Origin of the sequence: Klebsiella sp. WP4-W18-ESBL-05 (genome assembly GCF_014169075.1) — a bacterium.
Taxonomy (GTDB): Bacteria; Pseudomonadota; Gammaproteobacteria; order Enterobacterales; family Enterobacteriaceae; genus Kluyvera; species Kluyvera ascorbata_B.
Map to the genome: position 1 here is coordinate 914,818 of NZ_AP022057.1, position 230,686 is coordinate 1,145,503.

A 230,686-nucleotide genomic window follows, 5' to 3' on the forward strand; every position below is an offset into this window, starting at 1 on the left:
TCGCCGACGCCGCCACGGTTCTGATAGCCGCCGTAGTTATAGCCGGTGCTGCCGCTGCTCTGCTGGTAGGCGATCTTGAAGGTATGAATATCCCAGATGTAGCTGGTCGCCAGGCTCCAGATGCTGTTGCTGCGTCCGGTGTTCAGCGAGTCGGCGTATTCCTGCTCCAGGCGTGAGTTATAGCCGTTAAAGTCGAAGACCAGTTTTTGTTTTTCGCTCAACGGCTGCGCGTAGTTCAGGCCGAGATACTGCTTGTTCAGGACATCTTCCACGTGAGACGCGTACAGCGCGCCGCTCAGTTGGTCGTTGAACTGATAGCTGGCACCGCCGAAGGTGATGCTTTTCAGACCGCTGTTGTGGCTGTCGTCGCTTTTACGCTGTTCGTCGGTAAAGTAACCGGCGTTAACTTCCAGACCGGCGATCTCTTTTGAGGTCAGCATCGTCCCGGTGTAGGTTTCATACAGCAGGCGCGAGTCGTCGGCGTAGAGAATGGGCAGCGTCGGGCGCTGGTTACCGTAGCTCAGCACGGTGTTAGAAAAACGCATTTTGGCGGTTGCGCCAAATTTGGCCAGATCGGATTTCGCGCGACCGTCGTTATCCTGCGCAAAGAAGTCAATACCACCCGCGCCGCTGTTGCCACGCCCGCCGTCAAGACGCACGCCGTACTGGGCGATGCCGTCTACGCCAAAGCCGATTGGGCCCTGGGTAAAGCCGGACTGGAAGGTCGCAATAACGCCCTGACCCCATTCGCTTTTATCGTGCAGGCCATCGCGGTAATCGCGTTTGATATAGGCGTTACGTAAAAAGATATCCAGATGACTGTCGTCAATAAAACCCTGGCTGTCAGATTGCTGGCTAGCGAAAGCCGGCGCAGAGGCAATAATACTTAAGGCAACTAATGTTAATTTTTTTTTCACGGAGGGAACTTCTCTGTTTATAAACTGTCAAATTGTATTGTTACAATTTTATAGTCGCCTGAATAAGCCGCAAAAGCAATCATTGTATTAATAGGTTTTGGGTCTTTTTTGTTGAGCGGCAGCCGTCGCGGCTGGGCTGGTGGGCAAGGTATAGACTAATTAAAAATACGGCAAATGACCTTTGTGAAAGATAAATAATATATCGCCGTGTTTGTTTCTAGTATAAATGTTTGGTCTGTTGCGCGATGCGTTATATATTCATCCTGGTTGACATCTGAACATATTTAACGGTTTGTGCGCTTAAGTTATCAATTGGTGCCGTTAAGTCAGTTATTCTATTTTTATCTTATTTATTCCGGGAGGCAAAATTACCCCCCGGAAAAATGATTATTTAATGCCGTCAGCCTGGAGACGGTCGCGGATGTGCTGCGCGCGTTCCTGGGTTGCCGGGTGATCATCGAACATCGAGCTTTGGCGGCCGTCTTCCAGCTTAGACAGCTTGTCGAAGCTGGTCGCTAGCCCGATAGGGTTAATGCCGCGTTTGCGCAGCAAATCATAGGAGTAGTCGTCTGCCTCTGACTCCTGACGCTGTGAGAACTGCGAGTTCACCAGCTTCTCGCCGAGATCGCCCAGCTGCGATTGCGACAGGCTGCCGACGATACCGCCCGCTGAGGCCGCCGCCGCGCGTAGCGCGTTGGTGCCAATGGCAACCTGCATGCCTTTCTTAACGTGGCCGAGCGCAACGTGGCCCATTTCATGGCCGATCACCGCTTCGACTTCGTTGTCGTTCATTAAGTCCATCAGGCCGCTATAGACGCGAATACAGCCGTTAGCCATGGCAAAGGCGTTGACGTCTTTCGCGACGTAGACTTTGTAGTTCACCGGCTGGCCGTTAATGTTATCGCCCAGCGCCGCGGCGATTTTATTCAACCGTTGGGTATAAGCGCTATCGGCCGGGGCAATGGTCGCTTTACTGTCCATATCTTTACAGGCCTGGTCACTCAAGGCTTGTACCTGTTGATCGCTCAGGGTGAACGCCTGCAGTGCGCCGGAGCCGGAGTTTAATAAGCCATTAGAATCCATATTCTGGCAGCCGCTAAGCAGTAAGGTTGCGCCAAAAGCCAGAACCATCGCCCGTTTTTTCATAAGATTGCTTCCAAAGTCGTTTATCGGAAAATGCCCTGGAATTGCGACGCCAGAGTGAGGCTAAGTATAAAGAATATCGCGAGTTGTGGGCGAGGAGATTACATCTTCTTAACCCCGCTTCCAGAGATTTCTGAATACGCAAAAGGATGCTCCATGTACATGCTTTGTCGCATAGGTTACATTGTTGGCACTTTTTTCTGGCATAGCCCGTAACGTGCGCGCCTCGTGGCGTTAGGGTTGGCCTTCAACAGTCCGAACTGGAGTCAAAATGTCCTCACGTAAAGAGCTTGCTAATGCTATTCGTGCGCTGAGCATGGACGCAGTACAGAAAGCCAAATCCGGTCACCCGGGTGCCCCGATGGGTATGGCTGACATTGCCGAAGTCCTGTGGCGTGATTTTATGAACCATAACCCACAAAATCCGTCCTGGGCTGACCGTGACCGCTTTGTGCTGTCTAACGGCCACGGCTCCATGCTGATCTACAGCCTGCTGCACCTCACCGGTTACGATCTGCCGATGGAAGAGCTGAAAAACTTCCGTCAGCTGCACTCCAAAACGCCGGGTCACCCGGAAGTTGGCTACACCGCTGGCGTTGAGACCACCACCGGTCCGCTGGGGCAGGGTATTGCAAACGCCGTAGGTATGGCTATTGCAGAAAAAACGCTGGCGGCGCAGTTCAACCGCCCGGGTCACGACATCGTTGACCACTTCACCTATGCATTCATGGGCGATGGCTGCATGATGGAAGGCATTTCTCACGAAGTGTGCTCCCTGGCCGGTACCCTGAAGCTGGGTAAACTGATTGCCTTCTATGATGACAACGGTATCTCCATCGACGGCCACGTTGAAGGCTGGTTCACCGATGACACCGCGAAGCGTTTCGAAGCCTATCACTGGCACGTGATCCGCGATATCGACGGTCACGATGCTGAAGCGATTAAACGTGCGGTAGAAGAAGCGCGTAAAGTCACCGACAAACCGTCGCTGCTGATGTGCAAAACCGTTATCGGCTTCGGTTCACCGAACAAAGCAGGTACGCACGACTCTCACGGTGCCCCGCTGGGCGAAGCCGAAGTGGCGCTGACCCGTGAAGCGCTGGGCTGGAAATACGCGCCGTTTGAAATCCCGGCTGACATCTACGCGCAGTGGGATGCCAAAGAAGCAGGCAAAGCGAAAGAAGCCGCCTGGAACGACAAGTTTGCTGCCTATGCGAAAGCATTCCCTCAGGAAGCGGCTGAGTTCACCCGTCGTATGAAAGGCGATATGCCGTCTGATTTCGATGCGAAAGCGAATGAGTTCATCGCTAAGCTGCAGGCTAACCCGGCGAAAATCGCCAGCCGTAAAGCTTCTCAGAACGCAATCGAAGCCTTTGGCCATCTGCTGCCTGAATTCCTCGGCGGCTCTGCTGACCTGGCACCGTCTAACCTGACCATCTGGTCTGGTTCAAAAGCGATCAACGAAGATACCGCAGGCAACTACATTCACTACGGCGTGCGTGAGTTTGGTATGACCGCAATCGCGAACGGTATCGCGCTGCACGGTGGTTTCCTGCCGTACACCTCTACCTTCCTGATGTTCGTTGAGTACGCGCGTAACGCCGTGCGTATGGCAGCGCTGATGAAACAGCGTCAGGTTATGGTCTACACCCACGACTCTATCGGTCTGGGCGAAGACGGCCCGACGCACCAGCCGGTAGAGCAGATTGCTTCCCTGCGCGTGACGCCGAACATGAGCACGTGGCGTCCGTGTGACCAGGTTGAGTCCGCGATTGCGTGGAAATACGGCGTTGAGCGTCATGACGGCCCGACCGCGCTGATCCTCTCCCGTCAGAACCTGGCGCAGCAGGAACGTACCGAAGCGCAGCTGGCTAACGTGGCGCGCGGCGGCTACGTGCTGAAAGATTGTGACGGTCAGCCTGAACTGATCTTCATCGCGACCGGTTCTGAAGTTGAGCTGGCGGTTGCGGCGTATGAAAAACTGACCGCTGAAGGCGTGAAGGCGCGCGTGGTTTCCATGCCGTCTACCGACGCGTTCGACAAGCAGGATGCGGCTTACCGTGAATCCGTGCTGCCGAAAGCCGTGAGTGCACGTGTCGCTATCGAAGCGGGCATCGCCGACTACTGGTTTAAATACGTGGGCCTGAACGGCGCTATCGTGGGCATGACCACCTTCGGTGAGTCTGCGCCAGCAGAGCAGCTGTTCGAAGAGTTTGGCTTCACCGTGGATAACGTGGTTGCGAAGGCGAAAGGCCTGCTGTAATCCGTTGCTCCTGAGTAAAAAGGCCGCGAAAGCGGCCTTTTTTTATGGCGTGGGGATATCAGACCGGCCTATCGTGAGCCAGCTGGCTGAGGTCAAGCGTCAGATGATCGTTGCCCCGTAAAACCGCTTTCTCTATTTTTTCTCCCAGCGCGTTACAGACATAACCGCGCCAGTCTTCCGGTATGGTCAGGGCTTCTGACGATGGGTTATACAGCCGCACCAACGTTTTGCCGTACAGCACGTCAACGCCGCTGATTACCCAGCCCTGGGGCAAATGGCTCAGCAGCTGGCGGTGGGCAATGTCCCGTTCGGGAATAAATACATCAAAATTATCTAAGCGCTGAAGACCCGTTCGATCGTGCTGCCATTGCCACAGTCGCCCCGGCGCGCTGAAGCGCTGTTCGCGTACCGCCAGCTGCGCCGGGGAATGCGTGCCGAGACACAGCGCAAAGTGAAAGCTCAGCTCGCCGGGGAGATGACCTTCCGGCGTGGCCTGGCGCTGCCCGGAGGCGCGCCCAGGGCGATACAGCAGATCGTCTTTACCAAGCTGGCCGACGCCGCGAAACAGCGTCAGGCGAAGCTGTTGCCCCTGATAGGCGTACTCTTTCAGGCCGCGGGCGAAAACGTGAAAATCGGCGTGTGGGCTCAGCCGGTGCATAAAGGGTTCGCTATCAACCGGGCGCTCCGCATAGCCTGTGCTATCGGCAATCTGCTGATTGGTGCGCGTGAGCGTGCCAAACGGCACGTCGGCGCACACCGCGGCGATGGTTTGCCCGGTATTGAACAGCAGCTGCATACGGTGCTCGCGTACCGTATTTTCGATAGTCAGCTCGCCGTGCAGCATATCGTCTTCAAGGGTCAGCGTCAGTGTGACGTTAACGACGCGCAGGCGATCGCTACGCGCCCGTCGGTCGTCATTAATCCCTTCCGGCAGCCGCAGCGCGGCGTGCAGGCGCAGAGACTGTTGCCACGGATGCTGCTGAACCTCGCTGAGGGTGAAGTGCGAGAAGAGCAGCCCGCTATCGCCGGGCAGGGGCGAAAAGTCGTAGAGATCGCCATCGTCGCTGATATCGCGCAGTTGCAGCAGCGGCGTTAGCCTGCGGCCGGTGTTTTTCTCCAACAGCTGTAGCTGGTTGTCCCGCAGGCTCAGGTGATAGTGCGCATTTTCGATCGCCAGCGCTTCAGGGCAGGAGAGGGGAAAGAGCATCGGCCGCTGGCTGGGGGCGACGTAAAAGAGCGCGAAGCCCAGCGGTGGCACCGGTACGTTGAGCAGGTCGACGATGTTTTCGTAGTACCAGCACTGTTGTTCTGTCTCGACCTCGCCATCCGGCGTCAGCAGAACATGGCGCGGTAGTTGAACCTGGCGCTGTCGATGAACCACGACGCGTATCGGTTCGCCATTCTCACCGATGAGCGCAAATTGGGCCGTGGGGGTAATAAGCGTCTGTTGGCGGACGTCGATGGCGGGGCTGCTGGTCCCGTTGAGTACCAGAAAGCGATAGGGCGTTTGGATCTCAAGATTCGCCAGAAGCTGACGAGCGTGGAGGCTGAATATTGCCTCGCCGATTTGCTGCGCCTGACGGCAACGGTGCAGCACGTCGCGGTTGGTTTCATCGCTGTTGCAGCCGCCCATGCTGTCGTGGGCGTGCGACTCGAGTAGCCATCGCCACGCCTGCTCCAGCATCTCTTCACCTTCGCTAAAGCCGTTACGCCGTGCCAGCGCCAGCATGGGCTCTGCCAGCCGGGTGAGGCACCTTTCCGCATCTGCATTGGCTTTTTTAATGTCGTAACGCGAAGAACCAATGCTTTTGTGTACCCGGGAAAGGCGCGGCGTACGAAACTCACCGCGCCAGCGTGGCAGCGTCTGACTGGCCAGCGTGGCGAAGTAACGTTCATAGCTGCTGACCTCCCAGCGGTCTTCGCTAAGCGCGTTAACGGCGGCGATAAGCCGGTCGAAGTCAGCATCGCAGCTGACCTGATCGCCGCCGATCGGGCAGAGGAGATCCGGCGACGCCGACAGCGCCTTCATGCGGGTAATGAGTGGGAACGTTTCTTCGTCGAAATGCGCGGGGCGGAAGTTGCGCCAGCGGCCACCGCGTTCGGGGTGGGCAAGCGAGTAGCCAAAGGGCGTTATCACGGTGGTGGCGCAATCGCCGTTCAGCGCCTCCCAGCACAGCTCCGTTGGCCCCATCAGTTGCGGATCGTAACCGCGGCGCAGCAGGATATGCCGCAGCCCGAACGCGCGGGCAATCTGCGGCAACTGGGCGTGGCTGCCAAAGGTGTCCGGCAGGTACAGCACCGACATGCAGTAGCCTGCTTCACGCGCGTGGTGGATGCCGATGCGCAGGTTACGAAACATCGATTCCGTGGCGATGTTAAACAGATCCGGCTGGGTGTACCACGGGCCGATCAGCAGCCGTTTTTGCTGAACGAGCCTGCGCGCCCGCTCGGCCATTTTGGGTTTAAGGCGAATAAAATCATCAAAGATTGAGCTCTGGCCATCAAGATGGAAAACGAAGCGGGGGTTGTTTTCCAGCGCTTCAATGAGCTCGCTGAAGGCTTTGAGCGCGAAAAGCTGGGTGTCGAGCGTGGAGAAATACCATTCGCGATCCCAATGGGTATGCGAGACGGCGTGGATGGTGCGGACGTCGTTCATTGCGCCTCCCCTTTGTCTTTAAAATAGACGCGGTACTCCGCGTGAATATCGTCGTCGTACCACATCGGGAAGTTGGTGCCCCAGATGTTGTTATAGAGCTGCCCGTAGAGGCTGACGCGTGAAGCGGTCGGCTCGCCAAAGCAAAGGATCTTCGGCTGGTATAGCGCCAGCAGCGGCGCGTCGAGAGGCTCCAGCGTCCACTGTTCGGTGCGCGCAAACTCCACCGCGTGCAGGTTGGCGTTGCCGTTTCTGACCACGTTAAACCAGTCGGTGGGGTAGCCCAGTTTCTGGCACATGCTCTGGCCCACGTTGGCCAGCCCCAGCTGTAGCCAGATTTCCTCCGCCAGGCGGTTGGCCTGTTTCCCGCGGATGCTGACCCGCAGCGACAGTGCGCGGCGGACCTTGCTAAAGCCGTATTCCAGAACGATCTCTTCAGGCAGCCGTAATTCAATGCCGGGCGCGGCGTCGGGCCGGACGGTGGCCTGCACGTACCAGGCATTCAGCTCGCCGCGAAAGCGCACCTGCTTAAGTGCAAAGTTGACCTGTTGAGTGGTGACCGGACGTGGGGTGAGCTCCAGACCGGGTCGGGTGAAGTCAGAGAGCGCCCATGGGGCGGTGGTATCGAGATTTTGCAGGTAGCGGTCGCGAAAATGGTCATACTCCTGCGGCCCGACCTGCCGATAGATCAGGCGGGCAAACGGGGCGTCGAGCACCGGCTTGCCGTCAACGTTGAGCGACGACAGGCTGCCGTCATTCGCCAGGGCAAAGTCGTAGTCACCGAAGGTGAACTGACGCAGTTCGGTTGCCATCCCTTTGGCGACGATAGGGCCTGCTCCGGCGATGTCACACAGCGGCGCGGGGAGATGTGCGCAGGCGCTATCGAGATAGCGTCGCTGTTCTTCCCACGACCGTGCAAAGTGACCATAGCTGCGGGTGGCCTGGTGGGGAGACTGCGCAATAAACTGACTCAGCGATGCATATTTTTCCGGCACCGGGGCGTGAATGCTGTCCGCGGCGCGCGCGGCGCTGAACGCTTCTGGCAGGTAATGACAGTAATCGGGAAGATGCAGTTTGAGATCCATTCCCCAGGTATGCTCCGGCACCATCAGAAGGGCATCAAGGGCCTCAGGCGGGCAGACAATTTCCTGCTGCAGACGGCGGCTTAAACGGCGATAGCGGCTGACTTTCCCCGGGTCGCTGGCCAGCCCGTGGTTCCAGGTATCGCCGATTTCAGCATCGATGATCGGCAGAGTCGGGCGGAGGGTTTCCACGCGGGCGGCGAACGCGTCCAGCGTTGAAGCACTGACCTGTGCTTCGGGATAACGCTGGCGGTAGCGTTCAATGAGCTGCATGACGTCGGCTGCCGTCGGCGGTGAACAGTTATCTTCGGCGTGACAAAAGACCAGCAGCTCGTCCAGCGCTTCACACCAGGTTTCGTTGCCGTAGCCGCCGAAAGAGTAGTTGACGACGATGTCGCGCTGGCCGTATTTCCAGATAAACAGCGACGGGACATCCGGTGGGCAGGAGGCCGCATTCACGCCAATATGCAGGTAGCGCAGCCCGGCGTCGGCTAGCCATGGCACGATAGCCTGCGGGTGACCCGGGACGTCGGTCATTTTCGCGGCAATCGTCCGGCGCTGGAAACGCGCGTCCAGCGCCTGGCTATAGGAGAGCGCGTGGCGCATCAGCGTGGGCGTCAACAGCTCGCTGTGGGTGGTAAACGGCAGACCGTGCCAGACGATGTTGCCAGCCGCTATTGCCTCGCAAAGCCTGGCCTGATCCTCGGGAGCCGCGCGCTGCAGGTAGCGGTGGATAAGCCAGGAACCGCAGGTCCAGATAAAATTTTTCTCTGCTCCGACGTTCACCTCGCGGGCAAGCGCTATCACTGCCGGAATAAACTCCGTCAGGTATTTATCTTCAATTGTCTGGGCGTAATCGGTGAAGCCGATATCGAGATGCGTTTTATAAATAATATGCACGCGCTGCATGTTCACTCCCTGAAAATGGGGTTGCTAATCAGTTGGGCGCGGGAGCCATCGTTCACCCGTAAAAAGGCAAAGCGGCTGTTGGCCCAGTGAATGTCCCGTTGTACTACGCCGCTGTGGTGCGGCAATTCAATCACCTGCTTCTCGGTATAGAGCAGCACCTGGTGGTGGGCTGGCACGTTGAGATCGACATGCAGTGCCGGGCTTACGGTCGTGTCCCCGGCCCCGGCGTCTCCGGCGGCAAAACGCCGCAGCCGAATATCATCGTGGCTCTGCATATAGCTGCGACCGCTGGCGATGGCATGCAGAATGTCGCGGCGTTCAGCGCTGCGGCTGTGCACGGCAAGAGTAGGCAGCGTCAGCGATTTTTCTTTGTGGAAATCGCTGCCGGCGGTAACGGCAATGTTCTGCCCCAGGCGCAGCTGCTGTAGCCAGTACTGAAACGTGGCTTCGTTATGGGTCGTTGCCTCCCAGGGGCCGTTCCACAATTCAAGCCAGTCGAAATTGATAAAGGGCAGCAGCCATGGGCAGTGCTGGCAGAACGGATGATTAATGCCAATCCAGGCGCCGTTGCTGCGAGCTTCGGCCATCTTCTGTGCGATCTCCGCTGCGCTGAAGCTGGGCAGAAAACTGTGCACAGGCTGAGCAACGCCGAGAAAGTTGACGTGCCCGAGCTGGGTGGTGAGCTCCATACCGGGAATCAGGCATTGTGGTACGTTGATGCCGTCGATCTCCCGGTTTTGCGTCATGGTGTTATGGTCGGTAAAGCAGAGAAAATCGTGATTAAGTGAGCGAGCTCTGGCGATCAGCGCTGCTATGCTTAGCTTGCCGTCGCTGTGCTCGGAGTGCATATGTGTATCCCCGCGCAGCCAGCGTAGCGCCTTGTTGTAGCGCACGATCTCGACCTGAATGCGGCACACGGTCGTGATTTTATGCAGCCCCAGCAGCACGTATCCTTTACCTCGGGGCAACGCGCCTCGCCGGTAGCCGGGCGTGGCGAAGTTTTCGCTGACCGCAATGTGTTGCCGCGCTCCGCCACTCCAGCCGAGGGTTTCTTCACCGATTTTTAGTCCTAAATCGACCACGTTACCGTCCTTGACGCGGTAGCTGATTTCCAGTCGTTCAACGTCGAGCCCGGGATCGAACGGCAGCGCGATAAGCCGTTTTTGTTCGTAGGGATGTGCGACGTACTCAATATGCTCCGTTGAGAGGTTATCCATTAGTCCTCCTCAAGCAGTTCTTTACAGTCGCCGGCAATCATTACCACTTCGGTGCCGTAGATAATTTGCCAGCCGGTTTCGCCGACGCGCACGACGCCTTTGGCGCGCAGGTTTTTCTTCCACACGTCATCGTCTGCGACGCGTGAAGGATCGATCACCTCGACGCGTAGCCGGGAAATACAGTTATCGAACTGAGAAATATTTTCTTTGCCGCCGAAAGCGGCAATAATTTGCATGGAAAATTCATCGCTCTGTGCTTTAACCGGGGATGCTGCGCTTTTACTTTTAAAATCCTGTTTGCTGAAAAGCTTCACGTCATCACCGCCGGTAACTTCTTCTTCACGGCCCGGGGTCATCACGTTAAAACGAGTAATTAAATAGCGGAATAGCGCATAGTAGACGACAAAAAAGAGAGGGGTTAACCAGAGATATCCCCACAGGTTTAATTTATTGGGCTGAAGCAATACCGGCAGAATATCTTTCAGGCAGCCGCCGTAGACAGAAACGTTAGCCATTTCCGTTAAAACGAAAATTAAACCAGTGAGCGGTACGTGGACCAGATAAAAAAGCCAGGGGGCGACAAACAAGAAGGTATATTCGATAGGTTCCGTTACGCCAAATAGTATCATCGTTGCCACCACCGGCAGCAGAAGGCCCGCAACGACCTTTTTATGCTGAGAGCGGGAGCAGTGGTACATGGCAAGCGCGGCTCCCGGCAACGCGCCGAAGTGGGTGACGACGCGTCCGGACTGGAAGCCGCGCACCAGCAGCTCTTGCGTGTCGCTACAGCCCAACTGGGCCATATAGATGTTGGTGGTACCGCTGACCAGATTGCCGCACACTTCCATTGAACCGCCGAGCTCGGTCAGGCGAATGGGGGTCGTGATCAGGTGGTGCAGGCCTACCGGCAGCAGCGATTTATCGGCCACTGCCCAGAGGAAGGTGCCAAATAAACCGGAATCACCGATGAGCTTACTGAACTGCGCCAGCATCCAGCCGATAGGCGGCCAGATGAGATAGAGCGCTGACCCCATCAGCGCACCGATGACGAGCGTGACGATAGGCACGGTGCGCGTACCGGCGAAGAAGGAGAGCACCATCGGTAGCTTTACGTTGTAAAGTCGGTTATGCAGCCAGGCAGTCACAAGACCGACCGCCATGCCGCCAAATACGCTCATGCGGTAGGTGAACATGCCTAATTCGGTGGTATAGATAGAGGCTTCTTGCACCGCGGCGACCGGGTCGAGGTGGCGCTGATTGATAAACCAACTGGCCGTCGTCGTTTGTTCACTAAGGCCATGAAGCGTAAGCAATGTACTGAGGATGAAATGCATCGACATAAAGCAAACGGCGCCGGAAAAGGCGGCCCAGCCTTTCTCTTTTTTTGCCAGACCAAAGGCGACGCCGATCGAGAAGAACAGCGGTAAATTGCGAAATACCACGTCCCCCGTCGCCTTCATTACGCTGAACGTGATAAACCATAGTGATTCTTGATTAAATAAAGCGCTGAGATGTAATGCCTCCAGCGTTTCGGTGATGCTGCCAACTTACTGATTTAGTGTATGATGGTGTTTTTGAGGTGCTCCAGTGGCTTCTGTTTCTATCAGCTGTCCCTCCTGTTCAGCTACTGACGGGGTGGTGCGTAACGGCAAAAGCACCGCCGGACATCAGCGCTATCTCTGCTCTCACTGCCGTAAAACATGGCAACTGCAGTTCACTTACACCGCTTCTCAACCCGGTACGCACCAGAAAATCATTGATATGGCCATGAATGGCGTTGGATGCCGGGCAACCGCCCGCATTATGGGCGTTGGCCTCAACACGATTTTCCGCCATTTAAAAAACTCAGGCCGCAGTCGGTAACCTCGCGCATACAGCCGGGCAGTGACGTCATCGTCTGCGCGGAAATGGACGAACAGTGGGGATACGTCGGGGCTAAATCGCGCCAGCGCTGGCTGTTTTACGCGTATGACAGGCTCCGGAAGACGGTTGTGGCGCACGTATTCGGTGAACGCACTCTGGCCACACTGGAGCGTCTTCTGAGCCTGCTGTCGGCCTTTGAGGTCGTGGTATGGATGACGGATGGCTGGCCGCTGTATGAATCCCGCCTGAAGGGAAAGCTGCACGTTATCAGCAAGCGTTACACTCAGCGCATTGAGCGACATAACCTGAATCTGAGACAACATCTGGCAAGGCTGGGACGGAAGTCACTGTCGTTCTCAAAATCGGTGGAGCTGCATGACAAGGTCATCGGGCATTATCTGAACATAAAACACTATCATTAAGTTGGAGTCATTACCCAGCGTTTCTTTATTCGTCAATGCACTGCCGAATCCCATAAACATGGAACCAATAGTAATAATTGATATGGGGACCAGCATGGCTTGCCCAATCATTTGCATTTGCTGCTTCATAAATCATCCTTGTGAATATTTAAACCGGAATAATGGCGATAATTGTGGGTGAATAATGAAATTCGTCATTAGCGTCAGAAATATTTCTTTAATGAATATATTTTCGGTTGATATATTTTTGTGATATTTATTAATTAAAGCGTATGCTTATTTTTCGGGCGTTTTTATATTGGCTGGTGAGTGTATCATTACGAAAAGAGGATTCTGTGACTCGCACAGCGATAAAGTCATCTTTAGCTAATAATATTAGCCTGGTGCGGTTGAGGTTGATTGCCGACGCCGGTTACAGAGAAGGGGGATAAGCGAAGGGCGGCATGGAATTTCTCCGCAGATTATTCCTGTAAAAATGTGATGTATGTCAGATTACTGGCGCGTTTGTCTGGACAAACATTCCTTTTATTCCATATTTCGCTTATTCTAGCTGAAGCGTTTCAGTCGATGAATTGTTCGACATTTAACCATTCAGTCACGGTTTGTGGCGGGTAAGGTTTCCCTGAACGTGCGGCTGCATTACTCTGTTTGCCACTTAGCGTCGGGACAACCTTGCAGGAGACCTATGAGCGTACGCGTAGCGATTAACGGCTTCGGCCGCATTGGACGTAATGTGGTTCGTGCTTTGTATGAATCCGGACGCCGTGCGGAAATCACCGTGGTGGCCATCAACGAACTGGCCGATGCCGCTGGCATCGCGCATTTGTTGAAATATGACACCAGCCACGGGCGCTTCGCCTGGGATGTTCGCCAGGAGCGCGAGCAGCTGTTTGTCGGCGATGATGCTATCCGTCTTCTGCACGAGCGCTCTATTGACGCGCTCCCCTGGCGTGAACTGTCGGTTGATGTGGTGCTCGACTGTACCGGCGTATACGGTAGCCGTGCAGACGGTGAAGCGCATATCGCCGCAGGCGCAAAGAAGGTGCTCTTTTCACATCCTGGCAGCAACGATCTCGACGCAACCGTCGTCTATGGGGTCAATCAGCATGAGCTGCGTGCGGAACATCGTATTGTGTCCAACGCCTCCTGTACCACGAACTGCATCATTCCCGTCATCAAATTGCTGGATGATGCCTACGGCATTGAGTCCGGAACGGTGACAACCATTCATTCTGCGATGCACGACCAGCAGGTGATTGATGCTTATCATCCCGACCTCCGTCGCACGCGCGCGGCGAGCCAGTCTATCATTCCGGTTGATACCAAACTTGCAGCGGGCATCGCCCGTATTTTTCCGCAGTTCAGTGACCGATTTGAGGCGATTGCGGTGCGCGTACCGACCATTAACGTGACGGCAATTGACCTGAGCGTGACGGTGAAAAAACCTGTAAAAGCAAGTGAAGTCAACCAGTTGCTGCAAAAAGCAGCACAGGGTGCATTTCATGGTATAGTTGACTATACGGAATTACCGTTGGTCTCAACTGATTTTAACCACGATCCGCACAGCGCCATCGTCGATGGCACGCAGACGCGGGTGAGTGGAGCGCATCTGATCAAAACGCTGGTCTGGTGTGATAACGAATGGGGCTTTGCTAACCGAATGCTCGACACCACGTTAGCAATGGCCGCTATTGGTTTCAGGCTCGACGCTTGAGCGTCGACAAAACTTTAAGTATCAACGAGAGGATTCACCATGTCTGTAATTAAGATGACCGATCTGGATCTGGCTGGTAAACGCGTTTTCATCCGTGCGGACCTGAACGTACCAGTTAAAGAAGGGAAAGTAACCAGCGACGCACGTATCCGTGCTTCACTGCCAACTATCGAGCTGGCGCTGAAACAGGGTGCGAAAGTGATGGTGACTTCTCACCTGGGTCGTCCGACCGAAGGCGAGTACAACGAAGAATTCTCTCTGCTGCCGGTTGTTAATTACCTGAAAGACAAACTGTCTGCTCCGGTTCGTCTGGTTAAAGATTATCTGGACGGCGTTGAAGTTGCTGCCGGTGAGCTGGTTGTTCTGGAAAACGTTCGCTTCAACAAAGGCGAGAAGAAAGACGACGAAGCGCTGTCCAAAAAATACGCTGCACTGTGCGACGTGTTTGTAATGGATGCATTCGGTACTGCACACCGTGCACAGGCTTCCACCCACGGTATCGGCAAATTTGCTGACGTTGCGTGCGCAGGCCCGCTGCTGGCAGCAGAACTGGACGCGCTGGGTAAAGCACTGAAAGAACCAGCTCGCCCGATGGTGGCTATCGTTGGTGGTTCTAAAGTTTCTACCAAACTGACCGTTCTGGACTCTCTGTCTAAAATCGCTGACCAGCTGATCGTGGGCGGTGGTATCGCGAACACCTTCGTTGCTGCGCAAGGCCACAACGTCGGTAAATCCCTGTACGAAGCTGACCTGGTTGATGAAGCTAAGCGTCTGCTGACCACCTGTGACATCCCGGTTCCGACCGACGTTCGCGTAGCGACCGAGTTCTCTGAAACCGCGACCGCAACCCTGAAATCTGTCAACGACATCAAAGATGACGAGCAGATTCTGGACCTGGGCGACGCGTCCGCTGAGAAACTGGCTGAAATCCTGAAAAACGCGAAAACTATCCTGTGGAATGGCCCGGTTGGCGTGTTCGAATTCCCGAACTTCCGCAAAGGGACTGAAATCGTGGCTAACGCAATCGCAGACAGCGACGCGTTCTCCATCGCAGGCGGCGGCGACACCCTGGCTGCAATCGACCTGTTCGGTATCGCTGACAAAATTTCCTACATCTCCACTGGTGGCGGCGCGTTCCTCGAATTCGTGGAAGGTAAAGTACTGCCAGCAGTAGCAATGCTCGAAGAGCGCGCTAAGAAGTAAGTCATTCAAGGGCAGGGAAACCTGCCCAATTTTCAGCGCGCTTTATAGAGCTCGCACCTTTTCTAACGGCCGAAGATACAGGACTACGTAACATGTCTAAAATTTTTGATTTCGTAAAACCAGGTGTTATCACCGGTGATGACGTACAGAAAGTTTTCCAGGTAGCAAAAGAAAACAATTTCGCTCTGCCAGCAGTTAACTGCGTGGGCACTGACTCCATCAACGCCGTACTGGAAACCGCTGCAAAAGTTAAAGCTCCGGTTATCGTTCAGTTCTCTAACGGCGGCGCTGCGTTCATCGCGGGTAAAGGCGTGAAAACCGACGTTCCTCAGGGCGCGGCTATCCTGGGTGCGATCTCTGGCGCGCATCACGTTCACCAGATGGCTGAACACTACGGTGTTCCGGTTATCCTGCACACTGACCACTGCGCTAAAAAACTGCTGCCGTGGATCGACGGTCTGCTGGACGCGGGTGAAAAACACTTTGCTGCTACCGGTAAGCCGCTGTTCTCTTCTCACATGATCGACCTGTCCGAAGAGTCCCTGCACGAAAACATCGAAATCTGCTCCAAATACCTGGCGCGTATGTCCAAAATGGGCATGACTCTGGAAATCGAACTGGGTTGCACCGGCGGTGAAGAAGACGGCGTGGACAACAGCCACATGGACGCTTCTGCACTGTACACTCAGCCAGAAGACGTTGATTACGCGTTCACTGAACTGAGCAAAATCAGCCCGCGTTTCACCATCGCAGCTTCCTTCGGTAACGTACACGGCGTGTACAAACCAGGTAACGTGGTTCTGACCCCGACTATCCTGCGTGATTCTCAGGAATACGTTTCTAAGAAACACAACCTGCCGCACAACAGCCTGAACTTCGTCTTCCACGGCGGTTCCGGTTCTTCTGCTCAGGAAATCAAAGACTCCGTTAGCTACGGCGTAGTGAAAATGAACATCGATACCGACACCCAATGGGCAACCTGGGACGGTATCCTGCAGTACTACAAAACTAACGAAGCTTACCTGCAGGGCCAGTTGGGCAACCCGAAAGGCGAAGACCAGCCGAACAAGAAATACTACGATCCGCGCGTATGGCTGCGTGCTGCTCAGACGTCTATGATTACGCGTCTGGAACAGGCTTTTGCTGAACTGAACGCGAAAGACGTTCTGTAAGAAAACCTGATTTTTGCCTGAAAGCCCGCCGAAAGGTGGGCTTTTTTTATTGTCTTTTCAAAGTGATGGAACGGTATAAAAACGTGATCAACTTGGCAAAAGTCGCCTTTTTTGGTTACCCTTTATACCTGCCTGTACTGTTGCAGGCCGTTTTTCGTTTCCCATCCGGGTATCCATAAGGAATATTGAATGGAAGATTTAAACGTTGTCGATAGCATAAATGACGCCGGTTCATGGCTGGTGCGCAACCAGGAATTGCTGCTGAGCTACGCGGTCAATATCGTTGCGGCAATCGCGATAATCATTGTGGGGATGATTGCGGCGCGCATCGTTTCGAACACCGTCAACCGCCTGATGCTGGCGCGTAAAATTGATGCCACCGTGGCTGATTTCCTCTCAGCGCTGGTGCGCTATGCGGTGATTGCCTTCACGCTGATCGCTGCGCTGGGGCGCGTGGGCGTACAAACAGCCTCCGTTATTGCCGTATTGGGTGCCGCGGGTTTAGCCGTAGGTCTAGCGCTGCAAGGCTCGCTGTCTAACCTGGCCGCAGGCGTGCTGCTGGTGATGTTCCGCCCGTTCCGTGCGGGTGAATACGTTGACCTGGGCGGCGTGGCCGGTACCGTGCTGAGCGTGCAGATTTTCTCCACTACCATGCGTACCGTTGATGGCAAAATTGTCGTTATCCCTAACGGCAAAATTATCGCTGGCAATATCATTAACTTCTCGCGCGAACCTGCGCGCCGTAATGAATTTATTATTGGCGTTTCTTACGATGCGGATATTGATAAAGTTAAGCAGATCCTCACCCGTATTCTTGAAGCGGATAACCGTATTCTCAAAGACCGCGATATTACCGTGCGTTTAAATGAACTGGCGCCGTCGTCAGTAAATTTTGTCGTGCGTGCCTGGAGCCTGAGCGGCGACCTGCAAAACGTCTACTGGGACGTGCTGGAGCAAATTAAGCGCGAGTTCGATGCCAACGGCATCAGCTTCCCTTATCCACAGCTAGACGTGCATATGCAGCCTGGCAGTTCTGCCCAGCAGTAACCGCTTCTAAGCAGTAATAAGGCCGGGCTGATGCCCGGTTTTTTTATGGGCGACCAACCAAGGTAGGCCTGATAAGCGTAGCGCCATCAGGCACTGACCGAGCGCATTAATGCCGGATGCGGCGTAAACGTCTTATCCGGCCTGCATCGGTGCGCGTATTTTCAATTTATAATTAGCTAAACTTATTACTGATTAAAAATATCAATTTCCGCTAATGATTCTATCGCGTTATAGTCAGCGCCATTCCTGAACTACTTAAAGAAAACTATCGTGATATCTTATTATTTTCAAGGTCTTGCACTTGGTGCAGCCATGATACTTCCGCTCGGCCCGCAGAATGCTTTTGTGATGAACCAGGGTATTCGCCGCCAGTATCATCTGATGATTGCCTTGCTGTGTGCCGTCAGCGACATGTTACTTATCTGCGCGGGTGTATTCGGCGGCAGCGCGCTGCTTATGGCCTCTCCGTGGCTGTTGGCACTGGTCACCTGGGGCGGCGTTGCGTTCCTGTTGTGGTACGGCTTCGGCGCGCTGAAAACCGCGATGGGCAGCAACATTGAACTGGCCACCGCGGAAGTGATGAAGCAGGGGCGCTGGAAAATCATCGTGACTATGCTGGCGGTGACCTGGCTTAACCCGCACGTCTACCTTGACACCTTTGTGGTGCTGGGCAGTCTGGGGGGCCAGTTGGAGGCCGTGCCTAAGCGCTGGTTCGCTCTGGGCACCATCAGCGCCTCGTTCCTGTGGTTTTTCGCGCTTGCGCTACTGGCGGCCTGGCTGGCACCGCGTTTGCGCACCGCGAAGGCGCAGCGCATTATCAACCTCGTCGTTGGGATCGTGATGTGGTTTATCGCTTTTCAGCTGGCAAAAGAGGGGGTTGGCCACCTGCACGCGCTTATGAACTAGGCCTCATCTGATGGACTTTCTCCCGGCAATGGCTAAGCTTGCAGGCAAGACCCCGTTGTCGGGTGATAACCAAGGAGATACAACAGTGAAGTTTAAAGTGATGGCTCTGGCCGCTGCAATCGGGTTTAGCGCAATGTCCGTACAGGCAAATGAGTTGCCTGATGGCCCGCATATCGTCACGTCGGGGACAGCAAGCGTGGCGGCAGTACCGGATATCGCGACGCTGGCGATTGAAGTTAATATTGCGGCTAAAGATGCAGCAAGCGCCAAGAAACAGGCCGATCAGCGCGTTGCGCAATACCTCTCTTTCCTTGAGCAGAATGGCGTCGCCAAAAACGACATTAGCTCCGCCAACCTGCGTACTCAGCCGGATTACGATTATCAAAACGGTAAAAGCGTGCTTAAGGGCTACCGCGCGGTGCGCACGGTAGAAGTCACGTTACGTCAGCTCGATAAGCTGAATTCGCTGCTGGACGGCGCACTGAAGGCGGGTCTGAACGAGATCCGCTCCGTATCGCTGGGCGTGGCGAAGCCGGATGCGTATAAAGATAAGGCGCGTAAAGCGGCGATTGATGATGCGATTCATCAGGCTCAGTCGCTGGCAGCAGGCTTCCACAGCAAGCTGGGGCCGGTGTACAGCGTGCGCTATCACGTCTCTAACTACCAGCCGAGCCCGATGGTGCGCATGATGAAGGCCGATGCGGCACCGGTATCCGCTCAGGAAACCTACGAGCAAACGACCATTCAGTTTGACGACCAGGTAGATGTGGTATTCCAGCTTCAGCCTGAACAGGCTTCCACTCCGGCTCCGGCAGCAGCGCCCGCAGCCGCGAAGTAATTTCCCTAACCCCTCGCCCGGCGAGGGGTTTTTCGTTGTGCTTAATCTTGTCGCAGTACCTTATGCCCGTACGCGAGCAGGGCATCGGTGACTTTGCGCATCATGCGGCTTTCCGGCGCAAAGCGGTGCCAGTAGAGCATCCGCCGCTGGAACAGGCCAGGGGTCAGATCGATCAGCTCACCGCTGGCAATCTCTTTTTCAATTTGCAGGTGCGGAATCATACAGCAGGTCGTGCCCTGGCGAGCCAACTGCACGAATGCTTCCGATGAGTTCACAATATGACAGGGAACGCTACCCGGCGGCAGATCGAAGTTTTGCTGTAAAAACGCCTGGTGCATATCGTCCAGATGGTCGAAGGCAACGGCGGGGGCTTTAAGCAGCGCTGAACGGGTCACGCCATTAGGGAAGTAGCGTTCAGCAAAGGCTTTGGAGCCCACAAACAGGTAGTCCAGCGCGCCGAGCTGATCCACCAGGCAGCTTGGCAGCGCCTGTGGCTGAATACTTACCGCGCCGACCACTTCGCCACGACGCAGGCGTTCCTGGGTGCGGGTTTCGTCCTCAACCTGAAGATTCAGGCGAATAGGGGAGTTGGCCAGCACATCGGCTAGCGCAGGCAGCAGCCAGGTCGCCAGACTGTCGGCGTTGACCGCCAGCGACAGCAGCAGCGGAGTCGAGCCGGTTTGCTCATCACCCAGCCACTCTTCTTCCAGTAGCTCAACCTGGCGCAGCAGCGCCAGCAGTTTCTGCCCCTGCTCGGTAGGGCGCGGCGGTACGGTACGCACCAGCAGCGGCTGTCCGAACATATTCTCAAGCTGCTTAATGCGTTGAGAGACGGCGGACTGAGTGATGCACAGTTTCTGCGCGGCGCGCTCAAACCCTCGTTCCCTGATAACGGCATCCAGCGCCTGTAGTGTTCTGTAGTCCGGACGTTTCATTGATCTGCGGTACCCCCCTGTCGGTATATCCTGCACTATGACATAAATTTACCCTGGATACAGACGAAATTGTTTTGCACTTTGCTGTGATACCTGTCACAGGCTGGAGCTGTTGTCCGGCGGGCGTACGCAGAGGTTTACCCGCAGGTCGAATTATGATTGAGATATGTTCTATAATGCGCGGCAGTTGATGACACCACAGGCGAAAACGATCATGACGCAGGATGAACTGAAAAAAGCAGTAGGCTGGGCGGCACTTCAATACGTACAGCCGGGTACGATTGTCGGTGTAGGCACGGGATCTACCGCGGCGCACTTTATTGACGCGCTGGGCACGATGAAAGGACAAATCGAGGGCGCGGTCTCAAGCTCTGATGCCTCTACCGAGAAGCTGAAAAGCCTCGGCATCACCGTTTTCGACCTGAACGAAGTTGACCGTCTGGGCATCTATGTGGACGGCGCAGACGAAATCAACGGCCACATGCAGATGATCAAAGGCGGCGGCGCGGCCCTTACGCGTGAGAAAATTATTGCATCAGTAGCCGATAAATTTATCTGTATTGCCGATGCCTCTAAGCAGGTTGATATTCTGGGTAACTTCCCGCTGCCGGTGGAAGTGATTCCGATGGCGCGCAGTGCCGTCGCGCGCGAACTGGTGAAGCTTGGTGGCCGTCCGGAGTACCGTCAGGGCGTCGTCACCGATAACGGTAACGTGATCCTTGATGTCCACGGTCTGGAAATTCTGGACGCTATCGCGCTGGAAAATGCTATTAACGGTATCCCGGGCGTCGTGACCGTCGGGTTGTTTGCGAACCGCGGTGCGGATGTGGCACTGATTGGTACGGCTGATGGTGTGAAAACCATTACTAAATGATCTGATATAGGGGAAGCATAAATTCCCCTATTTTTTTTATTGAGGCTGTATTCGGTGACTTGTGTCACATTTCACTCTCCTGCCTGATTAACATCCCACGTTTATCCAGTCGCTTAGCATTTTATGCTGGCTTTTTCCTCTGCGTGAGCCTTCTTCATGACGCCGACGCAAACGTTCATATTGCCGCAATAATTTTTTTTGATATGTTGCTTAGGTGAACTTTCGTTCACCACAACATCAGTAAAACAAAGACGGGACGGGGAAATGGCTAAGGTATCACTGGAAAAAGACAAAATTAAATTTCTGCTGGTTGAAGGCGTGCACCAGAAAGCGTTGGATAGCCTTCGCGCAGCAGGTTACACCAATATCGAATTCCACAAAGGCGCGCTGGACAGCGAGCAGCTGAAGGAATCTGCCCGTGATGCCCATTTCATTGGTCTGCGATCCCGTACTCATCTGACAGAAGAAATTTTTGCCGCCGCTGAGAAGCTGGTGGCGGTAGGGTGTTTCTGCATCGGCACCAACCAGGTTGACCTGAAGGCGGCCGCTCAGCGCGGCGTGCCGGTATTTAACGCGCCGTTCTCAAATACCCGTTCCGTGGCGGAGCTGGTCATCGGCGAGCTGCTGCTGCTGCTGCGCGGCATTCCGGAAGCGAACGCCAAAGCGCATCGCGGCGTATGGAACAAACTGGCTGCGGGCTCCTATGAAGCGCGCGGTAAAAAGCTGGGGATCATCGGCTACGGCCATATCGGCACCCAGCTGGGTATTCTGGCAGAATCGCTGGGGATGCACGTCTATTTTTACGATATCGAAAGCAAACTGCCGCTGGGCAACGCCACCCAGGTGCAGCACCTTTCTGACCTGCTGAACATGAGCGATGTGGTGAGCCTGCACGTGCCGGAAAACGCCTCGACTAAAAATATGATGGGCGCAGAAGAACTGGCGCTGATGAAACCGGGTTCGCTGCTGATCAACGCCTCTCGCGGAACCGTGGTTGAGATCCCTGCGCTGTGTGACGCGCTGGCGCGTAAGCACCTGGCTGGGGCGGCCATTGACGTCTTCCCGACCGAGCCGGCGACCAACAGCGAGCCGTTTACCTCGCCGCTGTGCGAGTTCGACAACGTTATCCTGACTCCGCACATTGGCGGTTCAACCCAGGAAGCGCAGGAGAACATCGGTCTGGAAGTGGCGGGTAAACTGATTAAGTACTCCGATAACGGCTCGACGCTGTCTGCCGTTAACTTCCCGGAGGTGTCGCTGCCGCTGCACGGTGGTCGCCGTCTGCTGCATATTCACGAAAACCGCCCGGGCGTGCTGACCGCGCTGAACCAGATTTTCGCGGAGCAGGGGGTTAACATCGCGGCACAGTACCTGCAAACGACTCCGCAGATGGGTTACGTGGTTATCGATATTGAAGCCGAAGAGGACGTGGCGCAGAAAGCGCTGCAGAGCATGAAGGCGATTCCGGGCACCGTTCGCGCGCGTCTGCTGTACTGATTTTCCCGCACTGATAAAACGGGCAGGCCATTGGTCTGCCCGTTTTTTTTCGCTTTTTTGCAACGCGTACATTCACTTTACGCGCCTCGCCGCAAACGGTGATTAAAGGCGCCGCCGCACATTGTGTCTTAGCAAAAGGGATTTACGATGGGGGCTCAGCATGGGGCTGAAACGGCAAAGCCCCTACCGAAGCAGGGGCCTTGAAAGGAAAGGGACAATGATGAGACTTGTCATCATACTGCTGATTCTGTTAATCATCGCTTCGCCAGCATATTAACAGTATGAACGCAGGAGGGAGGTTCGCCTCCCTCACCCTTTACCGAGGAATTTAGGTCAAAAAAGAATCGATGTCAATCGGCAGAAAATGCTTACCACTGCCACACTTTCGACGGTGTGACCACGGCGGGTAGGGGAATATCCCACTCTTCAATCGGCAATGCGTCAACTAACTGACAATCGTGGGCATAGCCGACGGGCTGGATGCCATGCTGACGCCAGTTTTGCAGCGTACGGTCGTAAAAGCCACCGCCCATCCCCAGCCGCTGTCCTTGTTGATCAAAGGCGACCAGCGGCGTAATCAGCACATTCAGTTGATCGAGCGGTAGCACATCGCGCACGTCGAGCTTTGGTTCCCGAATTTTCAGGCGGTTGACCACCAGTTCGCTGTGCGGATGATAATGCAGAAACAGCAGGTTACCGGGGCTGAACGGATGAAGCACCGGAAGGTAGACCCGTTTACCCGCGCGCCACAGCTGCTCAATAAGCGGCTGTGTGTCGAGTTCGCCATCAAAAGACAGAAACAGCGCCACGGTTTTTGCCATCACAACCGGAGGCCATGCCATCATGCGATCGGCAGCCTGTTCGCCGTACAAAATTTGTTGCTGGAGCGTGAGCGCACGACGACGTTGCCGGATGACCTGGCGAATATGTTGTCGGGAGTTTTGTTGCTCAGATGAGTGCGTCATAAGACCGGGTAGGTAGAAGGGGAATCTCCGAGATGCCGCCGCAGGCTGTAACCCTTGAACCCTTGGTTCAAGGTGAATGCGTCGTCACAGTTTTAAGGCTTCTCGGACGGACCGAGCATGCTCACCAACCGTGGAGCGCCACATTCTTGTGGTATGAAATATCGGCTCAGGGGACTGGCCCGCTTGCGAACATCTCAGAGAAATTTTGTCTTCACAGTCACTCTACCACAGTAAACTGCAAAGTGTTATTCAAAGTTGGGTGCAGACTTATCGGATATGCGACCCTGGTCAAGCAATGCCTGTTCAATGGTCTGTTGAAGCATCCGAATGCGCTGTTCCATGCTTGAAGCATAGTCACGCGTCTTTGCCCTTTCCTGAGTTAACTCGTAGCTGATGTTCAACGCGGCGATGAAAACCAGCTGCTCAGTATTTGTGACTCTAGTGCGTTCTTTCAGATCTTGCAACCGCTGATTCAGATCGTCCGCGGCCTGATTCAAAGCATCTCTTTGTTCAGGCGGGCAATTCACACGTAGTGAACGGCCAAAAATTTGGATATCGACGGGTTGTGCAGACATGCCACCTTCCTGCTGATTGACTGCGCGTCCTTCACTCTCAGGATGTGAAGGGGCGACACTATAGCTACCCTGGTAAGAAGATACAAGCCCTTTTCTGGTGTCTCCAGGGTCCAAAGTGGTAGCATACCATGAATTCCACCCAACAATGACGAATGCGCATGTCTATACAGAACGAAATGCCTGGTTACACCCTACTGAACCAGCTGTTAAACCAACAAGGGGTAGGCCTGACGCCTGCGGAAATGCACGGTCTGATCAGCGGTCTGCTCTGCGGCGGAAACAAAGATAGCTCATGGCAGCCGCTGGTTCACGACCTGACTAACGAAGGACTGGCGTTTGGCCACGAGCTGGCCGAATCGCTGCGTTCCATGCATTCAGCGACCAGCGACTCGCTGGAAGATGATGGCTTCCTTTTTCAGCTTTATCTGCCTGACGGCGATGACGTCAGCGTCTTTGACCGCGCCGATGCGCTCTCTGGCTGGGTGAATCACTTCCTTCTGGGGCTGGGCATGGTGCAGCCGAAGCTGGATAAAGTGAAAGGTGAGACGGGCGAAGCGATTGACGATCTGCGTAATATTGCACAGCTTGGCTATGAAGAAGATGAAGATCAGGAAGAGCTGGAAATGTCGCTGGAAGAAATTATCGAATACGTTCGCGTAGCGGCGCTGCTGTGCCACGATACCTTCACGCATCCGCAGCCGACGGCCCCGGAAGTCCAGAAGCCAACATTACACTAATCATAACACCTGCTCTGCATGTCGGAGCGCGAAGGGATTGAAAGGAGATGTCATGACACAGCAAGCGTTTCTCCGCCGCCGTCAGCAACTGCTGGCGCAAATGAAGCCTGGCAGCGCGGCGCTGATTTTTGCCGCGCCAGAAGTCACGCGTAGTGCGGATTCTGAGTATCCTTATCGCCAGAACAGCGATTTCTGGTACTTCACGGGCTTCAATGAGCCGGAAGCCTTGCTGGTGCTGATTAAAAGCGATGACACCCACAATCACAGCGTGTTGTTCAACCGTGTTCGCGATCTGACGGCAGAAATCTGGTTCGGCCGTCGCCTTGGGCAGGATGCCGCGCCGGAAAAACTGGGCGTAGACCGCGCGCTGGCGTTCAGCGAAGTCAACCAGCAGCTGTTCCAGCTGTTGAACGGCCTCGACGTGATTTATCACGCGCAGGGCGAATACGCCTGGGCGGATGAGATAGTCTTCACCGCGCTGGATAAGCTGCGCAAAGGTTCGCGCCAGAACCTGACCGCGCCGGACTCGATGATTGACTGGCGTCCGATGGTGCATGAAATGCGCCTGTTCAAAGACGGCGAAGAAATTGACATCCTGCGTCGCGCCGGGGAAATCAGCGCGCTGGCGCATACCCGCGCGATGGAAAAATGTCGCCCAGGGATGTTTGAATACCAGCTCGAAGGCGAGATCCTGCACGAGTTTACGCGTCATGGCGCGCGCTATCCGTCCTACAACACTATCGTGGGCGGCGGTGAAAACGGCTGCATTCTGCACTACACCGAAAATGAATCGGAGCTGCGTGATGGCGATCTGGTGCTGATTGATGCTGGCTGTGAGTACAAAGGCTATGCCGGCGATATCACCCGGACCTTCCCGGTAAACGGTAAGTTTACGCCTGCCCAGCGCGCTATCTACGATATCGTGCTCGCATCGCTGTACAAATCGCTGGAGCTGTATCGCCCCGGTACGTCCATTCAGGAAGTGACCACGGAAGTGGTACGTATCATGATTACCGGTCTGCAGAAACTGGGGATTCTCCACGGTGAAGTCGACCAACTGATTGCCGACAATGCCCACCGCTCGTACTTTATGCACGGTCTGAGCCATTGGCTGGGGCTGGATGTGCATGATGTAGGTGCGTACGGCGCAGAGCGTTCCCGCGTGCTGGAGCCGGGCATGGTACTGACCGTTGAACCGGGTTTGTATATCGCGCCGGATGCGGACGTCCCGGCGGAGTATCGCGGCATTGGTATTCGTATCGAAGACGACATTCTGATTACCGAAAACGGCAATGAAAACCTCACGGCCAGCGTGGTGAAGGACGCCGATGCTATCGAAGCGCTGATGGCGGCGGCGCGCCAGCCATGAGCCTGATTATTGTCGGCGGCGGGATGACCGGCGCGACGCTGGCGCTGGCGGTATCGCATCTGACGTCGGGCCGTCTGCCGGTGCACGTGATTGAAGCGGCAGATATCAACGCCGCGCGGCATCCGGGCTTTGACGCTCGGGCCATCGCGCTGGCGGCGGGAACCTGCCAGCAACTGTCGAAGATCGATCTCTGGCAGGCGATTGCCGACTGCGCCACGCCGATAACCACCGTTCATGTGAGCGACCGTGGCCATGCCGGGTTCGTCACGCTGGACGCGGCCGATTATCGGCTGGCTGCGCTGGGCAACGTGGTCGAGTTGCACGAAGTCGGGCTGCGATTGTTTAGCCTGCTACGCAAGGCGCGCGGCGTCACGCTACATTGCCCCTCGCGGGTGACGCAGGTTGAGCGCCGTGCCGACGGCGTCAGCGTTACGCTCGATAATGGTGACACGCTACACGGCAAGCTGCTGGTGGCCGCTGACGGTTCACGCTCTATGCTGGGCGAACGTTGCGGCATTCACTGGCAGCAAGAGCCGTATAACCAACTGGCGGTGATTGCTAACGTCACCACCGCTGTTGCACATCAGGGGCGCGCATTTGAACGCTTTACTGAATACGGGCCGCTGGCGATGCTACCGATGTCGCAAAACCGCTGTTCGCTGGTGTGGTGCCACCCCCGCTCGAAACATGATGAGGTATTGGGCTGGTCCGACGCGCGCTTCTGCGACGAGCTGCAGCGCGCGTTTGGCTGGCGCTTAGGCCGTATTACCCACGCGGGGGCACGCAGCGTTTATCCGCTATCGTTGACCACCGCTACACGCACGGTGTCCCATCGTCTGGCGCTGGTGGGGAACGCCGCGCAGACGCTGCATCCGATCGCCGGGCAGGGCTTTAACCTTGGTCTGCGTGATGTGATGACGCTGGCGGAGAATCTGGCGCAGGCCAACGCTGCTCACGCAGATATCGGCGATTATGCGCTGCTCTGCCAGTATCAGCGCCAGCGGGCAGAAGATAAAGCCGCTACCATTGGCGTAACCGATGGGCTGGTGCACCTGTTTGCTAACCGCTGGGCGCCGCTGGTTGCGGGGCGCAATGCGGGGCTGATGGCGATGGAATTATTTACCCCTGCACGCGATGTGCTGGCGCAGCGGACGCTGGGCTGGGTCGCCCGTTAAGAGCTGTAAGGAGTTAATGTGCAAAGTGTTGATGTTGCCATCGTAGGCGGTGGTATGGTTGGGCTGGCGGTAGCCTGCGGTTTACAGGGCAGCGGCCTGCGGGTGGCGGTGCTGGAGCAATCGCTGCCGCAGGCGCTCGCCGCCGATGCGCCGCCTGCGCTTCGCGTGTCCGCTATTAATGCCGGCAGCGAAAAGCTGCTGTCAAAGCTCGATGTCTGGCAGGCGATTGTCGCGCAGCGTGCCAGCCGTTATCACGGCATGGAAGTGTGGGACAAAGACAGCTTTGGCCGCATTGCGTTTGACGATCGCAGCATGGGCTACAGCCATCTGGGACATATCGTTGAAAATGCGGTTATCCATCACGCGCTGTGGCAGAAAGCCGAGCGCAGCGCGGATATCACGCTGATGGCCCCCGCGGAACTGCAGCAGGTGGTCTGGGGCGAAAACGAAGCGTTTTTGACGTTGAAAGACGGCGGAATGTTGACCGCGCGTCTGGTGGTGGGAGCCGATGGCGCCAACTCCTGGCTGCGTAGTAAAGCCGATATTCCGCTGACCTTCTGGGATTATCGCCATCATGCGCTGGTCGCCACCGTTCGTACAGATGCCCCCCATGAAGCCGTTGCGCGCCAGAGCTTCCACGGTGATGGTATTCTGGCCTTCTTACCGCTCAGCGATCCCCATCTTTGCTCGATTGTCTGGTCGCTGTCGCCGGAAGAGGCGCAGCGGATGCAGCAGGCTGACGAAGCTGAGTTTAACAAAGCGTTGAATATCGCCTTCGATAACCGTTTAGGGCTGTGCCGCGTGGAAAGCGAGCGTCAGGTCTATCCGCTTACCGGTCGCTACGCGCGGCAGTTTGCCGCGCACCGTCTGGCGCTGGTGGGTGACGCCGCGCACACCATTCATCCGCTGGCCGGGCAGGGTGTGAACCTCGGCTTTATGGATGCCGCCGAGCTGATTGACGAGCTCAAGCGCCTGCATACGCAGGGGAAAGATATCGGCCAGCATTTCTATTTGCGTCGCTATGAGCGCAGCCGTAAGCATAGCGCTGCGCTGATGCTGGCGGGAATGCAGGGCTTCCGCGAGCTGTTTGCCGGTGAAAACCCCGCGAAGAAGCTGCTGCGCGATATTGGCCTGAAGCTCGCGGATACGCTACCCGGCGTCAAACCGCAGCTTATTCGTCAAGCGATGGGCCTGAATGACCTGCCGGAGTGGCTTCGTTAAGTCGCTCACACTTTTACTCCCGGTGGTTCTACCGGGAGCCTTTCCCCTCATTTGAAAAATTCTAATTTCACCTCTTTTTTCGCATTAGATTTATTAATCCGTCATTTTTTATGTTACGGGAAAGTCGCCCTGTTTTTCGCAGGAAATATTATCTTATGCTGAATTATTAACCATTGTTGTTAATTAAATGTGGTGTAATTCGCTTTTTACCAGTTGATTCCTCTGTATGCTTTTTCTCGCCTTTTAGCCATAAGCTAATGTGATGCCCCTTTTTTCATGATGGTTTACCACGGTGTTCGGTGGTAAGTTCAGGGAAAAGAGAACGTTTGCGTCGGTGCCTGGACAGGCGTCGGCGTTGGGTTTTGTGGTGCGATATATTCAACGAGGACATGATGGCTCAACAAACGCCTTTGTATGACCAGCACGTGTTATGTGGCGCGCGCATGGTAGATTTCCACGGCTGGATGATGCCGCTGCACTATGGATCGCAGATTGATGAGCATCACGCGGTGCGTACCGATGCCGGGATGTTCGATGTGTCGCATATGACCATCGTTGACCTACACGGCCCGCGCACCCGCGAGTTCCTTCGCTATCTGTTGGCAAACGACGTCGCGAAGCTGACTAAGCCGGGCAAAGCGCTCTACAGCGGCATGCTAAATGCGTCAGGCGGCGTGATAGATGACCTTATCGTTTACTACCTCACCGATGATTTCTTCCGCCTTGTTGTTAACTCTGCCACTCGCGAAAAAGACCTCTCCTGGATTACCCAACACGCTGAACCCTATGCCATTGATATCACCGTTCGTGACGACCTGTCGCTGATCGCGGTGCAGGGGCCGCACGCGCAGGAAAAAGCGGGCACGCTGTTTAGCGACGCGCAGCGCCATGCGGTTGAAGGCATGAAGCCGTTCTTTGGCGTGCAGGCCGGTGACTTCTTTATCGCGACGACCGGCTATACCGGCGAAGCTGGCTATGAAATTGCGCTGCCGAAAGAACAGGCGGCAGATTTCTGGCAGCAGCTGGTTCAGGCGGGCGTGAAGCCATGCGGGCTGGGCGCGCGCGATACGCTGCGTCTGGAAGCGGGTATGAACCTCTACGGTCAGGAAATGGATGAAAGCGTTTCCCCGCTGGCGGCTAACATGGGCTGGACCATTGCCTGGGAGCCCGCTGACCGCAACTTTATTGGTCGCGACGTGCTGGAACTGGAGCGCGAAAAAGGCACCGAGCAGCTGGTTGGTCTGGTGATGACCGAGAAAGGCGTACTGCGCGGCGAACTGCTGGTACGTTTTACCGATGCGAACGGCAATGCGCGCGAAGGTGTGATCACCAGCGGGACTTTCTCGCCAACCTTAGGCCATAGTATTGCGTTGGCTCGCGTCCCGGCAGGGATCGGCGAGACGGCGATCGTGCAGATCCGCAACCGCGAAATGCCGGTCAAAGTGACAAAACCTATTTTTGTGCGTAACGGCAAGGCCGTCGCGTAAGCCCTTTTTATTCTGGAGATTTTTTGATGAGCAACGTACCAGCAGAACTGAAATACAGTAAAGAACACGAGTGGCTGCGCAAAGAAGCGGACGGCAGCTATACCGTTGGCATTACCGAGCACGCGCAGGAATTACTGGGCGATATGGTCTTCGTTGACCTGCCGGAAGTGGGCGCGACCGTTAGCGCGGGCGACGACTGTGCGGTAGCGGAGTCCGTTAAAGCGGCATCCGACATCTATGCGCCAATCAGCGGTGAGATCGTTGCCGTGAACGACGAACTGGGTGACTCGCCGGAGCTGGTCAACAGTGAACCGTATGCGGGCGGCTGGATCTTCAAGATCAAAGCCAGCGACGAAGCGGAAGTGGCCGCGCTGCTGGATGCGACCGCATACGAAGCATTATTAGAAGACGAGTAAGGTTGTGCCGGATGGCACTGCGTTTATCCGGCCTGCATCGTGTAGGCCCGGTAAGCGAAGCGCCACCGGGCAGGTCAGTTAGACAATCACGATTCACCGCACGTTTCAGGAACATCGCACATGACACAGACTTTAAGCCAGCTTGAAAACCGTGGCGCGTTTATTGAACGTCACATCGGGCCGGATGCCCAGCAGCAGCAAGAGATGCTCAAAACGGTTGGCGCGGATTCATTAAACGCACTGATTGGACAGATCGTGCCGAAAGATATCCAGCTTGCTACGCCGCCTCAGGTAGGTGACGCCACCACAGAATTTGCCGCGCTTGCGGAGCTGAAGGCGATTGCCGGTCGTAACAAGCGCTTTAAGTCGTACATTGGCATGGGCTATGCGCCTGTACAGCTGCCGCCGGTGATCCTGCGTAATATGCTGGAAAACCCGGGCTGGTACACCGCCTATACGCCGTATCAGCCGGAAGTGTCGCAGGGCCGTCTGGAAGCGCTGCTGAACTTCCAGCAGGTAACGTTGGATCTCACCGGTCTGGACATGGCTTCTGCCTCCCTGCTGGATGAAGCGACCGCCGCAGCTGAAGCGATGGCAATGGCTAAACGTGTGAGCAAGCTGAAAAACGCCAACCGTTTCTTTGTGGCGGCAGACGTTCATCCGCAAACGTTGGACGTGGTGCGCACCCGTGCGGAAACCTTCGGTTTTGATGTGATTGTCGACGATGCCGACAAGGCGCTGGAACATCAGGATGTCTTCGGCGTGCTGCTGCAACAGGTTGGTACGACCGGTGAAGTGCATGATTACAGCGCGCTGATTGCCGAACTGAAATCCCGCAAGGTGGTGGTCAGCGTCGCGGCTGGCTTTATGGCGCTGGTGCTGTTAACCGCACCGGGCAAACAGGGCGCAGACATTGTCTTCGGCTCTGCTCAGCGCTTCGGCGTCCCGATGGGCTACGGCGGCCCGCACGCGGCATTCTTTGCCGCGAAAGATGAATTCAAACGCGCCATGCCGGGCCGTATTATCGGCGTATCGAAAGATGCGGCGGGCAATACCGCGCTGCGCATGGCGATGCAGACCCGTGAGCAGCATATTCGCCGCGAGAAAGCGAACTCCAACATCTGCACCTCGCAGGTACTGCTGGCTAACATTGCCAGCCTGTACGCGGTCTATCACGGCCCGGTGGGCCTGAAGCGTATCGCGAACCGTATTCATCGTCTGACCGATATTCTAGCCACCGGCCTGCAGCAAAAAGGGCAGAAGCTGCGCTATGCGCACTTCTTTGACACGCTGTGTGTGGAAGTGGCAGACAAAGCCGCGGTCCTGGCGCGTGCGCAGGCTGCGGAAATCAACCTGCGTAGCGATATTCATAACGCAGTGGGCATCACGCTGAATGAAACGACCACCCGCGAAGACGTACTGGCGCTGTTTAGCGTGATCCTTGGCGACAACCATGGTCTGGATATCGACACCCTCGATAAAGACGTGGCGCTGGATAGTCGCTCAATTCCGCAGGCGATGCTGCGTGACGATGCGATCCTCGGCCACCCGGTCTTTAACCGCTACCATAGCGAAACTGAGATGATGCGCTATATGCACTCTCTGGAGCGTAAAGATCTGGCGCTGAACCAGGCGATGATCCCGCTGGGTTCCTGCACGATGAAGCTGAACGCCGCGGCGGAAATGATCCCGATCACCTGGCCTGAATTTGCCGAGCTGCACCCATTCTGCCCAATTGATCAGGCCGAAGGTTACCATCAGATGATCGGTCAGCTTTCCGAGTGGCTGGTGAAACTGACCGGCTACGACGCGCTGTGCATGCAGCCGAACTCCGGTGCTCAGGGCGAGTATGCGGGCCTGCTGGCGATTCGTCACTACCACGAAAGCCGCAACGACGGTCATCGTGATATCTGCCTGATTCCAAGTTCGGCGCATGGTACTAACCCGGCCTCCGCGCAGATGGCGGGGATGCAGGTGGTGGTCGTGGCCTGTGATAAAAACGGTAACATCGATCTGGCGGATTTGCGCGCGAAAGCAGAGCAGCACGCGGCAAACCTGTCCTGCATTATGGTGACCTATCCGTCCACCCACGGCGTCTATGAAGAAACGATCCGTGAAGTGTGCGAAATTGTGCACCAGTTCGGCGGCCAGGTTTATCTCGATGGGGCGAACATGAACGCCCAGGTCGGTATCACCTCTCCGGGCTTTATTGGCGCGGACGTCTCGCACCTCAACCTGCACAAAACCTTCTGCATTCCGCACGGTGGCGGCGGCCCGGGTATGGGCCCTATCGGCGTGAAAGCGCATTTGGCGCCGTTCGTGCCGGGCCACAGCGTGGTGCATATTGAAGGTATGTTGACCCGTCAGGGCGCGGTATCCGCTGCACCGTTCGGCAGCGCGTCCATTCTGCCCATCAGTTGGATGTACATCCGCATGATGGGTGCGGAAGGGCTGAAACAGGCAAGCCAGGTGGCGATCCTTAACGCCAACTACATTGCTACGCGCCTGAAAGACGCCTACCCGGTGCTGTATACCGGCAGCCAGGGCCACGTGGCGCACGAATGTATTCTGGATATCCGCCCGCTGAAAGAAGAAACCGGCATCAGCGAGCTGGATATTGCTAAGCGCCTGATTGACTACGGTTTCCATGCGCCGACCATGTCCTTCCCGGTAGCGGGCACGCTGATGGTCGAACCGACTGAATCGGAAAGCAAAGCCGAGCTCGACCGCTTTATTGACGCGATGCTGGCGATTCGTGGTGAAATTGACCGCGTAAAAGCGGGTGAATGGACGCTGGAAGATAACCCGCTGGTCAACGCGCCGCACACGCAGAATGAGCTGGTGGCGGAGTGGAACCACGGCTACAGCCGTGAACTGGCGGTCTTCCCGGCGGGCGCGGCGAACAAGTACTGGCCGACGGTGAAACGCCTTGATGACGTTTACGGCGACCGTAACCTGTTCTGCTCCTGTGTACCCATGACTGAATACCAGTAATTATTTGATTGCACTATCTTTTAAAGGCGCTGCGGCGCCTTTATTTTTTGGGAGAAACGTATGGCACTGGCATTGGTCACCGGCGCTAGCCGGGGAATCGGCAAGGCGACGGCATTACAGCTGGCGCAGGAAGGGTATACGGTAGCGGTGAATTATCATCGCAACGAAGCCGCCGCCAGCGAGGTGGTGGCGGCGATTATTGCGCAGGGTGGCAAGGCCTTTGTCGTTCAGGCGGATATTGGCGATGAAGCGCAGGTGGAGGCGATGTTTGCCCAGCTCGACGCGCAGCCGGAGCCGCTGACGGCACTGGTTAATAATGCCGGGATATTGTTTACGCAAAGCCGCGTAGAGGCGTTAACCGCTGAACGCATTAATCGGGTGTTAACCACCAACGTCACCGGCTATTTCCTGTGCTGTCGGGAAGCGGTAAAGCGCATGGCGATACCCCACGGCGGAAAGGGCGGGGCGATTGTGAACGTCTCATCGGCGGCTGCGCGCCTTGGTTCTCCGGGGGAGTACGTGGATTATGCTGCGTCGAAAGGGGCGATTGATACGCTGACCACAGGGTTATCACTGGAGGTGGCGGCGCAGGGAATCCGCGTGAACGGTGTGCGCCCTGGATTTATTTACACCGAAATGCATGCCGATGGTGGGGAACCGGGGCGCGTTGACCGTGTGAAGTCGGTGCTGCCAATGCAGCGCGGTGGCCAGCCGGAAGAGGTGGCGCAGGCGATTGTCTGGCTGTTGAGTGAGAAGGCGTCGTACGTGACGGGAAGTTTTATTGAGCTGGCGGGCGGGAAGTAGTGTGGTGCCGTTTCCCTCACCCCAAAGGGGCGAGGGAGAAAACCGAACGTCAGCATTTGCACTATCGGTCCCCTCTCCCCTTTGGGGAGAGGGTTAGGGTGAGGGGAAACCTGCTTACAGATTCTCGCCGTTGCTGGCAATCACTGCTTTATACCACTCAAAGCTCTTCTTCCGGGAACGCGACATATCGCCCGTGCCGTCATCGTGCTTATTGACGTAGATAAAGCCATAACGCTTGCTGTACTGCCCGGTGGTGAACGAGACGCAGTCGATACAGCCCCACGGGGTATAGCCCATCAGGTCAACGCCATCGTAGGTTACCGCCTTGATCATCTCTTCAACGTGCGCGCGCAGGTAGTCGATGCGGTAGTCATCGTTGATGCTGCCATCTTCTTCTACTTTATCGTAGGCACCGAAGCCGTTTTCCACGATAAACAGCGGCTTCTGATAGCGCTCATACAGTTCACACAGCGAGTAGCGCAGACCTACCGGATCGATCTGCCAGCCCCAGTCTGAGGCCTTGACGTGCGGGTTCGGTACGCTGCCTTCAAAGCCGGAAATCGCATCGCCACTGCCGCCTTCAGCCTTCACGGCGTTGGTCATGTAGTAGCTAAAGCCGAGGTAGTCGCAGGTACCTTCACGCAGAATAACGTCATCGCCCGCTTCCATTTTGATGTTGAATCCGCGACGCTCCCACTCATTAAGCACGTAGCTTGGGTAATAGCCGCGCAGCTGGACGTCAGTGAAGACATAGCGTTCGCGCATGGATTCCTGGGCAAACATTACGTCTTCCGGCTTACAGGAGAACGGATAGAGCGCGACCATCGCCAGCATGCAGCCCACCTTCATTTCCGGATTAATACGGCGTGCGGCTTTAACCGCCAGAGCGCTGGCCACAAACTGGTGGTGCAGCACCTGGTACATCGTTTCTTCCGGGTTCTCATGTTCGGTATAAACCACGCCGGAGCAGCAGTAGCCGAACAGCGGTGCTCGCCAGTTGCGCTGGTTGTTGATTTCGTTGAAGGTCATCCAGTATTTGACCTTATGCTTATAGCGCTCGAAGACGACTTCGGCAAAACGGACAAAGAAATCGACCACTTTACGGTTGGTCCACCCGCCGTATTGCTGAACCAGATGCAGCGGCATTTCAAAGTGGGAGAGGGTGATAACCGGTTCGATATGGTATTTCAGCAGTTCATCGAACATGTCGTCGTAGAACTTCAGCCCTTCTTCGTTCGGCTGCGTTTCATCGCCGTTCGGGAAGATCCGCGTCCAGGCGATAGAGGTGCGGAAGCACTTGAAACCCATTTCCGCGAACAGCTTGATGTCTTCTTTGTAATGACCGTGGAAGTCGATGGCTTCATGGTTAGGGTAGTATTTACCCGGCACCACTTCCTGAGTGATTTCGCGCGGAACGCCGTGAGCGCCGCCGGTAAGCACGTCACAGATGCTGGGGCCTTTGCCGCCTTTATTCCAGCCACCTTCAACCTGGTGCGCTGCCACTGCGCCGCCCCATAAAAAGTCTTTCGGTAAGGTCAGTTTTTTCATCTTTGCTATGCTCATTGATTGTGTTTAATAAATCTGAGTCTAACAAAGCAATATTAAATGTCACGATATAACAAATTACCCTGTAGGGTATATGTTACATCAAAAAAACACCCTGTATTTTTATGCTAATTTCTTCGCCAGTTTTCGGCCTAATGATTCCAGAATATAAATAACCGGAATCTGTGTCGTAATATCGTAAACACCGCCAATACGCGTTTGCGGTACGTGCCAGGAGATATTGAAGTCAGCAAGTTTCGCCAGGCGCGAGTGTTCATGGCTGGTAATCGACATAACCTTGCAGCGATGCAGGCTGAACTGGCTGGCGAAACGCAGGATTTCTTCGGTTTCACCAGAAACGGAAAGGACGATCGCCAGTGCGTTTTTAGCCATGTCGTTAGTCACCGGAAAATAAGGATCGTCGATATGGTTGCTGAATTTCCCGATATTAGAAAAGAAACGTGCACCATATTTTGCCAGTGAACCGGAAGTGCCTGCTCCGACGAATATAATACGTTCAGAGGCGAGAATAACCTCGACTGCGCGATCGAGCAGTTTATCAAACTCATCATTATTGACGCCTTTGAAAAAACTGATAATTTCACTGGCACCGAAATTAGCCTGCTGGGGCTCATCTTGCTCCAGATAGAGCTTGAAGCGTACGCGAAACTCCGAGTAGCCTTCACAGTGAAGCTTGCGGCAAAAGCGCATGACCGTGGTGGTGGAGACGCCCGCTGCGTCGGCCAGCTCGCGTATGGTCATGTACATCACCGTGTCGCGATTTTTGATCACGTACTGGTAGACCATCATCTCAAGATTATTGAGGCTGGCAATAGCGGCGTGGGAGAACATGCTCACGGTGGCGGATACTCGTTAATTTGAAAACCTATAGGGAATAATACCATGCAGCCTAACGACATCACTTTTTTTCAGCGCTTTCAGAATGACATTGTTGCCGGGCGCAAGACCATCACGCTGCGCGATGCGGCCGAATCTCATTTTAAAACCGGTGATATTTTGCGCGTCGGGCGCTATGAAGACGACGGCTATTTCTGCACGATTGAAGTTCTGGCCACGTCGACCGTTACCATGGACACGCTGACCGAGCGCCACGCTGAGCAGGAAAATATGACGCTACCGCAGCTGAAACAGGTTATTGCCGATATCTATCCCGGCGAAGACACTTTTTATGTCATTGAATTTAAATGCATTGAGTAAAATCATGTACATCTGTTAGGTGAATAAGGTATACAACATATTGATTATATTGGATTTACAAAAAATCATCTTTTTATTTTAGCTTACAGGTGTTCACTGGAACTATTCTCAGTTACGCTAGTGCCGTTGCTTGATTTGTCGTTCGCCCGGAGCGCGTAATGGATAAGAAACCACTTATTCAGCAGGGTTACTCTCTGGCTGAGGAAGTTGCTAATAGCATTAGTCATGGTGTCGGCCTGGTCCTGGGGATCGTCGGGCTGGTTTTGCTGTTGGTTCAGGCGGTTGACGCCAACGCCAGCGCCACGGCGATAACCAGCTATAGCCTGTATGGCGGCAGTATGATTCTGCTATTTCTGGCGTCAACCTTGTATCACGCCATTCCTTCGCAGCGGGCGAAAGTCTGGCTCAAAAAATTTGACCACTGCGCCATTTATCTGCTGATTGCCGGTACCTATACGCCGTTCCTGTTGGTGGGCCTGGACTCGCCGCTGGCGCGAGGTTTGATGATTGTTATCTGGAGCCTGGCGCTGCTGGGGATCCTGTTTAAGCTGACCATTGCGCACCGCTTTAAGGTGCTGTCTTTGGTGACCTACCTGACGATGGGCTGGCTGTCGCTGATTGTGGTGTATCAGTTGGCGGTGAAGCTGGCGATTGGCGGCGTCACGCTGCTGGCGGTAGGCGGGGTGGTGTACTCGCTGGGCGTGATTTTCTACGTCTGCAAACGCATTCCATACAACCACGCCATCTGGCACGCGTTTGTGCTGGGCGGTAGTGCCTGCCATTTCCTGGCGATTTATTTGTATGTGGGGCAACACGCATAGGCAATGTGCGCCGAATTGCCTGATGGCGCTGCGCTTATCAGGCCTACGGGATATCCGGACGCGCGGGGTCGTGTAGGCCGGATAAGGCAACGCCGCCATCCGGCGGCCTGCGCCGAATGGCCTGATGGCGCTATGCTTATCAGGCCTATGACATATTCCTGTGTTACTCTTCGTCTAACGAATACGGCAGCGGTTTGATGCTCAGCGTAAACGCATCGTCGCGCACGCGGAACACGCTATCGGCTTCCATATCGTTATTCATCACTACCTGCACCAGCAACTGGCCGTCTTCAAGCTGTGCGGCGGCCAACACGGTACCGGTACGACGCCAGTTGTCGCCCATCTGCATTTCTAAATCTTCACCGGCCTGCGGTACGCGGCTGGCTTTTCCTGTTAGCGTCCACAGCGCGCGCTTATTGGCACCGCGGAATTTCGCACGAGCGACCATTTCCTGCCCGGTATAACAGCCTTTCTTAAAGCTGATGCCGCCCAGCGCCTGCAGGTTAGTGGCCTGCGGAATAAACTGCGCGCTGTTGGCTTCATCAATAACCGGCAGACCAGCTTCGATGTCCAGCGCCAGCCACTGCTGGCTGTTATTGAGCTGAGCTTCGCCGCGCAGGGCATCGGTTACGCGCTCAGCGGTGGCGGCATCGGTGACCAGAAGGAAACGTTCCTGCGGGTGATCAAACCACAGCAGGGCAGTTTCATTTTGCTGGAGACACGGCTTTTCGGCGCTCGGCAGTTCGGCAAAAAGATTGGCCAGCGCGGCGCGCGCCTGGAAACCGGCGACGCCCAGCAGCACCCGATCGTCAGCGGCGGCGATGGTCACCTTCGAGAAAACGGCGTATTTCTTCAGCTGAGTCAGCTGCGCTTCACGTACGCTGCGGCGCTCAATCCAGGCAAAACCGTCCTGATAATGGAACAGGCGCAGGTTGCTCCACATTTTACCTTTGGCGTCGCAGTGGGCGACCAGCAGGTGCTGATACGCATCCATTTGCGCGACGTCCGCCGTCACCTGGCCTTGCAGGTACTTTTCGCTGTCGGTGCCGGAAATGGTCGCCAGCGCCCAATCATCAAGCGTCATTAACGTCAGCGGTAAACGCGCGGAGGCGGCAGGCTGACGCGGAGGAAAAGGAGTAAAAGCCATATTGATATCCTGAATTGAGTAACGCGCTTATTGCCTCATGGTAAAAGAGATGCCCGCCATTGCAAGCGCTTTTAATGGCCGTTTTGTGCCGTCCGCGCGTTCTGCGAAGCCGCTCGTAATAATATGAATCCCTTTCATTTATCATGGTTTTTTTATGAATATGGCGCGCGGAACGTGAGATTCCAGTAAAGTAACTGCAAAAAACACGTTAAACTAGACTCAACGTAATGCTGGAAGGAAATTATGGACATCAATAATAAAGCCCGTATCCACTGGGCATGCCGCCGCGGTATGCGCGAACTCGATATCTCCATCATGCCGTTCTTTGAGCACGAGTACGACACGCTGAGCGACGAAGATAAAGCACTCTTTATTCGTCTGCTGGAATGCGACGATCCTGACCTCTTCAACTGGCTGATGAATCACGGCAAACCGGCTGACGCTAACCTCCAGCGCATGGTGCAACTTATTCAGACACGGAATCGGGAACGTGGTCCTGTGGCAATCTGATTTACGCGTCTCCTGGCGCTCACAGTGGCTCTCTTTATTGCTCCACGGCCTGGTGGCGGCTTTTGTGCTGCTGATGCCCTGGCCGTTGAGCTATACCCCTCTGTGGCTTATTTTGCTGTCGCTGGTGGTGTTTGACTGCGTTCGCAGCCAGCGGCGCATTCATTCCCACCAGGGGGAAATTAAGCTACTGATGGATTCCCGGCTGCGCTGGCGTAATCAGGAGTGGGATATTCAGGGGGCTCCGTGGATGCTGAATTCCGGCATGATGCTGCGGATTCGCCGTCCTGGCGGGCGGCGTCAGCATTTATGGCTCGCGGCGGACAGCATGAATCCGGAAGAGTGGCGCGACCTGCGGCGGATACTTATGCAGCAGCCCGCGGCCACCAAAGACTAGCTTCAGGAGAACTGCTCGGCCATTTCGCCGAGTATCTGCTCGCACCAGCTTTGAATGCGTTCGTCGCTAAGATCGTACTGGTTCGTTTCGTCCAGCGCGAGGCCTACGAACAGCTGGCCGTCGGCGATAATCGGTTTCGGGCTGGTAAACTCATAGCCTTCGGTCGGCCAGTAGCCCACGAACTTCACTCCTTTCGTGGCCAGCTTGTCGTGCAGCATGCCCAGCGCATCGAGGAACCACTCGCCGTAGCCAAGCTGGTCGCCCATGCCGTAAAGCGCGACGATTTTGCCTGTCAGATTCAGCGTATCAAGCTGCTCCCAGACCGCTTCCCAGTCTTCCTGAATCTCACCGAAATCCCACGTTGGGATGCCTAAAATGAGCACGTCGTACTGCTCCATTAAGGCCGGAGAGTCATCTTTCAAATTGTGTAATGTGATCAGTTCCGGGCCGATAATGTCGCGAATTTTTTCCGCGGCCATCTCGGTGTAGCAGGTGCTGGAACCATAAAAAAGACCGATATTCATGACGTACTGCTCTCGATTCTTGCGATGACGATGCCGTCAGTGTACCAGAAAGGGGCTTGTTTCAGGCATAATGGTGCTGATTTAACACGCAGAGGGCTCGAAGTGGATAAGGATCTTGCACGAATCGAACAGTTTCTCGATGCGCTGTGGCTGGAGCGAAATCTGGCGGAAAACACCCTTAGCGCCTACCGTCGTGATCTGACGATGGTTGTAGAATGGCTAGCGCACCGCAGCCTGACGCTGGAGAATGCACAAAGCGACGATCTGCAAAACCTTCTCGCCGAGCGGCAGCAGGGCGGCTACAAAGCGACCAGTTCAGCGCGTTTGCTAAGCGCGATGCGTCGTTTCTTCCAGCATCTCTACCGTGAGAAAATTCGCCCGGACGACCCCAGCGCGCTGCTGGCCTCGCCCAAGCTACCCCAGCGGCTGCCAAAAGATCTGAGCGAAGCACAGGTCGAGCGCCTGCTACAGGCACCGCTGGTCGATCAGCCGCTGGAGCTGCGCGATAAAGCTATGCTTGAGGTACTGTATGCCACCGGGCTACGCGTGTCGGAGCTGGTAGGCCTGACGATGAGCGATATCAGCCTACGTCAGGGCGTGGTGCGGGTTATTGGTAAGGGCAATAAAGAACGGCTGGTACCGCTGGGCGAAGAGGCGATTTACTGGGTTGAACAATGGCTGGAGCATGGCCGCCCGTGGCTGCTGAACGGCGTGGCGATTGACGTGTTGTTTCCCAGCCAGCGGGCCCAGCAGATGACCCGACAGACGTTCTGGCACCGTATTAAGCACTATGCTCAACTGGCGGGAATCGACAGCGAAAAGCTCTCGCCGCACGTGTTACGCCATGCATTTGCCACGCATCTGCTCAACCACGGCGCGGACCTGCGCGTGGTGCAAATGCTATTAGGGCACAGCGATTTATCGACCACTCAAATTTATACGCACGTCGCCACCGAGCGGCTGCGTCAACTTCATCAACAGCACCATCCGCGTGCATGATGCTGATTTAAAAGGATTGGATATGAAAAAAGGTTTAATGATGTTTACCCTGCTGGCCGCGGCGTTCTCCGGTCTGGCGCACGCTGACGATGCCGCTATCAAGCAGTCGCTGGCGAAGCTTGGCGTGCAGAGCACCGACATTCAGCCTGCGCCGGTGGCAGGAATGAAAACCGTGCTGACCAACAGTGGCGTGCTGTACGTCACCGATGACGGCAAACATATTATCCAGGGGCCGATGTACGACGTCAGCGGCGCCCAGCCGGTTAACGTGACCAATGCCCTGCTGATGACTCACCTGAAGGCGCTGGAAAAAGAGATGATTGTGTACAAAGCGCCGCAGCAAAAACATGTCATTACGGTCTTTACCGACATCACCTGCGGCTACTGTCACAAGCTGCATGAAGAGATGAAAGACTACAATGCGCTGGGGATCACCGTGCGCTATCTGGCCTTCCCGCGCCAGGGTGTGCAAAGCCAGGCCGAGCAGGACATGAAATCTATCTGGTGCGCCAAAGACCGGAATAAAGCGTTCGATGACGCGATGAACGGCAAAGGCGTCCAGGCGGCAAGCTGTGATATCGACCTCGCCAACCACTATGCGCTGGGCGTGCAGTTTGGCGTAACCGGTACCCCGGCAATCGTGCTGAGCGATGGCTTCATGGTGCCGGGCTATCAGGGTCCGAAAGAGATGAAAGCGTTCCTCGACGAACATCAGAAACAGACCAGCGGTAAATAATTCGCGTGAAAAAACAGACTCAACTTCGCCGTCGGGTGGTGGATGATGCCATCACGTTGCCCGACGCGCTTTCGCCGCTGCTGCGTCGGCTGTACGCCAGCCGTGGCGTAAAATCGCCGGACGAACTCGAACGCGGGCTGAAGGGTATGCTGCACTGGCGTACGCTCACCGGCGTCGAGAAGGCCGTCGAAATGCTGCATGATGCGTTTGAGAACAACCTGCGCATTATGGTCGTGGGCGACTTCGATGCCGATGGCGCCACCAGCACCGCGCTGAGCGTGCTGTCGCTGCGCGCCATGGGATGTCGCGCCGTCGAGTATCTGGTGCCGAACCGTTTTGAAGACGGCTACGGTCTGAGCCCGGAAGTGGTCGATCAGGCCCACGCGCGCGGCGCGCAAATGATCATGACGGTCGATAACGGGATCTCTTCCCATGCGGGGGTCGATCGTGCCCATGAGCTGGGGATCTCCGTGCTGGTTACCGATCATCACCTGCCGGGTGAAACATTACCCAACGCCGATGCGATGGTTAACCCAAATCTGGTGGACTGCCCGTTCCCGTCTAAATCGCTGGCGGGCGTAGGCGTTGCTTTTTATCTGATGCTGGTGCTGTGCAACCATCTGAAAGAGAAAGGGTGGTTTGAGTCTCGCGGTATTGCTGTACCGAAAATCGTTGAGTTTCTCGATCTGGTGGCGCTGGGCACCGTGGCCGACGTGGTGCCACTGGACGTCAATAACCGTATTCTGACCTGGCAGGGCCTGAGCCGCATTCGGGCGGGCGTGTGTCGCCCGGGCATTAAGGCGCTGCTGGAGATAGCCAACCGCGACGCGGCCAAGCTGGTGGCCAGCGATCTGGGCTTTGCGCTTGGGCCGCGTTTGAACGCCGCCGGGCGCCTCGACGATATGTCGGTTGGGGTCGCGCTGCTGCTGTGCGATAACCTCGGTGAAGCGCGCGTACTGGCGAACGAACTGGACGCCTTAAACCAGACTCGTAAAGAGATTGAACAGGGGATGCAGGCGGAAGCGCTGACCCTGTGCGAGCAGCTTGAGCGCAGCCGCGCCGAGTTGCCGGGCGGGCTGGCGATGTATCATCCCGAGTGGCATCAGGGGGTTGTGGGTATTCTGGCCTCGCGCATTAAAGAACGTTTCCACCGCCCGGTGATCGCCTTTGCACCGGCTGGCAACGGCCAGCTTAAGGGCTCCGGGCGTTCCATTCAGGGGCTGCACATGCGCGATGCGCTGGAGCGTCTGGATACGCTATACCCGGGGCTGATGCTGAAGTTTGGCGGTCACGCGATGGCGGCCGGGCTCTCGCTGGAAGAAGCGCGATTTGAAGAGTTTCAGCGCTGCTTTGGCGAGCTGGTAACCGAATGGCTGGATCCGGCGCTGCTGCAAGGCGAGATTCTTTCTGACGGAGAACTCAGCCCGCAAGAGATGACGCTGGAGACGGCGCAGGCGCTGCGCGAAGCTGGGCCATGGGGGCAAATGTTCCCGGAACCGCTGTTTGACGGCCGTTTCCGCCTGCTGCAACAGCGGCTGGTGGGTGAACGTCACCTGAAGGTAATGGTTGAACCGGTCGGCGGCGGCCCGCTGTTGGACGGTATTGCTTTTAACGTTGACACCGCCGCCTGGCCGGATAACGGCGTGCGCGAAGTGACGCTGGCCTACAGGCTGGACATCAACGAGTTTCGTGGCAACCGCAGCTTACAGCTGATCATCGAACATCTGTGGCCAATTTAGCATCTCTTATACTGTAATTAAGGGCCGGAATCCGCTAAGATTCCGCTCTTATAACCGCATTTTTCTCGTCCATTAAAAGAAAATAGACCATGTTTGAAATAAACCCGGTAAATAATCGCATTCAGGACCTCACGGAGCGTGCCAACGTTCTTAGGGGGTATCTTTGACTATGATGCTAAGAAAGAGCGTCTGGAAGAAGTAAACGCCGAGCTGGAACAGCCGGATGTCTGGAACGAACCCGAACGCGCGCAGGCGCTGGGTAAAGAGCGTTCCTCCCTTGAAGCGATTGTCGATACCCTCGATCAAATGACGCAGGGTCTGGAAGACGTTTCCGGCCTGCTGGAACTGGCTGTAGAAGCCGACGACGAAGAGACCTTCAACGAAGCCGTTGCCGAGCTGGATACGCTGGAAGATAAGCTGGCGCAGCTGGAATTCCGTCGTATGTTCTCCGGCGAGTACGACAACGCCGATTGCTACCTTGATATCCAGGCCGGTTCCGGCGGTACTGAAGCGCAGGACTGGGCAAGCATGCTTGAGCGCATGTATCTGCGTTGGGCAGAAGCGCGCGGCTTTAAAACTGAAATTATCGAAGAGTCCGAAGGTGAAGTGGCCGGGATTAAATCCGTGACCATTAAAATCTCCGGCGATTACGCCTACGGCTGGCTGCGTACCGAAACCGGCGTTCACCGTCTGGTGCGTAAGAGCCCGTTCGATTCCGGCGGCCGTCGCCACACCTCCTTTAGCTCCGCGTTTGTTTACCCGGAAGTGGATGACGATATCGATATCGACATCAACCCGGCGGATCTGCGTATCGACGTTTACCGTGCCTCCGGCGCGGGCGGTCAGCACGTTAACCGTACTGAATCTGCGGTGCGTATTACCCACATCCCGACCGGGATTGTGACGCAGTGCCAGAACGACCGTTCCCAGCATAAAAACAAAGACCAGGCCATGAAGCAGATGAAAGCAAAGCTTTATGAACTGGAAATGCAGAAAAAGAACGCAGAAAAACAGGCGATGGAAGACACCAAATCTGATATCGGCTGGGGTAGCCAGATTCGTTCTTATGTCCTGGACGATTCCCGCATTAAAGACCTGCGCACCGGGGTTGAAACCCGCAATACGCAGGCGGTACTGGACGGAAGTCTGGATCAATTTATCGAAGCAAGTTTGAAAGCAGGGTTATGAGGAACCAACATGTCTGAACAAAACGCACAAGGCGCTGACGAGGTAGTCGATCTTAACAACGAAATGAAGGCACGCCGCGAGAAGCTGGCTGCACTGCGTCAGCAGGGCATCCCGTTCCCGAACGATTTCCGTCGCGACCGTACCTCTGACCAACTGCACGCTGAATTCGATGGTAAGGAAGGCGAAGAGCTCGAAGCGCTGAATATCGAAGTCTCCGTTGCGGGTCGTATGATGACTCGCCGTATTATGGGTAAAGCCTCCTTTGTTACGCTGCAAGACGTCGGCGGTCGCATTCAGCTGTACGTTGCGCGTGACGATCTGCCGGAAGGCGTGTACAACGAACAGTTTAAAAAATGGGACCTTGGCGACATTCTGGGCGCTAAAGGTAAGCTGTTCAAAACCAAAACCGGCGAGCTGTCTATTCACTGCACCGAGCTGCGTCTGCTGACCAAAGCGCTGCGCCCGCTGCCGGACAAATTCCACGGTCTGCAGGATCAGGAAGCGCGCTATCGTCAGCGTTACCTGGATCTCATCTCTAACGATGAATCCCGCCATACCTTTAAAGTCCGTTCCCGTATCCTGGCCGGTATTCGCCAGTTCATGGTTGGCCGCGGCTTTATGGAAGTTGAAACCCCAATGATGCAGGTGATCCCTGGCGGCGCATCAGCCCGTCCGTTCATCACCCACCACAATGCGCTGGATCTGGATATGTACCTGCGTATTGCGCCGGAACTGTATCTGAAACGTCTGGTGGTTGGCGGCTTCGAACGCGTGTTCGAAATCAACCGTAACTTCCGTAACGAAGGTATCTCCGTTCGTCATAACCCTGAGTTCACTATGATGGAACTCTACATGGCGTATGCGGACTACAAAGATCTGATCGAACTGACCGAATCGCTGTTCCGCACCCTGGCGCAGGATATTCTGGGCCACACTGAAGTGCCTTACGGCGATCAGACCTTCGACTTCGGCAAGCCGTTTGAAAAACTGACCATGCGCGAAGCGATCAAGAAATACCGTCCGGAAACTGACATGGCTGACCTTGATAACTTCGACTCTGCGAAGGCGATTGCTGAAAGCATCGGCGTTCACGTTGAGAAGAGCTGGGGTCTGGGCCGCATCGTGACCGAGATCTTCGAAGAAGTGGCAGAAGCGCATCTGATTCAGCCGACCTTCATCACCGAGTATCCGGCAGAGGTTTCTCCGCTGGCGCGCCGTAACGACGTGAACCCGGAAATCACCGACCGCTTTGAATTCTTTATCGGCGGCCGCGAAATCGGTAACGGTTTCAGCGAGCTGAACGATGCTGAAGACCAGGCGCAGCGTTTCCAGGATCAGGTTAACGCCAAAGAAGCGGGCGATGACGAAGCGATGTTCTACGACGAAGACTACGTTACCGCGTTGGAACATGGTCTGCCGCCGACCGCGGGCTTAGGTATTGGTATCGACCGTATGGTCATGCTGTTTACTAACAGCCACACCATCCGTGACGTTATCCTGTTCCCGGCGATGCGTCCGGTGAAATAATCGCAATAGCGAAAAGCAAAAACCCGGCCTGGCCGGGTTTTTTTATGTCTGCGCGAAACGAAATGAACGGTATTGCGTAGGCCTGATAAGGCAAAGCCGCCATCAGGCGAACTATCTCAGATTTCCGGATGGCGTTGTCCGGCCTACGGTTGTGAAACGACTCAGCGGCCTGCGAAGGCAATAAGCGCCTGACGCGCGTTGTCATCGGCCGCTTCCATCACCATCCATGGGCTAAAGGCCCATGGCGTCAGCTTCAGCGCTTCAAAAATAGCGTCGAGTTCGCCCCACTGATATTCGATAACTTCGTCATGGTTTGCCTGAACGGGGCTGGTGACGCGCGCCGCGAACACCGGACACACCTCGTTTTCCACGATGCCATTGGGTGCGACGGCGCGATAGCGAAACTCGGTAGCAACAGCAGTGATATCGGCAATGTCAACGCCCACCTCAAAGCGGCAGCGGCGAATAATCGCCTGCTCAAAGGTCTCGCCCTGCTGCGGATGGCCACATACCGAGTTGGTCCATACGCCGGGCCAGGCGACTTTGCTTAAAGAGCGGCGGGTGACCAGCAGTTGGCCGCGTTCGTTGAATAACCAGCAGGAGAAGGCAAGGTGCAGCGGAGTGGAAAGGGTGTGAGCGGCGTACTTCTCCAGAATACCGGAAGGTTTATCGTGCTCATCGAGCAAAATGACGTGTTCGCCTGCCATGACAACTCCTGAAAATAAAAGATGACCCGGCATAAACCCACCGGGTCATATACTCAGGCAACCAGCGTAGCCCATAAATGGGAAAAAGGCATTACCAAAACAAGCCCTGGTAACATGTTGGCAACCGGGAAGAGCTTGATGTTACAAATACGCAGCCCCGTTGCAACCATCAGCAGCCCGCCTGCGCAGGAAAAATCGGCCATCATCGACGGCGTAATCATTGGCATCAGGAACACCGCCAGCATCGCCAGCGCCAGCTGGATAATCAACTGCGGAATCGCAATGGTGATGACCGCAAAGCCGAGCAGGGTGGCAAAAATCCCGGCGGTGAATAGATCGAGAATGGTCTTGATGTACAGAATCGACGGATCGCCGCTCATCCCCTCCGTCATCGCCCCGAATACGCCGGTGCCGCTGGCGCAGAACAGCACCAGAATCGCGACGAATTTCTCAGTGAACTCTTCATGGCTGAGGCCCTGAACCGGGGGAAAGACTTTATTGATAAGCCCTCGGGTTGACCCCGCGGCTTTACCAATGCCGCTCTCCAGATGCATCAGTTCGCCCAGGAGGGCGCCGACGATCATGGCCAGCACAACCGCCGGCATGTATTTCACTTTCAGTACCAGCGTAATACCCAGGCCTACGGAGCACAGACCGAAGGTCATCGGCAGCGCCGTTTTGACCCGATCCGGTAGCTTACCGCCGGCAAGGGCACCAATCAGCCCGCCGATAATCACGGCGGACCCGTTTACATAAGGACCGATTAACATGGTGAGGATTTCCTTTGTCGCTCTAGCCGTCGTGGCGCAGCGAACCTTCGCCCCAGCGCGGGATGTTATCCACGTCGATGTCGAACAGGTCGAGCGCGCGGTTGACGCTATGCGTAATAATGTCGTCCGCAGTTTGCGGACGTTGATAGAGAGCCGGAACCGGCGGGAAGATAATCCCGCCCATTTCCGTCACGGCGGCCATATTGCGAATATGGCCGAGGTTTAACGGTGTTTCACGTGCCAGCAGTACCAGACGGCGGCGCTCTTTGAGCACCACGTCGGCCGCGCGTGTCAGCAGGTTATCGGTCAGACAATGCGCTATCGCGCCCAGTGTGCGCATGGAGCAGGGCGCGACCAGCATGCCCAGCGTTTTGAAGGAGCCGCTGGAGATAGCCGCCCCCAGATTGCCAATTGGGTGCACGACGTCAGCCATCGCCATCACCTCGTCCAGACGGTAGTCCGTTTCCAGCTCGCAGGTTTTTTCCGCGCCTTTAGAGACGACCAGATGAACCTCCAGCGGAAGGGGCTGAAGCAGTTCCAGCGCCTTCACGCCATACTGAAAACCGGAAGCGCCGCTAATGCCGATGATGATGCGTGGTGTCATTGTCTGTTCCTCTTACTCGAAGTCCGGCAGGAAGCGTTTCACGTCAACTTCTTTGAATTTAGAACGTTCAAAGTGATGTTTCAGGTGGAACGGTACGGTGCAGTCGAAAATCGTTTTGCAGGACATGCCCTGCTGCAGAATACTTGGGCTGTATTCCGGTACCTGAGACGGGTCCAGCGGGTGGCAGCGTACGCCAGGGATAGTAATGGTATCGACATCGCCCTGGTAGCGGGTCTGCATTGCCCACAGCACATCGTCGCTATCGAAAATATCCACGTCCTCATCCACCAGAATCACGTGTTTCAGTTCCGGGAAGGCGGAGAATGCCAGCAGCGCGGCCTGGCGCTGGCGGCCTTCATCAGCCGGTGAGAATTTTTTGAACTGCATCACCGCCAGCAGTTTGCCGCCGCCCGCAGAGTGGGCAAAGACGTTCAGCAATTTGCCCGGCATTGCACGGCCCACCATATCCAGAATGCTGGCTTCCGTTGGGATACCCGCCATGTTGACGTGTTCCTCACCTGGACCTACGGTAGTGCGCCAGATTGGGCTGTGGCGATGGGTGACCGCTTTGACTTTAATCACCGGCAGCGCATCTTTTGATTCGCCGGTATAGCCCGGGAATTCCGGCATCGCGCGGCCGGTATTGGTGTTCTGGTCTTCGCGGACGCGGACGTCAGGCAGCAGCTCACCTTCAATGATGATTTCGGCATGCGCGATGGCTTTTTCATTGATGGTCAGGCATTTCACCATTTCAACGGCCTGGCCGCGCAGGGAACCGGCAATGCTCAGCTCATCAAAACCCAGCGGCGTGGTTGGTGGTTCAAAGCAGGCGGCAATTTCAATTGCCGGATCAACGCCGATGCTAATTGAAATAGGCAACGGTTGACCAAGTTCTTCGGCCTTCATGCGGAATGCGTCAATGTGGCGGCCCGGGGTCAGCCACATGGAGAGCTCATCGCGGCTCTGTACGCACAGGCGGTGAATGGTAATATCGGATTCGTGCGTTTCCGGATCGGACGCGTAGCACAGGCCCATGGTGATGTAAGGACCGGCATCTTCTTCGGTGTTGGTCGGTGCAGGCAGCAGTTTGCGCAGGTCGAAATCGGCATCGGTGGCCAGGTGAACCACTTCCTGAGCGACCGCTTTCTGCGTGGTCAGCACCGGTGGAATCGGGCTCTGGACGGAGTCTTTCAGCAGGTGGCCCAGTTTTTCCGGCGGGCAGTTCAGGAAGTGGCTGACGCGTTTACGAGAACCGTTGATACCAATTGCGACGCTGATATCATCGAATCCCTTAATTTTGTTGAACATCATTACCGGGCCGTTTTTACGCGTCGGGCGCTGGCAGGTGCCGCCGGCCCCAACGTAACGGTAAACGCCGGACAGTTCAGCGTGTGGATCAACCTCGGTGTCGGTTTCAACGTATTCACCAGGCAGCGTTTTTAGTAGCGCGAGCGCGGAGCGCAGATCGCGTACGGTCGTGTTATTTTTCACGGTGTATTCCTGTTTATCATCGGTAAGAATTGCTGCGATCACCCTATTCCCTACACCGGGAAGGGGCAAATACCGTTTAGCCTGGTCTCGGTAGATCAAAAAGATGTGGCTACACCCGGCGCGGCATCGTGCGTACACTAGGGCAAGTCATTTCAGGCGCGGGGGCGATATGGATTTAAAACGGTTACGCTATTTCTGTCGGGTGGTAGAACAGGGATCAATAAGCCAGGCGGCAAAGGTTCTGAACATGGCTCAGCCGCCGCTGAGCAAACGTATTCAGGAGCTGGAAGACGAGCTGCAAACGCCGCTGTTTTTGCGCCACGGCAACCGCATAGAGCCAACGGAAGCGGGCTTTTTCCTTTACCGTAAGGCCTGTGAGATTCTGCGGCAGGTCGAAGATACGGCCCGTGAAACCATGGAGATCGCTCAGAAAGATCGCCTGCAGTTTCGTTTTGGGATGAGCCATCTGTTTCAGTCCTATTTCAAACCGCTGCTGCTGGCGCTGTATCAGCGCTACCCCGAAATCGAGGTGAATATCTCCGTCACCGATTCCAGCCACCTGGAGATGTTGCTTAATGAGGGCGCGATCGATCTGGCATTTATCCAGCGCCCCTATCGCAGCGAAGGCTTCGACTATGTGTCGTTTGATCCGGTGAAGCTGGTGGCCGTGATCAACAAAAAATGCCTGCCGCAAGCGCCGGCTAACCCGTTTGACTACAATGCACTGGGCGAGCTGCCGTTGGTACTGCTGCACCGCGCGAAAGACTCTGGCACTTACGAGATGCTGATCGACCTGTTCCGCAAAGCGGGCGTGAACCCGAAGGTGATTATGCACATCACCCAGCCGGGGGTGATTATCGACTGGCTGGAGTCGGGGCTGGCGGCGGCGACGCTGCTGCCGTCGTCCGAGGTGTGTGCAGAGAAGCTGCATGAATGCTACGTGGTAGACGTCTTCCCTGCGCCGCAGATTTTTTATCCGGCCATGGTAAAAATACCCGCAGCCAACTGGTGCCCACAGGTCATGGAGCTGGTGGCGGAAGGTTTCCCATTTGGCAATCATTCACTTTCCTGATGGTTTGGCATCCTGCGTGAGCCTGCTATCATAGGTGTCCCGATCGTTGATGACCTGAGGATACGTTTTGCGAGCAGGAAGCCAAATCTCTTCCCCATTACGACTGTCAATGTGTCTGGCTATCGGCCTGGCGCTGTCCGGCTGCGCCGGAAACTCGTCAGAAGGCAGCTACAGCGGTTCGGTTTATACCGTAAAGCGCGGCGATACGCTGTCGCGTATTTCGCGTATGACGGGCACCAGCGTGCGAGATTTGGCGCGAATGAACGGTATTTCTCCGCCGTACACCATTGAAGTCGGGCAAAAGCTGAAGGTGAGCGGCGCGGCTTCCTCGGCGAAAAAATCGACCGCCAGCAAAACGGCGAAAGTGGTTCCCTCCTCCGCAGTGCCCCAGTCTTCATGGCCGCCGGTGGGGCAACGCTGCTGGCGCTGGCCTGCTAGCGGTAAGGTCGTGATGACCTATACCACTTCGGAAGGCGGAAACAAAGGTATTGATATCGCCGGCAGCCGCGGTCAGCCGGTCTATGCTGCCGGAGCCGGGAAGGTCGTGTACGTTGGCAATCAGCTGCGCGGCTACGGCAACCTGGTGATGATCAAGCATAACGAGGATTACATCACCGCCTACGCACACAACGATAAGCTGCTGGTGAATAACGGTCAGAGCGTGAAGATAGGGCAGCAAATTGCCACGATGGGCAGTTCGGATGCGGACTCGGTGCGGCTGCATTTCCAGATTCGCTACCGGGCGACGGCTATCGATCCGCTACGCTATTTGCCGCCACAGGGCAGCCCGCCGAAGTGCTAAGCGGTTATTTTATCGTCACTTAGCAACATGATAGCTTGCCAGACGAGGAGTAACGTTTATAATGCTCCTCGCACACCCTTGCGGGCGTAGTTCAATGGTAGAACGAGAGCTTCCCAAGCTCTATACGAGGGTTCGATTCCCTTCGCCCGCTCCAATCTCAAGTCTCTATCTCTCCACTGAATTCAACGACACCATGATTTAATTCGGCTTTTTGGCATTTTCCTGTCAACCGAGTTCAACCTGCCTTACCCCCAATCAACAGCCTGTGTGGCATAGAAATGGGGCCAGGAATGAGCCACTCCGTATGCAGGGCTTACGCTCGCCCCGCTTCCTCAGCCGCAGTCGTTGGCATGTCATCCGCGACGAGCGCAACCGTATGAACGGGGAGGCCGGTCTGATAGCACATTCTGTACAGTTCCACGGTGGTCGACAGGCTGCCATGAATCGTCACGGTCTCATTTTCTTCGAGCCACAGTTTCAAACCGGTATTCCCCTGGGCGTAGATCACCAGCGCCGCCTGGCGGGTGATGTATTCCTGCCCTAGCAACGAAATCGATACCAGTTTCGTGCCATCCTTAGGCGTTTTGCGATACGGGAGATGCTCTTCACCCGCGACATCGTTCAGACAATCGGTGCGGTTTTCCTCTTTAATCAATTGATTCGCCAGACTCTGGCCTTCCGCCGTCAGCAGAACCATAAGCTGGAGATCGTTCCTGCGATAGATCCGCACCAGGCCCTTTTTTTCCATCAGATGAAAGGTCTTACGGACATTGCTGCTGTATGTCCTGATTGATGACTTTAGCTGTAATGCCCGCTCGATATCACGCGTGAGGGGTTTTCCTGACGGCTGTTTTACCGTCTCTACCAGCAGCATTTTTTGCAGGCGCGAGAGGCGCTGTCTTTTTACGCTCTGAACTTCATTATTACCAGGGGCTATCGGCATAAAAAACCTATATAAAATTAATGTTGGAGTGATTAGTCTTTTATTTATTAATCACGCATGTCGTGATTAACAATTTATTTGTTATTGATTCCAATTTATTTGTCTGGTTGATGTTTGACGAAAGTAACGTGCTATATGTTGGGTGAATGTTCCTTATCTTTACCTGTTTTATCATTTTTGTTTACATTCAATATATTTGTCTGCCGTCAGGCATCTCATTTAGTTTAATATTTCCCCGGCGTTCAGCTTAACCGCCACGCATGGTGCGCCGAGTTGGTGCATAAATATCTTCTCCGCGCGCCACTTTGCGCATCAGGGAAAAGGGGGAAGTAATACGCTTCCTGTAGAGCGATAAGAATCAACTAAGGCAATATAAAGGCATCATAGTCGCGGTTGCTGCCGTTCCCGATAACCAATGAAGGTGATAGTTATAGGGGGCATTCTATTGATAGCAGATTGATGAATTCTTTCAATCCCGACAAAGCAACATTACACAAGATAATAATTTGAAACATAAGCTGTTTATCAATTTATTTGACTATAATAATTGATTTTTATGGCATCAAAGTCTGCTGTCGGTGTGAAAATGACTTGATGGAATGATTCTTTTTATACATAACAAATGCACGCAGGCTAATAGTTTTTATGGTAATGGGTTAGTCTTTTTGATGTATTTGCAAAAAAAAGCAGAGATCGTCTGTTTGTATTATGAGGTTTTTCTTTAAATGTAGTTTTATTGTGAATGAATTTATTTTGCATCTCAGAAAAAGAGATGTGACAGGGTGTTTTACATATTATTACATGTTATTAGTTTTGTTTTATGAACTTTTCCTTAAATGTTTACAGGCAGTGTTTGAGAGCGCCTGTCTACATGTAATAGCCAGGCGGTCTATTGATTTCAACATAACTAACAAATGATGAAGCCATTATGAAAAAAATTCTTGCAGTGATTATTCCAGCATTACTGGCTGCGGGTGCAGCGCATTCAGCCGAAATGTATAATAAAGACGGTAACAAGCTGGATTTATATGGGAAAGTTGATGCCCGTCGCACCTTCTCTGATGCAAAGGGAAGCGATGGTGATGCAACGTATATTCGTCTGGGCTTTAAAGGTGAGACACAAATTAATGATGTGCTGACCGGCTATGGTCAGTGGGAATACAACATTCAGGGTAACGGTACAGAAGATGGCGCGAAAACCGCGACCCGTCTGGGCTATGCCGGATTAAAAGCGGGCGATTACGGTATGTTTGATTATGGCCGTAACTATGGCGTCATCTATGACGTTGAAGCCTGGACGGATATGCTCCCTGTCTTTGGTGGGGACTCTTATTCAACCACCGATAACTTTATGAATAACCGTGCAAACGGCCTGGCAACCTACCGTAATAGCGGTTTCTTTGGCCTGGTGGATGGTCTGGACTTCGCGATTCAGTACCAGGGCAAAAACGGTGGGGGGAGTGAAAACGTTAACGGCCGTGACGATGCCTTCGCGCAGAATGGTGAAGGCTGGGGCGCTTCCGTGGCGTATGAGATTGGTGCGGGCGTCAGCGCGACGGCAGCCTATTCCGGCGCTAAGCGTACTGACGATCAGCAGCGCCTGACCTATAACGATGCTGAAAACGCGGAAGCATGGGCCAGCGGCCTGAAATACGATGCTAACAATATCTACCTGGCCGCGACTTACGCCGAAACCCGTAATATGACAAAGGTCGGGGATTTCGTTACCGACAAAACCAAAAATATTGAACTGGTTGCTCAGTATCAGTTCGATTTCGGCCTGCGTCCATCCATTGCTTATCTGCAATCGCGAGCGAGCAACGACAACCAGGGCATCAAAGGAAACGCGGATGTCGTGAAATACATGGAAGTGGGCGCGTCATACTACTTCAATAAAAATATGGCCACCTACGTCGATTATAAAATCAACCTATTGGATAAAGACAACGCGGCCGTGAAGAACCTGGGTCTGAGCACGGATAACGTCGTCGGTATCGGTGCGGTATATCAGTTCTAAACCACTCTGCTGGAGAGGCTCTCACGGCCTCTCCAGATTTCATCGCCCGGGTAGCAGTATGCAGAGGGTTACCACCATGTTTTGTGTATTCCTGGAGTCTGATGAACTGACTCCTGAAATCACCACGCTGAAAGACTTTAACGATCTCCTTAGCCATGACATACCGACGGCGGTATTCGTCATTTCTCACGATATTGCCCGCTTTATCAAAGATGCTTACTTTATGAATCTCACGATTGACGGCCTGCAGAACTGCTATTTTTCGTTGAATAATGGCCAGGAGTTTTTTGAGTTTAATCATCGTGGTCATTGCTATACATATTGCGAGCCGGAAGCCGAGTGGCACGTGACGCCCGCGCAGTTTATCCGCAGCCAGTGGCTGGCGAATGAGGATCTGCATAGCCTGATCACCCCGGAATTTATCACCAGCTACAGTAAAATGTTTCCTTGCCTACAGAAAAAAAAGCAGCAGTTCGATTTGCTGTTTACTCAGCACTATTCTGGCGCGCAGCGAAAAGGATAGAAAACGCTGCGATATTGATAACGCCACGGTAAACATATTGAATGCTTTCCCCTTGCTGATAAAACCACGCCCATCCCCACCAGCACCATTGTGGAGCACTGCCTTCTTTTCGCGCACCACAAAAGGGATGTGGCTCACGAACCAACGCCTAATGCACTGATAATAAGCAAAAATAAACCTGGCATAGCCTTTGCAAATCTCACTTCGCAGTGCAACACACAATCTGAAAAATAGCTGGCTAGGGTTCCGGTTCACCGCGGTGAACGGCTGGTCCAAGAGCTGGCGACCTCTGAGAGGTTACACGGCGGGACAAAAACCCGGGAGACAGCAGCACCTGATGGTGTCGCGCTGCCCCTAATTTTTGCCTATCAGAGGTTAGACATGAAGAAAACGTCATTATACCGCGCTCTTGTCCTGTCGCTGGCGATGCTGGTCAGTCTTCCCACTTTTGCTGCCGTAAAGAAAGAGTTTAACGTCTGCTGGACCATCTACGCCGGATGGATGCCCTGGGGCACCATCAGCAGTAGCAAAATCATCGATAAATGGGCGGATAAATACGGCATTAAAATCAACGTCGTCCAGCTTAATGATTATATCGAGTCGATTAACCAGTACACCGCCGGTCAGTTTGATGGCTGCACCATGACCAACATGGACGCGCTGACGATCCCGGCAGCGGGCGGCGTGGACTCCACTGCGCTGATCCTCGGCAGCTATTCGGAAGGCAACGACGGCGTGGTGATGAAAGGTGAGGGCAAAACCCTTAACGATCTGAAAGGGATGAAAGTCTACCTGCCGGAGCTTTCTGTTTCCCATTACCTGCTGGTGCGCGGGCTGGAAAAAGCGGGCCTGGCGGAAAAAGATGTCACCGTCGTGAACACCTCCGATGCGGATATCGTGTCGGCGTTCGGCACGGCAAACGTACAGGCTGCCGTGGCCTGGAACCCGCAGCTCTCCGTTATCAAAGGGACGCCAAAAACCACCGAAGTCTTTAGCTCCTCGCAGGTCCCCGGCGAGCTTATTGACATGATGGTCGTCAATAGCGAAACCCTGAAGGATAACCCTGCGCTTGGCAAAGCGCTGACCGGCGCATGGTACGAGATGATGGGCCTGATGAAGGCGCAGGATACCCACGCGTTAACGTCGATGGCCGCCGCCTCCGGCACCGATCTGGCCGGTTATCAGGCGCAGTTAAAAACCACCCACCTGTTCTACACCCCGCAGGACAACATCGCGTTTATCACCTCGGCGGAGCTGGCGAAAACCATGCAGCGCGTGGCCTCGTTCTCATTTGATAAAGGGCTGTTGGGCGAGGGCGCCCAGAGCGCGGATTTTATCGGTATGACCTTCCCCGGCAAGGTGAGCTGGGGCGATGCCAATAACGTGAAGCTGCGCTTTGACGACAGCTTCGTGAAAATGGCCGCTGCCGGCACGCTGTGATGACTGACGGAGTTTCCATGCGACACATTAATCGTCATCCCAAACCCGGCATGCGTCTGATGCTTGTGATGTTGCCGTTCATCCTGCTGCTGATGGCCTATTTCTTCGGTTCGGCGGTACGGCTGGACGCCAACCCGCACGACAAACTGCTGCCCGGTTTCCAGCAGATGCTGGATGCCATATCGCGGATGGCGTTTACCCCGGATAAACGCAGCGGTGAGTACCTGCTATGGGTTGATACCCTGGTCAGCCTGGCCCGTTTGCTGACCGGTCTGGCTATTGCGTCGCTGGTGGGGCTATGCATCGGCGTGATGTCCGGCGTATTCCCGCTGTGGCGGGCGTCGTTGTCGCCGCTGATGACCGTGCTGTCGATGATCCCGCCGCTGGCGATTTTACCGGTGCTGTTTATCGTCTTCGGCCTGGATGAACTGTCGAAAATGATGCTGATTGTCATTGGCATCACCCCGATGCTGGCTCGCGACCTGGAACAGCGCGCGGGCGACATTCCGCAGGAGATCCTGATTAAAGCGCAGACCTTAGGCGCGAATAGCTGGACGCTGGTGCTACGGGTGGTGCTGCCGCAGCTGCTGTCGCGGCTTCTGACTTCGCTGCGGCTGCTGCTGGGGTCGGCGTGGCTGTTCCTGATTTCAGCCGAGGCTATCTCCTCAACCGCCGGGCTGGGCTACCGCATTTTCCTCGTGCGCCGCTACATGGCGATGGACGTCATTATTCCTTACGTCCTGTGGATCACGCTGCTGGCATGGCTGATGGATCTGGCGCTCCGTCAGCTACACAAAACCTGTTTTCCCTGGGCGGAAGGAGGGAAGGCATGAGCTTTATCAGTATCAATAATATCTGGCAGGAATACGGCGACCACGTGGTGCTGGAACGCCTGAATTTGCAGGTTAAAGAAGGGGAGTTTTGCTCCATGGTGGGCGCATCCGGCTGCGGAAAATCCACCTTCTTGCGCCTGCTGCTCGGCCAGGAAGCGCCAAGCCGCGGTTCCATTACGCTGGAAGGAAAACTGCTCAACGCCGAGCCGGACAGCAGCCGCGGCGTGGTGTTTCAGCGCTACTCCGTTTTCCCGCACCTGAACGTGCTGGACAACGTCACGATTGGCCTGGAGCTGCCGCAATCGCCGCTGTGCGGGCGGCTGTTTGGCGGCAAAAAACGCGCGGCGCGCGCGCGGGCCGCCGAAATGCTGGAAAAGGTTGGGCTAAGCCACGCGCTCGATAAATATCCGGCTCAGCTCTCGGGCGGTATGCAACAGCGTTTAGCCATCGCCCAGGCATTTATTATGCAACCGCGCGTCCTGTTGCTGGACGAACCGTTTGGCGCGCTTGACCCGGGGATCCGTAAAGACATGCACGCGCTGCTGTTGCAGCTGTGGAGCGAAACCCGCATGACCGTCTTTATGGTGACGCACGATCTGTCGGAAGGCTTCAACCTCGGCACCCGCCTGCTGGTGTTCGACAAAGTGCGCATTGACCCACAGGCGCCGAACGCCTTCGGCGCGCGTATTACCTACGATATCCCGCTCAACGAGACGCGGCTTTCCGCGCTCGGCGGTACGGCTCCCGATAACGTTTATGCATTAAGGAGTTAACAGTGAATACCATGACAACATTACGCGAAGAGACGCTCCCCGCCGGTGGGCATCTCTCCTTTATTCTCAAGCGCGGGCAGATCCTGCGGATGACCGACATCGACGGCGGCGCTAACGTCAGCCTGATGATGTTAAACCCGCATGAGAAAAGCGAACGCTTGAATCTGCCGGACACGCTCAAAGGCCAGCACACCGCGCGCCTGACCGCCGGGCACTGCTTCTACTCGGATATGGGCCGCGTGCTGGCTGGCATTACCGCCGACACCAGCGGCTGGCACGACCCGTTTGGCGGCGTACTCAATGCCGCCGAAGCGGCGGAGAAATACGGGCAGGGGCGCTATCAGGAACTGCGCAATGCCTTCTACCGCAACGGCACGGATAACCTGTTGGTGGAGATGGGGAAATGGGATCTGAATCTTGAAGATCTGCTGATGGTGGTCAACTTCTTTAGCAAAGTGACCGTGGATGAAAACGGGCAGTTCAGCTTCCACAGCGGCCACTCGCAGCCGGGCAGCTACGTGGAACTGTATGCGCCCATGGACGTCCTGATGGTGATGACCGCACTGCCGCACCCGATGGACCCTTCGCGCGAATATACGCCGCGCCCGGTCGCGCTCAGCTGGCGTCGGACCGAGGATGAAGAGGCCGCGGTTAACGCGCTTTTAATCCGCCCGGAAAACCAGCGCGCCTTCACCAATACGCAACTTTTTGCCCTGTAAGGAGCCGAAAAATGACCGCTGCCAGCGAAAAACATGCTCAGTATGCCGCCTTCCGCCACGTGATCCCGGCGGGAGAACCCTACCTGTTTGAGGTGAAAAAAGGGCAAACCCTGCGTCTGCTCGATCTGGAAGGTAATCAGGCTATCGACACGCTGTTCTATAACGCCGATAACCCTCGTGAACGCTACGATGCCCAGCGCACGCTGCGCCGCCAGAACAACGCCTACCTGACCTGCGACAGCGTGCTTTATTCCAATCTGGGCAACCCGCTGCTGACGATTGTGGCCGATACCTGCGGTCGCCACGATACGCTCGGCGGCGCCTGCGCGCAGGAGAGCAACACCGTGCGCTATGCGCTCGATAAGCGTCATATGCACAGCTGCCGCGATAACTTCCTGTGCGCCTGCCTGCACGATGGTCGCCTGCAAAAACGCGATATTGGCGCGAACATCAATTTCTTTATGAACGTCCCGGTGACGCCGCAGGGTGGCCTGACCTTTGAAGACGGTATTTCCGCACCGGGGAAATACGTCGAGCTGCGCGCCGAGTGCAACGTCATTGTGCTGATTTCCAACTGCCCGCAGTTGAATAATCCCTGCAACGGCTGGAACCCCACGCCAGCGGAGGTGCTGGTATGGAACTGACGCCAACCCGCTGGCAGCGCCTGCGAAAAATGATCTATCGCCTGTTTGAAGTGCGTGCCGGACGCCTCCTGCCTTAAACGCTTTTTCCCCATGGACGACCATGCGGTGAGCCGATTTTTGGGCGGGACGACCCGCCACGATTGAGTCTGACCTATGTTAACGAAACTCCTGATTGCGAATCGCGGGGCGATTGCCTGCCGCATTATGCGCACGCTGCGTGCTATGGACATTGGCAGCGTGGCGGTTTATTCCGACGCTGATATCAGCAGCCTGCATATTCGTGAAGCCGACGAGGCGATAAGCCTGGGCGATGGCCCGGCCGCCAACACCTATCTGGTCAGTGACAAGATCATCGCGGCGGCGAAGGCCAACGGCGCACAGGCGATTCATCCGGGCTATGGTTTTCTCTCGGAAAACGCCGACTTTGCCGACGCCTGTGAACAGGCCGGTATCGCCTTTGTCGGCCCCACGGCGGAACAGTTGCGCCTGTTTGGCCTTAAGCATACCGCCCGGGCGCTGGCAAAAGCGCACGGCGTGCCGATGCTCGAAGGCACCGAACTGCTGGCGGATGTCACCGACGCGCTTCAGGCCGCCGAACGCGTAGGCTACCCCGTGATGCTCAAAAGCACGGCGGGCGGTGGCGGCATTGGGATGCGCGTCTGCTATAGCGCTGCTGAGCTCAGCGAGGCCTTCGACGCGGTGGTGCGGCTGGGGAAAAATAACTTCAGCAACGCGGGCGTGTTTATTGAGAAATACATCGAACGCGCGCGCCACCTGGAAGTACAGCTCTTTGGCGACGGCAACGGTGAGGTTATTGCCCTGGGCGTGCGCGACTGCTCGGTACAGCGCCGTAACCAGAAAGTACTGGAAGAGACGCCCGCGCCCAACCTGCCCGCAGGCATGGCGCAAGCGTTATGCGAGGCGGCAATCAAGCTGGGTAAAGCGGTAAACTACCGTAGCGCTGGTACCGTGGAATTTGTCTACGACAGCGATGCCGCCCGCTTCTACTTCCTCGAGGTGAACACGCGGCTACAGGTCGAGCACGGGGTGACGGAGCAGGTGTGGGGCGTCGATCTGGTGCGCTGGATGATTGCCCTTGCCGCCGGTGAATTACCGCCGCTGGGCGAGCTGCGTGACCGCCTTGAGCCTCAGGGGCATGCGATTCAGGCGCGTGTTTACGCTGAAGATCCGGGCCGTCAGTTCCAGCCATCGCCCGGTCTGCTCACCGAAGTGGTGTTCCCAACCGACGACCGCGTGACGCTGCGCATCGACAGCTGGGTGGAATCTGGCTGCGAGGTGCCGCCGTTTTTTGACCCGATGCTGGCGAAAATTATCGCCTGACAGCCGACGCGTGAAGCGGCAATCCACGCGCTGCATACCGCGCTGGGCGAGACCCGCCTGTACGGCGTGGAGACTAACCGCAGCTATTTGCAGCAAATTTTGACCTTTACACCGTTTGCCTGCGGCGAGCCGTGGACCCGTTGCCTGGAAGGGCTGAATTATCAGGCCGCTACGCTGGAAGTGTTGAGCGCCGGTACGCAAACCACGGTACAGGATTACCCCGGCCGCGTAGGCTACTGGGCGGTGGGCGTGCCGCCGTCCGGGCCGATGGACAGCAGGGCGCTGCGTCTTGGCAACCGCCTGCTGGGAAATGCCGCCGACGCGGCCGCGCTGGAAATTACCCTCAGCGGCCCAACGCTAAAATTTAACTGTGATGCGCAGGTGGTGGTGACCGGCGCGGCGATTGCGTTGACGCTGGACGGCGTCCCGCAGGTCAACAACCGCGCCTTCCTCGTGCGCGCCGGTATGACGCTGCGGATGGGCGATATCCAGGGTGATGGCGTGCGCAGCTATCTGTGCCTGCGCGGCGGTTTTCAGGTGCCGGATTATCTCGGCAGCAAAAGTACCTTTACGCTGGGTCAGTTTGGCGGCCACGGCGGGCGGGCGTTGCGCACCGGCGACGTGCTGCATCTGGCGCCGCTCACCGCACCGTGTCCGGACGCGGTGCTGCCGCCATCGCTTGGCACCGCGCTGGCCCCAGTGCGCGAACTGCGGGTGATTTATGGCCCGCACGCGGCGCCGGAGTATTTTACGCTGCGCTATATGGCGACCTTCTTTGCGACCGACTGGGAAGTCCACTTCAACTCCAGCCGTACCGGCGTGCGTTTGATTGGCCCGAAACCCGAATGGGTTCGCGATAGCGGCGGTGAGGCGGGGCTGCATCCTTCAAATATTCATGACAACCCGTACGCCATCGGGGCGATTGATTTTACCGGCGATATGCCGGTGATCCTCGGGCCAGACGGGCCGAGCCTGGGCGGCTTTGTCTGCCCGGCGACGATTATTGAGGCCGATCTGCACGCCATGGGGCAGCTTAAAGCCGGTGACAAAGTGCGCTTTGTGCCGGTTGATATCGCCACCGCCCGGCGGCTGGCGCAGGCCCAGGAGCGGGAAATCGCCAGCCTGACCTCACAGATTACACCCTGGCAGCCTGCGGGCCTGCCATCGCCGGTGGTGCTGGACTGCGGCGAGCGCGATAAACGGCTGGTGGCGCGGCTCTCCGGTGATACCCATTTGCTGCTGGAGATTGGCGATCCGGAACTGGATCTGGTACTGCGCTTTCGCGCGCATGCGCTGATGCAGGCGTTGGAGGCGCGGGCGTTAACGGGGGTTATCGATCTGACGCCGGGTATCCGTTCGCTACAGATTCACTATCAGCCGGAGGCGCTGAGCCTGGCGACGTTGCTGGATGCGGTGGCCGGGCTATGGCAGTCGGTCTGTGAACAGGGCTCTCTGGAGGTGCCGTCGCGCGTTGTCTGGCTGCCGCTATCATGGGACGATCCGGCGTGTCAGAAAGCTATCGACAAGTACATGACCACGGTGCGCCGTGATGCGCCGTGGTGCCCGAGCAATCTGGAGTTTATTCGCCGTATCAACGATCTGGCTAACGTCGATGCGGTGTATAAAACGGTATTCGATGCCAGCTACCTGGTGATGGGGCTGGGGGATGTTTACCTCGGCGCGCCGGTGGCCACGCCGCTCGATCCGCGCCATCGGCTGGTCACTACCAAGTACAATCCGGCACGAACCTGGACGGCGGAAAACTCGGTCGGTATCGGCGGGGCGTATCTTTGCGTCTACGGCATGGAGGGCCCGGGCGGCTATCAGTTCGTTGGTCGCACGCTACAAATGTGGAATCGCTATCATGCGGTGGACGATTTCGGCGGTAAGCCGTGGCTGCTGCGCTTCTTCGACCAGATCCGTTTCTACCCGGTTTCTGCCGACGAACTGCTGACGATTCGTCGTGATTTTCCCTTAGGTCGTTATCCGCTGCGTATTGAACATACCACCCTGAAACTCGCGGAGTATCAGCAATTCCTCGCGACGGAAGCGGCGGGCATTGAGGCGTTCCGTCATCATCAACAAGGCGCATTCGACGCAGAGCGCGAGCGCTGGATTGCCAACGGCCAGGCACATTTTGACAGCAGCGATGCGCGGGAGGCGGAAGGTGAGGATGAGCCGCTTAAGCCGGGGCAGGAGGGGATTGAAAGCCCGATCTCCGGTAACCTCTGGCAGGTCAACGTCGACGTGGGCAGCACCGTTCGTGAAGGCGATGTGCTGGTCATTCTGGAGTCGATGAAAATGGAAATCCCGCTGCTGGCCTCGCAGGACGGGGTGGTCAGCCAGGTCCGCGTACAGCCGGGATCATCGGTACGCGCGGGGCAGTGTGTGGTGGTGCTGGATAAAACGGCGTAGCCCTGAATACAGCGGCGCAGTGATGCTGCGCCGCTCAGATAGCGGAGTGCCGGATGGCGTCGCAAGCGACTTATCCGGCCTACAAAGAATGTCGATCTCAATCCCCGTAGGCCCGATAAGCGTAGCGCCATCGGGCATTTCGGTTAGCTTTCCCCAACAGTGCTTATCCGCTGCTCGCCGTCATACAGCGGTACTTTGCGATAGCGTCGGATCAGATACCAAAGATACATTCCCCCCAGCATTGCCCAGACCAAACCCAGCGTTAACGATGTGACTTCCAGGTTGATCCACAGCACGCCGACCGTCAACGCGCCAATAAGCGGCATCAGCAGGTAATGGAAGTGATCTTTCCAGCTTTTGTTGTAGCCTTTGCGTCGCCAGAAATGGTTGAACACCGACAGGTTGACGAAGGTAAACGCCACCAGCGCGCCGAAGTTAATCAACGCTGTGGCGGTGACTAAGTCGAAGAACAGCGCCGACAGCGCCACAACCCCGACCATGATCACGTTCAGCGCTGGCGTCCGCCATTTCGGATGCACGTAGCCAAACACGCGTTCCGGAAAGACGTTGTCACGGCCCATCACGTACAGCAAACGCGAAACGCTGGCGTGCGACGCCAGGCCTGAAGCCAGCGTGTTAACGAAGGTGGTGCACAGGAAGATGGACTGGAACAGCTTGCCGCCCACGTACAGGGCAATCTCCGGCAGCGCGGCGTCAGGGTCTTTAAAGCGGCTGATATCCGGGAAGAAAAGCTGCATAAAGAACGACGCGGCAATGAAGATTAACCCACCGTACACCGCGGTCAGGAAGATGGCTTTGGGGATCACGCGCGCGGCGTCCGGCGTCTCTTCTGAAAGCGTGGTCACCGCATCAAAGCCGAGGAACGAGAAGCAGACTATCGTCGCCCCGGTAATGATAGGGATCAGGTGCGCATTTTCACTGACAAACGGCTGTAGTGACCATACGGTCCCCACGCCTTCGCCTTTGTGCAGCCCCTGCACAACCAGTACGATAAAGACCACCATAATGGCTATCTGTACCAGCACGAACAGGGTATTGAAGTTCGCCACCAGGTTAACGCTTTTCAGGTTCGCGGCGGTCAGGATTGCCACGAACGTGACCACCCACACCCATGGCGGCACGCCGGGAAAGAGGGCCGAAAGATAAATCTTCGCCAGCAGGACGTTAATCATCGGCAGGAACAGGTAATCCAGCAGCGATGACCAGCCGACCATAAAGCCCACGTGGGGGCTAATTGATTTTTGTGCGTAGGTATAGGCAGAGCCTGCCTCGGGAAACTGACGCACCAGTTTGCCGTAGCTGATGGCGGTAAACAGCACCCCGGCCAGCGCTAACAGGTAGGACGCCGGCACGTGGCCATTACTGATGCCGGACACAATACCGAAGGTATCGAACACGGTCATCGGCGTGAGATAGGCCAGGCCCATCATCACCACTTGCCACAGCTTCAGCGATTTACGCAGACGGGTTTTTCCCGGCTGCATAGGGATATTCAGCGAAGTGTTGTTAGTTGCCATGCGCGTTACCTCCACTGCGTAACGGGGTTTGCGGTCGCGTCGACCTGAAATCAAACCTGTTTAGCAGGGGAAGTAATGGCGTCGGTGGGGATAACATGCAGTCGGTGAGGGCGGTTTCATGTTCGCAACCTCCCTCCCCCTGTGGGGACGTAAACATCGGCATCATCTCATTTCCTCGTCACAGTCTTAATCGTTAACGGAAGCCCGTTGCCGCCTGCGTTCCATAACGCGACATACGGGAAATGTCTGGATTACCAGAAGATTCAGGCCAGGTTCCACTCAGGCCGGTATTACCGCCCCGTGAAGGGGCGTCATGCGTTTTTCAACATCCACTCAATTTCTGTTTCGGTGATGAGCCGCTCAAATTGCAGCAGTTCATCGTTCTTACAGGCGTGGTAAACGTGGCAAAAACGTTCGCCCAGATAGTGACGCAGCGGGGCGTTTTGCATAAATTCCCACAGCGCATCGCTCTGGCGGATGGGGAAAGGCAGCCCTTCCTGCTCCAGCCCGTTACCTTCCACTTCTTCCTGCAACGGCAGCTCGTTATCGAGGCCGTGCAAAATACCGGCAAAAATGGTCGCCATCACCAGATATGGGTTGGCGTCGGCCCCCGCCACGCGATACTCCACGCGATGGTTATGGCGATCGCCGCACGGAATGCGCAGCGCAACCGTGCGGTTGTTGTGGCCCCATGATGCCTGGGTCGGCACGTACATGCCCGGCTGGAAGCGACGATACGAGTTCACGTTCGGTGCCAGCAGCGCCATGGAAGACGGCATCAGGTCGATCATGCCCGCCAGCGCCTTTTTCAGCAGCGCAGAATCTTCGCCATCGGCATCGGCCAGCACGTTTTCACCGCGGTTATTCATCAGGCTGATATGGATGTGCATACCGCTGCCCGCGTGCTCTTCATAAGGCTTGGCCATAAAAGTGGCGTGCATCTTATGCTTTTCCGCCATCAGGCGCACCAGGCGTTTCAGGGCGAGCGCATCATCGCAGGCGTCGAGCACGTTATCGGTGTGATAAAGGTTGATTTCAAACTGGCCCGGAGAGGCTTCGGCGACCGCGCCATCGGCGGGGATCAGCTGCAGCTGTGCCAGTTCATCGATGTCGTTGAGTACGTCGGCAAAGTGGTTGAGGTTATCGACGGAGTAGACCTGGCTCTGGGTGTTGCGGTCATCGGTTCCCGGCGCGCACGGTGGCTGCAGATAACCTTCGGCGTCGCGTTGACGGTCGAGTAAATAGAACTCCAGCTCTACCGCTACTACCGGGAACAGTCCGCGCTGGCGTAGCTGCTGCCACAGGCGGTTGAGTACGTTCCGCGGCTCAACGTCAAAGGGAGCGCCATCTTCATCGACCATGGTCAGTAACATCTGCCCAACGTATTCAGGATCTGCCGCCGAAGGCGTTAAGGTCCCCAGCACCGGCACGCAGGTGCGGTCAGGCTCACCCATCTCCTGTCCGAGCCCCGCTTCTTCAACCACGTTGCCCAGAATATCCATGGCAAACACGGACGCCGGGAAATAGCAGCCTTTTTCGAGTTTTTTCAGGCTGGAGACCGGCACGCGCTTACCGCGGAAACAGCCGTTCAGATCGGTCAGTAAGACATCGACGGACTGCGTGTTGGGATAGCGTTCAAGGTAGCGTTTTACTTCCTGCGCAAACGCGCTGCCCCGCCTCTCTTCTGACTGCTGAACATAGCTCTCTACTTCAACGATATTAGTTTCCATGATTCTTCGCCTTTGGTTTTGTTGCCCACCCGCGTTCAGGTGTAAAATATAATGACCATTACTCGAATTTGTATGCAAACGAAATGTTTGTCAAATGTTAAATTAAGTTTGCAAATACGAAATCTCACTGCTAGATTGAAAAAATATTGAACATAAAGGTCAATTTAACGGCAGTAATGGCTATAATTTAGTCCACTTTGTGAGGGCGATCATGGAAAATATAATGTACAAGCCGGTTATCGGTATCGTGATGTGCAGGAACAGGCTTAAGGGTCATGAGACCCAAACCCTGCAAGAAAAGTACCTGAATGCCATTATTCGTGCGGGCGGGTTGCCCATTGCGCTGCCGCATGCGCTGGCAGAGCCTGAATACCTGAACGCACTCCTTCCCAGACTGGACGGTATCTACCTGCCAGGAAGCCCCAGCAATGTGCAGCCGCACCTTTATGGTGAAAACGGCGATGAGCCTGACGCCGATCCCGGGCGAGATCTTCTGAGCATGGCGTTAATCAACGCAGCGCTCGAAAGGCGCATCCCCATTTTCGCCATTTGCCGTGGACTCCAGGAAATGGTGGTGGCGACCGGTGGGTCGTTGCATCGCAAGCTGTGTGAACAGCCGGAGCTGCTGGAGCACCGGGAAGATCCGGAGCTGCCCATTGAGCAGCAATACGCGCCGTCGCATGAAGTTCAGGTGGTGGCGGGCGGGTTGTTATCCCGCCTGTTACCGGATTGCAGTAGCTTTTGGGTCAATTCATTGCACGGTCAGGGAGCTAAAGTGGTCAGCCCTCGGCTGCGTGTTGAGGCGCGTGCGCCGGATGGGCTGGTGGAAGCGGTCAGCGTGAATGACCATCCTTTCGCGCTGGGCGTACAGTGGCACCCGGAATGGAACAGTAGCGAGTACGCGCTTTCGCGTATATTGTTTGAGGGCTTTATCACCGCTTGTCAGAACCATATCGCGGAAAAACCGCGACTCTGACCCCTACACTTAAGGAAATGCATATTATGAGTGATGACGGACTGGCGCCAGGAAAACGTTTGTCGGAAATCCGCCAGAAGCAGGGACTTTCACAACGTCGTGCCGCCGAACTCTCTGGACTGACGCACAGTGCTATCAGCACGATTGAGCAAGATAAAGTCAGCCCTGCTATCAGTACGCTGCAAAAGCTGCTGAAAGTTTATGGTCTGTCACTCTCGGAATTCTTTTCCGAGCCGGAAAAACCTGATGAGCCGCAGGTCGTTATTAATCAGGATGACCTGATTGAAATGGGCAGTCAGGGGGTGTCGATGAAGCTGGTTCATAACGGTAACCCTAATCGCACGCTGGCAATGATTTTTGAAACGTATCAACCGGGCACCACCACCGGGGAAAGAATAAAGCATCAGGGTGAGGAAATAGGCACTGTACTGGAAGGTGAAGTGGTTCTGACGATTAACGGTCAGACATATCACCTGGTCGCTGGGCAGAGCTATGCCATTAATACCGGCATACCGCACAGCTTCAGTAATACATCGGCAGGAATTTGCCGGATTATCAGCGCCCATACCCCCACCACGTTTTAATCTCCCCTGGCCGCTCTGGCTGATGCAATGGCTGTTCTATCGCCGTCATAACGGATTATTTTTCGCCGCCGGGATGTATTTCCCGGCGGGGTAAAAAAGTACACGTAATTAAAAAGAACGTCATAAGCGCAAATACGGGTTATTGACCCGGGGCGCTTTGCGGCCTGCTGTTGCCCGGCGTTCACCCATCAAGCGTATTTGAATACGAAAATCAGGAGTCAAAATGAATTTCCATCATCTGGCTTACTGGCAGGATAAAGCGTTAAGTCTCGCCATTGAAAACCGGTTATTTATTAACGGCGAATATTGTGCTGCCGCCGACAATACGACCTTTGAAACCCTTGACCCGCTTACCCAGGCTCCGCTGGCAAACATTGCCCGTGGTCAACACGCCGACGTGGATCGCGCGGTACAAGGCGCTCGCGATGCATTTGAACGCGGCGACTGGTCGCAGGCGGCGCCGGCGAAACGTAAGGCGGTGCTGAACAAACTCGCCGACTTAATAGAAGCCCATGCGGAAGAGCTGGCGCTGCTGGAAACGCTGGATACCGGAAAGCCGATTCGTCATAGCCTGCGCGATGATATTCCTGGCGCGGCGCGCGCGATTCGCTGGTACGCCGAGGCGCTGGATAAAGTGTATGGCGAAGTCGCCACCACGAGCAGTAATGAGCTGGCGATGATTGTGCGCGAGCCGGTTGGCGTGATTGCTGCCATTGTCCCGTGGAACTTCCCGCTGCTGCTGACCTGCTGGAAATTAGGCCCCGCGCTGGCAGCGGGCAACAGCGTCATCCTGAAACCGTCGGAAAAATCCCCGCTGACGGCACTGCGCCTGGCCGGGCTGGCAAAAGAGGCGGGCATTCCTGACGGCGTGCTGAACGTGGTAAGCGGCTTCGGGCATGAAGCCGGGCAGGCGCTGTCCTTGCATGCGGATATCGATGCGATCGCCTTTACCGGCTCCACCCGCACCGGCAAACAGCTGCTGAAAGATGCCGGCGACAGCAATATGAAACGCGTCTGGCTGGAAGCGGGCGGTAAAAGCGCCAATATCGTCTTCGCCGACTGCCCTGATTTACAGCAGGCCGTCAACGCCACGGCGGGCGGTATTTTCTACAACCAGGGGCAGGTGTGCATTGCCGGTACGCGCTTGCTGCTTGAAGACAGCATTGCCGATGCGTTTTTAGACCTTTTACAAGCGCAGGCGCGCAACTGGCAGCCTGGCCATCCTCTCGACCCGGCCACCACCATGGGGACACTGATCGATTGCGCCCATGCTGACACCGTGCACACCTTTATTCGTGAAGGCGAGCGCAAGGGGCAGCTGCTGGTGGACGGTCGTCAGACGCCGTGGCCTGCGGCAATCGGCCCGACCATTTTCGTTGACGTTGACCCTACAGATTCCCTCAGCCGGGAAGAAATTTTTGGCCCGGTGCTGGTGGTCACTCGCTTTAAAACCGAAGCGCAGGCGCTTGCGCTGGCCAACGATAGCCAATACGGACTGGGCGCGGCGGTATGGACGCGCGACCTGTCCCGCGCTCACCGCATGAGCCGCCGCCTGAAGGCCGGCTCGGTCTTCGTGAACAACTATAACGATGGCGATATGACGGTGCCGTTCGGCGGCTACAAGCAGAGCGGTAATGGTCGCGATAAATCGCTGCACGCCCTTGAAAAATTCACTGAACTTAAAACCATTTGGATCAGCCTGGAGGCTTAATCATGACCGAACATACCACCAGTTATTACGCCGCCAGCGCCAATAAATATGCGCCATTCCCGACCCTTGATGAGTCCATTCATTGCGACGTCTGCGTGGTGGGCGGCGGCTATACCGGCCTGTCGTCGGCGCTGCATCTGGCCGAAGCGGGGTACGACGTGGTTGTGCTGGAGGCCGCGCGGATTGGCTTCGGCGCCAGCGGGCGTAACGGCGGGCAGCTGGTTAACTCCTACAGTCGCGATATTGATGTTATCGAAAAAAGCTACGGTATGGACACGGCGAGAATGCTCGGCAGCATGATGTTTGAAGGCGGCGAGATTATCCGTGAACGCATTCAGCGTTATCAGATCGACTGCGACTACCGTCCGGGCGGGCTGTTTGTGGCGATGAATCACAAGCAGCTGGCGACGCTGGAAGAGCAAAAAGAGAACTGGGAGCGCTACGGTAATACGCAGCTGGAGCTGCTGGATGAAAAGGCGATCCGCCGTGAAGTGGATAGCGAGCGCTACACCGGCGCGCTGCTGGATCACAGCGGCGGGCATATTCATCCGCTGAATCTTGCCATCGGGGAAGCCGACGCTATTCGCCTGAACGGCGGCCGCGTTTATGAACTGTCGGCAGTCACCGGCATTCAGCACACCTCGCCGGCGGTGGTCACGACCGCCAAAGGACAGGTGACGGCGAAGTTCGTGATCGTCGCGGGTAACGCGTATCTGGGTGACAAAGTGGAACCTGAGCTAGCCAAACGCAGCATGCCGTGTGGCACCCAGGTGATTACCACCGAGCCGCTGTCCGATGAGCTGGCGCGTTCGTTGCTGCCGAATAACTATTGCGTCGAAGACTGTAACTATCTGCTTGATTACTACCGCCTGACCGCCGACAACCGTCTGCTTTACGGCGGCGGGGTGGTTTACGGGGCGCGCGATCCTGATGACGTTGAGCGACTGGTGGTCCCGAAACTGTTGAAAACCTTCCCGCAGTTGAAAGGGGTCAAAATCGACTATCGCTGGACCGGTAACTTCCTGCTGACGCTTTCGCGCATGCCGCAGTTCGGTCGACTGGATAAAAACATTTATTACATGCAGGGCTACAGCGGCCATGGTGTGACCTGTACCCACCTGGCCGGACGGCTGATTTCGGAACTGCTGCGCGGGGACGCGGAGCGTTTTGATGCGTTCGCCAATCTGCCGCACTACCCGTTCCCGGGCGGGCGGACGCTGCGCGTACCGTTTACCGCGATGGGCGCGGCCTATTACAGCCTGCGCGATCGTCTGGGCGTGTGATTAATTCGATTAACGATGAATAACCAAAAGGTCTGAAAACATGAGCAATAACGAACTTCATCAACGTCGTCTTTCTGCCACGCCGCGCGGCGTTGGCGTGATGTGCAACTTCTTCGCGCAGTCGGCGGAAAACGCGACGCTCACCGACGTCGAAGGTAAAGAGTACATCGATTTCGCCGCCGGTATCGCGGTGTTGAACACCGGACATCGCCATCCGGATCTGGTCGCGGCGGTTGAAAAGCAGCTCCAGCAGTTTACCCATACGGCCTACCAGATCGTGCCTTATGAAAGCTATGTCAGCCTGGCCGAAAAGCTCAATACGCTGGCACCGGTGAGCGGCCCGGCAAAAACGGCCTTTTTCACCACCGGCGCCGAAGCGGTAGAGAACGCGGTAAAAATCGCCCGCGCCTATACGGGCCGTCCCGGCGTGATTGCGTTTAGCGGCGGTTTCCACGGACGCACCTATATGACCATGGCGCTGACCGGTAAAGTGGCCCCTTACAAGCTGGGCTTTGGCCCGTTCCCGGGGTCGGTCTATCATGCACCGTATCCTTCTGAACTGCAGGGCATCACCGTTGAAGATTCGCTGAAAGCCATCGAACGTCTGTTTAAAGCGGATATCGACGCTAAACAGGTCGCGGCGATTATTTTTGAGCCGGTACAGGGGGAAGGTGGCTTTAACGTCGCGCCGAAAGAGCTGGTCAGCGCGATTCGTCGTCTGTGCGATGAGCACGGGATCGTGATGATTGCCGATGAAGTGCAGAGTGGTTTTGCCCGTACCGGGAAACTGTTTGCCATGGATCATTATGCCGATAAACCTGATTTGATGACGATGGCCAAGAGCCTGGCGGGCGGTATGCCGCTGTCCGGCGTAGTGGGCAATGCAAAAATCATGGATGCGCCCGCGCCGGGCGGGTTGGGCGGCACCTACGCAGGTAACCCGCTGGCGGTCGCTGCCGCACACGCGGTGCTGGATATCATTGAGAAAGAGTCGCTCTGCGATCGCGCGCGTCGGCTGGGTGAACGGCTGACCCAGGCGCTGGTTACGGCAAAAGAAAGTAACCCGAGCATTGCCGCGGTGCGTGGCCTGGGGTCGATGGTGGCGGCAGAGTTTGTCGACCCTAAAAGCGGCGAGCCTTCCGCCGCGCTGGCGCAAAAAGTCCAGCAGCGTGCGCTGGAAAAAGGCTTACTGCTGCTGACCTGCGGGACTTATGGCAACGTCATTCGTTTCCTTTATCCGCTGACCATTACGGAAAAACAATTTACCGCCGCGCTGGCTATTTTGCAGGGCACGTTGGCTGAGTAATGTTCGTGTTTTGATAGGGATGTTTGTCCGTCGATAGCGGCCCGGCACTTTAAGCCGGGCCGCTGTTTTTCGAAAGATATTTACCTGCCTTCCGGGATGGCGCTTTTCGACACGAAAAGCGCATCAGCGCGATGACGTCACCGGCAGCAATGGCGGTGTCGTCTCGGTGTTTGTGGGGCAAAATGCCCTCGTGGCTAGCGCCGGGAATATCGCCATGGCCGATGGTGGCGCTAATGTTGTGAATGTCCTGGTTAGCTAAAGTGAAAATAGGCGAGAACAGCGGCAGTAACCACTATCGCCAAACGAAACAGCCCTTCACGATGCCGGGTTAGCCATTTCCGCTCATAGCGCAGCGGCGTGTAGAAAGGGGTGACCCATTTTAGAAACTCGGCATTGAGGTTATCTAACGTCTCTTTGGGCTCGTTTAGCTGACGACCAACAATGTATTGGCGTCGGAGTAAATCGACCCGGCAGTGAGCAATGAGTTCTTGTTCAGTTGTCAGCTCCGATTGATCAATAAATTCGAAGGCATCAAGCACCACCTGGTGTCTTGCTTGCAAATCTTTGTGGGTCACAAATGCATCACAGGTGATCAGGTCACCTTGAGAGGTGAACGTCTGAAGGTCGATGCCATGTTGCGCCTGTAAATTGTCGATGAGCTGTTGCCTGATAACCCGATTAAACGGCCTGATATAACCCCACGTTGGATCACTATCTTGACCAAATGACTCATAACGGTAGAACTCGCCCTCCATAGACTTTCCTGATTGTTCGAAGCGAACATAACCATCCGGTTTAGTCAGGTAATAATGGGATACGGACATAAGCTTCCTTAAAACAATCAATGCGTAAGTTCTTATGCATTCATTGAACTATGCGAGAGGTTATTTATCAATGGCCTCATGGCTAGCATATATAGGGATAGTTTTGTCACCGGCCTGCCAGAGTGGCAAAGGTGGCGTCGATCATAACGCCGCTCGCCAGCGCAGAGGCCATTCTAAGGATAAGCCTGGAGAGGACGTGGTTAGCCCTGGTTAGTTAATAAGCGCGACGTTGCTGCGAACCAGCGCCTCGGACAGCGATGCGTCCAGCTCCCCGTCGACGATAAGCGTGCTGGCCAGACTAAGTTCGCCAATGGCGAAGGCGGAGGCGGCGTTGATTTTTTCGTGGGAGGCCATCACGACCGTCTCTGAAGCCCTCTCACTAAGCAGTCGTTTTACGCTCGCTTCTTCGAAACTGCCGGTGGTAAAGCCCGCGCGGTGGTGCACGCCCGTCACGCCCATAAAGAACAGATCGGCGTTGATTCTACTGGCGGCTTCAGCCATTGCCGCTCCGGTGGTAACCACCGAGTGTTTAAACAGCGTACCACCGAGCAGAATGACCTCTACTTCCGGGTAGTCAACCAATCCAACGGCGATATGTGGGCTATGGGTCACAACGGTGAGAGGCAGCGCCTTTGGCAGCAGTGCGATCATCTCTGAGGTGGTGGTGCCACCGTCGATAATGACGACTTGCCCTGGGTTGATTAACGCGACGGCCTTCCGTGCAATGGTTTTCTTCGCGTTTATTTGCACATTTTTTCTTGTTTCGAACGGCGCGATCGCGGCGGAAACCGGCAGTGCGCCGCCGTGGACGCGCTGGAGTAACCCGGCGGCGGCAAGTTCACGTAAATCCCGGCGAATGGAATCTTCAGAAACATTAAAGTGCTGGCTAAGCCCGGTCGACTGCACCTGTTTATCTCGTGCCAGTATGGCCAGGATCTGTTGTTTTCGTTGGCTGGCTAACATGTCTTTTGCCTGTTTATCGTTGAATTTGCACGATTATGCATAATGGTGCGCATGCTGTCATCTCTCACCCACGGCATTCACATTGTGAGTCAGCTGGCACGCAAGAAAGCGCGTCGCGTTCGCTCTCGCGACAGAGAGAACGAACGGGAGAGGGGTTTAAGCGCAGCGATAACCAGCCTGGTCTGAAAGAGCGGGAAGCTGATTATCTGATGATGACATTCTCCAGCATGCAGGCCTCGGCGTGAGATGATAAGGAATAACCGAATAAACATGGCAGGGATGGAAAAAGTGAGAATGAGAGAAGCTGAGAAATGTGATCCAGAAAAGTTCAATCGATGCCGTTAGATATCGCCTGAAAGTGTGTCAAATGCTGCAATGTTATTTGGTTAATTCTTAATATTTATATTGTTGGGAAGGTGAATTATTGATAATAAAAAAATAACGCATGAAATTATTGTAATTTAAGTCATTGAAAATAAATGAATAAATATCTTATCTAAAGTTATGTAAGCTCAATGTAAATTAATCTTTGGTGTGATCTGTGGCGGTGTTTTTTGTTCGTCAATCCCTATTTTCTTGACACCTGTCACGTCCTTTCATTTCGTACAGTTATGAAATAAATCTTTACGATCTCGATCACTAAAATATCTTTCGCAAAAAAATAAAATGCAATTCCATAAAAATGAAACACAATTCCAATTGAGGGTTATTGCATGTTTAAAAAATCTCTGGTCCTGATGGCATTATGTGGTGCATCCTTCGCAGCCTCTGCGGTAACGGTCGATTTGCGTCATGAGTTTATTGATGGTGGCAAAACAGATAAAACTAACGCCGACCGTGTTTCGGTTTCTCATCGTTTCGCAAATGGCTTTGGTTTCTCGGTAGAAGCAAAATGGAAATCGGGTGGTGATAATACTAATCAGCCGTTTGCCGACTTTGTCGGTAATGGTCATGAAGAGTCTATTAGCTATCAATACAAATTTAATAAAAACTTCTCTATTCAGCCGGGCTTTAATATTGAAAGTAACGACAGCCGTTCTATTTATAAGCCAAACCTGCGAGTGCAATACAGCTTTGACAACGGCTTCTATGTAGCGGCACGCTACCGTTATGACTATACTCGCTACCCGTCAAATGCGAATAAAGACGACGATAAGGTAAACCGTGGTGACGCATGGGCTGGCTATGTGTTTGGCGACTGGCGTACCGAGCTGAACTACGTATATGCACGTAGCTCTGAAGGCAATGCGCGTAACAACAACAAGCCGTACTCCCAGGAATACAACGTGAAAGTGGCGTACAAAATTGACAAAAATTGGGCGCCATACGGTGAAGTGGGCAACGTGGGCGTTAACGACCGTAGCGACCGCCAGACCCGCTTCCGCGTAGGCGTCGCTTACTCCTTCTAACGCTTACCAGCATCAGTGAAACCCCCGGCGAAGCATGCCGGGGTTCTCTTTTTCCTCGCCGCAAAACGTCCACCGCGTATCGCGTGAACAAATTAATTAATGTTACTACGCCGTTGTGTCGCTCTTACCCCACGTCTTTCGTATTCACATCATCGAAGAGGTTTGTGTATGGACAACGCTATTGCCGTAGTATTACTGCTCATCGTGAGTTTTTTAGTTTTAGGAGGTGGATGGTTTCTTATCATGCGCACCGAACTGAAAATTGAACAAAAGATGCGAGATGAGTTCGAACTAAAAAGAGAAGAGGAAAAGCAGCAGAAGATGCTGCAAAAATATGAGGAGCTGCTGGCAATGGAAATCGAATGGCATACTCAGCGGCTGGCAAGCATTCATTTTTTTCTCGCCAAAATAAAGAAAAAACAGGATGCAGAATACCGTAGTACCCACCCCAGCATTAACGGTGATAACACCCAGCTGCATTCCAGAATCAAGGCACTGATCTTTATCTACTTCCCTCATTTACAGGATGATTACGCCAAGCTCTGCAAACTGGCAGACTGCACGGTCTATTTTGACTATGTCTACGGACGATCTAACGACAGCGCGCGGGTGATCCGCGAGCTCTCGGACAAAATGCAGAAGTTTGCCGCCCTGTCGACCGAGTTCCAGAACCGCATCCGCAATGAAGTGACGGTGAAATGAGTGGCGATCCCCATTGCCTCAGGTCTATGCTTAGCCTCGAACCATATAATTAAATAGAGGCAATGTCATGGATAAGGAACTACTGGATGCGGGGTATCGCGTCTATACCGGGGAAAAAATCGATGTCTATTTCAATACTGGCATTTGTCAGCATTCCGGTAACTGTGTCAGGGGCAGCAGCAAACTGTTTAACCTGAAGCGTAAACCGTGGATTATCCCGGACGAAGTGGATGTGGCTACGGTGGTGCGGGTGATTGATACCTGCCCAAGCGGGGCGCTGAAATACCGTCATCATGACTAAACGAGGGTGCGATGGAAATACTGGAAGGGCATAACAAGTTTTATGTGAACGATGCGCAAGGTAATCAGGTCGCCGAAATCGTCTTTGTACCAACGGGCGAGCATCTGAGCATTATTGAGCATACCGACGTTGATCCTAGCCTTAAAGGGCAGGGCGTTGGCAAACAGCTGGTGGCAAAAGTGGTGGCGAAAATGCGCCAGGAGCAGCGTAAAGTGATTCCGCTGTGCCCGTTTGCGAAACATGAATTTGATAACACTCGCGAATACGACGATATTCGCGCCTGAACCCCTGCGCCAGCCCGGCTGGCGCAGCTCTCACCCATTAGCGCAGCTGCTCAACGAGCAGAATTGCCGCGATAATCACCATCAATCCCCCGGAGAGCCGGCTGACGACCCGCGCCGCCTGCGGGCGGCTGGCCAACAGCGCGCGCGAACCGTAGCCCACCAGTAAATAGATGAGTGTACAGGTGATCAGGTGCATCAGCCCCAGCGCTGACATCTGCAGCGCCACCGGCCATTGGCCGTGAGGGTCGGTAAACTGCGGCAGCAGCGCAAGGAACAGCAGAAAAACCTTTGGATTCAGGCCGCTGATACACAGTCCCTTCAGCGCCCACTGATTCCAGCCGCCGCTTAGCTGGCGGGCGGAGGATATCGTTGCCGGGCGACGCAGTAGCGCGATGCCGAGCCACAGCAGATAGGCTGCCCCCAGCAGGGTTATTGCCGTTAGCGCCATCGGGTGCCCGGCAATCAGTACACCCACGCCGGCTACCACCACGAGGGTCGCCAGCAGATGCCCTGAGATAAGCCCCGCGACGGCCGGTACGATGCGCTGTCCGTGAATACCCGCGCTGATGGTGTAGGCCCAGTCGGCCCCTGGCGTCACGATCAGCAGAAACGACACCAGCCAGAAGCCGGCGACAAAGCTCATTGCCATGGTGGACATCCTTTATGATTTGTCATTGCGTTATTCTTCGAATCACTTGAGTCGTGGTCGAGAAAGAATAACGGTATTGCCGCGCAATGAGCTTTCAATGTTATGCTTGAAATGGATGGTAAGAGAGAGAATCTTCTAAATGGACAGTATCGATCGAAAAATTCTTGCTGAGCTCCAGGCCGATGGTCGTTTATCGATTACCGAACTCGCCGAACGGGTGAATCTGAGCCTGTCGCCGTGCCATCGGCGCCTGCGTGCGCTGGAGCAGGAAGGGGTGATTACCGGCTATCGCGCCAATCTCGATCCGGGCAAGATGGGCTTTAATTTTGTCGCGCTGGTGTTTGCCACGCTGAGAGAGGGCGATCGTAACGCGGTGAGCGCCTTTGAAGCAGCGGTCGAAGATATCCCACAGATTGTGCTGGCGCAGCGTTTATTTGGCGACCCGGACTATTTAATGCAGGTCGTGACGCGCGACCTCTCTTCGTTCCAGCAGCTCTACGATCAAAAGCTCTCGGCGATGCCGGGAGTACAGCACCTGCGTTCGACGCTGGTGATGAAAACCGTGGTGCAGGACCGGCCGTTTCCGCTGGAAACGCTGAAATAGTTTCGTGCGTAAAGTGCTTGGCTGAAACGATTCGTGTGCTAATATAGCGTGACAGGGGATGGCATTCCCCCTTGAACCGCCGTGTGGCTGATGATGCCTGTTTTTATTCCTGGACCGGGAATGAGCAGGCACACCTCTACCGCGTCCAGGATGATCAATTCATCTAAGGATGCGTCAATGATCTCTGAACGTTTCGCACGTAAAAATACGCTTTTCTTTCTTGTGCAGTGGCTGCTTGTGGCTACGGTGATTGCCGTGCTTGTCGGCTCGGCTTCCGCACTGTTTCTCTTTTCGCTTGATTGGGCCACCGCCACACGCATCGGCCATCGTTGGCTGATCGGACTGTTGCCGTTCGCCGGGTTTGCCGTCGGTTGGCTGTACCTGCGCTTTGGCCGTTCGGTAGAGGCGGGAAACAATCTGATCCTCGAAGAAGTGCATAATCCGGCGAATACGATCCAGCTGCGAATGGCGCCGCTGGTGTTTATCGGCACCGTGGTTTCGCATCTGTTTGGTGCTTCGGTCGGCCGCGAAGGCACCGCCGTGCAAATGGGCGCCTCTATCGCCGACCGTTTTACGCCGTTGTTGAATCTTGATAACGATGCGCGGCGAATGGTGCTGATGGCCGGGGTGAGCGCCGGTTTTTCTTCCGTCTTTGGTACGCCGCTGGCCGGGGCGATATTTGGGATGGAGGTGATGGCGATTGGCCGGATGCACTACACCGCCATCTTCCCCTGCCTGCTGGCGGCGGTGATTGCCGACCAGGTTGGCCTGATGTGGGGCGTGCACCATACGCACTATGCAATGTCGCTGATCCCGCCGATGTCGCTCTGGACGCTGGGTGCGGTGATTATCGCCGGCGGCTGTTTTGGCCTGGCGGCGCGCGCGTTCGCGGATGCCACGCACCTGATTGGCGGCATCATGAAGAAATACGTGGCCTATGCGCCGCTGCGCCCGTTTATTGGCGGGATAATGGTAGCGCTGGCGGTTTACCTGCTGCACGCGGATCGTTATATCGGCCTTGGCATACCGACCATCGTTGATGCCTTCCAGCACCCGCTGGCACCGTGGGATTTTCTCGGCAAGCTGGTCTTTACCGTCGTGTCGCTGGGTAGCGGCTTTAAAGGCGGCGAGGTGACGCCGCTATTTTATGTCGGCGCGACGCTGGGTAATGCGCTGGCGCCGCTGTTGCATCTGCCGTTTGCCTTCCTGGCAGGGCTGGGCTTTGTCGCGGTCTTTGCCGGTGCCGCCAACACGCCGCTGGCTTCTACCCTGATGGCTATTGAGCTGTTCGGCGCCGACGTTGGCGTGTACGCGGCGATGGCCTGCGTGATGGCTTATCTGGTCTCTGGCTATACCGGTATTTATCGGGCTCAGCGGGTTGCCTGCCTGAAGCATCAGGTGGTACCGGAAGGGATTGCGCTGTCGGAACTGCCTGCCTGGCAGCGTAAAAATGCTCGCGAACATGCCCGGACCGAAGAAGCAAAAGCGGATAGCTAATAACGTATTGTTGTAACAGCATGGATTTCTTATTGCAAAAATGTAAATAACGAACTCAATATTTGTTATTTCAGAATGGCGGCTCATTCTGGCTATCTTGATTTCAGCCCACTCCCCGGCAATGAATCAGGAGAAAACCAGAATGAGCAGACAAATCAAATTAGGCGCTTTTCTTCCCGGCGGCGGTCAACATATTGCGGCGTGGCGGCATCCGGATCAGCCTGCCGACGGCGCAACCAGTTTCGAATTTCATAAGCAGCTGGCGCAGACCGCCGAGCGCGGCTTGTTTGATGCCTACTTTCTGGCCGATGGCCTGGCGATCCCGGCCTCTGGCGTAACCGACGGCGGCACGGCGAAGGTAGCCGGTTTTGAGCCGCTCACGCTGTTCTCCGCGCTGGCGCCGCTGACCAAAAATATCGGCTTTATCGCCACCGCATCCACCACCTATGAAGAACCCTATAATCTGGCGCGAAAGTTCGCCTCGCTGGATTTGATCTCCGGCGGCCGCGCGGGTTGGAACGTGGTGACCACGGCGACGGAAGCGGCAGCGCACAATTTCAACCTCGATACCCAGCATCCGCATGAATACCGCTATCAGCGGGCGAAAGAGCACGTTGAGGTGGTGAAAAAACTGTGGGATAGCTTTGAAGATGATGCGTTCCTGCGCGATAAGGCCTCCGGGCAGTTCTTCGATCGTCAAAAGGTGCACGACACCAACCACGTCGGCAAATTCTTTAAAGTACGCGGCCCGCTGAACGTCGCGCGCTCGGCGCAAGGTCAACCGGTTATCGTACAGGCCGGGCAATCGGAGAGCGGTCGGGCGCTGGCGGCAGCCACGGCGGAAGTGATCTTTACCTCCCACCAACATCTCGAGACGGCGCAGGCTTTTTATCGTGACATCAAATCTCGCGCCAGGGCGGTCGGCCGTAATCCGGATCACGTGCTGATCATGCCAGGCGTTGCGCCGTTTATCGGGCGTACCGAGGAAGAAGCCAAAGAAAAATACCACAAGCTGACTTCGCTTATCGTCGAAGCCGATGGCATTGCGCTACTGAACGGTCTGGCCGGTGGCGGGATCGATCTGGGGAAATTCGATCCTGATGGCCCGCTGCCGCCGCTGCCGGTGACGGAAGGCATGAAGTCGCGTCCTGAGCTGATCCGCCAGATCGCCGATGACAACAATTTCACTATCCGCCAGCTGTACCAATGGGTGGCGACCGCGCGCGGGCACTTTACCGTGGTCGGCAGCGCTGAGCAGGTGGCCGATACGCTGCAGGAATGGTTTGAGAACGAAGCGGCCGACGGTTTCAACGTGCTGCCGCCCTGGCTGCCGGGCGGGCTGGATGACTTTATCGAGCTGGTGGTGCCTATTTTGCAAAAGCGCGGGGTGTTCCGCACTCGCTATGAAGGCACAACGCTGCGCGAAAATCTGGGGCTGCCGTTTGCCGAAAACCGCTACAGCGCTGCGCGCAACGCCAAAGTGGCCTGAGGAGGAGCTATGTTTTATTCCGCTACGCGTATTCGTCTGAAGGCCCGCCGCGCCGCCGCGCCGGCCTACGGTCTGTGGTATCAGCGCAGTTTGTCGCTGATTGCCCGTTATGGCCTGCTGGCGCTGTTTTTCGCCGGCTGGCAAATCGCCAGCACCGCGGGCTGGTTGAACGCCGCGGTGATCCCGCCGCTGGATAAAATCTTTGTCGCGCTGTGGAACGGCATAACCGAAGGGGCGCTGCTGGGGGACATCACCATTAGCCTGCAGCGAGCCGGTCTGGCCTTTGCCGCTGCCATTGTGGTGGGCATTCCGCTGGGACTGTTTATGGGGCAAATTCGCCCGCTCGAACAGGCGCTGGACCCCATCTTACAGCTCTTCCGTCAGACTTCTGCGCTGGCGCTGTACCCGATCTTTATCCTGCTGCTGGGGCTGGGGGAAACCTCAAAAGTATTCGTCATCTTCTGGGCGGCGCTGTTCCCGATTCTGCTGTCGACCATTAGCGGCGTGAAAGAGGTGGACGGTAAGCTGCTGGAAATGGCGCGCACTTTCGGCGCAGGCCGTCTGACGCTGTTTTACCGGGTGATTGTCCCAGCTTCCGTCCCTTCTATTTTTGTCGGCCTGCGTCTGTCCGCGACCACTGCGCTGCTGTTGCTGATTGCCGCTGAGATGATTGGCGCTAATCAGGGCATCGGTTTTCGGGTGATGAATGCGCAATATAACTTCCAAATTCCCATGATGTTCGCGGCAATATTTCTGCTGGCTTTTGCCGGGTTATTAGCGAATGCCATTCTGGTCATTTTGCAACGCCGACTGTGTCGCTGGAACTCTCGTAACCATTAATTTTGCACGTTATTTTGCGTTTTTACATCTAGCCTGACGGGAATATAAATAATGAAAAAACAGATCTATTTTGTGTGGGTAGCGGTCCTTTTTCTCGTTGGCATGAGTGCCTCCGTACGGGCGCAGGAAGAGGTCACGATGCGCTATATGGCGAGCTACGGCGGTATTTCTGCGCACGAATTAGCGGAAGCGCTGGGGTATTTTAAAGGCACCGGCGTAGCGATCAAAAATGCCGGCTACGCCAGCGGCGGCCCGGAGTCGTTATTTGCGCTGGCTTCTAACAGCATTGATATTGGCTCGGCGGCGACGCCTGCGGTGATTAACGCCATCGCCAACGGCAACGACTTCGTGGCGGCATACCCGACCAACGGCATCAATGAGACCACCAAATCTATCTTCTACGTGAAGGAAGATAGCCCGATTAAGTCCATCAAAGATTTAGTCGGAAAAAGCGTCGCTGTGAATACCCTGGGTGCGCATCTGGACTACACCCTGCGCGAAGCGTTGCACCAGGCGAACCTGCCGGAAAACGCGGCGAAGCCGGTTGCGGTGCCGGGCCCACAGCTCGAGCAGACCTTGCGTTCCGGGCAGGTGGACGTGGCGGCGTTTGGCTACTGGCAAACCACCTTTGAAGGCGCGGCGCGTAGCCACGGCGGCCTGCGTCCTATTTTCAACGATGCTGATGTGCTCGGCCCGATTGCCGGCGGCTTTACGGTGCTGCGTGCGGATTTCGTGAAGCAGCATCCTGACGCAGCGCGCGTCTTCGTTGTGGAATCTGCGCGTGCGCTGGACTTTGCCCGTGATAACCCGGAAAAAGTGCGCGAAATTATGGCTAACATCCTCAAAGAACGCGGTGAAAACCCGGAAGTGGCGAAGTACTTCACCGGCTACGGCGTGCGTAAGGGCGGGCAGTCTGAGCCGCACGACGTGCAGTTCTGGCTGGATATTCTTGAGCGTGACGGCGTGCTGAAAAAAGGCCAGTTAAAAGCCTCAAACATTTTGCTCAAAACGGAAGGTGTATGATGACGGCGACGATACAAACCCCGCGCGGCGATATCTCAATTCGCAGCTTGCGTAAGACCTTCTCCCTTGAAGGCAAGCCGTTTGATGTCTTCCGCGACCTCAATTTACAGATTGAAAGCGGCCAGAGTATTGCTATCGTCGGGCCGAGCGGTTGCGGGAAAACCACGCTGCTGCGTATTCTGGCGGGGCTGGAAACACCTGACGCCGGCGATGTGATTATCGACGGTCAGGCGGTGCACGGTATGAGCCGCGAGCGGGCGGTCATATTTCAGGAGCCGCGCCTGTTGCCATGGCTGACGGTGCTGGAAAACGTCAGCTTCAGCCTGGATGTGCAAGGCGTTGCGCGCAAGCAGGCCAGGGCGCGGGCGAAAGAGGCGATTGAACTGGTGGGGCTGAGCCACTGTGAGCAGGCCTTGCCGAACCAGCTTTCCGGCGGCATGGCGCAGCGCGTGGGGATTGCGCGAGCGCTGACGATTCAGCCAGAGATCCTGCTGCTGGATGAACCGCTGGGGGCGCTGGATGCGATGACTAAAATCACCATGCAGGAAGAGCTGGTGCGCATCCGTGACGCGGAAAAAATGACGATGGTGCTGGTGACGCACGATCTCGAAGAGGCGATTTATCTGGCCGATCGGGTGTTGATATTACCAAAAATCAAGGGCGATACGATTCGTACCATTGAGGTCACGCTGCCGCGTCCGCGCGAGCGCAGCAGCAGCGAATTTGTCCGTCTTCGCCAACAGTTAATGGCAGAATTTGGCCTGCATTAATTGATACTCGAATAAAGGAGAATATTAACTTTATTTCCTTGCAAAGAATGCGGCTGCTTTTTTTAATTAAAAAAAGCGGGCAGGGGAGTATTGTTAATGTTTTTAATTAAATATGGGTGATATTTTAAAATAATGTAAAAGTGCGCTACTATTGTCGCACTCAATACATTCTGCTATGCGAATATCATCATTATGCCTGCAATTAATAAAAAACTATTCTCGCTGGCCGCGCTTGCGCTGCTGGTGAATTCAGCCGCTTACGCCAATTCCGATACGCCGGAAAAAACCGATGTTCTGCTGATCGGCGGCGGCATCATGAGCGCCTCACTGGGCACCTGGCTGCAGGAATTACAGCCTGACTGGAAACAGGTCATGGTCGAAAAACTCGACAAGGTGGCCCTGGAATCTTCTAACGGTTGGAATAATGCCGGAACCGGCCACTCGGCCAACATGGAATTAAACTACACGCCGGAGCGCCCGGACGGCACTATCGACGTGAGCAAAGCGCTGGAAATTAACGAACAGTTTATGATTTCCCGCCAGTTCTGGTCGGCACAGGTTAAGCGCGGCGTGCTGAATAATCCGCATGCGTTTATTAACTCGACGCCGCACATGAGTTTCGTGTGGGGCGATAAAAACGTGGAATACCTCGGCAAACGCTACGATGCGCTGCAAAAAACCACGCTGTTCCTGGGCATGAAATTCTCAACCAATCATCAGCAAATTGCCGAATGGGCGCCGCTGGTTATGGCTGGCCGTGACCCACAGCAGAAGGTGGCCGCGACCTAGACGCCGGTGGGGACGGACGTTAACTACGGTGAAATTACTCGCCAGCTGATCGGCAGCCTGCAAAAGAACCCGCACTTCACACTGCAAACCTCCTCTGAAGTGACCGAATTTAAGCGCAACGGCGATAACTCCTGGCATGTGACCATTGAAGATGTGAGTAGCGGTAAACAGCACGCGATTGACGCGAAGTACGTGTTTATTGGCGCTGGTGGCGGCGCGCTGAAGCTGTTGCAGAAAACCGGTATTCCGGAAGCGGATAATTATGCGGGCTTCCCGGTGGGCGGTTCCTTCCTGATGACTGAGAACCCGGATGTCACTCGCCAGCATCTGGAAAAAGTCTACGGGCAGGCGTCCGTGGGTGCGCCGCCGATGTCGGTACCGCATATTGATGCGCGCTTTATCGACGGTAAGCGCGTGGTGCTGTTCGGGCCGTTTGCGACCTTCTCCACCAAGTTCCTGAAGCAGGGATCGTTCTTCGATCTGCTAAGCACCACCACGACCAGCAACGTAATGCCGATGACCCACGTTGGCCTGGATAACTTTGATCTCGTGAAATATCTTATCAGCCAGGTGATGTTAAGCGACGACGATCGTTTTGCGGCACTGAAAGAGTATTACCCTGCAGCACGTAAGGAAGACTGGACGCTGATCCAGGCCGGTCAGCGTGTGCAGATTATTAAGAAAGACGCTGACAAAGGCGGTGTGCTGAAGCTGGGGACCGAAGTTGTGGTTGACCAGCAGCGCACGATTTCTGCACTGCTGGGCGCATCGCCCGGAGCGTCAACGGCTGCGCCGATTACGCTGAACGTGATTAAAAAGCTGTTCCCTGAGCAGTTTAACTCGCCGGAATGGCAGAGCAAAATCCGCAGCATCGTGCCGAGCTTTGGCCAGAATCTGAATGGTAATACCGCGCTCACCCAGCAGGTATGGGATGACACGGCCGCCACCTTGCAACTGACCAAACCGCCGGTTATTCAGATGCCCGCCGCACCGGTCGCGCAGGCTAAACCGGTAGAACAGCCGGCGACCGCCTCGCCGCAGCATGATATGGCGCTGTAAGCCTCGCGGCTGACCTGAATAATAAAAAAGACCTGACGGTTACCCCGGCAGGTCTTTTTTTACGTCATGAGGGTCTTAACCCAAAAACATCACCGACACGCACATCACGCCGACAATCAGCGTAATCAGGCTGCCGATAGAGCGGTAGGGTTTCAGCGTGGGAATCAGGTAGGTCGACAGCGTTGGCATGATAAACAGAATCATGGCAATCAGCGGGCCGCTGATAGCATAAATCATGGATATCGCGTTCGGATTGATGCAGCAGACGATAAACGTCACCGTGGACACCAGCAGGATCGACAGGCCGCGGTTGAACGAGCGGCTTTTGCGTACGCCCACCTGGTTGAGCGACGATTTTACCATCTCGCTTGCGCCTTCAATCACGCCAAAGTAGGTGCCGAGGAACGATTTCGACATCGCCACGACCGCGACAATAATGCCGGAAATCGACAGCCAGCCAGGCGAGTTGGGCATCATCGACAGCGCAGAAAGGATGGTCACGCCTTCCTCTTTCGCTGTATTAATGTATGACGGCGGAATCGACAACAGGCAGCTGAAGACGAAGAACAGCACGCTCAGGCAGATAATCAGATACGCCACCTTCATGATTTTTTTGCATTTACCCATGGCCTGCTCGCCGTATTTCTCTCGCCTGTCGATGGCGAAGGTCGAAATAATCGGCGTATGGCTAAAAGCGAAAACCATCACGGGAATGGAAAGCCACACCTGGTGTAACGTATGGGTGTTGACCTCCATCTGCGTCGTCAGCAGCGAAGGCTGCCAGCTGCCGGTCAGGTATACGGACAGGAACAGGAAGTAGGCGATCAGCGGGAATACCAGCATTCCCATCACCTTGATGGTGGTCTGGCGACCGGTCAGGAAAATCAGGTTCAGCAGCACGACCACGCCCAGGCTGATGAGCGCGCGCAGCGGCAAATCAACCGGCCGATAGCGGGAGAGCTGTTCCGCTAGTGAGTTGGTAATGGCAACCGCATAGATCAACACCACCACGAAGAACGCAATAAAGTAGAGCGCGGTGATCAGGCTGCCGATCTTTTTCCCATAGTAATGGGTGACGGCACCGGTGATACCCACGCTAGCCGGCGTGTTAGCGGAGAGGATGAACTGGCATAAAGCGCGATGCGGCCAGTACGTTAATGGCCAGGCAACCAGCGCGGTGATGAACAGCACAACCGCGCCGGCGGCGCCCAGCTGGATGGGCAGGAAAAGGGTTCCCGCCCCGACGGCAGTGCCATATAAGGCAAAGCTCCATAGAGTCTCTTCTTTAGACCAGATTTTAGACATTATTCGAATGTATCAACCATAAAACCAAAAAAATGGCGGATAATTTACCATAATTAGCTTTTCGTGTGGCTGAACATTTCCAGGCCGACGGCTATCGGCCTGAAAAGAGGATTAATTTTGTGCGTAGAGATTCTGCTGGCGACGCTTCATGATGCGATCGCGCAGGGTGTCGTACGCCCAGTTGTAGAGCATGGTGTAGGGCAGGAAGAACAGGAAGAAACCGATCTCCAGCGTCAGCGCCTGGAGCAGCGTGACGCCGAGCACGAACGAGACAATGCTGACGCCGATAACAATAAACCCACACTCGAATCCTAAAGCGTGCAGGGCTCGGACTTTCGCCGTGCGCTTCACGCGGGTGACGGGCCACAGGCGATCGAAGACGGCGTTATAAATGATGTTCCACACCATGGCGGTGGTGGCGAGAATAATCGTCAGCCCGCCCATTTCCAGCACCGAACGCTGCATCAGCCATGCGGCGGTGGGCGCAAGGATCGCGGTGGCGATGCCTTCAAAGCAAACGGCATGAAAAATACGCTCCGGGAGCTTTCTGCGATGTAATAAATCTTGCTGCATGTGATGACCTTTGTTTTATGGAATACGGTTGTGCGCATTTTATGGAGAAATGTGATAAGTAAAAGATAGAATCCATCGATAAAGTAGATACTTCATGCGCTATTCCCCCGAAGCACTGACCGCGTTTGTTGAAACCGTTTCCTGCGGCTCGTTTTCGGCCGCTGCCCGTCGACTGCGCAAGAGCCAATCGACGGTCAGTACGGCCATCGCCCACCTGGAGGTGGATCTTGGCGTCACGCTTTTCGATCGCTCCGCGCGTCAGCCGGTACTGACGGTGGAAGGCCAGCGGGTATTGAGCTATGTTCAGGCCATTCTGGCTGCCAGCGAACGGCTCGATGAGTTGGCCGTGTCGCTGAGTGGTGAAACCGAGGCACGGCTGGCGTTTGTGCTCTCCGATACGCTGCATCCTGACGTGCTGGAAGATCTTCTGGCGCAGTTCGACCTGCGGTTTCCGCATACGGAGTTTGAGTGCCTGGTGGGTGAAGACGACGATGTGGTCGATCTGTTGCAAAAAGGCCGCGCGCAGGTGGGGCTGATTGAGGCGCGCGACGACTATCCCACCGACATTGGCCATACTCGCCTGCCGATGCGCACGCATATGGCGATTTACGTTGCGCCGGGGCACCCGCTGGCCGCGCAGTCGAAAGTGGAATGGGAGCAGCTGCGAACCTGGCGCGAGCTCCGGCTGAATACTTATCTGGAAAATCGCGCCACGCCCGCGCGCGGCCCGGTGTGGTCGGCACCAAACTACCTGATGCTGCTGAGCATGGCGGCGCAGGGGTTAGGCTGGTGTGCGCTGCCCTGCGCGCTGGTAGAGGAGTTTTCTCGATCGGCGGAGCTGAAGATGCTGGATATTGCGGGCTGGCCGATGGCGGTTTCTATCGATCTGCTGTGGCATAAAGAAGCCCCGCTGGGCGCTGCCGGAAGCTGGCTGCGGCAGTATCTACAGCAGGCGTCGGCGTAACGCGGATGAGATGAATTTCCTTTGTGATAAAACTCACTTTTTTTAAACAATTGCGAAAATATTTGATAACAATCATCTACTATACGCAGGTTATTTTGCGCTGAGGTCAAGATGAAAGATGTCGTTATCGTAGGTGCAGTCCGTACGCCCATCGGCTGTTTTCAGGGGGCGCTTGCTCGCCATTCTGCCGTCGAACTGGGTAGCCTGGTGATCAACGCGTTGGTGGAACGCAGCGGTATTTCCGCCGCGTCGATCGATGAGGTGATTATTGGTCAGGTTTTGACCGCAGGAACCGGGCAAAATCCGGCGCGACAGTCTGCGATAAAAGGCGGTCTGCCGAATACCGTCTCGGCCATTACCATCAACGACGTCTGCGGTTCGGGGCTGAAGGCGCTGCATCTGGCGACCCAGGCGATTCAGTGCGGTGAAGCGGATGTGGTGATTGCCGGCGGACAGGAGAACATGAGCCGCGCGCCGCACGTGCTGACCGACAGCCGCACCGGCGCGCAGCTTGGCAACAGTCAACTGATTGATAGCCTGGTTCACGACGGCCTGTGGGACGCTTTTAACGACTACCACATGGGGGTCACGGCGGAAAATCTGGCGCGTGAATACGGTATTAGCCGCGAGCAGCAGGATGCATGGGCGCTTAGCTCGCAGCACAAAGCGCGTAAGGCCATTGATTCAGGCCGCTTTCGTGATGAAATTGTGCCGGTGATTAACCCGCTGCCGGACGGCGGCAGGCAGGTTGTCGATACCGATGAACAGCCGCAAACGGATGCCAGCGCCGAAGCGTTGGCGCGTTTAAGCCCTTCCTTCGACCACGCCGGTTCGGTTACAGCGGGGAACGCGTCATCCATTAATGACGGCGCGGCGGCAGTGCTGATGATGAGCGAAAGCAAAGCGCTTGAACTGGGGCTGCCGATTCTGGCGCGCATCCGCGCCTTTGCCAGCGTGGGCGTCGATCCGGCGCTGATGGGGATTGCTCCGGTGTATGCCACGCGCCGTTGTCTGGAGCGCGTCGGGTGGCAGTTGAATGATGTCGACCTGATTGAGGCTAACGAGGCGTTTGCCGCCCAGGCGATTTCGGTGGGTAAAATGCTGGAATGGAACGCGCAGAAGGTCAATGTGAACGGTGGGGCAATTGCGCTCGGGCATCCTATCGGTGCATCTGGCTGCCGTATTCTTGTTTCTCTGGTGCATGAGATGATTAAGCGTGATGCCCGTAAAGGGCTGGCGACGCTGTGTATCGGTGGCGGTCAGGGTGTGGCGCTCGCCGTTGAGCGCGATATTCAGTAAGTTATCTTTAGTTTCCCTCATATTTTTTCTTTTCAGAAAGACCTCATTTGAGGTCTTTTTTGTTTATTCCCGCCGAACTGCCAGACAATAAACGTGTTTTTGTCTAGTTCTCTTCTTTGGCGTTTTATTCATATTTGTTTCAGATGTAAGCATTGTGAATCAGTTCATCCTTAGCATGGATATAAGTAGAAAATTGAATATTTCGCCTGCTAAAAATAACTCACGTTATTTGTTTTGTGATAACCATCTGTTATTTAAGTAAAATATTGAAAATTTAATTCAGTTTAAATAAATCTTTGTGATCTAAGTTTTATTTTTTAAGGGTTATGTAGGTTTTTTATTGAGCTTTATCACGTCCTCTTTGTGCCAGTTTTTCTGAAACAAATAATTACGATCTTGATCACTAAAATAGATATTTGGAAAAAATAAAATCCAATTCCATAAAAAAGAAACATAATTTCAATTGAGGGATGGCAAATGCTTAAGAAAACTCTGGCCCTGGCTGTATTATCCGGTATGTCTTTCGCCGCATCGGCGGTCACCGTTGACCTGCGTCATGAATATATTGACAGCGGTTCCAACGCCGACCGCGTTGCGGTATCTCATCGCTTTGATAACGGTCTTGGTTTTGGCGTAGAAGCGAAGTGGAAGACCGGTGGTGATACTGATAAACAGGACCGCCCGTTCAACGAAATCGTGGGTAATGGTCACGAAGAGTCCATTAACTGGCGCTGGAAAGTGACCAATAATTTTGCCCTGAACCCGGGCTTTAACATCGAAAGTAAAGATAGCTTCTCTATCTACAAACCTTATCTGCATGCGCAGTACAGCTTCGACAGCGGTTTCTATGTCGCTGCGCGTTACCGCTACGAATATACGCGCGTTCCGGCAACGTCAAGCAACGGCGGCGTGGATGATAAAGTCAACAAACTCGATACCTGGGTGGGTTGGGCGATGGGTGACTGGCGCGTCGAGCTGAACTACGTTTATGCGCGCAGTACTGAGGCTGATGCTCAGCATAAGAGCCTGTACCGCAACAATAACAAACCGTACAGCAACGAATACAACGCCAAGATGGCCTACAAGTGGGATAAAAACTGGTCACCGTATTTTGAAGTGGGGAACGTGGGCGTCAAATCTACCGATGAACGCCAGACCCGTCTGCGCGTTGGGGTAGCGTACTCCTTCTGACATTAACAAAATCGGACCCTCATCCGTTTTCCCCCCGGAGCATTTGGCCGGGGGTTTTCGTTTTTCGTGTCCGTGCGCCAGTATTGTGCGCGTAATGTCTTGCCCGATGGCGCTTCGCTTATCGGGCATAATATGACAGGCAAAAAAAGGCCCTCCAGAAGGAGGGCAAGGCCAGTTACAGAAACACTAAACTCAGAATTTTAAGCTTGTACTAACTTACGTTCGGTCGGCAGTTTGGCGATATACAGCGCCGGTTTGCCGTCTTTGTCAGAGCTGAACAGCACCGCGCTGTCGTCCGGGGTAAAGGACGGATGCGGGTGAGTCACCTGACGACTGTTTTGTACCGTTGCCCACGAGGTGTCGTGGCGCGCAATCGGGAAGTAGGCTTTTTTCGCGACATCAAAGCCATACAGATACGGATCGTTGTCGATGGTGTAGCCGCTGGTGTCCTTAACGTCGACCGGGGTACCGGAGCCATCGCCGACCAGCATGGTGCCGTCGAAGTTGCTCATCAGGTGCGAGCAGGCCGGCATCTGCATCAGCGCTTCGTTTACGTTGGTATCCGGGTTGAAGCGGTAAATGGTACGACCCTGCTTGCCTTTCAGGTAGGAGACGTAAACCAGTGCCGAACCGTTGGGTACCCAGAACTCGTGCGTGCAGCTTTCGCCTTCCGCATGCTCTTTCACTTTACGCACGTTGCTGCCGTCTTCATTAACCAGCCACATACGTGCATCAACCAGATCGTGCGGACCTTCGTGGCAGAACGCGACGGTATTGTCGTCAAACGGGCGGTAAATCGGGTGGCCAAGCCAGTTTTTCTCTTCGTGGATCACCGCGCTTTCGCCGGTTTGCAGATCGACGCGCAGCAGACGGCAGTGCGGGCCTTTGTGGAAGAAATCGTGGAACAGCTGCCAGTCGTTCAGCGGCGTCCAGTCGCTTTTCGCGATTTCAATGCCGACCAGTTTGGTGCAATCGCTGTTAGAGACCCAGGTGCCGTAACCTACCCACTCTTCCGGCACGCGGTACACTTCGCGCTCGACCAGCGTTTTCAGATTCACTTCCAGCAGCGTGCGGTCGTTCTTCACATAATAAAGAGATTGGTCATCCGGAGACAGGAAGCCGCCGAAGGTGTTATCGCCTGCGCCTTCGGTCAGCTGTACGGCTTCGGCGTTCGCCACATCCAGCAGGTAGTAGTTCCAATGGCCGTCAAACTCACCAGCAAACAGCAGATGGCTGCCATCATTAAAGAAGCACCTTTGATAGAAGTAGTTACGATGACAGGTGACTTCTGGTGGTGTTAAGCGGGTGATTTCCGCGCCGGTGTCCGGGTCGCGGCTGACCTCATAATTCAATTTTACCCGCATGCCTTTAGCCATGATGCTCTCCTTTTACTGATGCGGTCACGAGGTGCTATCAACCCCGCTAGCCGATATGGATGTCATTTTAAAAATTAGGTGTTAATTTATCAAAACACCGTTTCAATGTTTGTGATGTCAGACGCAGTTTATACGAAAAATCATCATTTCTGCGACTTTTTTGGTAAGGCTTTTGCCCCCCAGTCAAGCGCATCTTTGTTTTTGCACCCTCCTTTACTCCATAGAGAGTATTTTTCAAAGAAACATGTAACTAAATGAATAATATTGTTTTTTATTTTTCCTGCATGCCGCTGCATGGCGTATTCGTGATCTCATTTGCATTTTTGATATTAATTCACAGAAAAAATGAAACGATGTTTTATTTGCAATTGAAAACCCATTTCATCAGAGATAAGATACGAGCATTAACAAAGCGGAACGAAGTTTCGTTCTTATAAAGAGCATCACACCACATTTTCCTGGAGGTTCAGGTGGAAGTACGACAGAGCATTCATAGCGCTCATGCTAAAACGCTGGATACGCAGGGTCTTCGCGAAGAGTTTTTAGTTGAGCAGGTATTTGTCGCTGATGAATACACCATGGTGTACAGCCACATCGATCGCATTATCGTTGGCGGCATCATGCCGGTAGCGAAAACCGTATCCGTCGGCGGTGAAGTGGGTAAGCAGCTCGGCGTGAGCTACTTCCTGGAACGCCGCGAGCTGGGCGTCATTAACATTGGCGGCGCGGGCACGATTACCGTTGACGGCCAGTGCTTCGAGATAGGTCATCGCGACGCGCTTTACGTGGGCAAAGGGGCAAAAGAAGTGGTGTTCGCCAGCGTCGACGCGGCGAAACCGGCTAAGTTTTACTACAACTGTGCGCCAGCACACACCACGTACCCGACGAAAAAAGTCACTCCGGCCGACGTTGCGCCGGTCACGCTGGGCGATAACCTCACCAGCAACCGTCGTACCATCAACAAATACTTTGTTCCGGATGTGCTGGAAACCTGTCAGCTCAGCATGGGGCTGACCGAACTGGCGCCGGGCAACCTGTGGAACACCATGCCGTGCCACACTCACGAGCGCCGCATGGAAGTCTATTTCTATTTCAACATGGATGAAGACAGCTGCGTATTCCACATGATGGGGCAGCCACAGGAAACGCGTCACATTGTGATGCATAACGAACAGGCGGTGATCTCACCGAGCTGGTCAATCCACTCGGGCGTAGGTACTAAGGCGTATACCTTCATCTGGGGGATGGTGGGCGAGAACCAGGTCTTTGATGACATGGATCACGTGGCCGTTAAGGATCTGCGCTAGTCGCGGACAGCATTGTACACAGAACCTTTCGGGCGACATCAAGCGCCGAATGACGATGTGTATAGATTAACAATGCCTGTCCGGTACAGGCGCTAATGACAAGGAATAAAAAAATGATTTTGGATTCATTCTCTCTGCAGGGCAAAGTTGCCGTTGTCACCGGTTGTGATACGGGTCTGGGTCAAGGTATGGCGCTGGGTCTGGCGGAAGCGGGCTGCGACATCGTGGGTATCAACATCGTTGAGCCGACTGAAACCATCGAGCGCGTTACCGCGCTGGGCCGTCGCTTCCTGAGCCTGACCGCTGACCTGCGTCAGATTGATGGCATCCCGGCACTGCTGGAGCGCGCGGTAGCTGAATTCGGCCATATCGATATTCTGGTTAACAACGCGGGTCTGATTCGCCGTGAAGATGCGATCGACTTCAGTGAAAAAGACTGGGACGACGTCATGAACCTGAATATCAAGAGCGTGTTCTTCATGTCCCAGGCTGCGGCGAAGCACTTCATCGCGCAGGGCAAAGGCGGCAAAATCATCAACATCGCTTCCATGCTCTCCTTCCAGGGCGGCATCCGCGTTCCGTCTTACACCGCGTCTAAAAGCGGCGTAATGGGCGTAACCCGCCTGATGGCGAACGAGTGGGCGAAGCACGGCATCAACGTCAACGCGATTGCTCCGGGCTATATGGCGACCAACAACACCCAGCAGCTGCGTGCTGACGAAGAGCGTAGCGCTGCAATCCTTGACCGTATCCCGGCGGGGCGTTGGGGTCTGCCGAGCGACCTGATGGGGCCGATCGTCTTCCTGGCTTCTCCGGCATCTGACTACATCAACGGCTATACCGTTGCGGTAGACGGCGGCTGGCTGGCGCGCTAAGCGTTCGCTCGCGATAAAAAAACCTGCTACGGCAGGTTTTTTTATTCCCGCACGGCGGCGGAAGGCCTCCCGCGTAGTATTGTATTTATCCATATCGAAATGCATGAATTATCCATGCTGCCCAGATTGTCATATCGGATAAAGGCTAATTTTATTGACGCGCAGAGGTGATGTAACAAATGTCGCGCATCATTGAAAGTCAAATATCCATCACAAAATCACTCTACCCAGCAATATAGTCCATATCCTTGACCTTTCTTACCTGACAACGTTACGCGTCCTCCCCGTACTTTATGCGTATGTCTTACTCTGTCTGGCAGGAAAAAAATGACTTCAATCAGTAACGACTCTACGGTAATGCCGAGCGCACAGCGCGATACCCGGCGCATGAATTGGTTTGTCTCATTCGCCGCCGCGGTGGCCGGGCTGCTCTTTGGATTGGATATCGGGGTGATTGCGGGTGCGCTGCCCTTTATTACCGACCACTTCGTCTTGTCTAATCGTCTGCAGGAATGGGTGGTCAGCAGCATGATGCTGGGCGCAGCAATTGGTGCCCTGTTTAACGGCTGGCTCTCTTTCCGCCTGGGACGGAAATACAGCCTGATGGTGGGGGCCGTGCTTTTTGTGGCGGGGTCGCTGGGATCGGGTTTTGCCGTCAATGTGGAAATGTTGCTGGTTGCCAGGGTGGTTCTCGGCGTGGCCGTAGGGATCGCTTCCTACACCGCGCCGCTGTATCTGTCGGAAATGGCCAGCGAGAACGTTCGCGGTAAGATGATCAGTATGTACCAGTTGATGGTGACGCTGGGGATCGTGATGGCGTTCCTGTCCGATACCGCGTTCAGCTACAGCGGCAACTGGCGTGCGATGCTTGCCGTGCTGGCGCTACCGGCGGTTGTCCTGATTGTATTGGTTGTCTTCCTGCCTAACAGCCCGCGCTGGCTGGCGGAAAAGGGCCGCCATATTGAGGCCGAAGAGGTACTGCGGATGCTGCGCGACACCTCTGAGAAAGCGCGCGATGAGCTGAACGAAATTCGTGAAAGCCTGAAGCTGAAGCAGGGCGGCTGGGCGCTGTTTAAGATCAATCGCAACGTCCGCCGCGCCGTATTTCTTGGCATGCTGCTGCAGGCGATGCAGCAATTCACCGGCATGAATATCATCATGTACTACGCGCCGCGTATTTTTAAAATGGCGGGCTTCACCACCACCGAACAGCAGATGATTGCCACGCTGGTGGTTGGGCTGACCTTCATGTTCGCCACCTTTATTGCCGTGTTTACCGTGGACAAAGCGGGGCGTAAACCGGCGCTGAAAATCGGCTTTACCGTGATGGCGCTCGGTACGCTGGTGCTGGGCTACTGCCTGATGCAGTTTGATAACGGCACCGCCTCAAGCGGGCTGTCCTGGCTGTCGGTGGGCATGACCATGATGTGCATTGCCGGCTATGCGATGAGCGCTGCGCCGGTGGTGTGGATCCTGTGTTCCGAAATTCAGCCGCTGAAATGTCGCGACTTTGGTATCACCTGTTCAACCACGACGAACTGGGTATCGAATATGATTATCGGCGCGACCTTCCTGACGCTGCTGGATTCGATTGGTGCGGCAGGGACGTTCTGGCTGTACACCGTGCTGAACGTGGCGTTTATCGGCGTCACCTTCTGGCTGATTCCGGAAACCAAAGGGGTTACGCTGGAGCACATTGAACGCAAGCTGATGAAAGGCGAGAAATTGCGCAATATCGGCGTCTGATGGAATGCCCGGTGGCGCTACGCTTACCGGGCCTACAAGGTAGCGCCAAACGTAGGCCGGGTAAGGCGTAGCCGCCACCCGGCTTTTTTTATACCTTCGCTAAATACAGCGCCGGCATCCCCTCCGCGTCGGACGTATACAGCACCCACTTACCGTCCGGTGAGAACGACGGATGCGGGTGTGTCACCTGGCGGTCGCCGTCCAGCACTTTCCAGCTGCTGTTGTGTTGGCAAATGGCTTTCTTGCCGCCGGTTTGCAGATCGAACACCCAGATAAACGGATCGTTCAGGCTAATATCACCGGTGTTATGCGGTGCGCCGTCGCCTACAATCAGCGAGCCATCGTGGTTGCTCATCAGGTGAGAGCAGGGCGGGATCTCCATCAACTGGAGGTTTTCCAGCGTTGCGGGATCGGCGCTGTAGAGATAGCGGTGCGGGTTATTCTCCTGATGGGCGACGTAATACAGCGCCGAACCGTCCGGAACCCAGAATTCATGGGTAAAGCTTTCTCCCGGCTGCTGCTGACGCACGCAGCGAACGTTGCTGCCGTCTTCGTTCACCAGCCACATACGCGCGTCGATCGCATCACGCGGACCTTCATGGCAAAACGCCACCGTCGCGTCGTCAAACGGGCGGTAGATCGGGTGCCCCAGCCAGCGTTTTTCCTGCAAAATGGTGCGCTGCTCGCCGGTTTTTAGATCGATATTGATTAAGCGGCATTCCGGGTTGGTAAAGTAGAACGCGCGGAATTTCGACCAGTCGGTCAGCGGCTGCCAGTCGCTTTTTTTAATCTCAATGCCAACCAGCTTTGTGCAGTCTGAGTTTGCTACCCAGGTGCCGTAGGCAACCCACTCGTCATCCACCTCGTAGACCACGTACTCTTCCAGCGTGGTCAGATCGACGCGTCTAAGCTGGCGCGTATCTTTTACATACCACAGCGATTGGTCGTCATCGGAAAGAAAACCACCGAAGGTGTTATCCCCGGCGCCGTCGGTCAGTTGGGTTGCCTGTTGCGCGGCAATATCCAGCAAGTAGTAGTTCCAGTGCCCCTCGAACGCACCGCCAAAAATCAGCTTGCCGCCGTCGCGGGTGAAGCATTTTTGGTAGAAGTAGTTACGATGGCAAATGATATGCGGTGGCGTCATCCGGATCACTTCGTGACCGGTTTCGCTGTCCTTCTGGTGGCGGAAATTCAGCGGGATGATTTTGCCTTTCATGTCCTTTCTCCTTGAATAAAAAAATACCCCGCAACCGGAAGTTGCAGGGTATTAACGCATTAACAGCAATTAACGCATGGCGCGTCTCAGGATACGTTCACCCTGACGCTGGAAGTCGGCCGCGGCTTCTTCAACGGTTTTCTGGCCGTAGTCGATGTACTGCAGCGTGGTACCGAACTGCGCCACGATCTGCGGATCGTCAAAGTACGGAGACACGCTCAGTTTAGCCGGCAGAGACTGCGCCAGACGCAGGCCGGATACTGACGGATCGTCTTCTTTCAGAATGCCGTCTTCGGTCAGGTATTTCACCGCAACCTTGCTCAGCGGCACGCCGCGCTCCAGGCCCAGCGTATCCACGCCTTCTTTGCTGTTCAGCAGGAAGTTGATCACTTTCGCTGCCGCTTCTGGGTTCTTGGTGGATTTGCCGATAGACAGCATCTGCGCTGGTTTGAAGAACAGACCCGCGTCGGTGGCGCCTGGCAGCATTGGGTAGCTACCCAGTTCCAGCTTGGCTGGCGGCTTCAGGTTATCGGAGTACTTGTTAATGGTGGAGTTCCACATGTAAGTACCGCCCCATTCACCCTGGATCCACGGCTTCATTTCGTACATGTTGCTCTTACCAAATGACGCATAGTATTTGGTGTCCGGCATCACGTGGCTGTCGACCAGTTTTTTGTACATCTGGAAGAATTCAACCCACTGCTCTTTGCTGTAGGAGAATTTCTTCGCTTCCTGGTCGATGGCTGGAATATTGTATTTCTGCGTCATGTACGAGTTCAGCAGCGCCAGGGTATCCTGGTGCTCAAGAACCACTGGATAGTACTGTTTACCCAGTTTGCTCTCGAAGGTTTTGCCCGCCGCCATCAAATCATCCCAGGTTTTCGGGTATTCAACGCCCGCTTGCTTCCAGGTTTCATCGTTGAAGTAGAACACGCGCGCAGTCACGGAGATTGGGATCCCGTTCAGCTTGCCGTTCACCGTGGTGGACTGCAGCTCTTTGGCATCGAACTGGCTTAAGTCGATGACATCCTTCATTTTGTTCAGGTCGTAGAAGCCGTCGCCGGTTTTAGAGAAAATCGGCAGCCAGTTCCAGTTAGTCTGCATGACGTCAGGCTCGGTGCCGCCTGCGATCTGGGTGGTCAGACGGGATAAGTGGCCGTCCCAACCGGTGTATTCTGCTTTGACGTTAATGTCCGGGTTCTGCTTATGGAACTCTTCCAGCGCCTTCAGGGTGACCTGGTGGCGGCCGTTACCGCCCCACCAGGACATGCGAAGGTCGACATCCTTTGCCATAGAAGGGAGGGCCGTGAGGCCCAGGGTAGCGGAGATTGCTGCGCTTAAAAGCACTTTTTTCATTGTAATACTCCAGATTAGAGAGAGAGGTTCTGTTCAGTTTTAGCGTCAAAGATATGACATTTGTTCATGTCAAACTTAAAGTACACCTTACGATGAAGCCCCTTATCAATCATTGGCTTAGCCTCATCTGAAGGGATGCGTGCCGTCAGCTCGTAGTTCGCGACTTTCAGGTAAACGAAGAACTCGTGACCCATGTTTTCGACGCGAACCATCTCACCGCTGCAGCCGCCTTCAGCGAACGGCTCATCGGAAAGGGAAACGAACTCCGGGCGAATGCCGTAGAACACTTCTTCGTTATCGTGGCCGCTCAATTTCTGGTGCAGATCTTCGCTCAGCGGCATGAACTCGTCGCCGATGCTCAGGTTCAGGCGGCCTTCTTTATTCACCAGTTTGCAGGAACGAATGTTCATTTCCGGCGCGCCGATAAAGCCAGCAACGAACATGTTCTTCGGCTTGTGGTACAGGTTGTCCGGGGTATCGACCTGCATGATGTGGCCCAGCTTCATCACGCAGATACGGTCGCCCATGGTCATCGCTTCGGTCTGATCGTGGGTAACGTAAACGGTGGTCGCCGGCTTGCCGGATTTCTTCAGCTGCTTGTGCAGGTCGGAAATACGGATACGCATTGATGCACGCAGCTTAGCGTCAAGGTTAGACAGCGGTTCATCGAACAGGAACACGTCCGGCTTTTTCACAATCGCGCGGCCTACGGCCACACGCTGTGCCTGACCACCGGAGAGCTGACGCGGCAGACGGTCCAGCAGCTCTTCCAGCTCGAGGATTTTCGCCGCTTCATTGACCTGGGCGTCGATCTGATCTTTCGGCATTTTGCTCAGCTTCAGGCCGAACGCCAGGTTTTCACGCACGGTCATGTGCGGGTACAGCGCATAGTTCTGGAACACCATCGCAATCCCGCGCTCTTTCGGCGCGAGGTTGTTGACGATTTTTTCGCCGATGCGGACTTCGCCGCCGCTGATGGTTTCAAGTCCTGCCAGCATACGCAGGGTGGTGGATTTGGCGCAGCCGGACGGACCGACGATAACCATAAACTCACCTTCTGCGATTTTCAGGTCGATACCATGTACCGCTTTGAAGCCGTTGGAGTACACTTTTTCCAGTTTGTTGAAAATAACTTCAGCCATGATATATCCCTCTTAACCTTTAATTCCGCTGCTGGTCACGCCCTGTACGAAGTAGCGCTGTGCCAGGAAGAACACAATGATGGATGGCAGAATGGAGATGCTCGCCATTGCCAGAATTTCGTTCCACGGCGCCCCTTCAGTGACGTCGATGGACATTTTCAGTGCCAGTGCAATCGGGTACTTATCAACGCTGTAGACGTAGATCAGCGGGCCGATAAAGTCGTTCATGGACCACATGAACTGGAACAGGGCGACGGAGATAATCGCCGGCTTCAGAATCGGTACGACCACATACCACAGCACCTGGATGGAGTTACAGCCGTCAATCTGCGCTGCTTCTTCCATGTCACGCGGTACGCCGCGCAGGAACTGAATCAGCATGAAGACGAAGAACCCTTGCGTGGCGAAGGCCAGCGGCAGGTACAGCGGCATGTAGCTGTTCAGCATGCCCATTTCGCGGAACATCAGGTACTGAGGAATCAGCAGTACGGTGCTCGGCAGCAGCATGGTGGTGATGAGCGTGGCGAACCAGAATTTCTTCCACGGAATCTCGAAGCGGGCAAAGCCGTACGCCACGATGGTGGAGGAGATAATGGTCAGGATCACCTTAGGAATGACATACTTGAAGGTGTTCAGCATGTAATGACCGAAGGTGTACTCGGTACCGGTTTTCCAGCCGTTAATAAAGCCGTCCCAGGTCGCGTGTGCTGGCCACAGGCTCAGGGTGGTGAAGATCTCGTGGTTCGGTTTGAACGACGCCGAGAACATCCACGCCAGCGGGTAAAGCATTAACAAACCGACGATCAGCAGGATGGTATAGCGAACCCATGCGTTGATCTTCTCACGACGAAGGGTGCGGGCAACCTCACGTTCAGCGATGCTTTGAGCGTCGGAGATTTGTTGGATATCAGCCATTTTTGCCTCCCTTATCGGCGGAGTAGAACACCCAGTATTTTGAAGACTTAAAGGCGATGCCGGCGAAGACCGCAACGACCAGGAACAGTACCCATGCCAGCGCTGCGCCATAACCCATATCGAAGTACTTGAACGCTGTGTCGTAGATGTACAGCGAGAACAGGTACGTTGAGTAGGTTGGGCCACCGCCGGTGATGACGTACGGACCGGTGAACTCCTGGAATGCCTGGGTGGTCTGCATGATGAAGTTGAAGAAGATAACCGGCGTAATCAGTGGCACGGTCACTTTCATGAACATCTGCCATTTAGAGGCGCCGTCGATCATCGCCGCTTCGTACTGAGACTGTGGAACGTTTTGCAGCGCGGCCAGGAAGATAACCATCGCAGAGCCGAACTGCCATACGCGCAGCAGGGTAACGGACATCAGCGCCAGAGACGGCTCGCCCAGCCAGTTGACCGGATCGAAACCGAGAACGCCGATAAAGCTATTCAGCAGGCCGTCGATGGCGAACAGGGCGCGCCACAGAACGGCGATAGCCACGGAGCTACCGAGGATGGACGGAATATAGTAAGCCGTACGGAAGAAGCCGATACCGCGTAATTTAAAGTTAAGAACAAACGCAATCCCTAAAGCAAAAGCGAGTTTTAAAGGGATGGTCAAAAATACGTAGGCAAAGGTCACGCCCATGGATTTCCAGAAGAGGGTATCTTCGGTAAACATGTAGCGATAGTTTTCGATGCCATTAAACACCGGTGGACTCATCAAGTCATACTCAGTAAAACTGAGGAAGAAAGATGAAACGAACGGGAAGGCCGTGAAGATTATCAACCCGATTATATAGGGTGAAATCCAGGCCAAACCCAGCATTCTGTTTTCATTCATACATACCTACCTGGCGAACAAGTGTGTCAAACGGATTGGGTGTTGGTTACATCCCTCGCGCCTTCTGGCGCCAGAGCGTTTAAAGCGTTAACTTGGTGTCAGTCATGCAGCCTTTCCCTGTAAGTGAATGTAATTCAATAAAATTTAACGTAATCCTTTGGTCGGTGTTGTTGCGTTTTAAAATCTCATGCTTTGCGACAATCATTTTATAAAACACCGTTTTAAATTTATTTTATTGCGATTTGTTTCCACGTCATTCGATTAATCATGAAAATGTGATCGGAGTCGAAACGATGTTTCATTATAGTGACGGCGATGGCGTTTTTACCGCTCAGGCGGCATCGTTAGGGGCTTCTGGTATGGAAGTTGACAGGGGGTATTTAGATTGGAATAAACGATATAATTTACTGATTTAATCATTAATTCGCTAACTAATGTGTTGGTTAATTAAAAATAAAACCTCAGTAAACCCGATGAGGCTTTATCTTGGGTAAGCGGTGGAAATTTATATAATGAGGTTTTTGTGATGATGATCGCTAAATCATCACAATGCCCATTGGCATTAAATTATTGCAGCTCCGCATCAGATCGCCGGGAGCGATAAACATATTGTTATGCGCCCTCAGGGCTGTAAGCGGATGATATTTCTTAGCCGTCGTATCGAGGTTTAATAACGCCGCATGCGCTTGCGCAAAGTGGTAAATGGATTCGGCTAACGCGTCGGTCATCGGTGGTGTTGGCCGTGACACGTTTTCCATAAACGCATTGTGTAGTGCTTCGCACAGTGCTTCATCGCTGGCCTTTTCTACTTCTTCTGTCAGATCATATGCACCCACGGCGCGCCGGCGCTGCGCTGTCCACTCTATGGCTTTATCAAGCAGCGTTTCGCCAATCGCCGAATCGACCTGCGTAGCATGGCGGAACTGCAGACGAAAGGTGCTGCCGGCATCGTCAAAACACTGGGCAACAAACTGTGAACAGACCATCGGGTGTTGGTGTGGAGTCTGATGTTGTTGAATAAAGCGGGTGAGGGTGGCGGTCAGCTTTTGCAAAATCCGAATCACGACCTGCTGCCTGGCGCGGGTAATCGAGAATTTTTTATACATCAGTAACAGGCCAACCATATACAACCCGGCATGATCATAGGGTTCCTGATTATTCAGGTACTGACGCGCGGCATCAATCACCGGAGTCAGCACTCCTTGGCCGGTATGGCGATAGACATGAACGGTGCGCCCGCTAAAGCGAGGTGCTGCAGGGGTAGTGGCCACCTGCGGCGGCATTTTTTCAATAATGGTGGGCGGCAGCGTGTCGTAATACAGCGCTGTATGGCTCACCGGTGCGCCCGTCAGAAAGGTCATTGCCCAGGAAATAAAACTTTTCTTTTCGGCAGAGAAAAGCAGTACGTCCGCTGGATGTAGCTCATCAAGCGTTAGCAATTTCATAACAGTCCCTTTTATTAAATATGCTGGTACGGCAGTGACTTGCCAGAATAGCGTGATTTAATTACAGAGGGCTGTGATGAAAATCGACGTTAGATCTCATATGAAAGGGTGAATTTTTCGGCTGAGGCTTCAGTGATGAGAAAAGAACATGATGGCAACAACAGCCGCTTTTTGTCAGAAAAAGCGGCCGAGGTGCAGGGGATTATGCTTTCAGGAAATCCTGACGCATAGGGGTGAATGTATCGAGCAGGGTCCCGGCTTTCAGGCACACGCAGCCGTGCATAATGTTCGGCTGTTTGTACAGCGTATCGCCGGCGGCCACGACGTGTTTTTCGTCGCCGATGGTGAACTCAAACTCGCCGGACAGTACGTAGGTTAGCTGCTCGTGCGGGTGGTTGTGCATCGGGCCGATAGCGCCCTGTTCGAAGTTCACCTCAACCGCCATCATCTTGCCATCGTGTGCGAGAATGCGGCGGGTAACTCCATTGCCCAGATCTTCAAGAGTGGTTTCTTTATGAAAAATAAACATCCGGCAGTCCTGTTGTATGTTGAAACGGTGTTTCATTAAATTTATATCAGAAACGATCAAAAAGAAAACGCGAGCCGCAGATGTGGAAAGTTGATCACAACTTTGCTTCACTGGAGCGACGGTAACGAACAAGGAATCACTATGAAAACGATCGGTTTGTTGGGCGGCATGAGCTGGGAGTCTACGATTCCCTACTACCGCCTGATTAATGAAGGCGTAAAGCAGCGTCTTGGCGGCCTGCATTCGGCGCAGATTTTGCTGCACAGCGTAGATTTTCACGACATAGAACGCTGTCAGTCACAGGGCGACTGGCAGCAGGCGGGCGACATCCTCGCGCAGGCGGCGATCGGCCTCCAGCAGGCGGGAGCGGAAGGCATCGTCCTGTGTACGAATACGATGCATAAGGTGGCTGAAGCGATCGAAACCGCCTGCGATGTACCTTTCCTGCATATCGCGGATGCTACGGGCCGTGCCATTCAGCAACGACAGATGCGCCGCGTTGCGCTGTTGGGCACGCGCTACACCATGGAGCAGGATTTTTACCGCGGACGTTTGCAGCAGGCGTTTGGCATCAGCACGCTGATACCGCAGGCGGATGAAAGGCAGAAAATTAACCAGATTATTTTTGACGAGCTGTGCCTGGGAGAATTCAGCGCGGCATCGCGCGATTATTACCTCGGCGTGATTGACGCGCTGGCAAAGCAGGGCGCGGAAGGCGTTATCTTCGGCTGTACCGAAATTGGTCTGCTGGTGCCCGCAGAGCTCAGCCCGCTGCCGGTATTTGATACGGCGGCGATCCATGCGCAAGATGCGGTGGCGTTTATGCTGTCTTAGTCTCGCTAAGCACCGACTCCAGCGGGTCGGTAATGCGCGAGAGATGGGCCTGAAGATGCGCGGTAAAGGTATCCAGCAGCGCTGATGCCGGGCGATGCAGCGGGCGAATCAGACTGACCGTGAACGGTACGTCGACGCTAAAACGGCGAATCGCCACGCCGCTGTTGGCGTAATCCAGCGCCGTCAGCGGGTTAACCACCGAAATCCCCACGCCCGCTCTGACCATCGCGCAAATCGATGCGGCGCTGTGGGTCTCGACAACCATACGTCGCTTCACCTGATGTTCATTAAACAGGGCATCCAGCAGCTGGCGATAGCTGTCGGTGCGCGACAGGCTGATGTAGTTCTCGCCCTGGAAATCTGCGGGCGTCAACACCGTTTTGGCTGCCAGCGCATGCCCTTGCGGCAGGACGCACACTTCATTGAGCGTCAGCAGCGGCGTACGTTCGGTACCGGCTGGCGTGTGCAGCGTCTCGGTCAGACCGAGGTCGTGGCGCTGCGCTGACAGCCACTCTTCCAGCAGCGGCGACTCCTGGGGCACGATCTGAATATTGACCTGCGGATAGCGCGCCAGGAACGGCTGCAGCAGCAGCGGTAAAAAAGATTGTGAGAAAACCGGCAGGCAGACAATCGACAGCTCGCCCTGGCGAAATTCGCGCAGACTCTCGGCGGCGTTGACGATGCGGTCCAGCCCGTACCAGGAGCGCTGGACCTCTTCAAATAACCGCAGCCCCTGTACCGTAGGGTGCAGGCGCCCGCGGCTGCGTTCAAACAGCTTCAGGCCGAGAACCTGTTCAAAGCGCGCCAGTTCACGGCTGACCGTTGGCTGAGAGGTGTGTAGCATTCGCGCAGCTTCCGTTAGATTCCCCGCCGTCATGATGGCGTGAAAAATTTCAATGTGGCGTAGGTTTACGGCGGGCATCGGCGATCCTCACAGGCAATAGTCCATATCATTTTTGCATAGACTCGCGATAAAACGATATTTTTTATTCTCTTCGGGCTGTGGCGTAATCATGAAAAAGACCCATACCGGAGTTTGCTATGCCACGCCCGCTCAACAACACTGACACCGACCTGACCGCTGATAACCTGCTGCGCCTGCCTGCCGAATTCGGCTGTCCGGTGTGGGTTTACGATGCGCAAATCATTCGCACGCAGATTGCCAAACTCAACCAGTTTGACGTGGTGCGTTTTGCCCAGAAGGCATGTTCAAACATTCACATTCTGCGCCTGATGCGCGAACAGGGCGTGAAGGTGGACTCCGTGTCACTCGGCGAGATTGAGCGCGCGCTGGCGGCGGGCTTTGTGCCGGGGGAAGGGCGTGATGACATTGTCTTCACCGCCGACATGATTGACGAGGCGACGCTCGACCGCGTGCGCGAGCTGCACATTCCGGTGAACGCCGGATCGGTGGATATGCTGGAGCAGCTGGGCGGCGTTTCCCCGGGCCATCGCGTATGGCTGCGCGTTAACCCGGGCTTTGGCCACGGCCATAGCCAGAAAACCAACACCGGTGGTGAAAACAGCAAGCACGGTATCTGGTATAGCGACCTGCCTGCTGCGCTGGCGGTTATTCAGCGCTATCAGCTGAAGCTGGTGGGCATTCATATGCACATTGGCTCCGGCGTAGACTACGGCCACCTCGAGCAGGTTTGCGGCGCGATGGTGCGTCAGGTTATTGAATTTGGTCAGGATCTTGAAGCGATCTCCGCGGGCGGCGGGCTGTCTATCCCGTATCGTGAAGGGGAAGAGGCGATCAATACCGATCATTACTTTGGTCTGTGGAACGCGGCGCGCCAGCAGATCGCACAGCATCTGGGGCACCCAGTCGCGCTTGAGATTGAGCCGGGGCGTTTCCTGGTGGCCGAGTCTGGCGTGCTGGTGGCACAGGTGCGCAGCGTCAAAGCGATGGGCAGCCGTCATTTCGTGCTGATCGATGCGGGCTTTAACGATCTTATGCGTCCGGCAATGTACGGCAGCTATCACCATATTTCAGCGCTGGCGGGCGACGGACGCTCGCTGGAGCGGGCCGCGCAGATCGAAACCGTTGTGGCCGGGCCGCTGTGTGAATCCGGCGATGTCTTTACCCAGCAGGAAGGTGGCAAAGTCGAAACCCGTTTGCTGCCAGCGGTGGTTCCGGGTGATTACCTGGTGCTGCATGATACCGGCGCGTACGGTGCGTCAATGTCGTCAAACTACAACAGCCGTCCGCTGCTGCCGGAAGTGCTGTTTGATAACGGCGTGGCGCGGCTGATTCGTCGTCGACAGACGATAGAAGAACTGCTGGCGCTGGAATTGATTTGAGTCAGAGAAAAACGCCCGATGGCGCCATGGCCCTGTAGGCCGGATAAGGCGCTTGTGCCGCCATCCGGCAATGTGCATCAGGATGCCTGATGGCGCTGCGCTTATCAGGCCTACAGGCGCTTGCGCCGAACCGGTAAATTCGTTTCGGCGGGTTACTTAAAATAGGGCCCGGTGGTGACGGAATCACGTAATACCAGCGTGCCGGTAAACGGTGGAATGGTTTCAATCTCTTCGCCAGCGGCCAGCTTAATCGCCTGGTCGATGGCGGTGACGATCATATTGTCGATCGGCAGATAGACCGTCGACAGCCCCGGCTCCAGCCATTTGGCGCTAGGGGCATCATCAAAACCAAATAATGAAATATCCTGCGGGATCCGCAGCCCCGCCTGATGCAGCGCTTTCGATGCGCCCAGCGCCATATCGTCGTTACAGGCGAACAGGGCGCTAAACGTGACTTTCTCATTCAGCAGCGCGTTGCACATGTCATAGCCGCAGTTCATGGTGGAATCACCGTGCTTCACCTTTGCCGGATCCCATTTGATGCCGTTTTGTTCCAGCGCGCGACGGTAGCCCTGCAAACGCGCTTTGCCCGTCGGGGTGTGAATCGGTACGGTAATGCAGGCGATGTCACGGTGCCCCTGGGAAATCAGATACTCGACCGCCTGAAACGCGGCGTCCTGCTGTTCGAAGAAGACGCAGCGGTCGCGCGCCTGGCTTACGTCACGGTTAATCACGACGAGCGGCATCGGGGTACTGTTCACCAGAGCCATAATGGCTTTTTCGCTCATATGACGGGTATAGAGCACGATGGCGTCGCACTGGCGATCGGCCAGCATCTGGACCGCCTGTTCTTCGCGCTCCGGCGTATCGTGGCCGTCGGTGACGATCAGCTGCTTGCCCCAGGCCTCGGTCTGGCGAGACGCCTGCTGTAGCAGGCGGCCAAAGTAGAAGCCATCGAAGGTTGAAACCACCAGGCCAATGCTGTTGCTGGTGCGGTTGGCCAGCGAGCGCGCCAGAAAGTTAGGCCGGTAGCCTAGCTCCTCCATTGCTTTAAACACCTGCTTACGCGTGCTCTCTTTGACCTGACCCGTACCGTTCAGTACGCGGGAGACCGTTGCTTTCGACACGCCCGCGCGTATTGAGACATCCAGCATTGTTGCCATTGTTAATCCCTGAAACTCCGTGATGGCACGCAGTTTATCACAGACATTCATCGGTGATATGAACTCCGCTGCGGCTAAAAAACCCATCGCGATCACGCTTTTGTAGTTATTCGTGGCAAAAAATGCGCCGGCCACATGCGGCATACCAATAACCCTACATCTTTTGTTTTGGAATACCAAAATGGAGGTTGCGAGCTCAATCACAGAACTTTTTAGCAAGGGTGATTATTTTTGGTATACCAAAAGGTGTTTGGCTGTACACCGGATGCGCGATAAAGCCCTTAAACTTGAGGTACTTTCTATGGCATTGCAGGAAAAATTGATTGATTCGCTGGGGAGTTTCGCCACGAAATTCAACAGCTATCGCTATATTATGGCGATCAAACACGCTTTTATTACGCTGATGCCGGTGATCATCGTCGGCGCTTTCTCCGTACTGATCTCCAACATGGTGCTGGATCCTAAAAACGGCCTCGCCAGCTTCCAGTCGCTGTCGTTTCTGGCGGCGCTCAAGCCGATTACCGGCGCTATCAACTACGCCACGCTGAACTTCCTCAACATTGGCGCGGTGTTTCTGATAGGTATCGAACTGGGGCGTATTAACGGCATCAAGACGCTGTTTCCCGGCCTGCTGGCGGTCATTTGCTTTATCTGCGTCACGCCGACAACCGTACAGATGATGGTCGATGGCCAGATGCATGAGGTCAAGGATGTGCTGCTGCGTCAGTTCTCCGATACCCGTAGCCTGTTCCTTGGCATGTTTATCGCCATTCTGTCGGTCGAGATCTACTGCTGGCTGGAAACGCGCAACGGGCTGAAGATCAAAATGCCGGACACCGTGCCGCCGAACGTCGCCGCCTCGTTTTCCGCGCTGATCCCGGCGATCATTACCGTCACGGCGATCGCCACCTTCGGGTTTATCTTCCATCAACTCACCGGGATGTATCTGTACGACGCGGTCTATCAAGTGGTACAGCAGCCGCTGGAGCGGGTGATGCAGAGCCTGCCGGGGATTCTGCTGCTGATGTTCGTTGCGCAGATTTTCTGGGTGATTGGCATTCACGGCAACCAGATGATTAAGCCCATCCGCGAACCGCTGCTGCTGGGGGCGATTACCGTCAATATGAGCGCCTTTGAGCAGGGTAAAGAGGTGCCGAATATCATCACCATGCCGTTCTGGGATGTGTATATGAGCATTGGCGGATCGGGGCTGACGATCGGCCTGCTGATCGCGGTGATGATTGCCACCAAGCGCAAAGAGATGAAAGAGATCGCCAAGCTGTCGATCGGCCCGGGGATCTTTAACATCAACGAGCCGGTGATCTTCGGTATGCCGATCATGCTGAACCCGATCCTGGCGATTCCGTTCATCATTACGCCGCTGGTCACCGGCAGCATCGGCTACTTCGCTACCGTCACCGGGTTTGCCGGGAAGGCGGTGGTGATGGTGCCCTGGACGACGCCGCCGCTGATTAACGCCTGGCTTTCTACCGCCGGTTCGATGGGCGCGGTGGTCACCCAGCTTATTTGCATTGTGGTGGCGGTGCTGATTTACCTGCCGTTCGTCAAGATTGCTTCCCGCCGCGCAGAGCTCTCCGAGCGCCAGGCGACCAAAACGCCCGCTACCGATAACCTTTGAGGACGCTATGAGTACACAACGGATGACTATCCCCGATGATTTTATCCTCGGGGCCGCGGCTTCGGCCTGGCAGACGGAAGGCTGGAGTGGAAAGAAAGCGGGGCAGGATTCCTGGCCCGATCTCTGGTACAAGAACGATCGCCATGTCTGGCACAACGGCTATGGTCCGGCAATCGCCACTGACTTTATCAACCGCTTTCGTGAAGATGTCCAATTGATGAAGCTGGCGGGGCTCACCCATTATCGCACCTCGATCAACTGGTCGCGTTTTTTGACCGACTACGAGGCCGTCACGGTAGACGAAGAGTATGCCGCCTATTACGACCAGCTATTTGACGAACTGCTGGCCAACGGCATCGAACCGATGATCTGCCTTGAGCACTACGAGCTGCCGGGATACCTGTTGGAGCAGTACGGCGGCTGGGGCGCGAAAAAGGTAGTCGAACTGTACGTGCGCTACGTTGAGCAGGTGTTCGCCCGCTACCACCATAAGGTGGCGCGCTGGTTCACCTTTAACGAGCCGATTGTGGTGCAGACCCGCGTCTACCTGGACGCGCTGCGCTGGCCGTATGAGCAGAACACCGGCAAATGGATGCAGTGGAACCACCATAAGGTGCTGGCGACGGCGAAAGTGGTGCAGCTGTTCCGTGAGAAAGGCTATCGGGGAACGGTTGGCTGCATTCGTAATGCGAAGGTCGTAGGTTCGACTCCTATTATCGGCACCATTAAAATCAAATTGTTACGTAAGATCTTATCATTCTCCCACCAAAAAATTATCTTAATGTAACAGCTGGTGTAAGTAAATTCTATCAACGAAGATCAATCTTATCTACTGACCAAAAAGGCCTGATAGGGCTTCGCTCACTATACATCCTTGGCTGCAGGTTTAGTTGTACACTACTCCTAAATTTAATGTGTTGGCAATGTGTTCAATAAAGCTCGAACAAATTAGCTCATTATGATCGGTTAATACTTCAACTTCTGGTTGCATGATTGTTTGTCCGTAAAAAGATAACGCGCCTGCCGGGTAGTAGCAGGCGCATTACGCAATAGGTAAACAAGGGAGGAAGTTCAGAAATGTAAATCGGGAAGGTTGTACGCAATGTTCATCGTACTACGTTGTTACGGCTTTGCCGCAACAAGCCAGTTGCCTGCCGTGCTCGCAGAATGTCTACAGCCCGGAGATAAGGGGATTGTTCCTGCCAGTTAAATCCCTTCCTGTCGATACGCACCAGTTCGTATTTTTCCACCAGAAAATTCACGGCATCGGCTAGGGTGATACCGGCATCGATGTGTTCCTTAATCACAGCCTCATTGCAGAATGGCGTGTCGTTTATTGTCAGACCATAGTGCTGTTCCAGCAGACGTGTCAGTAACATTTGCCAGACAGCCACGGGTGACAGGCAGGGCTTCGCCGCCCGCTGAGTTGTTGCAGGTAAAGTTTTCATGTTTACTCTCGTGAAGGTAATTAACTCTGAGTGGGGTAAATGGCGATGTATACGTAGCCGCAACTGCCAAGAGTATCGGCTTCGCAGGTGAAACCGTTGTGGTACAGGGTGACGCAGTGGGCGTGTTGGGGACTGAGTTCACCGGTGGTTAGCATCGACTCCATATGGCGGATAAAGTGCGGGCATGTTTCATCCAGCTTCCGGCATTCGGTGTCACTGAACCTGCCGGTGATGCTGGCCCTGTCAGCCAGATAGTGCAGTCGGTTACCCTCCTGCACCAGACGGGCTCCCAGGCGCGGCGTGATAGCCCGCTGCAGGCCCCTGGTAGGGTTGCTCATTACAGTTCTCCACTATTGCCAGTTCAGGGTGATGCTCATCAGGCAGGTATAGGGCCCATTGCGGTCCTGGCGGCGTTCGGCGTATACCGCGAGGACTCCGGCGATATCCGGAACGTCCCTGCCGGTGTAATGACAGACGCTACCGTGCCACTGGTATTTGCCGGTGCAGTAGCGAAAGATCCGGGACTCAGGATGCTGGCGGTATATCGTCATTGCCCGGCGTTTACTGATAATTTTCATGTCATACCTCACAACAGACCGTGTTCTGCGAACGAATAGATTTGCCTGCCACCGACAATCAGATGGTCAGGGACACGGATATCCACCAGCTGAAGCACCTGAACCAGTCGCTGCGTGAGGGTTTTGTCGGCCTGGCTAGGTGTCGTCTCGCCGGAAGGATGGTTATGCGCGAGTATCACCGCCGCCGCGTTGAAGTGCAGAGCACGTTTGACCACCTCCCGGGGATGCACCTCGGTGCGGTTAATCGTGCCGGTGAAGAGCGTTTCATGGGCAATCAACTGATTCTGGTTGTCCAGATACAACACCCGGAACTCTTCCCGCTCAAGCGCGGCCATATGCAGTCGCAGCCATTCACGTACGGCGTGGGTAGAGGTGAAGGCTACGCCGGGCTCATGCAGGTGGCGGTCCAGAGCCCTGAGCGCTCGCTGAATGAGACGCCGGTCCTGTGGCGTCATCTCGCCGGGTAAAAAGGAAAGCTGTTTCATCTGTTGCTCCTTCGGTCAGTCGATAATACGCAGAATGGCGTGAGCCTCTGGATGTTGCATGGCATACTCCCGCAGGCGGTAATAGTGTGCGGTCATCGCGTCACATTCTGTACGGCAGGCATGGTGGCTATACGCAATCAGGCAGACAGCAATACCTGCTGCTTCTGCACTCATTTGGGCATCGTTACCGTTCAGGCAGTTAAACAGACGCCATGTCTCATCGTTGTCAGGCTCGGGGGACATAAATGCGCCGCCATTGCTGAGGGTGTAGAACGACCAGATACCACCGCTGTAGCCCTCACAGAAGCGGTCCATCCAGGCGAAGATATGCGGCTCCAGGAGTAGCCACTGCGGGATAGCGCCAAAGTACTGTGGCCAGAAATCGATACGCTGTTCATCGGGGACCGGCGTGACGGTCAGTTCAAATTCGGGTTGGTTAGCGGGTGCGAGGTCGTGCTGCGTCTGTGTTGTCATGGGTATGTCTCCGTCAATAAAAACGCCAGCGGCGATGGCTGGCGTATGGGGATATAAAGTGTGTTCGGGGAGGTGAATGCGGGTAAATGCTTCGCGATCAGCGGGTGGCCGTGTCTGTACGGATGCCTGAGGTGCGGATATAGCGGTTAAGACCTTCACCGGCATCCGGCTCAAAGTTCCATGCCCGCCAGACCATCCGGCCTTCAGTATCACGAACCACCAGACGGAAGTGACTGCCCTGGTCGTCTTCGAGTGTGATATTGCTGTACGTGGTAGTGACCGCTTGCGCTTGTCTCCGGGTGAAAGGCCCCGGTGGCAGCAACACGGATTGGGTCATTTTCGGGCTCCTGATAAAAGAAAACCCCGGCAGCCTGCTAGCTGTCGGGGTGGATTTGCTGGGGAAGATACTACTATCAGTCGTTGCTGCAGTCTCCGAGAGTGGACAGAACTTTCTCAGCGTTCTTCCGGTCCGCAGTGAAGGTCCCTGCTTTGTGGTCATTGACGTAGACGTCGAACTGCCCGGCCTCAGAGATATTGCTGATGAAGTCAAACCAGGCGTTATCGCCGTTACGCCAGCCCAGGCTGGACGGAATAATGTACTGCTGGTGATCCATCACTACGGTGATAGTAGTGTCGTCATCGTGCGAACTGACCATCTTGTCATCGGCAAGGGTAAGAAAGACTGAATGCTGATAGAAACCATTCTGGTCCGGGTTCCCTGTGCAGTTGATGGTAAACGTCTTTCCGCTGGCTTCGGTCACGCTGTATTCCGTATTGCCCTGACCGTAACCCTGCTGCCAGAACCCCGGGATAGCAGAGGCATTAAAGCTCGCGAGCAGTACACCCGCCAGCATAAACCGACTTAGTGAAAGTATTGTCATTCTTGTCTCCTTTGTCGTTGTTTTATTCCTGGTTCTCAGGGTTTGAGGGTATCAGCAGTCGCCCCATCAGTTTGCCGTCATGGGCGTACTCAAAGTATTTTTCTTTGGTATACGGGTCCGTCACCTCCTGGTATTCCAGTTTGATGTTATCGGCAATACACAGCGCATTCATCAGTGGCTGGACGGTTTTTTCCTGCATATCCACGAGGTAGTAGTAACGGCACTGTTGCAAAGTTAGCGATGAGGCAGCCTTTTGTCTTATTCAAAGGCCTTACATTTCAAAAACTCTGCTTACCAGGCGCATTTCGCCCAGGGGATCACCATAATAAAATGCTGAGGCCTGGCCTTTGCGTAGTGCACGCATCACCTCAATACCTTTGATGGTGGCGTAAGCCGTCTTCATGGATTTAAATCCCAGCGTGGCGCCGATTATCCGTTTCAGTTTGCCATGATCGCATTCAATCACGTTGTTCCGGTACTTAATCTGTCGGTGTTCAACGTCAGACGGGCACCGGCCTTCGCGTTTGAGCAGAGCAAGCGCGCGACCATAGGCGGGCGCTTTATCCGTGTTGATGAATCGCGGGATCTGCCACTTCTTCACGTTGTTGAGGATTTTACCCAGAAACCGGTATGCAGCTTTGCTGTTACGACGGGAGGAGAGATAAAAATCGACAGTGCGGCCCCGGCTGTCGACGGCCCGGTACAGATACGCCCAGCGGCCATTGACCTTCACGTAGGTTTCATCCATGTGCCACGGGCAAAGATCGGAAGGGTTACGCCAGTACCAGCGCAGCCGTTTTTCCATTTCAGGCGCATAACGCTGAACCCAGCGGTAAATCGTGGAGTGATCGACATTCACTCCGCGTTCAGCCAGCATCTCCTGCAGCTCACGGTAACTGATGCCGTATTTGCAGTACCAGCGTACGGCCCACAGAATGATGTCACGCTGAAAATGCCGGCCTTTGAATGGGTTCATGTGCAGCTCCATCAGCAAAAGGGGATGATAAGTTTATCACCACCGACTATTTGCAACAGTGCCCCGATAACAGATCTCGTTAATCAAAATATGATTCCTCATAAATAAGTCTGGAGGCACCAGTTATTTGTCAGGGACACCGGGGTCCGAAATAACCAGCTTCATTCACGGGTAATAAAATGAAAATCAAAGACTTTAGTGTGGGTATCAGGCTGGCTGGCAGCTTCAGCCTAATTCTGGTTCTTATCATGATCATGACAGTGACCGGAGTGGGGTACCTGAACTCTATGCTCACTTCCACCGAACGCGTGATGAATAATTATCTTCTGCAGGAGCGTATGGCGAATGAATGGCAGACCGGTATTGAATCAAACGGTGCGCTTGGACTGGTTCTGCTGACGTCGGGGGACCCGGATATCAGGACATATGCACAGCAGCGGATAGAGAAAACCCGTGCTCGCGTGGATATACTGCAGGATAAATTTAACAGGGAGCTTACTTCAGAGCAGGGTATTAAGCTGCTGAAAACCATTGGTGAAAAGCGTCAGGTGTATGCAGATACCCTGGTAAAAGCTCTTCAGATCAGTGAGCAGGGGGACCGTGAAGCCCTGAACCGCTTCATTCGGTCACAGCAATTACCGATCATAAATGACTACATGGCCAGTCTGCAGGCACTGGTGGAATACGAAAAAACAAGCATAGATAAAGCGGGTGAAGTTATCGCTGATAATGGTACGGCAGCCATACTGACACTGATCATCACTGGGTGTATGGCGCTTCTTCTGGGAGGTGTGCTGGCATGGCTGATCACCAGAAGCATTACCAGTCCGTTGATTTCAGCCGTCCGGATTGCCCGGGAAGTGGCGGAAGGTAACCTGTGTGTGGAGATTAAAGTGGACTCACAGGACCAGCTGGGGCAACTGATGCAGGCACTGCGTGATATGTGCGGGAGTCTGAGTAACACCGTCCGGGAAGTACGTCAGGGAGCGGACAATATTGCGCTGACTGCAGCAGAAATCAGCAGTGGTAATACAGACCTGTCAGCCCGCACCGAAGAGCAGGCTGCCGGTGTGGAACAGACGGCGGCCACTCTGGAACAACTGACGGCCACCATAAACAATACTGCCGGCAATACAGCACAGGTTTACCAGTTTGTGACAGAAACAACGGCCATTGTGAAACAGAATGGAGTGGTCATGAGTGAGGTGTCTTCCCGGATGCAGGAGATTTACGACACCTCGTCTGAAATGACAGCCATCATCCAGGTCATCGACGGGATTGCCTTCCAGACCAACATTCTCGCGCTTAATGCTGCCGTGGAAGCCGCACGCGCCGGCGAGTCCGGCCGTGGATTTGCGGTTGTGGCCGGAGAGGTTCGTAATCTGGCTCAGCGCAGTGCTTCTGCCGCGCGGGAAATAAAAGAGCTCATTGATGACTCCGTTTCCCGCATTGCATCCGGCCGTACCCTGGTTGAAAAAGCAGACAGGGAAATGGAGGATATCATCAGTAACGTCCAGAGCATGGAAGGGCTGATTGAGGAAATAGCCAAGGCCAGTCGTGAGCAGGGAGATGGTATTGCCCAGATTAACAGCGCCATGGGCCAGATAGACAGCACCACCCAACAAAATGCAGCTCTGGTGGAACAGTCTGCAGCCACTGCCGCTTCGTTGCAGAATCAGTCACGGATTCTGCAGGAGAAGGTGAGCGTATTTCGTCTCCGTGATAATAAAAAACGCGATGCTGAACGAAAAAATACCATAGTACCGACAATCAGCAACACCAGCCCGCAGAGTAAGGTTAAAGCGGTAAAGTCCGTTCGTGAAACGGAACAACACGCCAGCGAGAACTGGGAAACCTTCTGACCCCCGACAACAGCGGGATCCTGTCGTTCCCGTTTTGTCAGCCATAATCTCCCGGCATGGTGTTCGCACTGTGCCGGTTATTTACAGGCGACAGTAATAATGAGTGAAATAAATCCCCGTCAGGCTAAATATGCAGACATACATGCGAAACTGACCGACCGGATGCAGTCTGTCAGGGTCATCCTTGAACAGATGGAAGGACACGAGTACGCCGCAATCAGCACCTACATGAATAACATGGAAGCGATTGCCTGCTTTTACGAGGAGGCAGGGGAAAGTCTCAGTGAGCCAGACTTCCTGAACTACCTGAAACAAAACGACCTTAACCTGTTTATTGAAATTCTCTCTGTGGGACGCGCCATTTCACTGATGAAAAACCTGCTGGTGAATATAAGGTGGCTTGTAGTGGCACAGTAAATTTGGCCACCTGATTAAAGGTGATATTCTCACCTCAACACAAAACAGGTGACTTAATGAACAAGAAAACCAAACGTAGTTTCACCCCTGAGTTCAGGCTGGAATGTGCACAGCTGATTGTTGATAAGGGCTACTCATATCGACAGGCCAGTGAAGCGATGAATGTGGGTTCTACTACGCTTGAGAGCTGGGTACGCCAGCTCAGGAGAGAGCGCCAGGGGATTACGCCCTCTGCCACACCCATTACTCCAGACCAGCAACGTATCCGCGAGCTGGAAAAGCAGGTTCGCCGTCTGGAGGAGCAAAATACGATATTAAAAAAGGCTACTGTAGATTCAATTGGTCAACGCAACAGTTATGTGAAAACATGGGGTTGCGGAGGTTTTTTGAATGAGACGAACATTTACAGCAGAGGAAAAAGCCTCTGTTTTTGAACTATGGAAGAACGGAACAGGCTTCAGTGAAATAGCGAATATCCTGGGTTCAAAACCCGGAACGATCTTCACTATGTTAAGGGATACTGGCGGCATAAAACCCCATGAGCGTAAGCGGGCTGTAGCTCACCTGACACTGTCTGAGCGCGAGGAGATACGAGCTGGTTTGTCAGCCAAAATGAGCATTCGTGCGATAGCTACTGCGCTGAATCGCAGTCCTTCGACGATCTCACGTGAAGTTCAGCGTAATCGGGGCAGACGCTATTACAAAGCTGTTGATGCTAATAACCGAGCCAACAGAATGGCGAAAAGGCCAAAACCGTGCTTACTGGATCAAAATTTACCATTGCGAAAGCTTGTTCTGGAAAAGCTGGAGATGAAATGGTCTCCAGAGCAAATATCAGGATGGTTAAGGCGAACAAAACCACGTCAAAAAACGCTGCGAATATCACCTGAGACAATTTATAAAACGCTGTACTTTCGTAGCCGTGAAGCGCTACACCACCTGAATATACAGCATCTGCGACGGTCGCATAGCCTTCGCCATGGCAGGCGTCATACCCGCAAAGGCGAAAGAGGTACGATTAACATAGTGAACGGAACACCAATTCACGAACGTTCCCGAAATATCGATAACAGACGCTCTCTGGGGCATTGGGAGGGCGATTTAGTCTCAGGTACAAAAAACTCTCATATAGCCACACTTGTAGACCGAAAATCACGTTATACGATCATCCTTAGACTCAGGGGCAAAGATTCTGTCTCAGTAAATCAGGCTCTTACCGACAAATTCCTGAGTTTACCGTCAGAACTCAGAAAATCACTGACATGGGACAGAGGAATGGAACTGGCCAGACATCTAGAATTTACTGTCAGCACCGGCGTTAAAGTTTACTTCTGCGATCCTCAGAGTCCTTGGCAGCGGGGAACAAATGAGAACACAAATGGGCTAATTCGGCAGTACTTTCCTAAAAAGACATGTCTTGCCCAATATACTCAACATGAACTAGATCTGGTTGCTGCTCAGCTAAACAACAGACCGAGAAAGACACTGAAGTTCAAAACACCGAAAGAGATAATTGAAAGGGGTGTTGCATTGACAGATTGAATCTACAACCGCGCTCTTGATGTCAGACTCCCTGAACAGTTCTCGATAATCGGGAAACTCAGAGCGCATTATCCTGTGGCCACACTCTGCCATGTGTTCGGGGTTCATCGCAGCAGCTACAGATACTGGAAAAACCGTCCTGAAAAACCAGACGGCAGACGGGCTGTATTACGCAGTCAGGTACTTGAGCTACATGGCATCAGCCACGGTTCGGCCGGAGGAAGAAGCATTGCCACAATGGCAACCCGGAGAGGCTACCAGATGGGACGCTGGCTTGCTGGCAGGCTCATGAAAGAGCTGGGGCTGGTCAGCTGTCAGCAGCCGACTCACCGGTATAAACGTGGTGGTCATGAACATGTTGCTATCCCTAACTACCTTGAACGGCAGTTCGCCGTGACCGAGCCAAATCAGGTGTGGTGCGGTGATGTGACCTATAGTGTGCCCGGAGTTCAGGGCGGGCATGGATGCTTAAATGAACCGCGAGTCTGTCTGGAATATTGAACCGGTAACTCACGATGAGAAACCCAACAATCCCACCGGGTGTGACGGTGGAGAACCTGAGCGGCAGTGACCTGCGGCATGCCCGCAGGGTGATGTAACCCGCTGACAACGGGGATTGAGGCGAGATCACTAAGCCGAGATGATCCTCAAGGTTAAGTACTGAAAGGCTGAAGAACATGAACCCGTTAATCCGCCTCTGTGGGTTGAAAACGTCACCACGGCCTACGTGATCTGACAGGCCGTGCAGGAGGAACTGGCAGTGATACGTAAGCACTGCCGGTCGAAGGTGTTTTGACATGTATGCGAAACACCGGGGCAGCAGCGTCTATCACGCTTGCGTTGCTGACCTCTGCCAACTTGCGGCAAGCAAGGATAAAGAGTGCGACGGGCAGCCTCCTCAGTATGCCTGAGTCCAGGCAGGTAAACCGGGGAAGGTCAGCGACGGATGTTAAGGGGGCATGGCTCCGATGACGCGCTGGCTGGCGGAGCTTCCGTAGTAGTCCGCGATGGGGAAAGCCCATTACATGGCGAAGGGAAGCAGTTTGAATGTGTTTGCGACGTGAATTAACTGACCTAACGAGGTGAAGACCTTTGATAATCAGCGAAATGCAACGCAAGCTTGCCACATGGGCAGTCACCGATCCGTCCCTACGGATTCAACGGCTGCTGCGTCTGATAACACAACCAGAATGGCTGGCTGAAGCGGCGCGGATCACGCTTTCATCAAAGGGGGCCCATACCCCCGGCGTTGATGGCGTGAACAAAACAATGCTACAGGCCAGACTGGCTGTTGAGCTGCAAATCCTCAGGGATGAATTACTCTCAGGCCACTACCAGCCCTTGCCCGCCAGACGGGTTTACATCCCTAAAAGCAACGGCAAACTGCGACCACTGGGTATCCCCGCGTTGCGGGATCGTATTGTTCAGCGGGCCATGCTGATGGCGATGGAGCCGATATGGGAGAGTGATTTTCATACGCTCTCATATGGCTTCCGGCCTGAGCGCAGTGTCCACCACGCGATCCGCACGGTGAAATTACAGCTCACAGACTGTGGTGAAACCCGGGGACGCTGGGTGATTGAAGGCGACCTGTCCAGTTACTTCGACACCGTACATCATCGACTGCTGATGAAGGCTGTACGCCGCAGGATCAGTGACGCACGTTTCATGACTCTGCTGTGGAAAACCATCAAGGCGGGACATATCGATGTCGGTCTCTTTCGGGCGGCCAGTGAAGGTGTGCCACAGGGCGGTGTTATATCGCCGCTATTATCGAACATCATGCTGAATGAGTTCGATCAATACCTGCATGAGCGCTACCTGAGCGGGAAAGCCAGAAAAGATCGGTGGTACTGGAATAACAGTATCCAACGGGGCCGAAGTACGGCGGTCAGAGAAAACTGGCAGTGGAAACCCGCGGTGGCGTACTGCCGCTATGCCGATGATTTTGTCCTCATCGTCAAAGGCACCAAAGCACAGGCGGAAGCCATCAGGGAGGAGTGTCGGGGTGTGCTCGAAGGCAGTCTGAAACTCAGGCTGAACATGGATAAGACTAAAATCACCCATGTTAATGACGGCTTTATCTTTCTGGGGCACAGGATCATTCGCAAACGCAGTCGTTATGGCGAGATGCGAGTGGTCTCAACGATCCCGCAGGAGAAAGCCAGAAACTTCGCCGCATCGCTGACAGCACTGTTATCAGGCAACTACAGTGAAAGCAAAGTCGATATGGCTGAACAACTCAACCGAAAACTGAAAGGCTGGGCCATGTTCTATCAGTTCGTTGATTTTAAGGCCAAAGTCTTCAGTTATATCGACCGTGTCGTGTTCTGGAAGCTGGCTCACTGGCTGGCCCGCAAATACCGTACAGGTATCGCTTCCCTGATGAGGTGGTGGTGTAAATCACCGAAACCGGGTCAGAGCAAAACGTGGGTTTTATTTGGTAAAACCAATCACGGCAAGCTCAGCGGCGAAATACTGTACCGGTTGGTGGGGCAAGGCAAGAAGCTGTTCCGCTGGCGGCTACCCGAAGGTAATCCCTATCTGAGGACGGAGACCAGAAACACGTATACATCGCGCTTTACAGAAGTGGCAATGGCGTTCGCCAGCATTTAAATGGAGAGCCGGATGCGCTGAAAGGTGCACGTCCGGTTCGGGGAGGAGAGGCAGGGAAATAGTCCGACTACGCCCTGCCTCTTACTCTACTCTGGACAGGCAAGCGTTGGGCTTACCTTGCTGTTGTTCTCGATCTGTTCGCAAGGAAACCTGAGGGTTGGGCAATGTCATTCTCACCGGACAGCAAGCTGACATCAAAGCGCTGGAAATTGCGTGGGAAGCTTGCGGTAAACCCGCCGGAGTGATGTTCCACAGTGACAGTAATAATGCCGGTGTCAGTCTTTACCACCACTCAGTTTGCCGTTTAACCCGATTGGTGTGATTACTGATGCAGTGAAGACCTTTCCGCATCACATCACTACAAATATTGATTTTTGATTGTTGGATTCGCACCAGATTTCACCTCTGTAGGGTATTCAAAAATGCTCAGTTATTACTGATGCCTAAACTGCAGCGTTGCGGGCAGGTAGCGTTGTAGCGTTTCGGGCGTATCGCCCTCGATCAATTGGCTTATCAGATCATAGCAGTGCCAGGCCAACTGGCGGTTATCCTGCTGTACGGTATCGATACGCAGCGACAGCGAATCATAAAGATAGTGATCGTCAAAGCTCGTCAGATGGATATCTGAGTCGAGTAAATGGTGCTGGCTCATATAGCGCAGTACCCCTTCGAGCAGTCCACAGGCGGCAGTGAACAGCGCCTTAGGCGGCCGCCCAAGTCGCGCGCAGAGTGCGGCGAACATCTCATAGCCTGAGCTCGGGTGGTAGTTACCGTTAATCACCCATTCCGGGCGCAGTGCAATACCCGCCTGAGCCAAACCCTGCGTGAAGCCGGTCAGACGATCGCGTGAAGGCGACAGACGCGACTGACCGCCTAAAAACCAGAACTCATCGCTATGCTTAGGTGCAATGCGGGAAATCAGTTCCGCCGTTGGGGTAATCGAATCAGTCATCACCAGCGGCAGCAGGCTTTCATTAGGACAACGGTCAAACAGCACTACTGGCAGTTGTTGGCTGAGCTTAAGATAGTCGGCATCGTTGTGCATACATGAAGCGACGATCAGACCGTCAACCTGGCGGGAAATCATGTTATTGACCACCACGCTCTCCTGACCGGGGTTTTCATCAGTACAAGAGATCAATAGCTGGACGCCTGCTTCGCGGCACAGCATTTCCAGCTCATGTGAAAAGACCGCAAAGCCGTGGTTGGTGATCTCCGGCACCACCAGTCCGATGGTGTGGCTGCGGTTGTCGCGCAGCGAGCGGGCGTGAATGCTTGGCTGATAGTGCTGCTCACGGGCAATCGCCAGTACTCGCTCACGCGTTTCCTGCGCCACACGCAGCTCCTTACCACGACCGTTCAGTACTAGGCTGGCGGTCGCTTTTGAGACGCCAGCCTGTTCGGCGATATCTTTAATGGTTACGCGTTTAGTTTTCATTACGACGCCATGAGCTTGAGGCAAAACGCTTATTCTACCATGCAAGTTCGCAGCGGCCAGTAGCAGAATGCGTCCGGTGTGATGCCAGAGAACATTAGCTGCCCTGAACAGGCCGGGAAGTAGCGGCAGCTCATCACTCCTTCGCCGCCGTTGATGAAAATCTCCACGCTAGACTGGTCGATGAAAATATGCAGCGAGCGGACGTCTCCGCGCCAGTAACGATAATGCTTCTCATCGCTGGCCAGACTGGGTCGGGCCAGGCGGATCCCGCTGGCATCGCGTTCAAGGATTAATGCGCCGTCAAAATCGAGGCTCAAAATATCGTCCCCAGTGGTTTGTAGAACGATTTCCATCGGTGCCAGCGGCAGGGAGTTCCCTGCCCAGCCGTGCGCTTCGCCGCGCAGGGCGCTCAGCTCTCGTAGAGGACGTTGGTATAGCTGACCATCGATAAACTCCAGCTCACGCAGGCAGGTCATCTGATGGATCCAGCCGTTGGTGAGGGTCGGTTGAAGCATCTCTTCGCCCTCCGGCACGCCCATCCAGCCGACCAGCAGACGGCGGCCATCACTGGTAAGCATGGTTTGCGGGGCGTAGAACTCAAACCCTGCGTCCAATTCGTGCAGTTCGCCATGCTCGAAGGCCGCGCGGTGGTAGTCGAAATCGCCGCTCATCCACACTGCCGGGTAGGTGTTGAGATAGCGCTCTTTCTCACGAGGCACGCCCTGCGGGCAGCAAATCAGGACATGCTGGTCGCCGAGGGCAAACAGGTCCGGGCATTCCCACATATAGCCCGCGTCGTCCAGGCCATTGATGCCATAACCGGCGATTTCGCCCTGACTCGTCCACTCATGAAGGTCCGCTGAGCTGAATAACAACACCTTGCCACGCTTTTGCAAATCCTGTGCGCCCAGCACCATGTACCAGCGACCTTCGTGCTGCCAGACTTTCGGGTCACGCACGTGGCCGGTATAGCCCTCCGGCAGCGGTAATACCGGGCCGAGTTTGGTAAACGTGCCGTCGGCATTTTCCGTCGCCAGGCACTGCCACGCGGTTCGGCTGCCGTCGTCAAATTTTACGTTGCCGGTATAGCACAGGGTGAGCGTGCCCTGACTATCCACGGCGCTTCCGGAGTAGCAGCCGTTGCGGTCATACTCTTCATCCGGCATGAGCGCGATCGGCTCATGTTGCCAGTGCAGCAGGTCGGCAGAGCTCCAGTGCCCCCAGCACTTGAACTTATGATCGCAGGCGAGCGGGTTCCACTGATAAAACAGGTGATAACGTCCGGCAAATTCAATAAAGCCGTTGGGATCGTTCATCAGCCCGGTCACCGGCGCATGGTGCCAGCGGGGATAGTGGCTGTCGGCCAGCGCGCGCGGCTGGCCCTGCATAACAGCCTGCAAAATCGCAGGCAGGCGTGATGGATGTGACATTATTCAGCGTCCGTTTTGTATTTCAGTACCAGGGAGACGACAAAGGCGACGCCAAAGGCGATAACCATCCCGATAATGTAGTTCAGCAGCGAGCTGGCCTGCACGATAGCCATGCCAGGGATAGCCGTCAGGCCCACCGCGGTCATGTAAACATGCATGGATACCACCCACGCGCCGCCCACCGCGCCGCCAATCAGGGCTGCGATAAACGGTTTTACAAAGCGTAAGTTAATACCAAAAATCGCCGCTTCGGTGATGCCGAGCATGGCAGAAAACGCCGAGGGCAGGGTAATGGCTTTGATTTTGGCATCTTTCGTTTTGAACCACACCGCCAGACAAGCACCGCCCTGAGCGACGTTGGCCATCGCCCAAATCGGCAGCAGGAAGTTGACGCCGATGGATGGGTTGCCCAGCAGTCCCGCTTCGATGGCGTGGAAGCTGTGGTGAATACCGGTAATGACGATAACCGAATAGAGACCGCCAAACAGCAGTCCGGCCAGCCAACCGGCGTGGGTAATCAGGGTGCTAAGGACAAACGAAATACCGTCGCCAAGCGCGCGACCAGCCGGGCCGATAATCAGCAGGGCGATAAAACCGGAAATGATCACCGTCAGGAACGGCGTCAGGATCAGATCCAGTGCATCGGGGATCACGCGACGCAGCTGTTTCTCAACGATGCTCATAAACCACACCGCCAGCAGCACCGGGAACACCGTGCCCTGATAGCCGATCATGGCAATCTCAAGGCCGAAGAAGTTCATGGTGTGGAAACCGGCGGCCACACCCCAGGCGTTGGTGAGCGCCGGGTGAGTCAGGATGCCGCCAAGCGTCGCGCCAAGATAAGGATTACCACCGAACTCGCGGGCGGCGGTGAAGCCAATCAGGATCGGCAGAATAATAAACGCCGCTGAGCTGCACATATCCAGCATGATGTAGATGGCGTTACCCGGGTCGACCCAGCCGTACGTTTTAACCATCCCCAGAAGGCCCATCAACAGGCCGGAGGCGACGATAGCCGGGATGATCGGCACAAAGATGTTCGACAACAGGCGGGCAATGCGCTGGAAAGGATTCAGTTTTTTCGCCGCAATGTCGGCAGCTTCCGATTTGCTGGATTCGCCAATCCCTGCCGCCTGGATAAAGGCGGCGTAGACTTTGTTCACCACCCCGGTGCCGAAGATAATCTGCATCTGTCCGGCGTTACGGAAACAGCCCTTCACCCCATCAATTTTGCCGATGGCCTGCTGATCGGCCAGTGAGTCATCGACCAGCACCAGGCGCAGGCGTGTGGCACAGTGCGCGGCGCTGGCGATATTTTCCTTGCCTCCCAGAAGCGGAAGTAGCGAGCGGGAAATCTGTTCAAAATCCATAGTACCCTCTGAATGCGTATTGATTTTCGAGTTGTCGTCCCGTGGTAGCCGGAGCGCATTCTCTTCGTTGTTATTGTGTCCGGGGCGACGAAACGTATTTTGTCGCCCCGGCGGTTACTGTCGCCAGGTGTTAACCATCAAAACCAGGTTTCCATCTGCATCCCGAACGACCATTCGCCGCCCGATTTAAAACCACTGCTGCCCAGCGCGTCATCGCTGGCGTAATTATTGAGTTTTTTGCTCCAGTCCATCCACGAGGTGTAAAGACGGATTTCAGGACGGCTGAAGAAATCGCCGATGTCGCCAACCTTAAAGGTCGGGGCGAAGGTGAGCTTGTAGAAGCTGCCGTTTACCGCATGGCGATCGTTATAACCTTCAGGTTTGAGATCCATATACTGGTAACTGCCTTCATAAGCGAGGGCGAAGTTTTGATTGATCTCCTGGATCAGACGCATGTTGAGGGTTGCCCACTGGTAGCTGTCGCCATCGACATAACGGTCTTTACTGGTTTGTGCCAGTATCGCCGGGGCGATAAACCAGTTCTTGCTCAGTGGCGTGGTGCCGTAGCTGGCGAAGCGCCAGGTGTTAGCCCCCGAGCGTAACGCGCCGTCAGAGCCGACACCTTTAACTTCGGCACCCAGTCCGTGACCGTAGAGCAGGGCGGTTTTGCTGGCACCTTCACGCAGGCCGTAAAAACTGTCGTTGTGCAACCCGAGCAGCGCATGTACACCGGTATTTGCCGCATCGCCTTTGACCGGATTACCGTTGGTATCCTGGCGTTCGTCGTTGTCTTTTGCCCGCATCCCGCTGACCATCATCTGCACCGGCCCGATGAAATTGTTCATGCTGACGATGTAGTTCTGCACACTGTTGCTGGTATCAGCAATATCGCCGAAGTTACGCCCGTAAAGAGAGAAGTTGCTGCGAACGCTGTCGTTCCACCTGACATCGTAAATACCGCCGCCGGTACCGGCGAGGAACACGACATCCGAGTCGATCCAGTGAATGTCAAAGTTATCCCGGTCAAAGCGTTTCCCGGCCCACAGGGTGGAGCCTTTAAACGGCCCGTCGAAGGTGGGCAAGTTGCCCAGTTCAACAAAGGCCTGACGCACGTTCAAATCACTGGTGCTCGCCGTCCAGTCGTTATAAGTGGTTTGACCGTCGGCGACCATGACTTTGAAGCGGGTCGTTGCCCCGTTATCCAGGGTCTGCTTATGTTCAAGATTCATTTCAACATAGGTATCGGCCTGGTTTCCCAGGCGGCCAATAGCCCCACCGGTTTCCCCTGCTGGCGTCATGTAGGCTCCGGATTTGGTGCTGGCGCCGGAGTCATTCATTATCACGCCGGAGCGGGCGTAGCCGTGGAACTCAAACCCGCTTTTCTCATCGGCTTTTTTCTCCAGTTTGGCGGTACGCTGAGCCACTTCCTGAGTGCTGTCCTGGGTTTTTTGTTGCTGTGTCGTGAGCTGCTGTACTTTCTTCTCTGCCGACTCTGCGCGGGTTTCTGCCGTTTGCGCTCTGTTTTCGGCATCCTGTAAGCGTTTTTCCAGCGCAATTAAACGGGCTTCGATACTGCTGAGATCCGTTTGTGCATGGGCTGAGGCGGCGCCGGTTAGCAAAGCGATAAGAACCGCGAGTGTGCTTTTTCTGAACATATTGATTGCATCCCAAAAGGAAAATAAAAAATTGTGTGTTTTTACTAAACCGGTTTAGTTGCAATGTTAAGCACGACATTTAACATTTTGAAATTGATTTTGCTAAACCGGTTTAATAAGTGTGATGGATGCAACAAAGTGGACCGCGTACGACGGTATTTAGGATCAAATCTGGCGGTGTAGATCGCGCTGGTATGGCAGGGCAGTCATCGCGCCTTTCGCCAGGGTTGCCAGGGCACCGCAGGTTTGCGCCAGAGCGAGCGTTGGCTCCAGGGCATTGATATCCGCCGGCATCCCGTTGGCAGCAAGGCTGGCAAGCAGTCCGGCGACAAACGCATCGCCCGCACCGGTGGTATCCACGCTGACAACCGGTTTAGCGCTGAAATGGATAAACTGCTGCTGGAATGCGGCGATGACGCCCGCTTTACCCTGAGTCACCAGCAGTAATTCAGGCTGATAACGCTCAGTGATGCTGGCGATCCCCTGCGCGATATCATTACTCCCGCTGATGAGTATCAGCTCTTCTTCGGACAGTTTCACCACGTTCGCCAGACGCAGGGCGCGGTCGAGACAGGCGTGCAACAGGTTCTGATCTTGCCAGAGATCCAGGCGGATATTAGGGTCAAAGCTCACCCGGCCACCGGCACGTTTGATGTTCTCCATAGCCGCGAAGGTAGCACTGCGGCTGGGCTCGGCGCTGAGCGCGATGGAGCAGATGTGCAACCACTGTCCGGCGGCAAACTGTGGCAGGTCTTCTTCAGCCAGGAACAGGTCAGCGCTGGGGCGTACCATAAAGGTAAAGGTGCGTTCACCTTGGTCATCAAGGTCGACCACCACAGTGGACGTGCGGTGATGATCGTCAAGATACATATGGCTGACGTCGACCTGCTCCTGTTGCAGGGTATGACGCATGTAGCGGCCAAACGGGTCACCGCCGACGCGGCCGATAAATCCGCTGTTGCCGCCAAGGCGGGCAACCCCTACCGCCACGTTAGCCGGCGCGCCTCCAGGGCACTGTAGCAAGCGCCCTTCACTCTCCGGTAGCAGGTCCACCACTGCGTCGCCCAGAACCCAAACTTTTGCTTTCATGCTAAAACCCTCCAAGGCTAAACTTAATTAAACCGGTTTAGCATATTAAATCACAGTGAATGAGTGGGGGAAAGTTCCAGCCGGAAAAGCACTGCTCAGGGCATAAAAACGTGAGCCGCCTTACGAAATAGAATTGATTCGACAGCTGTGAAGACTTACGTCCTGGACACAAATGGATCCTGGATAAATTACCATGCAACTTGATGAAATTATCATGTTTTATCTTATTTACAGATAAATCAAAGGGCTTTTAACACCACACTTCTTGGCATAATGGTTAAGTGTAGTAATGCTCGCTCTGGATGGGTTTGCTTCTATGCTGCGCAGGTATTTGTAAGAAATACCCATTCTACTGGCGAGTTGTTGTCGCATCAGGCCAGCGAAACTGCGCAATTTCATCAGCGTTTCTGGAGGGTTTCCTTTAAAACTTCATCGACAAAACCGCTTTTTACCGTAGATACAGTAAGTGCCTCTTCTCTGCCATTATCCCAGCATCCAAGGTTACCGGGTTCTGATGTAGTCTGCCGATATGCAAGAAATGCAACGGCATCATGCTGGTTATGATGCTGTTTAATCTTCATTGTCACATGGACTATTCAGGGAGCGACAAGCGCTCCCACATGAAAACAGAACCACTCGTTTCATTTACGTGCTTCCTCAAAAGTAATCTCATACCCAATACTTCTGATTTAGTAGGGTTCTGATCATATCATGCAGCTCGATTGCGCTCAATTTGACGGTTTTCATCTTTACACAATGCTCGGTTATGATACTTTGTGATAGGCATGACAAGATCTGGCCGTAATTTTTTAGAAGTGAGTTTGCCCGCCACTTCACGGGACAGCATACATCCGGATAAAACCGGTAACAGGAAAGGCTCCACGCTGCATACGGAGGAAACAGAATTAATGAATGATAAATTGCCGCCCTGCGCTGATACCAGGGTGGAACGTGTCCGTCTTAAAGATGGGGATTACTTTTTCCCTGCTGAACCCGCCATAAAAGCGGATTCTTTGCGGACAAAATCGCTCCTTCATCGTTTTAACCACACCGATCCTGCTCATATTGATTCCCGCCTGCTACTGATGAAAGAGTTGCTGCCTGAATGTGGGGAAGGGGTATCTGTCACCACGTCTTTCCACTGCAGCAGGGGGTATAACATTCGTAAGCGTCGTCTCAGCACCGTCTGGCAGATCCTGAAATTCCTGAGAGGATAGTGGACACCAAATATGGTGGACACTATCCATGAAATCATTAACCACAGTGCGTAAAAAAAGCCCTAATTATCCCGTTGAGTTCAAAATCAAAATGGTTGAACTCTCGCATCGACCAGATATCCGAGTCTTTGCGTTTGCCAGCGAGGATAAGGAGTACCAACCGTTACTCGATGATATTCTGGATGGTCCAATGGTTGGGCGTTTTGATACTGAGGAAGCCGGAAAGGCTTTGATCGATGGTGGATTGATTGAGCGTTTGATGTCAACTATCATGCCCTTTATCACTTCAGAGGCCCCTCTACCCGATACGCATCTACGTCGGGAAACAACCTGGTATTATCCACTGGAAGCTATTCGCGAAACTGTTGTAAATGCACTGGCTCATCGTGACTGGACACGCTTTGTTGAGATAGAGATTGGCTTGTATAGCAATCGATTTGAAGTTATTAGCCCAGGGGCGCTGAATAATTCGATGTCGATTGAAAAGATGGTTACAGGTCAGCGATCACCACGCAATACGATTATTATGGAAGTCTTACGTGATTATGGTTACGTTGATTTCAGGGGGATGGGAGTCAGGACAAAGATTATTCCACTAACACAGGCCATGAGTGGCCAACTCCCTGAGTTTACTGCAACAGATGATTACTTGAAAACAATACTTTATCGCTCACCATCTTCTTGATATATAAGGTCTGGCCTTTCCATCCATAAGAAAGGCCATTGCTGTAAAAAATAAATTACCCGCGACTGCAGCCGAAGCTACGGTCGCCATCTCCATATGCTTTTGTATCGAGTTTAGCTAGGTAGTCGAGACGATTCAGTAATTTATTGTATTCTCCTTCAAAGTTAAAATCATTGACGTCTAAAATATAACGACAATTTTCAGGGTAGTGAACCAATCCCGGATAATCATCCAGTTCCAATCCCAGTGCGCTATACCATGCTCTTACAATCATCATCCTTAAATTTCTTTCAGCCTCATAATCACCTAAATGGTAATAAGCATCTTTATTAAAAAAAAGACCAAGGTGAAAGTGACATTTTCCTTCTTCGGAAAACTCCCGTGCCCAAACATGACGAACACGGTTTGGATATATTCTTTTGCCGTTAGGGAAGGTGCGAATAAGCAGGTCATTTCTTCCCAAGCTGACTCGCTGATTAAAATTTCGCGGATCTGGGCCGATTTTTTTCCCGCAAACACATCGAATCAGCCTATTTAGGCTATTTTTTCCACCATTTCTGGCGTTATTTCCGGTTTTTACTGAGATCTCTCCCACTGACGTATCATTTGGTCCACCCGAAACAGGTTGGCCAGGGTGAATAACATCGCCAGTTGGTTATCGTTTTTCAGCAGCCCCTTGTATCTGGCTTTCACGAAGCCGAACTGCCGCTTGATGATGCGAAACGGGTGCTCCACCCTGGCACGGATGCTGGCTTTCATGTATTCGATGTTGATGGCCGTTTTGTTCTTGCGCGGATGCTGCTTCAAGGTTTTTACCTTGCCGGGACGCTCGGCGATCAGCCAGTCCACATCCACCTCGGCCAGCTCCTCGCGCTGTGGCGCTCCTTGGTAGCCGGCATCGGCTGAGACAAATTGCTCCTCTCCATGAAGCAGATTACCCAGCTGATTGAGGTCATGCTCGTTGGCCGCGGTGGTGACTAGGCTGTGGGTCAGGCCACTCTTGGCATCGACACCAATGTGGGCCTTCATGCCAAAGTGCCACTGATTGCCTTTCTTGGTCTGATGCATCTCCGGATCGCGTTGCTGCTCTTTGTTCTTGGTAGAGCTGGGTGCCTCAATGATGGTGGCATCCACCAAAGTGCCTTGGGTCATCATGACGCCTGCTTCGGCCAGCCAGCGATTGATGGTCTTGAACAATTGACGGGCCAGTTGATGCTGCTCGAGCAGGTGGCGGAAATTCATGATGGTGGTGCGATCCGGCAGGGCGCTATCCAGGGATAATCGGGCAAACAGGCGCATGGAGGCGATTTCGTACAGGGCATCTTCCATGGCACCGTCGCTCAGGTTGTACCAATGCTGCATGCAGTGAATACGCAGCATGGTCTCCAGCGGATAGGGCCGTCGGCCATTGCCCGCCTTGGGATAAAACGGCTCGATGACAGCGGTCATATTCTGCCATGGCAGAATCTGCTCCATGCGGGAGAGGAAAATCTCTTTTCGGGTCTGACGGCGCTTAGTGCTGAATTCACTATCGGCGAAGGTGAGTTGATGGCTCATGATGTCCCTCTGGGATGCGCTCCGGATGAATATGATGATCTCATATCAGGAACTTGTTCGCACCTTCCCTATGAGCAACTCAGCCGAATCGTTGCCTGGGCTTCACCCGGCCAGCCGGTAAGCCTGATTTTTTGCGATCTCGACCATTTTAAGAACATTAATGATACCTACGGCCATTTGCAGGGCGACCGGGTCATTATTCATCTGGCGCAGATGATGATGAACACGGTGCGTCAGCACGATATTGTCGCGCGGATTGGCGGTGAAGAGTTTGCCATTATTTTACAAAATACCGATATGCACAAAGCCACGATCATTGCCGAGCGCCTGCGTCGTCATGTTGAAATAGCCACGCCTGAATCGACCGGAAATGATTTTCCAAAAAAGATTACATTAAGTCTTGGCATTGCCAGTACCCGTGAAAATACACTTTTAGCCAATGAACTGGCGCACATGGCAGACAGTGCGTTATATACGGCGAAACGTCAGGGAAGAAACAGGGTAGCGGTCTATCATCATAATTTAATATTCTGATGTCGAGTTCAATGTATTAATTTTTACAATAGATAGTGCACTGTCATTGCTCGTAAATGTTCTTTGATGGTGCGCGCTAACATTAATATGAAAATCGTTTTTATTTTAATTCCTTACATTACAGTGAATTAAACATCTGGCACAGCCCTTGCTAATTGAATTCCATCTTGTATACCAACAGGAATTCAACGATGGCATTAATGACTGGAAAAACGCTGGACGGCTGGCGTCGCGATATCAGACAAAATAGCGAAGCGGTTTTCACTCTCTTACAGACGCATATTCAGGCGCTGGCGACAGATGACAACGCGTGGCTGGCGATCGCCAATGACGAGCAGCTGTGGGCGCAGCTGGACGCGTTGCTTCCCCTCTACCGGGAGGATCCTGACGCGCTGCCCTTATTTGGTGTGCCCTTTGCGGTGAAGGATAACGTCGACGTCGCGGGCTGGACGACGACCGCGGCCTGCCCGGTATTTGCCTACGTTGCCGGGGAAGACGCCACGGCGGTGGCCCGACTGAAAGCCGCTGGCGCCATCGTGATTGGCAAAACCAACCTTGACCAGTTTGCCACCGGGCTGGTGGGCACCCGCTCACCGTTCGGCGCGGTGGTGAATAGCTTTAACCCCGACTACGTCAGCGGTGGCTCCAGCTCCGGCTCGGCCTCCGTGGTGGCGCGCGGTCTGGTACCGTTCGCGTTGGGTACGGATACTGCCGGCTCCGGGCGCGTGCCCGCGGGGTTCAACAATATTGTCGGCCTCAAGCCGACGAAAGGCTGGCTGTCGGCAAAAGGCGTGGTTCCTGCCTGCCGCCTGAACGACACGCTGTCGGTCTTTGCGCTGACGGTGGATGATGCTTTTACCGTTGCCACCCTTGCAGGCGGCTACGATGCCGAAGACGCCTACTCCCGCGTCCATCCGGCGACCGTGCCAGCCGCCCTTCCGGCTCAGCCGGTGTTTGCCGTGCCTGACGTACTGAACTTCTTCGGTGATACGCAGGCGCAGGCCGCCTGGGAACGGGCGCTCGATGTGCTGCGTGAAAGCGGCGTAGCGCTCAAGCCCATTGATTTCTCAGCCTTCTCTCAGCTAGCGGAACAGCTATACCAGGGGCCGTGGGTAGCCGAACGTACCGCGGCGGTCGGCGAGATGCTGCAACACCCTGAACAGATGGATCCTACCGTTCACCGCATTATCTCCGCCGGGCTGAACTACAGCGCCGTAGAGGCCTTCAAGGCGGAATATCTGCGCGCCGAGCTGACGCAAAAAATCCAGCGCGCGCTGGCTGAGGTCGATGCGCTGGTTGTTCCGACCTCACCCACCATCCATACCCTTGCCGAGATGCAGCAGGAGCCGATTCGCTTTAACTCGCAGTTCGGCACCTACACCAACTTCACCAACCTGGCCGATCTCTCCGCCCTGGCGCTGCCCGCGCCGATGCGCGCCGATGGCCTGCCTGCCGGCATCACGCTGATCGCCCCGGCATGGCACGACCGCGCGCTGGCGGCGTTTGGCCTGCGCTGGCAACAGCAGTTGGCGCTGCCGCTGGGCGCCACCGGGCAGTCGCTCAGCCAGAACGCAGGCACGCTGCCGCTCTCCGCACAGCACGTCCGCGTGGCGGTCGTTGGCGCGCACCTGCGCGGCATGCCGCTTAACTTCCAGCTAACGACCCGATGCGCGGCGTTTGTCGAAGCAACCCAGACCGCGCCGCACTACCGCCTGTTTGCGTTGGCCAACACCCAGCCGCAGAAGCCGGGCATTGCGCGCGATGCCGCCGGTGCGGCGATAGAGGTCGAGCTGTGGGATATCCCGCTGGCGCGCTTTGGTGAATTTGTCGCGGAAATCCCGCCCCCGCTGGGGATGGGGTCGCTGGAGCTTAGCGACGGCCGCTGGGTAAAAGGCTTTATCTGTGAACCGGCAGCGCTGCACGACGCCGTGGACATTACCGAATTCAAGGGCTGGCGCCACTGGATTGCCCGCAAGGAGAACGACCATGTTTAACACTGTCCTGATTGCTAACCGTGGTGAAATTGCCTGCCGCGCCATCCGTACTCTGAAGCGTCTGGGGATCACCAGCGTCGCGGTTTACTCAGATGCCGACAAAAACGCCGAGCACGTGAAGCAGGCCGACATCGCCCTGGCGCTGGGCGGCGAGAAAGCGAGCGACAGCTACCTGAAAATAGAGCGCATTATTGCCGCCGCTCGCGAAAGCGGGGCGCAGGCCATCTGGCCTGGCTACGGCTTTCTCTCGGAAAGCCTGGCGTTTGCCGACGCCTGCGATCGTGCGGGGATTGTTTTTATTGGTCCGACCGCGCAGCAGATTGGCGAGTTTGGTCTGAAGCACCGCGCTCGCGAGCTGGCCGCTCAGGCGGGCGTACCGATGACGCCGGGCACCGGACTGCTCAACTCGCTTGATGAGGCGCTGGCCGCTGCGCAGCAAATTGGTTACCCGGTGATGTTAAAAAGTACCGCCGGCGGCGGCGGTATTGGCCTGACGCGCTGCGCGGACGCCGAAGCGCTGGCGCAGGCCTGGGAGAGCGTGCGCCGCCTGGGTGAGCAGTTCTTTAGCGATGCGGGCGTATTCGTCGAGCGCTGCGTTGACCGCGCGCGCCATATCGAAGTGCAGATTTTTGGCGATGGCAAAGGCAACGTGGTGGCGCTCGGCGAGCGCGACTGTTCACTCCAGCGCCGCAACCAGAAAGTCGTGGAAGAAACGCCCGCGCCGAACCTGCCAGCCGCTACCCGCACCGCGTTGCTCAACGCCGCCGTGCAGTTAGGCAAACTGGTCAACTATCGCAGCGCCGGCACGGTTGAGTTCATCTACGACGCCGCGCTGGATGCCTTTTATTTCCTTGAGGTGAACACCCGCCTGCAGGTTGAGCATCCGGTGACCGAGAGCGTGACCGGGTTGGACCTGGTGGAGTGTATGCTGCGCGTGGCGGCTGATGAATCCATCGACTGGGCGCGGCTGGCTCAGGCACCGCAGGGTGCGGCCATCGAGGTGCGCATCTACGCCGAAAACCCGCTGAAAAACTTCCAGCCCGCCCCCGGCATTCTCACCGAAGTGGTGTTTCCGGACGACGTGCGGATTGATACCGGCGTGACCACCGGCAGCGAAGTCTCTGCATTTTACGATCCGATGATCGCCAAGCTGATTGTGCACGCCGACACCCGCGAAGCCGCGCTGGCGAAGCTACGCACGGCGCTGAACGCCACGCGCCTGCACGGCATTGCCACCAACCTTGACTACCTGCGGCAGATTACCGCCAGCGATGCCTTTGTCGACGGTACGGCATGGACGCGTATGCTCGACGGCGTGGTGGCGCAGTCGCCGGTGGTTGAGGTGATTCAGCCGGGGACCTGGAGCAGCATACAGGATTACCCCGGCCGTCAGGGTTACTGGGATATCGGCGTACCGCCGTCAGGCCCGATGGACGATTTTGCCTTCCGCCTGGCCAACCGCATTGTCGGCAACCATGAATCGGCGGCGGGGCTGGAATTTACGCTTCAGGGGCCCGTACTGCATTTCCACAGCGATGCACTGATTGCTCTGACCGGCGCGGACTGCCAGGCGCAGCTTGATGGCGAGGCCGTTGCGTTGTGGCAGCCGGTAGCGGTCAGGGCCGGGCAAACGCTGACGCTCGGGCGCGCACAGACCGGCTGTCGAGGCTATCTGGCGGTGCGCAACGGTTTCGACGTGCCGGAGTATCTCGGCAGCCGCTCCACCTTCGCGCTGGGGCAGTTTGGCGGACACGCCGGGCGCACGCTGAAGGTGGCCGATCAGCTGCCGATTTCTCGTCCTGAGCTCGCCGCCTGCACCACGCCTGCGCCGATTAGCGAGGCCAGGGCGCTGTCGCCGGCGCTGATCCCACGCTACGGGGAGATCTGGCGGATTGGCGTGCTCTACGGGCCGCACGGCGCGCCGGACTTTTTCACCCAGGAAGCGATTGACGCATTTTTTGCCAGCGATTGGCAGGTTCATTACAACTCCAACCGCCTCGGCGTGCGCCTGGTGGGCCCGAAGCCGAGCTGGACACGGCCCAACGGCGGCGAGGCGGGGCTTCACCCGTCCAACGTGCACGACTGCGAATACGCCATCGGGGCCATCAACTTCACCGGTGACTTCCCGGTGATCCTCACCCGCGATGGCCCCAGCCTTGGCGGTTTTGTCTGCCCGGTGACGATCGCCAAAGCCGAGCTGTGGAAAGTGGGGCAGGTGAAGCCGGGCGATCGTATCCGTTTTTACCCCATCAGCGTGGAAGATGCGGTGGCGCGTGAAAATGCGCTGGATCGCAGCATCGAAACGCTGCAAACCACCGCGCTGCCCGCGTTTCCGGTGCCGTCGCTGGCCGACCGTGACGGCGTTTCTGCCGCCGGGCTGGTTTCTCTGCCAGCCAGCGCTACGTCGCCGGCCATTGTTTATCGCCAGGCCGGAGATAACTACATCCTGATTGAGTACGGTGAAAACGTGCTGGATCTGGCGCTGCGCCTGCGGGTTCACGTACTGATGGCGCATCTGCGCGATCTGGCTCATCCGGGCATTAAAGAGCTGTCGCCCGGCGTGCGCTCGTTGCAGGTGCGTTACGACAGCCGCGAAATCAGCCAACAGGCGCTGGTGGCGCTGCTGCTGGAGCAGGAAGCGCGTATTGGTGATGTCAGCCAGATGAAGGTGCCGTCGCGTATTGTGCATCTGCCGATGGCGTTTGAGGACAGCGCGACGCTGGACGCCGTGAGCCGCTACGCCGATACCGTCCGCGCCAGCGCGCCGTGGCTGCCGAATAACGTTGATTTTATTCAGCGTATCAATGGGCTGGCGAGCCGTGAGGCGGTGAAGGAGACAATCTTTGACGCCAGCTATCTGATTCTTGGCCTTGGCGATGTTTACCTTGGCGCGCCGTGCGCCGTGCCGGTCGATCCGCGCCATCGCCTGCTGAGCTCTAAATATAACCCGGCGCGCACCTTCACTGCGGAAGGTACCGTCGGTATTGGCGGCATGTATATGTGCATTTACGGCATGGACTCGCCGGGTGGCTACCAGCTGGTGGGGCGCACATTGCCTATCTGGAATAAATTCCTCAAAAACGAGCAGTTCAGCGCCGGTGAACCGTGGCTACTGCGCTTCTTTGACCAGGTCCGTTTCTATCCGGTCAGCGAGACGGAGCTGGATCGGCTGCGCGACGATTTCCGTGAAGGGCGCGCGGCAGTTCGTATTGAAGAGACGACGTTCGACTTCCAGGAACATCTGCGCTTCCTCGATGCTCATGCTGAGGATATTGCCCAGTTCCGCCAGCGCCAGTCCGCCGCGTTTGAGGAAGAGGTGGCGCGCTGGCAGCTCGACGAGCAGCAGGCCGTGATTGAAAGTCCGCTACCGATCGAGGACGTCACCCTGGATGACGGCGCGCTGGCGGTGACCGCCGATATGAACGGCAATATCTGGAAAGTGCTGGTGGCCCCGGGTGAGGCAGTAGACGCAGGGCAGCCTCTGATCATCGTCGAAGCCATGAAGATGGAGCTGGCTATTCACGCGCCGCAGGCGGGGGTCGTTAAACGTATCGGCTGTCAGCCGGGGCGTCCGGTCAGCCCCGGCGACGCGCTGCTGTGGCTCGAGCAGGAGGCCGTCTATGACGAATGATAACGACTGCGTGGGCAAGAAACGCCAGGCCGGGTTAGCTGAGCGAATCTATCTGGCGCTGAAAAACGACATTTTTGATTTCCGGTTGATGCCGGGCGAGCACTTCAGCGAAAACGAAATTTCCGAGCGCATGGCGGCGAGCAGGACGCCGGTGCGTCAGGCGCTGTTCTGGCTCGAGCATGAAGGCTATGTGCAGGTGTATTCGCGCAGCGGCTGGCAGGTAAAACCGTTCGATTTTACCTATTTTGAGGCGCTGTACGACTTTCGCATTGTCCTTGAGATGGAGGCGGTGAAGCGCCTGTGCATGATGTCGGCTGAGGCCAGGCGTGAGCATCTGACGCCGCTGCTGGCCTTCTGGTGCGACGCACCGCAGATGGCGCCGGGCAAGGCGCTATCACGTCAGGATGAAGCGTTCCACACCGCGCTGGTGCGTGCCACGGGCAACAGCGAAATGGTCCGCGTGCATGTGGAACTGACCGAGAAAATGCGCATCATCCGCCACCTCGACTTTACTCGCGAGGACCGGGTCGATGCCACCTACAGCGAACATGCCCAGGTTCTTGAGGCGATTTCGCAACAGCAGATGGAAGAGGCGCAGCGGATCCTCACTGCGCATATTTCCCAGAGTAAAGCCGAGGTCAGAAAAATAACCTTACACCGGCTTCAGCAGGCCCGTTTGCAACCCGTTTCACCGTAGCTGTGGTTCCGCCCCATTTTGCTGGGGCACATTTATCACTCAATATCGTTTAGGGGTTTTGGTCATGAAAAGACGTTCTTTACTGAAAGCATTTGCCCTGTCGGCCACCTTTTTGAGCATGGGCTTCTCTTTGCAGGCGTACGCAGCAGACACCATTAAAGTGGGGATTATGCATTCCCTGTCGGGCACGATGGCTATTTCCGAAACGCCGCTCAAGGACGTGGCGCTGATGACGATTGATGAAATCAACGCCAAGGGCGGCGTGTTGGGCAAGAAGCTGGAGCCGGTGGTGGTTGATCCGGCATCCAACTGGCCGCTGTTTGCTGAAAAGGCGCGCCAGCTGCTGACTCAGGACAAAGCCGCTGTGGTGTTCGGCTGTTGGACATCGGTTTCGCGTAAATCGGTGCTGCCGGTATTCGAAGAGCTAAACGGCCTGCTGTTCTACCCGGTGCAGTACGAAGGGGAAGAGATGTCGCCAAACGTCTTCTACACCGGCGCGGCGCCGAACCAACAGGCGATTCCGGCGGTGGAGTACATGATGAGCGAGGATGGCGGCAGCGCGAAGCGCTTCTTCCTGCTGGGGACCGATTACGTCTATCCGCGCACCACCAACAAGATTCTGCGCGCGTTCCTGCATTCGAAAGGGGTTCAGGATAAAGATATCGAAGAGGTGTATACCCCGTTCGGCTATAGCGACTACCAGACCATCGTTGCCAACATCAAAAAATTCTCCGCTGGCGGGAAAACGGCGGTGATCTCCACCATCAACGGTGACTCCAACGTACCGTTCTACAAAGAGCTGGCGAATCAGGGTATTAAAGCGACCGACGTGCCGGTGGTGGCGTTCTCCGTGGGTGAAGAAGAGCTGCGCGGGATTGATACCAAACCGCTGGTCGGCCATCTGGCGGCGTGGAACTACTTCGAGTCCGTCAGCAATCCGGTGAATACGAAGTTTGTCGCCGACTACCGCGCCTACGCCAAAGCACATAAGCTGCCAAATGCGGATACGGTGGTGACTAACGATCCGATGGAAGCGACCTATGTCGGTATCCATATGTGGGCACAGGCGGTTGAAAAAGCGGGCACCACCGATGTGGATAAAGTGCGCGCGGCGATGGCGGGGCAAACCTTCAATGCGCCAAGCGGTTTTACCCTGACGATGGATGCCACCAACCATCACCTGCACAAGCCGGTGATGATCGGCGAAATCGAAGAGAACGGTCAGTTTAACGTGGTGTGGAACACCGATAAACCGGTGCGTGCCCAGCCGTGGAGCCCGTACATTGCCGGTAACGATAAGAAGCCGGATACGCCGGTGAAAACGGGCGGTAAGTAAGGTTCGCTCGCGGATAAGGGGGGCCGAGTGTCTGCCCCCCTCACTCTGACCCTCTCTCCGAGGGGGAGAGGGGGAGGGTTAACGTACAGTCATCAAAGATATTTTCAGATCTTCCCTGCCAACGCCTCCCCAGGGCTTCTCATATCAGAACAGTACTGAGTAGTTCATCCCAAACGTCCGGCCACGGCCTTTGTAGTCATACAGCGAGGCAGGGCCATAGCCCGGGCTGTAGTACATCGGCGCGCGTTGTCCCCAGACGGTGGTGTAGTCGCGGTCAAAGAGGTTTTCAATGCTAAAGCTCAGTTTCCCTACCGGCAACGCATAGCTGCCAAGCAGATCGACCGTCGTGTAGCCATCAATCTCATTACCTGCATCATCGCTCAGCTTAAAGGACGTGGTGCTCTGCACGCGCAGGCTCCACGGGTCCGGTGCCCAGCCGATGTAGGCCGTCGCTTTCGACGGGCTCGCCACCTTCACGTCATATTTCTGCCAGCTGCCGTCCACCTTTGATTCGGTTTTCAGTACGTTGAAATTCCCCCCGGCGCTCCAGTCGCTGTCTGGAATAAAGTAATCCACCGCGCCCTCTACGCCGTAGATGCGGCGCTTATCGTCCACCACGCTGATGGTCAGATCTTTATTCGCCTGCACGTTTTTGTCGGACAACGAGTAGTAGGCGGCGATCTGCGTGCGCAGGTTGTCGCCGGTGTAGCGCCAGCCGAGTTCGTAGGAGTTCACCTTGATCCCTTCGAGCTTGCTGTCGTCGACGTTGACGCTGTTCACCAGCGGCAGATGGCCGTTCACCGCCTTTCCGTATTGCCCGCGACCATAGTATTTACCCGGATCCGGGAGTTCGACGCCCTGAGAGAAGTTAAACCACGTCTGCTGGCGCTCGGTAAGGTGTACTAACAGACCGGCGTTAAAGAGGTAATTATCGTAGTCGGTTGAGCCGCCGGGAATGGCGTCGGCGGAACGGGCGCTGCCGTCGGCAATTAAACGTTGCTCGTTGTAGCCCACGAAATCGTCGACGCGGTTCTCGGTGTACTGGTAGCGCACGCCGCCGCTGAGGGTGAAGATTTCGTTGATATCGTAGCTCGACTGCAGGAACGCGGCCAGGTTGCTGATATCGTAGCTCGGGTAGCGTCCGGTGGTGTATATCTGCTGGTTGTTTAAGCCGCCGGAGGCGTTGGCCTTTTGCTTATCGAAATACATCTGATTAGAGGTGAAGCGCTCGTGATCGGCATCCAGTCCGTAGGTGAGCTGCCAGCCGTCCAACGGCGTGCTGTTGAGCGTTAGCTTCGCGCCGTACTGGTTTGTGTCCTGCTGCGATGACGAGAAGCTTGTCAGGTTGAAGTTTTTATCCACGCTCGGGAAAGGGTAGAACTTCAAGGATTCATCGCGATAGTAAACCTGACCGACCAGCTCCTGGCCGAGGAAATCGCTGTTGGAATACTGCAGGCTCATCAGGTGGCGTTCGGTACCGGGAATACGGTCGGAGCTGAGGCCGCTGCTGACGTACGGTTTGCTTTTACCGGTGAGGGCAGAAAAATCTTTCCCCAGGTTCAGGCCGTAGTCATCGTCTCCCTGGCTTTTATAGTACTGCGTCACTAGCTGTAGCTGCTGCGTTTCATTGATATTCAGCGTGCCGGTACCCATCACATCGAGACGGTCGGAGTACTGCAGCCCGGTTTGGGTGTTATCCAGCAGGGTGGCATCGCCGTTGCCATCATACCAGCCGCCAAACTTCTGATACGCCACCGACAGCCGTCCGGCAATATGATCGTTGCCGCCTGAAACGGCGCTGGCAACGCGTTCATCGTGATCTTTGCTGCTGTTGAAGCCGCTTTTCGTACCGGCTTCAAACTCCACCTGAGTTTCCGGCTGGCCCTTTTTGGTCACGATATTAATCAGGCCACCGGTACTGCCGCCGCCGTACAGCGAGGTCGCGCCGGAGATGACTTCAATATGTTCGATATTGAAGGGGTCTATGGAGTCCAGCTGGCGGCTGTCGGTGCGCGAAGAGTTGAGGCGTACGCCGTCAATCAGCACCACCAGCGGGCGACCGCGTACGTTCATGCCGTAGTTGGTGCGGCTCTGGCTACTTACGTCAAGGCCGGGGATCAGCTGGGCCAGCGCATCTTTGAGCTCTTTACCGCCCTGTATCTGCTGCTCCAGTTCGGCGTTTTCAATCACCCAGGTGGTCTGCGCCATTTCCGCTACCGTGCGGTTGCTACGGTTGGCGGAGATCACCATGCTTTCATCATCGGTAGTTTGCGCCACCGCGGGTGCCATCATGGCGAGAAGTAAAGGGTTGAGCGCCCAGAGGCTCTTTTTGATCGTCATCATCATCATTCCTGCGCATGGGCCGATAAAGGGCGGCCCAAAAATGCGTTCCGTGAGTTAAAGAAGCAGCGTAGCGCTGCAGTTTTCCCGGATACCGCGGCGTCGCTGAATCTGACGGCGATCTCCTGAGTGGGGGCAAATCACTTCCAGCGAGCGTCTGCGGCTCGTCCAGAATGCATTAGGCGTGATAATGAGAATTTTGCAGATAATGTTTCTCATTATCAACATTTGTTTCGATTTTTGTTAAAAAATTTATATGCGTGTTAACGCCAGGCAGGAGGGAACCTCGCCCGTCGCACGTTTAAAGAGAAGAATGAAAATGTTGAAGGGGCTGTGTCCCCTGAATTTGCGTGCGAGCAATGAGCAGAGGGTAAAACGGCCGGCCGATGAAGCCGACGGGTTGAGTAAAGCCCGGTCACGACGGATGTGGCGGGCCTTACTCGTGATAGCTCAAGGCATTACAGACCCAGGTCAGACAGGCCTGGGTGATCGTCAGGACGACGCCCCAGTGGCCAGAAGAATTTGCGCTCGCTTTCTTTGATTGGCATGTCATTGATACATGCGAAGCGACGTTTCATCAGACCGTCGGCCTCAAACTCCCAGTTTTCGTTACCGTAAGAACGGAACCAGTTACCTGAGTCATCATGCCATTCGTAAGCGTAACGGACGGCGATACGGTTTCCACCAAACGCCCACAGCTCTTTGATGAGTCGGTACTCGAGCTCTTTTTTCCACTTACGCGCGAGGAACCCTTCGGCTTCTTCACGATGACTCGCGAATTCGGTACGGTTACGCCATTGGGTATCCAGCGAGTAAGCCAGCGCGACTTTTGCCGCGTCGCGGGTGTTCCAGCCGTCTTCAGCCAGACGGACTTTCTCAATGGCCGTTTCCAGCGTGAAGGGCGGAAGCGGCGGACGTACGGGTGTGTCAGTCATGGTAAAATTCCTGTTCGTGTCGGTTTTAGGGAATCGCCCTAATCGTTACTCAGGCCCGGCCGAGAGCCGTTCCAGCAAAACGTTTGCCACGTTCCGTGCGTCGTCAGCGGCGTTCCGATCGCCCATCACGTATGTCATGGTGATTGCCCCCTCGATCAACATCAGCAGCTGTCTGGCCAGAACGACAGGGTGTTCTGCGTGCAGCTGCTCGCAGAGCGCGATCGTGTAATCCAGCAGTTTCTGCTTATGCATTTTTGCTATCTGGCGAACAGGATCGTCCGGGTCTCCCACTTCTCCGGCTGTGTTGATAAAGGCACAGCCGCGGAAGCCTTCGGACTCAAACCAGCTTTTCAGAACGGTGAACATGTTCAGAATGCGATCCCGAGGCGTTTCGCCTTTATCCGACTCGGTTCTGAACCACTGCATCCACCGTTCGTCACGCGCATTCAACGCGGCCGATGCCACGTCCTCCTTGTTCGCAAAATAGCGATAAATACTCTTCCTTGCGACGCCTGAGGTCTTTACCAGAAGGTCCATGCCCGTGGCGTGGATACCGTTCTGATAGATAAGCTGTTCAGCGGTGGCGAGGATTTTTTCTCGTGTGTCACTTGGCTTTCTGTTCATGCTTTAAAGGTAGAACGATCGTTCTACCTGATCAAGTGTTAATCATGGATGATGTTTAGGCAGAGGAGGGGGATGTTTAAAAAGTGCTTTTAAATCAATTAAAAGTCAGTCAAAAAAAATCGCGGGAAAGTGCTTTTCGGAAAAAACACGCTGCCAGGAAAAATTTGGGCGTTAATAATGGGACGGCGGTGTGCTAAACAGGGAGAGACAGGTGTACTCCAGGTGTTAAAACAATCTTTTGATGTTACAGAAAAAATAGCGAACAGGAACGGCTGAAAATGATCAAATATTTATTGCTGGTGGTGGTGATGCTCGTAGGATGTACCAGTGCGCCAAACTTACCGCCTACGGATACTATTGTGGCGGTAAAACCGGTTGACTCCGGCATTATCGCCAGCTCGGCGAAGTACAGTTATCGTTTTTTTCGTACCGGCTTCCCCCAAGAATATCAGCGTTATAAGACATTTTATGAACGTTTTCACCAGCAGGCTTCTGGCGTGCGGGTTAACTTTGTTGTCGATCAACATGAAGTGACGGCGGAATACGTGGTTGTGGTGGATAAACGCAAACTGGATGCCGGGCAGCATGCCGAGCTGGTCAATCAGTATCATGCGGTGCAGATTGATAACGATCGCCTCGGTATTTTGTTTAAAGCGACGGGGTTTTGGTCTTCATCGTACGCGCCAGAACTGGCTGCAGAGTATCGGTTAGAACAGCCCGTTGTGGTATCAATCAATGATAAGACTAAAACGTTAAGCTCCCTTGGCGAGATCGCCATGATCCCCTTAGTCCCTTTGTTCCCACTGTACATGATGTACGGATGTGCCACCGGGCCCTGCATCTGAGGGAAAGGGCGGCTTCTGAAACGACCAGGCGTTGGGGGACGGAAGCCTCCGGCCCCTCTGGTTTGGCCGCCAATCATGATGGATTTGAAATGTCTATCGGGATGGGGAAATAGCTCCCCTGAGCTGTGTCTTAAAAGATGAATACTAATACTGTCAAATTTACCTTAAATAGTGCTTTAGATAACAATTACTGGAGTGTTTTCTATTATTTTGTTCACTTGCCTCTGTGATATGCTTGTTTTAGTATCATAACAACTATAAAAATATATCAAAGGATCGTTTATGGAATGGGGATGTATAAAGTGCGGGGTAGCCATACCTCAGGAAAGAGAATTTTGCGATGTCTGTGAAGAAAAACATTTCAGGAAAATTGGCGGTTTTTTATTTTTACCTCTCATCGGGTTAGTGGTTACCGCTGCGGGGTATCTGTTTGCAATGACAGATGCATTTAAATTTATGGCAGAGAATTATACGCATTTGAATGTCAGTGCGAAAACATTCTTTGCACTCTCTCTTGCTATTTATGCCGTAGAGTTTTTATTTTCTCTGACGGTACTTTCCTTTTTCTTGAGAAAGAAAAGATTTTTACCCAAGCTTTATATGCTGTTTTTGATATCTATTGTAGTAACAATGTCATTAAATCTCTATATGCTTTATAGGTTAATTCCCGGCGTAAATATTGGCTATAATGAACTTGTTCCTGTTTTCAGAAATGTGATATCAGCGTTCATTTGGATTCCGTATTTCATAACATCCGTGCGCGTAAAAAGAACGTTTATCCGCTAAGAGGCCATTGGCGTGGCTTTTTATCGCTGATTATTGGATACGCAGAGTATGCTTGCCGCGCTTCAGCCAGCAAAACCAGGGGCGGGCGCTCTGCGAGTGGCCAGGATAAACGTTGTTCCGTTCGTCGTCATACCCCAAAGCCGCTATCTTGCTAATTTCATGAGATGTGTAGCCATTCCCCATTGAAGATTTGTGCATTTCCCGTCTACCCATTCCAGAACAGAGTAGCTCGCATTGGGCTGGGCGTAGCGAGAAAAATTATCGATAACCCCCTCTTTTAGCTGCGCCAGAACGCCCTGGCTAACCTGGCCGTGAGACACCACACAAACCGTCTGATGCTGATTGGCTATTTGCAGGTGACAAAAGAAATCCATGATTCGCTGGGTAGCCTGAGCCAGAGTTTCCCCTTCAGGAGGGCAATAGTTTGCATCGTGCATGAATAGCGCATTTACATCATCCGGATGGCTGCGCGTGAGCTGCGCGGATGCGAGCCCTTCAAAACGACCAAAAGCCTGTTCTTTTAGTGACGGTTCAATGATCAGTGGGCAGTGAAGGCCTTTTGCCAGGCTCAACCCCATCTGCCGTGCGCGCCCGAGAGGAGAGCTGTAAATACATGCTATCGGGTAGGCGCTTTCCAACAGTGCGGCCAGTAATGCCGATGTTTCTCGTATACCCCGGGGGGTAATCGGGCTATCGCTATGCCCCTGGATTATCCTGCTTAGATTCCACTCGGTTTCGGCATGCCTTACCAGTATTACTTTCATCGTTATTTATATCCGCCAGCCCGCAGGAGTGCTTGCACTGCACAATATGTGCATCAATTCAGGTCGAAGTGTAGACGAATAAGCGGGTTGCTGTTTTAGATAACGTCGGCAGCGGGCAGGGGCGGGCAGCGATGAAGGTCTGCTGGGAGCGAGAAGCGGCCATAAGGCGTTTCAAATCGAGAAAGGTGAGTTACATTAATGCTTAACGATTAGCTGTACACAGCCTAAATCATTTAAAAGGGTGAAAATTAAAATACTCATGAGCAGACGGCTTAACAGAGATCATCGAACTAAAGTCAGAAATATTCCACGCCGCTTGAAAGCTCTTAACCGTTGGGCTGGTACATTTCATAACCCTCAACGAAGCGTGTTTTCAGAGGATGAGCATTACTGGAATTTCAAAATCCCGGTAGAGATTAATCTTATTCAGGGAAAGTACAGCACACTTAAAACCAAAGCAGATTGCGCGCAAGCCATGATTAATGCTTGTTCAAATCTTATAACAGCAACTGCTGGTATGAATTACAGCCCCCGGATTACTGCGGTTATATGCCTTCCGGATATGTTTACAAGCGAAATCTGTCTCTATCGATCAGAAGACTATTACCAAAGCTTTATTACTGAAGACCGTTCTGAAAATGGTGCCTCCGCTTTGATTAAAGAGCGCAGTCTAGCTGCTGAGTGGGGGCTCATTCTTCCAACTAATGTGCAGGAACTGGGTATTACGCTCGAATACTATGGGAGTGAGGATCGTGATGAATGGTTCACCGGAGAGCGTTGGTATTATGGACAGCTCCTGTGATAGTGCCGTTTTCTATGTTTGCTTGAACGTCCGCTCTTGGCACACAGTGGACGAGCTAACTGAGATGAAGGTCCGCAGTGAGCGAAAAACGGTCCTTTAATCCATTCTGTATCAGATGCAGGACTAACACTAGCATCTGATAATCAACCGGGGATAGGTCATCGCATCCGGTCAGGTAGTGGTGATGTGGTTCTACGTTGTGAGAAATGAACAAAGATATTTGGTGTTAAAAAATGACGGAAATGGACGATGACATTTTAGAATATGATCTGGACTGGTTTTTATCCAGCCAAGAAGGGTACTTAGCGCATTTTGCAACAGCAGGTCAGGGGCCGGTTCCTGAAAGGATCAAGTCATCTGCCGAGGACTATAATTTTATTCTTGATTATATTTACTCACTGGAACCCTTGTCAGAGGTCTATGTGATAGAAGGCAATTTGCCTGTATTTTCAAATGAAAATCAACGTTCTTGCTATCTGCGTTCATTTGTTGAGATGTCAAGTAAAGGATTGTTCAGCTACGACTATGAACAAGGTGTATATAAATTAATTTCGAAACCAAAAACACCATTGAAATATGAAACATTGCCAAATAAAATGAAAGGCGTAATTTATGTTTCAGATAGATAAATTGACTTATAGATATGATGTGCTGATGCGACCTGTGCTCAATTTTTTGGCACACAATAGCCATAGAAAGATCCGATCTTGTCACTGCGCGGATAGGCTCGAAGATCGATGTCCGCTGTGAGCGAGAAGCGGAAGATTAATGGGGCAACTATTTTCTTGGCTTCCTTTTCAGGAATAATTACCATGTAGCATAACTTTTGTTATCCTAACCTCTCCTCCGGGTATATTGATCATATGCGAAAATTACAAAAATTAATTGCAGCCGAATATACCAACCCTCCACCTCAATCCAAACTATCTTCGACAGCGATACCTCGTATTGCATCAAAATGTCGAAAGGATGAAATTGCAGATGCACATATCCTCATAAAGCAGCTCAAAGCTGAGTTGGCCACTGTTCCTGATTGGGATGGAGATACACAGGATGACATCTGGAGAACCATCGAGCTGCTCAGAGCAATCTTGGCGAAGGTAAGATAATAAATGCCCCGGATGTCCGCTCCTGGCACTAAGCGGTCCGCCTGGAGCACTGCAAGATTTGCTATGAGCGAAAAGAAGACGTTGCCACTTTTTCCCAAAAAAGCGCTAACAGAAACAGTGCCTTTCACTATTCAGACATCAAAAATCTGGAGAATATTTTACAGGAGACATAGCGCCTTTCTTTCTAAGAACGTCCGGAATCTTTTTACCAAGGTAAATTTTTGCTATATCAGGAGGAGCTAGTCTTCCCCTGAATCCAAAGCGGGATTTTTGAGTAGATTCAAACTCATCATCAGCATCCCATGAAGGCATCTCAGGGAAATTCTCACGGGTAGATTCGAGCCACTCATCAGCTATATAAACCCCTCTGACGATTCCCCTCACTGTGGCCAGTATAAATTCAGCCTTACGAGCGCGCTCAACACGCACACGCCAGCTAAATCGTACGGCATCATAGAGGTCTACATCCTTTGAACTTCTATTCACGGAAATCATCAGGACTTTATGTTGGAACACGACTGTTTCGGGTTGGTATGTTGCGATCAATTCTTTGATGTGTGCTGCACCATATTCATTACTGCCAGCACCACTCATGATGTTAGTTAAACCGGGGTAGGCGTCGATAAGTGCAGCTTCAACCTCGTACGCGGTCTTTTCATCTGTCATACCGTGTCGGTGGATTACATGAATAACCTCAAGACCAGCCAACCTTATCTCTCGAAGTTGCTTGAGTTTATTACTGAGCAATTCATCATCATCAACCGCAGCGACTTCACCGCGCATATGAGCAAATACTCGATTCCCTTTTCCTTTCCCCACGTAAAAGGTACTTCCATCCCTTGGATCAATTAATCGGTATACATACCAGCCAAGATGTTCCATCACTCCCGGAGGAAACTCCTTGATATCCATGCTATAACTCCTAGTTCTTGATTCATGAGGCATAAGTTAAACATAGCAATGTCGATTAACAACTAATATTACCTATTAATCTCCCCCTATGATTGATATACCGAAGAAAAAGCAACGTCCACTCCTGGCACGGATCGAACATCCTATCTCACGATAGCTATCTGTTTTTTCTGTGCTAAAGTGCTGTATCCGTTTCCAGTAGCGTACCGTTCCCCATGATCTTGACCCTCCATCTCCGAACAGCTTTTGTATCTTAAGTTAACGATGTCCGCTGCCGCCGGTATTCCCTCGGGGAGTGATATCCCAGCGCGCTGTGCGGGTGGTTTTCATTGTAATGCGTGAACGCTACTGCAAGGTTTCGCAGTGCTGTTCTCACATCCGGTTTTGGCATGAACGCGATATAGTCTTCTTTCATCGTTTTCACGAACCGTTCGGCCATGCCATTACTCTGCGGGCTGCTCACCGCTGTTGTGCAGGGCTCCAGATTCAGCTCTCTCGCGAACCTCCGCGTTTCATACGCGGTATACGCTGAACCGTTATCCGTCAGCCACTGCACCGCTGTGTCGGGCAACCTGTCGCCGAAGCGCTTTTCCACCGACCTCAGCATCACATCCTGCACGGTCGAACTGTCATAGCCTCCCGTGCTTGCTGCCCAGTCTATGGCCTCACGGTCGCAGCAGTCCAGCGCGAACGTTACCCGCAGTTTTTCGCCGTTGTCGCAGCCGAACTCGAAGCCATCTGAACACCAGCGCATATCGCTTTCTGCCACCGCTATCTTGCCCTTATGTTCACGCTTCGGTCGCTCTGGTTTGTGATGCAACAACAACAGGTTATGCTCGCTCATTATCCTGTAAAGCCGTTTGGCATTCACAGGTGGCTGTCCCTCTGTGCGACGTTGCTTGCGCAGGATGCCCCACACGCGTCGATAACCATAACTCGGCATATCGCTGATAATGTTGAGGATAGCCGACAGTATTTCTGCGTCTGCTTCTTCATTACGCCGGTTACAGCGCCTGTCCTGCCAGTCGGCAGAACGGTTAATCCGCAGTGACAGTTGCGCACGCGACACGCCCATGGTCCGGCTGACCATGGCTATTCCCCGTCCTTTGGCAACAAGGGCGCGTGCGCTATCCATTTTCGCGACTGACCGTACTCCACGGCTTCTTTCAGGATCTCAACTTCCATCGTTTTCTTGCCCAGAAGGCGCTGAAGCTCCCGGACCTGCTTCAGAGCAGCAGTAAGCTCAGAAGCAGGAACGACTTCCTCTCCAGCCGCAACGGCGGTGAGGCTGCCTTCCTGATATTGCTTCTTCCACTTAAACAGCAGGCTGGGCTGGATACCATGCAGGCGGGCGACATGGGAGACATTCATACCCGGCTCCATCGTCTGCTGGATAATGGCGATCTTCTCCTGAGGAGTTTTACGTTTACGGACTTCTTGCCCTAACAGGATCCCGGTCATCTCAAAATTGGCGTTAGTGTTAGACATATATTCAAGCCTATCTCTTATCTGGAGATACAGCTACTGTCCGGTGTTTCAGGGGGCTACATCACCCCATGTAACGATTTTCTCTTTTAACAGTGTTTATTTTCCGCGTTGCCTGATGGCTGCGTGGGTTTCTGTTATTTAAGTTGAGAATCTTTCTGTATGAACACGTTACTGTTTGCGCTTCTTGGCGCACTGCGTAACCATCGCTGGTTACGCCTGCTTGGTTTTGCCTATATTCTGTCATCGCTGGGTAATGGGCTGACTCAGGTCATTATTTTCGGTCAACTTCTGCACTGGCAGGCTTCTCCTGCGACGCTTACCATGGTGTATATGCTGTCGATGCTACCCAGCTTTATTGGCAGCATCTGGGGCGAGACGCTGTGTAAGCAAACATCACCACTGCGGGTCCTGATTTTTACTGAGATATCGGGTCTGCTGGTGCTCATTTTTCCATTGTATGGTTTGCTGCATCATAGTATTCCAGCGCTGCTGGTCGTGCAGTGTGCAGAAGCACTGCTCAGCGGCATGAGCTACCCGGCGCTGACGCTGCTGTTCAAACGTGGATTGCGCACTGATGAACTTCCTGCGGCAACGGCCATGGAAACCCTCATTTTTGCCTCACAGGTTTTGTTGGGGACCGGGCTGGGTGTTGTTCTGTTTGACCTGATTGATTCCCTGTATCTGCTTGCCCTTGATGCCCTCAGTTTTACGGCGGCTGTGGCGCTGCTTATGATCTCCGGATCGGTTTTTCGCGACGCAGAACGCCAGCCTGCGGAGGTTTCTTCTGACAGCCAGGCTCCGCTCTGGCGCGTTATATCGCCCATGCAAAAAAGAAGCATTTTGCTGTTACCTGCGCTTGCTGCGGTGGGATCCCCGGCGATGGCGCTTTTACCCGCATTGGCACAAGAAATGAGGCCTGAAGATTCCGCCGGGCTGGCATTACCGCTACTTTTTGCCCGCAGCCTTGGACAGCTCTGTGGGCCACTCATGCTGGATGCCGGTAAATTGCAGCGATATAGCGCCAATAACGGCCTGCTGCTGATATGTCTGGTGCTGTTTATCGGAGCCTATTTCTTATTACCCCTATTCCTGAGCGCCTCCTTTGCCGGGCTTGTTCTGATCTTCTGTGCCCATATGGCGTCGAATATTGTATTTGCTTTGGGAACGTTCGGTATTCTGAGGAATTTCTCGCAAAAGGATGTTGCGAAAGCCAGTGCAATATCATGGCGTGGACAGGTTCTGACAGCCGCTGTTGCTACCGGTTTAACCAGCGCAATAGCTCAGCATTTTGGCGCTTTTACCGCGCTTTATAGCGTTTCGTTGCTGAGTCTGGGGGCGGTTTGTTTATTGCTCTGGTTGAGTCGAACGAGTAACGAATAATCACTGAATCCCATCTTTGCGAGCAGGTAAATTTACTGCCTGCTCGCCTATGGCGTTCTAAACAGCGTCCTTTTTGCCGAATAAGTTTAAATTGTCACAACGTACTCAGTGTAGAAAACCTCAAAAATAGCTATCGAGGTGTTCTCATCCTCAAATACCACGTCTTTATTTATCAAAAAATATTCTGACTCACCGCTGGGGGTATTTAATTTACCTATGACAGGCTGCGCTATTATCGTGCGCGGATGTCCTGTGGCGGTGCGCGTTAATAATAACAAAAACCGATGGTTTTATTTTAACTCCTTTAAAAACATATCATTATGTATTTGGCACAAGCCTTGCTAAATGAATTCCATCTTGTATACCAACAGGAATTCAACGATGACATTCATAATGAGACGATCGCCAAAAGCGCTATTTCTGGCTTTCGCGTTTCTCCTGTTCAGCGCCCCGGCGCTGGCGGGCCCGGCCGCCGATTACGGGCAGGCGAGCCGCAGCGAGCAGGCGACCCTGCTCCAGCGCTGGGCCGCAGAACCTGATGCTGTGCGCCTGCCGCTGCTCGAAGCGTTGAGCCAGGCGTCGGTGGTCAGCGATGCCGATGGCCAGCTTTTCAGCGAGCAGGGGGGCAGGCTGGTACCGCTGGAAGGGCACGCTGCGCCGCAGGGCGAGACCAAAAAAGTGTTTATGAATAACCGCCTTCGCGGATTGGTGGCCAGCGCGCTGGCATCGCACCAGTTGGTCAGCAATGACCCGAACGTCCGCTTAGCGGCGGCCCTGACGTTACAAAACGGCGCGCAGCAGGATCAGTTGCCCATGTTAACTCAGCGCCTGGCGGCCGAGCGGGACGCGCGCGTACATACCGCGCTGGCGATTGCCGTAGCCAACCTGCAGCTCTCTGACAGCCGCGCGGAGCAGCGTCTGCGGGCGGTTAAGCTGCTGGGTGAAGCCAGCGATCCGCAGGTGCAGGCGAGCCTTAGCCGCCTGACGCAGCCGCAAAATGAACCGGATGCGACGGTGCGCGCAGCGGCGGCGGAAAGTCTGAAGCAGGTGCAGCAGCGTCTGAGATGGGGCGACTGGCTGGGCCAGGCGTTCAGCGGCATCTCGCTGGGCTCGATCCTGCTGCTGGCGGCGCTGGGGTTGGCGATCACCTACGGTCTGCTGGGCGTTATCAATATGGCCCACGGTGAGATGCTGATGCTCGGTGCGTATTCCACATGGCTGGTGCAGGACGCTTTCCAGCGGCTGGCGCCGGAGTGGCTGGCGCTGTATCCGCTGGTGGCGCTGCCGGTGGCGTTCTTTATCACCGCCGCGATCGGCATGCTGCTTGAGCGCACGATTATTCGCCACCTGTACGGGCGACCGCTGGAAACCCTGCTGGCGACCTGGGGGATCAGCCTGATGCTGATTCAACTGGTGCGCGTCCTGTTTGGTACGCAGAACCTTGAAGTGGCTAACCCCGCCTGGCTGTCGGGCGGCTGGAGCGTGCTGCCTAACCTGGTGCTGCCGTATAACCGCATTGCCGTGATCCTGTTCGTTATTGGCGTGCTGGCGTTGACCTGGCTGCTGCTGAACAAAACGCGTCTTGGCATGAACGTGCGTGCGGTGACGCAAAACCGCCGTATGGCCGACTGCTGCGGCGTGCCGACCGGGCGCGTCGATATGCTGGCCTTCGGTTTAGGCTCCGGCATCGCCGGGCTGGGCGGCGTTGCCCTGTCGCAACTGGGTAACGTGGGCCCGGAGCTGGGGCAGGGCTACATCATAGACTCCTTCCTGGTGGTGGTGACCGGCGGCGTAGGCCAGCTTGCCGGCACCGTGGCGGCAGCGCTGGGCCTTGGCGTCCTCAATAAGGTGCTGGAACCGCAGATAGGCGCGGTGCTGGGCAAAATTGCCATTCTGGTCTTGATCGTGCTGTTTATTCAAAAACGGCCGCAAGGATTGTTCGCATTCAAAGGGCGGGTAATTGACTGATGAGCCAACCACTTACGTTAACTATTGCGCGCCGCGCGCCGCGCCTGACCGGCTCACTGGCGGCGTTGGTGCTGGTAGCGTTGCTGGCGCTGCCTTTCTTCGCGCTGCTACCGGCGGCGCATCCGCTGGCGATGTCGACCTATACGCTCACGCTTATCGGCAAAATTCTCTGCTATGCGGTAGTGGCCGTAGCGCTGGATCTGGTGTGGGGGTACGCCGGGCTGCTGTCGCTGGGACACGGCCTGTTCTTTGCGCTGGGCGGCTACGCCATGGGGATGTATCTGATGCGCCAGGCGTCCGGCGATGGGCTGCCGGCGTTTATGTCTTTTCTGTCGTGGAACGAGCTGCCGTGGTTCTGGGCGGGTACTCAGCACTTCGCCTGGGCGCTGTGTCTGATTATCCTCGTACCGGGCCTGCTGGCGCTGGTATTCGGTTATTTTGCCTTCCGTTCACGCATCAAAGATGTCTACTTCTCCATTATGACCCAGGCGCTCACCTACGCCGGGATGCTGCTGTTTTTCCGCAATGAAACCGGCTTTGGCGGGAACAATGGGTTTACCGGCTTTACCACGCTGCTGGGCTTCCCTGTCTCTGCTACCGACACGCGTATCGCGCTGTTTGTCGCCACCGTGCTGCTGCTGGCAGGCTCGCTGGCGATTGGCCTGCTGCTCACACGCAGTAAGTTTGGCCGCGTGCTGACCGCCGTGCGCGACGCGGAAAACCGTCTGATGTTCTGCGGCTACGATCCAAAAGGCTTCAAGCTGTTCGTCTGGACGCTGTCCGCGGTGCTATGCGGCCTGGCGGGGGCGCTGTACGTCCCGCAGGTGGGGATTATCAACCCCAGCGAAATGTCGCCGACCAACTCGATTGAAGCCGCCATCTGGGTGGCGCTCGGCGGACGCGGTACGCTGATTGGCCCGATTCTCGGCGCGGGCATTGTTAACGGCGCCAAAAGCTACTTCACCGTTGCCTTCCCTGACTTCTGGCTCTTTTTCCTCGGACTCATGTTTATTCTCGTCACGCTGTTCCTGCCGCGCGGTGTGATTGGCCTGCTTAAACGGAGGAAGCATGACTGATTCCCTGTTCACCCAAGCGCTACCGCAGGATCGCTACCGTCATACCACCGATCCTGTGCTGGAGCTGAATAATATCAACGTCACTTTCGATGCTTTCCGTGCGCTGACCAACCTGTCGCTGAAAATTGGCGTCGGCGAGCTGCGCTGCGTGATTGGCCCCAACGGTGCGGGGAAAACCACGCTGATGGATGTGATCACCGGCAAAACGCGGCCGGACAGCGGTACGGTGACTTACGACCAGAATATCGACCTGATGGGCATGTCATCGGTGGAGATTGCGCGAGCGGGTATCGGGCGTAAGTTCCAGAAGCCGACGGTATTTGAGGCGCTGAGCGTGATGGAGAACCTTGAAATCGCGCTCAAAATGGATAAGTCGGTGTGGACCTGTCTGCGGGCGAGGCTCACCGGTAGCCAGCGGGACCGTATTGATGAAGTGCTGGAGCTGCTGCGGCTCACCGCCCATCGTCATCGCCCGTCAGGCCTGCTTTCGCACGGGCAAAAGCAGTTTCTTGAAATTGGCATGCTGCTGGTCCAGGAGCCGCACCTGCTGCTGCTGGATGAACCCGCAGCCGGGCTGACCGATGCGGAAACGGACTATATTGCCGAGCTGTTCCGTACGCTTGCCGGCAAGCATTCGCTGATGGTCGTGGAGCACGATATGGGCTTTGTGGAAACCATCGCCGACCACGTCACTGTCCTGCATCAGGGGCAGGTGCTGGCAGAAGGATCGCTGCGCGATGTGCAGGCCAATGAGCAGGTTATCGACGTTTATCTGGGGCGCTAATATGTTACAGGTTAATGATTTAAATCAGTATTACGGTGGTAGCCATATTCTGCGCGGCCTCTCTTTTGACACCACGCCGGGTGAAATTACCTGCCTGTTAGGGCGCAACGGCGTGGGGAAAACCACGCTGCTGAAGTGCCTGATGGGGCTGATTCCGGCGAAGTCCGGCACTATCCACTGGCAGGGCAAGCTGATTAACGCCAGCAAGCCGCACCAGCGGGTGCAGCAGGGCATTGCCTACGTACCGCAGGGGCGGGAAATCTTTCCGCGCCTGACGGTCGAAGAGAACCTGCTGATGGGGCTGTCGCGCTTTTCTGGTCGCGACGCGAAAAGTGTGCCGGAGGATATTTACGACCTGTTTCCCGTTCTGCGCGAAATGAAAGGGCGGCGAGGCGGCGATCTCTCCGGTGGGCAGCAGCAACAGCTGGCGATTGGGCGAGCATTGGCCTGCAAACCTCAGTTGTTGATTCTGGATGAACCGACCGAAGGCATTCAGCCATCGGTGATCAAAGAGATTGGCGCAGTGATCCGCAGCCTTGCCAACCGCGGCGATATGGCAATTTTGCTGGTGGAGCAGTTTTACGATTTTGCCGCGGAGCTGGCGGATCAGTATCTGGTGATGTCGCGCGGCACCATCATTGCGCGCGGGCGCGGGGATGAAATGGAAGCGCAGGGCGTCAGGCAGTTAGTGGCTATTTAAAGTTTCTCGCAAATTGCCATGTTCAGCTTCACGAACGCATCCCACTCAATGACGTCCTGTAAATGAGCGCGGTAGTAATCTTCCACGCGGCATACCAGCGGACGAGTCTCGTAGATGGCGCAGAGGTGCGTCTCTTCGACAAAGTGGCGGCAAACCCCATCCCCGCGATCGAGAAATGTGGTTTGCTCGCTGGCATGAACCCTGCGGCAACATTTGCCGCAGGCGTTGCAGGGAAACGGCGAAAGCGTCACGCGTAGGCCTTCAGCTCTGAGGCAAGCTGCTGGGCGGCGAGCACGGCGTCGCCGATGGCTCGATCTTGTTGGCTGGCGATATCACGCGAAGCGTTGAGCTCCTCCAGTAGCGTTTTAAACCAGGGATCGAACGAGCTGTTCATTTGCTTGATGGCTGAAGATTCAAACTGTGCCGCCGTGGTGCGGGCAAAATCTTCAACCTCCTGCTGATAGCGTTCCCATTCGCGTCGATACTGCTCGCTCTGCTCACGCGCTCTTTTAGTTTCGCTATCCTCAGCGAAAATATCCCAGAGTGAGCTGATCACGGTGACCGCAGGCCCGACATAAGGAATCCATTTGCCAATGACGGCTGCGCCCCATTTTTCCATGGTTTTGGTCCCAATGCCTTTCATCAGTGATGGGGCCCACTCTTTTACCAGCTTCAGGCCTGATACGATGTGTTCCGGTTTGGCCAGCGATCCCAGCGTTGTGACCGCATTGCTGACCATATCGGCGTTTATGGCGCTGGACTTATCCGCATTTTCAGCCTCCTGGTGGACCTGCTCTTCCGGCATGTGCGGAACATCCTGATGCGTTTTCGACTGCGCCCAGATAACCGTTTCGAGATGATCCAGATCGTGCTTGAAGCGCGTCACCAGATACTCGACCTCTTGTCGTTGTAACGTGTCAATGCGCTCGCAGGCCTGATTGAATATGGCTTCAATCTTATCTTGCGGATTTCCCGCTCCCTGACGCAGGGCGGCCTTGCTGCCGTAGTACATCTCTTCGCTCTGGCGCTTGATTTCAGCCATCAGGTTCTTTTTACACGCGTATTGCTGCTCCACGATACTTTTGATTAAGGCATCAAAGCTGCGCACGGTTTCGCTAGTGGTTTGTTTATCAAGTGATTGGAGCGCGCTGTCCAGAAACTGGTATAGCGTGCTGGCCAGGCGGCGGTTGATATGCTGCGTATCGATCCCGGCAACAAATGTCGCCAGTGCCGTTTCAAAGGCAGGAAATTCGCTCACCTGGAGTAATCCCGGTTTGTTGGCAAGCTTTGCCTTGAGCGCCATTTCTGCATTCACGCGCAGGATTGGAATATCATGCAAGATTTCCTGCATACCGCGTGCTTCCGCTAACGTTTGCAGACGGATACGGATATCATTTTTGAGCCGCGTCAGGGCCTCAATATCCATATTATCTTTGTCGTTCAGTACCAGAAACAGCTTCTTTTTGGCCTGTAAGATATCGACTAATACCTGAAGGGTTTTCTCTTCTTCCGCGGCCCCTGAGGGGTTGACGACGAAAATAATCGCATCGGCAGCGAGCATTTGCTCGCGTGTCACTTGTTCATGCGCCAAGGGCGCGTCAACGCCTGGAGTGTCTAAAATCCGGGTATTACCCCAGGAGTATGCATCGACGCTGTCGGTGAGTGGAATATCGCCGGTTTTCGCTACGTTATCGCCGATAAGCGCATTGATGAGCGTGCTTTTACCTGCGTTGTAAACGCCATACACCATAATGCTGGCATCCGGCTGGCGACGTTTGTCATCAAACTGACGCTGTACGGTGGCAAAACCGGCGGCCATCGCGGGATGCTGGTTAACCAGCTCAACGGTGCGGTCATAGGCGCTGAATAGTGCAGGGGTGGTGATTTCCATAGCGTTAACCCTCTTCGCTGATTAATTTATCTTTTGCGTTTTTCTGGAGTTTTTCCAGCGCGGCCTTAAAACTGCTGATTTCACCATTGATCGCTGTGCAGGCGTCACCCATGTCGATGAGTAGCGTGCTGAGTAGTGTATTAACGCGATGTTCGATCTCTTTACCAACGACGCCGTTATACAGATGTTGAATCTGGACATGCAGATCGTTCAGGTTATCGCCGACGGCAATCTCAATTGAACGCATGCTGACTCTGGCGTTGCTTCCCGCCGCTGCGCCTAGCGCTCCTCCAAGGCTTGCCCCGGCAACGGTGCCCAGCGGGCCGAGAAGGCTACCGGCAAGGCCGCCGAGTGCTGCGCCAATGCCGCTTCGGCGGCCCCGGGTGCTTTTGATGTAGCCATCCGGAATGTTCTCGGTGACCGTCTGGACGGAAAACTCAGGCAGTTTGAGTTCAGATGCGGTCCAGGTCGCGATGACTTTCGATTTAAAGTTGGTCATCACATCGCTTAAAATGCGATCCAGCGCTTGCGTAATTAGCGTCTCCGCGTCTTCATCCCACGTCTTTTTGGCTGCTGTCAGCACGTTGTTGATGTGATCTCTGTTATCGCGATGTGCGGTCAGCGCATCGAATTGTGCCTGAATATTCCTGCGCATCGTGGATTGTGCTTCAAGAATGGCCGGTCGCATTTGTAGGTCGGTTCGGCTTTTCATCTCAGCAACAAGCTGGGTGAATTCGCCCGTCAACGTGCGGTACTGTTCAACCTCTGTAATGCAACCGTTGAGGAAGTGGGTGAAGTTGCGGATCGGCACGGCCCGCTTCATCCTTACCCCTTTCTCTTGAGAAATACGGTGCAGGGTGGAGAACAGTTGTCCCATGCCGCTTTCGCGAATGCTGGCGGCATCATTCGCGTTATGCTCGGCATAGCGTGCAGACACTGAGAGAATTTCGACGTTGTCAGCGTCCAGTTCGGCAGCAATAAGTTCTTTTTTGACGTATTCACGTTGCAGTTGGCGATCGTTCGCCGATTTCATGATCAGACGGTCGAGAAATACATCATTTTCCTCATCCCAGTCGTGCTCTTTTTTGTCGCTACCGGTCAGTAACAGCATGATATTTTTTTCTTTGCTACACAGCGTGCGGATCTCTGCCAGATCGCTCGCCCGGCCGGGCGCGTCGGATTTCATCGTATAGAGGATGAGATCCGCATGATCGGCATGTTCTCTGGCGAGATCGCCGTTTTGCATGCGTACGGAGTGCAGGCCCGGCGAATCGACCCAGGTCAGCCCCGGTAGACGGAAGCTCTGGATCGAGCTGGTGGCTTCCGTGGCACCTACGCGAAATTTCTCCCGACGTTCGGCTTCATGGTGAGCATCGCCATTTTCCGCGTCAGAGTTTTCGTAAGATTTATACTCCAGAGCGCTCTGACCATGCTGCTGCTGTTGTTCGGTGGGATCGGTGTATCCCCAGGCCATATAGTTGCCCAGTGAGCTTTTGCCTGATTTGACCTTGCCGTATACGTAGACCAATAAAGAGTCTTCGAAATTTTTGCGGAAACTCAGCCCCTTATCCTGGCTTTCGAGTTTGGCTTTCCATGCGCTATCTTGCTTTTCCAGTCCGGTGATGAACTCCGTGAGCGACTGGCTCAGCGGGCTGTTTTTTGGCAGCTTTACGCGTGCTTCAGCCAATTGGCCGGAGAGGTTGTGTTTGAATTGCTGGTAGCGGCTTGCGAATTCGCGATCCAATATTTTCGCCTCTTCCAGGGAAGAGTTGAACTGATTTTGCAGCTGTTGAAAAGAGGCGAGGAGTTCCTCGCGTAGCATCTCGTTGTGCATGTTTTTATCCCTGCTCGCTTAGCTTGTGAGTTTCTGGAGGCGTGCTTCCAGTTTGCGGCGATACTGCTGCAATTCATCAAGCTGCTGCTGGCCCAGGGCGCAGGCGCTAACTTTCTCACGTAGGTTAGCCGTCATACTGAGCTTAACGTCGTAGCAGGCTTCAAACTCGTTCAGGTTTTCGCGCGTTTTTTCATAAAGCAGGGACAGCTGCTGAGCATCGGTGAAATACTCGGGGACAATGCGCTTATACTGCGTTCCGGTCTCGAGGATTTTCGCTTTAAACGGCGGCTGGCTCTGGTACTCGGCATTAAACCAGCCGGACAACAGCTGTTGAAAATCAGCCGATCGCTTTTCACCTTCGTTCAGCAGGGTTTCTTTTATCGATTGGCGCTGTTCGTTGACTTCGCGCTCTCGTCGTTCGCGTTCGGCCCGTTCTCTGCGACGGCGTTCTTCATCATCGCCATTGTTATTTGAGCTGCTGTCATCGCCGGATGACGCGATAATTGCACCAATGCCGAGGACGGCAGCGCCAATTAACCAGGGTAATGCCATGTGTTTTCTCCTTACGCTGCCGGGAATTTACTGAGCTGAGTAGCCATTAAGTTGCGAAAGTCATTCATTGCCAGGTCGAATGGCTCAAGCCCAATGCGGATGGTTTTTTGCGTTTGCAGTCGCTGTTTACGAATGGCGTGTTGGGCGCTGGCTATCTCCTCAAGCACGTTCTCTATCGCCAGGCGTTGGCGTTCCTGCTTAACGGCGCGGGCATCGCGATTCAGCGTTTGTAGCGTCTTCGTCAAATCACCGAGGTGGCTGGCGCGCACCAGGCCTTCTTTCTTCTGCGTCATTCCCGCATGGAAGCGAGAACCGGAAAGGGCGTAGCAGCGGGGGTTGAATCCCAGGCTATCACGACACTGTTCGAGCATACGCTGCCTGATCTCTTCAATCTTCTCAGGCGTTTCAACATCCGATTTGCTAAGAACCAGAATGATATTTTGTTCGGCATACTGGCCAAACGATGCTTTAATTTCGCGAAGAAAATCGATTTCAATTTTCTCCAGCTCCCCCTGCGGCTGATGAACAAACAGGACGATATCCGCTTTTGCCGCGCCCTCTCCGGCAATCAGGTCGTCGTTGCTATTTGCATCCAATCCGGGAGTGTCGAGAAATATAAAATCCGGGGTTTCGAACGCTTTCAATTCCGCCGTTTCGCGGATGTCATTTGTCCGAAAACACTCGGTCTGGAGATGATCGGTTAACATATTTAAAAGATAGCTTTTGCCCGCATTCATTAAGCCCCAGGCGACAACCACGGGTTTACCCGCAGTCATATTCTGGGCGAGTAAAGCATCTGCTTTATGTAACAGCTGTGTGTGTAGAGACTGCGTTGAATCAACCATAAATTCATTTCTCATTCGGTTAAAAGGCGATTAAGAAGAAATCTCGGAAACGTTAGTCATGTCGGCCGAGGCGATACGCGAGTGAAAGTCTTCAACAAAATCGTCTTTAAGCGCGGTAGGTGCCGCAATGTGGATATCCGGCATCCAATAGCGTAGCCAGCGAAATAGGGTATGTTTATCGTTAACGACGCAGGTGATATTCAGACTGTTATCCGGGTGCTTTTCAACAATGCGTTGCTCGGGGAACAGGGGGCGGCGCGTGACAAACTGCGCGGCGTGGGCAGAGACCCACAGCGTCGCCTCGATACCTTGGCCAAAGCGAATGCCGCTTGCGCTATTGAGCTCAGCCATAATGTTATCGGTTGGGGTAAAGCTCGTCTCTGACAGGGAAAAGCCGCCAATACTAGCCAGTTCAAAGGCTTTAAGTCGTCCGTCATCAACGCCAGCCAGATACCACAAACCATAGTGATTAATGAGTTTATACGGCTGAACGCAGCGTGGTTTCTCACGGTAGCGGAAGGTGACGATACGTCGTGCGGTGATGGCGTTATCGAGATTATCGAACAGTGCGCTGAGCGAGTGATTATCCCTGCTCTTCACCCCAACGATTTCTATATTATCCGATTTTTTCATTCGGTTAAGGAGCGACTTTCCATCGGTGTGCGGGAAAATCTGCGATACGCCTGCGAAGTGCGCAAATTCCTTCAGATGACCGGAATGCAGCGAGGGAATAAGGTGGCTGCTGAGCTTAAAGCGCCCGTTGCCAATATCATCCAGCAGCGGTGAGAGCCTGGCTAAATCCCGATAAGCGGTGCGTTCGGCAATATCAAAACGCGAACAGAGCCAGTCTTTATCAATAATCGAACCCTGATAAAGCGCGCTAAACGTTTCACATACTCTTTCTATGAGTAACCTATTTTTTTTCCCGGAGCTCTTTTTCATTATGATCCTGAAAAGTGTGATTCAGAAAATCATTACGCAGGCGGTCCTGCCCGCGCCCTTTTTTACTCGCCCTTTAAACATAATTAACGGCCAGAACCCCCAAAACTTAAGAGCAAAACGGTGTTCTTTTATGGAGCGATATAACGAGGGTAGAGCAGAACTCTGACAGGTTGTGACAGTGGGAAAAAATTCAGGCGTTAAGTGGCAAAAGACAGAACACCTCGGTGATAGCTGAAGTGGCGAGGGAGAGGAAGCTGCATAATGTGTAATGTCGGCCTCTCTCCCGCAAGGGAGAGAGGCCGAGCAATGTGGTTGGGGCGGAATCAGGTGATATTCAGCGAATAGACGGCAGGCACGGCCCCCGCCGATTTCACCAGCTCAAGGGTGATTTTTGACACCGCGCGCGGCGCTTCCAGCGTGTGCTGGCACAGCGAATGGTGGTTGTCCTTCACCTCGGCAATCAGCGTATCGTCAGCCCACAGGCGGTAGTGGGTGGTGCAGTGTGGCGTGACCGCTTCCGCGTGGCCCATCTGCACGGTTTCCATCGCGTTATCAAAGTCGTTATCCAGCATCAGCGTCAGCGATTGTAGGGGTTGTGGCGCATCCCACGTCCAGGTCAGACGCGGTGCAGCGTCGTCCAGTGCGGGAGCCCAGCCGTTAATCTGCTGTTCGGGGCGCAGGCGACCGTTGAGCAGGCTCTGTACGTCATAGCAGCGCAGCGGCGCGGCAAACTGAATTGCGGGCATAATCTGATGCGGACGGCGACGCGGTACCCAGAAATCAAACGCGTCGACGCCAAAATCGCCGTCCACCACCTGACGTGGATGTTTCGCCACGCGGGCGTTCTGGCTGTTGAACACCGTCATAATACCCGGCAGCGCCACATCGCTCAGCGCGATTTCGACGTGGCTATTGGGCGTGAAGGCGATAAAGACATAGCGATCGACATCGCTACGCCAGCCAAATTCCACGCTGTAGTCACCGGCTTCCTGCACCGTTAACGTCTGCTCGTCGAGCAGCGTATCGGCGCAGTAATTGGCGACTTTGTCGCTGGCAAGCAGGCTGATGCTGACCGGCTGCGTGCTGGCGGCGCGCAGGGTAAAGCGCATTGCCGGTAAGGATTCACCCGCTTTCACCGGCAGCAGCAGCGCCATGCGCTCATCCAGCGCCATCCAGCGACCGCTGGCGGGCAGGGCCGTCAGCGCCAGTTCGCTGCTGGCGCTCACCCGCGCGCCGCGCGCCGGATCATGCAGCTGCTGGCGTGGAATGTAGCAGCCGGTTTGCTGCAGGTGCTGCTGTAATTTGCCGATGTTCGCGCTTTCTGCCAGCTGCGGCGCACTCAACTGATGCTGATGGCACAGGGCGGCCGCACGGCCCACCACTTCGCCGAGCAGGCCGCAGGTGCACATCACGCGGGCGCTGCCGAAGGCAACGTGAGAAGCGGAAATCAGTCGTCCGGTGAGGAACAGGTTGTCCAGCGAGCGGCTGTAGAGGCTGCGGTACGGAATGGTGTAGGTGCCTTTGCTGTGGAACTGACGGCAGCCGTCGTGCTGGCTGTAAACGCCGTCCGCCGGATGCAGGTCGATGGACCAGCCGCCGTAGCCCACCGCATCGTAGTGGTCACGCTGCTCAATAATGTCCTGCTGGCACAGCAGATGATCGCCAATAAAGCGGCGGCTTTCGCGCTTGCCGGGAATCGAGCCAACCCATTCGATGGTCAGGTTTTCAGCTTCCGGGAATTCGCCGGAGTTCTTAATGTAGTCCCAGACGCCCCAGACGATTTTCCACAGCTCCCATTTGATCTGCTCGCTGTCATGCACGGTGTCGAGACGGCCGCCCCATTCCAGCCACCACAGATCGCAGCCGTTCAGCGTGGAGGTGAGTCGCTTGTAGCGCGGGATGGCTTCAATATCCTGCAACGCGAAAGAGGGCGGTACAAATTTTACCGGCTCGCTGCTTTTGCGGGTGTAGAAATAGATTGAGTGGCCGAGCTTGTGACCGAAGTTATCGCCGGGAGCCATTTTTTCGCCCAGCTCTTCGGCGTCTTCTGCACCAACGCGGTACTCAGCGCCCGCCAGATGCCCGAGCACGCCGTCGCCGGTGGCATCGCAGAACTGCGCAGCCTGAATATGGTAGAAGGTTTCGTTAACCGCGTTAAAGCCGGTGGCTTCGGTGATGCGCAGGCCTTCGCGTTCCACCGCGTAAATGGCGGTGTTGAGCAACAGGGTGAGGTTCTTTTCGCGCTGCGCCAGATCCAGCAGCAGCAGGTCGAACATCATCGGGTTGCCTTCTTTATTGCGCCACAGGTTCTCTTCGAGGATCTCACCCATGATGCCGCCTTCGCGCGACCAGCGATTGTTGTTACCCATGTGCGAGGTGGCACCGTTGGCCCATAAGCGTACTTCGCTGGAGGCGTTGCCGCCTAAGACGGGACGGTCCTGCACCAGCACGACCTGTAAACCGTCGCGGGCGGCGGCCAGCGCGGCGCACAGTCCCGCCAGCCCGCCGCCGGCGACCAGCAGATCGGTACGCAGGGTCTGATGCGGAAAATCACGTTGATGGGTTTGCTGGAAAATTTGCATAAATTGTAATTCCTGCCTTTCTGGCGATAAAATAATAGTCTTTAAAAAAACGGGATCCCGCTATGTCGTCTCAACCTAATCAAAGCCTTATCGACGGCATTCGCTGCCTGCAATATCTGGTTTCCAGCGATCGGGCTATCGGTTGTCGCGAACTGGCGCGGCTGATGGGGATCAACCCCACCCGCGTGAACCGTCTGCTGATGACCATGGCGGCCATTGGCCTGACCACCCAGGACGCGCAGCGCCGCTACCTGCCGGGCCCCGGCATTCACGCGCTGGCCGCCCAGGCGATCCGTGGTTCAACGTTGTTCTCAAAGGCCCTCCCGCTGCTGGAAACCTACGCCCCGAAAGATATCGTGGTGGCGATGGGCGTCCTGTGGGAGGACCAGGTTATCTATATTTTCCACTCACGCCCGGGGAGCCATATCAGCCAGGCGCTGGCGGGTTTTCACATGATGCCGGCCTGTCAGTCGGTCATCGGGATTGCGCTGCTCGCCGCCGAAGAGGACGAGGTACTGGCTCAGCGCTTCAGCGCCGAAGAGATGACGCGCATCGCGCCGTTTCTTCAACAGCAGCGCCAGCTGGGCCATGTGGTCTGGCCACACGAGGACGGCGAACTCTCCCTCGCGCAGCCGATTCAGTTCGGCTCACATAAGGCGGCGCTGGCCTTTGCCGGCATGTATCACGCCACCCCGGAGCAGACCGCCGCGCGGCTGGCCGAGCTCATTACGCTTTGCGACCGGTTGACGGCATAGTTTTGTCGCCGTCGAGGTCAATCTTGCCGACCACGAACAGATAAGAGCCGATCCCCAGACAGGCCAGTACGGCGATGAAGCCGAGCGCTGGCGCGAAGTTGTGGCCGTCGATCAGCGCGCCGATGGCGATTGGCACGACGATGGAAGAGAGCGCGCCGGTAAAGTTGAACACCCCGCCCGCCAGACCAATCAGATGACGCGGTGCCAGTGCGGTCACAAATACCCAGGTAATCGTTGCCAGGCCGTTGCCGAAGAAGGCGATGGACATAAACAGGATGATAAGCGTCGGGTCATCGGTGTAGTTGGCGCCAAGGATAAACAGCGTCAGCGCCATGCCGAGGATCACCGGCGCTTTACGCGCAAAGCTGGTGGAGACGCCGCGACGAATCAGGCGGTCCGATACAAACCCGGCCAGCAATACGCCGACGAAAGCGGCAAGGTAAGGGACAGAGGCGACGTAGCCGGACTTAATAAAATCCATATGGCGGTACTGCACCAGATAGGTCGGGAACCAGGTCAGGAAGAACCAGAAGGTGGCTGAAATCGTGAACTGACCGAAGTAGATGCCAATCAGCTTGCGGCTTTTGAACATCAGCCCCAGATCCTGCCAGCTGAACGGACGTTTAGCGGCATTCTCGCGGCTCTCCATCACCGCGCCGCCTTTACGCAGATGATCCAGCTCGGCTTTCGATACGGTTTTGTGATCCAGCGGATCGCGATATACGCAGTACCACAGCACGCCCCAAATCATCCCCACCACGCCGGTAATCAAGAACAGCCCGCGCCAGCCGAACAGATCCTGAACGTGGAAAAGTACCGGCGTCATCAGCGCCATGCCGACAAACTGTGCGGACGAGTAGATACCGATTGCCGTTGCGCGCTCCTGCTCCGGGAACCAGCTTGAGATCACGCGGTTGTTTGACGGCATCACCGGTGCTTCAAAGGCCCCCACGCCTAAACGCAGGCCAACCAGCGAGCCAAAGCTGTTGGCGATGGCATGCAGCGCGGTAATCAACGACCAGATAAACAGCCCCACGCCGTACACCAGACGCGAACCGAGTCGGTCAATCAGAAAGCCGCCGGGGATCTGTAAAGCGGCATAGATCCAGCCAAATGCAGAGAAAATCAGCCCCATTTGCAGCGGGGTAAACTGCAGCTCGCCGGACATTTGGGTTGCCGCAACGGACAGGTTTGTTCTATCCATGTAATTGATAATTATATTAATAAACACCAGGCCTAGTACAAAGAAGCGTACTCGTCCGGTCGAGCGGGCGGCAGATCCTGTTATCGGTTGTTCTGACATAGAGGTGTTCTCATGGTTTGAGGATGTTAAAGGTACGAGACGTCATATCATTGCTGTTAGTGTTTCTTTTATAGAAACAGTTGGCGTGATGCAAAGTGGGATGTGGAGAAGTGTGATCTGCCTTGGATTTGTACAGGAATAAAACCGGTTTCAGGATTTGGGGGAGGGATGTGGGGTGGAGTGTATCCCCCTCACCCCGCAGGGGAGAGGGGACTGAATGTGCGGGTGGAGACTGTGGTACTCAAATGTCCCCTCTCCCTTTCAGGAAGAGGGCCGGGGCGAGGGTGTGCGTGCCGCCCTCTCACATTCAGATAAACTCAGCCGCGCGGAATTTCGCCAGTGCGTCCTGTTTCTGCTCCGCCGTCATAGGGCGCAGCGGACGACGCGGGTCGCCAACATCAATGCCGTGCAGCTGCATAACCAGCTTGCCGGCCGCCACGCCGCCGTACTGCACCAGGACACGAATAATGGCGATCACTTTGTCCATGCAGGCCGCGACGTCCTGGTGGTTGCCCTGATTAAAGCTGTCGATCAGGCGGTGATACAGCGGCGCGGCGTAGTTGTAGGTGCTGCCAACCGCGCCGATCGCGCCGCAGGCCAGCCCGGCCGGTAAAAACTCATCCACGCCGAAGGGAATATCAAACTGGCCGTTGTTGACGCGCAGGCAGCGCTGAAATTCATACATGTCGCTGGAGTTAAACTTCATACCGGACAGGTTCGGGATTTTATCTGCCGCCGCGATCAGGAACTGCTCCATATCCAGGTTCAGACCCGACATCCCCGAGTGATAGTAGTAGAAGCCTTTTGACGGCGCAGCGGCGGCGTTGAGCCGGCAGTACTCGACTAAATCGTCGACGCTGGACGGTTTGAAGAAACATGGGCCAATGACTGAAGTCGCGAAAATATCTAACGTCTCGGCGTGGCGGCTCAGCTCAAGGGAGTCGGCGATGCTCAGCGCCCCGGTATGCAACGTAATGCTTAGCTTACCGTGGCTGGCTGCCACCCAACGTTCGGCAATTTTTTTACGCTCCGCAACGGAACAATGAATGCCCTCACCGGTGGTGCCAAGCACGTACACGCCCTTTACGCCCTGGCCAATAAGATGCTCGGCAATCTGGTCGATGACCGGATAGTTCACTTCACCGTGGGCGTCGAAAGGGGTATGCGGTGCAGCGATAAGACCTGTTAGCTTTTCCATGTAAACCTCAATTGGTGTTTTTCTTCTTAAATAAAAGTTAAATGAAGCATAACTCCAATTTGCGATGAAATGATACCCACGACGAAAAGCGAGAGTATCAGAGTGTGATCGATAGCACTAAATCAAGCCTGACGGGGAACCGTTAACGCATCCATGGTGCGCAGTTTGTTGGCTTTAGCCTGTTCCGGATCTTTCTGCACCAGCAGGGTGTAGATCAGATCCAGCACAAACAGCTGTGCGGTCTTTGTCCCTATCGAGTCGCCCTGCAATCGCCCCTGTCGATTACCATTAATCAGAGTAAAATCAGCCACTTTACTTAACGGTGAGCCGAGATTGTGGGTGAGAGCAACGGTGGTGGCGCCCGCTTCTTTCGCCAGATGCAGCGCGTGGGTGGTTTCCGGTGAATGGCCGGAATGGCTGATGCCGACCGCCACATCGCCTGGCTTAAGCAGGGAGGCCTGCATATACATAAAGTGATTATTGGTCAGGGCGTCTACCCGCAGACCAATGCGCATCAGCTTGTGCTTCATTTCTTCAGCGGTGATGCCCGAGGCACCCACGCCGAAGATATAGGCGCTGTTACAGGCGTACAGTGCGTCGACGACCTGTTCAACCTGGTGCATGTCCAGCAGGTTGAGCGTCTCAGAGAGCACGTTGGCGATGACGCCCTGTAGCTTCAGGCCAATCGTATGGGCATCGTCATTTTCCACCACTTCAGCGTCCAGCAGCGTGCTGCTGTCGTCGCTATCGACCATCGCCAGCTCAATGGCGAGCTCCATTTTGAAATTCTGAAAACCCTTGTAGCCCAGCTGGCGACAAAAGCGAATGACCGAGGCTTCTCCGGCGTTAATTTCCTGCGAAAGATCGGCGATAGAAAGCTGTGTCACTCGGTGTGGGGAGGTCATGATGTAGTGGGCAATGCGCTGCCCGACGCGGGTCAGACTGCTCTGCATGGCTCCCAGAGTATCAAGTATTTTTCCGGCCTTAACCGGTGAATTCGGACTCTCCATTGCTTCCTGCTCTTCGCGCTGACGGTGGATGTTCATGATGGGGCAGCGTCTGCGGTCAGGCAAGAAAATCGGCGTAAAAACCGCGTAATTGCCGCCATTTTGCGCGTGCGGCTGGCCGTGTGGGCTAATGCTGTGACTCAGATCCCTTTTTTAAACTTCCTGACGCTTACCTCTATGACGTTGTTCACAGATTTCATGCAGGCTTCTTGTGGTGCTTTGCTTCTTATAAATAAATTAAATGGAGTTTTACTTCATCTGGGGGCGAGACGCCCTCTCCTTAGGCACATAGGTAGTGGAATTTGCTCATCACAGGAGAGCAACATGAGTGGAATTACAAAGGCCATTCCATGGTACAAACACCTTAATAAATCCCAGTGGCGGGCTTTTTCAGCCGCATGGCTTGGCTATTTGCTTGATGGTTTTGACTTTGTCTTAATTGCCCTGGTGTTAACCGAGGTTCAAAGTGAGTTTCAGCTCACTACCGTCCAGGCGGCGAGTATTATTTCCGCCGCGTTTATTTCTCGCTGGTTCGGCGGCCTGCTGTTAGGGGCGATGGGCGATCGCTATGGCCGACGCCTGGCGATGGTGACCAGCATCATTCTCTTCTCGGTGGGGACGCTGGCCTGCGGGTTGGCGCCGGGCTACACCTCCATGTTTATCGCCCGTATGGTGATCGGCATGGGGATGGCGGGCGAGTACGGCTCCAGTGCGACCTACGTGATTGAAAGCTGGCCAAAACAGCTGCGCAATAAGGCCAGCGGTTTCCTGATCTCCGGCTTCTCAGTAGGGGCGGTTGTCGCCGCGCAGGTCTACAGCCTGATTGTCCCCGTGTGGGGCTGGCGTGCGCTGTTTTTCATCGGCATTCTGCCCATCATTTTCGCCCTGTGGTTGCGTAAAAATATTCCTGAAACGCAGGACTGGAAAGAGCGCAAGGCCAATAAGACTCCGGTGCGTACCATGGTCGATATTCTGTATCGCGGCAGGCTGCGGGCGCTGAATGTGCTGATGACCTGCCTGGCCGCTGCGGCGCTGTGGTTCTGCTTTGCCGGAAACCTGCATAACCCGGCCATTATCCTGCTGCTGGCGCTGCTGTGTGCGGCGATCTTTATCAGCTTTATGGTGCAAAGCAGCGGCAAGCGTTGGCCAACGGGCGTCATGCTGATGGTGGTCGTGCTGTTCGCCTTCCTCTATTCGTGGCCTATTCAGGCGCTGCTGCCAACCTATCTGAAAAGCGAACTTGGCTACAACCCGGCGACCGTTGCGCAGGTGCTGTTCTTCAGCGGCTTCGGCGCGGCGGTGGGCTGCATCGTCGGCGGTTTCCTCGGCGACTGGCTGGGGACACGTAAAGCCTATGTGTGCAGCCTGCTGGCGTCTCAGTTACTGATTATTCCCGTATTTGCCATCGGCGGCTCCAGCATCTGGGGGCTGGGGATCCTGCTGTTCTTCCAGCAGATGCTGGGGCAGGGGATTGCCGGGATTCTGCCGAAGCTTATCGGCGGGTATTTCGATACAGACCAGCGAGCGGCAGGTCTGGGCTTTACCTACAACGTGGGGGCGCTGGGCGGCGCGGCGGCACCGGTCATCGGTGCACTGGTTGCGCAGCATCTGAGCCTGGGCAGTGCGCTGGGTTCGCTCTCCTTCGGCCTGACGTTTGTCGTGATTCTGCTCATCGGCCTGGATATGCCCTCCCGCGTACAGCGCTGGATCCGTCCGGAAGCGCTGCGCACCCATGATGCTATCGACGGCAAGCCGTTCAGCGGCGCGTTGACGCGGCATGCAGAGAAATCGGTTCCGGCGTGCGGTAAGCATTAATTAAAGGCGCCCGGACGCGCCGGGCGCACAATGAAGTTAAGGATGTACTTATGTCGTTGTTAGAAAATCTGGATGCAAACATTCAACAGCACGGTGGACTGATCGTCTCCTGCCAGCCGGTGCCCGGTAGCCCGTTAGATAAACCGGAAATCGTTGCCGCCATGGCGCTGGCGGCGGTGCAGGCGGGAGCCGTGGCGGTGCGCATTGAAGGGATCAATAACCTACAGGCCACGCGGCCGCTCATCGACGTCCCCATTATTGGCATTATCAAGCGCGATCTTGCCGATTCCGCGGTGCGTATCACGCCCTACCTTGAGGATGTCGATGCGCTAGCGCAGGCCGGTGCCGACATTATCGCTTTCGACGGCACCGAGCGCCCGCGCCCGGTGGCGGTAGCGGAGCTGATTGCCCGCATTCATCACCATCAGCGTCTGGCCATGGCGGACTGTTCGTCGATCCAGGACGCCGCGGCCTGCCATGAACTGGGCGCGGATATTCTGGGAACGACGCTATCGGGCTATACCACCGACGAGGTGCCGCAGGCGCCGGATCTGGCGCTGGTGGCGGCACTGAGCCACAAAGGCTTCCGGGTGATAGCCGAAGGGCGATACAACTCGCCAGCGCAGGCCGCTCAGGCGATGCAGCACGGTGCCTGGGCTGTCACCGTAGGGTCGGCCATTACCCGCCTTGAGCATATCTGCCAGTGGTATCGCGAGGCGATAACCGGAGAGCGCGTATGACGACGCTGGCGATTGATATCGGCGGCACCAAACTTGCTGCAGGGCTGATTAATGCTCAACGGCAGGTGCTTGCACGCCGAGAACTGCCGACGCCCGCTAGCCAGACGCCTACCGCGCTGCGCGAGGCGCTGCATGCGCTGATTATGCCGCTTATCGGTCGTGCGCAGCGCGTGGCGGTGGCTTCTACGGGCATTATTCGCAGCGGACTGTTAACGGCGCTTAACCCGGATAATCTGGGGGGGCTGGCGCAGTTTCCGCTGGTGGATACCCTCACCGCGCTAACCGGGCTACCGTGTCTGGCGGTGAACGATGCGCAGGCGGCGGCGTGGGCCGAGTATCGCGCGCTGCCGGTTACCGTTCGCGATATGGCGTTTATCACGGTGTCAACCGGCGTCGGCGGCGGCATTATCGGCAACGGTAAGCTGATAACCGGCCATCAGGGGCTCGCCGGGCATATTGGGCATACGCTGGCGGACCCGCACGGGCCGCTGTGTGGTTGTGGCCGACGCGGTTGCGTTGAGGCGATAGCTTCCGGTCGTGGCATTGCCGCTCAGGCCGAGGATGACCTGCTTGGCCTGGATGCGCGGGCGATTTATGCGCAGCATCTGAGCGGGCACCCGCAGGCAACACGCCTGATTACGGGCTCGGCACGAACCCTGGCCCGTCTGATTGCTGACCTGAAAGCCAGCTATGACTGCCAATGTGTGGTGCTGGGTGGCAGCGTCGGCCTGGCGGAGGGTTACTTATCCCTGGTGACCGGCTTTCTGGCGCAGGAACCGTCCCCCTTTCACACGGCCGTGGTGGCCGCACATCACCGGCATGACGCGGGCCTGCTTGGCGCCGCGCTGTTGGCAGAAGAGGAAGCATAATGATTATTGGTGATAGCCGTTACCCGGATTGCGCCGGGCTACCCTCCGCTCTACACACGGCTCTGACGCTGGCTTTACAGGCGCAGCCACAGCAGCGTGAGCCGGGCCGTTACCCTTTGCAGGGAGACGATATTTATATGAACGTTATGCAGTTTATGACCCAGCCAGCGGCGGAGAAACGGGCCGAGCTGCACGCGGAATTTATCGATATACAAATCCTGCTGGTGGGGGAGGAGCGCATTGATTTTGGCGTGGCCGACAGCGCAAGGGAATGTGATGTGTGGCATACGGACGAGGATTATCAGCTGTGCGACGCCATTGATAACCCGCAGTCGGTAACGTTACGTGCCGGTATGTTCGCCGTGTTTCTCCCCGGCGAGCCGCATAAGCCGGGGATACTCACTGACCACCGCCGCGAGCTGAAAAAAGCGGTCGTGAAGGTCAAAAAAAGTTTGCTGATGCCGTAACCGCGGGCCCGGCTTAGCAGGCCGGGCTTACTTCTTGCTGCGGCTGCGGCGATTTCAGCAGCGCCCACAGAATGACGGCGCCAATGACGTCAAAGGCCGCCAGCACCGCAAACAGCGGGCTAAAGCCCAGAGTATCGGCCAGCGCGCCGACGACCAGCGCGAACAGCGTGCTCGCGGTCCAGGCGGCCATCCCGGTGAAGCCGTTGGCCGTCGCCACTTCGTTGGCGTCGAACAGATCGGCTGAAAGGGTGATCAGCGCGCCGGAAAGCGACTGGTGGGCAAAACCGCCGACGCACAGTAGCGCAATCGCAACGAACGGGCTACTGAACAGCCCGACCATTCCCGGCAGAATCATCAGCGCCGCCCCCATCGTCACCACCAGCTTACGCGACACCACAATATTGACCCCGAAGGCGCGCTGGAAAATCCCCGGTAAGTAGCCACCAATGACGCAGCCCATGTCGGCGAACAGCATGGGGATCCACGCGAACATGGCGATATCCTTCAGATCAAAACCGTAGGTGTGCACCATAAACAACGGGATCCATGCGTTGAAGGTCCCCCATGCCGGCTCGGCAAGAAAGCGGGGAAGCGCAATACCCCAGAATTTGCGCTGGCGTAGCAGCTGGCCGATATGCACTTTATCTACCGTTTTTTTCTCCGGCTGACCGGCGGTGATGTAGTTGTACTCTTCTTTGCTCAGGCTTTTACATTGGCCCGGGCGGTTATACACCAGATACCACCCCAGCGCCCAAATCACGCTGGCAATACCGACGATGATAAAGGCCAGACGCCAGCTGTGAATATAAATAGCCCATGCGACCATCGGCGGCGCAATGATCGCCCCCATTGAGGAGCCGACGTTGAAATAGCCGACGGCGACGGAACGTTCGCCGTCCGGAAACCACTCGGTGACGGATTTCAGCCCGGCGGGGATCATCGCGCTTTCGGCAAAACCGCCCAGACCACGACACAGGGCCAGACCCTGCCAGCTGCTGGTGAAAGCCGCGCCGATGCAGAAAATACCCCACATCGCGCCGAACAGGGTGTAGCCCACTTTGGTGCCAAGCGTATCAAGGACATAGCCAGCAACCGGTTGAGCAATGGTGTAGCAGGCGGAAAAGGTCGCCACAATCCATGAGTACTGTTGGGTGGTGATGTGCAGATTGTCCTGCAACGTGGGCGCGGCGGCCGAAATCGTGTTGCGGGTTAAGTAGCATAAAATGGTGCCAAGGGTGACAAGAGCCACCATAAACCAGCGCGTATGACCAGTAGTGCGCATAAAACTTTCCTCTAATTCTTAGAATGGAAGTGGCCTGCGTAACAGGCGCAACGGCGGTCATACAGAGAGAAGATCAATCGTGCTGCCGGGTGGTGCTGCGGCGGCAAACTGCGGTCCTTTTATGAAATAGAGTGAATCCGTGTCACATTTTTTTCGAATACTAAACTCATGTTTCATAATTTTTTGTGATCTAATTCAAAATTATTAAGATGGTGTACCACTTAAGTGTCATGAAGGTGAGCGCACGGACATGCGCCCTCGAGGCGGGAATGTCTGCCTGAATGGCTGTAAAAACAGGCAGAGAATAGGTTATTTATCGAGCGCGATAAAATCGTGCAGCAGCGCCGTCAACTGTTTCATTTTCTCGGGGGTAAACGTCTGCTCAATTTGCAGGTAGGCCTCTTCCACCTTTGCCTGCGCGCGTTCATACAGCGCATACCCTTCTTTGGTTAACGAGACGTATAGCTTGCGCTGATCGTTAACCGGCTTCAAGCGCAGAACCAGACCATCACGCTCCATGCGGGTCAAAATACCGGTCAGGCTCGGGCGTAAAATGCAGGTCGCAGCGGCCAGATCGTGAAAATCCATCGAGGGGTTATCGACCAGCACGCGGACAATTCGCCACTGCTGCTCCGTCAGGCCGTGCTGCTTCACAATCGGGCGGAAGTAACCCATTGCGACCTCGCGCGCCTGCATCAGGGCGATGGTTAAAGAATCGTGCATTATGCCTCCTCGCACACCTCATCATTAATATATGAACAATAAAGCAATGTTGCTTTTATCAGCAGCGCATTTTCTCTGAAAGCCGCGCTTAGATCAATGGTGTTTTTGTAATGCACTGTTATATAAGGTTTATATTTTTATTTTGTAAAATTATTGTTAATGTCATCACAAAAAAATCACTTGTGTTTGCTAAATGAACAGAGGAGGCATAAAACAGATCATTAACATATTAATGAAATAAGCACTGTCGCTAAGGAGCTGTAAATGAAAGGTACCGTTTTCGCCGTGGCGCTCAACCACCGTAGCCAGCTGGATGCCTGGCGCGAAGCCTTTGAGCAGGCCCCCTATAACGCACCGCCGAAAACGGCAGTCTGGTTTATTAAGCCGCACAATACCGTCACCTGTAGCGGTGAGCCGATTCCTTTTCCGGCCGGCGAGACGGTGTTAAGCGGCGCGACGGTGACGCTGGTGGTGGGTAAAGTCGCCAGTAAAGTGTCAGTTGACGACGCGGCGCAGTTCATCGCGGGTTATGCGCTGGCCAACGAAGTCAGTCTGCCAGAGGAGAGCTTCTATCGCCCGGCAATTAAGGCCAAATGCCGCGACGGCTTCTGCCCGCTGGGCGAGGTGGTGAATGTCGACAGCGTTGATAACCTGACCATCGTGACCGAAATTAACGGCCGGCACGCCGACCAGTGGTACACCGCCGATCTCCAGCGCAGCGCCGCCGAACTGCTGAGCGCCCTGAGCGAATTTGCCACGCTCAACCCTGGCGATGCCATTCTGTTGGGAACTCCGCACCACCGCGTGGCGCTGCGTCCGGGCGACCGCGTACGCGTGCTGGCGGAGGGCTTCCCACCGCTGGAAAACCCGGTGGTTGATGATGCGGTGGCCAGGCCGGTAACGCGCCCCCACGAGCACGGCACGCTGTTCGCGCTGGGGCTGAACTACGCCGACCACGCCAGCGAGCTGGACTTTAAGCCGCCGGAAGAGCCGCTGGTATTTATCAAAGCGCCTAACACCGTGACCGGTGATAACCAAACCTCAGTACGTCCGAACAACGTGGAATATATGCACTACGAGTCGGAGCTGGTGGTGGTGATCGGCAAAACGGCGCGCAAGGTAGCCGAGGCCGATGCGATGGACTACGTCGCCGGCTACACCGTGTGTAACGACTATGCTGTGCGCGACTATCTGGAAAACTACTATCGCCCGAACCTGCGGGTGAAAAGCCGCGACGGTCTGACGCCCATTTCGCCCAATGTGGTGCCGAAAGCGGCCATTCCTGATCCGCATAACTTAACGCTGCGCACTTACGTTAACGGTGAACTGCGTCAGCAGGGCACCACGGCGGATCTGATCTTCAGCGTGCCGTTCCTGGTCTCTTATCTCAGCGAATTTATGACCCTGCAGCCGGGCGACATGATCGCCACCGGCACGCCGAAAGGGCTGTCCGACGTGGTGCCAGGCGACGAAGTGGTGGTGGAAGTTGAGGGTGTGGGTCGACTGGTAAACCGAATTGTCAGCGAGGAATCTGCAAAATGAAAAAGATTAACCATTGGATTAACGGCAAGAATGTTGCCAGCAAGGAGACTTTCCAGACCACCAATCCGGCTACCGGTGAGGTACTGGCTGAGGTCGCTTCCGGCGGCGAGTCGGAGATCAATCAGGCGGTGGCGGCAGCAAAAGAGGCGTTTCCGAAATGGGCTAACCTGCCGATGAAAGAGCGCGCGCGTCTGATGCGTCGCTTGGGAGATCTGATCGACCAGAACGTACCGGAAATTGCGGCGATGGAAACCGCCGATACCGGTCTGCCGATTCACCAGACCAAAAACGTGCTGATCCCGCGCGCGTCGCACAACTTTGAGTTCTTTGCCGAAGTGTGCCAGCAGATGAACGGTAAAACCTACCCGGTCGACGACAAGATGCTCAACTACACGCTGGTACAACCGGTGGGCGTGTGCGCGCTGGTGTCGCCGTGGAATGTGCCGTTTATGACCGCCACCTGGAAGGTGGCACCGTGCCTGGCGCTGGGCAATACCGCGGTGCTGAAAATGTCTGAGCTGTCGCCGCTCACGGCTGACCGTCTGGGCGAGCTGGCGCTGGAGGCGGGTATTCCGCCGGGCGTGCTGAACGTGGTGCAGGGCTACGGGGCAACCGCAGGCGATGCGCTGGTGCGCCATCACGATGTGCGTGCGGTGTCGTTTACCGGCGGCACCGCCACCGGGCGCAACATCATGAAAAATGCCGGGCTGAAGAAATACTCGGTGGAGCTGGGCGGTAAATCGCCGGTGCTGATTTTTGAAGATGCCGATATTGAACGGGCGCTGGACGCCGCGCTGTTCACTATCTTTTCGATCAACGGCGAACGCTGCACCGCGGGGTCACGCATCTTTATCCAGCAGAGCATCTACCCCGAATTCGTTAAACGCTTTGCCGAGCGCGCCAACCGTCTGCGCGTCGGCGACCCGACCGACCCGAATACTCAGGTCGGGGCGCTGATTAGCAAGGCACACTGGGAAAAAGTCTCCGGCTATATCCGCCTCGGCATCGAAGAGGGCGCGACCCTGCTGGCCGGTGGCCCGGAAAAACCGAGCGACCTGCCTGCGCATCTTAAGCACGGCAACTTCCTGCGCCCAACGGTGCTGGCGGACGTCGATAACCGCATGCGCGTAGCGCAGGAAGAGATCTTCGGCCCGGTAGCCTGCCTGCTGCCGTTCAAAGACGAAGCGGAAGGGCTGCGTCTGGCCAACGACATAGAGTACGGCCTGGCCTCGTATATCTGGACCCAGGATGTCAGCAAAGTACTGCGTCTGGCGCGCGGCATTGAGGCGGGAATGGTGTTCGTTAACACCCAGAACGTGCGCGATCTGCGCCAGCCGTTCGGCGGCGTGAAGGCTTCTGGCACCGGGCGTGAAGGCGGTGAGTACAGCTTTGAAGTGTTCGCCGAGATGAAAAACGTCTGCATCTCGATGGGCGACCACCCGATTCCGAAATGGGGAGTGTGATATGGGCAAGTTAGCGTTAGCAGCAAAAATTACCCACGTACCGTCTATGTATCTCTCAGAAATTCCGGGGAAAAATTTTGGCTGCCGCCAGGCGGCGATTGACGGGCACAAAGAGATTGGCAAGCGCTGTCGTGAAATGGGCGTCGATACGATTATCGTGTTTGATACCCATTGGTTGGTGAACAGTGCCTACCACATTAACTGCGCGGATCATTTTAAGGGTGTTTATACCAGCAACGAGCTGCCGCACTTTATCCGTGACATGACCTACGACTATGACGGCAACCCTGAGCTGGGCCGCCTGATCGCCGACGAAGCCGTTGCGCTGGGTGTGCGTGCCAAAGCGCACAACATTCCCAGCCTGAAGCTGGAGTACGGCACGCTGGTGCCGATGCGTTACATGAACGCGGACAAGCACTTCAAGGTGGTGTCGATCTCCGCGTTTTGTACCGTGCACGATTTTGCCGACAGCCGCCGTTTGGGTGAGGCCATTTTAAAGGCCATCGACAAATACGAAGGCACCGTGGCGGTATTTGCCAGCGGTTCACTGTCGCACCGCTTTATCGACGACCAGCGCGCGGAAGAGGGGATGAACAGCTACACCCGCGAGTTCGACCATCAGATGGACGAGCGCGTGGTCAAGCTGTGGCGCGAGGGCAACTTCAAAGCGTTTTGCACCATGCTGCCGGAGTATGCCGACTACTGCTACGGCGAAGGCAACATGCACGACACCGTGATGCTGCTGGGAATGCTGGGCTGGGATCAATATGACGGTAAGGTGGAGTTTATTACCGATCTGTTTGCCAGTTCCGGTACCGGCCAGGTCAACGCCGTCTTCCCGCTGCCAGCCTGAGGAGTAACCATGCCGCACTTTATTGCTGAATGCACCGACAACATCCGCGAACAGGCCGACTTACCGGGTCTGTTTAGCAAGGTTAACGAGACGCTGGCCGCGACCGGGATTTTCCCGCTCGGCGGCATCCGCAGCCGCGCGCTGTGGCTGGATACCTGGCAGATGGCTGACGGCAAGCAGGATTACGCGTTTGTGCATATGACGCTGAAAATCGGCGCCGGCCGCAGTCTGGAGAGCCGCCAGGAAGTGGGGGAGATGCTGTTCGGGCTGATTAAAACCCACTTCGCCGCGTTGATGGACAGCCGCTATCTGGCGCTGTCGTTTGAGATAGACGAACTGCACCCAACGCTCAATTACAAACAGAACAACGTGCACGCGTTGTTTAAATAAAACATTGGCACGGTCAGTCCCCTCGCCCCTTTGGGAGAGGGAGAAAACACAGCCACAGGAATCACTATGCTCGATAAACACACTCATACCCTGATTGCCCAGCGCCTCAATCAGGCCGAAAAACAGCGTGAGCAGATCCGTGCCGTCTCGCTGGATTACCCGGACATCACCCTTGAAGATGCCTATGCCGTCCAGCGCGAATGGGTCGCGATGAAGATTGCCGAAGGCAGGACGCTAAAAGGCCACAAAATCGGCCTGACCTCAAAAGCGATGCAGGCCAGCTCGCAGATTAGCGAACCGGACTACGGCGCGCTGCTTGACGACATGTTCTTCCACGACGGCAGCGATATTCCGACCGACCGTTTTATCGTGCCGCGCATTGAAGTGGAACTGGCGTTCGTGCTGGCCAAACCGCTGCGCGGACCAAACTGCACGCTGTTTGATGTGTATAACGCCACCGACTACGTGATCCCGGCGCTGGAGCTGATTGACGCGCGCTGCCACAACGTCGATCCGGAAACCCAGCGCCCGCGTAAGGTGTTCGACACCATCTCCGATAACGCGGCTAACGCGGGTGTGATCCTCGGCGGCCGCCCGATTAAGCCAGATGAACTGGACCTGCGCTGGATCTCCGCGCTGCTGTATCGCAACGGTGTGATAGAAGAAACCGGCGTGGCGGCGGGCGTACTGAACCACCCGGCCAACGGCGTGGCGTGGCTGGCAAATAAGCTGGCGCCGTACGACGTCCAGCTGGAAGCGGGGCAAATCATTCTGGGCGGATCGTTCACCCGCCCGGTGCCGGCGCGTAAGGGCGACACCTTCCACGTCGACTACGGCAACATGGGTGCGATCACCTGCCGGTTTGTATAAGGACAGAGACGATGATGAAAAACAGTTTTAAAGAGGCGCTGAAGGCTGGCCGCCCGCAGATCGGCCTGTGGCTGGGTTTGTCGAGCAGCTATAGCGCTGAACTGCTGGCGGGGGCCGGTTTTGACTGGCTGCTGATTGACGGCGAACATGCGCCGAACAATGTGCTGACGGTGCTGACGCAGCTGCAGGCGATTGCACCCTATCCCAGCCAGCCGGTGGTGCGCCCGTCGTGGAACGATGCGGTGCAGATAAAACAACTGCTGGATGTGGGTACGCAAAATCTGCTGGTGCCGATGGTGCAAAACGCTGAAGAAGCGCGCGCCGCCGTAGCCGCAACGCGTTACCCGCCACAGGGGATTCGCGGCGTTGGCAGCGCGCTGGCGCGGGCGTCGCGTTGGAACCGTATTCCGGACTATCTCCGGCAGGCCAATGACGCCATGTGCGTGCTGGTGCAAATCGAAACCCGCGAGGCGATGAGCAATCTGGCGCAAATCCTCGACGTTGACGGCGTGGACGGCGTGTTTATCGGCCCGGCGGATCTCAGCGCTGATATGGGCTTTGCCGGAAACCCGCAGCATCCGCAAGTGCAGGAAGCCATCGAGAAAGCCATTGTGCAGATCCGCGCGGCGGGCAAAGCGCCGGGCATTCTGATGGCCAATGAAACGCTGGCGAAACGCTATCTGGAGCTGGGCGCGCTGTTTGTCGCCGTCGGCGTCGATACGACCCTGCTGGCGCGCGGCGCGGAGGCGCTAGCGGCGCGCTTTGGGGCGGAGAAAACCTCGCTGGGTTCGTCCGGCGTGTATTAACCCCTGCCGGAGGGCGCTGCGCCTATCCGGCCTACCCGTAGGCCCGGCAAGCGAAGCGCCCCGGGCAAAACCGGCTTTACCCTACGCAAATTCCCATCAGAGGAAAGGATAATGAGCGATACATCACCTGCCATCCCGCAACAAGATAATCCTGCCGAACAGCACAAGCAGCTGACGGCGGGGCAGCAGACGGTGATCAACAAGCTGTTTCGTCGTCTGGTGCTGTTTCTTTTCGTGCTGTTTATTTTCTCATTTTTAGACCGGATTAATATTGGTTTTGCCGGGCTGACGATGGGGGCGGATCTCGGCCTGAACGCGACCATGTTCGGCCTTGCCACCACGCTGTTTTACGCGACCTATGTGATTTTCGGCATTCCCAGCAACATTATGCTGAGCATTGTCGGGGCCAGGCGCTGGATTGCCACCATCATGGTGCTTTGGGGACTGGCGTCGACCGCCACCCTGTTTGCCGTCGGGCCAAAAAGCCTCTACGTGCTGCGTATGCTGGTCGGGATTACCGAAGCCGGATTTCTGCCGGGCATTCTGCTCTACCTGACCTACTGGTTCCCGGCCTTTTTCCGCGCGCGCGCCAACGCGTTGTTTATGATTGCGATGCCGGTGACAACGGCGCTGGGGTCGATTGTCTCCGGCTATATTCTGTCGATGGACGGCCTGCTGAATTTACACGGCTGGCAGTGGCTGTTCCTGCTGGAAGGATTCCCGTCCGTGCTGCTGGGCATTATGGTCTGGTACTGGCTGGACGACTCCCCGGCGAAGGCCAAATGGCTGACCGACGAGGATAAAAAATGCCTCCAGCAAATGATGGATAACGACCATCTGACGCTGGTGCAGCCGGAGGGGGCCATTAGCCACCATGCCATGCAGCAGCGTAGCCTGTGGCGCGAGGTGTTTACGCCGATTGTGCTGATGTATACCCTGGCTTATTTCTGCCTGACCAATACCCTGAGCGCGATCAGCATCTGGACGCCGCAGATCCTGAAAAGCTTTAACGAGGGCAGCAGCAATATCACCATCGGCCTGCTGGCCGCGGTGCCGCAAATTTGTACTATTCTCGGCATGATCTACTGGAGCCGTCATTCCGACAAGCATCAGGAGCGCAAGCACCACACCGCGCTGCCGTTTCTGTTCGCCGCCGCCGGCTGGCTGCTGGCCTCCGCCACCGATCATAGCCTGATCCAGCTCCTGGGGATCGTGATGGCGTCGACCGGCTCGTTTAGCGCGATGGCGATCTTCTGGACCACGCCGGATCAATCCATCAGCCTGCGCGCCCGCGCGATTGGCATTGCGGTGATCAATGCCACCGGCAATATCGGCTCGGCGTTGAGCCCGTTTATGATCGGCTGGCTGAAAGACATCACCGGCAGCTTTAACAGCGGCCTGTGGTTTGTTGCCGCGCTGTTGGTGGTGGGGGCGGTGATTATCTGGCTGATTCCGATGAAATCGTCACGTCCGCGCGCTACGCCGTAGGGGCTGAAAATGTGCGAGAACCTGATTTATAACATTGATATCAGCAGTGAATATGATGAAAGCCTGGGCACGGATGATGTGCACTATCAGTCTTTTGCGCGGATGGCGGCTTTTTTTGGCCGCGATATGCAGGCGCATCGCCACGAGCGCTATTTTCAGATGCATTTTCTGCTTACCGGGCAAATTGAGCTTCAGCTGGACGATCACCGCTACTCCGTTGAAGCGCCGCTGTTTGTGCTGACGCCGCCATCGGTGCCGCACGCTTTTATTACCGAATCGGACGCGGATGGCCACGTGCTCACGGTACATGAAAACTTGATCTGGCCGCTGCTGGAAGTGCTTTACCCCGGAACCCGCGAGGCTTTCGGCCTGCCGGGGATCTGCCTGTCGCTGGCGGATAAGCCTGAGGAACTGGCGGCGCTGGAACACTACTGGCGGCTGATTGAGCGTGAATCGCTGGCACAGCTACCCGGGCGAGAGCACACCCTGACGCTGCTGGCGCAGGCCGTTTTTACTCTGCTGCTGCGTAATGCGCCGCTCGACGACCATGCAGCCAGTGGGATACGCGGGGAGCTTAAGCTGTTCCAGCGGTTTAATTTGATGATTGACGGCCATTTTCATCAGCACTGGACCGTGCCGGACTATGCGGCGGAACTGCATATTACCGAATCGAGGTTGACCGATATCTGCCGGCGCTTTGCTAACCGCCCGCCAAAGCGACTGATTTTTGACCGTCAGCTGCGTGAAGCGAAACGGCTGTTGCTGTTTTCCGACAATGCGGTGAATAACATTGCCTGGCAGCTAGGGTTTAAAGATCCCGCTTATTTTGCCCGCTTTTTTAATCGGTTAGTCGGCTGCTCGCCGAGCGCGTTTCGCGCGCAGAAAGTACCGGTGTCGTAGTTGCCCCTCACCCTAACCCTCTCCCCATCGGGGAGAGGGGACCGACCGTGCGGTTTTTACCTACAGCGCCGCCGGGAACAGCACTAAACCCTACCCAGATCACAGAACCAAACCCCGCCTGAAAAGTACCTGCCGTTGACCTAAAAGTCTCTTCACCGATCCTCGCTTAGACGCTTCAATTAACACACAAAAACAAAACATAAATTTAACAAATCCGACGAAGACTGGAGTGTACCCTTATGAAACCTGAAGATTTCCGTGCAGATGCCAAACGCCCGTTAACCGGCGAAGAGTACCTGAAGAGCCTGCAGGATGGCCGTGAGATCTACATCTACGGCGAGCGTGTCAAAGACGTGACCACGCATCCGGCTTTCCGCAATGCGGCGGCATCCGTCGCCCAGCTGTACGATGCGCTGCACAAACCCGAAATGCAGGACAAACTGTGCTGGAACACCGATACCGGCAGCGGTGGTTACACCCATAAATTCTTCCGCGTGGCAAAAAGCGCCGACGATCTGCGCCAGCAGCGCGATGCGATTGCCGAGTGGTCGCGCCTGAGCTACGGCTGGATGGGCCGCACCCCGGACTATAAAGCGGCCTTTGGCAGCGCGCTGGGCGCTAACCCGGCGTTTTACGGCCAGTTTGAGCAGAATGCGCGCAACTGGTACACCCGCATTCAGGAAACTGGCCTGTACTTTAACCATGCTATCGTTAACCCGCCGATCGACCGCCATAAGCCGGCTGACGAAGTGAAAGATGTTTACATCAAGCTGGAAAAAGAGACCGACGCCGGGATTATCGTCAGCGGCGCGAAAGTGGTGGCGACCAACTCCGCGCTGACCCACTACAACATGATTGGCTTTGGCTCCGCACAGGTGATGGGCGAAAACCCGGACTTTGCGCTGATGTTCGTGGCGCCAATGGATGCCGAAGGGGTGAAGCTGATTTCGCGCGCCTCCTACGAGCTGGTTGCCGGGGCGACCGGTTCGCCTTACGACTACCCGCTCTCCAGCCGTTTTGATGAAAACGACGCGATCCTGGTGATGGATAAAGTGCTGATCCCGTGGGAAAACGTGCTGATTTACCGTGACTTCGATCGCTGTCGTCGCTGGACGATGGAAGGCGGTTTCGCCCGTATGTACCCGCTGCAAGCGTGCGTGCGTCTGGCGGTGAAGCTCGACTTTATCACCGGCCTGCTGAAAAAATCGCTGGAGTGCACCGGTACCTCTGAATTCCGCGGCGTACAGGCGGATCTCGGCGAGGTAGTCGCGTGGCGCAATATGTTCTGGGCGCTGAGTGACTCTATGTGCTCAGAAGCCACGCCGTGGGTCAACGGCGCGTATCTGCCGGATCACGCGGCGCTGCAAACCTACCGCGTCATGGCGCCGATGGCCTATGCCAAAATCAAAAACATCATCGAGCGTAACGTCACCAGCGGCCTGATCTATCTGCCGTCGAGCGCGCGGGATCTGAATAATCCGCAGATCGACCAGTACCTTGCGAAATACGTGCGCGGATCTAACGGTATGGATCACGTTGAACGTATCAAGATCCTCAAATTGATGTGGGACGCCATCGGCAGCGAGTTCGGTGGCCGTCACGAGCTGTATGAAATTAACTACTCCGGTAGCCAGGATGAGATTCGCCTGCAGTGTCTGCGTCAGGCGCAGACCTCCGGCAACATGGACAAAATGATGGCGATGGTCGATCGCTGCCTGTCTGAATACGATCAGAACGGCTGGACCGTGCCACACCTGCACAATAACGCTGATATTAATCTGCTGGATAAGCTGCTGAAGTAATTCGCAGCGGGAGGTCACAATGCAATTAGATGAACAACGCCTGCGTTTTCGCGATGCCATGGCCAGCCTGTCGGCCGCCGTTAACGTCGTGACTACCGAGGGGGAGGCCGGTCGCTGTGGTATCACCGCCACTGCCGTCTGTTCGGTCACGGACACGCCGCCGTCGGTGATGGTGTGCATTAATGCTAACAGCGCCATGAACCCGGTATTTCAGGGCAACGGCAGGCTGTGCGTTAACGTGCTCAATCACGAGCAGGAGATCATGGCGCGCCATTTTGCCGGTATGACCGGCATGGCGATGGACGAACGCTTTGGTCTGGCCGGCTGGCAGCGTGGCCCGCTGGCACAGCCGGTGCTGAAGGGCGCGCTGGCGAGCCTGGAAGGAGAAATTCGCCAGGTGCAGACCATCGGTAGCCATCTGGTTTATCTGGTGGAAATTCAACATATTGCATTGGCCGAAGAAGAAGGGCACGGGCTTATTTATTTCAAACGCCGTTTTCATCCGGTGATGATGGAGGCGGATGCACTGGCATAAGCATTTGTGACTCTTATATATCCCGGCGGGTGGCAGATAATGCCACCCGTTTTTTTTACATTATGTGAAGGAGAACACTGTTTATTGTCAAAAATAGGGTATGCCGGTCTGACCAGAAAAACAAAAATATTTCTTGAGTATGATGGCTAATATTAATAGACCAGAGTAAAAGCGCTTTGGTTTTTACTTATCTTTATGAATAGATACATTTTTTAACTGCATTAATGCTTCACCGATCATTTCCTCTGCTTTCTGGCGGGCAAATTTGATAAGCGCATCTTTACTAAATGGGGCATCGCAGTGATGGCAACGCATTGGATGTTGATCTTCTGCGTTTTTAATTTTATCAATGTTAGTCATTTCCGTGATACCGGCGCATTTTGGGCACAAATATTGAATTGAAATCACAGGCTCGGCTCCTTTATTCTTGTTATAAAATAATGCAGGCGCACGAATCGTTAAAGTCTTAGGGGCGATTAAATAACAAGTCATTATGTTTTGGTTGACGCGATGATTAATTATTGAGCAATTTATCAACCGAATGCACCAAGGGAGAAGTGTGAATGACAATGGCGAAGCCGTCCGTGCAGCAGAATCAGAGGGATGACGGCAAACTGGCCGATCTCCTCAATCATAACACCGACTGGGTGTGGGAAGTGGATGCGCAGGGGCGCTATGTGTGGGTCTCCGAGGTGGTGACCCACCTGCTTGGCTATCGGCCTGAAGAGGTGCTGGGACGTACGCCGCTCGATTTCATTGCGCCCGTTGAGCGGGAGAGACTAACGGCAACGTTAAGCGATATTTTTGCGTCACAAAAGCCCTTCTCAGGCCTGATTAACCGCAATCAGCGGGCGGATGGCAGTATCGTGATTATTGAAACCAGCGGGATGCCGCTGTTTGATGACCAGGGCAAGCTCACCGGCTATCGCGGTATCGATCGCGACATCTCCCGGCTGGGCGAACGCGTGCTGCAGCTCGAATCACTGTATCAGAATACGCCGTTGGCGCTGTGCGTGGTTGACCGTAACGGCATGCTGACGAAAGCCAATCGCGCGATGGGGGCGCTGCTCTGTGCGCCGGAAGAGGCGCTGATCGGCACGAATCTCAGCGCATTTATGCCGGAAGGGTATCAGCTGTTGCAGCAGGATCTTATGCAGCTTGACGCCGGTGAGGCGATTTCCAGTAAAGAGGTGTTGTTCCGGGGCCGCTATTTCTACATTAAACCCATGGCGGTGAACGATGCGGATGGCAACGTGGTGGGCGTCTCTCTGGCGTGGATGGACATTACTGACCGCAAGCTGGCGGAGCAGCAGCTGGCGCGTGCCAACCAGACGCTGTTGCAATACGCCGAGCGCGATCATCTGACCGGCCTGTTCAACCGTCGCTATATGGACGCCCGGCTCAGCGATGAAATCACCCGTGCGCAGCGAGAAGGCACCACGCTGTCGCTGTGTATGGCGGATATCGACTTTTTCAAACGCTATAACGACACCTACGGCCATCAGGCCGGAGACCGGGTACTGCAAGCCGTCGCCGAAGCGCTGAAGGGCGGTCTGCGGCCCGATGGCTGCGTCAGCCGCTACGGCGGTGAAGAGTTTCTGATTATGTTGCCGAATACCACGCGAGAAAGCGCACAGGCGGTGGCCGAGCGGCTGCGTGAGCGGGTTATGGCGCTGGCCATCGATCACAAAACCAGCCCGATTGGCGGGGTGCTGACCATTAGCTTCGGCGTCATGACCTGGGACTCTCCGCAGTTTGTCTGCAGCATTCAGCAAATTGCGGATATTGCCGCCGAGCTAATCAGCAGCAGCGATACGGCGTTGTACCGGGCCAAACAGCAGGGGAGGAACCGGGTGGCGGTGGCATAAGCCGCGAGAGCCATGCGCGCAAAGACATCGGCGATGTGTGCATCCACAGTTGATTCATCACAAGGCGGATGCCGGGTAGCCCTCTTTATAATCAGGGCTACCCCTCTACTGATGGTATGAAAATATGGCTTATCAACTCAACCTTAACTGGCCGGAGTTTCTGGAAAAATACTGGCAGAAGCAGCCGGTAGTGTTAAAAAATGCGTTCCCGAATTTTGTCGACCCGATTACGCCTGACGAGCTGGCCGGTCTGGCCATGGAAATGGAAGTCGACAGCCGACTGGTGAGCCATATTGACGGCAAATGGCAGGCGAGTAACGGCCCGTTTGAAGATTTTGACCACCTGGGGGAGAAAAACTGGTCGCTGCTGGCGCAGGCGGTCAACCACTGGCACGAGCCTTCTGCCGAGCTGGTACGCCCGTTCCGCGCGCTGCCGGACTGGCGGCTGGACGACCTTATGATCTCCTTCTCGGTGCCGGGCGGCGGCGTTGGGCCGCACATCGACCCGTACGATGTGTTTATCATTCAGGGGATGGGGCGCCGTCGCTGGCGCGTGGGTGATGCGCTGCCGTTAAAACAGCACTGCCCGCATCCGGCCCTGCTGCACGTTGAGCCGTTTACCCCCATTATCGACGTAGAAATGGCGCCGGGCGACATTCTTTATATTCCACCAGGATTCCCGCACGACGGCTATACCTACGAAGACACGCTGAACTACTCCGTCGGCTTCCGCGGGCCGAACGGTCGCGAGCTGATCAGCAGCTTTGCCGACTACGTGCTGGAGAACGATCTGGGCGAGAAATACTACACCGATCCGGATCTCACCTGCCGTGAACACGTGGGTAAAGTGGAAGACCATGAGCTTGAACGTCTGCGCACGATGATGATCGATATGATCCGCCAGCCGAACGATTTTAAACAGTGGTTTGGCAGTTTTGTGACGACGCCGCGCCATGAGCTGGATATTGCCCCTGCGGAGCCTGCGTATACGCCAGAAGAGGTGGCGACGGCGCTGGAAGCGGGAGAAACGCTGCGTCGCCTCAACGGTCTGCGGGTGCTGAATGTCGGCGATAGCGTTTTTATTAATAGCGAGAAGCTGGAAACCTGCGCGCCGCAGGCCGCAGATGCGCTGTGTCGCTATACCGAACTGGATAAATCCCACTTCGGTGAAGCGCTGGCGAACCCGGCGTTTATTGCTGAGCTGACGGATTTGATTAACCAGGGCTACTGGTTCTTCGACGAGTAAGCCCAGGCTTTCGGGGGGGGGGAGGGGAGGACCCTCACCCCGAAAGAGAGATATAACCATTCACTAAATTGCTGTTCATCAAACAGAGCTGAATAGCGCCCGCACGCTCGGCAGTGTAATGCAGGATACCCCAGTCTATATTGGCCAGTTGGCATCTGCCGATGTAGATATCGGTAGTCCTGAATTACGGCAGCTGAATGTCTTACCAGTATTAATAAATAAAGTTGACGCAGCCCACCAACGATTTTGGTAGGTTGCTGACTTTACCTTATTGCTCATGGCTGGATGTGTGAACAGCCGCACATAAAAAAACCTTTCTGAATGTAAATTAACAAACCTTTATATAACTGAACGGAACTCGCTATGAAAATAAAGGCACTGACTGCCGGTATTCTACTCGCATTACCTTTTTGGGTTTGTGCGAAGAATGTGACTATTTATTATACCAATGACCTCCATGCTCATGTTTCTCCAGGAAAAATTCCTGCCGTTGACAAGGCGCGTGCAGTAGGTGGTTTTGCTAATATTGCGACCCTCGTTAATGATGCCAGGAAAGAAAGTAAAGATGTATTTTTCTTTGATGCGGGAGACTATTTTACTGGGCCCTATATCAGTACCCTGACCAAAGGTGAAGCAATTATTGATATAATGAATACAATGCCTTTTGATGCGGTATCAGTGGGCAACCACGAATTTGATCATGGCGTTGATAACATGGTTAAGCAGTTATCAAAAGCGAACTTTCCCATTTTACTGGGGAATGTATTCTATACGAATAGTGACAAGCCGGTCTGGAATAAACCCTGGACGATTGTCGAAAAAGATGGCATAAAAATTGGCGTAATAGGGGTGCATCAAAAATTTGCATTTTATGATACGGTCGCGGCTAAGGCCTATGCTGGCTCGGAAGCTCGTGATGAAAGGCCTTATATCCAAAAAGGGCTTGATGAATTAAAAGGTAAGGTTGATATCATTGTACTGCTTATCCACGAAGGGACACCAGCGCGCCAATCCAGTTATGGAAGTAAAGACGTAGCCAGAATGCTGCAAGCCGATATCGATACCGCAAAGAAATTTGAAGGTATCGATGTGCTAATCACAGGACACGCTCATGTGGGCACTCCCGAACCCATTAAAGTCAATAACACGCTGGTTGTGTCAACGGATGCGTATGGTACCGATGTTGGTAAGTTAGTGTTGGATTTTAACCCTCAGACGAAAAAAATTGATGGCTACAGCGGTAAATTAATCACCGTGTTTGCTGATGAATATAAACCCGATCCAAAAGTGCAAGCTAAGATTGATGAGTGGAATACTAAGTTAAAAAACATCACTGACCAGATTATTGGGTCGGCAACCGCGCCATTCACTCGTGCTTATGGGGAATCATCGCCCGTTGGTAACTTAGTTCTCGATGCTATGATGGCTAAAGCACCGGATGCTGTCGCAGGATTCCAAAACAGTGGCGGCATGCGCGCTGATTTTCCACAAGGAAATTTAAAGTACGGTGATATTATTACAACCTTCCCGTTTAATAACGAACTGGTTGAAATGGATCTGACTGGAAAAGATCTCATCAATTTAATGATTCATGCAACCAACCTCACCAATGGTGTTTTGCAAGTGTCAAAAAATGTGCATGTTGAATATGATAGCAAAAAACCTCTTGGCGATCGGTTGATTAAATTTACTATTAATAATCAACCTATAGAATCAACGAAAACTTATCGAGTTGTCACACACTCATTTTGTGCGACTGGCGGCGATGGTTTTGAGTCATTTTTAAATGGAAAAAATGTAAAAACAATTAGCGGCACGACCTCTGCAGAGTCAATCATTGATTATGTCAAAACGTATAGCCCCGTAAAACCCGATCTTGAAAAGAGGGTGACGGATGTGAGTTCATTAAAGTAATACTGGCTTGGTGATAAAAATATAATATGAAGGGAAAATAGAAGCTTATTTTTTATCTTTCTTTTATTTAAATGTCCTATGATATGTTTGTGGGGCAATATCCCATCAATCCTGTAATAATGGGATATCAATAATTTAATTATTGTCTTTCTTTCAATTTTGATGATGCAATCCATTCTATGGATTGCATCGTTTGCTTGAGTCGATCGTCGTTGGCCGTTTTGCAATTTACACACAATCGTTGTATAACTGCCTTCTGATTTGGATGTTTAGATGTCCATACGTTTAGAAGGTAATAATGCAAAACACAACACAACAACAAGGTGGGCAGCTCAAGCGCACCATGAAAACCCGCCACCTGATTATGCTGTCGCTGGGTGGCGTGATTGGCACAGGGCTTTTTTTTAATACCGGCTATATCATCTCGACGACCGGCGCGGCAGGTACGCTGCTGGCCTATCTTATTGGCGCGCTGGTGGTCTGGCTGGTGATGCAGTGCCTCGGTGAGCTGTCGGTGGCCATGCCGGAAACGGGCGCGTTTCACCTTTACGCGTCGCGCTATCTTGGCCCGGCAACCGGCTACACCGTTGCCTGGCTCTACTGGCTGACGTGGACGGTTGCGCTGGGTTCCAGCTTTACCGCCGCCGGGTTCTGTATGCAGTACTGGTTCCCCCTGGTGCCGGTGTGGATCTGGTGCCTGCTGTTCTGCGTGCTGATTTTCGGCCTTAACGTTATCTCGACCCGCTTCTTTGCCGAAGGTGAATTCTGGTTCTCGCTGGTGAAGGTGATTACCATCATCGCGTTTATCGTACTGGGCGGCGCGGCTATCTTTGGGTTTATCCCGATGCAGGACGGTTCACCCGCGCCGGGGCTGCATAACCTCACCGCCGAGGGCTGGTTCCCGCACGGCGGGCTTCCGATTCTGATGACCATGGTAGCCGTCAACTTTGCTTTTTCCGGCACCGAGCTTATCGGTATCGCCGCCGGGGAAACCGAGAACCCGCACAAAGTGATCCCGGTGGCGATTCGCACCACCATCGCGCGGTTAATTATTTTCTTTATCGGCACCGTATTCGTGCTGGCCGCGCTGATCCCGATGCAGCAGGCAGGGGTCGAAAAAAGCCCATTCGTGCTGGTATTTGAGAAAGTGGGTATTCCTTACGCAGCGGATATCTTCAACTTCGTGATCCTGACGGCGATTCTGTCGGCGGCCAACTCCGGCCTGTACGCGTCCGGGCGGATGCTGTGGTCGCTGTCCAACGAACGGACGCTGCCGCGCTGCTTCTCGCGGGTGACGCAAAACGGCGTGCCGCTGGTGGCGCTGTCGGTGAGTATGCTCGGCGGCCTGCTGGCGCTGTTCTCCAGCATTGTCGCGCCGGATACTGTGTTTGTGGCGCTGTCGGCGATTTCCGGTTTTGCGGTGGTGGCGGTATGGATTAGCATCTGCGCCTCACACTTTGTTTTCCGCCGCCGTCACTTACAGCAGGGCAAAGCGCTGAGCGAGCTCCACTATCGCGCGCCGTGGTACCCCGCGGTACCGGTGCTCGGGTTTGTGCTCTGCGTCGTGGCCTGTCTGGGGCTGGCCTTTGACCCGTCGCAGCGTATTGCGCTGTGGTGCGGGATTCCATTTGTGGCGCTGTGCTATGGTGCCTATTACTTAACGCGTTCACGTCAGACCCAACAGGAGCCGCAGCATGCCGCTGAATAATCCGTTAACCGCCATTCTGAGCGATCGCCCGTTTGTACTGCTCGATGGTGCAATGGCCACCGAACTGGAGGCGCGCGGATGCGACCTCGCAGACAGCCTGTGGTCGGCAAAAGTGCTGATGGAAAACCCGCAGCTGATTTATGACGTACACCTCGACTACTTCCGCGCCGGGGCGCAGGTGGCCATCACCGCCAGCTACCAGGCTACGCCGGATGGCTTTGCCGCTCGCGGGCTGGATGAAAGCCAGTCGCGGGCGCTGATTGCCAAAAGCGTCGAGCTGGCGCGCCAGGCACGCGATGCCTATCAGGCTGAAGATCCGACGGCGAAAGGGCTGCTGATTGCCGGTTCCGTTGGGCCTTACGGTGCTTATCTGGCGGACGGTTCGGAGTACCGCGGTGATTATCAGCGCAGTGCCCAGGTATTCCAGGACTTCCACCGCCCGCGCGTTGAGGCGTTGCTGGAGGCGGGCGTTGACCTGCTGGCCTGTGAAACGTTGCCATCGTTTGACGAGATTCGCGCTCTGGCGCAGCTGCTGGCGGAGTATCCGGTGGCTCAGGCGTGGTTCTCTTTCACCCTGCGCGATGCGCAGCATCTTAGCGACGGCACGCCGATACGTGACGTGATTGCGCTGCTGGCGGACTATCCGCAAATTCTGGCGGTAGGTATTAACTGCATCGCGCTGGAAAACACCGTTGATGCGCTGGAATACCTGCACAGCCAGACGCCGTTGCCGCTGGTGGTCTACCCGAATTCAGGTGAGCACTACGATGCGGTGAGCAAAACCTGGCATCACCACGGCGAGGCCTGCGCCACGCTGGAAGGCTACCTGCCGCAGTGGCTGGCCGCGGGAGCGAAGCTGATTGGCGGGTGCTGTCGCACCACGCCAAAAGATATTGCGGCGCTGAAAGCCCATTGCTGAACTGAGTACACGTAGGCCTGATAAGCGCAGCGCCATCAGGCGCTCCGGCGCAGATAGCCGGATGGCGGCATAGCCTTATCCGGCCTACATGACCACAGTGAATCCCGCCTACAAACTATCCTTTGCCATTTTTCTTCTAAAAACGAATTGGAATTAACAAGCATTTTTAATTCCTTTATCAAACACCCCACGCCAATAAATACTGCCCATATAACAAGACATGGGAGCAGGACATTATGGCAATCGCATCGCGTTTCACCGTTATCGCCGCTACGCTGGCACTGTTGGCCTTCCAGGCGCAGGCCGTGGACGTCACCATCGCTTATCAAACCTCCGCCGAGCCCGCCAAAGTGGCGCAGGCGGACAACACCTTCGAAAAACTGAGCGGCGCGAAGCCGGACTGGCGCAAGTTTGACAGCGGCGCCAGCATCGTCCGCGCGCTGGCCTCCGGCGACGTACAGATTGGCAACCTCGGCTCCAGCCCGCTGGCGGTCGCCGCGAGCCAGCAGGTACCGATTGAGGTGTTCCTGCTGGCCTCAAAGCTGGGCAATTCTGAAGCGCTGGTGGTGAAAAAGGGGATAACGAAGCCGGAAGATCTGATCGGTAAACGCATCGCCGTGCCGTTTATTTCTACCACCCACTACAGCCTGCTGGCGGCGCTCAAACACTGGGGCATCAAGCCTGGTCAGGTACAAATTCTCAACCTCCAGCCGCCGGCGATTATTGCCGCCTGGCAACGTGGCGACATTGACGGCGCCTACGTGTGGGCACCGGCGGTGAATGCGCTGGAAAAAGACGGCACCGTGTTGACCGACTCGTCGCAGGTCGGCGAGTGGGGCGCGCCGACGCTTGACGTGTGGGTGGTGCGCAAAGATTTTGCTGAGAAACACCCGGACGTGGTGAAGGCTTTCGCCAAAAGCGCGATTGACGCCCAGCGCGGCTATATCGATAACCCAGAACAATGGCTGGCGCAGCCGGACAATATCAACAAGCTGGCGCGTTTGAGCGGCGTACCGGCATCGGACGTACCGGGGCTGGTGAAGGGGAATACCTATCTGACCGCTGAACAGCAGGCGCAGGCGCTGAATGGCCCGGTCAACAAAGCCATCGTCGACACCGCGCAGTTCCTCAAAGAGCAGGGCAAAGTCCCGGCGGTGGCGGGCGATTATCGCCAGTATGTGACCGACCGTTTTGTGAAGTAAGGAGGCCATGATGCTGCAAATCTCGCATCTCAGCGCCGAGTACGGCGGCAAACCGGCGCTGGAGGATATCGATCTCACGCTGGACAGCGGGGAGCTGCTGGTCGTGCTCGGCCCGTCCGGCTGCGGCAAAACGACGCTGCTGAACCTGATTGCCGGATTCGTGCCGTATCAGCACGGCAGCATCATCCTCGACGGAAAACGCGTGAGCGGGCCGGGAGCCGATCGCGGTGTGGTCTTTCAGAATGAGGGCCTTCTCCCGTGGCGCAATGTGCAGGATAACGTCGCATTAGGGCTACAGCTGGCAGGCGTTAACAAAGAGGCACGCCGCGAGACGGCGGCGCAGATGCTGAAAAAGGTCGGGCTGGAAGGCGCGGAAAAACGCTTTATCTGGCAGCTCTCCGGCGGCCAGCGTCAGCGCGTTGGCATAGCCCGGGCGCTGGCCGCCAACCCACAGCTGCTGCTGTTGGATGAGCCGTTCGGCGCGCTTGACGCCTTTACCCGCGAGCAGATGCAGACGTTGCTGCTGCGGCTGTGGCATGAGACGGGTAAGAAAGTGCTGCTGATTACCCACGATATTGAAGAAGCGGTGTTTATGGCAACCGAGCTGGTTCTGCTGTCGCCGGGGCCGGGTCGCGTGCTGGAACGTTTGCCGCTCGACTTCGCCCGCCGCTTTGTGGCCGGTGAATCCTGCCGCAGCATTAAATCCGACCCGCGGTTTATTGAACAGCGCGAGTACGTGCTGAGCCGGGTGTTTGAACAACGGGAGGCCTTCTCATGAGCGTGGTGATTAACGATAAACCGCGCCAGCGCGCGCTGGCGCTACGCTGGCCGTTTTCGCGCCATCTGACCCTGAGCGTGCTCACCCTGGCGGTGCTGCTGGTGGTGTGGTGGGCGGTGGCGGCCGCGCAGCTGATAAGCCCGCTGTTTCTGCCATCGCCCGTACAGGTACTGACTAAGCTGCTGACCATCGCCAGCCCGCAGGGCTTTATGGACGCCACGCTGTGGCAGCATCTGGCGGCAAGCCTGGGACGGATTCTGGTGGCCCTGCTGGCGGCAACGATCGTCGGGATCCCGGTGGGCATCGCGATGGGATTAAGCCCGACCGTACGCGGGATCCTCGATCCGATTATCGAACTGTATCGCCCGGTGCCGCCGCTGGCCTATCTGCCGCTGATGGTTATCTGGTTTGGTATTGGCGAAACGTCGAAAATCTTACTGATTTATCTGGCTATTTTCGCACCGGTCGCTATGTCGGCGCTGGCGGGAGTGAAGAGTGCGCAGCAGGTGCGTATCCGCGCCGCGCAGTCGCTGGGCGCCAGCCGCGCGCAGGTGCTGTGGTGGGTGATTTTACCGGGGGCACTGCCGGAAATATTAACCGGCCTGCGCATTGGTTTAGGCGTTGGCTGGTCGACGCTGGTGGCCGCCGAGCTTATTGCCGCCACCCGCGGCCTGGGCTTTATGGTGCAATCCGCCGGGGAGTTTTTAGCGACCGATGTGGTGCTGGCAGGTATTGCCGTTATTGCAATAATCGCTTTTGGTCTGGAACTGGGTCTGCGTGCGCTTCAGCGTCGCCTGACCCCCTGGCATGGAGAAGTACAATGAGTGAACGTCTGGCGATAACCCCGCTGGGGCCTTACATCGGCGCGCAGGTTTCCGGTGCGGATCTTACCCGCCCGCTGAGCGACAATCAGTTTGAACAGCTGTACCACGCCGTGCTGCGCCATCAGGTAGTCTTTTTGCGCGAGCAGCAGATTACCCCCGAACAGCAGCGCGCGCTGGCCCAGCGTTTCGGTGATTTGCATATTCACCCGGTGTATCCCCATGCGCCGGGCGTGGAAGAGATTATTGTCCTGGATACCCACGACGATAATCCGCCGGATAACGATAACTGGCACACCGACGTCACCTTTATCGAGACGCCGCCTGCCGGGGCGATTCTGGCGGCGAAGGAGCTGCCATCTACCGGCGGCGATACCCTGTGGACCAGCGGCATTGCCGCCTTTGAGGCGCTCTCCGCGCCGCTGCAGGCGTTGCTGAGCGGTCTGCGCGCTGAGCACGACTTCCGTAAATCGTTCCAGGAATACAAATACCGTAAAAACGAAGAGGAGCACCAGCGCTGGCTGGAGGCGGTGGCAAAACACCCACCGCTGCTACACCCGGTGGTGCGCACGCATCCGGTGACCGGCAAGCAGGCGCTGTTCGTTAACGAAGGCTTTACTACCCGAATTGTTGATGTGACGGAGAAAGAGAGCGAGGCGCTGCTGGGCTTCCTGTTTGCCCACGTGACGAAGCCGGAGTTTCAGGTGTGCTGGCGCTGGCAGCCGAACGACGTGGCCATTTGGGATAACCGCGTCACGCAGCATTACGCCAACGCCGATTATCTGCCGCAGCGACGCATTATGCACCGGGCGACCATTCTGGGAGATAAGCCGTTTTATCGTGCGCCGTGAGTTCCTGACAGGCGCCGATTGTCGGCCGGATAAGCGTAGCGCCATCCGGCATAATACGGCACCGTGCCGGATGGCGGCGTAAACGCCCTGTCCGGCCTACAAACCTAAATGCGCGCCGATATACCGCTGATACCGATTCGCCTTCAGATAGGTTAAATCCACCAGCACCAGCCCATCCACGCAGTTGTTAAACGCCGGATCGCTGCCAAAATCGATAAACTGTACGCCGCCGGGTTCACAGACTTCTGAATACTGTTTGTAGAGCGGTGGAATGGCGCAGCCGAGGTTGCCCAGCAGCGATTTCAACCGCGTCAGATCGTCGCTGTAGTCTTCTCCGCCAAACTGCGCCAGCACGTCGGGTAGCGACGCCGGGTAAGGACGGCGCGATTCGGCCAGCGGATGCGTGGCCGGGAACCACAGACGATAAAACGCCACCAGCAGATCGCGCGCCGACGGCGGCAGGCCGCCGGAAATCGATACCGGGCCGAACAGATAGCGATAGTGCGGGTAGCGCGCCAGGTAGGCGCCGATGCCGGACCACAGGTAGTCCAGCCCGCGTCGGCCCCAGTAGCGCGGCTGAATAAAGCTGCGCCCCAGCTCAATGCCGTGCTGGAGAATGTCGTCCATGCGTCGATCGTAGTGGAACAGGCTGTAGCTGTAGATGCCTTCCAGGCCGCGCTTTTCCAGCTGCATCGCGGTGGGCATAAAGCGGTAGGCGCCGACAATTTCCAGATCGTCTTCATCCCACAGAATCAAATGCAGATAGTCATCATCATAGCCGTCCACATCGCGGCGCTTGCCGCTGCCTTCGCCTACGGCACGAAAGGCAATCTCACGCAGCCGGCCCAGCTCGCGCAGCAGCGGCGCCTCTTCCTGGCCGTTGCGCTGCCACAAATAGATGGCCTTACCGTCCGCGGTGCGTCCCAGACATTCCGCCTGGCTCAGTTCACGCTTGAGCAGAGCGCGGGGCTCCGGGCGGGCGATGGCGCTTTCGGTTTTAAACACCCCCGGCAGGCCCTTGCCGAGGCGCTGTACGTGACGGTAGCAGCGCTCGGTCATCTCGCGCGGGGTGGAATGCGCGTTAAACCACTCAGATCCGCTAATTTGTTCGCCGATTGTCACCGGCAGACGGCTGTTACGCCGCCGGAACATCTGCTGCATGAGCAGCAGCAGCGGCAGATTTTTAGACAGCAGTGCGCTGACGTAAAACAGCGCGCTGTTGTGCGCATCAATCCACACGGGCAGCAGCGGGGCGCGGTATTTTGCGGCCAGTTTGATGAATCCCGAGTGCCATTTTTTGTCGCGGATACCGCGAGGCGTCAGGCGCGAAACTTCGCCGGCTGGGAAGAAGATCAGCACGCCGCCGTTGTGCAGCTGGTTGTCCATTTGCTGGAGCGCCGATTTTGCGGTGCGGCCATTGATGTTATCCACCGGGATAAACAGCGAACTCAGCGGCCCAAGATGGGTCAGCATACGATTAGTGACGACTTTAACGTCGCGGCGAACGCGGGAGACGGCATAGAGCAGCGCCAGGCCGTCGAGGGTGCCGGTAGGGTGGTTGGCGATAATCACCAGCGGGCCCTGCTCGGGGATTTGTTCCAGGCTACGTACCGGGATATCGCAGTGGATATTGAGGTGCTCCAGCACCTGCTCGACCGTATCCAGCCCCTTCAGGTGGCGATGGAGGTCGGCGAATTGCTGAAATTCGGCTTCATGCAGCAGCGTACGCAGTATTTTCTTTTGCCAGGGGGCAGGCCTTGCTTCCGGCCACAGGTCGTCGATAACGTTGTCGAGACTAAACATAGCGGCTCCTCCTCTGTCCTGCTGTGACAGTAGAAGCGCGAGATGTCGTTTAGATGGCGGTTTGGTGACGTTTTATGACAAAACGCCCCGCAAAGCGGGGCGTTAAGGGGATTAACGCAGAATTTTCTTTTCGGCTAAATCGAGGGCGAAATAACTAAAGATGAGATCCGCGCCCGCGCGTTTAATGGCGCCAAGGCTTTCGAGGACCACTTTTTCTTCGTCAATGGCGCCAGCCTGGGCGGCGAATTTGATCATCGCGTATTCGCCGCTGACCTGGTAGGCGCCAATCGGCAACTCGGTGCGCTCGCGGATATCGCGCAGGATATCAAGGTATGCGCCAGCCGGTTTGACCATCAGGCAGTCGGCGCCCTGGGCTTCATCCAGCAGAGACTCACGGATCGCCTCGCGGCGGTTCATCGGGTTCATCTGGTAGGTTTTACGGTCGCCCTTCAGCGCGGTACCCGCCGCTTCACGGAACGGGCCGTAGAAAGAAGACGCGAATTTGGTGGAGTAGGACATAATGGCGGTATCGGTAAAGCCCGCCGCGTCCAGCGCCTGGCGAATGGCCTGCACCTGACCGTCCATGGCGGCAGAAGGGGCGATAAAGTCCGCGCCCGCCGCGGCGGCTACGACCGCCTGTTTGCCGAGGTTGGCCAGCGTCAGGTCGTTGTCCACGCCGTGATCGCACAGCACGCCGCAGTGGCCGTGCGATGTGTATTCGCAGAAGCAGGTGTCGGACATGACGATCATTTCCGGCACGGTTTGTTTGCAGATGCGCGACATGCGCGCCACCAGACCGTCTTCTTTCCACGCATCGCTGCCGGTATCGTCGGTATGGTGTGAAATTCCAAAGGTCATCACCGAGCGAATACCGGCGTTAGCAATGCGTTCAATTTCGCGCGCCAGATGTTTTTCTGGAATGCGCATCACGCCCGGCATGGCTTCGATGGCTTTGTAATCGTTGATTTCTTCTTCAACAAAGATCGGCAACACCAGGTCGTTTAAGCTCAGTGTTGTCTCTTCAAACATAGCGCGCAGCGCAGCGGATTTGCGCAGGCGGCGGGGGCGATGGAGTAAGTCTGTCATGGTATGCCTGATGTTTGTGAAACAAGGACGTCTATTGTAACCGAATCAGGGAGAAGATGTTTTACTAAAGTGGTGGTTTTACGTGACGTACGGCCCGGCGGGCATCGGAGGCATGACGTTATTCCTTAACGCCTTTTGCGGAACATAAATAATTAATATCTATTGCTTCACCTGAATGTATTTTTAATATTTATTACATTATTGATTTGGGGGCGAAATAACGTTGACTGAAACCTTTTTTTGATTTTTTTTACTGTACTCAGAGTGAAAGTTTTTTATTATGTTGAGCAGGTGCTTTTTCGGACCTTGAGCATACAGAGTCGGACTGTTTTCTGTATTGATTAGAACGCTATGCCCGTCACGAAGATGGGTGTCATTGCATGGATCGCAAATATGCCTTATTTAACCAAGCCGCATGACGAGTTTGTCACGCTGGATAAACATCTGGCGCCGCGTGGCGTGAGCTTTAACCTGATGCCGGGGCAGCGCTTGCTGTCGGATGAGCAATCGCTGAGCGACACGACGATCGTGTTGCAAAAAGGCGCGGTGTCGCTGCATCGGCAAAACCACGCGATTCTCTTTGGCGTGGTCCAGGGGCCGTCAATCTTTGGTCTCGCGGCGGCGGCTAGCCCGATTCATCATTATTATTCGCTCACGGCCGAAGTCGAATGCCGGGGCTATTCCCTGCCGGCAAAAGAGACGCTGCAGTGTCTCGACCGCTATCAGCTGTGGCGAGAAGCCTTTTATTGGATGGCCTGGCAAACCCGGCTGCTGGAGCTGCGCGATAAGCAGCTGATTGGCGCTAATCATTATCATCAGATCCGCGAGACGTTATTGATGATGCTCGGCTGGGACGATAATTTACGCTCACGTATTGGTGTGCTGAATTATATTCAGCAGCGTACTCGAATTTCGCGATCGGTTATTGCCGAGGTGCTGGCGGCGCTGCGCAAGGGCGACTATATCCAGATGGAAAAAGGCAAACTCGTGGGCATCACGCGTTTGCCTTTGGAATATTAAGAGGCGGGAATGACGTCGGCTTTATTGCCGCTCAGTTCGGTCACCAGTTCGTTAATTCCGTCGCTCATATTGACGAAGCGGGTGAGTGGCGAACGGGTGACGACCACAAACGCGCCGACGTTAGACTGCGGAATCATCGCCATATAGGTGATAAAGCCGCCGCCGCCGCCGGTTTTCTGAATAATACCCGGGCGACCGTTTTTCGGCGCCATATAGACCCAGCCCAGGCCCAGCGCGTCGGCGTGGCCCGGCACGTCCATGCCGATCACGCGGGTCAGCTGGTTGCGCTTGTAGACCAACGTCTGCATGCGGTCAGCCTGGCTGCTGCGGCGGTAGAAGTCGGATGACAGATACTGCTGCATCCAGCGCATCATGTCGCCCGGCGTTGAATAAACGCCGCCGCTGCCCATTGCCGCCAGCGTGTTATTACACGGGCTGGCGCCTTTCTCTGCCACCATCAGACGGCCACACTGGTCCGGCGACGGCGTAAAGGTGGTGTCTTTCATGCCCAGCGGGCGGGTGATTTGCTCTTCGAACAGCTGCGGATACGGCTTGTGCGCGGCGTTGCCCAGCGCGTCGGCCAGCAGGTCAAAGGCGAGATTAGAGTAGCTGGCCTGCGATCCCGGCGCGGCGTGCAGTTTTGCCGTCGACAGGTAGCTCCAGCGCTGAGACTGCGTCGGCCAGACGAAAACCGGGCGATGCGCCGCACCGCCGGGCTGTTCGCGCGGCAGGGAGCTGGTATGGGTCGCCAGATTCACCAGCGTAATCGGTGTGCCGTTATAGGTTGGAACGCTGGCACCCGATGGAGCATATTTGCTCAGCGGATCGTCAAGCTTCACGACGCCCTGGTCGAGCAGCTTAACCAGCATTTCGCTGGTCATCAGCTTGCTCAGTGAGGCAATACGAATCACCGAGTCGAGCTGCGGATGCACGTTGTTGCCCGGCCGGGTTTCGCCAAAGCTGCGAAACACTCGCTGGTTGCCGTCGATCACCACCAGCGCCATGCCCGTCGCGCCGCTACCGTAATAAATATGGTTGGCGTAGCGGTCAACAATATCGGACGCAAACGCGGGAGCGGTGAGGGGCTGGGGTTGCGCAGCCTGCACCGAGGTCAATGACGCCACGCACAGCGCGGCAGAAAAAAACAGACTACGTTTCAACGGAAGCATCCATGAATTGAAATGGGAAAGTAACGCGTATTTATACTAAAAATACCGCGAATCGGCATCAGGCACAGCGCCATAAATCGGTATGATAGCGGGAAAAACGTAACCGAGCGTAAATACGCTGATTATTCATCGCAGTGAATACGCACTTTTGTGATCCGGCGCGTATGATAGTGACAGCGACCGCCGGCGAACTCTGGCGACATTTTCCGGTCTGATAGCACGTTACATTGCTTAATACCTCTTTACGGTAAAAACGATCCGTAGCGGTATTCTGTTGTCACAGCATAAAGCAAAACCATAAGAAGTAAGCAGGAGAGCACTATGTTTAAGTCTTTTTTCCCCAAGCCGGGACCCTTTTTTCTCTCGGCGTTTATTTGGGCAATGATTGCGGTCATTTTCTGGCAGGCGGGCGGCGGCAGCTGGCTGCTGCGTCTCACCGGCGCAAGTGCCGATGTGCCGATTAGCGCTGCGCGCTTTTGGTCGCTGAACTACCTTGTGTTCTACGCCTACTATCTGATTTGCGTTGCGCTGTTTGCCGGCTATTGGTTTATCCGCAGCCCGCACCGCTGGCAGTACTGGTCGATTCTGGGCACTGCGCTGATTATCTTCGTAACCTGGTTTATGGTCGAAGTGGGGGTTGCCATCAACGCCTGGTATGCGCCGTTCTACGATTTGATCCAGACCGCGCTGGCTTCGCCGAACAAGGTATCGATTAATCAGTTCTATCAGGAGATCGGTATCTTCCTCGGGATTGCGCTGATTGCCGTCGTGATTGGCGTGCTGAACAACTTCTTCGTGAGCCACTATGTTTTCCGCTGGCGTACCGCGATGAACGAACACTACATGGCCCACTGGCAGCACCTGCGCCATATTGAAGGGGCGGCCCAGCGTGTGCAGGAAGACACCATGCGCTTCGCCTCGACGCTGGAGGATATGGGCACCAGCTTTATCAATGCCATCATGACTCTGATTGCCTTCTTGCCGGTGCTGGTGTCGCTTTCCGCGCACGTACCGGACCTGCCGATTGTCGGCCACGTCCCGTATGGGTTGGTGATTGCCGCGATCGTCTGGTCGCTGATGGGGACCGGGATGCTGGCGGTGGTGGGGATTAAGCTGCCAGGGCTGAACTTTAAAAATCAGCGCGTCGAAGCGGCTTATCGTAAAGAGCTGGTCTACGGTGAAGATGACGCCACTCGCGCGACGCCACCGACCGTACGCGAGCTGTTCAGCGCGGTGCGCCGCAACTATTTCCGCCTCTATTTCCACTATATGTACTTCAACATCGCCCGCATTTTGTACCTGCAGGTCGATAACGTTTTCGGCCTGTTCCTGCTGTTTCCGTCGATTGTTGCCGGTACGATTACGCTCGGACTGATGACGCAGATAACCAACGTCTTTGGTCAGGTACGCGGATCGTTCCAGTACCTGATCAGCTCCTGGACCACGCTGGTGGAACTGATGTCCATCTACAAACGTCTGCGCAGCTTCGAGCGAGAGCTGGATAATAAAGATCTGCCGGATGAAGTCGTTCAGCCGCAGAGCTAAGCGATAACCCTTTATTTTTGATAAGGATAGCCCATGGCGATAGCCACAACGCGGTACCGTTCGTTTTCTCTTACCCTGCTGGCTGCCGCGCTATTAAGCGCCTGTACCAGCCAGCAGGCGCCCACGCTGAAAGAGGGCGAAAAACCGGTTGATGTGGCAAGCGTCGTGCGGCAAAAAATGCCGGCCAGCGTAAAGGACAGGGATGCCTGGGCGCAGGCGCTGGCGAAAACCTTCGACAGCCAGAAGCTGGTACCTACGGAAGAAAACATCTGTGCGGTGCTGGCGGTGGCGCAGCAGGAGTCGAACTACCAGTCCGACCCGGCGGTGCCGAACCTTAGCAAAATAGCCTGGCAGGAGATCGACCGGCGGGCAGAGAAGATGCATATTCCGGTCTTTCTGGTACACACCGCGCTGAAAATTAACTCGCCGAATGGCAAAAGCTACAGCGAGCGATTGGACAACGTGAAAACCGAAAAGCAGCTGAGCGCGATATTTGATGATTTCATCGGCATGGTGCCAATGGGACAGAAGCTGTTTGGCTCGCTGAACCCGGTACACACCGGCGGCCCGATGCAGGTCAGCATTGCGTTTGCCGAGCAGCATCAGGACAACTACCCGTGGAAAATGAGCGGCACCGTACGCCAGGAAGTGTTCTCCCTGCGCGGCGGTCTGTGGTTTGGTACATACCATCTGCTGAATTATCCGGCTAACTATACGGCGCCGATTTACCGCTTTGCCGACTTTAACGCCGGCTGGTACGCCAGCCGCAACGCCGCGTTCCAGTACGCGGTCAGTAAGGCGACCGGCGTGAAGCTGGCGCTGGACGGCGACGTGATCCTCTATGGTAGCGATGAGGCGGGCAGCACGGAGATGGCGGTCAGAAAGCTGGCGGATAAGCTGTCACTGAGCAACAGCGAGATCCACCGCCAGCTGCAAAAAGGCGACAGCCAGGCGTTTGAAACGACCGCGCTGTATAAAGGCGTCTACAAGATTGCCGAGCAGAAGGCCGGTAAACCGCTGGCCAGAGAGATGCTGCCGGGGATTCAGCTGGAAAGCCCGAAAATCACCCGCCAGCTAACCACGGCGTGGTTTGCTAAACGGGTGGACGAACGTCGCGCCAGATGTATGGCGATCCGCTAATCGTGGTGGCGCAGACGGCGCACCAGTGACACCACGCCAAGGATGGCGCAGCCTGCGAGGAACGGCACCAGGCCGAACAGCGTGCCGACGCCGAGCCCAATTTCCACGCGCGGACGGCCGTTGTCCTGTATCTGCATCAGGTGCTCATAAATACCGGGCGCGTGCAGCACCAGCGACAGCAGCTGAGCCCCCACCGAAAAACAGAGCAGTACGAACAGTACGTACGCCAGATTGCCGGAGGCGGAGGATGCCTTTTTCTTCCCACTGAACATGAGTTTTGACAAAGTGAAATCTGTCATTGGGACCCCCAGAATGACATAAATACGGACGATTGCGGGTTGCTGAGTTCAGTGTGGCAGCAGACGGCGGTTGTCAATATCGGATTTATGGTAAATTTTGAGCAGGAATATTCCTGGTTTTGCCCGCCGATTCGCCGATTTCCCCCTTTTGCTTAACGTTAAATCCATTTAACATCTGCAAACTGCCGTTCACACCACAGACGCTGTCACGGGTTTATGGCATCCTGTTTTTTTTCTGCTGGAGCCGTTATGAACCTGCCTGTAAAAATCCGCCGCGACTGGCACTACTATGCGTTTGCCATTGGTCTTATTTTTATTCTTAACGGGGTTGTGGGCCTGCTTGGGTTTGAAGCGAAGGGTTGGCAAACCTATGCCGTGGGGATGGTGACGTGGGTGATTAGCTTCTGGCTGGCGGGGTTTATTATTCGTCGTCGGGAAGAATAGCCGCATTGCTGGGTAGGCCTGATAAGCGTAGCGCCATCAGGCTGATGGCGCAGGTTGCCGGATGGCGGCTTTGGCTTATCCGGCCTACAGCGGTGGCGTTAGCCGTTCATCGATGTTTTCAGCGCCTTATCGGCCTGATGGCGTTCCAGCGCCAGCTCAATCAGACGGCTAATCAGCGAGGTGTAGTCGAGACCGCTGGCCTGCCACAGTTTCGGATACATGCTGATGTTGGTAAAGCCCGGTAGGGTGTTGATTTCGTTAATCACGACGTCATTGTCGGCGGTGAGGAACACGTCGACGCGCGCCATGCCGCAGCAGCCCAGGGTCTGATAAGCGTCAATTGCCACGCGGCGGATTTTATCGTTCACTTCAGCGGAGATAGCCGCCGGTACCACGACTTTCGCACCGTTATCGTCGATGTACTTAGTGTCATAAGCGTAGAACTCGCTGTTCAGCACAATTTCGCCGCAGGTGCTGGCCTGTGGATCGTCGTTACCCAGCACGGCGCATTCAATTTCACGCCCTTTAATGCCTTGTTCCACCACCACTTTATGGTCGAATTCAAATGCCAGCGCTACGGCTTTGGCGTACTGTTCGGCATCGTTGACCTTGCTGACGCCGACGGATGAGCCCTGGTTCGCCGGCTTCACAAACAGCGGCAGACCGAGCTTCGCCTGCATATCGGCAAAGGTGAAGCTGTCGCGGTTACGGCGCGTCAGGGTAACAAACGGCGCAATCGACAGCCCGGCGTCGCGCAGCAGGCGCTTAGTGACGTCTTTGTCCATGCAGGCGGCAGAGCCCAAAACATCAGAGCCAACAAACGGCAGGTTCGCCATGCGCAGCATGCCCTGCAGCGAGCCATCCTCACCCAGCGTGCCGTGCACAATCGGAAAAATCACGTCGATTTCATCGAGCGGCTGGCCGCTGGCGGCGTCGATCATCTGCTGATGCTCGCGGCCAGGAATATGGGCCAACGTCGTCGTGGAAGGGCGCAGCGCAATACGGGCCGGGTCCTGCGCGTTCAGCAGATAGTTCTGTGCGTCGCTGATGTGCCACTGACCCTGTTTGTCGATGCCGAGCAGCACGACGTCAAAACGCGTTTTATCAATCGCTTCTACGATATTCTTCGCGGACTGTAGGGAGACTTCGTGCTCCGCCGATTTGCCGCCAAAAACAATCCCAACCCGCAACTTTGCCATTCTCTAATTCCATCCGTTCCAAACGCAAAGCACATAACATACCACGCGCGCTGCGGGGTATCTGCCTTTTCCATCTTGTTCGGCGTAAATCTTGCGCAGACGCTAAGGATAAGTCACTAGTGAACGGCGGTTTTCTCGTGACATAAATCACACAAATGGGCTAATCGACTGATAAAATTCTGAAATAATCGATTGAGCATCTCTGACAATACGGTGAGACGGGCAACTTGCTAACCTGACAGTCTGTCCTCGTTAACAGAAGTACGCGCGTTTTTATGGAATCCTGGAAGGTTAACCTTATCTCCGTCTGGTTCGGCTGTTTTTTCACCGGGCTGGCGATTAGCCAAATTTTGCCTTTTTTACCGCTCTACGTGGCGCAGCTGGGGGTCACCTCGCACGAATCGCTGTCCATGTGGTCGGGCTTGACCTTCAGCGTCACCTTTCTGGTGTCGGCCATCGTATCGCCGATGTGGGGCAGCCTTGCCGATCGTAAAGGGCGCAAGCTGATGCTGCTGCGCGCCTCGTTGGGGATGGCAGTAGCCATTCTACTGCAGGCGTTTGCCACTAACGTCTGGCAGCTGTTTTTCCTGCGCGCCGTGATGGGTTTAACCTCCGGTTATATCCCAAACGCCATGGCGCTGGTGGCTTCGCAGGTGCCGCGCGAGCGCAGCGGCTGGGCGCTCAGTACGCTGTCGACGGCGCAGATCACCGGCGTTATCGGCGGGCCGCTGCTCGGCGGCTTTCTTGCCGACCACGTCGGCCTGAGGATGGTGTTCTTTATCACCGCGTTTTTGCTGCTGGTGAGCTTTATGGTCACGCTGTTCCTGATTAAAGAGGGGGCCCGGCCGGTACTGGAAAAAGGCGAGAAGCTCAGCGGCAAGGCGGTGTTTGCCTCGTTGCCCTATCCGGGGCTGGTGATCAGTCTGTTCGTCACCACCATGGTCATTCAGCTGTGTAATGGATCGATTAGTCCGATTCTGGCGCTGTTTATTAAATCAATGTCGCCGGACAGCACCAATATCGCTTTTTTAAGCGGCATGATCGCTGCCGTTCCCGGCGTATCGGCGCTGATGTCTGCGCCGCGCTTGGGCAAGCTCGGCGACCGTATCGGTACCGCGCGTATTTTACTCGGTACGCTAGCCTTCGCCGTGGTGCTGTTCTTCGCCATGTCGTTTGTGACCACGCCGCTGCAGCTGGGCATTCTGCGCTTTATTCTGGGCTTTGCCGATGGCGCGATGCTGCCCGCGGTGCAGACGCTGCTGCTTAAATATATCAGCGAGCGTGTGACCGGCCGTATATTTGGCTATAACCAGTCGTTTATGTACCTGGGTAATGTGGCCGGGCCGCTAATTGGCGCGTCAATTTCTGCTATGGCGGGATTCCGTTGGGTATTTATGGCCACCGCGGTGATTGTGTTGATTAACCTTTGGCAACTGGCGGTAATGCTGCGACGGGCGCAGCCGACGCGACAGTAATATTGTGCGGACGAGGGAATTATTCTCCTGGCGTTATTCCCTCGTTTTATTCTTTTCTTATTCAACTTTGAGCTATAGCATTGCATTATTATGCGAGCAAAACGTTTCGCTGACTGCGTAAGAAACTAATGCCATGATATTCATGGGGATTATATTTTTGCGGGTTCCACTTGCAGAATTGTCTGGATGTTGTAATTCTATTCGTGCTTGCTAGAGGGGAATAGAACCGTCTGTTTTTCTGGTCTATTTATTTTTTCAGGGCTGGCGTCCTGCTTATTGCCGTCATACAAGGAAAATGCGCGATGAAAAATTTCATTGCTGAATTGCTGGTGAAACTGGCCGAAAAGGAAGATCAGGCAAACGCGCTACGTATTCAGGTTGATGCGCTGGAAGTGGTGGTAACCACGCTATTGCAGCATATGAAGAATACGCCCGACGGCGCGTTAGATAACGACATTGCCGTGGTGCTGAATAAGCTCGCACCGTCAGAAACGTCCACCGATCATCATCACGAATTATTATATAACCATGTACAACGGTTATTTCGCACCCCCGAAAAAGGGTAGGTGCCTGCTTATTAAGTGTGGTCATTAAACTGTCATACTCTTTTCTTACAGTCTCCGTGTTTCCTTTTTTAAGTATTTGTACATGGAGAATCTCAAGTGAAATACCGTGCTATTGCTGTCGCATTATTACCGCTGCTGGGCTTTTCTGCGGCGCAGGCGGAAACCGCCACTGCCGTTCTCGATAACCGCGCCGCGCAGGGGGATATTACCCAGCCTGGCGGCGCGCGTCGTTTATCTGCCGATCAGACCGAAGCGATTCGCGCTTCATTAAATAATAAGCAGGCCAAAAATGTCATTCTGCTGATTGGCGATGGGATGGGGGATTCTGAAATTACCGCCGCACGTAACTATGCCGAAGGCGCGGGCGGTTATTTTAAAGGTATTGACGCGCTGCCGCTCACCGGTCAGTACACGCATTATTCCCTGAACAAAAAAACCGGTAAGCCGGACTACGTGACGGACTCTGCGGCGTCGGCCACGGCCTGGAGCACCGGCGTGAAGACCTATAACGGCGCGCTGGGCGTTGATATTCATGAGCAGGATCACCAGACTATTCTTGAACTGGCGAAGGCCGCTGGTCTGGCAACCGGCAACGTCTCTACCGCCGAATTGCAGGATGCGACTCCGGCGGCGCTGATTTCTCATGTGACCTCGCGTAAGTGCTATGGTCCCAGCGTCACCAGCGAAAAATGCCCGACCAATGCGCTGGAAAAAGGCGGCAAAGGCTCTATCACTGAACAGCTGCTTAACGCCCGTGCCGACGTGACGCTGGGCGGCGGCGCAAAAACTTTCGCTGAATCCGCCACTGCCGGTGAGTGGCAGGGTAAAACCCTGCGCGAGCAGGCTGAGGCGCGCGGCTATCAGTTGGTCGATAACGCCACATCGCTGGCAGCAATTACCCAGGCTAACCAGGACAAACCGCTGCTGGGGCTGTTTTCCGACGGTAATATGCCGGTACGCTGGGAAGGGCCGAAGGCCACCTTCCACGGCAACCTCGATAAACCTGCGGTCACCTGCGCACCAAATCCGAAACGCGACGCCAGCGTGCCGACGCTGGCGCAGATGACCGATAAGGCCATCTCGCTGCTGAGCAGCAGTGAAAAAGGGTTCTTCCTGCAGGTAGAAGGCGCGTCGATTGATAAACAGGATCATGCAGCGAATCCGTGCGGCCAGATTGGTGAAACGGTCGATCTGGATGAAGCGGTACAGAAGGCGCTGGCGTTTGCTAAAAAAGACGGCAACACGCTGGTGATTGTGACCGCCGACCACGCGCATGCCAGCCAGATTATTCCGCCGGAAACCAAAGCGCCAGGCCTGACGCAGGCGCTGAATACCAAAGACGGCTCGGTCATGGTGATGAGCTACGGCAACTCGGAAGAGGAGTCGATGGAACATACCGGCACCCAGCTGCGCATTGCGGCCTATGGTCCGCACGCAGCTAACGTGGTGGGTCTGACCGACCAGACCGACCTCTACTACACCATGAAAGCGGCCCTGGGGCTGTAATCCTCCTCCAGGCCAGCGGCAAAAATTCGGCCGCTGGCCTGGTAAAATTCCTGCCAGCGACCAGACTTACAGAGTTCTACTCACAAAAGGATGGTGCAATGAAAACAACAATACTGGTTACCCTACTGTGTGGACTGTTTGCGGCCAGCGCGGCCTCTGCGGCAACGACCGCCGCCGCGCCGGAGAAAACCCTGACGCCGCAGCAGCAGCGCATGAGCAGCTGTAATCAACAGGCGACGGCCAAAACCCTGAAGGGCGATGAGCGTAAAACCTACATGAGCAGTTGTTTAAAAGGTGAAGGGGTGTCACCCAGCGGTAAAGCGATGACGCCGCAGCAGCAGAAAATGAAGGATTGTAACGCGCAGGCGGGTCAGAAGGCCCTCAAAGGCGACGAGCGTAAAACCTTTATGAGCACCTGTCTGAAAAATAAATAAATTCACTTTTATGGCAAGCGAGCCTGGCCCGGCGGCGATTGCCGGGCCAGTACACTCAGGACTTGCTCATCTTGTCCGATTTTTCCATGCATTTTGCCATCGCTTCGATGACCGCTGAGCGGAAGCCTTTCTCTTCCAGCACGCGCACGGCTTCGATAGTGGTGCCGCCAGGTGAGCAGACCATGTCTTTTAGCTCACCCGGATGCTTGCCGGTTTCCAGCACCATCTTCGCAGAGCCCATCACCGCCTGTGCGGCAAATTTATACGCCTGCGCACGCGGCATACCGCCGAGCACTGCGGCATCAGCCATCGCTTCGATAAACATAAACACGTAGGCCGGAGCAGAGCCGCTGACGCCAACGACCGGGTGGATCATGGGTTCGGCAATCTCTTCCGCTTCACCGAAGCAGCGGAAAATATTCAGCACGTCGGCAATATCTTCCGGCGTCACCAGTGCGTTCGGCGTTACCGAGGTCATACCGGCGTTAACCAGTGACGGGGTGTTTGGCATGGCGCGGACGATTTTTCGGTCGTGGCCCAGCGCACGCGCCAGCTGATCGAGGGTGACGCCGGCGGCAATGGAAACCACCAAAGAATCTTTGTTCAGGCTGGAGGCGATGTCGCTCAGCACTTTTACCATGATTCCCGGCTTCACGGCGCCGAAGACGATATCGGCAATTTGTGCCACGTCCTGCGCGCTTTGCGCCGCGTTAATGCCGAATTCATCGCGCAGGGCGGCGACTTTATCCGGGGAGGGGGTATAGACCCAAATCTGCCCAGGAAGCACCTGCCCGCTGGCAATCAGGCCGCCGAGAATGGCCTTACCCATATTACCGCAGCCAATGAAGCCAATTTTCTTGTCCATCATCTCTCTCCCTCTGTCTGTTTTTTTGTAGTGTACTGTTATAGGCCATTCCCGGCGATGGGTAATCTACTTTTGTGACCCGGATTACACTTTATTACGTCCTCCGCCGTGCTTAACGTATAATCGGCTTTTAAGACGACGCGTAGACCGGAGTGTGTATGACGATTTGGGTGGATGCCGACGCGTGTCCGAACGTGATTAAAGAAGTGCTGTACCGCGCCGCAGACCGCACGCAGATTGAGCTGGTGCTGGTGGCGAATCAATATCTGCGCGTCCCGCCGTCGCGTTTTATCCGCGCCATGGTTGTGCCAAAAGGCTTCGATGTGGCCGACAATGAGATCGTGCGCCTCTGTCAGCCTGGCGACCTGGTGATAACCGCCGATATTCCGCTGGCGGCGGAAGTGCTGGAGAAGGGCGGCGCGGCGCTTAACCCGCGCGGTGAGCGCTACAGCGACGCCACCATTCGCGAGCGCCTGACGCTGCGCGATTTTATGGATACCATGCGTTCCAGCGGCATTCAGACCGGCGGGCCGAGCGCCCTTTCTCAGCGCGATCGCCAGCAGTTTGCCGCCGAGCTGGATAAGTGGCTGCTGGCGGTGAAACGAGGCTGACAGGATTTGTGTCATCACATTGTGCTACCGTTAGCCGCGTCGTTCGGCTTGTCAAAGCCAGATACTTTCATGTACTGTTAGCGCCACGCTTTGTGGAATATATTTTTTACGCTTTACGGTGAGCAATATTGGCACTTAAAGCGAATGGCTCGCTCAGAGTGAATGTTATTGTAACTTAAAGTTTACACTTACTTGTGTACTAGTTTGGTGGTATGATTCACGCTTCACACATACGTCCCGCAATTACGCGTCATCAAGGGGAATGCCAGGTCATGACACAGCCTATTTTTCTTATCGGAGCCCGAGGCTGCGGAAAAACGACGATAGGCCAAGCGCTGACTCGCGCCTGCCATTTCCAATTCGTTGATACCGACCAGGTGTTGCAACAGCGCTCAGGTCTGAGCGTGGCGGATATCGTCGCGGCAGAAGGCTGGCAGGGCTTTCGCGCGCGCGAAACGGAAACCTTAATGTCCGTGACGGCGCCGGGGACGGTGATTGCCACCGGCGGTGGGATTATCCTCGCGCCAGTGAATCGCGAGTTTATGCGTCAGAGCGGCGTGGTGATTTACCTCAATGCGCCGGTGCCCGTGCTGGCAGGCCGTCTGGAAGCCTTTCCTGAAGCCGATCAGCGCCCGACGCTCACCGGTAAACCGATCAGCGAAGAGGTGGCCGATGTTCTGGCCCAGCGCGATGCGCTGTATCGGGAAACCGCACACTACGTCGTCGACGCCTCGACCGCGCCGGAGCGCGTGGTGACACAAATCCTGGATGTTCTGCATCTGGCCACCGTGAGCTAACAAGACGCTCAGCTTTCCGATCACACCTTCCTCATGTTGTGCATTGCGCTGTCGATATAACCTTTTTTATTTCGTGGTTATATCGGGCGCAAATCACATTTTTCATCTATTCTCTATGTTATGAAAAAGTTAAAATCAAAACATATCAGGAGAGTACTGGAAATAACTGGAATCTTTACATTTCGCCGCTCACGGCAGCTGCTACGCTTCTGAGCGGAATTTTGCATCCATCCAGGTGGCTATTTGTAAAGTGAGCTGTTAGAAAAGCAGAAGGTATATAACATGAGTGCAACAATGGCGATTCTTACGATAGGGGTTGTACCCGTCAGGGAAGTTTTGCCGCTTTTGACCGAGCACATCAGGGAAGATCAAATCACCCACATTAGCCTGTTAGGTAATATGAGCCGTGCCGCTGTCATGGAAGAGTATGCACCAGAACCCGGAGAAGAACGTTTACTGGTGTTGTTAAGCGATAACCAGTTTATTGAAGTTTCCCGCCCGAAGGTTGAGCTGAGCCTGCAGTCCGTTATTGAGGTGCTGGATAACCAGTCCTACGATGTCATTTTGCTGTTGAATACGTTTAAGCTTCGCAGTATGGTCGCGCGCAACGCCATGCTGCTTGAGCCTCAGCGTATTATTCCGCCGCTGGTCGCCTCTATCGTTGAGGGACATCAGGTCGGGGTGCTGGTGCCTGTTGAAGGCATTCTCAACGCCCAGCAGGAGAAGTGGCAGATGCTTCCTAATTCACCGTATTACGCGCTGGCAAACCCGATGCGCGATACCGATCAGCATCTGATCTCCGCCGGCAGTTCGCTGCTGGAGCAGGGGGCCGATGTGCTGGTGCTGGATTCACTCAGCTACCATCAGCGCCATCGTGACCTGTTACAAAAAGCGCTGGATGTGCCTGTTTTATTATCGAATGTGCTGGTCGCCAGACTGGCAGCAGAATTATTGTGTTAACGAGAGAATTTCGCGTGACAGGTTTCTGTTCGCCCCCCTATATTGGTCTTTTTACGACACGAGAATAAGGGCCTGTTTATGCTTCAAAGCAACGAATACTTCGACGGAAAAGTGAAATCCATTGGTTTTTCCAGCAGCAGCACCGGGCGTGCTAGCGTGGGCGTGATGGCGGAAGGCGAATACACCTTCGGTACCGCACAGCCGGAAGAAATGACCGTGGTCAGCGGCGCGCTGAACGTGCTGTTACCGGGTGAAACCGAATGGAAAGTGTACGCCGCCGGGGAAGTGTTCAACGTGCCGGGCAACAGCGAGTTTAACCTGCAGGTTGCCGAGCCTACCTCTTATCTGTGCCGCTATCTGTAACGTGTGCCCTTCCTGCTGCGGCAGGAAGGGATACCGCCTGGATTAACGCTGCGCTTCGCCGCCTAATCCTTCCACCAGGCTTTTAATCAACGCCGCCAGCTCGCCGGTCATCAGAATGAAATCGGCATCGAAACGCTGAGCGTAATCTTCCCGGTCGATATCTTCGTTCTGATCGCGCAGTTCATCGCAGAACTTCAGACGCTTGATGGAACCGTCGTCGCACATCACGAACTGAATACGCTGCTGCCAGTCGAGCGCCAGCTTGGTCACCAGCTTGCCGGCTTCGATATGCACGGCAATTTCGTCGCAGACCAGATCCTGTTTTTTCGCGCGGATCACGCCGCCGTCTTCGAGGATCGCTTTTAATTCTGCTTCATCGAGGATCTGGAAGCTTTGCGCGGCCGAACCGGAGCGCACCCATTCGGTCAGCGTCAGCTCGATCGGGTTTTCCAGCGTCAGCTGGACCACCGGCAGTGAACCGAGGCTTTTACGCAGCAGCGCGAGCGTATCTTCCGCTTTTTTGGCGCTGGCGCAGTCGACCATAATCAGGTCATTGACGGTGTCGATCCACATCATCGTCTGGCTGAAGCGGCTGAAGGCGCGCGGCAGCAGGGAGTGCAGAACTTCATCCTTCAGGGAATCCTTTTCCGTTTTTTTCAGCTTACGGCCCTGATCGGCTTCCAGCTTCTGGATTTTCGCTTCCAGCGCCTGTTTAATCACCGGAGAGGGCAGGATCTTCTCTTCTTTACGCGCGCAGATGATGATCTGGCCATTGGCTGTGTGCGTTAGCGCATCGCTGTGTGAACCCATCGGCGGTACCCAACCGGTTTTCGCCATGTCCTGGCTGCCGCACGGGGTGAAGGTCATCTCAGCGAGCTGTTTTTCCATCTCTTCCGCACGCAGTGAGATGTCGCGGCTGAGACGATAAACCATTAAATTTTTGAACCACAGCATGATAATTTCCACGGTGTTATCGTTAAATCAGCGTGCAATCATAACGAATTGTCTCTGGCCTTGCATTGTTTTAAACAGGAGTGATGAATGCGAATTGGTATCGATCTGGGTGGAACGAAAACGGAAGTTATCGCGCTGAGCGAGCGTGGAGAGCAGCGCTATCGTCACCGTCTGCCGACGCCGCGTGACTACCAGCAAACCATTGAGAACATTGCGCATCTGGTTGCTCTTGCTGAGGAGGCGACCGGGCAAACCGGGACGGTCGGCGTGGGTATTCCCGGCTCCATTTCACCCTATACGGGCGTGGTAAAAAACGCCAATTCCACCTGGCTTAACGGTCAGCCGTTTGATAAAGATTTGAGCCAGCGCCTGAACCGTGAGGTGCGGCTGGCGAACGATGCCAATTGTCTGGCGGTTTCTGAGGCGGTGGACGGCGCGGCTGCGGGGGCGCAGACGGTGTTTGCGGTCATTATTGGCACCGGCTGCGGCGCAGGGGTGGCGATGGGGGGACGTGCACACATCGGCGGTAACGGGACCGCGGGCGAATGGGGGCACAACCCGCTGCCGTGGATGGACGAAGACGAGCTGCACTATCGCGCGGAGGTACCGTGCTATTGCGGTAAGCAGGGCTGTATTGAGACGTTTATCTCTGGTACGGGTTTTGCGACCGACTACCAGCGGTTGAGTGGCAACCCATTGAAAGGCGGCGAAATTATGCGGCTGGTCGATGAGGGTGATGCGCTGGCGGAGCTGGCTTTAAGTCGCTACGAGCAACGGCTAGCTAAATCGCTGGCCCACGTGGTGAATATTCTCGACCCGGACGTGATTGTGCTGGGTGGCGGGATGAGTAACGTTGAGCGGCTTTACCAGACGGTGCCCGAATTGGTGAAAGAGTGGGTATTTGGCGGGGAGTGTGAAACGCCGATTCGCAAGGCGTTACATGGAGACTCCAGCGGGGTGCGTGGGGCGGCGTGGCTGTGGCCGGCGTGAGTTGGTATTTTCTGTAGGCCGGATAAGGCGTAGCCGCCATCCGGCAATGTGCACCGGAATGCCCGATGGCGCTACGCTTATCGGGCCTGCATTAGGTGGAGGGTTTACTCAACCGCAAACGCTTTATCCAATCGGCTATATCCCAATTCGTTGATTTTTTTCACCTTAATCTGCACCGGAATGCGCTCTTTCATCGCTTCAACGTGGCTGATGACGCCGATGATTTTGCCGCTGGCGTTGAGCGCATCCAGCGCGTCGAGGGCGGTGTCGAGGGTCTCGCTGTCCAGCGTCCCGAAGCCTTCATCGAGGAACAGCGAATCGATGCGGGTTTTATGGCTGACCAGATCCGAGAGCGCCAGCGCCAGCGCCAGGCTGACGAGGAAGCTTTCGCCGCCAGACAACGTGCGGGTATCGCGCACCGCGTCCGCTTGCCAGGTATCAACCACTTCCAGCTCCAGCGCATCGCTGGCTTTTCGCTGCAGCAGATAGCGGCCGTGCAGGCGGCTGAGCTGCTCATTGGCGAGCCACACCAGATTATCCAGGGTCAGCCCCTGGGCGAATTTACGGAACTTGTCACCCTCTTTGGAGCCGATGAGCGTATTCAGATGCGCCCAGTCTTCCAGTTCAGCGTTGGCTTTCTCGATTTCGGCCAGCAGCGACTGCTGCTGCTGGCGGTTAACTTCGTCCTGCTTGAGCTGCTGGCGCAGTTCACCCTGATGTTCGCTGTTTTCCCGCAGCTGCCGCGCCAGTTGCTCAAGCTGCGTCTGTACGTCGGCAAGCGTTAGCGTCGTCGGCAGCGTCTCCGGACGCAGAGTCAGATGGTGTTGCAGAGCCTCCTGCACCTGAGCGGCGAGCGTCTGTCGTTGCTGATGCTGGGTTTCCAGCGTCTGTTTAAGCTGTTCCAGCCGCAGGCGCTCGTCGGCGTCCAGCAGCGCATCGAGAAATGCCTGGCGATCGGTGAAGTGCGATGCGGCGAGCTGCTGTTCAAAGGCCCGTTCGGCCTCCTGCAGGCGCTGGCTTTCCCGCGTTTCCTGCTGCTGGAGCGTGAGCCACTGACTTTCCAGCGACACGCAGTCATGATGCACCTGCTGCCAGCCATCAAGCGGTGTTTGCTGCCCATCGTCGGCGTTTTGGGCGGGCGGCAGCGTTTCCAGCAGCGGCTGGATCTGCGCCAGCCGCTGTTGGGTTTCCTGGCTCTGCGCCTGCTGTTGCTGCCACTGGGCGACTTCTGCTTCACGGGCTGCCAGCCAGCCGTTCTCTTCATCCACGTCTGGTCGCGCCAGATCGAAAGCGGCCAGCGCCTGGGTGAGCGCTGCGGCCCGCTGTTCTTGCTCCTCGCGCAGCTGTGTTTGTTGCTGGTCTAATTCGCGAATTTGCTGCTCTAGCGTCAGACGTTGGCTGTGCAGATAGCGCTGCTGTTCGGCGTCGTCCTGCGCCGCCAGCCAGCCGCTGATATCGTCGCTGGGCTGCAGGTTGATACGCAGGCGTTGCTGGGTTTCCTGCCATTGTGATGTAAGTACTTGCTCCTGCTGAGAAAGGGAGATTAACTCCTCATCATCCTTTTGCTGCTGCTTTTGCAGCGTCTCCTGCTGCCCGCGCAGCGCGGCACCGTCTTCAGCCAGCCGGGAGACCTCTTTTTCCAGCGCATCGCGGCGTGCGCGGTTAGCATCGGGCGTCAACGCCTGGTATTCGGCTAGCGCCGGATGGTGAGTCGAACCGCACAGCGGGCACGGCGCATCCGGCTGCAGACGCGCGCGTTCGGCTTCCAGCTTGACGATGGTTGCTTCCAGATCGCAGATTGCTTTTACGTCGGCAAGTTGCTGTTTTTTCTCTTTATACGCCTGACGTCGCTGGGTGAGCGCGGCGGTAATGTTTGTCAACTGCTGCTGGCTCTGCTCCCGGGCATCCGTTAACTGCCTGCGGCGGGCCTGCAGCGGAATAAACCGCGCGTGCAGGGCGCTGAGCTGCTGGCGCAACGGGCGTGCGGCCGCGTGTTCGGCGATTTGCGCGGCCACCTCTTCCTGGCTGAGCGTGAGGCTGGAAGGTGGCAACTGGGCCAACTGTGTTTCCAGCGCTTGCCGACGCTGCGCCAGTGCTTTCCGCTGTTCGCGTTCCCGCGCCTGCAGGGCGAATGCCCCGCGCCAGCCGGTCAGTTCGCCCTGCCAACGCTGAATAGAGGCATGTGCCTGTAGCCACTGCTGCTGCTGCTGAGAGGCCTGCGTCAGCGCGGCGCTCTGGCGTTCAGCACCGTGGCGAATACGATCGCGCAGGGTGCGGGTATCCTGTAAGCGAGTATTTACTTCCAGTACCTGGGCGCGGGTTCGGGCTACTGTGGCCGCCTGCTCCTGGACCTGCGTCCAGCGCGGGCGCAGCGCTTCAGCGGGTTGTGCGCGGCTGAGCGCGGCAAGCTGTGGTTGTGCGGCGGTCAGCGCCTGCTGAGCTTCGTTAAGCGCAAGCTGGGTTTTCTGCGCATCTTGCTCAAGTTCACCATGCCGCGCCAGCCACTGCTGATGCTGTACGGCGGTTGCCTGCTGCTGTTGCCACTGCTGTTCATCGCAAGTAAGCGCCTGCAAACGTTGTTCCAGCGCGTGCCGCTGCTCCTCGGCCAGCAGGACGACGCCGCTGGCCTGCGCCTGGCGTTTGTCGAGCTCGTTGCGCGCCTGTTTGTGTTTTTCAAACACCTGCGCGGAAATCTGGCCGTAAATCTCGGTACCGGTCAGCTCCTCCAGCAGCTCGGCACGCTCTTTCGGTTTGGCGTTGAGAAAAGCGGCAAATTGCCCCTGAGACAGCAGCATCGAGCGGGTAAAGCGCCCGTAGTCCAGCCCGCTCAGCGACGCGGTCATTTCGAGCTTATCTTTGACCTTATCAGCCAGAATCTGTCCGTCGGCGCAGCGCGCCAGCTCCACGCGCGGGGCCTGTAAATTGCCGTCCGGCTGATTGCGCGCGCGGTTTTGACTCCAGAAGGCGCGATAGGCTACGCCCTGGACTTCAAACTCCACTTCCGCCAGACATTCGGCGGTATCGCGGGTCATCAGATCGTTTTGCGACTGTGAGACGGTATTCAGGCGCGGCGTCTCGTGATACAGCGCCAGGCAGATAGCGTCGAGTAGGGTGGTTTTGCCAGCGCCGGTCGGGCCGGTAATGGCGAACAGACCGTTGCTGGCAAACGGTTCTTTGGTAAAGTCGATTTTCCACTCGCCCTTGAGCGAGTTAAGGTTTTTCAGGCGCAGGCTGAGAATTTTCATGGCTGTTGCTCCTCGCCAAGGCTTTGCAGCGTTTCGTTAAACAGCGTTTGCAGGCGCTGCTGCTGCGCGTCCTCCAGCGTTTCCAGCGCCAGGCGGCGATGGAAGACTTCGTCAATGCTCAGCTCGCTCAGCGTTTCGCGCGTCTGGCTTTCCAGAATGCGCTGGCGCTGCTCGTGACTGCGGCGCACCAGCAGCACCTCAACCGGCAGGTCATCGGCGATGGCTTGAATTTTGCGTTGAATATCGTGCAGATACTCATCGCTGGTGATTTCAATATCGAGCCACGTGGTGGGCTCCGACGGCGCGTCGCGCCAGGCGGCCAGCTGGTCGCTGATTTGGTTGAAGTCCCCCTTAATGACCGACAGCGCCTGGGTGACCGGCACGGTGAGCGGCGTGACGTCGCTAAGGCTGCCGTCGGCAAACGTGACCAGATTGACGCTTTTGGTCTTGCCGGTTTCGTCAAAGCTCAAGGGGAGGGGCGAACCGCTGTAGCGAATGTGCTCGCTGCCGCCGATTTTTTGCGCCCGGTGAATGTGCCCCAGCGCGATGTAATCGGCCGGAGGGAAGTTTTGCGCCGGAAAAGCGTCCAGCGTGCCAATATAGATATCGCGTACCGCGTCGCTCTTACTCGCCCCGACGGTAGTCAGGTGGCCGCTGGCGATAATCGGCAGCGGGCGGTCGCCGCGCAGCGCGCAGGCCTGCTGGTACTGCTGCTGGTAGTATTCAGTAATGCTTTCAAGCACCTGACGCACTTTTTCGTTGCCCGATAGCCCGGCCTGGCTGGTGATGATGTCACGTGGGCGCAGGAACGGTACCGGGCAGAATACCGCGCCGGGCGTGCCGTCGCGCTGGTTTAAAATAAACGGCACATGCCCGGCGCTGGCAATGACCGTGGTATTGAGGAAGGACAAAATATCGCGCGATTCGTTGAGCGTGGCCACCGAGTCATGATTGCCGGCCAGCACCACCAGATGGCAGCCGGTTTGCTGCAGATTTACCACGAAGCGGTTATACAGCTCGCGGGCGTAGCTCGGCGGCGAACCGGTATCGAAGATATCGCCAGCGACGATAATCGCATCTACGCGTTCCGCCTCGGCGGTGGTCAACAGCCAGTGCAGAAAGGCGTCGTGCTCGGCCGCGCGGCTCTTGCTGTAGAAGTTCTGGCCAAGGTGCCAGTCCGAGGTATGGATAATGCGCATAGCGATTCCGTGAGAAGTGACGTAAAGTTGATTATAAACATTCACCTACGCTGGGGTCGATGCGCGCGTTGTGGCCGTGTCATAAACGGTTAAGCGCGATCATCGAACGGTCATGTTTATCATAAAACTGTCATAAATCTGACGCATAATGACGTCGTATATAATACTGATGTCTAAAAACAGGGCAAATAATGGCAAGACGTATTCTGGTCGTTGAAGATGAAGCGCCAATTCGCGAGATGGTCTGTTTCGTGCTGGAACAAAACGGTTTTCAGCCGGTAGAAGCCGAAGATTACGATAGCGCAGTCAGCAAACTGAATGAACCCTGGCCAGATCTTATCCTGCTCGATTGGATGTTACCGGGCGGTTCGGGACTGCAATTTATCAAGCATATCAAACGCGAAGCGTTAACGCGTGACATTCCGGTGGTGATGCTCACCGCCCGCGGTGAAGAGGAAGATCGGGTACGCGGTCTGGAAACGGGCGCCGACGATTATATCACCAAACCGTTCTCGCCGAAGGAGCTGGTGGCGCGTATTAAAGCGGTGATGCGGCGTATTTCGCCGATGGCCGTGGAAGAGGTGATCGAGATGCAGGGCCTGAGCCTGGATCCGACCTCTCACCGGGTGATGACCGGCGAAAGCCCACTGGATATGGGCCCCACCGAATTTAAGCTGCTGCATTTCTTTATGACTCACCCCGAGCGCGTCTACAGCCGCGAACAACTGCTGAACCACGTGTGGGGAACCAACGTGTACGTTGAAGATCGTACCGTTGATGTGCATATTCGCCGCCTGCGCAAGGCGCTTGAACACAGCGGTCATGACCGCATGGTGCAAACCGTTCGCGGCACGGGCTACCGTTTTTCCGCCCGTTTCTAATTTTTGACAGGAGTGTGACGCGTGCTGGAACGGCTGTCATGGAAAAGGCTGGCCCTGGAGCTGCTGTTGTGCTGTCTCCCGGCCGTGATACTGGGACTGATTTTTGGTTATCTGCCGTGGTTTTTGCTGGCGGCAGTGACCGGGCTGCTGGTGTGGCATTTCTGGAATTTACTGCGCCTTTCCTGGTGGCTGTGGGTCGATAGAAGTATGACCCCGCCGCCGGGGCGCGGCAGTTGGGAACCGCTGTTGTATGGACTGAACCAGATGCAGCTGCGTAATAAAAAGCGCCGCCGCGAGCTGGGAAATTTGATCAAACGTTTCCGCAGCGGCGCCGAGTCGCTGCCGGATGCGGTGGTGTTAACCACCGAAGAGGGAGCCATTTTCTGGTGTAATGGCCTTGCCCAGCAGCTGCTGGGTCTTCGCTGGCCCGATGATAGCGGGCAAAACATCCTCAACCTGCTGCGCTACCCCGAATTTACCCAACACCTCAAAAAACGCGAGTTCCTTAAGCCGCTGCACCTGGTGCTGAATAACGGGCGTCATCTGGAAATCCGCGTGATGCCGTATACCGATCGCCAGCTGCTGATGGTGGCGCGCGACGTCACTCAGATGCATCAGCTGGAAGGGGCGCGGCGTAATTTCTTTGCCAACGTCAGCCATGAGCTACGCACGCCGCTCACCGTACTGCAAGGCTATCTGGAAATGATGCAGGAGCAGGTGCTGGAAGGTAACGTGCGCGAGAAAGCGTTGCACACTATGCGCGAGCAGACCCAGCGTATGGAGGGGCTGGTGCGCCAGCTGTTGACGCTGTCGAAGATTGAGGCCTCGCCGACGCTGGCGCTGAACGAAAAAATCGACGTGCCAATGATGCTGAGAGTGGTGGAGCGCGAGGCGCAAACGCTCAGCCAGCATAAGCATTCTTTCCATTTTGAGATTGATGAGACGCTGAAGGTGCTGGGCAACGAAGAGCAGCTGCGTAGCGCTATGTCGAACCTGGTCTATAACGCCGTTAACCATACGCCCGAAGGCACGCTGATTACGGTACGCTGGCAGCACGCGCCGCACGGCGCGCTGTTTAGCGTCGAGGATAACGGGCCGGGCATTGCACCGGAACACCTGCCGAGGCTCACCGAGCGCTTTTATCGCGTGGATAAGGCGCGTTCACGGCAGACCGGCGGTAGCGGGCTGGGGCTGGCTATCGTCAAACATGCGGTCAGTCATCACGATAGCCGGCTGGAGATCGCCAGCGAAATGGGGAAAGGGTCGCGATTTAGTTTTCTACTGCCGGAACGTTTAATTGCCAAAAATAACGGCTAATCGCCCGCCTGTCAGCATAGCTTTCCACAGACCAGCTTCGGCTGGTCTGTTTGCTTTGCAGTCAACAATTCGCTGGACGATTAACGAACGTCTGGTTGTTTTTTGTTCGCATGATTAGCCGGATGTTTTTCTTAATACCAGTTAATCAATCTGGTTATTGATTGAGTATCAATATAATCATCTGGTTTTGCGATCCCGTGTTGCTTTAAAACGTTATAAGCGTTTAAATTGGCCCCCATACGGTCCCTAACGGACTGTGTATTCGCGGTAAATCAAAAAACTATTCTTCTCTACGCCGCGAAGGGAGCATATCCCGCTGAGTTTATCGCCGGTTTCCTCTGTATCATTCCGCAGGTTCCGGTGAGACAAATTTTGTTTTACAACACCACATCCACAGGCAGTAGTTACATATGACCCATCAATTAAAATCGCGTGACATCATCGCTCTGGGCTTTATGACCTTTGCGTTGTTTGTTGGCGCAGGTAACATCATTTTCCCTCCTATGGTTGGCCTGCAGGCCGGTCCTCACGTTTGGGTCGCCGCGATTGGCTTCCTGATTACTGCCGTTGGTCTTCCGGTGCTGACCGTGGTCGCGCTGGCGAAAGTGGGCGGCGGCGTTGATAGCCTGAGTACGCCAATCGGCAAGGTTGCAGGCGTTCTGCTGGCAACGGTTTGTTATCTGGCGGTGGGCCCGCTGTTTGCGACGCCGCGTACCGCGACCGTCTCCTTTGAAGTGGGTATTGCGCCGTTAACCGGCAGCGGCGAACTGCCTCTGTTTATCTACAGCGTTATCTATTTTGCGCTGGTGATTCTGGTGTCGCTGTATCCGGGCAAGCTGCTGGATACCGTCGGCAACTTCCTGGCTCCGCTGAAAATTGTTGCGCTGATTGTGCTCGCCGTTGCGGCGATTATCTGGCCTGCTGGCCCGATCAGCCACGCGCTGGAAGCCTATGAAACAGCACCGTTCTCAAACGGCTTTGTGAACGGCTACCTGACCATGGATACGCTGGGCGCGATGGTGTTTGGTATCGTGATTGTTAATGCGGCGCGTTCTCGCGGCGTTACGGAAGCGCGTCTGCTGACCCGCTACACCATCTGGGCTGGCCTGATGGCGGGCGTCGGCCTGACGCTGCTGTATCTGGCGCTGTTCCGTCTGGGCTCCGACAGCGCGACGCTGGTCGATCAAAATGCCAACGGTGCGGCAATTCTGCATGCCTACGTACAGCACACCTTTGGTGGCGCGGGGAGCTTCCTGCTGGCGGCGCTGATCTTCATCGCCTGTCTGGTGACGGCGGTTGGCCTGACCTGTGCCTGCGCTGAGTTCTTTGCGCAGTACCTGCCGTTCTCGTATCGTACGCTGGTGTTTATTCTTGGCCTGTTCTCGATGGCCGTATCGAACCTGGGCCTGAGCCACCTGATTCAGATCTCTATTCCGGTACTGACGGCTATCTATCCGCCGTGTATCGCACTTGTCGTGCTCAGCTTTACCCGCAATTGGTGGCATAATTCGGGCCGCGTTATTGCACCCCCGATGTTTATCAGCCTTGTTTTTGGTATCCTTGACGGTATTAAAGCTTCTGCGTTTGCAGACGTACTGCCAGGATGGACTGCCCGTCTGCCGCTGGCAGAGCAGGGTCTGGCTTGGCTGATGCCGACGGTTGTCATGGCGGTTCTGGCTATTGTCTGGGACCGTACGGCGGGTCGTCAGGTGACATCAAGCGCGCACTAACCCGCGTCGCAAAGGCGGTGTCTTAACCACGGAACGTGATGTTCCGTGGTTTTTTATTTTGGGTACTTTCACCTAAGTCGTTCGTGCTGCGGCATGCCGCCAGCGCGGAGATGATGGGTATGACATGGCACTGGAAACGATGGAAAACAACAAGCTGAAGCGCGGGCTAAGCACCCGTCACATTCGCTTTATGGCCCTCGGATCGGCAATTGGTACGGGGCTGTTTTATGGCTCCGCCGACGCCATCAAGATGGCCGGGCCAAGCGTTCTGCTGGCCTATATTATCGGCGGCGTTGCTGCTTATATTATTATGCGTGCGCTGGGCGAGATGTCGGTGCATAACCCCGCCGCCAGCTCGTTCTCTCGCTACGCGCAGGAAAACCTCGGGCCGCTGGCGGGCTATATCACCGGCTGGACCTACTGCTTTGAGATCCTGATTGTCGCCATTGCCGACGTGACCGCGTTCGGCATCTATATGGGCGTCTGGTTCCCGGCGGTGCCGCACTGGATATGGGTACTCAGCGTGGTGCTGATTATCTGCGCCATCAACCTGATGAGCGTGAAGGTGTTCGGCGAGCTGGAGTTCTGGTTCTCTTTCTTCAAAGTGGCCACCATTATCATCATGATCGTGGCGGGCTTCGGTATCATCATCTGGGGTATCGGCAACGGCGGGCAGCCCACGGGGATTCATAACCTGTGGAGCAACGGCGGCTTCTTTAGCAACGGCTGGCTCGGCATGGTGATGTCGCTACAAATGGTGATGTTTGCCTACGGCGGTATTGAAATCATCGGTATCACCGCCGGTGAAGCAAAAGACCCGGAAAAATCCATCCCGCGGGCGATCAACTCCGTGCCGATGCGTATTCTGGTGTTCTACGTGGGCACGCTGTTTGTGATTATGTCTATTTACCCGTGGAACCAGGTGGGCACCGACGGTAGTCCGTTCGTACTGACCTTCCAGCATATGGGCATCACCTTTGCGGCCAGCATCCTCAACTTTGTGGTACTGACGGCGTCGCTGTCGGCGATTAACTCTGATGTGTTCGGCGTCGGCCGTATGCTGCACGGCATGGCCGAGCAGGGCAGCGCACCGAAGGTGTTTGCGAAAACCTCGCGCCGCGGCATTCCATGGGTCACGGTAATGGTGATGACTATCGCGCTGCTGTTCGCGGTGTATCTGAACTACATCATGCCGGAGAACGTCTTCCTGGTCATTGCCTCACTGGCCACCTTCGCCACCGTTTGGGTGTGGATTATGATCCTGCTGTCGCAGGTGGCGTTCCGTCGCCGTCTGTCGGCTGACGAAGTGAAGGCGCTGAAGTTCAAAGTGCCTGGCGGCGTGACGACCACCGTTATCGGGCTGGTATTCCTGGTGTTCATCATCGGCCTGATTGGCTACCATCCGGATACCCGCATCTCGCTGTACGTCGGGTTTGCATGGATTCTGCTGCTGCTGGTGGGATGGGTGTTTAAAACTCGCCGCCGTCGCTAATCGTTAAGATAGCGTTGATAAACCCGGCCTCGCGCCGGGTTTTTTATGGCCCAAATCTGCGCCCCCGTCCTCCTCCCTATAAAAAAGTTTAAAAGATGAGTAGGGTAAAATAGCCCTATGGCAAGGTGTGCTCATTTTGATGATGGGGGAAAAATGATGTTGAACGCCTGGCACCTTCCGGTTGCGCCCTTTATAAAACGCCAGCAGGATAAATTGATTATTAAGCTGTGGCTGCGCGGCGATAACCTGCCGCAGCGGGTAACTCTGCGCTCGGAGGTGGATAATGAAGAGATGGCGGTGCCGATGCGCCGCAGTAGCCAAGCGCCCGCGCCGGATGTGGTGCAGTGGCGGGCGGAAATCAAGCTGCATGAAGGCCAGCCGCGTCGCCGCTACGGTTTTAAACTGCTGTGGGATGATCGTCAGCTGTGGTTTGCGCCTAAGGGGTTCAGCGCTATTCCGCCGGCGAAGCTGGAGCTGTTTGCCTATGACTGCCCGGATGAAGGGCCGCAGTGGGTGACGGATCAGATCTTTTACCAGATTTTCCCCGACCGTTTTGCCCGTGGCGCGGCGCGCGGTGCGCAGCAGGATAAGGTCTACCATCATCACGCCGCTGGACACGATATTATCCTGCACGACTGGGACCAACCGCTGACCGCAGAGGCGGGTGGCTCAACCTTTTACGGCGGCGATCTCAATGGCATTTGTGAAAAACTGCCGTACCTGAAAGCGCTGGGCGTAACCGCGCTGTATCTGAATCCTGTATTTACCGCACCGAGCGTGCATAAATACGATACGCAAGATTATCGCGAAGTTGACCCGCAGTTTGGCGGTAACGACGCGCTGCTGCGCCTGCGTCATGCTACACAGCGTGCGGGGATGCGGCTGATTCTCGACGGCGTATTTAACCACAGCGGCGATACGCACGCCTGGTTTGACCGCCATCAGTGCGGTGACCACGGCGCCTGCCACCATGCCACGTCGCCGTGGCGCGATCGCTACAGCTTCTCCGCCGACGGTAGGGCGCTGGACTGGCTGGGCTACGCCAGCCTGCCGAAGCTGGACTATCGGTCATCGTCGCTGCAAGCGGATATCTACGGCGATGAGGACAGTATCGTGCGCCACTGGCTGAAAGCGCCGTGGAATATGGACGGCTGGCGGCTCGACGTGGTGCATATGCTTGGCGAGGCGGGCGGGGCGAAAAACAACCTTCAGCACGTGGCCGCCATTACGCAGGCTGCGAAAGCGGCGCGTCCGGATGCGTTTGTCTTTGGCGAGCACTTTGGCGACGCGCGGCAGTGGTTACAGCAGGATGCGGAAGATGCGGCGATGAACTATCGCGGCTTCACTTTTCCGCTGTGGGGCTTCCTTGCGAACACCGATATCTCCTACGATCCGCAGAACATCGATGCTCAAACCTGCATGGCGTGGATGGAGGATTACCGCGCCGGGCTGTCGCATCAGCAGCAGTTGCGCATGTTTAACCAGCTTGATAGCCACGATACCGCGCGCTTTAAGTCGCTGCTGGGCCGCGATGTGGCGCGCCTACCGCTGGCGGTGGTCTGGCTGTTCAGCTGGCCCGGCGTGCCGTGCATCTACTATGGTGATGAGGTTGGGCTCGATGGCGATAACGATCCGATGTGCCGTAAGCCGTTCCCGTGGAATGAACACCAGCAGGACGGCGCGCTGCTGGCGCTGTATCAGCGGCTGGCGGCGTTGCGCAAGGCGACTCCGGCATTGCGCTGCGGCGCGTGTCAGGTGCTGTATGCCGAAGGCGATGTGGTCATTTTCCTGCGCGTCCTTGGTGCAGAACGCGTGCTGGTGGCGATTAACCGCGGCGATGCGGCAGAGGTCACGCTGGCGGATTCACCGCTGCTCGCCGTGAGCGGCTGGCAACGGCGGGAAGGGGAAGGCCAGCTTGCTGAACGCACGCTGACCCTGGCGGCAATCTCCGCAACGGTGTGGACCACTCACTGATAGAGGTGCGCAATTTCAGCGCTGGCGAGCAGGGTTTCCCGCCACCAGCGCTGTGCTAGCCCATCGCTGCCGTTGCGCCAGGCAATGTAGGCAACATCTTTCTGACGAAATGAGATGACCGTTTTTTCCACCAGTTCGCCGCTCGCCAGCCATGGGCTGACAATGTGGCGCGGCAGAAAACCGCAGCCGAGCCCGGCGAGCAACAGCTTCACTTTACTGTGAAAATCATCAACGCGAATCTGCGGCTGTTCATCCATCAGGTTGGTTTGCAGCGGGTGGCAATGGCGGGCGCTGTCGCTTATCACCACCGCCCGATGCAGGCACAGCTGTTCGTTGGATAAGCCTTCCTGAGCGTCAGCCAGCGGGTGATTGGGCGAGACGACAAAAACATTGTCCAGCGTCCCCAGCATGCGGTACGACCAGGCGGCGGAAGTGGGCGGCTCGTTGATGGCGCCGAGAATAATATCGGCACCGTTGTGTGTTAGCTCTTCCCAGGAACCGGCGAGCGTATGGTGGGTGAAGTTAAGGCGCGTTTGCTTGTTCAGCCCGTAGAATGCCTCGATGTGCGGCAGCAGCGCCGAAAAGGGAAACGACTCATCCAGGGCGATCGCCAGCTCTTTTTCCCAGCCGGAGCTGAGCTGTTGCGCCTGTTTTTCCAAATCCTTTGCCGCGTTCAGCAGCAGACGGCCTTTCTCCAGCATCATGCGTCCGGTATCGGTGAATTTGGCCCGGTGTCCGGAGCGATCGAGCAGTTCAATGCTCAGATCGCTTTCCAGCTTCTGGATCATGTAGCTCAGCGCGGCTGGGGTCTTGAACAGTGATTCGGCGGCGGCGGCGAAAGTACCGTATTTGTCGAGAGCGTCGAGGATCAGCAAAACATCCAGATTTATGCGCATGAGCTTAAAATATCCTTAAAAATTAATTAGTCAGTTTTAACGAATAGGCCGAAATAATGCCAGTGAATAAATTAGATATAACATTCGCATTTTTTTGATGTAGATGTTGATGTTCCACAATTAGAAAATAATTCCGTCACAGGATGGTAAATTTTCTTTAATAACTCGTTAGAAATTTCCCGCTATACTCAACAAGCTTTCTGATTCAGGATCCGCCTGCTCACGGCAGTTACAGCTCATTGCCACTAACCAATTGATTAGGAAGGTATGTTATGTCTATTCGGGAACTGATTAATCCAACCAACTCTACGCTTATCTTTATTGACCATCAGCCGCAAATGTCTTTTGGCGTGGCAAATATCGATCGTCAGACGCTGAAAAATAACACCGTAGCGCTAGCGAAGGCTGGGAAAATATTCAATGTTCCAGTGATTTACACTTCTGTTGAAACCAAAAGTTTTAGTGGCTATATCTGGCCGGAATTACTTGCCGTTCACCCGGACGTTAAGCCTATCGAACGCACCTCGATGAACTCCTGGGAAGATGCGGCTTTTGTGAAAGCAGTGGAAGCGACCGGGCGTAAAAAACTGATTATTTCCGCGCTGTGGACCGAAGTATGCCTGACCTTCCCGGCACTGATGGCGCTGGAAGCAGGATATGAAGTGTACGTTGTCACCGATACCTCTGGCGGGACCTCGGTGGATGCGCATGAACGCTCTATCGACCGTATGGTGCAGGCTGGCGCCGTGCCGGTAACCTGGCAGCAGGTGCTGCTGGAGTACCAGCGCGACTGGTCGCGTAAAGAGACCTACGACGCGGTGATGGATCTGGTGCGCGAGCACAGCGGTGCCTATGGCATGGGTGTGGACTACGCTTACACCATGGTGCATGGCGCTCCTGAGCGCAAAGCCTAAGGTGAGGATACCGGCGGGGGTGACCCCGCCGAATTGCAAGCGCAAGGAACCTATCGTCATGACGCAAAAGCACGTCACTCTGGTCATCACCCACGCCATTCGTCCTGAACACGTCGCGCAGTATGAAGCCTGGCTCGGCGAAATTATGCCGGTTGCGGCGAACTATCCCGGCCATCTGGGGGCAAACGTGATCCGCCCGGTTGACGGACAGACGGCGTGGAACATCATTATTCGTTTCGATACTCTCGAACATCTTTACGCCTGGACTCAGTCCGACGTGCGTCGCAAGCTGGTCGATGACATTTCTCCACTGCTGGCGGAAGGGGATCGCACCGAAGTGCGTACCGAAGCCGCATTCTGGTTTACGCCGCCGACAGCGCGCGTCCGCCAGCC

At 55.3% G+C, this 230,686-nt stretch carries 205 protein-coding genes, 1 tRNA gene, 1 other RNA gene, 8 pseudogenes and 2 riboswitches (2 of these 217 running past the window's edge); of the genes and pseudogenes, 132 read left to right on the forward strand and 83 right to left on the reverse strand.

Going from position 1 to position 230,686, the window contains the following annotated elements; genetic code table 11:
• Together H7R58_RS04410 and H7R58_RS04415 are read right to left on the reverse strand one after the other, a co-directional pair.
• Window positions 1–917: the 5' portion of an OprD family porin gene (locus H7R58_RS04410; RefSeq protein ID WP_182934631.1), read on the reverse strand. It extends 352 nt beyond the left edge of the window; 917 of the gene's 1,269 nt are visible here — the first part of the coding sequence; the start codon lies at window positions 915–917; the stop codon falls past the left edge of the window.
• A 387-nt stretch (window positions 918–1,304) separates the two neighbouring features.
• A complete protein-coding gene (locus H7R58_RS04415; RefSeq protein WP_182930046.1) occupies window positions 1,305–2,063 on the reverse strand; it encodes a metalloprotease LoiP in 759 nt (252 codons plus the stop codon).
• Between the two features lie 268 nt (window positions 2,064–2,331).
• On the opposite strand from H7R58_RS04415, the gene tkt reads away from it, so the two are divergent.
• Window positions 2,332–4,323 carry a transketolase gene (gene tkt, locus H7R58_RS04420; RefSeq protein WP_106925725.1) on the forward strand — a complete coding sequence of 664 codons (1,992 nt, stop codon included), beginning with the start codon at window positions 2,332–2,334 and terminating at the stop codon, window positions 4,321–4,323.
• A 58-nt stretch (window positions 4,324–4,381) separates the two neighbouring features.
• Here the strand turns inward: tkt and H7R58_RS04425 are convergent, their stop codons facing one another.
• From H7R58_RS04425 to H7R58_RS04440, 4 genes are read right to left on the reverse strand one after another with little or no spacing between them, the layout of a single operon-like run.
• Window positions 4,382–6,979 carry a glycoside hydrolase family 38 N-terminal domain-containing protein gene (locus H7R58_RS04425; RefSeq protein WP_182930047.1) on the reverse strand — a complete coding sequence of 866 codons (2,598 nt, stop codon included), beginning with the start codon at window positions 6,977–6,979 and terminating at the stop codon, window positions 4,382–4,384.
• Window positions 6,976–8,967: a DUF5054 domain-containing protein gene (locus H7R58_RS04430; RefSeq protein ID WP_182930048.1), complete on the reverse strand. Its 1,992-nt coding sequence runs from the start codon at window positions 8,965–8,967 to the stop codon at window positions 6,976–6,978. The genes H7R58_RS04425 and H7R58_RS04430 overlap by 4 nt, the downstream gene beginning before the upstream one ends.
• A gap of 2 nt (window positions 8,968–8,969) precedes the next feature.
• On the reverse strand, window positions 8,970–10,184 hold the full coding sequence (locus tag H7R58_RS04435; RefSeq protein WP_182930049.1) for a CehA/McbA family metallohydrolase: 1,215 nt from the start codon (window positions 10,182–10,184) through the stop codon (window positions 8,970–8,972).
• Window positions 10,184–11,722 (reverse strand): PTS transporter subunit EIIC, encoded by a 1,539-nt coding sequence (locus tag H7R58_RS04440; RefSeq protein WP_320108697.1) that lies wholly within the window; start codon window positions 11,720–11,722, stop codon window positions 10,184–10,186. The genes H7R58_RS04435 and H7R58_RS04440 overlap by 1 nt, the downstream gene beginning before the upstream one ends.
• A gap of 49 nt (window positions 11,723–11,771) precedes the next feature.
• Between H7R58_RS04440 and H7R58_RS04445 the strand changes: the two genes are divergently transcribed.
• The 7 genes from H7R58_RS04445 to H7R58_RS04475 all read left to right on the forward strand — a co-directional run bounded on the left by H7R58_RS04445 (window position 11,772) and on the right by H7R58_RS04475 (window position 19,349).
• Window positions 11,772–12,469 (forward strand): IS1 family transposase gene (locus tag H7R58_RS04445; RefSeq protein WP_223335778.1). Its coding sequence is split into 2 segments (ribosomal slippage): window positions 11,772–12,021 and window positions 12,021–12,469, totalling 699 coding nucleotides; the frame shifts between segments, so codons are not numbered across the junction.
• A gap of 685 nt (window positions 12,470–13,154) precedes the next feature.
• On the forward strand, window positions 13,155–14,183 hold the full coding sequence (epd, locus tag H7R58_RS04450; protein WP_106925737.1) for an erythrose-4-phosphate dehydrogenase: 1,029 nt from the start codon (window positions 13,155–13,157) through the stop codon (window positions 14,181–14,183).
• Window positions 14,184–14,222: 39 nt separating this feature from the next.
• Window positions 14,223–15,386: a phosphoglycerate kinase gene (pgk, locus tag H7R58_RS04455; protein WP_106925739.1), complete on the forward strand. Its 1,164-nt coding sequence runs from the start codon at window positions 14,223–14,225 to the stop codon at window positions 15,384–15,386.
• 92 nt (window positions 15,387–15,478) lie between these two features.
• Complete coding sequence (fbaA, locus tag H7R58_RS04460; RefSeq protein ID WP_106925741.1) at window positions 15,479–16,558, forward strand: class II fructose-bisphosphate aldolase; 1,080 nt, start codon at window positions 15,479–15,481, stop codon at window positions 16,556–16,558.
• Window positions 16,559–16,747: 189 nt separating this feature from the next.
• Complete coding sequence (mscS, locus tag H7R58_RS04465; RefSeq protein WP_106925743.1) at window positions 16,748–17,605, forward strand: small-conductance mechanosensitive channel MscS; 858 nt, start codon at window positions 16,748–16,750, stop codon at window positions 17,603–17,605.
• A 270-nt stretch (window positions 17,606–17,875) separates the two neighbouring features.
• Window positions 17,876–18,511, forward strand: a complete 636-nt coding sequence (gene argO, locus H7R58_RS04470) for an arginine exporter ArgO (RefSeq protein ID WP_106925745.1) — start codon at window positions 17,876–17,878, stop codon at window positions 18,509–18,511.
• A gap of 85 nt (window positions 18,512–18,596) precedes the next feature.
• Window positions 18,597–19,349: an oxidative stress defense protein gene (locus tag H7R58_RS04475; protein WP_106925747.1), complete on the forward strand. Its 753-nt coding sequence runs from the start codon at window positions 18,597–18,599 to the stop codon at window positions 19,347–19,349.
• 41 nt (window positions 19,350–19,390) lie between these two features.
• Here the strand turns inward: H7R58_RS04475 and argP are convergent, their stop codons facing one another.
• A complete protein-coding gene (gene argP / locus H7R58_RS04480; protein WP_106925749.1) occupies window positions 19,391–20,284 on the reverse strand; it encodes a DNA-binding transcriptional regulator ArgP in 894 nt (297 codons plus the stop codon).
• A 214-nt stretch (window positions 20,285–20,498) separates the two neighbouring features.
• Here argP and rpiA point away from each other — a divergent pair, with 214 nt between their 5' ends.
• Both rpiA and serA read left to right on the forward strand, forming a co-directional pair.
• On the forward strand, window positions 20,499–21,158 hold the full coding sequence (rpiA, locus tag H7R58_RS04485) for a ribose-5-phosphate isomerase RpiA (protein ID WP_106926107.1): 660 nt from the start codon (window positions 20,499–20,501) through the stop codon (window positions 21,156–21,158).
• Window positions 21,159–21,422: 264 nt separating this feature from the next.
• The gene (gene serA / locus H7R58_RS04490) at window positions 21,423–22,655 is read left to right on the forward strand and encodes a phosphoglycerate dehydrogenase (protein WP_106925751.1); all 1,233 of its coding nucleotides are present in this window, start codon (window positions 21,423–21,425) and stop codon (window positions 22,653–22,655) included.
• A 368-nt stretch (window positions 22,656–23,023) separates the two neighbouring features.
• Here serA and H7R58_RS04495 read toward each other — a convergent pair whose 3' ends face one another.
• The 3 genes from H7R58_RS04495 to zapA all read right to left on the reverse strand — a co-directional run bounded on the left by H7R58_RS04495 (window position 23,024) and on the right by zapA (window position 24,195).
• On the reverse strand, window positions 23,024–23,620 hold the full coding sequence (locus H7R58_RS04495) for a 5-formyltetrahydrofolate cyclo-ligase (RefSeq protein WP_106925755.1): 597 nt from the start codon (window positions 23,618–23,620) through the stop codon (window positions 23,024–23,026).
• Between the two features lie 20 nt (window positions 23,621–23,640).
• A non-coding RNA gene (gene ssrS, locus H7R58_RS04500) (6S RNA) lies at window positions 23,641–23,824 on the reverse strand.
• 41 nt (window positions 23,825–23,865) lie between these two features.
• Entirely contained in the window at window positions 23,866–24,195 is a 330-nt protein-coding gene (gene zapA / locus H7R58_RS04505) for a cell division protein ZapA (protein WP_064542733.1), read from the reverse strand.
• A gap of 158 nt (window positions 24,196–24,353) precedes the next feature.
• Here zapA and H7R58_RS04510 point away from each other — a divergent pair, with 158 nt between their 5' ends.
• The 8 genes from H7R58_RS04510 to H7R58_RS04545 all read left to right on the forward strand — a co-directional run bounded on the left by H7R58_RS04510 (window position 24,354) and on the right by H7R58_RS04545 (window position 34,398).
• Complete coding sequence (locus H7R58_RS04510; protein WP_106925757.1) at window positions 24,354–24,932, forward strand: YecA/YgfB family protein; 579 nt, start codon at window positions 24,354–24,356, stop codon at window positions 24,930–24,932.
• Window positions 24,933–24,984: 52 nt separating this feature from the next.
• Window positions 24,985–26,301 (forward strand): Xaa-Pro aminopeptidase, encoded by a 1,317-nt coding sequence (gene pepP / locus H7R58_RS04515; protein ID WP_182930052.1) that lies wholly within the window; start codon window positions 24,985–24,987, stop codon window positions 26,299–26,301.
• Window positions 26,298–27,476, forward strand: a complete 1,179-nt coding sequence (gene ubiH, locus H7R58_RS04520) for a 2-octaprenyl-6-methoxyphenyl hydroxylase (RefSeq protein WP_106925761.1) — start codon at window positions 26,298–26,300, stop codon at window positions 27,474–27,476. Before pepP ends, ubiH begins: the two co-directional genes overlap by 4 nt.
• An 18-nt stretch (window positions 27,477–27,494) precedes the next feature.
• Window positions 27,495–28,697: an FAD-dependent 2-octaprenylphenol hydroxylase gene (ubiI, locus tag H7R58_RS04525; protein ID WP_182930053.1), complete on the forward strand. Its 1,203-nt coding sequence runs from the start codon at window positions 27,495–27,497 to the stop codon at window positions 28,695–28,697.
• A gap of 392 nt (window positions 28,698–29,089) precedes the next feature.
• Window positions 29,090–30,184 carry a glycine cleavage system aminomethyltransferase GcvT gene (gene gcvT / locus H7R58_RS04530; protein WP_182930054.1) on the forward strand — a complete coding sequence of 365 codons (1,095 nt, stop codon included), beginning with the start codon at window positions 29,090–29,092 and terminating at the stop codon, window positions 30,182–30,184.
• 26 nt (window positions 30,185–30,210) lie between these two features.
• Window positions 30,211–30,600: a glycine cleavage system protein GcvH gene (gcvH, locus tag H7R58_RS04535; RefSeq protein ID WP_052281990.1), complete on the forward strand. Its 390-nt coding sequence runs from the start codon at window positions 30,211–30,213 to the stop codon at window positions 30,598–30,600.
• Between the two features lie 120 nt (window positions 30,601–30,720).
• The gene (gene gcvP / locus H7R58_RS04540; RefSeq protein ID WP_182934633.1) at window positions 30,721–33,594 is read left to right on the forward strand and encodes an aminomethyl-transferring glycine dehydrogenase; all 2,874 of its coding nucleotides are present in this window, start codon (window positions 30,721–30,723) and stop codon (window positions 33,592–33,594) included.
• Between the two features lie 60 nt (window positions 33,595–33,654).
• Window positions 33,655–34,398 (forward strand): SDR family oxidoreductase, encoded by a 744-nt coding sequence (locus H7R58_RS04545; protein ID WP_106925769.1) that lies wholly within the window; start codon window positions 33,655–33,657, stop codon window positions 34,396–34,398.
• 114 nt (window positions 34,399–34,512) lie between these two features.
• Here H7R58_RS04545 and bglA read toward each other — a convergent pair whose 3' ends face one another.
• Both bglA and H7R58_RS04555 read right to left on the reverse strand, forming a co-directional pair.
• A complete protein-coding gene (bglA, locus tag H7R58_RS04550) occupies window positions 34,513–35,946 on the reverse strand; it encodes a 6-phospho-beta-glucosidase BglA (protein ID WP_106925771.1) in 1,434 nt (477 codons plus the stop codon).
• Window positions 35,947–36,066: 120 nt separating this feature from the next.
• The gene (locus tag H7R58_RS04555) at window positions 36,067–36,795 is read right to left on the reverse strand and encodes a MurR/RpiR family transcriptional regulator (RefSeq protein ID WP_106925773.1); all 729 of its coding nucleotides are present in this window, start codon (window positions 36,793–36,795) and stop codon (window positions 36,067–36,069) included.
• Window positions 36,796–36,846: 51 nt separating this feature from the next.
• On the opposite strand from H7R58_RS04555, the gene yqfB reads away from it, so the two are divergent.
• Together yqfB and trhA are read left to right on the forward strand one after the other, a co-directional pair.
• The gene (gene yqfB, locus H7R58_RS04560; RefSeq protein WP_106925775.1) at window positions 36,847–37,161 is read left to right on the forward strand and encodes a N(4)-acetylcytidine aminohydrolase; all 315 of its coding nucleotides are present in this window, start codon (window positions 36,847–36,849) and stop codon (window positions 37,159–37,161) included.
• A gap of 158 nt (window positions 37,162–37,319) precedes the next feature.
• Window positions 37,320–37,982 carry a PAQR family membrane homeostasis protein TrhA gene (gene trhA, locus H7R58_RS04565; protein ID WP_106925777.1) on the forward strand — a complete coding sequence of 221 codons (663 nt, stop codon included), beginning with the start codon at window positions 37,320–37,322 and terminating at the stop codon, window positions 37,980–37,982.
• Between the two features lie 163 nt (window positions 37,983–38,145).
• Here the strand turns inward: trhA and ygfZ are convergent, their stop codons facing one another.
• The gene (ygfZ, locus tag H7R58_RS04570) at window positions 38,146–39,129 is read right to left on the reverse strand and encodes a tRNA-modifying protein YgfZ (protein WP_182930056.1); all 984 of its coding nucleotides are present in this window, start codon (window positions 39,127–39,129) and stop codon (window positions 38,146–38,148) included.
• 243 nt (window positions 39,130–39,372) lie between these two features.
• Here ygfZ and sdhE point away from each other — a divergent pair, with 243 nt between their 5' ends.
• The gene (sdhE, locus tag H7R58_RS04575; protein ID WP_106925781.1) at window positions 39,373–39,639 is read left to right on the forward strand and encodes an FAD assembly factor SdhE; all 267 of its coding nucleotides are present in this window, start codon (window positions 39,373–39,375) and stop codon (window positions 39,637–39,639) included.
• Entirely contained in the window at window positions 39,620–40,033 is a 414-nt protein-coding gene (locus H7R58_RS04580; RefSeq protein WP_106925783.1) for a protein YgfX, read from the forward strand. Before sdhE ends, H7R58_RS04580 begins: the two co-directional genes overlap by 20 nt.
• A gap of 2 nt (window positions 40,034–40,035) precedes the next feature.
• Here the strand turns inward: H7R58_RS04580 and fldB are convergent, their stop codons facing one another.
• The gene (gene fldB, locus H7R58_RS04585; protein WP_182930057.1) at window positions 40,036–40,557 is read right to left on the reverse strand and encodes a flavodoxin FldB; all 522 of its coding nucleotides are present in this window, start codon (window positions 40,555–40,557) and stop codon (window positions 40,036–40,038) included.
• Between the two features lie 102 nt (window positions 40,558–40,659).
• Between fldB and xerD the strand changes: the two genes are divergently transcribed.
• The 5 genes from xerD to lysS all read left to right on the forward strand — a co-directional run bounded on the left by xerD (window position 40,660) and on the right by lysS (window position 46,746).
• The gene (xerD, locus tag H7R58_RS04590) at window positions 40,660–41,556 is read left to right on the forward strand and encodes a site-specific tyrosine recombinase XerD (protein ID WP_106925787.1); all 897 of its coding nucleotides are present in this window, start codon (window positions 40,660–40,662) and stop codon (window positions 41,554–41,556) included.
• 22 nt (window positions 41,557–41,578) lie between these two features.
• Window positions 41,579–42,292 (forward strand): bifunctional protein-disulfide isomerase/oxidoreductase DsbC, encoded by a 714-nt coding sequence (gene dsbC / locus H7R58_RS04595; protein WP_106925789.1) that lies wholly within the window; start codon window positions 41,579–41,581, stop codon window positions 42,290–42,292.
• Between the two features lie 5 nt (window positions 42,293–42,297).
• Window positions 42,298–44,031 carry a single-stranded-DNA-specific exonuclease RecJ gene (gene recJ / locus H7R58_RS04600; RefSeq protein ID WP_106925792.1) on the forward strand — a complete coding sequence of 578 codons (1,734 nt, stop codon included), beginning with the start codon at window positions 42,298–42,300 and terminating at the stop codon, window positions 44,029–44,031.
• 89 nt (window positions 44,032–44,120) lie between these two features.
• Window positions 44,121–45,219, forward strand: a protein-coding gene (gene prfB / locus H7R58_RS04605) for a peptide chain release factor 2 (protein ID WP_106925794.1) whose coding sequence is annotated in 2 segments (ribosomal slippage) — window positions 44,121–44,195 and window positions 44,197–45,219 — 1,098 coding nt in all. Because the reading frame shifts where the segments join, the coding sequence is not laid out codon by codon here.
• 9 nt (window positions 45,220–45,228) lie between these two features.
• The gene (gene lysS, locus H7R58_RS04610; protein ID WP_182930058.1) at window positions 45,229–46,746 is read left to right on the forward strand and encodes a lysine--tRNA ligase; all 1,518 of its coding nucleotides are present in this window, start codon (window positions 45,229–45,231) and stop codon (window positions 46,744–46,746) included.
• A 161-nt stretch (window positions 46,747–46,907) separates the two neighbouring features.
• Here the strand turns inward: lysS and idi are convergent, their stop codons facing one another.
• From idi to H7R58_RS04630, 4 genes are read right to left on the reverse strand one after another with little or no spacing between them, the layout of a single operon-like run.
• Window positions 46,908–47,453, reverse strand: coding sequence for an isopentenyl-diphosphate Delta-isomerase (gene idi, locus H7R58_RS04615; protein WP_106925798.1), 546 nt, complete (start codon window positions 47,451–47,453; stop codon window positions 46,908–46,910).
• A gap of 53 nt (window positions 47,454–47,506) precedes the next feature.
• Window positions 47,507–48,223 carry a DUF554 domain-containing protein gene (locus tag H7R58_RS04620; protein WP_106925800.1) on the reverse strand — a complete coding sequence of 239 codons (717 nt, stop codon included), beginning with the start codon at window positions 48,221–48,223 and terminating at the stop codon, window positions 47,507–47,509.
• Between the two features lie 22 nt (window positions 48,224–48,245).
• Window positions 48,246–48,827 carry a UbiX family flavin prenyltransferase gene (locus H7R58_RS04625; protein WP_106925802.1) on the reverse strand — a complete coding sequence of 194 codons (582 nt, stop codon included), beginning with the start codon at window positions 48,825–48,827 and terminating at the stop codon, window positions 48,246–48,248.
• Window positions 48,828–48,839: 12 nt separating this feature from the next.
• Window positions 48,840–50,318 (reverse strand): UbiD family decarboxylase, encoded by a 1,479-nt coding sequence (locus H7R58_RS04630; protein ID WP_106926109.1) that lies wholly within the window; start codon window positions 50,316–50,318, stop codon window positions 48,840–48,842.
• A gap of 169 nt (window positions 50,319–50,487) precedes the next feature.
• Here H7R58_RS04630 and H7R58_RS04635 point away from each other — a divergent pair, with 169 nt between their 5' ends.
• From H7R58_RS04635 to H7R58_RS04645, 3 genes are all read left to right on the forward strand, one after another.
• The gene (locus tag H7R58_RS04635; RefSeq protein ID WP_106925804.1) at window positions 50,488–51,390 is read left to right on the forward strand and encodes a LysR family transcriptional regulator; all 903 of its coding nucleotides are present in this window, start codon (window positions 50,488–50,490) and stop codon (window positions 51,388–51,390) included.
• A 109-nt stretch (window positions 51,391–51,499) separates the two neighbouring features.
• Window positions 51,500–52,192, forward strand: coding sequence for an amidase activator ActS (actS, locus tag H7R58_RS04640; RefSeq protein WP_106925806.1), 693 nt, complete (start codon window positions 51,500–51,502; stop codon window positions 52,190–52,192).
• An 80-nt stretch (window positions 52,193–52,272) separates the two neighbouring features.
• A tRNA-Gly gene (locus tag H7R58_RS04645) sits at window positions 52,273–52,346 on the forward strand.
• Between the two features lie 159 nt (window positions 52,347–52,505).
• Here H7R58_RS04645 and H7R58_RS04650 read toward each other — a convergent pair.
• Complete coding sequence (locus H7R58_RS04650; protein ID WP_146145705.1) at window positions 52,506–53,066, reverse strand: hypothetical protein; 561 nt, start codon at window positions 53,064–53,066, stop codon at window positions 52,506–52,508.
• A 994-nt stretch (window positions 53,067–54,060) separates the two neighbouring features.
• Here H7R58_RS04650 and ompC point away from each other — a divergent pair.
• From ompC to uca (H7R58_RS04690), 8 genes and pseudogenes are all read left to right on the forward strand, one after another.
• On the forward strand, window positions 54,061–55,152 hold the full coding sequence (gene ompC, locus H7R58_RS04655) for a porin OmpC (protein WP_182930588.1): 1,092 nt from the start codon (window positions 54,061–54,063) through the stop codon (window positions 55,150–55,152).
• A 76-nt stretch (window positions 55,153–55,228) separates the two neighbouring features.
• On the forward strand, window positions 55,229–55,675 hold the full coding sequence (locus H7R58_RS04660; RefSeq protein ID WP_182930062.1) for a hypothetical protein: 447 nt from the start codon (window positions 55,229–55,231) through the stop codon (window positions 55,673–55,675).
• 227 nt (window positions 55,676–55,902) lie between these two features.
• Window positions 55,903–56,001: riboswitch (guanidine-I (ykkC/yxkD leader) on the forward strand.
• Between the two features lie 55 nt (window positions 56,002–56,056).
• Complete coding sequence (locus H7R58_RS04665) at window positions 56,057–57,115, forward strand: putative urea ABC transporter substrate-binding protein (protein WP_182930063.1); 1,059 nt, start codon at window positions 56,057–56,059, stop codon at window positions 57,113–57,115.
• Between the two features lie 17 nt (window positions 57,116–57,132).
• Window positions 57,133–57,948: an ABC transporter permease gene (locus H7R58_RS04670; protein WP_182930064.1), complete on the forward strand. Its 816-nt coding sequence runs from the start codon at window positions 57,133–57,135 to the stop codon at window positions 57,946–57,948.
• On the forward strand, window positions 57,945–58,721 hold the full coding sequence (locus H7R58_RS04675; RefSeq protein ID WP_182930065.1) for an ABC transporter ATP-binding protein: 777 nt from the start codon (window positions 57,945–57,947) through the stop codon (window positions 58,719–58,721). The genes H7R58_RS04670 and H7R58_RS04675 overlap by 4 nt, the downstream gene beginning before the upstream one ends.
• A gap of 11 nt (window positions 58,722–58,732) precedes the next feature.
• Window positions 58,733–59,440, forward strand: a complete 708-nt coding sequence (locus H7R58_RS04680) for an urea amidolyase associated protein UAAP1 (RefSeq protein ID WP_182930589.1) — start codon at window positions 58,733–58,735, stop codon at window positions 59,438–59,440.
• Between the two features lie 11 nt (window positions 59,441–59,451).
• On the forward strand, window positions 59,452–60,084 hold the full coding sequence (locus tag H7R58_RS04685; RefSeq protein ID WP_106925821.1) for an urea amidolyase associated protein UAAP2: 633 nt from the start codon (window positions 59,452–59,454) through the stop codon (window positions 60,082–60,084).
• A gap of 153 nt (window positions 60,085–60,237) precedes the next feature.
• Window positions 60,238–63,840: pseudogene (uca, locus tag H7R58_RS04690) on the forward strand (urea carboxylase).
• 143 nt (window positions 63,841–63,983) lie between these two features.
• Here uca (H7R58_RS04690) and puuP read toward each other — a convergent pair.
• Together puuP and puuA are read right to left on the reverse strand one after the other, a co-directional pair.
• Window positions 63,984–65,378 (reverse strand): putrescine/proton symporter PuuP, encoded by a 1,395-nt coding sequence (gene puuP, locus H7R58_RS04695; RefSeq protein ID WP_182930067.1) that lies wholly within the window; start codon window positions 65,376–65,378, stop codon window positions 63,984–63,986.
• 311 nt (window positions 65,379–65,689) lie between these two features.
• On the reverse strand, window positions 65,690–67,108 hold the full coding sequence (gene puuA / locus H7R58_RS04700; protein WP_182930068.1) for a glutamate-putrescine ligase: 1,419 nt from the start codon (window positions 67,106–67,108) through the stop codon (window positions 65,690–65,692).
• Between the two features lie 223 nt (window positions 67,109–67,331).
• Between puuA and puuD the strand changes: the two genes are divergently transcribed.
• The 5 genes from puuD (at window position 67,332) to puuE (ending at window position 72,968) form a co-directional block, all read left to right on the forward strand.
• The gene (gene puuD / locus H7R58_RS04705; RefSeq protein WP_182928676.1) at window positions 67,332–68,084 is read left to right on the forward strand and encodes a gamma-glutamyl-gamma-aminobutyrate hydrolase; all 753 of its coding nucleotides are present in this window, start codon (window positions 67,332–67,334) and stop codon (window positions 68,082–68,084) included.
• 26 nt (window positions 68,085–68,110) lie between these two features.
• A complete protein-coding gene (gene puuR / locus H7R58_RS04710) occupies window positions 68,111–68,668 on the forward strand; it encodes an HTH-type transcriptional regulator PuuR (RefSeq protein WP_106925831.1) in 558 nt (185 codons plus the stop codon).
• A 223-nt stretch (window positions 68,669–68,891) separates the two neighbouring features.
• Window positions 68,892–70,379 carry an aldehyde dehydrogenase PuuC gene (gene puuC, locus H7R58_RS04715; RefSeq protein ID WP_182930069.1) on the forward strand — a complete coding sequence of 496 codons (1,488 nt, stop codon included), beginning with the start codon at window positions 68,892–68,894 and terminating at the stop codon, window positions 70,377–70,379.
• A gap of 2 nt (window positions 70,380–70,381) precedes the next feature.
• On the forward strand, window positions 70,382–71,662 hold the full coding sequence (gene puuB, locus H7R58_RS04720) for a gamma-glutamylputrescine oxidase (protein ID WP_106925835.1): 1,281 nt from the start codon (window positions 70,382–70,384) through the stop codon (window positions 71,660–71,662).
• A 40-nt stretch (window positions 71,663–71,702) separates the two neighbouring features.
• Window positions 71,703–72,968 (forward strand): 4-aminobutyrate transaminase, encoded by a 1,266-nt coding sequence (puuE, locus tag H7R58_RS04725; RefSeq protein ID WP_106925837.1) that lies wholly within the window; start codon window positions 71,703–71,705, stop codon window positions 72,966–72,968.
• A 251-nt stretch (window positions 72,969–73,219) separates the two neighbouring features.
• Here the strand turns inward: puuE and H7R58_RS04730 are convergent, their stop codons facing one another.
• Both H7R58_RS04730 and H7R58_RS04735 read right to left on the reverse strand, forming a co-directional pair.
• A complete protein-coding gene (locus H7R58_RS04730; protein ID WP_106925839.1) occupies window positions 73,220–73,792 on the reverse strand; it encodes a hypothetical protein in 573 nt (190 codons plus the stop codon).
• Window positions 73,793–74,002: 210 nt separating this feature from the next.
• Window positions 74,003–74,755 (reverse strand): DeoR/GlpR family DNA-binding transcription regulator, encoded by a 753-nt coding sequence (locus H7R58_RS04735; protein ID WP_106925841.1) that lies wholly within the window; start codon window positions 74,753–74,755, stop codon window positions 74,003–74,005.
• A gap of 713 nt (window positions 74,756–75,468) precedes the next feature.
• Here H7R58_RS04735 and H7R58_RS04740 point away from each other — a divergent pair.
• From H7R58_RS04740 to H7R58_RS04755, 4 genes are all read left to right on the forward strand, one after another.
• On the forward strand, window positions 75,469–76,164 hold the full coding sequence (locus H7R58_RS04740) for a porin (protein ID WP_106925845.1): 696 nt from the start codon (window positions 75,469–75,471) through the stop codon (window positions 76,162–76,164).
• Between the two features lie 168 nt (window positions 76,165–76,332).
• Complete coding sequence (locus tag H7R58_RS04745) at window positions 76,333–76,866, forward strand: hypothetical protein (RefSeq protein WP_182930070.1); 534 nt, start codon at window positions 76,333–76,335, stop codon at window positions 76,864–76,866.
• 67 nt (window positions 76,867–76,933) lie between these two features.
• On the forward strand, window positions 76,934–77,167 hold the full coding sequence (gene yjdI / locus H7R58_RS04750) for a 4Fe-4S mono-cluster protein YjdI (protein WP_182930071.1): 234 nt from the start codon (window positions 76,934–76,936) through the stop codon (window positions 77,165–77,167).
• Between the two features lie 11 nt (window positions 77,168–77,178).
• Window positions 77,179–77,451, forward strand: coding sequence for a GNAT family N-acetyltransferase (locus H7R58_RS04755; protein ID WP_106925851.1), 273 nt, complete (start codon window positions 77,179–77,181; stop codon window positions 77,449–77,451).
• A gap of 37 nt (window positions 77,452–77,488) precedes the next feature.
• Here the strand turns inward: H7R58_RS04755 and H7R58_RS04760 are convergent, their stop codons facing one another.
• Window positions 77,489–78,100, reverse strand: coding sequence for a LysE family translocator (locus H7R58_RS04760; protein ID WP_182930072.1), 612 nt, complete (start codon window positions 78,098–78,100; stop codon window positions 77,489–77,491).
• 139 nt (window positions 78,101–78,239) lie between these two features.
• Between H7R58_RS04760 and H7R58_RS04765 the strand changes: the two genes are divergently transcribed.
• From H7R58_RS04765 to mqo, 7 genes and pseudogenes are all read left to right on the forward strand, one after another.
• Window positions 78,240–78,704 carry an Lrp/AsnC family transcriptional regulator gene (locus H7R58_RS04765; protein WP_182930073.1) on the forward strand — a complete coding sequence of 155 codons (465 nt, stop codon included), beginning with the start codon at window positions 78,240–78,242 and terminating at the stop codon, window positions 78,702–78,704.
• A gap of 45 nt (window positions 78,705–78,749) precedes the next feature.
• A riboswitch (Fluoride riboswitch) is annotated at window positions 78,750–78,811 on the forward strand.
• 70 nt (window positions 78,812–78,881) lie between these two features.
• Complete coding sequence (locus H7R58_RS04770; protein WP_182930074.1) at window positions 78,882–80,201, forward strand: voltage-gated chloride channel family protein; 1,320 nt, start codon at window positions 78,882–78,884, stop codon at window positions 80,199–80,201.
• Window positions 80,202–80,343: 142 nt separating this feature from the next.
• On the forward strand, window positions 80,344–81,690 hold the full coding sequence (locus H7R58_RS04775) for an LLM class flavin-dependent oxidoreductase (protein WP_182928536.1): 1,347 nt from the start codon (window positions 80,344–80,346) through the stop codon (window positions 81,688–81,690).
• 9 nt (window positions 81,691–81,699) lie between these two features.
• Complete coding sequence (locus H7R58_RS04780; RefSeq protein ID WP_106925861.1) at window positions 81,700–82,530, forward strand: ABC transporter permease; 831 nt, start codon at window positions 81,700–81,702, stop codon at window positions 82,528–82,530.
• A 51-nt stretch (window positions 82,531–82,581) separates the two neighbouring features.
• Window positions 82,582–83,553 (forward strand): ABC transporter substrate-binding protein, encoded by a 972-nt coding sequence (locus tag H7R58_RS04785; RefSeq protein WP_106925863.1) that lies wholly within the window; start codon window positions 82,582–82,584, stop codon window positions 83,551–83,553.
• On the forward strand, window positions 83,550–84,323 hold the full coding sequence (locus tag H7R58_RS04790) for an ABC transporter ATP-binding protein (RefSeq protein ID WP_182930075.1): 774 nt from the start codon (window positions 83,550–83,552) through the stop codon (window positions 84,321–84,323). The genes H7R58_RS04785 and H7R58_RS04790 overlap by 4 nt, the downstream gene beginning before the upstream one ends.
• Before the next feature lie 192 nt (window positions 84,324–84,515).
• Window positions 84,516–86,171, forward strand: a pseudogene (gene mqo, locus H7R58_RS04795) (malate dehydrogenase (quinone)).
• Between the two features lie 75 nt (window positions 86,172–86,246).
• Here mqo and H7R58_RS04800 read toward each other — a convergent pair.
• Both H7R58_RS04800 and H7R58_RS04805 read right to left on the reverse strand, forming a co-directional pair.
• A complete protein-coding gene (locus tag H7R58_RS04800; RefSeq protein WP_182930077.1) occupies window positions 86,247–87,476 on the reverse strand; it encodes an amino acid permease in 1,230 nt (409 codons plus the stop codon).
• Between the two features lie 111 nt (window positions 87,477–87,587).
• Window positions 87,588–88,049, reverse strand: a complete 462-nt coding sequence (locus H7R58_RS04805) for a multidrug/biocide efflux PACE transporter (protein ID WP_106925869.1) — start codon at window positions 88,047–88,049, stop codon at window positions 87,588–87,590.
• 94 nt (window positions 88,050–88,143) lie between these two features.
• Between H7R58_RS04805 and H7R58_RS04810 the strand changes: the two genes are divergently transcribed.
• From H7R58_RS04810 to H7R58_RS04820, 3 genes are all read left to right on the forward strand, one after another.
• Window positions 88,144–89,013: a LysR family transcriptional regulator gene (locus H7R58_RS04810; protein ID WP_106925871.1), complete on the forward strand. Its 870-nt coding sequence runs from the start codon at window positions 88,144–88,146 to the stop codon at window positions 89,011–89,013.
• Window positions 89,014–89,124: 111 nt separating this feature from the next.
• Entirely contained in the window at window positions 89,125–90,312 is a 1,188-nt protein-coding gene (locus tag H7R58_RS04815; protein WP_106925873.1) for an acetyl-CoA C-acetyltransferase, read from the forward strand.
• A gap of 477 nt (window positions 90,313–90,789) precedes the next feature.
• Window positions 90,790–91,503: an oligogalacturonate-specific porin KdgM family protein gene (locus H7R58_RS04820; protein ID WP_106925875.1), complete on the forward strand. Its 714-nt coding sequence runs from the start codon at window positions 90,790–90,792 to the stop codon at window positions 91,501–91,503.
• Window positions 91,504–91,703: 200 nt separating this feature from the next.
• On the opposite strand, the gene H7R58_RS04825 is transcribed toward H7R58_RS04820, so the two are convergent.
• Window positions 91,704–92,879: an oligogalacturonate lyase family protein gene (locus H7R58_RS04825; protein ID WP_182934634.1), complete on the reverse strand. Its 1,176-nt coding sequence runs from the start codon at window positions 92,877–92,879 to the stop codon at window positions 91,704–91,706.
• Between the two features lie 470 nt (window positions 92,880–93,349).
• Between H7R58_RS04825 and kduI the strand changes: the two genes are divergently transcribed.
• From kduI to H7R58_RS04840, 3 genes are all read left to right on the forward strand, one after another.
• Window positions 93,350–94,186, forward strand: coding sequence for a 5-dehydro-4-deoxy-D-glucuronate isomerase (gene kduI, locus H7R58_RS04830; protein ID WP_106925879.1), 837 nt, complete (start codon window positions 93,350–93,352; stop codon window positions 94,184–94,186).
• 113 nt (window positions 94,187–94,299) lie between these two features.
• The gene (gene kduD, locus H7R58_RS04835; RefSeq protein ID WP_052282041.1) at window positions 94,300–95,061 is read left to right on the forward strand and encodes a 2-dehydro-3-deoxy-D-gluconate 5-dehydrogenase KduD; all 762 of its coding nucleotides are present in this window, start codon (window positions 94,300–94,302) and stop codon (window positions 95,059–95,061) included.
• 327 nt (window positions 95,062–95,388) lie between these two features.
• On the forward strand, window positions 95,389–96,807 hold the full coding sequence (locus tag H7R58_RS04840) for an arabinose-proton symporter AraE (RefSeq protein ID WP_182930078.1): 1,419 nt from the start codon (window positions 95,389–95,391) through the stop codon (window positions 96,805–96,807).
• Between the two features lie 88 nt (window positions 96,808–96,895).
• Here H7R58_RS04840 and H7R58_RS04845 read toward each other — a convergent pair whose 3' ends face one another.
• The 7 genes from H7R58_RS04845 to H7R58_RS04875 all read right to left on the reverse strand — a co-directional run bounded on the left by H7R58_RS04845 (window position 96,896) and on the right by H7R58_RS04875 (window position 104,293).
• The gene (locus tag H7R58_RS04845) at window positions 96,896–98,023 is read right to left on the reverse strand and encodes an oligogalacturonate lyase family protein (protein ID WP_182930079.1); all 1,128 of its coding nucleotides are present in this window, start codon (window positions 98,021–98,023) and stop codon (window positions 96,896–96,898) included.
• A 69-nt stretch (window positions 98,024–98,092) separates the two neighbouring features.
• Window positions 98,093–99,379 (reverse strand): ABC transporter substrate-binding protein, encoded by a 1,287-nt coding sequence (locus tag H7R58_RS04850; protein WP_106925885.1) that lies wholly within the window; start codon window positions 99,377–99,379, stop codon window positions 98,093–98,095.
• A 14-nt stretch (window positions 99,380–99,393) separates the two neighbouring features.
• A complete protein-coding gene (locus tag H7R58_RS04855) occupies window positions 99,394–100,521 on the reverse strand; it encodes an ABC transporter ATP-binding protein (protein ID WP_106925887.1) in 1,128 nt (375 codons plus the stop codon).
• Window positions 100,522–100,533: 12 nt separating this feature from the next.
• Window positions 100,534–101,436 carry a carbohydrate ABC transporter permease gene (locus tag H7R58_RS04860; RefSeq protein WP_106925888.1) on the reverse strand — a complete coding sequence of 301 codons (903 nt, stop codon included), beginning with the start codon at window positions 101,434–101,436 and terminating at the stop codon, window positions 100,534–100,536.
• Window positions 101,429–102,319 (reverse strand): carbohydrate ABC transporter permease, encoded by an 891-nt coding sequence (locus H7R58_RS04865; protein WP_035893990.1) that lies wholly within the window; start codon window positions 102,317–102,319, stop codon window positions 101,429–101,431. Before H7R58_RS04865 ends, H7R58_RS04860 begins: the two co-directional genes overlap by 8 nt.
• A 536-nt stretch (window positions 102,320–102,855) precedes the next feature.
• Window positions 102,856–103,764, reverse strand: a complete 909-nt coding sequence (locus tag H7R58_RS04870) for a hypothetical protein (RefSeq protein WP_106925890.1) — start codon at window positions 103,762–103,764, stop codon at window positions 102,856–102,858.
• A 202-nt stretch (window positions 103,765–103,966) separates the two neighbouring features.
• Entirely contained in the window at window positions 103,967–104,293 is a 327-nt protein-coding gene (locus H7R58_RS04875; protein ID WP_106925892.1) for a cupin domain-containing protein, read from the reverse strand.
• Between the two features lie 141 nt (window positions 104,294–104,434).
• Here H7R58_RS04875 and H7R58_RS04880 point away from each other — a divergent pair, with 141 nt between their 5' ends.
• Window positions 104,435–105,127: an aspartate/glutamate racemase gene (locus H7R58_RS04880; RefSeq protein ID WP_182930080.1), complete on the forward strand. Its 693-nt coding sequence runs from the start codon at window positions 104,435–104,437 to the stop codon at window positions 105,125–105,127.
• On the opposite strand, the gene H7R58_RS04885 is transcribed toward H7R58_RS04880, so the two are convergent.
• Window positions 105,114–106,049 carry a LysR family transcriptional regulator gene (locus tag H7R58_RS04885; protein ID WP_182930081.1) on the reverse strand — a complete coding sequence of 312 codons (936 nt, stop codon included), beginning with the start codon at window positions 106,047–106,049 and terminating at the stop codon, window positions 105,114–105,116. The genes H7R58_RS04880 and H7R58_RS04885 overlap by 14 nt on opposite strands.
• A gap of 119 nt (window positions 106,050–106,168) precedes the next feature.
• Here H7R58_RS04885 and lysA point away from each other — a divergent pair, with 119 nt between their 5' ends.
• Entirely contained in the window at window positions 106,169–107,431 is a 1,263-nt protein-coding gene (gene lysA / locus H7R58_RS04890; RefSeq protein WP_106925898.1) for a diaminopimelate decarboxylase, read from the forward strand.
• A 152-nt stretch (window positions 107,432–107,583) separates the two neighbouring features.
• On the opposite strand, the gene H7R58_RS04895 is transcribed toward lysA, so the two are convergent.
• Window positions 107,584–108,585 (reverse strand): LacI family DNA-binding transcriptional regulator, encoded by a 1,002-nt coding sequence (locus H7R58_RS04895; RefSeq protein WP_182928677.1) that lies wholly within the window; start codon window positions 108,583–108,585, stop codon window positions 107,584–107,586.
• Between the two features lie 310 nt (window positions 108,586–108,895).
• On the opposite strand from H7R58_RS04895, the gene H7R58_RS04900 reads away from it, so the two are divergent.
• A complete protein-coding gene (locus H7R58_RS04900) occupies window positions 108,896–110,233 on the forward strand; it encodes a PTS sugar transporter subunit IIC (protein WP_106926115.1) in 1,338 nt (445 codons plus the stop codon).
• A gap of 7 nt (window positions 110,234–110,240) precedes the next feature.
• Window positions 110,241–110,930 (forward strand): annotated as a pseudogene (locus tag H7R58_RS04905) (glycoside hydrolase family 1 protein); the annotation flags it as partial.
• A 409-nt stretch (window positions 110,931–111,339) separates the two neighbouring features.
• Here H7R58_RS04905 and ykfI read toward each other — a convergent pair.
• The 9 genes and pseudogenes from ykfI to H7R58_RS04950 form a co-directional block, all read right to left on the reverse strand.
• Complete coding sequence (gene ykfI / locus H7R58_RS04910; RefSeq protein ID WP_008324514.1) at window positions 111,340–111,681, reverse strand: type IV toxin-antitoxin system toxin YkfI; 342 nt, start codon at window positions 111,679–111,681, stop codon at window positions 111,340–111,342.
• Window positions 111,682–111,701: 20 nt separating this feature from the next.
• Window positions 111,702–112,019: a type IV toxin-antitoxin system YeeU family antitoxin gene (locus tag H7R58_RS04915; RefSeq protein WP_008324516.1), complete on the reverse strand. Its 318-nt coding sequence runs from the start codon at window positions 112,017–112,019 to the stop codon at window positions 111,702–111,704.
• A gap of 12 nt (window positions 112,020–112,031) precedes the next feature.
• Window positions 112,032–112,259, reverse strand: a complete 228-nt coding sequence (locus tag H7R58_RS04920) for a DUF987 domain-containing protein (RefSeq protein ID WP_008324517.1) — start codon at window positions 112,257–112,259, stop codon at window positions 112,032–112,034.
• An 8-nt stretch (window positions 112,260–112,267) separates the two neighbouring features.
• Window positions 112,268–112,744 (reverse strand): JAB domain-containing protein, encoded by a 477-nt coding sequence (locus tag H7R58_RS04925; protein WP_000811693.1) that lies wholly within the window; start codon window positions 112,742–112,744, stop codon window positions 112,268–112,270.
• 15 nt (window positions 112,745–112,759) lie between these two features.
• Window positions 112,760–113,218 carry an antirestriction protein gene (locus tag H7R58_RS04930; RefSeq protein ID WP_000211838.1) on the reverse strand — a complete coding sequence of 153 codons (459 nt, stop codon included), beginning with the start codon at window positions 113,216–113,218 and terminating at the stop codon, window positions 112,760–112,762.
• A 97-nt stretch (window positions 113,219–113,315) separates the two neighbouring features.
• A complete protein-coding gene (locus H7R58_RS04935; protein ID WP_000194654.1) occupies window positions 113,316–113,555 on the reverse strand; it encodes a DUF905 domain-containing protein in 240 nt (79 codons plus the stop codon).
• Window positions 113,556–113,631: 76 nt separating this feature from the next.
• The gene (ykfB, locus tag H7R58_RS04940) at window positions 113,632–114,099 is read right to left on the reverse strand and encodes a protein YkfB (RefSeq protein WP_001547765.1); all 468 of its coding nucleotides are present in this window, start codon (window positions 114,097–114,099) and stop codon (window positions 113,632–113,634) included.
• Window positions 114,100–114,121: 22 nt separating this feature from the next.
• Window positions 114,122–114,316 (reverse strand): annotated as a pseudogene (locus H7R58_RS04945) (YfjS/YafY family lipoprotein); the annotation flags it as partial.
• A 54-nt stretch (window positions 114,317–114,370) separates the two neighbouring features.
• Window positions 114,371–115,075 carry an IS6-like element IS26 family transposase gene (locus H7R58_RS04950; protein ID WP_001067855.1) on the reverse strand — a complete coding sequence of 235 codons (705 nt, stop codon included), beginning with the start codon at window positions 115,073–115,075 and terminating at the stop codon, window positions 114,371–114,373.
• Window positions 115,076–115,254: 179 nt separating this feature from the next.
• Here H7R58_RS04950 and H7R58_RS04955 point away from each other — a divergent pair, with 179 nt between their 5' ends.
• The 7 genes and pseudogenes from H7R58_RS04955 to H7R58_RS25250 all read left to right on the forward strand — a co-directional run.
• Window positions 115,255–116,937, forward strand: coding sequence for a methyl-accepting chemotaxis protein (locus H7R58_RS04955; RefSeq protein WP_103283513.1), 1,683 nt, complete (start codon window positions 115,255–115,257; stop codon window positions 116,935–116,937).
• A 99-nt stretch (window positions 116,938–117,036) separates the two neighbouring features.
• Window positions 117,037–117,354: a hypothetical protein gene (locus H7R58_RS04960; RefSeq protein WP_086550888.1), complete on the forward strand. Its 318-nt coding sequence runs from the start codon at window positions 117,037–117,039 to the stop codon at window positions 117,352–117,354.
• Window positions 117,355–117,374: 20 nt separating this feature from the next.
• Window positions 117,375–117,677 (forward strand): annotated as a pseudogene (locus H7R58_RS04965) (transposase); the annotation flags it as partial.
• 67 nt (window positions 117,678–117,744) lie between these two features.
• Window positions 117,745–118,896 carry an IS30-like element IS30 family transposase gene (locus tag H7R58_RS04970; RefSeq protein ID WP_001254932.1) on the forward strand — a complete coding sequence of 384 codons (1,152 nt, stop codon included), beginning with the start codon at window positions 117,745–117,747 and terminating at the stop codon, window positions 118,894–118,896.
• Window positions 118,897–118,905: 9 nt separating this feature from the next.
• Window positions 118,906–119,331 (forward strand): annotated as a pseudogene (locus tag H7R58_RS04975) (IS3 family transposase); the annotation flags it as partial.
• A gap of 672 nt (window positions 119,332–120,003) precedes the next feature.
• Window positions 120,004–121,512 carry a group II intron reverse transcriptase/maturase gene (ltrA, locus tag H7R58_RS04980; RefSeq protein WP_001189123.1) on the forward strand — a complete coding sequence of 503 codons (1,509 nt, stop codon included), beginning with the start codon at window positions 120,004–120,006 and terminating at the stop codon, window positions 121,510–121,512.
• An 80-nt stretch (window positions 121,513–121,592) separates the two neighbouring features.
• A pseudogene (locus H7R58_RS25250) lies at window positions 121,593–121,780 on the forward strand (DDE-type integrase/transposase/recombinase); the annotation flags it as partial.
• Between the two features lie 165 nt (window positions 121,781–121,945).
• Here H7R58_RS25250 and H7R58_RS04990 read toward each other — a convergent pair.
• From H7R58_RS04990 to H7R58_RS25595, 6 genes are all read right to left on the reverse strand, one after another.
• Window positions 121,946–122,950, reverse strand: a complete 1,005-nt coding sequence (locus H7R58_RS04990; protein ID WP_003029591.1) for a LacI family DNA-binding transcriptional regulator — start codon at window positions 122,948–122,950, stop codon at window positions 121,946–121,948.
• A 29-nt stretch (window positions 122,951–122,979) separates the two neighbouring features.
• Window positions 122,980–124,380, reverse strand: a complete 1,401-nt coding sequence (locus tag H7R58_RS04995; protein ID WP_003029589.1) for a sucrose-6-phosphate hydrolase — start codon at window positions 124,378–124,380, stop codon at window positions 122,980–122,982.
• On the reverse strand, window positions 124,380–125,750 hold the full coding sequence (locus tag H7R58_RS05000; protein WP_000345204.1) for a sucrose-specific PTS transporter subunit IIBC: 1,371 nt from the start codon (window positions 125,748–125,750) through the stop codon (window positions 124,380–124,382). Before H7R58_RS05000 ends, H7R58_RS04995 begins: the two co-directional genes overlap by 1 nt.
• Before the next feature lie 137 nt (window positions 125,751–125,887).
• Window positions 125,888–127,405, reverse strand: coding sequence for a carbohydrate porin (locus H7R58_RS05005; protein ID WP_003029587.1), 1,518 nt, complete (start codon window positions 127,403–127,405; stop codon window positions 125,888–125,890).
• A 165-nt stretch (window positions 127,406–127,570) separates the two neighbouring features.
• The gene (locus H7R58_RS05010; RefSeq protein ID WP_003029584.1) at window positions 127,571–128,494 is read right to left on the reverse strand and encodes an aminoimidazole riboside kinase; all 924 of its coding nucleotides are present in this window, start codon (window positions 128,492–128,494) and stop codon (window positions 127,571–127,573) included.
• A 228-nt stretch (window positions 128,495–128,722) separates the two neighbouring features.
• The gene (locus H7R58_RS25595; RefSeq protein ID WP_077258089.1) at window positions 128,723–128,893 is read right to left on the reverse strand and encodes a helix-turn-helix domain-containing protein; all 171 of its coding nucleotides are present in this window, start codon (window positions 128,891–128,893) and stop codon (window positions 128,723–128,725) included.
• A 509-nt stretch (window positions 128,894–129,402) separates the two neighbouring features.
• On the opposite strand from H7R58_RS25595, the gene H7R58_RS05020 reads away from it, so the two are divergent.
• The gene (locus tag H7R58_RS05020; RefSeq protein ID WP_003029582.1) at window positions 129,403–129,711 is read left to right on the forward strand and encodes a maltose acetyltransferase domain-containing protein; all 309 of its coding nucleotides are present in this window, start codon (window positions 129,403–129,405) and stop codon (window positions 129,709–129,711) included.
• Between the two features lie 28 nt (window positions 129,712–129,739).
• Window positions 129,740–130,396 (forward strand): ATP-binding protein, encoded by a 657-nt coding sequence (locus H7R58_RS05025; protein WP_003029581.1) that lies wholly within the window; start codon window positions 129,740–129,742, stop codon window positions 130,394–130,396.
• A gap of 55 nt (window positions 130,397–130,451) precedes the next feature.
• On the opposite strand, the gene H7R58_RS05030 is transcribed toward H7R58_RS05025, so the two are convergent.
• Both H7R58_RS05030 and H7R58_RS05035 read right to left on the reverse strand, forming a co-directional pair.
• Entirely contained in the window at window positions 130,452–130,991 is a 540-nt protein-coding gene (locus H7R58_RS05030; RefSeq protein ID WP_227674955.1) for an inovirus Gp2 family protein, read from the reverse strand.
• Window positions 130,973–131,953: an IS5-like element ISKpn26 family transposase gene (locus H7R58_RS05035; RefSeq protein WP_000019445.1), complete on the reverse strand. Its 981-nt coding sequence runs from the start codon at window positions 131,951–131,953 to the stop codon at window positions 130,973–130,975. Before H7R58_RS05035 ends, H7R58_RS05030 begins: the two co-directional genes overlap by 19 nt.
• On the opposite strand from H7R58_RS05035, the gene H7R58_RS05040 reads away from it, so the two are divergent.
• The 5 genes from H7R58_RS05040 to urtA all read left to right on the forward strand — a co-directional run bounded on the left by H7R58_RS05040 (window position 131,945) and on the right by urtA (window position 140,145).
• On the forward strand, window positions 131,945–132,487 hold the full coding sequence (locus tag H7R58_RS05040) for a GGDEF domain-containing protein (RefSeq protein ID WP_182934635.1): 543 nt from the start codon (window positions 131,945–131,947) through the stop codon (window positions 132,485–132,487). The two genes, H7R58_RS05035 and H7R58_RS05040, sit on opposite strands and share 9 nt — an antisense overlap.
• A gap of 191 nt (window positions 132,488–132,678) precedes the next feature.
• Window positions 132,679–134,481 (forward strand): allophanate hydrolase, encoded by a 1,803-nt coding sequence (gene atzF / locus H7R58_RS05045; RefSeq protein WP_182934636.1) that lies wholly within the window; start codon window positions 132,679–132,681, stop codon window positions 134,479–134,481.
• Window positions 134,474–138,112, forward strand: a complete 3,639-nt coding sequence (uca, locus tag H7R58_RS05050; protein ID WP_182934637.1) for an urea carboxylase — start codon at window positions 134,474–134,476, stop codon at window positions 138,110–138,112. Before atzF ends, uca (H7R58_RS05050) begins: the two co-directional genes overlap by 8 nt.
• Window positions 138,102–138,809, forward strand: coding sequence for a GntR family transcriptional regulator (locus tag H7R58_RS05055; protein WP_182934638.1), 708 nt, complete (start codon window positions 138,102–138,104; stop codon window positions 138,807–138,809). Before uca (H7R58_RS05050) ends, H7R58_RS05055 begins: the two co-directional genes overlap by 11 nt.
• A 64-nt stretch (window positions 138,810–138,873) precedes the next feature.
• On the forward strand, window positions 138,874–140,145 hold the full coding sequence (urtA, locus tag H7R58_RS05060; RefSeq protein WP_106930903.1) for an urea ABC transporter substrate-binding protein: 1,272 nt from the start codon (window positions 138,874–138,876) through the stop codon (window positions 140,143–140,145).
• Window positions 140,146–140,289: 144 nt separating this feature from the next.
• Here the strand turns inward: urtA and iutA are convergent, their stop codons facing one another.
• The 3 genes from iutA to H7R58_RS05075 form a co-directional block, all read right to left on the reverse strand.
• The gene (iutA, locus tag H7R58_RS05065; RefSeq protein ID WP_413774317.1) at window positions 140,290–142,485 is read right to left on the reverse strand and encodes a ferric aerobactin receptor IutA; all 2,196 of its coding nucleotides are present in this window, start codon (window positions 142,483–142,485) and stop codon (window positions 140,290–140,292) included.
• A gap of 458 nt (window positions 142,486–142,943) precedes the next feature.
• Complete coding sequence (locus H7R58_RS05070) at window positions 142,944–143,420, reverse strand: nuclear transport factor 2 family protein (RefSeq protein ID WP_106930899.1); 477 nt, start codon at window positions 143,418–143,420, stop codon at window positions 142,944–142,946.
• Between the two features lie 45 nt (window positions 143,421–143,465).
• Entirely contained in the window at window positions 143,466–144,044 is a 579-nt protein-coding gene (locus tag H7R58_RS05075) for a TetR/AcrR family transcriptional regulator (RefSeq protein ID WP_182934639.1), read from the reverse strand.
• A 278-nt stretch (window positions 144,045–144,322) separates the two neighbouring features.
• Between H7R58_RS05075 and H7R58_RS05080 the strand changes: the two genes are divergently transcribed.
• Both H7R58_RS05080 and H7R58_RS05085 read left to right on the forward strand, forming a co-directional pair.
• Window positions 144,323–144,889: a hypothetical protein gene (locus H7R58_RS05080; protein WP_106930895.1), complete on the forward strand. Its 567-nt coding sequence runs from the start codon at window positions 144,323–144,325 to the stop codon at window positions 144,887–144,889.
• 282 nt (window positions 144,890–145,171) lie between these two features.
• A complete protein-coding gene (locus tag H7R58_RS05085; protein WP_182934640.1) occupies window positions 145,172–145,675 on the forward strand; it encodes a DUF2569 domain-containing protein in 504 nt (167 codons plus the stop codon).
• 143 nt (window positions 145,676–145,818) lie between these two features.
• On the opposite strand, the gene H7R58_RS05090 is transcribed toward H7R58_RS05085, so the two are convergent.
• On the reverse strand, window positions 145,819–146,439 hold the full coding sequence (locus tag H7R58_RS05090) for a histidine phosphatase family protein (RefSeq protein WP_182934641.1): 621 nt from the start codon (window positions 146,437–146,439) through the stop codon (window positions 145,819–145,821).
• 259 nt (window positions 146,440–146,698) lie between these two features.
• Here H7R58_RS05090 and H7R58_RS05095 point away from each other — a divergent pair, with 259 nt between their 5' ends.
• From H7R58_RS05095 to H7R58_RS05105, 3 genes are all read left to right on the forward strand, one after another.
• Window positions 146,699–147,241, forward strand: coding sequence for a DUF3916 domain-containing protein (locus H7R58_RS05095; RefSeq protein WP_182934642.1), 543 nt, complete (start codon window positions 146,699–146,701; stop codon window positions 147,239–147,241).
• A gap of 233 nt (window positions 147,242–147,474) precedes the next feature.
• Window positions 147,475–147,870 carry a hypothetical protein gene (locus H7R58_RS05100; protein ID WP_227674956.1) on the forward strand — a complete coding sequence of 132 codons (396 nt, stop codon included), beginning with the start codon at window positions 147,475–147,477 and terminating at the stop codon, window positions 147,868–147,870.
• Window positions 147,871–148,104: 234 nt separating this feature from the next.
• The gene (locus H7R58_RS05105; RefSeq protein WP_182934643.1) at window positions 148,105–148,350 is read left to right on the forward strand and encodes a hypothetical protein; all 246 of its coding nucleotides are present in this window, start codon (window positions 148,105–148,107) and stop codon (window positions 148,348–148,350) included.
• Window positions 148,351–148,488: 138 nt separating this feature from the next.
• Here H7R58_RS05105 and H7R58_RS05110 read toward each other — a convergent pair whose 3' ends face one another.
• Both H7R58_RS05110 and H7R58_RS05115 read right to left on the reverse strand, forming a co-directional pair.
• Window positions 148,489–149,262, reverse strand: a complete 774-nt coding sequence (locus H7R58_RS05110; RefSeq protein ID WP_182934644.1) for an LEM-3-like GIY-YIG domain-containing protein — start codon at window positions 149,260–149,262, stop codon at window positions 148,489–148,491.
• A gap of 253 nt (window positions 149,263–149,515) precedes the next feature.
• A protein-coding gene (locus H7R58_RS05115) for an IS3 family transposase (protein WP_089617520.1) occupies window positions 149,516–150,723 on the reverse strand; the annotation gives its coding sequence in 2 pieces (ribosomal slippage) (window positions 149,516–150,402 and window positions 150,402–150,723; 1,209 coding nt in all).
• A 186-nt stretch (window positions 150,724–150,909) separates the two neighbouring features.
• On the opposite strand from H7R58_RS05115, the gene H7R58_RS05120 reads away from it, so the two are divergent.
• From H7R58_RS05120 to urtE, 5 genes are all read left to right on the forward strand, one after another.
• Window positions 150,910–152,130 (forward strand): MFS transporter, encoded by a 1,221-nt coding sequence (locus H7R58_RS05120; RefSeq protein ID WP_182934645.1) that lies wholly within the window; start codon window positions 150,910–150,912, stop codon window positions 152,128–152,130.
• A 393-nt stretch (window positions 152,131–152,523) separates the two neighbouring features.
• Window positions 152,524–154,098, forward strand: coding sequence for an urea ABC transporter permease subunit UrtB (gene urtB, locus H7R58_RS05125; RefSeq protein WP_182934787.1), 1,575 nt, complete (start codon window positions 152,524–152,526; stop codon window positions 154,096–154,098).
• Entirely contained in the window at window positions 154,098–155,174 is a 1,077-nt protein-coding gene (gene urtC / locus H7R58_RS05130) for an urea ABC transporter permease subunit UrtC (protein WP_182934646.1), read from the forward strand. The genes urtB and urtC overlap by 1 nt, the downstream gene beginning before the upstream one ends.
• Window positions 155,167–155,958: an urea ABC transporter ATP-binding protein UrtD gene (urtD, locus tag H7R58_RS05135; protein ID WP_182934647.1), complete on the forward strand. Its 792-nt coding sequence runs from the start codon at window positions 155,167–155,169 to the stop codon at window positions 155,956–155,958. The genes urtC and urtD overlap by 8 nt, the downstream gene beginning before the upstream one ends.
• Window position 155,959: 1 nt before the next feature.
• Window positions 155,960–156,658 (forward strand): urea ABC transporter ATP-binding subunit UrtE, encoded by a 699-nt coding sequence (gene urtE / locus H7R58_RS05140; protein ID WP_182934648.1) that lies wholly within the window; start codon window positions 155,960–155,962, stop codon window positions 156,656–156,658.
• On the opposite strand, the gene H7R58_RS05145 is transcribed toward urtE, so the two are convergent.
• The 7 genes from H7R58_RS05145 to H7R58_RS05175 form a co-directional block, all read right to left on the reverse strand.
• Window positions 156,655–156,909, reverse strand: a complete 255-nt coding sequence (locus tag H7R58_RS05145; protein ID WP_182934649.1) for a YkgJ family cysteine cluster protein — start codon at window positions 156,907–156,909, stop codon at window positions 156,655–156,657. The genes urtE and H7R58_RS05145 overlap by 4 nt on opposite strands.
• Window positions 156,906–158,549, reverse strand: a complete 1,644-nt coding sequence (locus H7R58_RS05150; protein WP_182934650.1) for a dynamin family protein — start codon at window positions 158,547–158,549, stop codon at window positions 156,906–156,908. Before H7R58_RS05150 ends, H7R58_RS05145 begins: the two co-directional genes overlap by 4 nt.
• 4 nt (window positions 158,550–158,553) lie before the next feature.
• The gene (locus tag H7R58_RS05155; protein ID WP_182934651.1) at window positions 158,554–160,383 is read right to left on the reverse strand and encodes a dynamin family protein; all 1,830 of its coding nucleotides are present in this window, start codon (window positions 160,381–160,383) and stop codon (window positions 158,554–158,556) included.
• A gap of 18 nt (window positions 160,384–160,401) precedes the next feature.
• The gene (locus H7R58_RS05160; protein ID WP_182934652.1) at window positions 160,402–160,935 is read right to left on the reverse strand and encodes a hypothetical protein; all 534 of its coding nucleotides are present in this window, start codon (window positions 160,933–160,935) and stop codon (window positions 160,402–160,404) included.
• Window positions 160,936–160,946: 11 nt separating this feature from the next.
• Entirely contained in the window at window positions 160,947–161,780 is an 834-nt protein-coding gene (locus tag H7R58_RS05165) for a GTPase (protein ID WP_182934653.1), read from the reverse strand.
• A 30-nt stretch (window positions 161,781–161,810) separates the two neighbouring features.
• Complete coding sequence (locus H7R58_RS05170; protein WP_182934654.1) at window positions 161,811–162,722, reverse strand: WYL domain-containing protein; 912 nt, start codon at window positions 162,720–162,722, stop codon at window positions 161,811–161,813.
• A 323-nt stretch (window positions 162,723–163,045) separates the two neighbouring features.
• Window positions 163,046–165,304, reverse strand: coding sequence for an FAD-dependent oxidoreductase (locus H7R58_RS05175; protein WP_182934655.1), 2,259 nt, complete (start codon window positions 165,302–165,304; stop codon window positions 163,046–163,048).
• 62 nt (window positions 165,305–165,366) lie between these two features.
• On the opposite strand from H7R58_RS05175, the gene H7R58_RS05180 reads away from it, so the two are divergent.
• Window positions 165,367–166,059 carry an IclR family transcriptional regulator gene (locus H7R58_RS05180; RefSeq protein WP_106928163.1) on the forward strand — a complete coding sequence of 231 codons (693 nt, stop codon included), beginning with the start codon at window positions 165,367–165,369 and terminating at the stop codon, window positions 166,057–166,059.
• On the opposite strand, the gene H7R58_RS05185 is transcribed toward H7R58_RS05180, so the two are convergent.
• From H7R58_RS05185 to H7R58_RS05195, 3 genes are all read right to left on the reverse strand, one after another.
• Complete coding sequence (locus H7R58_RS05185) at window positions 166,031–167,362, reverse strand: MFS transporter (RefSeq protein ID WP_106928161.1); 1,332 nt, start codon at window positions 167,360–167,362, stop codon at window positions 166,031–166,033. The two genes, H7R58_RS05180 and H7R58_RS05185, sit on opposite strands and share 29 nt — an antisense overlap.
• 307 nt (window positions 167,363–167,669) lie before the next feature.
• Window positions 167,670–168,560, reverse strand: a complete 891-nt coding sequence (locus H7R58_RS05190; RefSeq protein WP_182934656.1) for a dihydrodipicolinate synthase family protein — start codon at window positions 168,558–168,560, stop codon at window positions 167,670–167,672.
• 122 nt (window positions 168,561–168,682) lie between these two features.
• The gene (locus tag H7R58_RS05195; RefSeq protein ID WP_106928205.1) at window positions 168,683–169,570 is read right to left on the reverse strand and encodes a MurR/RpiR family transcriptional regulator; all 888 of its coding nucleotides are present in this window, start codon (window positions 169,568–169,570) and stop codon (window positions 168,683–168,685) included.
• Between the two features lie 321 nt (window positions 169,571–169,891).
• Between H7R58_RS05195 and H7R58_RS05200 the strand changes: the two genes are divergently transcribed.
• From H7R58_RS05200 to nanQ, 4 genes are read left to right on the forward strand one after another with little or no spacing between them, the layout of a single operon-like run.
• On the forward strand, window positions 169,892–171,382 hold the full coding sequence (locus H7R58_RS05200; protein WP_182934657.1) for an MFS transporter: 1,491 nt from the start codon (window positions 169,892–169,894) through the stop codon (window positions 171,380–171,382).
• A 50-nt stretch (window positions 171,383–171,432) separates the two neighbouring features.
• Complete coding sequence (locus tag H7R58_RS05205) at window positions 171,433–172,122, forward strand: N-acetylmannosamine-6-phosphate 2-epimerase (RefSeq protein ID WP_106928155.1); 690 nt, start codon at window positions 171,433–171,435, stop codon at window positions 172,120–172,122.
• On the forward strand, window positions 172,119–172,991 hold the full coding sequence (gene nanK / locus H7R58_RS05210) for an N-acetylmannosamine kinase (RefSeq protein ID WP_182934658.1): 873 nt from the start codon (window positions 172,119–172,121) through the stop codon (window positions 172,989–172,991). The genes H7R58_RS05205 and nanK overlap by 4 nt, the downstream gene beginning before the upstream one ends.
• Complete coding sequence (gene nanQ / locus H7R58_RS05215; protein ID WP_106928151.1) at window positions 172,991–173,458, forward strand: N-acetylneuraminate anomerase; 468 nt, start codon at window positions 172,991–172,993, stop codon at window positions 173,456–173,458. Before nanK ends, nanQ begins: the two co-directional genes overlap by 1 nt.
• Before the next feature lie 13 nt (window positions 173,459–173,471).
• Here the strand turns inward: nanQ and H7R58_RS05220 are convergent, their stop codons facing one another.
• Window positions 173,472–174,740 (reverse strand): MFS transporter, encoded by a 1,269-nt coding sequence (locus tag H7R58_RS05220; protein ID WP_106928149.1) that lies wholly within the window; start codon window positions 174,738–174,740, stop codon window positions 173,472–173,474.
• A 309-nt stretch (window positions 174,741–175,049) separates the two neighbouring features.
• Window positions 175,050–175,463, reverse strand: a complete 414-nt coding sequence (gene hpaR, locus H7R58_RS05225) for a homoprotocatechuate degradation operon regulator HpaR (protein WP_106928147.1) — start codon at window positions 175,461–175,463, stop codon at window positions 175,050–175,052.
• 264 nt (window positions 175,464–175,727) lie between these two features.
• Between hpaR and hpaG the strand changes: the two genes are divergently transcribed.
• From hpaG to H7R58_RS05275, 10 genes are all read left to right on the forward strand, one after another.
• Window positions 175,728–177,005 (forward strand): 4-hydroxyphenylacetate degradation bifunctional isomerase/decarboxylase, encoded by a 1,278-nt coding sequence (hpaG, locus tag H7R58_RS05230; RefSeq protein ID WP_182934659.1) that lies wholly within the window; start codon window positions 175,728–175,730, stop codon window positions 177,003–177,005.
• Window positions 177,002–178,468, forward strand: a complete 1,467-nt coding sequence (hpaE, locus tag H7R58_RS05235) for a 5-carboxymethyl-2-hydroxymuconate semialdehyde dehydrogenase (protein WP_182934660.1) — start codon at window positions 177,002–177,004, stop codon at window positions 178,466–178,468. The genes hpaG and hpaE overlap by 4 nt, the downstream gene beginning before the upstream one ends.
• A 1-nt stretch (window position 178,469) precedes the next feature.
• A complete protein-coding gene (gene hpaD / locus H7R58_RS05240; RefSeq protein WP_182934661.1) occupies window positions 178,470–179,321 on the forward strand; it encodes a 3,4-dihydroxyphenylacetate 2,3-dioxygenase in 852 nt (283 codons plus the stop codon).
• Between the two features lie 9 nt (window positions 179,322–179,330).
• The gene (locus H7R58_RS05245; RefSeq protein ID WP_106928139.1) at window positions 179,331–179,711 is read left to right on the forward strand and encodes a 5-carboxymethyl-2-hydroxymuconate Delta-isomerase; all 381 of its coding nucleotides are present in this window, start codon (window positions 179,331–179,333) and stop codon (window positions 179,709–179,711) included.
• Window positions 179,712–179,777: 66 nt separating this feature from the next.
• The gene (gene hpaH / locus H7R58_RS05250; RefSeq protein WP_106928137.1) at window positions 179,778–180,581 is read left to right on the forward strand and encodes a 2-oxo-hept-4-ene-1,7-dioate hydratase; all 804 of its coding nucleotides are present in this window, start codon (window positions 179,778–179,780) and stop codon (window positions 180,579–180,581) included.
• A 14-nt stretch (window positions 180,582–180,595) separates the two neighbouring features.
• Entirely contained in the window at window positions 180,596–181,387 is a 792-nt protein-coding gene (hpaI, locus tag H7R58_RS05255; protein WP_182934788.1) for a 4-hydroxy-2-oxoheptanedioate aldolase, read from the forward strand.
• A 111-nt stretch (window positions 181,388–181,498) separates the two neighbouring features.
• On the forward strand, window positions 181,499–182,875 hold the full coding sequence (gene hpaX, locus H7R58_RS05260) for a 4-hydroxyphenylacetate permease (protein WP_182934662.1): 1,377 nt from the start codon (window positions 181,499–181,501) through the stop codon (window positions 182,873–182,875).
• Between the two features lie 9 nt (window positions 182,876–182,884).
• A complete protein-coding gene (gene hpaA, locus H7R58_RS05265) occupies window positions 182,885–183,775 on the forward strand; it encodes a 4-hydroxyphenylacetate catabolism regulatory protein HpaA (protein ID WP_106928133.1) in 891 nt (296 codons plus the stop codon).
• Between the two features lie 239 nt (window positions 183,776–184,014).
• Window positions 184,015–185,577 carry a 4-hydroxyphenylacetate 3-monooxygenase, oxygenase component gene (gene hpaB, locus H7R58_RS05270; RefSeq protein WP_182934663.1) on the forward strand — a complete coding sequence of 521 codons (1,563 nt, stop codon included), beginning with the start codon at window positions 184,015–184,017 and terminating at the stop codon, window positions 185,575–185,577.
• Window positions 185,578–185,596: 19 nt separating this feature from the next.
• Window positions 185,597–186,112 (forward strand): 4-hydroxyphenylacetate 3-monooxygenase reductase subunit, encoded by a 516-nt coding sequence (locus tag H7R58_RS05275; RefSeq protein ID WP_106928129.1) that lies wholly within the window; start codon window positions 185,597–185,599, stop codon window positions 186,110–186,112.
• A 183-nt stretch (window positions 186,113–186,295) separates the two neighbouring features.
• Here H7R58_RS05275 and H7R58_RS05280 read toward each other — a convergent pair whose 3' ends face one another.
• On the reverse strand, window positions 186,296–186,604 hold the full coding sequence (locus H7R58_RS05280; RefSeq protein ID WP_146145723.1) for an ECs_2282 family putative zinc-binding protein: 309 nt from the start codon (window positions 186,602–186,604) through the stop codon (window positions 186,296–186,298).
• Window positions 186,605–186,675: 71 nt separating this feature from the next.
• Here H7R58_RS05280 and H7R58_RS05285 point away from each other — a divergent pair, with 71 nt between their 5' ends.
• Both H7R58_RS05285 and H7R58_RS05290 read left to right on the forward strand, forming a co-directional pair.
• Window positions 186,676–187,980, forward strand: a complete 1,305-nt coding sequence (locus tag H7R58_RS05285; protein ID WP_227674957.1) for a sensor domain-containing diguanylate cyclase — start codon at window positions 186,676–186,678, stop codon at window positions 187,978–187,980.
• A gap of 124 nt (window positions 187,981–188,104) precedes the next feature.
• The gene (locus H7R58_RS05290) at window positions 188,105–189,226 is read left to right on the forward strand and encodes a ribosomal protein uL16 3-hydroxylase (protein WP_106928125.1); all 1,122 of its coding nucleotides are present in this window, start codon (window positions 188,105–188,107) and stop codon (window positions 189,224–189,226) included.
• 53 nt (window positions 189,227–189,279) lie between these two features.
• On the opposite strand, the pseudogene H7R58_RS25255 reads toward H7R58_RS05290, so the two are convergent.
• Window positions 189,280–189,505, reverse strand: a pseudogene (locus H7R58_RS25255) (hypothetical protein); the annotation flags it as partial.
• An 84-nt stretch (window positions 189,506–189,589) separates the two neighbouring features.
• On the opposite strand from H7R58_RS25255, the gene H7R58_RS05295 reads away from it, so the two are divergent.
• The 7 genes from H7R58_RS05295 (at window position 189,590) to tauD (ending at window position 197,419) form a co-directional block, all read left to right on the forward strand.
• The gene (locus H7R58_RS05295; protein ID WP_182929404.1) at window positions 189,590–191,140 is read left to right on the forward strand and encodes a bifunctional metallophosphatase/5'-nucleotidase; all 1,551 of its coding nucleotides are present in this window, start codon (window positions 189,590–189,592) and stop codon (window positions 191,138–191,140) included.
• A gap of 298 nt (window positions 191,141–191,438) precedes the next feature.
• On the forward strand, window positions 191,439–192,848 hold the full coding sequence (mmuP, locus tag H7R58_RS05300; protein ID WP_182934664.1) for an S-methylmethionine permease: 1,410 nt from the start codon (window positions 191,439–191,441) through the stop codon (window positions 192,846–192,848).
• The gene (gene mmuM, locus H7R58_RS05305) at window positions 192,835–193,767 is read left to right on the forward strand and encodes a homocysteine S-methyltransferase (protein ID WP_106928119.1); all 933 of its coding nucleotides are present in this window, start codon (window positions 192,835–192,837) and stop codon (window positions 193,765–193,767) included. The genes mmuP and mmuM overlap by 14 nt, the downstream gene beginning before the upstream one ends.
• 236 nt (window positions 193,768–194,003) lie before the next feature.
• A complete protein-coding gene (tauA, locus tag H7R58_RS05310; RefSeq protein WP_106928117.1) occupies window positions 194,004–194,969 on the forward strand; it encodes a taurine ABC transporter substrate-binding protein in 966 nt (321 codons plus the stop codon).
• Window positions 194,970–194,979: 10 nt separating this feature from the next.
• Window positions 194,980–195,747, forward strand: a complete 768-nt coding sequence (gene tauB / locus H7R58_RS05315; RefSeq protein WP_106928115.1) for a taurine ABC transporter ATP-binding subunit — start codon at window positions 194,980–194,982, stop codon at window positions 195,745–195,747.
• Complete coding sequence (tauC, locus tag H7R58_RS05320) at window positions 195,744–196,571, forward strand: taurine ABC transporter permease TauC (protein WP_106928113.1); 828 nt, start codon at window positions 195,744–195,746, stop codon at window positions 196,569–196,571. Before tauB ends, tauC begins: the two co-directional genes overlap by 4 nt.
• Window positions 196,568–197,419, forward strand: a complete 852-nt coding sequence (gene tauD, locus H7R58_RS05325; protein WP_182934665.1) for a taurine dioxygenase — start codon at window positions 196,568–196,570, stop codon at window positions 197,417–197,419. The genes tauC and tauD overlap by 4 nt, the downstream gene beginning before the upstream one ends.
• A gap of 96 nt (window positions 197,420–197,515) precedes the next feature.
• On the opposite strand, the gene H7R58_RS05330 is transcribed toward tauD, so the two are convergent.
• Together H7R58_RS05330 and hemB are read right to left on the reverse strand one after the other, a co-directional pair.
• On the reverse strand, window positions 197,516–199,222 hold the full coding sequence (locus H7R58_RS05330) for a bifunctional ornithine lipid synthase OlsF (protein WP_182929407.1): 1,707 nt from the start codon (window positions 199,220–199,222) through the stop codon (window positions 197,516–197,518).
• A 111-nt stretch (window positions 199,223–199,333) separates the two neighbouring features.
• Window positions 199,334–200,308 carry a porphobilinogen synthase gene (gene hemB / locus H7R58_RS05335; protein WP_065357864.1) on the reverse strand — a complete coding sequence of 325 codons (975 nt, stop codon included), beginning with the start codon at window positions 200,306–200,308 and terminating at the stop codon, window positions 199,334–199,336.
• A gap of 393 nt (window positions 200,309–200,701) precedes the next feature.
• Here hemB and H7R58_RS05340 point away from each other — a divergent pair, with 393 nt between their 5' ends.
• Window positions 200,702–201,328, forward strand: coding sequence for a helix-turn-helix domain-containing protein (locus H7R58_RS05340; RefSeq protein ID WP_106928106.1), 627 nt, complete (start codon window positions 200,702–200,704; stop codon window positions 201,326–201,328).
• Here the strand turns inward: H7R58_RS05340 and ampH are convergent.
• Window positions 201,325–202,488, reverse strand: a complete 1,164-nt coding sequence (gene ampH / locus H7R58_RS05345) for a D-alanyl-D-alanine-carboxypeptidase/endopeptidase AmpH (protein ID WP_182929408.1) — start codon at window positions 202,486–202,488, stop codon at window positions 201,325–201,327. The genes H7R58_RS05340 and ampH overlap by 4 nt on opposite strands.
• Window positions 202,489–202,818: 330 nt before the next feature.
• Between ampH and sbmA the strand changes: the two genes are divergently transcribed.
• Together sbmA and H7R58_RS05355 are read left to right on the forward strand one after the other, a co-directional pair.
• Complete coding sequence (sbmA, locus tag H7R58_RS05350; RefSeq protein WP_182929409.1) at window positions 202,819–204,042, forward strand: peptide antibiotic transporter SbmA; 1,224 nt, start codon at window positions 202,819–202,821, stop codon at window positions 204,040–204,042.
• A gap of 33 nt (window positions 204,043–204,075) precedes the next feature.
• Window positions 204,076–205,182: a DUF1615 domain-containing protein gene (locus H7R58_RS05355; RefSeq protein WP_182929410.1), complete on the forward strand. Its 1,107-nt coding sequence runs from the start codon at window positions 204,076–204,078 to the stop codon at window positions 205,180–205,182.
• On the opposite strand, the gene H7R58_RS05360 is transcribed toward H7R58_RS05355, so the two are convergent.
• Entirely contained in the window at window positions 205,179–205,481 is a 303-nt protein-coding gene (locus tag H7R58_RS05360; protein ID WP_106928098.1) for a DUF2755 family protein, read from the reverse strand. The genes H7R58_RS05355 and H7R58_RS05360 overlap by 4 nt on opposite strands.
• Before the next feature lie 249 nt (window positions 205,482–205,730).
• On the opposite strand from H7R58_RS05360, the gene H7R58_RS05365 reads away from it, so the two are divergent.
• Window positions 205,731–205,925: a DUF2754 family protein gene (locus H7R58_RS05365; RefSeq protein WP_106928096.1), complete on the forward strand. Its 195-nt coding sequence runs from the start codon at window positions 205,731–205,733 to the stop codon at window positions 205,923–205,925.
• Window positions 205,926–206,023: 98 nt separating this feature from the next.
• Here H7R58_RS05365 and ddlA read toward each other — a convergent pair whose 3' ends face one another.
• Window positions 206,024–207,124, reverse strand: coding sequence for a D-alanine--D-alanine ligase (gene ddlA / locus H7R58_RS05370; RefSeq protein WP_106928094.1), 1,101 nt, complete (start codon window positions 207,122–207,124; stop codon window positions 206,024–206,026).
• A 275-nt stretch (window positions 207,125–207,399) separates the two neighbouring features.
• On the opposite strand from ddlA, the gene H7R58_RS05375 reads away from it, so the two are divergent.
• The 4 genes from H7R58_RS05375 to H7R58_RS05390 all read left to right on the forward strand — a co-directional run bounded on the left by H7R58_RS05375 (window position 207,400) and on the right by H7R58_RS05390 (window position 211,105).
• Window positions 207,400–208,599, forward strand: coding sequence for a multidrug efflux MFS transporter (locus tag H7R58_RS05375; RefSeq protein WP_106928092.1), 1,200 nt, complete (start codon window positions 207,400–207,402; stop codon window positions 208,597–208,599).
• 302 nt (window positions 208,600–208,901) lie between these two features.
• Window positions 208,902–209,165 (forward strand): sigma-S stabilization anti-adapter protein IraP, encoded by a 264-nt coding sequence (locus H7R58_RS05380; RefSeq protein ID WP_182934666.1) that lies wholly within the window; start codon window positions 208,902–208,904, stop codon window positions 209,163–209,165.
• 96 nt (window positions 209,166–209,261) lie between these two features.
• Window positions 209,262–210,671: an alkaline phosphatase gene (gene phoA, locus H7R58_RS05385; RefSeq protein ID WP_182934667.1), complete on the forward strand. Its 1,410-nt coding sequence runs from the start codon at window positions 209,262–209,264 to the stop codon at window positions 210,669–210,671.
• Between the two features lie 98 nt (window positions 210,672–210,769).
• Entirely contained in the window at window positions 210,770–211,105 is a 336-nt protein-coding gene (locus tag H7R58_RS05390) for a PsiF family protein (protein ID WP_106928086.1), read from the forward strand.
• A gap of 55 nt (window positions 211,106–211,160) precedes the next feature.
• On the opposite strand, the gene proC is transcribed toward H7R58_RS05390, so the two are convergent.
• The gene (proC, locus tag H7R58_RS05395) at window positions 211,161–211,970 is read right to left on the reverse strand and encodes a pyrroline-5-carboxylate reductase (protein WP_106928199.1); all 810 of its coding nucleotides are present in this window, start codon (window positions 211,968–211,970) and stop codon (window positions 211,161–211,163) included.
• 158 nt (window positions 211,971–212,128) lie between these two features.
• On the opposite strand from proC, the gene H7R58_RS05400 reads away from it, so the two are divergent.
• The 4 genes from H7R58_RS05400 (at window position 212,129) to ppnP (ending at window position 214,701) form a co-directional block, all read left to right on the forward strand.
• Window positions 212,129–212,581 carry a YaiI/YqxD family protein gene (locus H7R58_RS05400; RefSeq protein ID WP_064547826.1) on the forward strand — a complete coding sequence of 151 codons (453 nt, stop codon included), beginning with the start codon at window positions 212,129–212,131 and terminating at the stop codon, window positions 212,579–212,581.
• Window positions 212,582–212,853: 272 nt separating this feature from the next.
• Window positions 212,854–213,378: a shikimate kinase AroL gene (gene aroL, locus H7R58_RS05405; protein ID WP_106928084.1), complete on the forward strand. Its 525-nt coding sequence runs from the start codon at window positions 212,854–212,856 to the stop codon at window positions 213,376–213,378.
• Between the two features lie 282 nt (window positions 213,379–213,660).
• Window positions 213,661–214,338, forward strand: coding sequence for an AroM family protein (locus H7R58_RS05410; protein WP_106928082.1), 678 nt, complete (start codon window positions 213,661–213,663; stop codon window positions 214,336–214,338).
• A gap of 78 nt (window positions 214,339–214,416) precedes the next feature.
• The gene (ppnP, locus tag H7R58_RS05415; protein ID WP_106928080.1) at window positions 214,417–214,701 is read left to right on the forward strand and encodes a pyrimidine/purine nucleoside phosphorylase; all 285 of its coding nucleotides are present in this window, start codon (window positions 214,417–214,419) and stop codon (window positions 214,699–214,701) included.
• 42 nt (window positions 214,702–214,743) lie between these two features.
• Here the strand turns inward: ppnP and rdgC are convergent, their stop codons facing one another.
• On the reverse strand, window positions 214,744–215,655 hold the full coding sequence (rdgC, locus tag H7R58_RS05420; protein ID WP_182934668.1) for a recombination-associated protein RdgC: 912 nt from the start codon (window positions 215,653–215,655) through the stop codon (window positions 214,744–214,746).
• 87 nt (window positions 215,656–215,742) lie between these two features.
• On the opposite strand from rdgC, the gene mak reads away from it, so the two are divergent.
• On the forward strand, window positions 215,743–216,645 hold the full coding sequence (gene mak, locus H7R58_RS05425; protein WP_106928076.1) for a fructokinase: 903 nt from the start codon (window positions 215,743–215,745) through the stop codon (window positions 216,643–216,645).
• A gap of 104 nt (window positions 216,646–216,749) precedes the next feature.
• Here the strand turns inward: mak and sbcC are convergent, their stop codons facing one another.
• On the reverse strand, window positions 216,750–219,890 hold the full coding sequence (sbcC, locus tag H7R58_RS05430) for an exonuclease subunit SbcC (protein ID WP_182929403.1): 3,141 nt from the start codon (window positions 219,888–219,890) through the stop codon (window positions 216,750–216,752).
• Window positions 219,887–221,089, reverse strand: coding sequence for an exonuclease subunit SbcD (gene sbcD / locus H7R58_RS05435; RefSeq protein ID WP_182929402.1), 1,203 nt, complete (start codon window positions 221,087–221,089; stop codon window positions 219,887–219,889). The genes sbcC and sbcD overlap by 4 nt, the downstream gene beginning before the upstream one ends.
• Before the next feature lie 191 nt (window positions 221,090–221,280).
• On the opposite strand from sbcD, the gene phoB reads away from it, so the two are divergent.
• The 5 genes from phoB to malZ all read left to right on the forward strand — a co-directional run bounded on the left by phoB (window position 221,281) and on the right by malZ (window position 228,483).
• On the forward strand, window positions 221,281–221,970 hold the full coding sequence (gene phoB, locus H7R58_RS05440; RefSeq protein WP_182929401.1) for a phosphate response regulator transcription factor PhoB: 690 nt from the start codon (window positions 221,281–221,283) through the stop codon (window positions 221,968–221,970).
• A gap of 21 nt (window positions 221,971–221,991) precedes the next feature.
• A complete protein-coding gene (phoR, locus tag H7R58_RS05445; protein ID WP_106928068.1) occupies window positions 221,992–223,287 on the forward strand; it encodes a phosphate regulon sensor histidine kinase PhoR in 1,296 nt (431 codons plus the stop codon).
• 410 nt (window positions 223,288–223,697) lie between these two features.
• A complete protein-coding gene (gene brnQ / locus H7R58_RS05450) occupies window positions 223,698–225,017 on the forward strand; it encodes a branched-chain amino acid transporter carrier protein BrnQ (RefSeq protein WP_106928066.1) in 1,320 nt (439 codons plus the stop codon).
• A 139-nt stretch (window positions 225,018–225,156) separates the two neighbouring features.
• Entirely contained in the window at window positions 225,157–226,509 is a 1,353-nt protein-coding gene (gene proY, locus H7R58_RS05455; protein WP_106928197.1) for a proline-specific permease ProY, read from the forward strand.
• 156 nt (window positions 226,510–226,665) lie between these two features.
• Entirely contained in the window at window positions 226,666–228,483 is a 1,818-nt protein-coding gene (gene malZ / locus H7R58_RS05460) for a maltodextrin glucosidase (RefSeq protein WP_182934790.1), read from the forward strand.
• On the opposite strand, the gene H7R58_RS05465 is transcribed toward malZ, so the two are convergent.
• Window positions 228,477–229,379 carry a LysR family transcriptional regulator gene (locus H7R58_RS05465; RefSeq protein WP_106928064.1) on the reverse strand — a complete coding sequence of 301 codons (903 nt, stop codon included), beginning with the start codon at window positions 229,377–229,379 and terminating at the stop codon, window positions 228,477–228,479. The two genes, malZ and H7R58_RS05465, sit on opposite strands and share 7 nt — an antisense overlap.
• A gap of 272 nt (window positions 229,380–229,651) precedes the next feature.
• On the opposite strand from H7R58_RS05465, the gene H7R58_RS05470 reads away from it, so the two are divergent.
• Together H7R58_RS05470 and H7R58_RS05475 are read left to right on the forward strand one after the other, a co-directional pair.
• The gene (locus H7R58_RS05470) at window positions 229,652–230,293 is read left to right on the forward strand and encodes a hydrolase (protein WP_106928062.1); all 642 of its coding nucleotides are present in this window, start codon (window positions 229,652–229,654) and stop codon (window positions 230,291–230,293) included.
• Window positions 230,294–230,351: 58 nt separating this feature from the next.
• On the forward strand, window positions 230,352–230,686 hold the 5' portion of the coding sequence (locus H7R58_RS05475; RefSeq protein WP_182929400.1) for an antibiotic biosynthesis monooxygenase. 208 nt of this gene lie beyond the right edge of the window; only the first 335 of its 543 coding nucleotides appear in the window; its start codon is at window positions 230,352–230,354; the stop codon falls past the right edge of the window.

Bases quoted from the DNA above. Each gene is read 5' to 3' on its own strand.
- H7R58_RS04855 (WP_106925887.1), bottom strand. From the start codon at position 100,521: ATGGCTGAAGTTATTTTCAACAAACTGGAAAAAGTGTACTCCAACGGC.
- H7R58_RS04425 (WP_182930047.1), bottom strand. From the start codon at position 6,979: ATGAACGACGTCCGCACCATCCACGCCGTCTCGCATACCCATTGGGAT.
- H7R58_RS04805 (WP_106925869.1), bottom strand. From the start codon at position 88,049: ATGCAGCAAGATTTATTACATCGCAGAAAGCTCCCGGAGCGTATTTTT.
- H7R58_RS05095 (WP_182934642.1), top strand. From the start codon at position 146,699: ATGAGCAGACGGCTTAACAGAGATCATCGAACTAAAGTCAGAAATATT.
- H7R58_RS04925 (WP_000811693.1), bottom strand. From the start codon at position 112,744: ATGAAACAGCTTTCCTTTTTACCCGGCGAGATGACGCCACAGGACCGG.
- H7R58_RS05105 (WP_182934643.1), top strand. From the start codon at position 148,105: ATGCGAAAATTACAAAAATTAATTGCAGCCGAATATACCAACCCTCCA.
- H7R58_RS05360 (WP_106928098.1), bottom strand. From the start codon at position 205,481: ATGACAGATTTCACTTTGTCAAAACTCATGTTCAGTGGGAAGAAAAAG.
- H7R58_RS05295 (WP_182929404.1), top strand. From the start codon at position 189,590: ATGAAAATAAAGGCACTGACTGCCGGTATTCTACTCGCATTACCTTTT.
- kduD (WP_052282041.1), top strand. From the start codon at position 94,300: ATGATTTTGGATTCATTCTCTCTGCAGGGCAAAGTTGCCGTTGTCACC.
- H7R58_RS04930 (WP_000211838.1), bottom strand. From the start codon at position 113,218: ATGACAACACAGACGCAGCACGACCTCGCACCCGCTAACCAACCCGAA.
- H7R58_RS04845 (WP_182930079.1), bottom strand. From the start codon at position 98,023: ATGAAAGGCAAAATCATCCCGCTGAATTTCCGCCACCAGAAGGACAGC.
- H7R58_RS04915 (WP_008324516.1), bottom strand. From the start codon at position 112,019: ATGAGCAACCCTACCAGGGGCCTGCAGCGGGCTATCACGCCGCGCCTG.
- brnQ (WP_106928066.1), top strand. From the start codon at position 223,698: ATGACCCATCAATTAAAATCGCGTGACATCATCGCTCTGGGCTTTATG.
- mak (WP_106928076.1), top strand. From the start codon at position 215,743: ATGCGAATTGGTATCGATCTGGGTGGAACGAAAACGGAAGTTATCGCG.
- H7R58_RS05280 (WP_146145723.1), bottom strand. From the start codon at position 186,604: ATGACTTGTTATTTAATCGCCCCTAAGACTTTAACGATTCGTGCGCCT.
- H7R58_RS05110 (WP_182934644.1), bottom strand. From the start codon at position 149,262: ATGGATATCAAGGAGTTTCCTCCGGGAGTGATGGAACATCTTGGCTGG.
- yqfB (WP_106925775.1), top strand. From the start codon at position 36,847: ATGCAGCCTAACGACATCACTTTTTTTCAGCGCTTTCAGAATGACATT.
- H7R58_RS05155 (WP_182934651.1), bottom strand. From the start codon at position 160,383: ATGCACAACGAGATGCTACGCGAGGAACTCCTCGCCTCTTTTCAACAG.
- H7R58_RS04895 (WP_182928677.1), bottom strand. From the start codon at position 108,585: ATGCTGGATGTCTCAATACGCGCGGGCGTGTCGAAAGCAACGGTCTCC.
- H7R58_RS04650 (WP_146145705.1), bottom strand. From the start codon at position 53,066: ATGCTGCTGGTAGAGACGGTAAAACAGCCGTCAGGAAAACCCCTCACG.
- H7R58_RS04780 (WP_106925861.1), top strand. From the start codon at position 81,700: ATGTTTTATTCCGCTACGCGTATTCGTCTGAAGGCCCGCCGCGCCGCC.
- proC (WP_106928199.1), bottom strand. From the start codon at position 211,970: ATGGACAAGAAAATTGGCTTCATTGGCTGCGGTAATATGGGTAAGGCC.
- H7R58_RS05000 (WP_000345204.1), bottom strand. From the start codon at position 125,750: ATGGATTTTGAACAGATTTCCCGCTCGCTACTTCCGCTTCTGGGAGGC.
- hpaB (WP_182934663.1), top strand. From the start codon at position 184,015: ATGAAACCTGAAGATTTCCGTGCAGATGCCAAACGCCCGTTAACCGGC.
- ltrA (WP_001189123.1), top strand. From the start codon at position 120,004: ATGCAACGCAAGCTTGCCACATGGGCAGTCACCGATCCGTCCCTACGG.
- H7R58_RS05190 (WP_182934656.1), bottom strand. From the start codon at position 168,560: ATGGAAAAGCTAACAGGTCTTATCGCTGCACCGCATACCCCTTTCGAC.
- urtD (WP_182934647.1), top strand. From the start codon at position 155,167: ATGACTGATTCCCTGTTCACCCAAGCGCTACCGCAGGATCGCTACCGT.
- H7R58_RS05390 (WP_106928086.1), top strand. From the start codon at position 210,770: ATGAAAACAACAATACTGGTTACCCTACTGTGTGGACTGTTTGCGGCC.
- H7R58_RS05090 (WP_182934641.1), bottom strand. From the start codon at position 146,439: ATGAAAGTAATACTGGTAAGGCATGCCGAAACCGAGTGGAATCTAAGC.
- bglA (WP_106925771.1), bottom strand. From the start codon at position 35,946: ATGAAAAAACTGACCTTACCGAAAGACTTTTTATGGGGCGGCGCAGTG.
- H7R58_RS04760 (WP_182930072.1), bottom strand. From the start codon at position 78,100: ATGGCAATGAGCTTTGTCGCCGGCTTCTGGCTGGTGTCGTTTCTGCTG.
- lysS (WP_182930058.1), top strand. From the start codon at position 45,229: ATGTCTGAACAAAACGCACAAGGCGCTGACGAGGTAGTCGATCTTAAC.
- epd (WP_106925737.1), top strand. From the start codon at position 13,155: ATGAGCGTACGCGTAGCGATTAACGGCTTCGGCCGCATTGGACGTAAT.
- phoB (WP_182929401.1), top strand. From the start codon at position 221,281: ATGGCAAGACGTATTCTGGTCGTTGAAGATGAAGCGCCAATTCGCGAG.
- H7R58_RS04850 (WP_106925885.1), bottom strand. From the start codon at position 99,379: ATGAAAAAAGTGCTTTTAAGCGCAGCAATCTCCGCTACCCTGGGCCTC.
- sbcC (WP_182929403.1), bottom strand. From the start codon at position 219,890: ATGAAAATTCTCAGCCTGCGCCTGAAAAACCTTAACTCGCTCAAGGGC.
- H7R58_RS04745 (WP_182930070.1), top strand. From the start codon at position 76,333: ATGGACAACGCTATTGCCGTAGTATTACTGCTCATCGTGAGTTTTTTA.
- H7R58_RS05290 (WP_106928125.1), top strand. From the start codon at position 188,105: ATGGCTTATCAACTCAACCTTAACTGGCCGGAGTTTCTGGAAAAATAC.
- rdgC (WP_182934668.1), bottom strand. From the start codon at position 215,655: ATGCTGTGGTTCAAAAATTTAATGGTTTATCGTCTCAGCCGCGACATC.
- H7R58_RS05020 (WP_003029582.1), top strand. From the start codon at position 129,403: ATGAATGATAAATTGCCGCCCTGCGCTGATACCAGGGTGGAACGTGTC.
- H7R58_RS04685 (WP_106925821.1), top strand. From the start codon at position 59,452: ATGACCGCTGCCAGCGAAAAACATGCTCAGTATGCCGCCTTCCGCCAC.
- tauD (WP_182934665.1), top strand. From the start codon at position 196,568: ATGAGTGAACGTCTGGCGATAACCCCGCTGGGGCCTTACATCGGCGCG.
- ykfI (WP_008324514.1), bottom strand. From the start codon at position 111,681: ATGAAAACTTTACCTGCAACAACTCAGCGGGCGGCGAAGCCCTGCCTG.
- H7R58_RS04635 (WP_106925804.1), top strand. From the start codon at position 50,488: ATGGATTTAAAACGGTTACGCTATTTCTGTCGGGTGGTAGAACAGGGA.
- H7R58_RS05025 (WP_003029581.1), top strand. From the start codon at position 129,740: ATGAAATCATTAACCACAGTGCGTAAAAAAAGCCCTAATTATCCCGTT.
- H7R58_RS04755 (WP_106925851.1), top strand. From the start codon at position 77,179: ATGGAAATACTGGAAGGGCATAACAAGTTTTATGTGAACGATGCGCAA.
- tauC (WP_106928113.1), top strand. From the start codon at position 195,744: ATGAGCGTGGTGATTAACGATAAACCGCGCCAGCGCGCGCTGGCGCTA.
- H7R58_RS04950 (WP_001067855.1), bottom strand. From the start codon at position 115,075: ATGAACCCATTCAAAGGCCGGCATTTTCAGCGTGACATCATTCTGTGG.
- tkt (WP_106925725.1), top strand. From the start codon at position 2,332: ATGTCCTCACGTAAAGAGCTTGCTAATGCTATTCGTGCGCTGAGCATG.
- H7R58_RS04770 (WP_182930074.1), top strand. From the start codon at position 78,882: ATGATCTCTGAACGTTTCGCACGTAAAAATACGCTTTTCTTTCTTGTG.
- hpaX (WP_182934662.1), top strand. From the start codon at position 181,499: ATGAGCGATACATCACCTGCCATCCCGCAACAAGATAATCCTGCCGAA.
- H7R58_RS05375 (WP_106928092.1), top strand. From the start codon at position 207,400: ATGGAATCCTGGAAGGTTAACCTTATCTCCGTCTGGTTCGGCTGTTTT.
- aroL (WP_106928084.1), top strand. From the start codon at position 212,854: ATGACACAGCCTATTTTTCTTATCGGAGCCCGAGGCTGCGGAAAAACG.
- H7R58_RS04815 (WP_106925873.1), top strand. From the start codon at position 89,125: ATGAAAGATGTCGTTATCGTAGGTGCAGTCCGTACGCCCATCGGCTGT.
- hpaE (WP_182934660.1), top strand. From the start codon at position 177,002: ATGAAAAAGATTAACCATTGGATTAACGGCAAGAATGTTGCCAGCAAG.
- tauB (WP_106928115.1), top strand. From the start codon at position 194,980: ATGCTGCAAATCTCGCATCTCAGCGCCGAGTACGGCGGCAAACCGGCG.
- dsbC (WP_106925789.1), top strand. From the start codon at position 41,579: ATGAAAAAAGGTTTAATGATGTTTACCCTGCTGGCCGCGGCGTTCTCC.
- puuE (WP_106925837.1), top strand. From the start codon at position 71,703: ATGAGCAATAACGAACTTCATCAACGTCGTCTTTCTGCCACGCCGCGC.
- H7R58_RS05165 (WP_182934653.1), bottom strand. From the start codon at position 161,780: ATGGTTGATTCAACGCAGTCTCTACACACACAGCTGTTACATAAAGCA.
- malZ (WP_182934790.1), top strand. From the start codon at position 226,666: ATGTTGAACGCCTGGCACCTTCCGGTTGCGCCCTTTATAAAACGCCAG.
- H7R58_RS25595 (WP_077258089.1), bottom strand. From the start codon at position 128,893: ATGAAATTGCGCAGTTTCGCTGGCCTGATGCGACAACAACTCGCCAGT.
- nanQ (WP_106928151.1), top strand. From the start codon at position 172,991: ATGATTATTGGTGATAGCCGTTACCCGGATTGCGCCGGGCTACCCTCC.
- H7R58_RS04785 (WP_106925863.1), top strand. From the start codon at position 82,582: ATGAAAAAACAGATCTATTTTGTGTGGGTAGCGGTCCTTTTTCTCGTT.
- H7R58_RS04810 (WP_106925871.1), top strand. From the start codon at position 88,144: ATGCGCTATTCCCCCGAAGCACTGACCGCGTTTGTTGAAACCGTTTCC.
- iutA (WP_413774317.1), bottom strand. From the start codon at position 142,485: ATGACGATCAAAAAGAGCCTCTGGGCGCTCAACCCTTTACTTCTCGCC.
- trhA (WP_106925777.1), top strand. From the start codon at position 37,320: ATGGATAAGAAACCACTTATTCAGCAGGGTTACTCTCTGGCTGAGGAA.
- H7R58_RS04620 (WP_106925800.1), bottom strand. From the start codon at position 48,223: ATGTTAATCGGTCCTTATGTAAACGGGTCCGCCGTGATTATCGGCGGG.
- H7R58_RS04955 (WP_103283513.1), top strand. From the start codon at position 115,255: ATGAAAATCAAAGACTTTAGTGTGGGTATCAGGCTGGCTGGCAGCTTC.
- H7R58_RS04680 (WP_182930589.1), top strand. From the start codon at position 58,733: ATGACAACATTACGCGAAGAGACGCTCCCCGCCGGTGGGCATCTCTCC.
- ddlA (WP_106928094.1), bottom strand. From the start codon at position 207,124: ATGGCAAAGTTGCGGGTTGGGATTGTTTTTGGCGGCAAATCGGCGGAG.
- puuC (WP_182930069.1), top strand. From the start codon at position 68,892: ATGAATTTCCATCATCTGGCTTACTGGCAGGATAAAGCGTTAAGTCTC.
- hemB (WP_065357864.1), bottom strand. From the start codon at position 200,308: ATGACAGACTTACTCCATCGCCCCCGCCGCCTGCGCAAATCCGCTGCG.
- H7R58_RS04670 (WP_182930064.1), top strand. From the start codon at position 57,133: ATGCGACACATTAATCGTCATCCCAAACCCGGCATGCGTCTGATGCTT.
- H7R58_RS05035 (WP_000019445.1), bottom strand. From the start codon at position 131,953: ATGAGCCATCAACTCACCTTCGCCGATAGTGAATTCAGCACTAAGCGC.
- H7R58_RS05075 (WP_182934639.1), bottom strand. From the start codon at position 144,044: ATGAACAGAAAGCCAAGTGACACACGAGAAAAAATCCTCGCCACCGCT.
- H7R58_RS04775 (WP_182928536.1), top strand. From the start codon at position 80,344: ATGAGCAGACAAATCAAATTAGGCGCTTTTCTTCCCGGCGGCGGTCAA.
- ubiH (WP_106925761.1), top strand. From the start codon at position 26,298: ATGAGCCTGATTATTGTCGGCGGCGGGATGACCGGCGCGACGCTGGCG.
- H7R58_RS04430 (WP_182930048.1), bottom strand. From the start codon at position 8,967: ATGCAGCGCGTGCATATTATTTATAAAACGCATCTCGATATCGGCTTC.
- H7R58_RS04885 (WP_182930081.1), bottom strand. From the start codon at position 106,049: ATGCCCGCCGTAAACCTACGCCACATTGAAATTTTTCACGCCATCATG.
- H7R58_RS05170 (WP_182934654.1), bottom strand. From the start codon at position 162,722: ATGAAAAAGAGCTCCGGGAAAAAAAATAGGTTACTCATAGAAAGAGTA.
- H7R58_RS05275 (WP_106928129.1), top strand. From the start codon at position 185,597: ATGCAATTAGATGAACAACGCCTGCGTTTTCGCGATGCCATGGCCAGC.
- H7R58_RS04995 (WP_003029589.1), bottom strand. From the start codon at position 124,380: ATGTCACATCCATCACGCCTGCCTGCGATTTTGCAGGCTGTTATGCAG.
- H7R58_RS05330 (WP_182929407.1), bottom strand. From the start codon at position 199,222: ATGTTTAGTCTCGACAACGTTATCGACGACCTGTGGCCGGAAGCAAGG.
- H7R58_RS04435 (WP_182930049.1), bottom strand. From the start codon at position 10,184: ATGGATAACCTCTCAACGGAGCATATTGAGTACGTCGCACATCCCTAC.
- pepP (WP_182930052.1), top strand. From the start codon at position 24,985: ATGACACAGCAAGCGTTTCTCCGCCGCCGTCAGCAACTGCTGGCGCAA.
- puuP (WP_182930067.1), bottom strand. From the start codon at position 65,378: ATGGCAACTAACAACACTTCGCTGAATATCCCTATGCAGCCGGGAAAA.
- urtA (WP_106930903.1), top strand. From the start codon at position 138,874: ATGAAAAGACGTTCTTTACTGAAAGCATTTGCCCTGTCGGCCACCTTT.
- H7R58_RS04510 (WP_106925757.1), top strand. From the start codon at position 24,354: ATGTCTATACAGAACGAAATGCCTGGTTACACCCTACTGAACCAGCTG.
- urtB (WP_182934787.1), top strand. From the start codon at position 152,524: ATGAGACGATCGCCAAAAGCGCTATTTCTGGCTTTCGCGTTTCTCCTG.
- H7R58_RS05245 (WP_106928139.1), top strand. From the start codon at position 179,331: ATGCCGCACTTTATTGCTGAATGCACCGACAACATCCGCGAACAGGCC.
- H7R58_RS05185 (WP_106928161.1), bottom strand. From the start codon at position 167,362: ATGTCAGAACAACCGATAACAGGATCTGCCGCCCGCTCGACCGGACGA.
- H7R58_RS04860 (WP_106925888.1), bottom strand. From the start codon at position 101,436: ATGGCTGATATCCAACAAATCTCCGACGCTCAAAGCATCGCTGAACGT.
- tauA (WP_106928117.1), top strand. From the start codon at position 194,004: ATGGCAATCGCATCGCGTTTCACCGTTATCGCCGCTACGCTGGCACTG.
- uca (WP_182934637.1), top strand. From the start codon at position 134,474: ATGTTTAACACTGTCCTGATTGCTAACCGTGGTGAAATTGCCTGCCGC.
- ykfB (WP_001547765.1), bottom strand. From the start codon at position 114,099: ATGACAATACTTTCACTAAGTCGGTTTATGCTGGCGGGTGTACTGCTC.
- H7R58_RS04675 (WP_182930065.1), top strand. From the start codon at position 57,945: ATGAGCTTTATCAGTATCAATAATATCTGGCAGGAATACGGCGACCAC.
- H7R58_RS04545 (WP_106925769.1), top strand. From the start codon at position 33,655: ATGGCACTGGCATTGGTCACCGGCGCTAGCCGGGGAATCGGCAAGGCG.
- hpaI (WP_182934788.1), top strand. From the start codon at position 180,596: ATGAAAAACAGTTTTAAAGAGGCGCTGAAGGCTGGCCGCCCGCAGATC.
- puuR (WP_106925831.1), top strand. From the start codon at position 68,111: ATGAGTGATGACGGACTGGCGCCAGGAAAACGTTTGTCGGAAATCCGC.
- H7R58_RS05400 (WP_064547826.1), top strand. From the start codon at position 212,129: ATGACGATTTGGGTGGATGCCGACGCGTGTCCGAACGTGATTAAAGAA.
- zapA (WP_064542733.1), bottom strand. From the start codon at position 24,195: ATGTCTGCACAACCCGTCGATATCCAAATTTTTGGCCGTTCACTACGT.
- mscS (WP_106925743.1), top strand. From the start codon at position 16,748: ATGGAAGATTTAAACGTTGTCGATAGCATAAATGACGCCGGTTCATGG.
- H7R58_RS04820 (WP_106925875.1), top strand. From the start codon at position 90,790: ATGCTTAAGAAAACTCTGGCCCTGGCTGTATTATCCGGTATGTCTTTC.
- gcvH (WP_052281990.1), top strand. From the start codon at position 30,211: ATGAGCAACGTACCAGCAGAACTGAAATACAGTAAAGAACACGAGTGG.
- argP (WP_106925749.1), bottom strand. From the start codon at position 20,284: ATGAAACGTCCGGACTACAGAACACTACAGGCGCTGGATGCCGTTATC.
- puuB (WP_106925835.1), top strand. From the start codon at position 70,382: ATGACCGAACATACCACCAGTTATTACGCCGCCAGCGCCAATAAATAT.
- H7R58_RS04800 (WP_182930077.1), bottom strand. From the start codon at position 87,476: ATGTCTAAAATCTGGTCTAAAGAAGAGACTCTATGGAGCTTTGCCTTA.
- H7R58_RS04920 (WP_008324517.1), bottom strand. From the start codon at position 112,259: ATGAAAATTATCAGTAAACGCCGGGCAATGACGATATACCGCCAGCAT.
- gcvT (WP_182930054.1), top strand. From the start codon at position 29,090: ATGGCTCAACAAACGCCTTTGTATGACCAGCACGTGTTATGTGGCGCG.
- puuA (WP_182930068.1), bottom strand. From the start codon at position 67,108: ATGGAAACTAATATCGTTGAAGTAGAGAGCTATGTTCAGCAGTCAGAA.
- H7R58_RS05175 (WP_182934655.1), bottom strand. From the start codon at position 165,304: ATGCAAATTTTCCAGCAAACCCATCAACGTGATTTTCCGCATCAGACC.
- H7R58_RS05410 (WP_106928082.1), top strand. From the start codon at position 213,661: ATGAGTGCAACAATGGCGATTCTTACGATAGGGGTTGTACCCGTCAGG.
- mmuP (WP_182934664.1), top strand. From the start codon at position 191,439: ATGCAAAACACAACACAACAACAAGGTGGGCAGCTCAAGCGCACCATG.
- H7R58_RS04825 (WP_182934634.1), bottom strand. From the start codon at position 92,879: ATGGCTAAAGGCATGCGGGTAAAATTGAATTATGAGGTCAGCCGCGAC.
- H7R58_RS04660 (WP_182930062.1), top strand. From the start codon at position 55,229: ATGTTTTGTGTATTCCTGGAGTCTGATGAACTGACTCCTGAAATCACC.
- H7R58_RS04415 (WP_182930046.1), bottom strand. From the start codon at position 2,063: ATGAAAAAACGGGCGATGGTTCTGGCTTTTGGCGCAACCTTACTGCTT.
- lysA (WP_106925898.1), top strand. From the start codon at position 106,169: ATGCCACGCCCGCTCAACAACACTGACACCGACCTGACCGCTGATAAC.
- H7R58_RS04555 (WP_106925773.1), bottom strand. From the start codon at position 36,795: ATGTTCTCCCACGCCGCTATTGCCAGCCTCAATAATCTTGAGATGATG.
- H7R58_RS04875 (WP_106925892.1), bottom strand. From the start codon at position 104,293: ATGTTTATTTTTCATAAAGAAACCACTCTTGAAGATCTGGGCAATGGA.
- H7R58_RS04870 (WP_106925890.1), bottom strand. From the start codon at position 103,764: ATGAAATTGCTAACGCTTGATGAGCTACATCCAGCGGACGTACTGCTT.
- H7R58_RS05200 (WP_182934657.1), top strand. From the start codon at position 169,892: ATGAGTGGAATTACAAAGGCCATTCCATGGTACAAACACCTTAATAAA.
- idi (WP_106925798.1), bottom strand. From the start codon at position 47,453: ATGGCAGGCGAACACGTCATTTTGCTCGATGAGCACGATAAACCTTCC.
- H7R58_RS04495 (WP_106925755.1), bottom strand. From the start codon at position 23,620: ATGACGCACTCATCTGAGCAACAAAACTCCCGACAACATATTCGCCAG.
- H7R58_RS04765 (WP_182930073.1), top strand. From the start codon at position 78,240: ATGGACAGTATCGATCGAAAAATTCTTGCTGAGCTCCAGGCCGATGGT.
- urtE (WP_182934648.1), top strand. From the start codon at position 155,960: ATGTTACAGGTTAATGATTTAAATCAGTATTACGGTGGTAGCCATATT.
- proY (WP_106928197.1), top strand. From the start codon at position 225,157: ATGGAAAACAACAAGCTGAAGCGCGGGCTAAGCACCCGTCACATTCGC.
- H7R58_RS04935 (WP_000194654.1), bottom strand. From the start codon at position 113,555: ATGACCCAATCCGTGTTGCTGCCACCGGGGCCTTTCACCCGGAGACAA.
- H7R58_RS04880 (WP_182930080.1), top strand. From the start codon at position 104,435: ATGAAAACGATCGGTTTGTTGGGCGGCATGAGCTGGGAGTCTACGATT.
- H7R58_RS04960 (WP_086550888.1), top strand. From the start codon at position 117,037: ATGAGTGAAATAAATCCCCGTCAGGCTAAATATGCAGACATACATGCG.
- H7R58_RS04865 (WP_035893990.1), bottom strand. From the start codon at position 102,319: ATGAATGAAAACAGAATGCTGGGTTTGGCCTGGATTTCACCCTATATA.
- H7R58_RS05070 (WP_106930899.1), bottom strand. From the start codon at position 143,420: ATGACTGACACACCCGTACGTCCGCCGCTTCCGCCCTTCACGCTGGAA.
- H7R58_RS05365 (WP_106928096.1), top strand. From the start codon at position 205,731: ATGAACCTGCCTGTAAAAATCCGCCGCGACTGGCACTACTATGCGTTT.
- H7R58_RS05100 (WP_227674956.1), top strand. From the start codon at position 147,475: ATGACGGAAATGGACGATGACATTTTAGAATATGATCTGGACTGGTTT.
- H7R58_RS05195 (WP_106928205.1), bottom strand. From the start codon at position 169,570: ATGGAGAGTCCGAATTCACCGGTTAAGGCCGGAAAAATACTTGATACT.
- fbaA (WP_106925741.1), top strand. From the start codon at position 15,479: ATGTCTAAAATTTTTGATTTCGTAAAACCAGGTGTTATCACCGGTGAT.
- H7R58_RS05285 (WP_227674957.1), top strand. From the start codon at position 186,676: ATGACAATGGCGAAGCCGTCCGTGCAGCAGAATCAGAGGGATGACGGC.
- atzF (WP_182934636.1), top strand. From the start codon at position 132,679: ATGGCATTAATGACTGGAAAAACGCTGGACGGCTGGCGTCGCGATATC.
- H7R58_RS05080 (WP_106930895.1), top strand. From the start codon at position 144,323: ATGATCAAATATTTATTGCTGGTGGTGGTGATGCTCGTAGGATGTACC.
- H7R58_RS04900 (WP_106926115.1), top strand. From the start codon at position 108,896: ATGGCATTGCAGGAAAAATTGATTGATTCGCTGGGGAGTTTCGCCACG.
- H7R58_RS05465 (WP_106928064.1), bottom strand. From the start codon at position 229,379: ATGCGCATAAATCTGGATGTTTTGCTGATCCTCGACGCTCTCGACAAA.
- H7R58_RS05340 (WP_106928106.1), top strand. From the start codon at position 200,702: ATGCCTTATTTAACCAAGCCGCATGACGAGTTTGTCACGCTGGATAAA.
- hpaD (WP_182934661.1), top strand. From the start codon at position 178,470: ATGGGCAAGTTAGCGTTAGCAGCAAAAATTACCCACGTACCGTCTATG.
- H7R58_RS04840 (WP_182930078.1), top strand. From the start codon at position 95,389: ATGACTTCAATCAGTAACGACTCTACGGTAATGCCGAGCGCACAGCGC.
- urtC (WP_182934646.1), top strand. From the start codon at position 154,098: ATGAGCCAACCACTTACGTTAACTATTGCGCGCCGCGCGCCGCGCCTG.
- nanK (WP_182934658.1), top strand. From the start codon at position 172,119: ATGACGACGCTGGCGATTGATATCGGCGGCACCAAACTTGCTGCAGGG.
- H7R58_RS04790 (WP_182930075.1), top strand. From the start codon at position 83,550: ATGATGACGGCGACGATACAAACCCCGCGCGGCGATATCTCAATTCGC.
- gcvP (WP_182934633.1), top strand. From the start codon at position 30,721: ATGACACAGACTTTAAGCCAGCTTGAAAACCGTGGCGCGTTTATTGAA.
- serA (WP_106925751.1), top strand. From the start codon at position 21,423: ATGGCTAAGGTATCACTGGAAAAAGACAAAATTAAATTTCTGCTGGTT.
- H7R58_RS04740 (WP_106925845.1), top strand. From the start codon at position 75,469: ATGTTTAAAAAATCTCTGGTCCTGATGGCATTATGTGGTGCATCCTTC.
- H7R58_RS04990 (WP_003029591.1), bottom strand. From the start codon at position 122,950: ATGAAAACTAAACGCGTAACCATTAAAGATATCGCCGAACAGGCTGGC.
- ygfZ (WP_182930056.1), bottom strand. From the start codon at position 39,129: ATGGCTTTTACTCCTTTTCCTCCGCGTCAGCCTGCCGCCTCCGCGCGT.
- H7R58_RS05120 (WP_182934645.1), top strand. From the start codon at position 150,910: ATGAACACGTTACTGTTTGCGCTTCTTGGCGCACTGCGTAACCATCGC.
- pgk (WP_106925739.1), top strand. From the start codon at position 14,223: ATGTCTGTAATTAAGATGACCGATCTGGATCTGGCTGGTAAACGCGTT.
- H7R58_RS05355 (WP_182929410.1), top strand. From the start codon at position 204,076: ATGGCGATAGCCACAACGCGGTACCGTTCGTTTTCTCTTACCCTGCTG.
- H7R58_RS04735 (WP_106925841.1), bottom strand. From the start codon at position 74,755: ATGTTAGCCAGCCAACGAAAACAACAGATCCTGGCCATACTGGCACGA.
- hpaA (WP_106928133.1), top strand. From the start codon at position 182,885: ATGTGCGAGAACCTGATTTATAACATTGATATCAGCAGTGAATATGAT.
- H7R58_RS05010 (WP_003029584.1), bottom strand. From the start codon at position 128,494: ATGAAAGCAAAAGTTTGGGTTCTGGGCGACGCAGTGGTGGACCTGCTA.
- H7R58_RS05205 (WP_106928155.1), top strand. From the start codon at position 171,433: ATGTCGTTGTTAGAAAATCTGGATGCAAACATTCAACAGCACGGTGGA.
- H7R58_RS05040 (WP_182934635.1), top strand. From the start codon at position 131,945: ATGGCTCATGATGTCCCTCTGGGATGCGCTCCGGATGAATATGATGAT.
- H7R58_RS05160 (WP_182934652.1), bottom strand. From the start codon at position 160,935: ATGGCATTACCCTGGTTAATTGGCGCTGCCGTCCTCGGCATTGGTGCA.
- H7R58_RS04665 (WP_182930063.1), top strand. From the start codon at position 56,057: ATGAAGAAAACGTCATTATACCGCGCTCTTGTCCTGTCGCTGGCGATG.
- H7R58_RS05150 (WP_182934650.1), bottom strand. From the start codon at position 158,549: ATGGAAATCACCACCCCTGCACTATTCAGCGCCTATGACCGCACCGTT.
- H7R58_RS05005 (WP_003029587.1), bottom strand. From the start codon at position 127,405: ATGTTCAGAAAAAGCACACTCGCGGTTCTTATCGCTTTGCTAACCGGC.
- H7R58_RS05470 (WP_106928062.1), top strand. From the start codon at position 229,652: ATGTCTATTCGGGAACTGATTAATCCAACCAACTCTACGCTTATCTTT.
- puuD (WP_182928676.1), top strand. From the start codon at position 67,332: ATGTACAAGCCGGTTATCGGTATCGTGATGTGCAGGAACAGGCTTAAG.
- sbmA (WP_182929409.1), top strand. From the start codon at position 202,819: ATGTTTAAGTCTTTTTTCCCCAAGCCGGGACCCTTTTTTCTCTCGGCG.
- sbcD (WP_182929402.1), bottom strand. From the start codon at position 221,089: ATGCGCATTATCCATACCTCGGACTGGCACCTTGGCCAGAACTTCTAC.
- H7R58_RS05380 (WP_182934666.1), top strand. From the start codon at position 208,902: ATGAAAAATTTCATTGCTGAATTGCTGGTGAAACTGGCCGAAAAGGAA.
- H7R58_RS04730 (WP_106925839.1), bottom strand. From the start codon at position 73,792: ATGTCCGTATCCCATTATTACCTGACTAAACCGGATGGTTATGTTCGC.
- hpaG (WP_182934659.1), top strand. From the start codon at position 175,728: ATGAAAGGTACCGTTTTCGCCGTGGCGCTCAACCACCGTAGCCAGCTG.
- ppnP (WP_106928080.1), top strand. From the start codon at position 214,417: ATGCTTCAAAGCAACGAATACTTCGACGGAAAAGTGAAATCCATTGGT.
- H7R58_RS05180 (WP_106928163.1), top strand. From the start codon at position 165,367: ATGTCGTCTCAACCTAATCAAAGCCTTATCGACGGCATTCGCTGCCTG.
- yjdI (WP_182930071.1), top strand. From the start codon at position 76,934: ATGGATAAGGAACTACTGGATGCGGGGTATCGCGTCTATACCGGGGAA.
- actS (WP_106925806.1), top strand. From the start codon at position 51,500: ATGTGTCTGGCTATCGGCCTGGCGCTGTCCGGCTGCGCCGGAAACTCG.
- H7R58_RS04970 (WP_001254932.1), top strand. From the start codon at position 117,745: ATGAGACGAACATTTACAGCAGAGGAAAAAGCCTCTGTTTTTGAACTA.
- H7R58_RS05055 (WP_182934638.1), top strand. From the start codon at position 138,102: ATGACGAATGATAACGACTGCGTGGGCAAGAAACGCCAGGCCGGGTTA.
- fldB (WP_182930057.1), bottom strand. From the start codon at position 40,557: ATGAATATCGGTCTTTTTTATGGTTCCAGCACCTGCTACACCGAGATG.
- H7R58_RS05085 (WP_182934640.1), top strand. From the start codon at position 145,172: ATGGAATGGGGATGTATAAAGTGCGGGGTAGCCATACCTCAGGAAAGA.
- hpaR (WP_106928147.1), bottom strand. From the start codon at position 175,463: ATGCACGATTCTTTAACCATCGCCCTGATGCAGGCGCGCGAGGTCGCA.
- mmuM (WP_106928119.1), top strand. From the start codon at position 192,835: ATGCCGCTGAATAATCCGTTAACCGCCATTCTGAGCGATCGCCCGTTT.
- hpaH (WP_106928137.1), top strand. From the start codon at position 179,778: ATGCTCGATAAACACACTCATACCCTGATTGCCCAGCGCCTCAATCAG.
- H7R58_RS04625 (WP_106925802.1), bottom strand. From the start codon at position 48,827: ATGACACCACGCATCATCATCGGCATTAGCGGCGCTTCCGGTTTTCAG.
- sdhE (WP_106925781.1), top strand. From the start codon at position 39,373: ATGGACATCAATAATAAAGCCCGTATCCACTGGGCATGCCGCCGCGGT.
- rpiA (WP_106926107.1), top strand. From the start codon at position 20,499: ATGACGCAGGATGAACTGAAAAAAGCAGTAGGCTGGGCGGCACTTCAA.
- H7R58_RS05220 (WP_106928149.1), bottom strand. From the start codon at position 174,740: ATGCGCACTACTGGTCATACGCGCTGGTTTATGGTGGCTCTTGTCACC.